At 73.8% G+C, this 230686-nt stretch carries 165 protein-coding genes, 5 tRNA genes and 12 pseudogenes (2 of these 182 only partly in view); 100 read left to right on the forward strand and 82 right to left on the reverse strand.

Going from position 1 to position 230686, the window contains the following annotated elements:
• Positions 1-636, forward strand: the 3' portion of a protein-coding gene (locus tag ABZ920_RS03775; RefSeq protein WP_361498448.1) for an acyltransferase family protein. 555 nt of this gene lie to the left of the window's left edge; the window shows 636 of its 1191 coding nt (coding positions 556-1191); its start codon lies off the left edge, out of view; the stop codon is at positions 634-636.
• A gap of 106 nt (positions 637-742) precedes the next feature.
• Here the strand turns inward: ABZ920_RS03775 and ABZ920_RS03780 are convergent, their stop codons facing one another.
• Together ABZ920_RS03780 and ABZ920_RS03785 are read right to left on the reverse strand one after the other, a co-directional pair.
• On the reverse strand, positions 743-1234 hold the full coding sequence (locus ABZ920_RS03780) for an HD domain-containing protein (RefSeq protein ID WP_361498450.1): 492 nt from the start codon (positions 1232-1234) through the stop codon (positions 743-745).
• A 97-nt stretch (positions 1235-1331) separates the two neighbouring features.
• A complete protein-coding gene (locus ABZ920_RS03785) occupies positions 1332-2510 on the reverse strand; it encodes a PP2C family protein-serine/threonine phosphatase (RefSeq protein WP_361498452.1) in 1179 nt (392 codons plus the stop codon).
• Positions 2511-2695: 185 nt separating this feature from the next.
• On the opposite strand from ABZ920_RS03785, the gene ABZ920_RS03790 reads away from it, so the two are divergent.
• Entirely contained in the window at positions 2696-3937 is a 1242-nt protein-coding gene (locus tag ABZ920_RS03790) for a GNAT family N-acetyltransferase (protein WP_361498454.1), read from the forward strand.
• A gap of 28 nt (positions 3938-3965) precedes the next feature.
• Here the strand turns inward: ABZ920_RS03790 and ABZ920_RS03795 are convergent, their stop codons facing one another.
• The gene (locus ABZ920_RS03795; RefSeq protein WP_361498456.1) at positions 3966-4796 is read right to left on the reverse strand and encodes a DNA-formamidopyrimidine glycosylase family protein; all 831 of its coding nucleotides are present in this window, start codon (positions 4794-4796) and stop codon (positions 3966-3968) included.
• Between the two features lie 212 nt (positions 4797-5008).
• Positions 5009-5494, reverse strand: coding sequence for a ribose-5-phosphate isomerase (locus tag ABZ920_RS03800; RefSeq protein ID WP_361498458.1), 486 nt, complete (start codon positions 5492-5494; stop codon positions 5009-5011).
• 218 nt (positions 5495-5712) lie between these two features.
• Between ABZ920_RS03800 and ABZ920_RS03805 the strand changes: the two genes are divergently transcribed.
• Positions 5713-7182, forward strand: coding sequence for an amino acid permease (locus ABZ920_RS03805; RefSeq protein ID WP_361498460.1), 1470 nt, complete (start codon positions 5713-5715; stop codon positions 7180-7182).
• 164 nt (positions 7183-7346) lie between these two features.
• Here the strand turns inward: ABZ920_RS03805 and ABZ920_RS03810 are convergent, their stop codons facing one another.
• Positions 7347-7925, reverse strand: coding sequence for a biotin transporter BioY (locus ABZ920_RS03810; protein ID WP_361498462.1), 579 nt, complete (start codon positions 7923-7925; stop codon positions 7347-7349).
• Positions 7926-8366: 441 nt separating this feature from the next.
• Between ABZ920_RS03810 and ABZ920_RS03815 the strand changes: the two genes are divergently transcribed.
• Positions 8367-9752, forward strand: a complete 1386-nt coding sequence (locus ABZ920_RS03815; RefSeq protein ID WP_361498464.1) for an amino acid permease — start codon at positions 8367-8369, stop codon at positions 9750-9752.
• 197 nt (positions 9753-9949) lie between these two features.
• Positions 9950-10147 carry a hypothetical protein gene (locus ABZ920_RS03820; RefSeq protein WP_361498466.1) on the forward strand — a complete coding sequence of 66 codons (198 nt, stop codon included), beginning with the start codon at positions 9950-9952 and terminating at the stop codon, positions 10145-10147.
• Positions 10148-10237: 90 nt separating this feature from the next.
• Here ABZ920_RS03820 and ABZ920_RS03825 read toward each other — a convergent pair whose 3' ends face one another.
• On the reverse strand, positions 10238-10900 hold the full coding sequence (locus ABZ920_RS03825) for a DsbA family protein (protein ID WP_361498468.1): 663 nt from the start codon (positions 10898-10900) through the stop codon (positions 10238-10240).
• Positions 10901-11075: 175 nt separating this feature from the next.
• On the opposite strand from ABZ920_RS03825, the gene pepN (ABZ920_RS03830) reads away from it, so the two are divergent.
• On the forward strand, positions 11076-13664 hold the full coding sequence (gene pepN, locus ABZ920_RS03830; RefSeq protein WP_361498470.1) for an aminopeptidase N: 2589 nt from the start codon (positions 11076-11078) through the stop codon (positions 13662-13664).
• 414 nt (positions 13665-14078) lie between these two features.
• Complete coding sequence (locus tag ABZ920_RS03835; RefSeq protein WP_361498472.1) at positions 14079-15122, forward strand: hypothetical protein; 1044 nt, start codon at positions 14079-14081, stop codon at positions 15120-15122.
• Between the two features lie 89 nt (positions 15123-15211).
• Here ABZ920_RS03835 and ABZ920_RS03840 read toward each other — a convergent pair whose 3' ends face one another.
• On the reverse strand, positions 15212-15658 hold the full coding sequence (locus tag ABZ920_RS03840; RefSeq protein ID WP_361498473.1) for an NUDIX hydrolase: 447 nt from the start codon (positions 15656-15658) through the stop codon (positions 15212-15214).
• A 93-nt stretch (positions 15659-15751) separates the two neighbouring features.
• A pseudogene (locus ABZ920_RS03845) lies at positions 15752-16101 on the reverse strand (pyridoxamine 5'-phosphate oxidase family protein); the annotation flags it as partial.
• A 48-nt stretch (positions 16102-16149) separates the two neighbouring features.
• On the opposite strand from ABZ920_RS03845, the gene ABZ920_RS03850 reads away from it, so the two are divergent.
• The 5 genes from ABZ920_RS03850 (at position 16150) to ABZ920_RS03870 (ending at position 25059) form a co-directional block, all read left to right on the forward strand.
• Positions 16150-16566 carry a CGNR zinc finger domain-containing protein gene (locus ABZ920_RS03850; protein WP_361498475.1) on the forward strand — a complete coding sequence of 139 codons (417 nt, stop codon included), beginning with the start codon at positions 16150-16152 and terminating at the stop codon, positions 16564-16566.
• Positions 16567-16804: 238 nt separating this feature from the next.
• On the forward strand, positions 16805-20107 hold the full coding sequence (locus ABZ920_RS03855) for a S8 family serine peptidase (protein ID WP_361498477.1): 3303 nt from the start codon (positions 16805-16807) through the stop codon (positions 20105-20107).
• Between the two features lie 350 nt (positions 20108-20457).
• Positions 20458-21474, forward strand: a complete 1017-nt coding sequence (locus ABZ920_RS03860) for an aspartate-semialdehyde dehydrogenase (RefSeq protein WP_361498479.1) — start codon at positions 20458-20460, stop codon at positions 21472-21474.
• Between the two features lie 229 nt (positions 21475-21703).
• Entirely contained in the window at positions 21704-24328 is a 2625-nt protein-coding gene (gene pepN, locus ABZ920_RS03865) for an aminopeptidase N (RefSeq protein ID WP_361498481.1), read from the forward strand.
• A 212-nt stretch (positions 24329-24540) separates the two neighbouring features.
• Complete coding sequence (locus ABZ920_RS03870; protein ID WP_361498483.1) at positions 24541-25059, forward strand: MarR family transcriptional regulator; 519 nt, start codon at positions 24541-24543, stop codon at positions 25057-25059.
• Positions 25060-25392: 333 nt separating this feature from the next.
• Here ABZ920_RS03870 and ABZ920_RS03875 read toward each other — a convergent pair whose 3' ends face one another.
• The 4 genes from ABZ920_RS03875 to ABZ920_RS03890 form a co-directional block, all read right to left on the reverse strand.
• On the reverse strand, positions 25393-26919 hold the full coding sequence (locus ABZ920_RS03875) for an FAD-dependent monooxygenase (RefSeq protein ID WP_361498485.1): 1527 nt from the start codon (positions 26917-26919) through the stop codon (positions 25393-25395).
• Positions 26920-27601: 682 nt separating this feature from the next.
• A complete protein-coding gene (locus ABZ920_RS03880; protein WP_361498487.1) occupies positions 27602-27871 on the reverse strand; it encodes a hypothetical protein in 270 nt (89 codons plus the stop codon).
• Positions 27872-28084: 213 nt separating this feature from the next.
• A complete protein-coding gene (gene malQ / locus ABZ920_RS03885; RefSeq protein ID WP_361498489.1) occupies positions 28085-30316 on the reverse strand; it encodes a 4-alpha-glucanotransferase in 2232 nt (743 codons plus the stop codon).
• Complete coding sequence (locus ABZ920_RS03890) at positions 30317-30625, reverse strand: hypothetical protein (protein WP_361498491.1); 309 nt, start codon at positions 30623-30625, stop codon at positions 30317-30319. It lies immediately after the preceding gene.
• 291 nt (positions 30626-30916) lie between these two features.
• On the opposite strand from ABZ920_RS03890, the gene ABZ920_RS03895 reads away from it, so the two are divergent.
• A complete protein-coding gene (locus tag ABZ920_RS03895) occupies positions 30917-34123 on the forward strand; it encodes a beta-N-acetylglucosaminidase domain-containing protein (protein ID WP_361498493.1) in 3207 nt (1068 codons plus the stop codon).
• 78 nt (positions 34124-34201) lie between these two features.
• Here the strand turns inward: ABZ920_RS03895 and ABZ920_RS03900 are convergent, their stop codons facing one another.
• The gene (locus ABZ920_RS03900) at positions 34202-34738 is read right to left on the reverse strand and encodes an HNH endonuclease (protein ID WP_361498495.1); all 537 of its coding nucleotides are present in this window, start codon (positions 34736-34738) and stop codon (positions 34202-34204) included.
• 324 nt (positions 34739-35062) lie between these two features.
• On the opposite strand from ABZ920_RS03900, the gene ABZ920_RS03905 reads away from it, so the two are divergent.
• The 12 genes and pseudogenes from ABZ920_RS03905 to ABZ920_RS03960 all read left to right on the forward strand — a co-directional run bounded on the left by ABZ920_RS03905 (position 35063) and on the right by ABZ920_RS03960 (position 51678).
• Positions 35063-36157: a mechanosensitive ion channel family protein gene (locus tag ABZ920_RS03905; RefSeq protein WP_361498497.1), complete on the forward strand. Its 1095-nt coding sequence runs from the start codon at positions 35063-35065 to the stop codon at positions 36155-36157.
• A 231-nt stretch (positions 36158-36388) separates the two neighbouring features.
• Positions 36389-37693, forward strand: coding sequence for an ROK family transcriptional regulator (locus ABZ920_RS03910; protein ID WP_361498499.1), 1305 nt, complete (start codon positions 36389-36391; stop codon positions 37691-37693).
• 175 nt (positions 37694-37868) lie between these two features.
• Positions 37869-37985 (forward strand): annotated as a pseudogene (locus ABZ920_RS03915) (carbohydrate ABC transporter permease); the annotation flags it as partial.
• An 88-nt stretch (positions 37986-38073) separates the two neighbouring features.
• Positions 38074-39339, forward strand: coding sequence for a 6-phospho-beta-glucosidase (locus ABZ920_RS03920; RefSeq protein ID WP_361498501.1), 1266 nt, complete (start codon positions 38074-38076; stop codon positions 39337-39339).
• Positions 39330-40301 carry a BadF/BadG/BcrA/BcrD ATPase family protein gene (locus tag ABZ920_RS03925; protein WP_361498503.1) on the forward strand — a complete coding sequence of 324 codons (972 nt, stop codon included), beginning with the start codon at positions 39330-39332 and terminating at the stop codon, positions 40299-40301. Before ABZ920_RS03920 ends, ABZ920_RS03925 begins: the two co-directional genes overlap by 10 nt.
• A 339-nt stretch (positions 40302-40640) precedes the next feature.
• Positions 40641-42131, forward strand: coding sequence for a hypothetical protein (locus tag ABZ920_RS03930; protein WP_361498505.1), 1491 nt, complete (start codon positions 40641-40643; stop codon positions 42129-42131).
• 11 nt (positions 42132-42142) lie between these two features.
• Positions 42143-43144, forward strand: a complete 1002-nt coding sequence (locus ABZ920_RS03935) for a glutamate ABC transporter substrate-binding protein (RefSeq protein ID WP_361498507.1) — start codon at positions 42143-42145, stop codon at positions 43142-43144.
• A gap of 55 nt (positions 43145-43199) precedes the next feature.
• Positions 43200-44534: a hypothetical protein gene (locus tag ABZ920_RS03940; protein ID WP_361498509.1), complete on the forward strand. Its 1335-nt coding sequence runs from the start codon at positions 43200-43202 to the stop codon at positions 44532-44534.
• Between the two features lie 23 nt (positions 44535-44557).
• Positions 44558-47086 carry a tetratricopeptide repeat protein gene (locus ABZ920_RS03945; protein WP_361498511.1) on the forward strand — a complete coding sequence of 843 codons (2529 nt, stop codon included), beginning with the start codon at positions 44558-44560 and terminating at the stop codon, positions 47084-47086.
• A 3-nt stretch (positions 47087-47089) separates the two neighbouring features.
• The gene (locus ABZ920_RS03950) at positions 47090-48595 is read left to right on the forward strand and encodes a PP2C family serine/threonine-protein phosphatase (protein ID WP_361498513.1); all 1506 of its coding nucleotides are present in this window, start codon (positions 47090-47092) and stop codon (positions 48593-48595) included.
• Between the two features lie 179 nt (positions 48596-48774).
• The gene (locus ABZ920_RS03955) at positions 48775-50148 is read left to right on the forward strand and encodes a VWA domain-containing protein (protein WP_361498515.1); all 1374 of its coding nucleotides are present in this window, start codon (positions 48775-48777) and stop codon (positions 50146-50148) included.
• 105 nt (positions 50149-50253) lie between these two features.
• Positions 50254-51678: an FHA domain-containing protein gene (locus ABZ920_RS03960; protein WP_361498517.1), complete on the forward strand. Its 1425-nt coding sequence runs from the start codon at positions 50254-50256 to the stop codon at positions 51676-51678.
• A gap of 514 nt (positions 51679-52192) precedes the next feature.
• Here ABZ920_RS03960 and ABZ920_RS03965 read toward each other — a convergent pair.
• Positions 52193-53179: a methyltransferase domain-containing protein gene (locus ABZ920_RS03965; protein ID WP_361498519.1), complete on the reverse strand. Its 987-nt coding sequence runs from the start codon at positions 53177-53179 to the stop codon at positions 52193-52195.
• A gap of 163 nt (positions 53180-53342) precedes the next feature.
• On the opposite strand from ABZ920_RS03965, the gene ABZ920_RS03970 reads away from it, so the two are divergent.
• The 4 genes from ABZ920_RS03970 (at position 53343) to ABZ920_RS03985 (ending at position 61253) form a co-directional block, all read left to right on the forward strand.
• Positions 53343-53747 (forward strand): globin, encoded by a 405-nt coding sequence (locus ABZ920_RS03970; protein ID WP_361498521.1) that lies wholly within the window; start codon positions 53343-53345, stop codon positions 53745-53747.
• A 238-nt stretch (positions 53748-53985) separates the two neighbouring features.
• The gene (locus tag ABZ920_RS03975; protein WP_361498523.1) at positions 53986-57276 is read left to right on the forward strand and encodes an ABC transporter permease; all 3291 of its coding nucleotides are present in this window, start codon (positions 53986-53988) and stop codon (positions 57274-57276) included.
• Position 57277: 1 nt separating this feature from the next.
• The gene (locus ABZ920_RS03980) at positions 57278-60019 is read left to right on the forward strand and encodes an ABC transporter permease (protein WP_361498525.1); all 2742 of its coding nucleotides are present in this window, start codon (positions 57278-57280) and stop codon (positions 60017-60019) included.
• 238 nt (positions 60020-60257) lie between these two features.
• Positions 60258-61253 (forward strand): ABC transporter ATP-binding protein, encoded by a 996-nt coding sequence (locus ABZ920_RS03985; RefSeq protein WP_361498527.1) that lies wholly within the window; start codon positions 60258-60260, stop codon positions 61251-61253.
• Positions 61254-61451: 198 nt separating this feature from the next.
• Here the strand turns inward: ABZ920_RS03985 and ABZ920_RS03990 are convergent, their stop codons facing one another.
• The 3 genes from ABZ920_RS03990 to ettA are packed head-to-tail and all read right to left on the reverse strand — an operon-like array spanning position 61452 to position 64236.
• Positions 61452-62138 carry a hypothetical protein gene (locus ABZ920_RS03990; protein ID WP_361498529.1) on the reverse strand — a complete coding sequence of 229 codons (687 nt, stop codon included), beginning with the start codon at positions 62136-62138 and terminating at the stop codon, positions 61452-61454.
• Positions 62135-62569, reverse strand: coding sequence for a thioesterase family protein (locus ABZ920_RS03995; RefSeq protein ID WP_361498531.1), 435 nt, complete (start codon positions 62567-62569; stop codon positions 62135-62137). The genes ABZ920_RS03990 and ABZ920_RS03995 overlap by 4 nt, the downstream gene beginning before the upstream one ends.
• Before the next feature lie 2 nt (positions 62570-62571).
• Positions 62572-64236 (reverse strand): energy-dependent translational throttle protein EttA, encoded by a 1665-nt coding sequence (gene ettA / locus ABZ920_RS04000; RefSeq protein WP_361498533.1) that lies wholly within the window; start codon positions 64234-64236, stop codon positions 62572-62574.
• Positions 64237-64860: 624 nt separating this feature from the next.
• Between ettA and ABZ920_RS04005 the strand changes: the two genes are divergently transcribed.
• A complete protein-coding gene (locus tag ABZ920_RS04005; RefSeq protein WP_361498535.1) occupies positions 64861-65307 on the forward strand; it encodes a hypothetical protein in 447 nt (148 codons plus the stop codon).
• Between the two features lie 394 nt (positions 65308-65701).
• Positions 65702-67495: a hypothetical protein gene (locus ABZ920_RS04010; RefSeq protein WP_361498537.1), complete on the forward strand. Its 1794-nt coding sequence runs from the start codon at positions 65702-65704 to the stop codon at positions 67493-67495.
• 163 nt (positions 67496-67658) lie between these two features.
• On the opposite strand, the gene ABZ920_RS04015 is transcribed toward ABZ920_RS04010, so the two are convergent.
• From ABZ920_RS04015 to ABZ920_RS04030, 4 genes are all read right to left on the reverse strand, one after another.
• Positions 67659-69026, reverse strand: coding sequence for a Cys-Gln thioester bond-forming surface protein (locus tag ABZ920_RS04015; RefSeq protein WP_361498880.1), 1368 nt, complete (start codon positions 69024-69026; stop codon positions 67659-67661).
• A 372-nt stretch (positions 69027-69398) separates the two neighbouring features.
• On the reverse strand, positions 69399-69878 hold the full coding sequence (locus ABZ920_RS04020; protein WP_361498539.1) for a single-stranded DNA-binding protein: 480 nt from the start codon (positions 69876-69878) through the stop codon (positions 69399-69401).
• Positions 69879-70195: 317 nt separating this feature from the next.
• A complete protein-coding gene (locus tag ABZ920_RS04025; RefSeq protein WP_361498541.1) occupies positions 70196-71923 on the reverse strand; it encodes a YfjP family GTPase in 1728 nt (575 codons plus the stop codon).
• Positions 71924-72805: 882 nt separating this feature from the next.
• On the reverse strand, positions 72806-74413 hold the full coding sequence (locus tag ABZ920_RS04030; protein ID WP_361498543.1) for a dynamin family protein: 1608 nt from the start codon (positions 74411-74413) through the stop codon (positions 72806-72808).
• 321 nt (positions 74414-74734) lie between these two features.
• On the opposite strand from ABZ920_RS04030, the gene ABZ920_RS04035 reads away from it, so the two are divergent.
• Positions 74735-74810 (forward strand) — tRNA-Arg (locus ABZ920_RS04035).
• A gap of 77 nt (positions 74811-74887) precedes the next feature.
• Here ABZ920_RS04035 and ABZ920_RS04040 read toward each other — a convergent pair.
• From ABZ920_RS04040 to ABZ920_RS04050, 3 genes and pseudogenes are all read right to left on the reverse strand, one after another.
• Positions 74888-75100, reverse strand: a complete 213-nt coding sequence (locus ABZ920_RS04040) for a tyrosine-type recombinase/integrase (protein WP_361498882.1) — start codon at positions 75098-75100, stop codon at positions 74888-74890.
• A gap of 172 nt (positions 75101-75272) precedes the next feature.
• Entirely contained in the window at positions 75273-75929 is a 657-nt protein-coding gene (locus ABZ920_RS04045; RefSeq protein WP_361498545.1) for a hypothetical protein, read from the reverse strand.
• A 335-nt stretch (positions 75930-76264) separates the two neighbouring features.
• Positions 76265-77619 (reverse strand): annotated as a pseudogene (locus tag ABZ920_RS04050) (DUF5685 family protein).
• 475 nt (positions 77620-78094) lie between these two features.
• Here ABZ920_RS04050 and ABZ920_RS04055 point away from each other — a divergent pair.
• The 3 genes and pseudogenes from ABZ920_RS04055 to ABZ920_RS04065 all read left to right on the forward strand — a co-directional run.
• Positions 78095-78756 (forward strand): annotated as a pseudogene (locus ABZ920_RS04055) (transposase); the annotation flags it as partial.
• Between the two features lie 109 nt (positions 78757-78865).
• Complete coding sequence (locus ABZ920_RS04060) at positions 78866-79603, forward strand: hypothetical protein (RefSeq protein WP_361498547.1); 738 nt, start codon at positions 78866-78868, stop codon at positions 79601-79603.
• Positions 79604-79623: 20 nt separating this feature from the next.
• Positions 79624-80395, forward strand: a pseudogene (locus ABZ920_RS04065) (transposase).
• Between the two features lie 17 nt (positions 80396-80412).
• Here the strand turns inward: ABZ920_RS04065 and ABZ920_RS04070 are convergent.
• Positions 80413-81150: a hypothetical protein gene (locus ABZ920_RS04070; protein WP_361498549.1), complete on the reverse strand. Its 738-nt coding sequence runs from the start codon at positions 81148-81150 to the stop codon at positions 80413-80415.
• 717 nt (positions 81151-81867) lie between these two features.
• Here ABZ920_RS04070 and ABZ920_RS04075 point away from each other — a divergent pair.
• Positions 81868-82842: an alpha/beta hydrolase gene (locus ABZ920_RS04075; protein WP_361498551.1), complete on the forward strand. Its 975-nt coding sequence runs from the start codon at positions 81868-81870 to the stop codon at positions 82840-82842.
• Between the two features lie 270 nt (positions 82843-83112).
• Here ABZ920_RS04075 and ABZ920_RS04080 read toward each other — a convergent pair whose 3' ends face one another.
• From ABZ920_RS04080 to ABZ920_RS04090, 3 genes are all read right to left on the reverse strand, one after another.
• Entirely contained in the window at positions 83113-83391 is a 279-nt protein-coding gene (locus ABZ920_RS04080) for a hypothetical protein (RefSeq protein ID WP_361498552.1), read from the reverse strand.
• Between the two features lie 145 nt (positions 83392-83536).
• Entirely contained in the window at positions 83537-83812 is a 276-nt protein-coding gene (locus tag ABZ920_RS04085; RefSeq protein WP_361498554.1) for a hypothetical protein, read from the reverse strand.
• A 489-nt stretch (positions 83813-84301) separates the two neighbouring features.
• Positions 84302-84580 (reverse strand): hypothetical protein, encoded by a 279-nt coding sequence (locus tag ABZ920_RS04090; protein ID WP_361498556.1) that lies wholly within the window; start codon positions 84578-84580, stop codon positions 84302-84304.
• Between the two features lie 382 nt (positions 84581-84962).
• Between ABZ920_RS04090 and ABZ920_RS04095 the strand changes: the two genes are divergently transcribed.
• Complete coding sequence (locus tag ABZ920_RS04095) at positions 84963-85235, forward strand: chaplin (protein ID WP_361498558.1); 273 nt, start codon at positions 84963-84965, stop codon at positions 85233-85235.
• A 75-nt stretch (positions 85236-85310) separates the two neighbouring features.
• On the opposite strand, the gene ABZ920_RS04100 is transcribed toward ABZ920_RS04095, so the two are convergent.
• The 3 genes from ABZ920_RS04100 to ABZ920_RS04110 form a co-directional block, all read right to left on the reverse strand.
• A complete protein-coding gene (locus ABZ920_RS04100) occupies positions 85311-86177 on the reverse strand; it encodes a tyrosinase family protein (protein ID WP_361498560.1) in 867 nt (288 codons plus the stop codon).
• Positions 86161-86544, reverse strand: coding sequence for a tyrosinase cofactor (locus tag ABZ920_RS04105; protein ID WP_361498884.1), 384 nt, complete (start codon positions 86542-86544; stop codon positions 86161-86163). Before ABZ920_RS04105 ends, ABZ920_RS04100 begins: the two co-directional genes overlap by 17 nt.
• 390 nt (positions 86545-86934) lie before the next feature.
• Positions 86935-87648 (reverse strand): hypothetical protein, encoded by a 714-nt coding sequence (locus ABZ920_RS04110; protein ID WP_361498562.1) that lies wholly within the window; start codon positions 87646-87648, stop codon positions 86935-86937.
• Between the two features lie 597 nt (positions 87649-88245).
• On the opposite strand from ABZ920_RS04110, the gene ABZ920_RS04115 reads away from it, so the two are divergent.
• Genes ABZ920_RS04115 through ABZ920_RS04150 form a run of 8 tightly spaced genes read left to right on the forward strand, consistent with a single transcriptional unit; the run spans position 88246 to position 97758 of the window.
• Positions 88246-89343, forward strand: a complete 1098-nt coding sequence (locus ABZ920_RS04115; RefSeq protein ID WP_361498564.1) for a DUF3344 domain-containing protein — start codon at positions 88246-88248, stop codon at positions 89341-89343.
• 56 nt (positions 89344-89399) lie between these two features.
• A complete protein-coding gene (locus tag ABZ920_RS04120; RefSeq protein ID WP_361498886.1) occupies positions 89400-90683 on the forward strand; it encodes a glycosyltransferase in 1284 nt (427 codons plus the stop codon).
• Positions 90680-92107 carry an exopolysaccharide biosynthesis polyprenyl glycosylphosphotransferase gene (locus tag ABZ920_RS04125; protein ID WP_361498566.1) on the forward strand — a complete coding sequence of 476 codons (1428 nt, stop codon included), beginning with the start codon at positions 90680-90682 and terminating at the stop codon, positions 92105-92107. The genes ABZ920_RS04120 and ABZ920_RS04125 overlap by 4 nt, the downstream gene beginning before the upstream one ends.
• A gap of 5 nt (positions 92108-92112) precedes the next feature.
• Positions 92113-93495, forward strand: coding sequence for an O-antigen ligase family protein (locus tag ABZ920_RS04130; RefSeq protein WP_361498568.1), 1383 nt, complete (start codon positions 92113-92115; stop codon positions 93493-93495).
• Positions 93492-95180 carry a lipid II flippase MurJ gene (locus ABZ920_RS04135; RefSeq protein ID WP_361498570.1) on the forward strand — a complete coding sequence of 563 codons (1689 nt, stop codon included), beginning with the start codon at positions 93492-93494 and terminating at the stop codon, positions 95178-95180. Before ABZ920_RS04130 ends, ABZ920_RS04135 begins: the two co-directional genes overlap by 4 nt.
• Positions 95181-95238: 58 nt before the next feature.
• Complete coding sequence (locus ABZ920_RS04140; protein ID WP_361498888.1) at positions 95239-95928, forward strand: polysaccharide deacetylase family protein; 690 nt, start codon at positions 95239-95241, stop codon at positions 95926-95928.
• 1 nt (position 95929) lies between these two features.
• Entirely contained in the window at positions 95930-97087 is a 1158-nt protein-coding gene (locus ABZ920_RS04145; RefSeq protein WP_361498572.1) for a glycosyltransferase, read from the forward strand.
• Entirely contained in the window at positions 97084-97758 is a 675-nt protein-coding gene (locus ABZ920_RS04150) for a lipopolysaccharide biosynthesis protein (protein ID WP_361498574.1), read from the forward strand. Before ABZ920_RS04145 ends, ABZ920_RS04150 begins: the two co-directional genes overlap by 4 nt.
• A gap of 146 nt (positions 97759-97904) precedes the next feature.
• On the opposite strand, the gene ABZ920_RS04155 is transcribed toward ABZ920_RS04150, so the two are convergent.
• Entirely contained in the window at positions 97905-99206 is a 1302-nt protein-coding gene (locus ABZ920_RS04155; protein ID WP_361498576.1) for a glycosyl hydrolase, read from the reverse strand.
• Between the two features lie 168 nt (positions 99207-99374).
• Here ABZ920_RS04155 and ABZ920_RS04160 point away from each other — a divergent pair, with 168 nt between their 5' ends.
• Together ABZ920_RS04160 and ABZ920_RS04165 are read left to right on the forward strand one after the other, a co-directional pair.
• Positions 99375-100628, forward strand: a complete 1254-nt coding sequence (locus ABZ920_RS04160; RefSeq protein WP_361498578.1) for an ATP-grasp domain-containing protein — start codon at positions 99375-99377, stop codon at positions 100626-100628.
• Positions 100628-101893: an NAD(P)-binding domain-containing protein gene (locus ABZ920_RS04165; RefSeq protein WP_361498890.1), complete on the forward strand. Its 1266-nt coding sequence runs from the start codon at positions 100628-100630 to the stop codon at positions 101891-101893. The genes ABZ920_RS04160 and ABZ920_RS04165 overlap by 1 nt, the downstream gene beginning before the upstream one ends.
• Before the next feature lie 136 nt (positions 101894-102029).
• On the opposite strand, the gene ABZ920_RS04170 is transcribed toward ABZ920_RS04165, so the two are convergent.
• The 4 genes and pseudogenes from ABZ920_RS04170 to ABZ920_RS04185 form a co-directional block, all read right to left on the reverse strand.
• Entirely contained in the window at positions 102030-102596 is a 567-nt protein-coding gene (locus ABZ920_RS04170) for a chaplin family protein (RefSeq protein WP_361498580.1), read from the reverse strand.
• A gap of 568 nt (positions 102597-103164) precedes the next feature.
• Positions 103165-104562, reverse strand: coding sequence for an APC family permease (locus ABZ920_RS04175; RefSeq protein WP_361498582.1), 1398 nt, complete (start codon positions 104560-104562; stop codon positions 103165-103167).
• A gap of 375 nt (positions 104563-104937) precedes the next feature.
• A complete protein-coding gene (mmsA, locus tag ABZ920_RS04180; RefSeq protein ID WP_361498584.1) occupies positions 104938-106440 on the reverse strand; it encodes a CoA-acylating methylmalonate-semialdehyde dehydrogenase in 1503 nt (500 codons plus the stop codon).
• A 14-nt stretch (positions 106441-106454) separates the two neighbouring features.
• A pseudogene (locus ABZ920_RS04185) lies at positions 106455-106658 on the reverse strand (3D-(3,5/4)-trihydroxycyclohexane-1,2-dione acylhydrolase (decyclizing)); the annotation flags it as partial.
• A gap of 789 nt (positions 106659-107447) precedes the next feature.
• Here ABZ920_RS04185 and ABZ920_RS04190 point away from each other — a divergent pair.
• On the forward strand, positions 107448-107645 hold the full coding sequence (locus tag ABZ920_RS04190; protein WP_361498586.1) for a MerR family transcriptional regulator: 198 nt from the start codon (positions 107448-107450) through the stop codon (positions 107643-107645).
• 61 nt (positions 107646-107706) lie between these two features.
• On the opposite strand, the gene ABZ920_RS04195 is transcribed toward ABZ920_RS04190, so the two are convergent.
• On the reverse strand, positions 107707-108750 hold the full coding sequence (locus tag ABZ920_RS04195; protein ID WP_361498588.1) for a zinc-dependent alcohol dehydrogenase family protein: 1044 nt from the start codon (positions 108748-108750) through the stop codon (positions 107707-107709).
• A 479-nt stretch (positions 108751-109229) separates the two neighbouring features.
• On the opposite strand from ABZ920_RS04195, the gene ABZ920_RS04200 reads away from it, so the two are divergent.
• Positions 109230-109460, forward strand: a complete 231-nt coding sequence (locus ABZ920_RS04200) for a cation transporter (RefSeq protein WP_361498590.1) — start codon at positions 109230-109232, stop codon at positions 109458-109460.
• Positions 109461-109580: 120 nt separating this feature from the next.
• Positions 109581-111857: a heavy metal translocating P-type ATPase gene (locus tag ABZ920_RS04205; protein WP_361498592.1), complete on the forward strand. Its 2277-nt coding sequence runs from the start codon at positions 109581-109583 to the stop codon at positions 111855-111857.
• Between the two features lie 638 nt (positions 111858-112495).
• Here the strand turns inward: ABZ920_RS04205 and ABZ920_RS04210 are convergent.
• The 3 genes from ABZ920_RS04210 to ABZ920_RS04220 form a co-directional block, all read right to left on the reverse strand.
• Positions 112496-114178, reverse strand: coding sequence for an IS1182 family transposase (locus ABZ920_RS04210; protein WP_361498594.1), 1683 nt, complete (start codon positions 114176-114178; stop codon positions 112496-112498).
• A gap of 134 nt (positions 114179-114312) precedes the next feature.
• A complete protein-coding gene (locus tag ABZ920_RS04215; protein ID WP_361498596.1) occupies positions 114313-115602 on the reverse strand; it encodes a citrate synthase in 1290 nt (429 codons plus the stop codon).
• A 241-nt stretch (positions 115603-115843) separates the two neighbouring features.
• Positions 115844-118093: an ATP-dependent RecD-like DNA helicase gene (locus tag ABZ920_RS04220; protein WP_361498598.1), complete on the reverse strand. Its 2250-nt coding sequence runs from the start codon at positions 118091-118093 to the stop codon at positions 115844-115846.
• A 335-nt stretch (positions 118094-118428) separates the two neighbouring features.
• On the opposite strand from ABZ920_RS04220, the pseudogene ABZ920_RS04225 reads away from it, so the two are divergent.
• The 5 genes and pseudogenes from ABZ920_RS04225 (at position 118429) to rbsD (ending at position 122991) form a co-directional block, all read left to right on the forward strand.
• A pseudogene (locus tag ABZ920_RS04225) lies at positions 118429-118904 on the forward strand (hypothetical protein).
• Between the two features lie 196 nt (positions 118905-119100).
• Entirely contained in the window at positions 119101-120150 is a 1050-nt protein-coding gene (locus ABZ920_RS04230) for a LacI family DNA-binding transcriptional regulator (protein WP_361498600.1), read from the forward strand.
• Positions 120147-121310, forward strand: a pseudogene (locus ABZ920_RS04235) (sugar ABC transporter ATP-binding protein); the annotation flags it as partial. The gene ABZ920_RS04230 and the pseudogene ABZ920_RS04235, both read left to right, overlap by 4 nt.
• A 235-nt stretch (positions 121311-121545) precedes the next feature.
• On the forward strand, positions 121546-122610 hold the full coding sequence (locus tag ABZ920_RS04240) for a ribokinase (RefSeq protein ID WP_361498602.1): 1065 nt from the start codon (positions 121546-121548) through the stop codon (positions 122608-122610).
• Positions 122607-122991: pseudogene (gene rbsD / locus ABZ920_RS04245) on the forward strand (D-ribose pyranase). The gene ABZ920_RS04240 and the pseudogene rbsD overlap by 4 nt, the downstream one beginning before the upstream one ends.
• Before the next feature lie 598 nt (positions 122992-123589).
• On the opposite strand, the gene ABZ920_RS04250 reads toward rbsD, so the two are convergent.
• Genes ABZ920_RS04250 through ABZ920_RS04260 form a run of 3 tightly spaced genes read right to left on the reverse strand, consistent with a single transcriptional unit; the run spans position 123590 to position 126722 of the window.
• Positions 123590-124399, reverse strand: coding sequence for a sugar phosphate isomerase/epimerase family protein (locus tag ABZ920_RS04250; protein ID WP_361498892.1), 810 nt, complete (start codon positions 124397-124399; stop codon positions 123590-123592).
• Between the two features lie 23 nt (positions 124400-124422).
• Positions 124423-125574, reverse strand: a complete 1152-nt coding sequence (locus ABZ920_RS04255) for a dihydrodipicolinate synthase family protein (RefSeq protein ID WP_361498604.1) — start codon at positions 125572-125574, stop codon at positions 124423-124425.
• A complete protein-coding gene (locus ABZ920_RS04260; protein WP_361498606.1) occupies positions 125571-126722 on the reverse strand; it encodes a Gfo/Idh/MocA family oxidoreductase in 1152 nt (383 codons plus the stop codon). The genes ABZ920_RS04255 and ABZ920_RS04260 overlap by 4 nt, the downstream gene beginning before the upstream one ends.
• A gap of 267 nt (positions 126723-126989) precedes the next feature.
• On the opposite strand from ABZ920_RS04260, the gene ABZ920_RS04265 reads away from it, so the two are divergent.
• From ABZ920_RS04265 to ABZ920_RS04275, 3 genes are all read left to right on the forward strand, one after another.
• Positions 126990-128036 carry a LacI family DNA-binding transcriptional regulator gene (locus ABZ920_RS04265; RefSeq protein WP_361498608.1) on the forward strand — a complete coding sequence of 349 codons (1047 nt, stop codon included), beginning with the start codon at positions 126990-126992 and terminating at the stop codon, positions 128034-128036.
• A gap of 107 nt (positions 128037-128143) precedes the next feature.
• Positions 128144-128944: a sugar phosphate isomerase/epimerase family protein gene (locus tag ABZ920_RS04270; RefSeq protein ID WP_361498894.1), complete on the forward strand. Its 801-nt coding sequence runs from the start codon at positions 128144-128146 to the stop codon at positions 128942-128944.
• Positions 128945-129479: 535 nt separating this feature from the next.
• Positions 129480-131312 (forward strand): glycoside hydrolase family 3 protein, encoded by a 1833-nt coding sequence (locus ABZ920_RS04275; protein WP_361498610.1) that lies wholly within the window; start codon positions 129480-129482, stop codon positions 131310-131312.
• Between the two features lie 243 nt (positions 131313-131555).
• On the opposite strand, the gene ABZ920_RS04280 is transcribed toward ABZ920_RS04275, so the two are convergent.
• From ABZ920_RS04280 to ABZ920_RS04305, 6 genes are all read right to left on the reverse strand, one after another.
• On the reverse strand, positions 131556-133007 hold the full coding sequence (locus tag ABZ920_RS04280) for a S28 family serine protease (RefSeq protein WP_361498612.1): 1452 nt from the start codon (positions 133005-133007) through the stop codon (positions 131556-131558).
• A gap of 123 nt (positions 133008-133130) precedes the next feature.
• Positions 133131-133520: a hypothetical protein gene (locus ABZ920_RS04285; RefSeq protein WP_361498896.1), complete on the reverse strand. Its 390-nt coding sequence runs from the start codon at positions 133518-133520 to the stop codon at positions 133131-133133.
• A gap of 81 nt (positions 133521-133601) precedes the next feature.
• The gene (locus ABZ920_RS04290; protein ID WP_361498614.1) at positions 133602-137396 is read right to left on the reverse strand and encodes an ABC transporter ATP-binding protein; all 3795 of its coding nucleotides are present in this window, start codon (positions 137394-137396) and stop codon (positions 133602-133604) included.
• Positions 137397-137827: 431 nt separating this feature from the next.
• Positions 137828-139513, reverse strand: coding sequence for a thiamine pyrophosphate-binding protein (locus tag ABZ920_RS04295; protein ID WP_361498616.1), 1686 nt, complete (start codon positions 139511-139513; stop codon positions 137828-137830).
• A gap of 23 nt (positions 139514-139536) precedes the next feature.
• Positions 139537-140508 carry an agmatinase gene (gene speB, locus ABZ920_RS04300; RefSeq protein WP_361498618.1) on the reverse strand — a complete coding sequence of 324 codons (972 nt, stop codon included), beginning with the start codon at positions 140506-140508 and terminating at the stop codon, positions 139537-139539.
• A 56-nt stretch (positions 140509-140564) separates the two neighbouring features.
• Positions 140565-142025 carry a sodium:solute symporter gene (locus ABZ920_RS04305; RefSeq protein WP_361498620.1) on the reverse strand — a complete coding sequence of 487 codons (1461 nt, stop codon included), beginning with the start codon at positions 142023-142025 and terminating at the stop codon, positions 140565-140567.
• Between the two features lie 187 nt (positions 142026-142212).
• Here ABZ920_RS04305 and ABZ920_RS04310 point away from each other — a divergent pair, with 187 nt between their 5' ends.
• Entirely contained in the window at positions 142213-143706 is a 1494-nt protein-coding gene (locus ABZ920_RS04310; RefSeq protein ID WP_361498622.1) for a helix-turn-helix domain-containing protein, read from the forward strand.
• 70 nt (positions 143707-143776) lie between these two features.
• Positions 143777-144565, forward strand: coding sequence for a phosphatase (locus ABZ920_RS04315; RefSeq protein ID WP_361498624.1), 789 nt, complete (start codon positions 143777-143779; stop codon positions 144563-144565).
• Between the two features lie 43 nt (positions 144566-144608).
• Here ABZ920_RS04315 and ABZ920_RS04320 read toward each other — a convergent pair whose 3' ends face one another.
• The 5 genes from ABZ920_RS04320 to ABZ920_RS04340 form a co-directional block, all read right to left on the reverse strand.
• Entirely contained in the window at positions 144609-144764 is a 156-nt protein-coding gene (locus ABZ920_RS04320) for a hypothetical protein (RefSeq protein ID WP_361498626.1), read from the reverse strand.
• A 9-nt stretch (positions 144765-144773) separates the two neighbouring features.
• Positions 144774-145754: a cation diffusion facilitator family transporter gene (locus ABZ920_RS04325; RefSeq protein WP_361498628.1), complete on the reverse strand. Its 981-nt coding sequence runs from the start codon at positions 145752-145754 to the stop codon at positions 144774-144776.
• Between the two features lie 5 nt (positions 145755-145759).
• Positions 145760-146641: an acyl-CoA thioesterase II gene (locus ABZ920_RS04330; protein ID WP_361498630.1), complete on the reverse strand. Its 882-nt coding sequence runs from the start codon at positions 146639-146641 to the stop codon at positions 145760-145762.
• 34 nt (positions 146642-146675) lie between these two features.
• Complete coding sequence (locus tag ABZ920_RS04335; protein ID WP_361498632.1) at positions 146676-147833, reverse strand: acyl-CoA dehydrogenase family protein; 1158 nt, start codon at positions 147831-147833, stop codon at positions 146676-146678.
• Between the two features lie 1038 nt (positions 147834-148871).
• Positions 148872-149474, reverse strand: coding sequence for a TetR/AcrR family transcriptional regulator (locus ABZ920_RS04340; RefSeq protein WP_361498634.1), 603 nt, complete (start codon positions 149472-149474; stop codon positions 148872-148874).
• Positions 149475-149571: 97 nt separating this feature from the next.
• On the opposite strand from ABZ920_RS04340, the gene ABZ920_RS04345 reads away from it, so the two are divergent.
• The 10 genes from ABZ920_RS04345 (at position 149572) to ABZ920_RS04390 (ending at position 162619) form a co-directional block, all read left to right on the forward strand.
• Entirely contained in the window at positions 149572-151203 is a 1632-nt protein-coding gene (locus ABZ920_RS04345) for a carboxyl transferase domain-containing protein (protein WP_361498636.1), read from the forward strand.
• A 14-nt stretch (positions 151204-151217) separates the two neighbouring features.
• Positions 151218-153167 (forward strand): acetyl-CoA carboxylase biotin carboxylase subunit, encoded by a 1950-nt coding sequence (locus ABZ920_RS04350; protein WP_361498638.1) that lies wholly within the window; start codon positions 151218-151220, stop codon positions 153165-153167.
• Complete coding sequence (locus tag ABZ920_RS04355) at positions 153164-154108, forward strand: hydroxymethylglutaryl-CoA lyase (RefSeq protein ID WP_361498640.1); 945 nt, start codon at positions 153164-153166, stop codon at positions 154106-154108. Before ABZ920_RS04350 ends, ABZ920_RS04355 begins: the two co-directional genes overlap by 4 nt.
• A 5-nt stretch (positions 154109-154113) precedes the next feature.
• On the forward strand, positions 154114-155274 hold the full coding sequence (locus ABZ920_RS04360) for an acyl-CoA dehydrogenase family protein (RefSeq protein ID WP_361498642.1): 1161 nt from the start codon (positions 154114-154116) through the stop codon (positions 155272-155274).
• A 156-nt stretch (positions 155275-155430) separates the two neighbouring features.
• A complete protein-coding gene (locus ABZ920_RS04365) occupies positions 155431-156480 on the forward strand; it encodes an ABC transporter substrate-binding protein (RefSeq protein ID WP_361498644.1) in 1050 nt (349 codons plus the stop codon).
• 94 nt (positions 156481-156574) lie between these two features.
• Complete coding sequence (locus ABZ920_RS04370) at positions 156575-157456, forward strand: siderophore-interacting protein (RefSeq protein ID WP_361498646.1); 882 nt, start codon at positions 156575-156577, stop codon at positions 157454-157456.
• A gap of 139 nt (positions 157457-157595) precedes the next feature.
• Positions 157596-159038, forward strand: a complete 1443-nt coding sequence (gene desA / locus ABZ920_RS04375; protein WP_361498648.1) for a lysine decarboxylase DesA — start codon at positions 157596-157598, stop codon at positions 159036-159038.
• Positions 159022-160305 (forward strand): SidA/IucD/PvdA family monooxygenase, encoded by a 1284-nt coding sequence (locus tag ABZ920_RS04380; protein ID WP_361498650.1) that lies wholly within the window; start codon positions 159022-159024, stop codon positions 160303-160305. The genes desA and ABZ920_RS04380 overlap by 17 nt, the downstream gene beginning before the upstream one ends.
• A complete protein-coding gene (locus tag ABZ920_RS04385) occupies positions 160302-160850 on the forward strand; it encodes a GNAT family N-acetyltransferase (protein ID WP_361498652.1) in 549 nt (182 codons plus the stop codon). The genes ABZ920_RS04380 and ABZ920_RS04385 overlap by 4 nt, the downstream gene beginning before the upstream one ends.
• On the forward strand, positions 160847-162619 hold the full coding sequence (locus ABZ920_RS04390) for an IucA/IucC family siderophore biosynthesis protein (RefSeq protein WP_361498654.1): 1773 nt from the start codon (positions 160847-160849) through the stop codon (positions 162617-162619). The genes ABZ920_RS04385 and ABZ920_RS04390 overlap by 4 nt, the downstream gene beginning before the upstream one ends.
• Positions 162620-162824: 205 nt before the next feature.
• Here ABZ920_RS04390 and ABZ920_RS04395 read toward each other — a convergent pair whose 3' ends face one another.
• Entirely contained in the window at positions 162825-164483 is a 1659-nt protein-coding gene (locus tag ABZ920_RS04395; RefSeq protein WP_361498656.1) for a beta-N-acetylhexosaminidase, read from the reverse strand.
• A 576-nt stretch (positions 164484-165059) separates the two neighbouring features.
• Here ABZ920_RS04395 and ABZ920_RS04400 point away from each other — a divergent pair.
• Positions 165060-165317, forward strand: coding sequence for a hypothetical protein (locus tag ABZ920_RS04400; protein WP_361498658.1), 258 nt, complete (start codon positions 165060-165062; stop codon positions 165315-165317).
• Between the two features lie 29 nt (positions 165318-165346).
• Positions 165347-167164, forward strand: coding sequence for a glutamine--fructose-6-phosphate transaminase (isomerizing) (glmS, locus tag ABZ920_RS04405; protein WP_361498660.1), 1818 nt, complete (start codon positions 165347-165349; stop codon positions 167162-167164).
• A gap of 123 nt (positions 167165-167287) precedes the next feature.
• On the opposite strand, the gene ABZ920_RS04410 is transcribed toward glmS, so the two are convergent.
• Positions 167288-167815 (reverse strand): universal stress protein, encoded by a 528-nt coding sequence (locus ABZ920_RS04410; protein WP_361498898.1) that lies wholly within the window; start codon positions 167813-167815, stop codon positions 167288-167290.
• 352 nt (positions 167816-168167) lie between these two features.
• Here ABZ920_RS04410 and ABZ920_RS04415 point away from each other — a divergent pair, with 352 nt between their 5' ends.
• From ABZ920_RS04415 to ABZ920_RS04430, 4 genes are all read left to right on the forward strand, one after another.
• Positions 168168-168500, forward strand: a complete 333-nt coding sequence (locus ABZ920_RS04415; RefSeq protein ID WP_361498662.1) for a hypothetical protein — start codon at positions 168168-168170, stop codon at positions 168498-168500.
• Between the two features lie 377 nt (positions 168501-168877).
• Entirely contained in the window at positions 168878-170137 is a 1260-nt protein-coding gene (locus tag ABZ920_RS04420; protein WP_361498664.1) for a helix-turn-helix domain-containing protein, read from the forward strand.
• Positions 170138-171019: 882 nt separating this feature from the next.
• A complete protein-coding gene (orn, locus tag ABZ920_RS04425) occupies positions 171020-171628 on the forward strand; it encodes an oligoribonuclease (RefSeq protein ID WP_361498666.1) in 609 nt (202 codons plus the stop codon).
• A 110-nt stretch (positions 171629-171738) separates the two neighbouring features.
• Positions 171739-171811, forward strand: a tRNA-His gene (locus tag ABZ920_RS04430).
• A gap of 250 nt (positions 171812-172061) precedes the next feature.
• On the opposite strand, the gene ABZ920_RS04435 is transcribed toward ABZ920_RS04430, so the two are convergent.
• Positions 172062-172556: a hypothetical protein gene (locus ABZ920_RS04435; RefSeq protein WP_361498668.1), complete on the reverse strand. Its 495-nt coding sequence runs from the start codon at positions 172554-172556 to the stop codon at positions 172062-172064.
• Positions 172557-173001: 445 nt separating this feature from the next.
• Positions 173002-174057, reverse strand: a complete 1056-nt coding sequence (locus ABZ920_RS04440) for a LacI family DNA-binding transcriptional regulator (protein WP_361498670.1) — start codon at positions 174055-174057, stop codon at positions 173002-173004.
• A 366-nt stretch (positions 174058-174423) separates the two neighbouring features.
• On the opposite strand from ABZ920_RS04440, the gene ABZ920_RS04445 reads away from it, so the two are divergent.
• From ABZ920_RS04445 to ABZ920_RS04460, 4 genes are all read left to right on the forward strand, one after another.
• The gene (locus ABZ920_RS04445; protein ID WP_361498672.1) at positions 174424-175776 is read left to right on the forward strand and encodes an extracellular solute-binding protein; all 1353 of its coding nucleotides are present in this window, start codon (positions 174424-174426) and stop codon (positions 175774-175776) included.
• 5 nt (positions 175777-175781) lie between these two features.
• Positions 175782-176816 carry a sugar ABC transporter permease gene (locus ABZ920_RS04450; protein WP_361498674.1) on the forward strand — a complete coding sequence of 345 codons (1035 nt, stop codon included), beginning with the start codon at positions 175782-175784 and terminating at the stop codon, positions 176814-176816.
• Positions 176813-177718, forward strand: a complete 906-nt coding sequence (locus ABZ920_RS04455; protein WP_361498676.1) for a carbohydrate ABC transporter permease — start codon at positions 176813-176815, stop codon at positions 177716-177718. The genes ABZ920_RS04450 and ABZ920_RS04455 overlap by 4 nt, the downstream gene beginning before the upstream one ends.
• Positions 177719-177871: 153 nt before the next feature.
• Entirely contained in the window at positions 177872-179308 is a 1437-nt protein-coding gene (locus tag ABZ920_RS04460) for a GH1 family beta-glucosidase (protein ID WP_361498678.1), read from the forward strand.
• Positions 179309-179364: 56 nt separating this feature from the next.
• Here the strand turns inward: ABZ920_RS04460 and ABZ920_RS04465 are convergent, their stop codons facing one another.
• From ABZ920_RS04465 to ABZ920_RS04500, 8 genes are all read right to left on the reverse strand, one after another.
• On the reverse strand, positions 179365-180387 hold the full coding sequence (locus ABZ920_RS04465; RefSeq protein ID WP_361498680.1) for an endonuclease/exonuclease/phosphatase family protein: 1023 nt from the start codon (positions 180385-180387) through the stop codon (positions 179365-179367).
• Entirely contained in the window at positions 180384-181415 is a 1032-nt protein-coding gene (locus ABZ920_RS04470; RefSeq protein ID WP_361498682.1) for a glycosyltransferase, read from the reverse strand. The genes ABZ920_RS04465 and ABZ920_RS04470 overlap by 4 nt, the downstream gene beginning before the upstream one ends.
• A gap of 24 nt (positions 181416-181439) precedes the next feature.
• Entirely contained in the window at positions 181440-182519 is a 1080-nt protein-coding gene (locus tag ABZ920_RS04475; RefSeq protein ID WP_361498900.1) for an NAD-dependent epimerase/dehydratase family protein, read from the reverse strand.
• Positions 182520-182527: 8 nt separating this feature from the next.
• Positions 182528-183958, reverse strand: a complete 1431-nt coding sequence (locus tag ABZ920_RS04480) for an aspartate aminotransferase family protein (RefSeq protein WP_361498684.1) — start codon at positions 183956-183958, stop codon at positions 182528-182530.
• Positions 183955-184965, reverse strand: coding sequence for a lysylphosphatidylglycerol synthase domain-containing protein (locus tag ABZ920_RS04485; protein ID WP_361498686.1), 1011 nt, complete (start codon positions 184963-184965; stop codon positions 183955-183957). The genes ABZ920_RS04480 and ABZ920_RS04485 overlap by 4 nt, the downstream gene beginning before the upstream one ends.
• Positions 184962-185981 (reverse strand): glycosyltransferase family 2 protein, encoded by a 1020-nt coding sequence (locus tag ABZ920_RS04490; protein ID WP_361498688.1) that lies wholly within the window; start codon positions 185979-185981, stop codon positions 184962-184964. Before ABZ920_RS04490 ends, ABZ920_RS04485 begins: the two co-directional genes overlap by 4 nt.
• A 23-nt stretch (positions 185982-186004) precedes the next feature.
• The gene (locus ABZ920_RS04495) at positions 186005-186961 is read right to left on the reverse strand and encodes a UbiA prenyltransferase family protein (protein ID WP_361498690.1); all 957 of its coding nucleotides are present in this window, start codon (positions 186959-186961) and stop codon (positions 186005-186007) included.
• 1414 nt (positions 186962-188375) lie between these two features.
• Complete coding sequence (locus tag ABZ920_RS04500; protein ID WP_361498692.1) at positions 188376-189338, reverse strand: aldo/keto reductase; 963 nt, start codon at positions 189336-189338, stop codon at positions 188376-188378.
• 644 nt (positions 189339-189982) lie between these two features.
• Here ABZ920_RS04500 and ABZ920_RS04505 point away from each other — a divergent pair.
• The 6 genes from ABZ920_RS04505 (at position 189983) to ABZ920_RS04530 (ending at position 199254) form a co-directional block, all read left to right on the forward strand.
• Positions 189983-190798, forward strand: a complete 816-nt coding sequence (locus ABZ920_RS04505; protein WP_361498694.1) for an AfsR/SARP family transcriptional regulator — start codon at positions 189983-189985, stop codon at positions 190796-190798.
• Positions 190799-190951: 153 nt separating this feature from the next.
• The gene (locus ABZ920_RS04510) at positions 190952-192211 is read left to right on the forward strand and encodes a radical SAM protein (protein ID WP_361498696.1); all 1260 of its coding nucleotides are present in this window, start codon (positions 190952-190954) and stop codon (positions 192209-192211) included.
• Between the two features lie 31 nt (positions 192212-192242).
• Positions 192243-193796: an FAD-dependent oxidoreductase gene (locus ABZ920_RS04515; RefSeq protein ID WP_361498698.1), complete on the forward strand. Its 1554-nt coding sequence runs from the start codon at positions 192243-192245 to the stop codon at positions 193794-193796.
• On the forward strand, positions 193793-195118 hold the full coding sequence (locus tag ABZ920_RS04520; RefSeq protein ID WP_361498700.1) for a sugar efflux transporter: 1326 nt from the start codon (positions 193793-193795) through the stop codon (positions 195116-195118). Before ABZ920_RS04515 ends, ABZ920_RS04520 begins: the two co-directional genes overlap by 4 nt.
• Positions 195012-196625 carry a glycosyltransferase gene (locus ABZ920_RS04525; protein ID WP_361498702.1) on the forward strand — a complete coding sequence of 538 codons (1614 nt, stop codon included), beginning with the start codon at positions 195012-195014 and terminating at the stop codon, positions 196623-196625. The genes ABZ920_RS04520 and ABZ920_RS04525 overlap by 107 nt, the downstream gene beginning before the upstream one ends.
• A gap of 64 nt (positions 196626-196689) precedes the next feature.
• Positions 196690-199254 (forward strand): glycoside hydrolase family 3 N-terminal domain-containing protein, encoded by a 2565-nt coding sequence (locus tag ABZ920_RS04530; protein WP_361498704.1) that lies wholly within the window; start codon positions 196690-196692, stop codon positions 199252-199254.
• Between the two features lie 622 nt (positions 199255-199876).
• Here the strand turns inward: ABZ920_RS04530 and ABZ920_RS04535 are convergent.
• The 4 genes from ABZ920_RS04535 to ABZ920_RS04550 form a co-directional block, all read right to left on the reverse strand.
• Positions 199877-200989 carry an endonuclease/exonuclease/phosphatase family protein gene (locus ABZ920_RS04535; RefSeq protein ID WP_361498706.1) on the reverse strand — a complete coding sequence of 371 codons (1113 nt, stop codon included), beginning with the start codon at positions 200987-200989 and terminating at the stop codon, positions 199877-199879.
• A 233-nt stretch (positions 200990-201222) separates the two neighbouring features.
• Entirely contained in the window at positions 201223-202683 is a 1461-nt protein-coding gene (locus ABZ920_RS04540; RefSeq protein ID WP_361498708.1) for a cellulose binding domain-containing protein, read from the reverse strand.
• Positions 202684-202848: 165 nt separating this feature from the next.
• Entirely contained in the window at positions 202849-204252 is a 1404-nt protein-coding gene (locus ABZ920_RS04545; RefSeq protein ID WP_361498710.1) for a HAMP domain-containing sensor histidine kinase, read from the reverse strand.
• Positions 204249-204953, reverse strand: coding sequence for a response regulator transcription factor (locus tag ABZ920_RS04550; protein ID WP_361498712.1), 705 nt, complete (start codon positions 204951-204953; stop codon positions 204249-204251). The genes ABZ920_RS04545 and ABZ920_RS04550 overlap by 4 nt, the downstream gene beginning before the upstream one ends.
• Before the next feature lie 118 nt (positions 204954-205071).
• Here ABZ920_RS04550 and ABZ920_RS04555 point away from each other — a divergent pair, with 118 nt between their 5' ends.
• The gene (locus tag ABZ920_RS04555; protein ID WP_361498714.1) at positions 205072-205620 is read left to right on the forward strand and encodes a hypothetical protein; all 549 of its coding nucleotides are present in this window, start codon (positions 205072-205074) and stop codon (positions 205618-205620) included.
• A gap of 191 nt (positions 205621-205811) precedes the next feature.
• On the opposite strand, the gene ABZ920_RS04560 is transcribed toward ABZ920_RS04555, so the two are convergent.
• Both ABZ920_RS04560 and ABZ920_RS04565 read right to left on the reverse strand, forming a co-directional pair.
• Positions 205812-206681: a fused MFS/spermidine synthase gene (locus ABZ920_RS04560; RefSeq protein WP_361498716.1), complete on the reverse strand. Its 870-nt coding sequence runs from the start codon at positions 206679-206681 to the stop codon at positions 205812-205814.
• Between the two features lie 127 nt (positions 206682-206808).
• Positions 206809-207249 carry a hypothetical protein gene (locus tag ABZ920_RS04565; RefSeq protein ID WP_361498718.1) on the reverse strand — a complete coding sequence of 147 codons (441 nt, stop codon included), beginning with the start codon at positions 207247-207249 and terminating at the stop codon, positions 206809-206811.
• 288 nt (positions 207250-207537) lie between these two features.
• Between ABZ920_RS04565 and ABZ920_RS04570 the strand changes: the two genes are divergently transcribed.
• Entirely contained in the window at positions 207538-208980 is a 1443-nt protein-coding gene (locus tag ABZ920_RS04570; protein WP_361498720.1) for a hypothetical protein, read from the forward strand.
• A gap of 27 nt (positions 208981-209007) precedes the next feature.
• On the opposite strand, the gene ABZ920_RS04575 is transcribed toward ABZ920_RS04570, so the two are convergent.
• Positions 209008-209604, reverse strand: a complete 597-nt coding sequence (locus tag ABZ920_RS04575) for a histidine phosphatase family protein (protein ID WP_361498722.1) — start codon at positions 209602-209604, stop codon at positions 209008-209010.
• 188 nt (positions 209605-209792) lie between these two features.
• On the opposite strand from ABZ920_RS04575, the gene ABZ920_RS04580 reads away from it, so the two are divergent.
• The 7 genes from ABZ920_RS04580 to ABZ920_RS04610 all read left to right on the forward strand — a co-directional run bounded on the left by ABZ920_RS04580 (position 209793) and on the right by ABZ920_RS04610 (position 216481).
• Complete coding sequence (locus ABZ920_RS04580) at positions 209793-210785, forward strand: phosphatase PAP2 family protein (protein WP_361498724.1); 993 nt, start codon at positions 209793-209795, stop codon at positions 210783-210785.
• A gap of 31 nt (positions 210786-210816) precedes the next feature.
• Positions 210817-211914, forward strand: a complete 1098-nt coding sequence (locus ABZ920_RS04585; RefSeq protein WP_361498901.1) for a hypothetical protein — start codon at positions 210817-210819, stop codon at positions 211912-211914.
• A complete protein-coding gene (locus ABZ920_RS04590) occupies positions 211905-213536 on the forward strand; it encodes a hypothetical protein (protein WP_361498726.1) in 1632 nt (543 codons plus the stop codon). The genes ABZ920_RS04585 and ABZ920_RS04590 overlap by 10 nt, the downstream gene beginning before the upstream one ends.
• Positions 213533-214909: an AAA family ATPase gene (locus ABZ920_RS04595; RefSeq protein ID WP_361498728.1), complete on the forward strand. Its 1377-nt coding sequence runs from the start codon at positions 213533-213535 to the stop codon at positions 214907-214909. Before ABZ920_RS04590 ends, ABZ920_RS04595 begins: the two co-directional genes overlap by 4 nt.
• A gap of 375 nt (positions 214910-215284) precedes the next feature.
• Positions 215285-215647, forward strand: a complete 363-nt coding sequence (locus ABZ920_RS04600) for a hypothetical protein (RefSeq protein WP_361498730.1) — start codon at positions 215285-215287, stop codon at positions 215645-215647.
• Positions 215648-215787: 140 nt separating this feature from the next.
• A complete protein-coding gene (locus ABZ920_RS04605; protein ID WP_361498732.1) occupies positions 215788-216417 on the forward strand; it encodes a hypothetical protein in 630 nt (209 codons plus the stop codon).
• Positions 216408-216481 (forward strand) — tRNA-Lys (locus ABZ920_RS04610). Before ABZ920_RS04605 ends, ABZ920_RS04610 begins: the two co-directional genes overlap by 10 nt.
• Positions 216482-217121: 640 nt before the next feature.
• On the opposite strand, the gene ABZ920_RS04615 is transcribed toward ABZ920_RS04610, so the two are convergent.
• Positions 217122-218444, reverse strand: a complete 1323-nt coding sequence (locus tag ABZ920_RS04615) for a M6 family metalloprotease domain-containing protein (protein ID WP_361498734.1) — start codon at positions 218442-218444, stop codon at positions 217122-217124.
• Between the two features lie 410 nt (positions 218445-218854).
• On the opposite strand from ABZ920_RS04615, the gene ABZ920_RS04620 reads away from it, so the two are divergent.
• Positions 218855-220957, forward strand: coding sequence for an EAL domain-containing protein (locus ABZ920_RS04620; protein ID WP_361498736.1), 2103 nt, complete (start codon positions 218855-218857; stop codon positions 220955-220957).
• Positions 220958-220982: 25 nt separating this feature from the next.
• On the opposite strand, the gene ABZ920_RS04625 is transcribed toward ABZ920_RS04620, so the two are convergent.
• Entirely contained in the window at positions 220983-222086 is a 1104-nt protein-coding gene (locus ABZ920_RS04625) for an LLM class flavin-dependent oxidoreductase (RefSeq protein WP_361498738.1), read from the reverse strand.
• A 785-nt stretch (positions 222087-222871) separates the two neighbouring features.
• Positions 222872-223603: a decarboxylase gene (locus ABZ920_RS04630; protein ID WP_361498740.1), complete on the reverse strand. Its 732-nt coding sequence runs from the start codon at positions 223601-223603 to the stop codon at positions 222872-222874.
• A gap of 305 nt (positions 223604-223908) precedes the next feature.
• On the opposite strand from ABZ920_RS04630, the pseudogene ABZ920_RS04635 reads away from it, so the two are divergent.
• Positions 223909-224040: pseudogene (locus ABZ920_RS04635) on the forward strand (L-cystine ABC transporter ATP-binding protein YecC); the annotation flags it as partial.
• Between the two features lie 98 nt (positions 224041-224138).
• Positions 224139-224212: transfer RNA gene (locus tag ABZ920_RS04640), tRNA-Lys, on the forward strand.
• A gap of 52 nt (positions 224213-224264) precedes the next feature.
• Here the strand turns inward: ABZ920_RS04640 and ABZ920_RS04645 are convergent.
• Entirely contained in the window at positions 224265-224870 is a 606-nt protein-coding gene (locus tag ABZ920_RS04645; protein WP_361498742.1) for a lytic polysaccharide monooxygenase, read from the reverse strand.
• 326 nt (positions 224871-225196) lie between these two features.
• Here ABZ920_RS04645 and ABZ920_RS04650 point away from each other — a divergent pair.
• Positions 225197-225270: transfer RNA gene (locus ABZ920_RS04650), tRNA-Lys, on the forward strand.
• A gap of 55 nt (positions 225271-225325) precedes the next feature.
• Here ABZ920_RS04650 and ABZ920_RS04655 read toward each other — a convergent pair.
• The 5 genes and pseudogenes from ABZ920_RS04655 to ABZ920_RS04675 all read right to left on the reverse strand — a co-directional run.
• A complete protein-coding gene (locus tag ABZ920_RS04655) occupies positions 225326-225997 on the reverse strand; it encodes a class F sortase (RefSeq protein WP_361498744.1) in 672 nt (223 codons plus the stop codon).
• A gap of 369 nt (positions 225998-226366) precedes the next feature.
• A complete protein-coding gene (locus ABZ920_RS04660; protein WP_361498746.1) occupies positions 226367-227146 on the reverse strand; it encodes an HAD-IIA family hydrolase in 780 nt (259 codons plus the stop codon).
• Between the two features lie 698 nt (positions 227147-227844).
• A pseudogene (locus ABZ920_RS04665) lies at positions 227845-228390 on the reverse strand (hypothetical protein); the annotation flags it as partial.
• Between the two features lie 152 nt (positions 228391-228542).
• Complete coding sequence (locus ABZ920_RS04670; protein WP_361498903.1) at positions 228543-229916, reverse strand: ROK family protein; 1374 nt, start codon at positions 229914-229916, stop codon at positions 228543-228545.
• A gap of 60 nt (positions 229917-229976) precedes the next feature.
• A pseudogene (locus ABZ920_RS04675) lies at positions 229977-230147 on the reverse strand (winged helix-turn-helix transcriptional regulator); the annotation flags it as partial.
• 158 nt (positions 230148-230305) lie between these two features.
• Between ABZ920_RS04675 and ABZ920_RS04680 the strand changes: the two are divergent.
• Positions 230306-230686: the 5' portion of a Gfo/Idh/MocA family oxidoreductase gene (locus ABZ920_RS04680; RefSeq protein ID WP_361498748.1), read on the forward strand. 693 nt of this gene lie beyond the right edge of the window; the window shows 381 of its 1074 coding nt (coding positions 1-381); its start codon is at positions 230306-230308; its stop codon lies beyond the right edge, outside the window.

The following is a 230686-nucleotide window of genomic DNA, read 5'->3' on the forward strand; positions in this document are numbered from 1 at the left end:
GCCATCGGCGACGACCTCGACCTCCAGCGCGTGCTGCAGTTCCTGCCCTACTTCGTGCTGGGCCTGACGCTGCGGCCGGAGCACTTCCGGCTGGTGCGCCGCCGTTCGGTGCGGATCCTGTCGGTGCCGGTCCTCGCGGTGGCGCTGGCCTTCGGCTGGTGGGCCGTGCCGCGCATGAACACCGCCTGGTTCTACCACCGCGACTCCGCCCAGGAGCTGGGCGCTCCCTGGTGGGCCGGCCCGGTCATGACCCTCGCGATGTTCGGCTGCTCGCTGCTGCTGACCGCCTGCTTCTACGCCTGGGTGCCGGGCCGGAGGATGTGGTTCACGGCGCTCGGCGCGGGCACGCTGTACGGCTATCTGCTGCACGGCTTCCTGGTGAAGGCGGGCACCTACGGCGGCTGGTTCGACCACCCGTGGCTGCACCGCCCGCTCGGTGTGACGGCCGTGACCGTGCTCGCGGCCGCGGTCGTCACCGCGCTGTGCACACCGCCGGTCCGGCGCGTCCTCCGGTTCGCGATGGAGCCGGAGATGAAGTGGGCCTTCCGGCAGGACGCGGCCCAACTGGCGCGGGAGCGCGAGAGGTCGCAGGGCCGGACCCCGCAGCGCGAGAAGGCCGGATCGGGCGCCGCCTAGACGGCCAGGGCGGCGGCGAGCACCAGGGCTCGCACGCCGACGAGAGGTGTGGGCGGGCCGGCGCCGGAAAGGGCGCGCGGGCCGGTCTGAAGGCGGGCGGCCGCGCCTAGGAGGCCGCGGTGAGACCCAGAAGCGCGCGCATACGGGCGTACTTCTCCGTCAGCCGGGCCCGGGTGGCCTCCTCGAGGACCGCGAGGCGGGCCGGGTCCGCGTTGTGCGCCAGGTCCGCCTCCTTCACCAGCAGCGCGCCCGGCGTGGCGAGGACCCGCCGCGCGTACGCCTCCAGGGGCTCGCCCGCTCCTCGGGTGACCGCCCGCACGATGTCCTTCGTACGGCGGCTCAGCGCGGCCTCGCGCAGCCACGCCCCGGGCAGGACGTCGTCCTCGACGGCGTCGTGCAGCCACGCTGCGGCGATCTGGTCGGCGTCGCCGCCGCGGGCGCGGACGCCTTCCGCGACGGCGCGCAGGTGCTCGGCGTAGGGCCGGCCCGCCTTGTCCGTCCGGCCGGCGTGGGCGGCGCGGGCGACGGCCTCGACCTCGGCCAGGGTGAGCGGAGCGTGCGTCCCGGTCACGGCCCCGGTGTCGTGCGTCTCGGTCATGGCCCCAGTGTCCCCGGGACGAGCGCCGGGTACGCCCGGGCGGCCGGGACCGGGGCCGCGCGGTGCCGTCGCGGCGGCCGGCGTGAGGCGCGGATCGCTAGCGCAGCGCCTGCGCGGTCGGCCCCTCGCGGCAGATCAGCAGCAGCGCCCGGTCGTCGTTGACATCCTTGGCGACCGCCTCGATCAGGTGCCAGGCGGCCCCGTGGAAGCCGCCCGCGACATAGCGGTCGGCCTCGCCGGTGAGGCGGTCGATGCCCTCGACGATGTCGCGGTCGGCCGTCTCCACCAGGCCGTCGGTGAACAGCATCAGCACGTCGCCGGGGCGCAGGCAGCCCTTGACCGGGTCGAACTGGGCACCGTCGTACACACCGAGGAGCGGTCCCTCGGCGGCCTTCTCCTCCCAGCGGCCGCTGCCCGCGCTCAGTTGCAGGCCCGGCGGGTGCCCGGCGGAGTACAACTCGTAGTCGCCGGAGTCCAGATCGAGGACCAGGTGGATCGACGTGGCGAAGCCCTCGTCCCAGTCCTGGCGGAGCAGGTAGCCGTTCGCGGCGGGCAGGAACGCGTGCGGGGGCAGCGAGCCCAGCAGGCCGCCGAACGCGCCCGACAGCAGCAGCGCCCGCGAGCCGGCGTCCATGCCCTTGCCCGAGACGTCCGTGAGGACGACCTCCAGGGTGCGGCCGCCGTTCGTGCGGGCCGCGACGACGAAGTCGCCGGAGAAGGACTGCCCGCCGGCCGGGCGCAGCGCCATCTCGCGGTGCCAGCCCTCCGGCAGATGGGGCAGCTTGCTCTGCACGCGGATGCGTTCGCGCAGGTCGAACAGCATGGTGCCGCCGCGCCGCCAGGGCACGCCGACCCGGCTGCGGAACTGCGCGATCAGCAGCCCGAAGAGCCCGCAGGCCGCGACCACCAGCACCACGCCCGGGGTCACCCGGGACGGGCCGCCGGTGTACGGGCCGAGCTTCACCGACTCCACGATGAGGGCCGTGGCCGCCGCCGCGTACAGGCCGAGCAGACTCGCCGGGCGCAGCAGCAGCCCGCCCGCGACGATCGGCAGGACGAGCGCGGCCGGCGAGAACCAGACGGAGTCGGCCAGGGTCAGGGAGGCGATCAGCGGGACGGTCAGCAACAGGCCGCCGAACGCGACCCAGTCCGAGCCGTTGCCGCGGAAGTAGTCGACGGCGGATCTGCGCACGCCGACGCGGGCCCGGTGCCACTGCTTCTTCAACCGGGCCGTGAACGTCTCGGCTTCCGCGCGCCGCTCTCGTCCTGCTGCCATTAGTCCGGGACCCTATCCATCGGACCTGCCGCTTGGCACGGGAGGTCCCGCTTGTCCCCCGTCCGAGCCCCGGCCGCACAGCGAACCGGGGCTCGACTTCACAGTGAACGCCACGGAACGCCGACGCGCTGCCGGCTAGGGGAAATTCGTTGGTCCGTCCCGTACCGCCCTGATAGGCATGGCGCATGGCGAGTGACCCTGCGACGGAGCCGAGGCTGCTGCGGCGGGACGAGTGGGACCCGTGGTACGACACCTTGCTCCGCGCCTTCGGCGGTGTCCCGGAGGCCCCGGAGGAACGGGAGGCCTGGCACGCGCTCACCGAGTTCGACCGGTCCCTCGGGGTCTGGGACGGGGACGCGTGCGTGGGCACGACGAGTGCGTTCAGCTTCCGGATGACGGTGCCCGGCGGCGCCCTGGTGCCCGCGGCCGGGGTCACCATGGTCGGGGTGGCCGCGACCCACCGGCGGCGCGGGGTGCTGACGTCGATGATGCGGCGGCAGCTGGACGACGTGCGATCCCGGGGCGAGTCGCTGGCGGTGCTGACCGCCTCCGAGCCCGCGATCTACGGCCGCTTCGGGTACGCGGCCGCCACGTTCCAGCTGCACGCCGAGATCGACACGGTCCGGGCCGGGCTGTCGGTCCCGGGCGGCACCGACGACGTACGGCTGCGGTACGCCGTACCCACCGGGGTGTCCGAGGCGTGCGAGGCGGTGTACGCGCGCACGGTCCCCCGCCGGCCGGGGATGCTGGCGCGGCGGCCCGGCTGGGAACGGGTGCCGCTGCTGGACCCGGAGAGCGAGCGGAACGGGGCGTCGCCGCTGCAGTGCGTGCTCGCCGAGCGGGCGGGAGAGGTCGTCGGGTACGCCCGCTACCGCGTCAAGCCGGGCTGGGACGTCGCCGGGGCCGAGGGCACGGTGCTCCTGGACGACCTGGCCGCGCTGGATCCGGCGGCCGAGGCGGCGCTGTGGCGTTTCCTGTGCGGCATCGACCTGACGACGACGCTGACGGTGCGGGGGCGGCCGGTGGACGACGCCTGGCAGTACCTGGTGTCCGACATCCGGCGGTGCCGGCCGCGGCTGCGGGACGGGCTGTACGTGCGGCTCGTCGACGTCGGGGCGGCGCTGCGGGCGCGGACGTACCAGGCGCCGGTGGACGTGGTGTTCGACGTGGAGGACGCCTTCTGCCCCTGGAACAGCGGGCGTTGGCGGCTGAGCGGGGACGCGAAGGGGGCGTCCTGCGACCGGACGACGGACGCGGCGGACCTCGCCGTGTCCGTACGGGACCTGGGGGCGGCCTACCTCGGTGGTGTGCCGCCGGCCGCACTGGCGGCCGCCGGGCGGGTGCGGGAACTGCGGCCCGGCGCGCTGGCGGAGGCGTCGGTGGGCTTCGGATCGGCGGTGGCGCCGTGGCTGCCGCACGGCTTCTGAGCACGGGCGGTGTGCCGGGCCGGCCCTGTCAGTGCGTCTGGCAGGCGGGGCACCAGAAGAGGTTGCGGGCGGCGAGTCCGGCCGTGCGGACGGCGCCGCCACACAGGTGGCAGGCCTGGCCGGCGCGGCGGTAGACGTAGACCTCGCCGCCGTGGTCGTCGACGCGCGGCGGGCGGCCCATCGCCTCGGGGGTGTGCTCGGGGCGGACGGTGTCGATGCGGTTGTTGCGGACGCCCTCGCGCATGAGGGCGGCCAGGTCGGCCCAGATCGCGTCCCATTCGCCCGGGGTGACGTCCCGGCCGGCGCGGTAGGGGTCGATGCGGTGCCGGAAGAGCACCTCGGCCCGGTAGACGTTGCCGACGCCCGCGATCACCTTCTGGTCCATCAGGAGGGCGGCGATGGTCGTGCGGCTGCGCCGGACGCGGGCGTAGGCGGCGGCCGGGTCGGCGTCCGGGCGCAGCGGGTCGGGGCCGAGGCGGGCGTGCAGGGCCGCCTTCTCGGCGTCGGTGATCAGCGCGCACGTCGTGGGGCCGCGCAGGTCGGCGTACGACGTGGCGTTGGCGAGGCGGAGCCGGACGGTGTCCGTGGGCGGGGGCGCGGGGGCGTCACCGAGGGCGACCTTGCCGAAGAGGCCGAGGTGGACGTGGACCCAGGAGGTGGGTTCGGGGTCCGGGTCGGTGAGGGCGCCGAAGCCGAGGAAGAGGTGCTTGCCGTGGGCGTCGGCGGTCCTGAGGGCGCTGCCGTCGAGGAGGGCGGCGGCGTCGGAGAACTTGCCCTGGGGGCTGGAGACGGCCACCTCGCCGGTGAGGCGGGCGGCGTAGTCCTGCGCGAGTCGGTGAATCGTGTGCCCCTCTGGCACGGGCCGTGTTCCTTTCCCCACCGTCCGTCGACCGGGGCGCGGGTGTCGTGCGCCCCTCTTCGACCTCGTCGGTCTCTTCCTTCCCCCTGCCGCCCGGTCCTCTTCCCGCGCCGGCCGCGCGGCGCGGGGCCGGGGCAGCCGGCGCCCGGTCCGGCCGGGACGGTCCCGCGGCGGGGGCAGGGGCGGGTCGCCCCCGGCCCGGGACCGCGGTGCTACTGCTGCGGGTGGTGGGCCGGGATCGGGGGGAGGTCGCCCGTCGTCTCGTAGGCGGCGAGCATGTCGATGCGGCGGATGTGGCGCTCGTCGCCGGAGAACGGGGTGTTGAGGAAGGTCTCGACGAACTTCGTCGCCTCCTCCTGCGTGTGCATGCGCGCGCCCACCGCGACGACGTTGGCGTTGTTGTGCTGCCGGCCGAGCGACGCGGTCTCCTCGCTCCAGGCCAGGGCCGCCCGCACGCCCTTCACCTTGTTCGCCGCGATCTGCTCGCCGTTGCCGGAGCCGCCGATCACGATGCCGAGGGCGTCGGGGTCCGCGGCCGTGCGCTCTGCCGCACGCAGGCAGAAGGGCGGGTAGTCGTCCTGGGCGTCGTAGATGTGCGGCCCGCAGTCGACGGGCTCGTGACCCGCCGCCTTCAGCCATTCGACGAGGTGGTTCTTGAGTTCGAAGCCCGCATGGTCCGAGCCGAGATACACGCGCATGGTCCGAGTGTGGCACGGCGGTTCCCCGCACCGCTTTTCGGGGGTGCCTCATATCACATATGACCGCATCATGTGAGCCGTGTTACAGACCTCAAGGAAACCTCAAGTAACAATTGGGTTTCGAAGGTTCACGAATTCCAAAGCCTCGGATTCACTGGACCGACTCGTACACCGCTCGTACGGGAAACCGCTCACCCGGCGTAAAGGAAAGACCCTCCATGACCTCGCAGCCGACCCTGTCGAAGGGTGGAAGCGGCCAGACAAGCCCCGGCCATCACGGATCCGGGCTCCAGGCCGGACTCAAGAACCGCCATCTGTCGATGATCGCCATCGGTGGTGTCATCGGCGCGGGCCTGTTCGTGGGTTCCAGCTCCGGCATCGCCACCGCCGGCCCCGGCATCCTCCTGTCGTACGCCCTCGTCGGCACACTCGTCGTCCTCGTCATGCGCATGCTCGGCGAGATGTCCGCCGCCAACCCGACCTCGGGCTCCTTCAGCGCCCACGCCGACCGCGCGCTCGGCAACTGGGCCGGGTTCTCGATCGGCTGGCTGTACTGGTTCTTCTGGGTCGTCGTCCTGGCCGTGGAGGCCACCGCGGGCGCCAAGATCCTCGAGGGCTGGATCCCCGCCGTGCCCCAGTGGGGCTGGGCGCTGATCGTCATGGTGGTGCTGACCGCCACCAACCTCGTCTCCGTCGGCTCCTACGGCGAGTTCGAGTTCTGGTTCGCCGGCATCAAGGTCGTGGCCATCGGCGCGTTCATCGTCGTCGGCGCGCTGGCCGTCTTCGGCGTCCTGCCCGGCGTCGACAGCGACAAGGCCGGCCTCTCCAACCTGACCGGGCACGGCGGCTTCCTGCCCAACGGCCCCGGCGCCATCCTCACCGGTGTGCTGCTCGTCGTCTTCTCCTTCATGGGCAGCGAGATCGCGACCCTGGCGGCAGGCGAGTCGGAGGACCCGCAGCGCGCCGTCACCAAGTCGACCAACAGCATCATCTGGCGTATCGCCGTCTTCTACCTCGGCTCGATCTTCGTGGTCGTCTGCCTGCTCCCCTGGGACGACAAGTCGATCGCCGAAAAGGGCTCCTACGTCGCCGCGCTGGACTCCCTCGGCATCGCGCACGCCGGTCAGATCATGAACTTCATCGTGCTGACCTCGGTGCTGTCCTGCCTCAACTCCGGGCTCTACACCGCCTCCCGCATGGCCTTCTCGCTCGGGCAGCGCGGTGACGCGCCCAAGGCGTTCGCGCGGACCAACAGCCGTGGCGTGCCGATGGCGGCGATCATCGTGTCGGTGGTCTTCGGCTTCGTCGCCGTGTTCTTCAACTACAAGTTCCCGGACTCCGTCTTCCTCTTCCTGGTCAACTCCTCCGGCGCGGTCGCGCTGTTCGTCTGGCTGGTCATCTGCTTCTCGCAGCTGCGCATGCGCAGGATCATCCAGCGGGAGGCGCCGGAGAAGCTCGTCGTGAAGATGTGGCTGTACCCGTACCTGACCTGGGCGACGACCGCGGTCATCGTGTTCGTCCTCGGCTACATGCTGACCGACACCGAGCACGACGGGCGGGAGACGGTGCTGCTGTCGCTGCTGGTCGCGGCGATCGTGCTGGTGATCGCCTTCGTCAAGCAGAAGGCCGGCCGCGGCCGGAGCGCCGCCGGGGCGCCGGCCGAGGCGGAGAAGGTCTCGGCGGGCTGACCGGCCCGCACCCGCGACACGGCGGGCCCGCCGCGCCCGCTGGGCCGTGAAACGCCAGAGGGAGTCCCTTCGCGAAGGGACTCCCTCTGGCGTTTCCGGATGCGGGCGGGACGGCACGTGCCGTCCCGGCCGCCCGCACCGTGGGGCGGGACGGCTCCCGCCGGTCACTTCTCCAGCAGCCGCCAGGCGGTCGGCAGCACGCCCATGGCCAGGGCGGCCTTCAGGGCGTCGCCGATCAGGAACGGGGTCAGGCCGGCCGCGATCGCCGCGGACGCCGACATGCCGGTGGCCAGGGCCAGGTACGGCACGCCGACGGCGTAGACGACCGCCTCGCCCAGCAGCATGGTGCCGGCCATGCGCAGCGCCGACCGGTCGCCACCGCGGCGGGCCAGGGTGCCGACGACCGTGGCGGCCAGCAGCATGCCGAGGACGTAGCCGAAGGACGGAGCGGCCGCGCCGGAGGCGCCGCCCGCGAACCACGGCACGCCCGCAGCGCCCGCGAGCGCGTACAGGGCGAGGGAGAGGAAGCCGCGGCGGGTGCCGAGCGCGGTGCCGACGAGCAGCGCGGCGAACGTCTGTCCGGTCACCGGCACCGGGGAGCCGGGCACGGGGACGGAGAGCTGGGCGGCGAGACCGGTGAGGGCGGCGCCACCGACGACGAGAGCGGCGTCGCGCACGCGGGACGCGGGCAGCAGGTCGGCGAGAACCTCGCCGGGACGGGCGGTGGCGGCAGCTGTGCTCATGGGGGCTCCGCGGGGTCGTGGACGGTTCGGGACACGGCGACGCTATCCCAGCGTCCCTGCGATGATCACCGTCAGCGCTCGACAAAGGGTGGAAGCGGGGGTTGGTGAGCTCCGCACAAAGAAGGCCGGCCACACCGCGGGCGGCGTGACACCGGTCACTGAGGTGATGTGGTTTCGCCGACGCCGACGCGGAACACGGCGTCTGTAGGGTTCTACCAAATGGATCTCATCGGGGCGGGCCGCGCCATGGCCGCGGAACGTCGCGCCGGGGCCTTCGGGCGCCGGGAGCGCCGGACGGGGCCGGACGCCGCCCCGGGTGTGACCGGCGGGTCACGTCGCGTACGGCGAGCGTCCGGATAGTGGGCAGCCGATTCGCCGGAGCGGACGCCGCGTCCAGACTGTGGGCGTTTGCACCCATCCCCGGACGGACGAGCCGCGCCCATGCCCAACAGCAGCACCACCGTCGTCACGCCTCCCGAGGCGGACGGCGCCTCCCTGTCCCACGGCCTGAAGCAGCGCCACCTCTCGATGATCGCGCTCGGCGGCGTCATCGGCGCGGGCCTCTTCGTCGGCTCCGGCGCGGGCATCGCCGCCGCCGGTCCCTCGATCGTCGTGGCGTACGCCCTCTCCGGCCTCCTGGTGATGCTGGTGATGCGGATGCTCGGCGAGATGTCCGCCGCGTACCCGTCGTCGGGCTCGTTCTCCGCGCACGCCGAGCGGGCGTTCGGGCCGTGGGCCGGGTTCACCGCCGGCTGGTCGTTCTGGGTGCTGCTGTGCACGGCAGTCGGCCTGGAGGGCATCGGCGCCGCGAAGATCGTCACCGGCTGGCTGCCGGGCACGCCCGAGTGGGCCTGGGTGGCGCTGTTCATGGTCGTCTTCTGCGGCGCGAACCTCGCCGCGGTGAAGAACTTCGGCGAGTTCGAGTTCTGGTTCGCGGCGCTGAAGGTCGGGGCGATCACCCTGTTCCTCGTCCTCGGGGTGCTCGCCATCGCCGGTGTGCTGCCCGGCACGGACACGCCGGGTGCGGGCCATCTGACCGACTTCCTGCCCAACGGCGGCGAGGGCCTGGTGGTCGGCCTGCTCGCCTCGGTGTTCGCCTACGGCGGCCTGGAGACGGTGACGATCGCGGCGGCCGAGTCGGAGGACCCGGTCCGCGGCGTGGCGAGCGCCGTCCGCACGGCGATGTGGCGCATCGCGCTGTTCTACATCGGCTCCATGGCGGTCATCGTCACCCTGGTGCCCTGGGACTCCCCGGAGGTGGTCGCGAAGGGCCCGTACGTCGCCGCCCTCGACCGCCTGGGCATCCCGGGCGCCGGCCAGCTGATGAACGTGGTCGTCCTGGTGGCGCTGCTGAGCGCCATGAACGCCAACATCTACGGCTCCTCCCGCATCGCCTACTCGCTGGTGCGGCGCGGCCAGGGCCCGAAGGCGCTGGCCCGGGTCTCCGGGGGCGTGCCGCGGGCCGCCGTGCTGACGTCCTGCGTCTTCGGTTTCGCGTGCGTGCTGCTCAGCTACTGGCGGCCGGACGACGTGTTCCCCTGGCTGCTGAACATGATCGGCGCGGTGATCCTGGTCGTGTGGATCTTCATCGCGGTCTCGCAGCTGCGGCTGCGGCGCAGGCTGGAGCGTGAGGCGCCGGAGCGGCCGGTCGTACGGATGTGGGCGTTCCCGTGGCTCACCTGGGCCGCGCTGGCCGGCATGGCGACGGTCTTCGTCCTGATGGCCCGGGAGCCCGGCACCCGGGTGCAGCTGTACTCGACGGGCGGGATGACGCTGTTCCTCGCGCTGGCCGGCTATCTCCGGCAGCGCGCACGCGCCCGGACCTGACGCCCCGCGGACACCCCGCGGCCCGGTGCGCGCACCGGGAGCGGGCACCCGAAGGCCCCACGTGGAGGACACGTGGGGCCTTTCTGTTGCTCTCAGCCGCCTGGTTGTCGCTGAGCACGCGCGCGGGGGCTGCCCGTTCGGGCGGTGAGGGCGCTCGTCGGCGTGCCGTGCGGACCCCCGCACCCTACGCTCGCGGCATGGTGTTCAAGCGGTGCCCGAACTGCGGTGGCCCCCTGCAGAGGTTCCGTGCCCTCGACGCCGGCGAGAAGGCACACGTCCGCAAGGAGAAGCGCGCCTTCCCGCCGGAGGCCTACATCCGCTGCACCCGCCCGGGCTGCAGGCGCTACCAGCGCCGGTTCGCCTGGGACGACGGCGGCGACTTCCCCGACGAGTAGGCCCGCCGCGTCCGGGAACCGGCGGGCCGTGCGCGTGGCCGCGGTCCGGCTGCGAGTGAGCCGTGCGGGCGTGCGGGCCGGGCGCGGGGCTCAGAGGTTGCTGAAGTCCGGCCCGGCCGTCCGCGTCCGCTTGATCTCGTAGAAGCCGGGAACCGAGGCGACCGCGAGGGTGCCGTCCCACAGGCGGGCGGCCTCCTCGCCCTTGGGGGCCGGGGTGACGACGGGGCCGAAGAAGGCGATCTGCTCGCCGTCGGGGCCGGGCACCGCGATGACCGGGGTGCCGACGTCCTGGCCGACCTTGTCGATGCCCTCCTTGTGGGAGGCGCGCAGCTCGGCGTCGAAGGCGAAGTCCTCCTGGTCGGCGTACTCGATGAGGTCGGCGGGCAGGCCCGCGTCCTCGAGCGCCCCGGCGATGGCCTCGCGGGTCGGGCCCTCGCCCCGGTTGTGGAAACGGGTGCCGAGCGCGGTGTAGAGGGGGCCGAGGACGTCCTCGCCGTGCTTCTGCCAGGCCGCGGTGACCACCCGCACCGGCGCCCACGCCTTGGTGCTCAGCATCTCCCGGTACTCCTCGGGCAGTTCGTCGAGCTTGGGCTCGTTGAGCACCGCCAGGCTCATGACGTGCCAGCGGACCTCGATGTCGCGCACCTTCTCCACCTCCAGCACCCACCGGGACGTCATCCAGGCCCAGGGGCACAGCGGGTCGAACCAGAAGTCGACGGGGGTCTTGCCGGACGCGGTCGCGGACTCGGACATCGCTCTCCTCGGGAAACGGCGACGGGGCTGTGTGCCTGCTGGACCGCACAACGCCGCCCCGCCCGGTCCCATTCCCGGCTGCCCCTCGTCAGGGGCACGTGGCAGGATCGGTCCTGTTCCGTCGGTGTCCGACGGGTCCGCCCACGTAGTCGAGACGTCCTGAGGAGTGCCGCCCGTGCCCGGTGAGAACCTGTCCCGCGACGAGGCCCGGGAGCGGGCCGCCCTGCTGTCGGTCGAGAGCTACGACGTGTCCCTCGACCTGCGCTCCGCGGTGGGCGAGGAGACGGGGGACGGGCCGCGCACCTTCCGGTCCGTGACCACGCTCCGCTTCCGCTGTGCCGAGCCCGGCGCGTCGACCTTCGCCGACCTGATCGCGCCGGCGGTCACCGCCGTCTCGCTCAACGGCAGGGACCTCGACCCCGGCGAGGTGTTCGACGGCGCCCGCATCCGCCTGGAGGACCTGGCCGCCGACAACGAGCTCGTCGTCGACGCCCAGTGCGCCTACTCGCGCACCGGCGAGGGACTGCACCGCTTCGTCGACCCCGAGGACGGCGAGGTCTACCTCTACACGCAGTACGAGCCGGCCGACTCCCGCCGCGTCCTCGCGTGCTTCGAGCAGCCCGACCTCAAGGCCCCGTTCCGCTTCGAGGTGCGGGCGCCGGAGGGCTGGACGGTGTGGAGCAACGGGGCCGGGGAGCGGCACGACGACGTCTGGCGCTTCGCGGAGACCAAGCCGATCTCGACGTACATCACCTGTGTGGTGGCAGGCCCGTACCACTACGTGACGGACACCTACACGCGCACGTTCGCCGACGGCACCCGGCTGGAGATCCCGCTCGGCGCGCTGTGCCGCAAGGGCCTGGCGAAGCACTTCGACGCCGACGACGTCTTCCTGGTCACCAAACAGGGCCTGGACTTCTTCCACGACCACTTCGACTACCCGTACCCGTTCGGCAAGTACGACCAGGCGTTCGTGCCGGAGTACAACCTGGGCGCCATGGAGAACCCGGGCCTGGTGACCTTCCGCGAGGAGTACATCTTCCGCGGCAAGGTGACGCAGGCGTCCTACGAGGCCCGGGCGAACGTCGTCCTGCACGAGATGGCGCACATGTGGTTCGGCGACCTGGTCACCATGGAGTGGTGGGACGACCTGTGGCTGAAGGAGTCCTTCGCCGACTTCATGGGCGCCTTCTCGCTGGTCGGCGCGACCCGTTTCACGGACGGCTGGATCACCTTCGCCAACCGCCGCAAGGCGTGGGCCTACCGCGCCGACCAGCTGCCCTCCACGCACCCGGTCACCGCGGACATCCGCGACCTGCAGGACGCCAAGCTCAACTTCGACGGCATCACGTACGCCAAGGGCGCGTCCGTCCTCAAGCAGCTCGTCGCCTACGTCGGCCAGGACGCGTTCCTGGAGGGGGCACGGCGCTACTTCAAGCGGCACGCGTACGGCAACACGCGCCTGGGGGACCTGCTGGCGGTCCTCGAGGAGACGAGCGGCCGGGACATGGGCGCGTGGGCGCGGGCCTGGCTGCAGACGGCCGGGGTGAACGCGCTGACGCCGCAGGTGCTGCTGGACACCGAGGGCCGGATCGACGAGCTCGCGGTGCTCCAGGAGGCGGCGGAGACCCATCCGCAGCTGCGGCCGCACCGGGTGGCGGTGGGCCTGTACCGGCGCACGGACGGCGGCGCGCTGGAGCGGTACGCGCGGGCGGAGGCCGACGTGGACGGCCCGCGGACCGTGGTGGCGGAGCTGGCCGGGGCGGGCGCTCCCGAGCTGGTGCTGGTCAACGACGACGACCTGACGTACTGCAAGATCCGCTTCGACGACACCTCGCTGGCGTCGCTGCGCGCGCACCTGGGCGACCTCACCGACCCGCTGGCCCGGGCGCTGTGCTGGTCGGCGCTGTGGAACCTGACGCGGGACGCGCTGCTGCCGGCCCGGGAGTTCATCGCCCTGGTGCTGCGCTTCGCCGGCCGCGAGTCCGACATCGGCGTGCTGCAGATGCTGCACGCGTGGGCGGGTGCGGCGCTGGAGCACTACGTGGCGCCCGGCTGGCGGGCGGCCGGCGAGCGGCTGGTCGCCGAGGGCGCGCTGCGCGAGCTGCGGCAGGCCGAGCCGGGCAGCGAGCACCAGCTCGCGTGGGCGCGGTTCTTCGCCGCGGTGGCGTCGGCCCCGGACGACCTGGACCTGCTGCGGGAGCTGCTGGCGGGCACGGCGCGGATCGACGGCCTGGAGGTGGACCAGGAGCTGCGCTGGGCGTTCCTGACGCCGCTGGCCGCGCACGGGGTCGCCGACGAGAAGGCGCTCGCGGAGGAGCTGGCCCGGGACGACACCGCCTCCGGCAAGCGCCACCAGGTCCGCTGCCTGGCCGCGCGCCCCTCGGCCGCCGTGAAGGCGCAGGCGTGGGCGCAGGTGGTGGAGTCGGACGCGCTGTCCAACGCGCTGGTCGAGGCGACGATCGCGGGCTTCGCCCAGCCGTCGCAGCGGGAGCTGCTCGCGCCGTACACCGCGAAGTACTTCGCGGTGATCGAGCGGGTGTGGACCGAGCGGTCCATCCAGATCGGGATGGACATCGTCCGGGGCCTGTTCCCGTCGTGGCAGGACTCGCCGGAGACGCTGGAGGCCACCGACGCCTGGCTGGCCGCGCACGAGCAGGCCGCGCCCGCGCTGCGCCGCCTGGTGCTGGAGGCGCGCGACGACCTGGCGCGGGCGCTGCGCGGACAGGCGTGCGACGCGGCGGCCGCGGACGCCGACCGCTAGGCCCTGTCTGACCCTGCGCGTCCACCGCGCGACGCCCTGCACGCTCCCCCGAGCTCTCGGCTCGCTCGAGCAGGGGCTACCCCCACGCGCCGCACCGGCCCCGGACCCGAGTACGTCCCGTACGAGGGCCTGGGGCCGGCACGCCGAGAGCACGCACCCGACGCCGCGCGGCCGCCCTCCGGGCGACGACGCGTATGGTCAGACAGGACCTGGGCCCGATCCCTGGCCAAGGCTCAGGCGCTCGGTAACCGTTACGAAATTCAGTCATGCAGCCCGTAACCCCTGGCCCCTCCCCGGAGGGACCAGGCGTTTTCGGCATCCGAACACCCGTCCTTTAGGGCGAGCTCGTCCAGATTTGTCGACGGACGTGTAACAGCGGTTACGGGGCGCGTCCGCTGCGGAAATCTCCGGGTCATGAACCACAACACCCCCCTCTCGCCCCGCCCCCTGTCCCACCTCGACCGGGCCGGCCGGCGGGTCCTGACGGCCGATCAGCTGCGTGCCCACGGCGTCCCGGCCGGGGAGGCGGCCGGCCGTTGCCGTCCGGGCGGCGGCTGGCAGGAGCTCCTGCCCGGCGTCTTCCTGCTCCACCCGGGCCCGCCGACCAGCGAGGACCGGCTGCGCGCGGTCCTGGCGTACGCGGCGCGCGCCCCGCAGGCGGCGGCCGGGGTGCCGGTCCAGCCGACCGCCCAGGACCCGCACCACCCGGTGTACGCCGAGGCGCTGATCACGGGCCTGGCGGCCCTCACCCTGCACGGTTTCGCCTCCGCCCCTCCCCTGCCGTCGCTGGAGCGGATCGACGTCCTGGTGCCGCGCAGGCGCCGGCTGCGCTCGGTGGGCTGCGCGCGGCTGGTCCGCACCGCCGACCTGCCCGCCCCCGAGACGGTCACGGGCCTTCCGGTGGCCCCCGTGCCGCGCGCCCTCGCCGACGCGGTGGCCGGACTGACGGACGCGACCCCGGTGCGGCGGCTGCTGACGGAGGCGGTGCGCGGCGGCCACTGCGAACCGGCCGCGCTGGTGGCCGAGCTGACCCGGGCCCGGCTGCTGGGCCGGCCGCACGTGGTGGACGCGGTGGACGCGCTGCTGGCCGAGGGGCGGGCCGTCGCGGAGGACCGGCTGTACCGGATGGTGCGCGAGTGCGGCCTGCCCGACCCGGTGTGGAACGTGGACCTGCGGCTGCCGGGCGGCCCGCACCTGGGCGGCCTGGACGCCTACTGGCCCGAGGAGGCGGTCGCGGTGGAGCTGGACACCCGCGCCCCGCGCCCCGACGAGGACGCCCTCCGGTCCCCGTACGCCCGCAAGCGGGAGCACCTGGAGCGGCTGGGCATCACGGTCGTCCACATCACGCCCAGGAAGCTGCGGGACGCGATGCGGCAGCAGGCCACCGTGGTCCGCACGGCCCTGATGGCGGCGGGCGACCGCGAGCCCGCCGCACAGGTCGTGGTGCTGCCCCGGTAGTGACGACGCGAGAACGGACAGCAGGGGGGAGGCAGGGGGCCGCCGGGGGCATCGGCGGCCCCCTGCGGACGGTCCGGCACCAAAAGCGCTCAGGCGCGCCCTGCGGCGGGCCCGAGCCGCCACAGCGTCAGGGCGGCGTCGACCAGGCCGACGCGGGCCAGGGCGGGTACCGCGTCGAGGGGGTGCCAGGCGGCCATGTCCGTGGAGCCGCCGGTCTCGTGGCGCAGCTCTCCCCCGGCGATCCGGCCCTCGTAGACGAGCCGTACGGCGTGGTGGTCCCTGGCGGAGCGCGTGCCCCGGCGCGGGAGGGCCTGGCGCAGGGAGTCGACGCCGAGCAGGCGGGCGACCTCGACGCGGTAGCCGGTCTCCTCCGCCACCTCACGCACCACGGCGTCGTACGGGTCCTCTCCGTGCTCCAGGCCGCCGCCGGGCAGAGTCCACTCCGGGCGGCCGTCGCGGCCGCGGCCGCGGGCGAGCAGGAGCCGGCCGTCACGGACGCACACGGCGTAGGCCGCCACCCTCAACGTCTGGCGCACACGGCGACTTTAGGCCCTGCGGCGCGGATCGGCCCGGCGCCGGCCGGAAGGCGCCGCACCGCACAGCCGGCCCGGCCTGGACGACAGCCACCGCGCCGGCTCGGGGTGGGCGGGCGAGTACGCGGGCGGCGCCCAGCGCAGCGCACCGCGGCCGGCGTCTCGATCACCTCCGCGACCGTGAAGCGGAGCCGCCGCTCCCCGTCCGCGCCGAACTCCGTCACGGCCTCGCCCGTCAGGTGCAGGGCCGTGCCGTGCGTCCAGTCCAGGAACAGCAGGCCCGCCCGCGGGTCGACGGCGAGGTTGCCGAGGATGACGAGCATGGAGATGCCCGGGTAGTCGCACCATCGCAGCTCACCGGGCGAACGGACCTCGACGAAAGCGGGGTTGCCCCCGCGGTGGCCGGCGCCGGCTCCGCGCCCGTGCACCGGCGCGGCGAAGAAGGAACGACGGGGCGGTGCAGGACCTGCTCGACGGCACCGAGGGGGCCGGCGGTGTGGCTCGCCACGGGCGGGCTCGGCGAACGCCTCACCGCCGACGCCGCCATGCTGGACCCCACCCTCCAGGCCCGCGAGGCGCTGAGGGAGGCCGTCGACGGGGACCCGTCGAGGGGCGCGGCGCTCGTCGACGCCGTCCTGGAGCACGGGCGGATCCGGCCCGCGCTCACCGCCGGCGGACCGGGCGAGCGGGCCGAGTCCGGCGACCCGGCGTGGGGACCGGCCTGGCTCGCCGCCCGTGACTACCTCCGCCTGCCCGCCACCGCCCCGGACCGGATCCGCCGCCGCGCCCACGCGGAGCGCGTCCTGCACTTCTTCAAGACCTCGCGGAACGGCACCCGCCGCCGGTGCTCCATGGCGGTGCGCGGCAACCGCGCGAAAGCATCCCGCCACTACGCGCGATCACGCGGCTGAATCGCCCGTCCCCCGCGCTCGCCGAACGGGCCGCCATCGAGGGACACATCACCTTTTGACGGTCTATCTCCCCCGTGGCGCATGGCGGAAGTACGCCATGCGTCCCGCCCCGCAACGGCCAACTCTCCCCAAAAACTTGCCCGTGAGTAAAGCTGAGCGATCGTCCGGTCCAGAAATCCGGACCGCAGCGGTCGACCCCGATCGCGCCTCGCTCGTTCCTTCACCTACAGGGATGCCGATGACCTCCGACCCCTCCCGCGCCCCGCTCACGGGCGCGAGACGTCTGGCCCGCATCACCGCGGCCGCCGGCGTGGTGGCCGCGCTCTGCGCGACCGGGCCGATACCCCTGGCCGCCGCCCAGGACAACCCCTCCCCGGGCGACGCGCCCGTCAAGTCCGCGACCGCCAAGCTCGGTTCCGACGACGCGGACCTGCTCGCCGAGGCCAAGGCCGACGGCGCCAAGAACGTCACGATGATGATCGCGACCGCGCCAGGCCGCACCGAGCAGGTCGCCGAGCAGCTGGACGCGGTCAAGGGCGGCTCCGTCGGCCTCACCTACGACGGGCTCGGCTACGTCCGCGCCACCGTCCCGACGGCCGAGGCGGACTCGGCCATCGCCTCCGCCGCCAAGCTGTCCACGGTGCACGCCATCGACCTGCGGCAGGAGATCGCGCTCGACGACCCGGCGCCGAGCGCGGACACCGCCAAGGGCGCGGCGGGCACGGGCGGCAGCACGTACCCGGCGCCCGGCCGGGACACCCCCGCGAAGAACCCGTACAACCCGTCGTTCGAGACGGGCGCCGTCGACTTCGTCGCCCAGCACCCGAAGGCGGACGGCCGGGGCGTCACCATCGGCATCCTCGACTCCGGCGTGGACCTCGGCCACCCGGCGCTGCAGAAGACCACCACCGGCGAGCGCAAGATCGTCGACTGGGTGACCGCGACCGACCCGATCCTCGACTCCGACGCCACCTGGCGCCCGATGGTGACGTCGGTGTCCGGGCCCGCCTTCACCTACGGCGGCCGGAGCTGGACGGCCCCGGCGGGCTCCTACCAGGTCAGCACCTTCAAGGAGTCCGTCACCGCGGGCGGCGACGCCAAGGGCGACGCGAACCGCGACGGCGACACCACCGACTCCTGGGGCGTGCTGTACGACGCGGCGGCCGGCACGGTCCGCGTCGACCTGAACAACAACGCCGACTTCACTGACGACCAGCCGATGAAGCCGTACAAGGACGACCACCAGATCGGGTACTTCGGCACCGACGACCCGAAGTCGGACGTCGTCGAGCGCCAGCCGTTCGTCGTGCAGATCCGCAAGGACGTGCCGATGGACCCCTACGGCGGGTCCTGGACCGGCAAGAAGGCCGACTTCGTCAACATCGGCGTCATCGAGTCCGAGCACGGCACCCACGTCGCCGGCATCACCGCCGCCAACGGCCTGTTCGGCGGGAAGATGAACGGCGCCGCTCCCGGCGCGAAGATCGTCTCCTCGCGGGCCTGCACCTGGACCGGCGGCTGCACCAACGTCGCGCTCACCGAGGGCATGATCGACCTCGTCGCCAACCGCGGCGTCGACATCGTCAACATGTCGATCGGCGGCCTGCCGGCGCTGAACGACGGCAACAACGCGCGCGCCGAGCTGTACACGCGCCTGATAGACACCTACGGCGTGCAGCTGGTGATATCCGCCGGCAACTCCGGCCCCGGCGCCAACACGATCGGCGACCCCGGCCTCGCCGACAAGGTCATCTCGGTCGGCGCGGCCGTCTCCAAGGAGACCTGGGCCGCCAACTACGGCTCGGCCGTGGAGAAAAAGTACGCGATGATGCCCTTCTCCTCGCGCGGTCCGCGTGAGGACGGCGGCTTCACGCCGACCCTGACCGCGCCCGGCGCGGCGATCAACACCACCCAGACCTGGCTGCCGGGCTCCCCGGTCGCCGAGGCCGGCTACGCCCTGCCGGCGGGCTACTCGATGCTCCAGGGCACCTCGATGGCGTCCCCGCAGGCGGCGGGCGCCTCGGCGCTGCTGCTGTCGGCCGCCGGGCAGCAGGGCATCGACCTCACCCCGGCCGTGCTGCGCACCGCGCTGACCTCGACCGCCCACCACATCCCGGGCGTCCAGGCCTACGAGGAGGGCGCGGGCCGCATCGACGTCGTGGACGCCTGGAACGCGATCCGCCGCGGTGCGGGCGCCCACACCTACACGGTCAAGGCCCCGGTCGACACCGCGATCGACTACGCCCTGAAGACCCCGGGCTTCGGCACCGGCCTGTACGACCGCGAGGGCGGCCTGAAGGCTGGTCAGCACAAGACCTACGACATCACCGTCACCCGCACCTCCGGCCCCGACCGGGCCGTCTGGCACACGCTGCGGCTGGTCAACAACGCGGGCGGCACCTTCCGCGTCGTCGGCTCCCCGCTGGTGAGGCTGGGGCTGAACCAGCCGGTGACCGTCCGCGTCCAGGCCGCGCCGTCGTCGGCGGGCATCAAGAGCGCGATCCTCGAGGTGGACGACCCGCTGACCGTGGGCGTCGACCAGCAGGTCCTCACCACGGTCGTGGTCTCGTCGCCGGTGGCGTACACGTACGCGGCCTCCGGTTCGGTGCAGCGCAACAGCACCCGGTCGTACTTCGTGACCGTCCCCGAGGGCGCCAAGGCCCTGGAGGTCGCGATCGGCGGCCTGAAGGACAAGAGCCAGACCCGGTTCATCGCGATCCACCCGTACGGCACTCCGGTCGACAGCACCTCCACGCCGTACTGCTACAACAACTACCTCGACGGCAACGGCTGCCGGCCCGACGTGCGCTCCTACGCGGACCCGCAGGCCGGCGTCTGGGAGATCGAGGTCGAGGCGCGCCGCACCTCGCCGCTGCTCGACAACCCCTACCGGCTGGACGTCTCCGTCCTCGGCGCCGTCTTCGACCCGGAGACCGTCACCCTGGCCGAGGCCAAGGCCGGCACGCCGGTCACCGCCTCCTGGAAGGTGACGAACCAGTACGCCGCCCTGGACGGCAGGCTCGCCGGCGGCCCGCTCGGCTCGTCGAAGACGGACCGTCCGGCCATCGCGGGCGGCGAGACCCGGACCACGACCGTGGTCGTCCCCGAGGGCGCCGAGTCGCTGGACGTGGCCATCGGCAACGTCACGGACCCGGCCGCCGACCTGGACCTCACGGTCTACGACGCGAGCGGCGCGCAGGTCGCGCAGGCCGCCGACGGCGACTCGGAGGAGGCGGTCTCCATCGCCAGGCCCGCCGCCGGCACGTACACCGTCAAGGTCGTGGGCTACTCGGTGCCGTCCGGCTCGACCGCCTACGACTACCGGGACGTGTTCTTCTCCGCCGCGCTCGGCACCGTCACGGTCGGCGACGCGCCCGCGGTGAAGCTGGGCACCGGCGACTCGGCGACCCTGACCGGCCAGGTCACGGCAGCCGCCGAGGCACCCGAGGGACGAGAGTTCTTCGGGCGCGTGCAGCTGCTCAACGCGCGCGGGACGGTCGCGGGCACCGGCAGCGTGAAGATCGAGAAGGTCACGCGCTAGACGCACCGGGCACGGCACGGGGGCGGGCGTCCGTACGGGGCGCCCGCCCCTCGTCATGGGCGGGCGGGGGCTCGCGCGCCGGCGCGGGCAGAGGCGTACGTCACATCGCGTATGCGCCGCGACCCCGCGGGCCGGCCCGCGGCACAGCACAGCTTGCGGCGCCGGGGCCGCCGGGGGCGAATATCTGCAGCTCATCGCGTGTTGTCACGGAACGACCGCAACCGCGCCCGGCGCCGGGACGTCCCCCCACCCGGGCGCGCGGCGCAAAGGATTGGACAGGTGGGCCGGGGTCGGCCGCATGATGGGAAGGCCTCGGCCACAGCAGGTTCGAACACGCAGAGGGAGTCACCGTGAGGGTCGGAATCGTCGGAGCCACCGGTCAGGTCGGCACGGTCATGCGCAGGATCCTCGCGGAGCGCGGCTTCCCGGTCACCGAGCTGCGGCTGTTCGCCTCGGCCCGCTCCGCCGGGTCGGTCGTCGACGGCGTGACGGTGGAGGACGCGGCGGCCGCCGACTACACCGGCCTGGACATCGTGCTGTTCTCCGCGGGCGGCGCGACCTCCAAGGCGCTGGCCGAGAAGGTCGCCGCGCAGGGCGCGGTCGTGATCGACAACTCGTCGGCCTGGCGCAAGGACCCGGACGTGCCGCTGGTGGTCTCCGAGGTGAACCCGCACGCGATCATGAACCGCCCGAAGGGCATCATCGCCAACCCGAACTGCACCACGATGGCGGCGATGCCGGTGCTCAGGCCGCTGCACGCGGAGGCGGGCCTCGAGGCGCTGGTCGTGGCGACCTACCAGGCGGTGTCCGGCTCGGGCCTCGCGGGCGTGGCGGAACTGCACGGCCAGACCCAGAAGGTCGTCGCCGAGGCCGACCGGCTGACCCACGACGGCTCGGCGGTCGAGTTCCCGGAGCCGGCCGTCTACAAGCGCCCCATCGCCTTCAACGTGCTGCCCTTCGCCGGCAACCTCGTCGACGACGGCCTGAACGAGACCGACGAGGAGCAGAAGCTCCGCAACGAGTCCCGCAAGATCCTCGAGATCCCCGACCTCAAGGTCTCGGGCACCTGCGTGCGCGTCCCGGTCTTCTCCGGCCACTCCCTCCAGGTCAACGCCCGCTTCGCCCGTCCGCTGTCCCCGGAGCGCGCGACGGAGCTGCTGGCCGGCGCTCCCGGCGTCGTCCTCACCGACATCCCGACCCCGCTGCAGGCGGCCGGCCAGGACCCGTCCTTCGTGGGCCGCATCCGCCGCGACGAGACCGTGGACAACGGCCTCTCCCTGTTCGTCTCCAGCGACAACCTCCGCAAGGGCGCGGCCCTGAACGCCGTGCAGATCGCCGAGCTGGTGGCGGCGGAGCTGCGCGCGTAGCGGCTCCGGCGCGACACGGGCCGAGGGGCGGTCACCGGGCCGGTGACCGCCCCTCGGCGTCCCCGCCGACCACGCCCGCCGCACCCCGACACGGCCGCATCCCGGTGCCGTGCGCCGCCCCCGGCGCGGCGCCGGGCTGTCGACCCTTCGGCCGGTAGCGGCCACCGCACGCCCCGGGCGCACTCGTGGAAAGATGACGCAACCCACACATTCACGAGGAGATGACCGCGTGCCTGGCACAAACCTGACTCGCGAAGAGGCGCAGCAGCGGGCGAAGCTGCTCACCGTTGACTCGTACGAGATCGATCTCGACCTCTCCGGCGCGCAGGGAGGGGGTGCCTCCCCTTCGGCCGAGGCCGGCAGCGGCGGAGGCACCTACCGGTCCGTGACCACGGTGCGCTTCGACGTCGCCGAGGACGGCGCGGAGTCCTTCATCGACCTGGTGGCCCCCACCGTCCACGAGGTCACCCTCAACGGCGACTCCCTGGACCCGGCCGAGGTCTTCCAGGACTCGCGGATCGCCCTTCCCGGTCTGCTGCGGGGCCGCAACATCCTCCGGGTCGTCGCCGACTGCGCGTACACGAACACCGGCGAGGGCCTGCACCGCTTCGTCGACCCCGTCGACGACCAGGTGTACCTGTACACCCAGTTCGAGGTGCCGGACGCCCGCCGGGTCTTCGCCGCCTTCGAGCAGCCCGACCTGAAGGCCACGTTCCAGTTCACCGTGCGCGCGCCCGAGGGCTGGACGGTCGTGTCCAACTCGCCGACCCCCGAGCCCGAGGGCGACGTCTGGACGTTCGCGCCGACGCCGCGGATGTCGACGTACGTCACGGCGCTGATCGTCGGCCCGTACCACTCGGTCCACAGCGTGTACGAGAGGGACGGGCAGAGCGTGCCGCTCGGCATCTACTGCCGGCCCTCGCTGGCGGAGTACCTCGACTCCGACGCCATCTTCGAGGTCACCCGGCAGGGCTTCGACTGGTTCCAGGAGAAGTTCGACTACGCCTACCCGTTCGAGAAGTACGACCAGCTCTTCGTGCCGGAGTTCAACGCGGGCGCGATGGAGAACGCCGGTGCGGTGACCTTCCGCGACCAGTACGTCTTCCGGTCCAAGGTGACCGACGCGGCGTACGAGATGCGCGCGGAGACCATCCTGCACGAGCTGGCCCACATGTGGTTCGGCGACCTCGTCACCATGGAGTGGTGGAACGACCTGTGGCTGAACGAGTCGTTCGCCACCTACACCTCCATCGCCTGCCAGGCCGCCGCGCCCGGCTCGCGCTGGCCGCACTCGTGGACCACGTTCGCCAACTCGATGAAGACCTGGGCGTACCGGCAGGACCAGCTGCCCTCCACGCACCCGATCATGGCGGACATCCGCGACCTGGACGACGTGCTCGTCAACTTCGACGGCATCACGTACGCCAAGGGCGCCTCCGTGCTGAAGCAGCTCGTCGCCTACGTCGGCGAGGACGAGTTCTTCCGGGGCGTGCAGGCGTACTTCAAGCGGCACGCGTTCGGCAACACGCGCCTGTCCGACCTGCTGAGCGCCCTGGAGAAGACCTCCGGCCGCGACCTGAAGACCTGGTCGGGGAAGTGGCTGGAGACGGCGGGCATCAACGTCCTGCGCCCGGAGATCGAGACGGACCAGGAGGACGGGTCCGGCGTCGTCACCTCCTTCGCCGTCCGCCAGGAGGCCCCGGCGCTCCCGGCCGGCGCGAAGGGCGAGCCGACGCTGCGCCCGCACCGCATCGCGATCGGCCTGTACGACCGCGACGAGGCGAGCGGCAGGCTGGTGCGCACCGAGCGGATCGAGCTGGACGTGGACGGCGAGCTGACCGCCGTGCCGCAGCTGGCGGGCCGGCGCCGCCCGGACGTGGTCCTGCTCAACGACGACGACCTGTCGTACGCGAAGGTGCGGCTGGACGAGCGGTCGCTCGCCTTCGTCACCGAGCACCTCGGCGACTTCGAGTCGTCGCTGCCGCGGGCCCTGTGCTGGGCGTCGGCGTGGGACATGACCCGCGACGGCGAGCTCGCCACCCGCGACTACCTGTCCCTGGTGCTGTCCGGCATCGGCAAGGAGTCGGACATCGGTGTCGTGCAGTCGCTGCACCGCCAGGTGAAGCTGGCGATCGACCTGTACTCCGACCCGGCCGTCCGCGAGACCCTGCTCACCCGCTGGACGGACGCCACCCTGGCCCATCTGCGCGCCGCCGAGGCCGGCAGCGACCACCAGCTGGCCTGGGCGCGGGCGTTCGCGGCGACCGCCCGCACCCCGGAACAGCTCGACCTGCTGAACGGCCTGCTGGAGGGTTCCCAGACGATCGAGGGCCTGGCCGTCGACACGGAACTTCGCTGGGCGTTCGTGGAGCGGCTGGCGGCCGTGGGCCGCTACGACGAGACGGAGATCGCGGGCGAGTACGACCGGGACCGGACGGCGGCCGGCGAGCGGCACGCGGCCACGGCCCGCGCCGCCCGCCCGACCCCGGAGGCCAAGGCGGAGGCCTGGGCCTCGGTCGTGGAGTCCGACAAGCTCCCGAACGCCGTCCAGGAGGCGGTCATCGCGGGCTTCGTCCAGACCGACCAGCGGGAGCTGCTGGCCCCGTACACGCAGAAGTACTTCGAGGTGCTGAAGGACATCTGGGACTCGCGGTCCCACGAGATGGCCCAGCAGATCGTGGTCGGCCTGTACCCGTCGATCCAGGTGTCCGAGGACACCCTGCGCACGACGGACGAGTGGCTGGCCTCCGCCGAGCCGAGCGCGGCCCTGCGCCGGCTGGTCTCGGAGTCCCGCGCGGGCGTCGAGCGCGCGCTGAAGGCCCAGTCCGCGGACGCCGCGGCGGCCGGGCTGTAGGCACAGCGGCCGCCCGGACGGGGGCGCCCGGCGACCGGCCGGGCGCCCCCTCTGCGTCGGCGCGGGCGCGGTGGGCGCCGGAGCGGGGGGCGCCCGGGCGGCGGGCCGGCGCCGGCCGCGGGCGATCCGGACGGCGCGCGGCCCGGCCAGGACTCTCCGCCCCTGGTGGGGGTTCCTTGCGGCGGAGATCAGCGGGCCCGGATACTCGTCCCATGAGTGCAGGGCCACAGCAGCGCAGGGACGCGGTCGACGCCGTCATCGACCAGTGGACGGCCGTACGGCCCGACCTCGACACCGCCGCGATGCAGGTCTTCGGGCGGATCTTCCGCCTCGCGCGGGCGATGGGCGACCGGATCGAGAAGGTGTACGCCCCCTTCGGCATCTCGCGCGGCGAGTTCGACGTGCTCGCCGCCCTCCGCCGCGCCGGCGACCCCCACACCCTCTCGCCCCGGCAGCTGTCGGCGACGCTCATGCTCACCACCGGCGGCATGACCGGCCGCCTGGACAAGCTGGAACGCGCCGGCCTGCTGCGCCGCTCCCCCGACCCGCACGACCGCCGGGGCCTGCAGGTGACGCTCACCGGCAAGGGGCTGCGCCTGGTCGACGAGGCGGTCGCGGCCGGTCTCGCCGCGCAGACGGAGGCCCTGTCCGCGCTCGGCGCCGACCAGGCCGACCAGCTCGCGGGGCTGCTCCGGCAACTGCTGGCGGGGGCGCAGGACGGCACACCGTAGGGGCGGGTGCCCGCCTCGGGCTGCGCGAGGGTGCCCTGGCGGGACGGGTGCCCGCCTCGGGCTGCGCGAGGGTGCCCTGGCACCCGGTCACCGGCCCGGCACCGCGTGACGCAGGCGCCCTGGTCCCGCCCTGCCGGGTGGCGCGGCCGGGCGATGGCGGCGCGAGAACGGCGCGGCCCGCACGCCGTCGGGCACCCTGGAAGGCGGGCCGGCACCGCGTGACGCAGGCGCCCTGGTCCCGCCCTGCCGGGTGACGCGGCCGGGCGGTGGCGGCCGGGGCGGCCCACCGGCGTGTTCCGGCCGCGCTCCCGCCGACGGCCTCCTCGGGGCGTCTCAGCCGACGTGGGCGGCGACCGCGGCCTCGAGCGCGGCGGGGCCCGCCGAGTCCGCCGCCCAGGCCACGTACCCGTCGGGGCGGACCAGGACGGCCGTGCGGCGGCCGCTCGCCCAGCGCACCCCGGTCAGCCGGGCGGCGCGGTCCCGCCGCACCTCGTACGCCTCCGGGGTGATGAGCACGAACCGCCCGCCGCGCAGGGCCTCGTACAGCCGGCCCCCGCCCGCGAGGGCGACGTCCGGGACGCGCGTGCCGACCAGGCGGTGCGATCCGCGCGGCGCGGCATACCGGTAGCCGATGCCGGTGACCTGGCCGACCGCCCTGCGGCGGACCGGTGGCACCGCATTCAGCGAGGCGGCGACGGCGGCGCGCAGGGCGCGGGTCCAGGGACGCTTCGCCATGGCGAGCCGGACGAGGCCGCCGCTGCTGCGCAGCACCGACCTGCCCACGGGGTGGCGTTCGCTCTCGTAGGTGCCGAGGAGCGCCTCGGGCGCGTGGCCGCCGAGGACCTGGGCGAGCTTCCACCCGAGGTTGGCCGCGTCCTGCAGCCCGGTGTTCATCCCCTGGCCGCCGGCCGGGCTGTGGATGTGCGCGGCGTCGCCCGCGAGGAACACCCGGCCGACCCGGTAGGCGGGCGCCTGCCGCTCGTCGCTGTGGAAGCGGGACATCCAGCGGGGGTCGTGCATGCCGTAGTCACGGCCGAGGGCCTGCCGGGTGATCTCCCTGAGCTCGTCGAGGTCGAGGGACGCGCCGTCGGGCAGGTCGCGGCCTCGGTGCCAGCCCATGACGCGGTAGTAGCCGTCGCCGAAGGGTGCGATCAGGGCGAAGACGTCGCCGACGGCGTTGGCGGTGAGCACCTCCTCCGGCTCCTCGGCGAGCCGGACGTCCGCGAGGAGGAGGGAACGGATCACCGAACGGCCCGGGAAGGGCAGTCCGACGGCCTTCCGGACGGTGCTGTGCAGTCCGTCGGTGCCGACCGCGTACACGGCCCGCAGCGCCTCCCGCCGCCCGCCGGGCCCGCGAGCCTCGACGGTGACGCCGTCCGCGTCCTGGGCGAGCCCGGCCACCTCGGTCTCGTACCGGAGGTCCGCGCCGGCCTCGGCCGCCCGCCGCTCCAGGGCCTTCTCCACCTCGTACTGCGGGAGCACGAGGACGTGGCGGAACCGGGAGGGCAGGTCGCGCAGGGAGAGGGCGAGCCCGGCGAAGAGCCGGAGCCGGTCCAGCGCGGTCCCGGCCGCTTCGAGGCCGTCGGCCAGACCGCGGGCGTCGAGCTGCTCCAGCGCGCGGGCGTGCAGGACGAACGCGCGCGACAGATTGCTGATCCCGCGGGGCCGCCTCTCCAGCAGGGTGACGGGGACGCCGGCGGTGGCGAGGTCGCCGGCGAGCAGCAGACCCGTGGGTCCGGCACCGACGACGACGACACGGCCGGGGACCGGGGCGGCGGCGGCCGGAGTGGCGGGGCGCGGGTCGGTGGAGGCGCTTGTGGCGGGAGCGCGCGGAGCGGTGTCGCCAGGGGTGCCGGACATGGGAACCTCCCGATGGCCAACGGGCGTCGGTCGACGCATGGTGGCAACGTAACGCCATGTGCCGCGGTTCGCGCCGCCGCGCGAGGAGACCGTCGGGTGGCCGGCGCCCGCGGTGCAGCGGTGTCCGGCCGCCCCCGGCCCGTAGGCGCGCCCGCCGGGCTCGGCGCCGTGCGGACCACACCGCGCCGGGCCTCGGGACAGCGGTTCGCGGGAGTCCTGGACGAGGGACGCGGACGCGGGCCCGGCAGCGCGTCCACAGACGGCGACACGCCTGACGCGGAGCACGCCCCGCCGGGCGCCGCGGGCAACTTCCGGACGGGGCGGTCGCGGGGCTCGGCGTACGCGGCTCGGCTACGACGCGGCGCGGCCGCACGCGGTACGACAACACGACGAAACGCCGGTGCCTGACCCGGAGCACGCCCCGATAAGCGCGCGGGCAACCCCGGGACGAGGCGGTCGCGGGGCTCGGCGCACGCGACTCGGCGACTCGGCTACGCGGCGCGGCCGCACGCGGGAGGGCCGTCTGCACGCCCGGACGACGGCACGACGAAGCGCCGGCCCCGCCCGCGGACGGCGGTGCGCGTCCGTATCGGGCGGGACCGGCGCCCTCGACGGCGTCGGCTCAGCGTGCGGCGGGCGGCGGGCGGCCCGGCCGGGGCCCGCCCGCGGCGGAAGAACTCCGTCAGGCCTTGGCCTCGACGCTGATGTTGCTGGTGGTGTCGTCGCGCTTGGTGTGGGACTTGTCCAGCACCATGACCAGGCCCGCGATGACCCCGAACAGGACGACCGGGAGGGCGACGTACAGACCCAGCGTCTGGATGACGCTCAGGCCCGGACCGGGGTCGTCGCCGTCGTCGCGGGTCAGCGCGAGCGCGGGGGACGACATGAGCAGCATCATCAGCGTCGTACCGGCGGCCAGGGCGCCGGCGCGCAGGGCGTTCTTCTTGTCCACGGTGCAAAAGTAGCGAACGCCCGAACCGGCCGCGCGCTCGGGGTGCCGCAGGAGGCGCCGCAGGCCGCGCGCCCGGCGTGCCCCGGCCGGCGGGCCGGCAGGCGCGCCCCGGTGACCCGGCGCGACGCGGCCGGCACGCCGGAGCACGCCGGGTCGCCGATCCGCCGCGCTCCGCCGGTCCGCCGGGCCGGGTCAGCCGCCTCTCCCGGACGATCACCCGTCGGCCGGCCCGTCCCCCGGTCCGCCCGCCGTCCCGTCAGCCGGTTCCGCCCCGCCGGGCCGCCCGTGCACTCCTTCCCGCAGGACGTCCGTCAGCGCGTGCAGCCTCGGTGACGCGGCCAGCTGCTCCAGGGTGACCGGGCGGCCCTCCGCGTCGGCGACGGGCAGGCGCCAGTTGGGGTACTGGTCCCATGTGCCGGGCAGGTTCTGCGGGCGGCGGTCGCCGACCGTGTCCGGGAGCCAGAGGCCGACCATGCGGGCCGGGGTGCTCAGCAGGAAGCGGTGGACGGCCTGGATCTCGGCCTCCTCCGAGGAGACGCAGCGGCCTCCGCCCGCGCCCTTGAGCAGGCCCAGTTCCGTCAGCACCGACAGCCACTCGGCGGTGTCCGCGGCGGCCTCCGCGCGCTCCGCCTCCAGCGGCCGGGTGAGCAGCCCGAGGCGGTGGCGCAGTTCGACGTGCTCGCCGGTGAGGCGGGCCGCGGTGGACGGCAGGTCGTGGGTGGTGGCGGTGGCCAGGCAGTCGGCGCGCCAGCGTTCGGGGGGCAGGGGGCGGCCGTCGCCCTCCCAGTCCCGCTCGAACCACAGGACGGACGTGCCGAGCACCCCGCGCCGGTCGAGTGTCTCGCGCACCCCGGGCTCGACGGTCCCCAGGTCCTCGCCGATCACCACGGCCCCCGCCCGCGACGCCTCCAGCACCAGGACGGCGAGCATGGCCTCGGCGTCGTAGCGGACGTAGGTGCCCTCGGTCGGCGGCCGGCCCTGCGGCACCCACCAGAGCCGGAACAGCCCCATGACGTGGTCGATGCGCAGGGCGCCGGCGTAGCGGAACAGCGCGCGCAGCAGGCGGCGGAACGGCGCGTAGCCGGACTCGGCCAGACGGTCGGGACGCCAGGGCGGCAGGCCCCAGTCCTGGCCGCGCGCGTTGAAGGCGTCCGGCGGGGCGCCCACCGACATGCCGGCCGCGAAGTGGTCCTGCTGGGCCCAGGCGTCGGCACCGCCCGGGTGCACGCCGACCGCGAGGTCGTGCACCACGCCGACCGGCATGCCCGCCTCGCGGGCGCCGCGCTGGGCGGCGGTGAGCTGGACGTCGGTGAGCCAGGCGAGCCAGGAGTGGAAGTCGACGCGGTCCATCAGCTCGACGCGGGCGCGGGCGGTCTCCGGGGAGCGGGGGTCGCGCAGGCCGGCGGGCCAGGTGTGCCAGTCGGAGCCGTGCACCTCGGCCAGGGCGTACCAGGTGGCGTGGTCCTCCAGGGCCTCGCCCTCCTCGGCGAGGAAGTCGGCGTAGGCGGCGCGGCGGCCCGGGCCGAGCGGCACCTGCCGCACCAGCTCCAGGGCCTCCCGCTTGAGCTCCCACACCGCGTCCCGGTCGATGAGCGCGTCCTCCTCCAGGACGGCGGCGCGCAGCCGCGCGGCCCGTTCGAGCAGGGCCCGCACCCGCTCGCGGTCCTCGACGTACGCGAACTCCGGCACGTCCTCGACGCGCAGGTGCACCGGATCGGGGAAACGGCGGGAGGAGGGGCGGTAGGGGGACGGGTCGGTGGGCGCGCCGGGCACGGCCGCGTGCAGGGGGTTGACCTGGACGAACCCGGCGCCCAGCGCGCGTCCGGCCCAGGCGGTCAGCTCGCCGAGGTCACCGAGGTCGCCCATGCCCCAGGACCGCTGCGACAGCAGGGAGTAGAGCTGGACGAGCAGGCCGTACGAGCGTTCGGGGGATGTGGGCAGCCGGGCCGGGGCGACCACCAGGTGGGCCCAGCCGCTCCGGCCGTCGGGCGCGGTGGCGGTGAGCCGGTGGACGCCGGGCGGGAGCCGGTCGGGGGACGGGCGGGTCTCGCCCTGCTCGGTCTCGACGACCAGGCGGGTTCCCGCGGGCAGCCGGGCGGCCAGCGCCGCCGAGGCCTCCGCGACCGGGACCTCCGGCGTTTCCGGCCCGGCCTGCGCTTCCGGCCCGTCAGGTTCCGCCGAGGCCTCTTCCGCGGCGCCCCACCACACCACCGTGGGCGGCAGCAGGCGTTCGTCCAGTTCCCGTTCGCGGGCGGTCAGCGCGGCCCCGGTCGCTTCGGGAGTGCTCGCGTCGACGTCGAGGGCGGCGAGGGCGGCGACGACCGCCGCGGCGGAGGCCGGGACCGTGCGGCCCGGCGAGGGACTGTAGGAGGTGGCGACGCCGTGCAGTCCGGCGAGGCGGGTCAGCTCCTCCGCGGGGGGTTCCTCCGGCTGTTCCTCCGTCATCTACGACTCCGCGCCGCGGGAACCCGGATCGGACGCGTGGGTCTCCTCCCCGGCCGGGGCGGCGGACGCGGAGAAGCACTCGCTGGTCAGGTGCGCGGCCTCGGCGAGCGGCGGCTCGCTGGTCAGCGGCTCGGCGTCGGGCAGCGGCGGCTCGCTGGTCAGCGGGAGGTCGGCGTGGCCGCCCTCCGCGGCGGGGCAGCACAGGGGGGCCTCGGCGTGGCGGCCGGTGGGCGGCGCGGGTTCGCCGGCGGAGAGGTCCGCCACGGGTTTGGACAGGGCCGAGAGGAGAAGGTGTGCCGGTGCGGCCACAGGGGCCTCCTTGTCGAGTACGGCATCCAGCGGATGACCGCAGCCCTACCCACTGCGCGGGACGGCAGACGTACGAAAAGGGACCAGGGGCTCGTGTTCACGCTCCCCTCGCCGCCCGTTCCGGCCGGCGGCGGGCGTCCGCCGGAACGCCTGCGCCGTCTCCGCCCGCCCTTCCAGGGTGGGGCATTCACGGCACAACGGCCACTGTGATTGACACCTTCACCACCCGGATGGTGGGCTCGAACCTCTTCGGAACCGCCGCGGGGAAGGCCGAGGACGAGGAGGGGGAGCATGCAGCTTCGGCGTGGGAAGGGCGCGGCCGCGCTCCTGTTCGCCTGTGTGGCCACGGCCGTGGGGGGCGCCCCCACGGCGGTGGCGGCGCCGCCGGCCCCCGACGCGGCGGCCACCCACCCCGAGCAGCCCTCGGCCGCCGCCGACGTCGCGGTCTGGCCCCGCCCGCAGTCCCTGCGCACGACCGGCGCCGGGGTCGCCGTGCCGGACCGGGTGGCCCTGGTCGCCGACGCGACGGCGGACCCGTACGCCCTCGACGCGCTGCGCGAGCTGCTGCGGCGGGCCGGGGCCCGCACCGTCACGGAGCTGGGCCCGGCGGACCCCGTCCCGGCGGGCGCGCTGGTGGTGCGGGCCCGGACGGAGGCGCCGCACGGCGATCCGCGCCACGCCCTGCCCTCCGGGGGGTACGTCCTCACCACCGGCCCCGGCGGCGTGACCCTGGACGGCGCCGGCGAGGACGGCCTGTTCCACGCGGTGCAGACCCTGCGGCAACTGGTGCGCGAGGACGGCACGATCCCGGGCGTCACCGTCCGGGACTGGCCCGGCACCGCCGTACGCGGCACGACGGAGGGCTTCTACGGCACCCCGTGGACGCAGGAACAGCGGCTCGCGCAGCTGGACTTCATGGGCCGCACCAAGCAGAACCGGTACCTGTACGCCCCCGGCGACGACCTCTACCGGCAGGAGCGCTGGCGCGAGCCCTACCCGGCCGGGCAGCGGGCGGCGTTCCGGGAGCTGGCCGAGCGGGCCCGCCGCAACCACGTCACGCCCGCCTGGGCGGTGGCCCCGGGCCAGTCCCTGTGCTTCTCCTCGGACGGCGACCTGCGGGCGCTGACGCGCAAGCTGGACGCGATGTGGGCGCTGGGCTTCCGGGCGTTCCAGCTCCAGTTCCAGGACGTCAGCTACAGCGAGTGGCACTGCCGCGCGGACGCCGAGCGGTTCGGCTCCGGACCCGAGGCGGCGGCCCGGGCCCAGGCGCGCGTGGCGAACGCGGTCGCCCGCCACCTGGCGGGACGTCACCCCGGGGCGGCGGCGCTGACGCTGATGCCGACCGAGTACTACGAGGACGGCACGACACCGTACCGGCGGGCGCTGTCGGCCGCGCTGGACGAGGACGTGCAGGTCGCCTGGACCGGTGTGGGCGTGGTGCCGCGGACCATCACGGGGCGGGAACTGGCCGAGGCCCGGGCCGCGTTCGGGCATCCGCTGGTCACCATGGACAACTACCCGGTCAACGACTACGCCGGGGACCGCATCTTCCTCGGCCCCTACACCGGGCGCGAGCCGGCCGTCGCGAGCGGCTCGGCCGCCCTGCTCGCCAACGCCATGGAGCAGGCGGAGGCCTCCCGCATCCCGCTGTTCACGGCGGCCGACTACGCCTGGAACCCGCGCGACTACCGGCCGCAGGAGTCCTGGCGGGCCGCGATCGCCGACCTCGCGGCGGGTGACGCGCGGCGCGCGGAGGCGCTCTCGGCGCTCGCCGGCAACGACGCCTCCTCGGTCCTCGGCGGCACCGAGTCGGCATATCTGCGTCCGCTGATGGAGGCGTTCTGGCGGGCGCGCACGTCGGCGGACCGGGCCGCGTACGAGAGCGCCGAGCAGCGGCTGCGCGCGGCCTTCACGGTGATGCGGGAGACCCCCCGGCGCCTCGCCCCGGACGGCGGCGGCCTGGCGGCCGAGGTGGCCCCGTGGTCGGCCCGGCTGGCCCGGTACGGCGAGGCGGGCACGGCGGCCCTCGACATGCTCGGCGCCCAGCGCGCCGGCGACACCGACCGCGCCTGGACGCAGCACCGGGCGCTGGACGGGCTGCGGGCCGAGCTGAGGCGCGGCCGGGTCACCGTCGGCCAGGGCGTGCTGGACCCCTTCCTGGAGCGGGCCCGGACGGCGTACGCGGCCTGGGCGGGGCTGGACCGCGAGCCGGCGGCGGACCGGGACGACGCGGCGGACGGGCACACGGTCCGCTTCGGCCGGCCCCGGACGCTCACCGCGGTGACGGTGCTGGCGGATCCCGGGACGAGCGGCACGGTCGAGGCCCATGTGCCCGGGCAGGGCTGGCGTCCCGTCGGGACGCTGCGCGGGACGGGGGCGACGGAGCTCGCGCTCGGGCAGCCGCCCGCGCCCGGCGCGTCCCCCGGCACGGTGTCCGGCCCGTCCCGTCCGGCGCCCGGTGGCTCCCTCTACACGGGACCCGGCTCCTCCTTCGGTCCGGCATCCGGCTCCTCCTTCCGTCTCGCGCCCGGTCTGCTGCCGGGTCCCGCGTCCGGGTGGTTCTCCCCCGGCCCGGTCGTCCCGCCCTCGCCCCCGGCGACCGGACCGGCCGCCGGCGGATCCGCTCCCGCCCGGCCGTCCGCCGGGTCCCCCGGCGCGCCCGGCACCGGTCTCACGACCGCCGACCCGGTCGACGCCGTCCGCGTGACCGGCCCCGCGTCCTCCCGTGTGCGCCATCTGGTGCCGTGGTTCGCGGACTCCCCCGCCGCCGAGCTGGCGTTGACGCCCGCCGGCGCGGGCACCGGCGGAGCCCGGGCGGGGATCGCCACGACGGACGCGGAGATCGGCGGCACCGAGCGGCTGACGGCCCGGCTCACCTCCCGGCGTCCGGCCGACCTGAGCGGCAGGATCACCGCCGAGGCGCCCGAAGGGGTCCGGGTGCGCGTGCCGGCCGCCCCGGTGACCCTGCCGCGCGGCACGACGACGGACGTCCCGGTCGAGGTGAGCGTGGCCCCGGGGTCGCCGGCGCGGTCCTACGAGGTCCGCGTCTCCTTCGCGGGCGTGACCCGCACGCTCACGGTCCGCGCCTTCCCCCGCACCGGCGGGCCCGACCTGGCCCGGACCGGCCGCGCGACCTCGTCCGGCGACGAGACGCCCGACTTCCCGGCGTCCGCGGCGAACGACGGCGACGCGGGCACCCGCTGGTCCTCGCCCGTCGACGACGGCGCCTGGTGGCAGCTGGAACTGGCCCGGCCGGTCCGGCTCGGCCGGGTGGACCTGCGCTGGCAGGACGCCCACCCCGCCGCCTACCGCGTCCAGGTCTCCGCGGACGGCCGCCGCTGGCGCACGGCCGCCACGGTGACCGACGGCCGGGGCGGCCACGAGACCGTGCGGATGGACGAGCCGGACGTGCGCTACGTGCGGGTGCAGGGCCAGAAGCGGGCCACGGCGTACGGCTACTCGCTGTGGTCGGTGGAGGCCTACGCGGTCGCGGACTGACCGCACGCGCGGGGAAGGGCAGGAACGGGCCCCGGCCGGGGAGACCCCCGGCCGGGGCAAGACGAAGGCCCGGGACCGTCAGGCGGAGATGCCGTCGATCCGGGCCAGGGCGTCGTCCGCGCCGTACGGCTGCAGGTAGGGCAGCCAGCGCGGGTCCCTATGGCCGGTGCCGATGATGCGCCAGGCCAGTCCGGTGGGCGGAGCGGGTTTCTGGTGCAGCCGCCAGCCCAGCTCCACGAGGTGGCGGTCCGCCTTGACGTGGTTGCAGCGGCGGCAGGAAGCCACCACGTTGTCCCAGACGTGCTTGCCCCCGCGCGAGCGCGGGACGACGTGGTCGACGCTGGTTGCGACGCCACCGCAGTACATGCACCGGCCCCCGTCGCGCGCGAACAGCGCCCTTCGGGTCAGTGGAACGGGTCCCCGATAGGGAACCCGGACGAATCGCTTGAGCCGGACCACGCTGGGTGCGGGGACTGTGACGGTCGCGCTGTGCAGGAAGGCGCCGGACTCCTCGAGGCAGACGGCCTTGTTCTCGAGGACGAGGACGAGCGCGCGGCGGAGCGGTACGACGCCGAGCGGCTCGTACGACGCGTTGAGGACCAGGACATGCGGCACGGATGCCTCCTTCTACGCCGGCGGCGCGTGGCTCGCGCCGGGACGATCTGCAGCCAGTCTCCCCTCAGGCCCGGCGAACGCGCCACCATGTCCTGGTAACGGGCTGGGAGTGTTTTCGACCACACCTCATTCATCCCCCGCGACGACGGTCGTTCACACGGGCCTGATCAGAGACGGTCGGACACCGCCCTTCCGCGGACGTTCCCGCCGATCGGCACGGCGGGCCCCGTTAATGTGGTGGTTCCGCCCGTCCGGTGACCTTTCCGTGACCGAGCCGATACCGACCGCTGCGCCGGAGGGCGGACGCATCTGGAGGTTCCTGCCGTGTCCTTGCCCGCCGTCCCCCTGGCCGCCGGTCCGTCGCCGTCGCCGTCCCCCTCGGGGACGGCGCCGACCGTGCCCACGCTCCGGGACGCCCAGCAGAGCGCGACGAACGCGGCCAGCTGGGTCGAGCAGAACTGGTCCACGTGGCTGGCGATCGGTCTCAGGGTCCTGCTGATCCTGGTGATCGCGGCGGTGCTGAGAGTGATGGTGCGGCGGGCGATCACCCAGCTGATCGACCGGATGAACCGCGCCCCGCAGGGCGGCGCCGGCACGTCGCTCGGCGGCCTGCTGGTCAACGCGGAGCGGCGCCGCCAGCGCTCCCAGGCGATCGCGTCGGTGCTGCGCTCGGTGGCGAGCTTCCTGATCCTCGGCACCGCGGCGCTGATGGTCCTGGCCACCTTCCAGATCGACCTGTCCCCGCTGCTGGCCTCCGCCGGTGTCGCCGGTGTGGCCGTCGGTTTCGGCGCCCGCAACCTGGTCACGGACTTTCTCTCCGGCGTCTTCATGATCCTGGAGGACCAGTACGGCGTCGGCGACACGATCGACGCGGGCATCGCCGCCGGCGAGGTGATCGAGGTCGGGCTGCGGGTGACCAAGCTGCGCGGCGACAACGGTGAGATCTGGTACGTCCGCAACGGCGAGGTCAAGCGCATCGGCAACCTCTCCCAGGGCTGGGCGACGGCCGGCGTCGACGTCACCGTGAAGGCGTCCGAGGACCTCGACCACCTGAAGTCCACGCTGGACGAGGTGGCCGAGAAAATGAGCAAGGAGGAGCCCTGGAACGAGCTCCTGTGGAGCCCGATCGAGGTGCTCGGCCTGGACAGCGTCCTGCTGGACTCGATGGTGGTGCGCGTCTCCGCGAAGACGATGCCCGGCAAGTCCCTGACCGTCGAACGCGAGCTGCGCTGGCGCATCAAGCGGGCGTTCGACGCCGCCGACATCCGCATCGTCGGCGGCGCGACCGCCCCCGCCGAGGGCGGCCCGGCCACCGACCCGACGGCGGCGGCCGCCGCTCCCTCGGTCTACGCGAACACGGCGTCCCCGCAGTCGGAGGCGGCCTCCCCGCTCGTCCCGCAGCGCCCGACGCCCAAGTAGTCGCCGCGAACACCGCCGTGGAGCGGCGTCCGGGCGGATCCGGGCGCCGCTCCCCTCGTCCGCCTGCGGGCGCACCTCGCGTGACGTCTTGACGCCCCCTCAGGCGCGGGCTTAGGTTCCTGCCACGCCGACAGGAAACCTTCCTAACAGTGACCCCCGAGCCGCCTCCGCGATGGACTCCGGGCGGCCACACCGGGAAGCCGGGCAGCCGAGAGGCAGGTGTCGACCCGCATGGCAGGAACCGCCGGTACGCCGGGCACCCCGCGCGTCCTGCGCGCCATGAACGACCGCGCCGCCCTCGACCTGCTGCTGGAGCACGGGCCGCTGTCCCGGACCCGGATCGGCAAGCTCACCGGCCTGTCCAAGCCGACCGCCTCCCAGCTGCTCGCCCGTCTGGAGGCGGCTGGCCTCGTGCTGGCCACCGGCACCAGCGAGGGCCGGCCGGGGCCCGGCGCCCAGCTGTACTCGGTCAACCCGGCCGCCGCGTACGCCGCCGGACTGGACGTCACGCCCGCCCGCATCCGCGCCGCCGTCGCCGACGTCACCGGCCGCACCGTGGGCGAGTACGAACTCCCCGTCCCCGGCCGGCGCGCCTCCCCGGGGCCGGCGGCCGCCTGCGGGCCGCGGACAGCCGCATCGCCCGTCGTCCGGCAGGTCACCGACGCCCTCGACGGCGCCGTGAAGGCGGCGGGACTGGCCCGGGACGACGTGCACCGGCTGGTCATCGGCACGCCCGGCGCCTTCGACCCGGGCACCGGCCGGCTGCGCTACGCCTCCCACCTGCCGGGCTGGCACTCCCCCACCCTGCTCGACGAGCTCGCCGCCGCCCTGCCGATGCCGGTGGAGTACGAGAACGACGTCAACCTCGTCGCCGTCGCCGAGCAGCGCCTCGGCGCGGCCCGCGGTCACCGGGACTTCGTCCTGCTGTGGAACCAGGAGGGCCTCGGCGCGGCCCGCGGTCACCGGGACTTCGTCCTGCTGTGGAACCAGGAGGGCCTCGGCGCCGCCCTCGTCCTCGGCGGGCGGCTGCACCGCGGCTGGACCGGCGGCGCCGGCGAGGTCGGCTTCCTCCCCGTGCCGGGCGCCCCGCTGGTCCGCAAGGTGACCCGTGCGAACAGCGGCGGCTACCAGGAGCTGGCCGGCTCCCAGGCGCTGCCGGAGCTGGCCCGCGAACTCGGCGTCGGCGACCTGCCGGCCGGCCCGTACGCCGAGGTCGCCGCCGCACTCGTCGCGCGGGCCGCCGACCACGCCGGCGGCCCCTACCGGGAGCTGCTGCGGACGTACGCGACCCGGCTCGCCACCGGTCTCGCCTCGCTCGTGTCCGTCCTCGATCCCGAACTCGTGGTCCTCAGCGGCACCTCGCTCACCGCCGGCGGCGAGGTGCTGCGCGGCCTCGTCCAGGGCGAACTGGAGGAACTGGCCGCGTCCCGGCCGCGTCTCGTCGTCGGCGACGTGACCGACCACCCCGTGCTGCGCGGCGCCCTGGAGAGCGCGCTCGCGGCCACCCGCGACGAGGTCTTCGACACCTCGCGCTGAACCGCCGCACCCGCCCCCGCTCACCGCCCCGCCCGTCCCAGGGAGACCCAGCCATGCCCGAAGTGTCCCGTGGAGCGGCTCTCGTCCTGGCCGCCTCCGCCGCCCTCGCGCTCCTCGCCACCGCCTGCACCGGCCAGTCCGGCGCCGGCGCCGACGACGACGCGTCGAAGGAGACGACCCTCACCTCACCATGGCGGCGACCGTGCTGGTCGTGGCCCCCGTGATCCTGGTGTTCTTCTTCGCCCAGAAGGCGTTCGTCGAGGGCGTCACGCTGACCGGGGTGAAGGGCTGACCCGATGCTGTGCTGCACCCGGGGAACGGCCCCCGGCCCACCGGCCGGCGACCGCCGGACCCGGCACCCGAGAGCGAGGAACCCGCACGTGAAACTCACCGTGGTCGGCGGCGGCTCGACCTACACCCCCGAACTGGTCGACGGCTTCGCCCGCCTGCGCGACACCCTGCCCGTCGAGGAACTCGTCCTCGTCGACCCGGCGGCCGACCGCCTGGAGCCGGTCGGCGGCCTGGCCCGCCGCATCCTCGCCCGCCAGGGCCACCACGGCCGGATCGTGACGACCGCCGACCTGGAGGCGGGCATCGAGGGCGCCGACGCGGTCCTGCTCCAGCTGCGCGTCGGCGGCCAGGCCGCCCGCGAGCAGGACGAGACCTGGCCGCTGGAGTGCGGCTGCGTCGGCCAGGAGACGACCGGGGCGGGCGGCCTGGCCAAGGCGCTGCGCACCGTCCCGGTGGTCCTGGACATCGCCGAACGCGTCCGCCGCGCGAACCCCGACGCCTGGATCGTCGACTTCACCAACCCGGTCGGCATCGTCACCCGCGCCCTGCTCGGGGCAGGTCACCGGGCGGTCGGCCTGTGCAACGTGGCGATCGGCCTCCAGCGCACGTTCGCCGGACTGCTCGGCACCGCGCCTGAGGACGTCCACCTGGACCACGTGGGGCTGAACCACCTCACCTGGGAGACCGGGGTGCGCCTGGGCGGACCCGAGGGGGAGGACGTCCTGCCGGGGCTGCTGGCCGAGCACGGCGACACGATCGCCGGTCGCCTCCGGCTGCCCCGCGCGCTCCTGGACCGGCTCGGCGTGGTGCCGTCCTACTACCTGCGCTACTACTACGCCCACGACGAGGTCGTCCGGGAACTGCGCACCAAGCCGTCGCGGGCCGCGGAGGTGGCCGCCATGGAGCGGCAGTTGCTGCGGATGTACGGCGACCCCGCGCTCGACGAGAAGCCGGCCCTGCTCGCGCGGCGCGGCGGCGCCTACTACTCGGAGGCGGCGGTGGACCTGGCGGCGGCCCTGCTCGGCGCGGGGGGCAGCCCGTACCAGGTCGTGAACACCTGCAACAGGGGCACGCTCCCGTTCCTGCCGGACGACGCGGTGATCGAGGTGCAGGCGGCGGTCGGCCCGAAGGGAGCGGCGCCGCTGCCCGTGGCCCCCCTGGACCCGCTCCACGCGGGCCTGACGGCGAGCGTGACGGCGTACGAGGAGCTGGCCCTGGACGCGGCGCTGCGGGGCGGCCGGGACCGCGTCTTCCGCGCCCTGCTGGCCCACCCCCTCATCGGCCAGTACACCGTCGCCGAGCAGCTCACCGACCGGCTGATCGCGCACAACCGGGAGCACCTCGCGTGGGCGTGACGGCGAGCGTCCTCGCCATCGACGCCGGCAACAGCAAGACCGACGTGGCGGTCGTCTCGGCCGCCGGCGACGTCCTCGCCACGGCCCGCGGCGCCGGGTTCCGGCCACCGGTGGTGGGGACGGACACGGCGGTGGACGCGCTGGCGGACACGGTCGCCCGCGCCTGGGCGGCGTCCGGCGTCACCCGCGTCGACCACGTCTCGGCCTGCCTGGCCAACGCGGACCTGCCGGTGGAGGAGGAGCGGCTGGCGGCGGCCCTGCACGCGCGGGGGTGGGGCACGACGGTCGCCGTCCGCAACGACACCTTCGCCATCCTGCGGGCGGGGGTGTCCGAGCCGCGGGGCGTCGCGGTGGTCTGCGGAGCCGGCGTCAACTGCGTGGGCATGCGTCCCGACGGCCGCACCGCCCGGTTCCCCGCGCTGGGCCGCATCTCCGGCGACTGGGGCGGCGGCTGGGGGCTGGCGGAGGAGGCGATGTGGCACGCGGCCCGGGCGGAGGACGGCCGCGGGGCGTCCACCTCGCTGGCGCGCACGCTGCCCGCGCACTTCGGGCTGGACTCGATGTACGCGCTCATCGAGGCGCTGCACCTGGGGGGCATCGCCCGGCACCGCCGCCACGAGCTGGCGCCCGTCCTGTTCGCCACGGCGGCGGGCGGCGACGCGGTGGCCCGGGGCATCGTCGGACGCCAGGCGGAGGAGGTGGTGGCGATGGCGGCGGTCGCCCTGACCCGGCTCGACCTGCTGGACGAGGAGACGCCGGTCGTACTGGGCGGCGGGGTGCTGGCGGCACGCCACCCGCAGCTGAACGACCGCATCGCGGACCTGCTGTCGGAGCGGGCGCCGAAGGCGGTGCCGCGGGTGGTGACGGCGCGTCCGGTGCTGGGTGCGGCGCTGCTGGGACTGGACGGGGTGGGGGCGGGGGCGCCGGCGCGGGAACGGGTGCGGGCGCACTTCGAGGGGTGACCGTGCGGCCGGTCCCGCCCACCGGCCGACCGGCCGACGCGGCACCGTCGTCGGCGCCCCTTGCCCACCGCACGGCGCCTGGCCGCGCGGCGTGACGGCCACGGGCCGGGGGTGGGTTCGCTCCCGGCGCTCCCCGCGCACCCCGGCGTCGTCACCCCGTGGAACCGGACCGGCCTCCCCGGCGTATTCATGGGCGGGGGGTGGTGCGGGGCACGGTGGCGCGCGCCGGTTCCGTGCGGCCTCGCGCCGGGATCCGATCAAGAAGCAGCGAAGGCCGGTGCGGACGCCCGTCCCGGCGGCGATACTTGCGGCGACGGATGACCACGGGGGAGGTCAGCAGTGACACACACGCCGAAGGGCAACACGGCGCCACCGGGCCCCGGCCGGCCCACGGCGCCGGCCGTGCCGTCGCAGACCGGCCGCCCGGGACACCCCGGGTCCGCCTCCCCCGCCCCGCCGGCCGCGTTCACCACCCCTACCGCCGCGCCGGCCGTCCCGGCCCCGCGCCGCACCGCCTTCGCCGAGGGCGCCGACCGGCTGCGCGCCGCCGCGACCACCGAACCCGGCCGCCTCCGCGCCATCGGTGCCGTCCTCGCCCTCCTCGTCGTCGCCTTCGGTGCCGTCACCGCCTGGCAGACCACCGAGCGGGCCGCCGCCGCCGGCGACGTGCTGCACAGCAGCCAGCCCCTCACCTCGGACGCCGCGGACGTCTACCGCTCGCTCGCCGACGCCAACACGATGGCGGCCGGCGGCTATCTCTCGGGACCGCAGGAGACGAGGGCCACCCGCGAGCGCTACGAGAAGGACGTGCGCACGGCCGCCGCCAAACTCGTCACCGCGGCCGCCAACTCCGAACCGGGCTCCCCGTCCGCCGCGACGATCGCCAGGCTCAACGAACTCCTGCCCCGGTACAAGGGCCTCGTCGAGTCGGCGCGGGCCAACAACCGCCAGGGCTTCCCGGTCGGCGGCGCCTACCTGCGCGCCGCGAACGACACGATGCAGCGGCAGATGCTGCCCGAGGCGGAGGACCTGTACGAGAAGGAGAACCAGCGCCTGCGTGCCGACTACGGGGACGCGACCCCGTACCCGTGGGCGGCGATCGCCCTCGGAGTGCTCGCCCTGGCGGCCCTCGCCTGGGCCCAGCGGCGCACCTACCGCCGCACCAACCGGGTGCTGAACCACGGCCTGGTCGCGGCCACCGCCGCCACCGCCGTCGTCCTGCTCTGGCTCGTCGTCGGCCACAGTGTCGCCCGGGCGCGCCTCGACGGCTCCTACACGCACGGCGTCAGCTCGCTGAACGTCCTGCACGACGCCCGCATCGCCTCCCTCAAGGCCCGCAGCGACGAGAACCTCACCCTGGTCAGCCGCGGCGCGGAGACCAGGGAGCTGAAGGACGGCACGGTCATGGACGCCTACGACTGGGCGTACGACCAGGAGATCGGCCGGCTCGGCACGACGCTCGCCCGGGCCCGCGACCTCACCGACGACCCGGCGGGCCGCGAGCCGGTGCAGGTGGCGAACCAGTCCATGAAGGTGTGGAAGTCCCGGCACGCGCAGGCCCGCCGGGCCGACGACTCGGGCGACTACCAGCAGGCCCGCGACCGGGTCATCGGCACCGCCGCCCAGGACCGGTCGACCGGCGAGTGCTTCGACAGCGTCGACTCCTCGCTGGCGAAGGCGCTCAGGCACGAGACGGACGAGTTCCGGACGGCCGCGGGTGACGGCCTGGACGCGATGGCCGGCCTGCCCGCCGGCTCCGCGGCGCTCACGGTGCTCGGCGCCGCCGGCGCCGTCCTGGGCGTCGGGCGCCGGCTGTCGGAGTACCGGTGAGAGGGGGCGGGATGCGAGCACGACGTCTGCGGGCGGGCCTGCGGGGCTGGGGCGGTGTGGGGGCGATGGCCGCCGTCTGCGCCCTGGCCGTGGTCTGCGTCCTGCTGCTGCCGCTCGCCCGGTCGCACGCCGAGCCGGGCCCGGCCGGTGCCCGGGGAGCGGGCCGCGCCGCGCCGGCCCGGGCGGAGGCCTGCGTCGACCCGCAGGACCGGAGCCCTGCCCCGTCGGCCGCCGAGGGCGACACGATCAGAGCCATCAGGAGCCGCGGCCACCTGACGGTCGGCGTCGACCAGAACAGCTACCGCTGGGGCTACCTGAACAACGCCTCCGGCGAGCTGGAGGGCTTCGACATCGACCTCGTCCACCGCATCGCCCGGGACATCCTCGGCGACGGGAGCAAGGTCCAGTTCAAGGCCATCCCCACCAACCAGCGCATGTCCGCCATCCAGAGCGGCCGCGTGGACATGGTGGTGCGCACGATGACCATCACCTGCGACCGGCTGGGGCAAGTGGCCTTCTCCGCGCCGTACTTCTCGACCGGCCAGCAGGTCCTGGCCCCGAAGACATCGGCGATCACCGGGTACGACGGGTCGCTCGCCGGCGCGCGGGTCTGCTCGGCGAAGGGCTCCACGGCCTACGACCGGCTCGCCGCGGACAGCAGGAGCGGGAGGCTGCCCGCGTCCACCGACATCACCGCCACCGTCCCCAACCAGCTCGACTGCCTGGTGCGGCTCCAGCTCGGCGAGGTGGACGCGGTCGTGACGGACGGCGCGCTCGCCGCCAGCCAGGCCGCGCAGGACCCGGCGGTGGCCCTCAAGGGCGCCACCTTCACCACGGAGTACTACGGCGTGGCGATGCGGCTGGGCGCCGACGACCTGGTACGCCAGGTCAACCGGATACTGGAGGACTACCGCGCGGACGGGGGCTGGAAGACGTCGTACGACAAGTGGCTCTCCCCGACGCTGGGTAAGGACTCGGAGTCGGCGGTCCCGCCGGCGGCGCACTACGGGTGACCTGCCGTCAGATGCGTGCGACGGACACACCACACACAGCTGCGAGAGGTGATCGATGGGCGTCACGGACCCCACCGGGCCGGTGATGGACCGGGACGAGGTGGACCGTGCGCTGGCGCGGCTCGGCGCGGAGCACGAGGCGATCGAGACCTCGCTCCTCGCCCTGCAGGACCACGCGGGCCGCAGACTCCTCGAGGGAGCCGAGCTCACGGGCGTCACCAGGGAGCGCTGGGCCGCCACGGAGGCGTCGATCACGCTGCTGTGGTCGTACTTCGACGCCTACACGGGCACGCTGCGCACCGCCCGCGACATCCGCGCCCGCCGCCGCTGGTCCAGCCGCGAGGACCTGGAGCAGCTGACCGAACTGCTGCGCGGGGAGTCCGTCACGGTCGCGGGCGCCGCCGCGGCGGCCGCGGGCGCGTCCGCCGGGCCGGGCGCTCCCGCCCGGCTCAGCGAGCGGTACTCGCTGCAGGCGCTCGTGGACCGGATGAACGAGCTGTACGCGGCCGGCCTCGACATGGTCGTCGCCGCGGACGCCGTCTGGTCGGCGCTGCCCGCCCGGATCGATTTACTCGCCGCCGAGCTGCGGCGCACGCGCCGGCTCGCGCACTCGGTCGGCGTCCGCCCCGGCGAGCATCCGGCGGGCGACGACCTGGAACGGATCACCCGCACCCTGACGAGGCTGCGCGAGGAGGTCGTCTCCGACCCGCTCGCCCACTGGGTCCCGGCGCAGGGCAGTTCGGCGCCGGGCGGCGGGAAGCCGGACACCACCGTGTACGACCGCGAGGCGCGGGCGCTGGAGGAGGTGCGCCGGGAGATCGACGCCGTGCTCGGCGTGCGCCAGGACGCCGAGCAGCGGCTGATCAGGCTCCGCGACGTGCTCTCGCGCGCGGACCGCACGCTCGCCGAGGCGCGGGCCGCGCGCGGCGAGGTCCTGGCGAAGATCGCCGCCACCGAGGTGCCGGTGGTCAGCGGTCCGCCGACGGCGCTGATGGAGCAGCTGGCGACGGCCGCCGAGTACCGCCGGCAGGGCCAGTGGCACCGCCTGTCACCGCTGCTGGAGTCCCTGGAGCAGAAGGCGGAGGACGAACTGCTGCGCGCCCGTGAGTCGTTGACGGCGGTCACGGCGCCGCTGGCGGTGCGCGCCGAGCTGCGGGGCCGGCTGGACGCGTACCGGGCGAAGGTGGCGCGGCACGGGCTCGCGGAGGACCCGCTGCTCGTCGAGCGGTACGACGCGGCCCGGCGGATGCTGTGGAGCGCGCCCTGCGACCTGCGGGTGGCCGAGCAGGCCGTGCTGCGCTACCAGCGCACGGCCGCCGAGCTGATCGGCGGCGCACCGCGGGTGCCGGAGCAGGGCGGGTCCGGGGACCACGGGGGGCCGGGCTCGTGAGCGCCGGGAAGGACACGGGTGTGATGAGTCAGGCGGGACAGGGCTGCCAGCGGCCCGGCTGCGACGGGTCGTACGAGGACGTGGGCGGCGGCGAGCTGTACTGCGGCACCTGCGGGCTGGCCCCGGTGGTCGCCCCGGACGGGACGGTGGGCTCGCCGCCCACCGGTGTCGCGGCGGGCGGCGGGGGCCCGGCGGGCTACTCCGGCGGGCGCAGCGCCCGCTCCCTGGGCACGTCCTCGCAGTCGTCGAGGTCGCGCCGTTCGGTGTCGGGCCGTCTCTCGCGGTCGGTGCCGGGCCGCAGCACGAGCCGTTCGGTGTCGGTGCGCGGTTCCGGCTCGGCCGGCGGCTCCGGGCGCGGCCGGCTGGGCGCCGGTCTGGTGGCGGTGCCGCAGGTGCCGCGGCCCGACCCGCGGGCGATGGTGCTGGACGACCCGGAGGTGCCCGAGCGGAAGCGGTTCTGCTCGCGTTCGGACTGCGGGGCCCCGGTGGGACGCGCCCGCGGCGACCGGCCGGGCCGCACGGAGGGCTTCTGCACCGAGTGCGGTCACCCGTACTCGTTCGTGCCGAAGCTGCGGGCCGGTGACATCGTCCACGGCCAGTACGAGGTGGCGGGCTGCCTGGCGCACGGCGGGCTGGGCTGGATCTACCTCGCCGTGGACCGCGCGGTCTCCGACCGGTGGGTGGTGCTCAAGGGCCTGCTGGACACCGGCGACCAGGACGCGATGGCGGCCGCGATCTCCGAGCGGCGCTTCCTCGCGGAGATCGAGCACGCGAACATCGTGCGGATCTACAACTTCGTGGAGCACCTCGACCAGCGCACCGGCTCCCTCGACGGCTACATCGTGATGGAGTACGTCGGCGGCAAGTCCCTGAAGGAGATCGCCAACTCCCGCCGCACCCCGGACGGCAGACGCGACCCGCTGCCGGTGGAGCAGGCGTGCGCGTACGGCATCGAGGCGCTGGAGGCCCTCGGCCACCTGCACAGCCGCAACCTGCTGTACTGCGACTTCAAGGTCGACAACGCCATCCAGACCGAGGACCAGCTCAAGCTGATCGACATGGGCGCGGTGCGCCGGGTCGACGACGAGGAGTCGGCCATCTACGGCACGGTCGGCTACCAGGCGCCGGAGGTCGCGGAGGTCGGCCCGTCGGTGGCCTCCGACCTGTACACGGTCGGCCGTACCCTCGCCGTGCTGAGCTTCGACTTCCAGGGCTACACGAACGTCTTCGCCGACCGCCTGCCCGACCCGGACACCATCGAGGTCTTCCGCCGGTACGAGTCCTTCTACCGGCTCCTGGTGCGTGCCACCGACCCCGATCCGGCCCGCCGGTTCGCCTCCGCGCAGGAGATGGCGGAGCAGCTGACGGGGGTGCTGCGGGAGGTCGTGTCGCTCCAGACGGGACACGCGCGGCCGGCGCTGTCGACGCTGTTCGGCCCCGAACTGAGGGTGACCGACACGGAGTTGTTCCCGGCGCTGGACGGCGACGTGTCGCGGCTGGGGGCACGCACCGGGCGCGGGCGCCGGCGCCGGGCCGCGGCCGCCGGAGCGGCCGCGGGTGCGGTGGCCGGGCTCCCGGGCGGCGCGCCGGACGCCGGCGGCGGCACGCCCGGCATCGTCAGGACCGTCGACGCCCCGGCCGCGGCGCTGGCCCTGCCGGTGCCGCACGTCGACCCCTCCGACCCGAACGCGGGCTTCCTCGCCGGGCTGCTGACGTCCTCGCCGGCCGAACTGGTGGCCGCGCTGGCGGCGGTGCCGTCGCCGTCGGCCGAGACCCGGCTGCGCCAGGTCCGCGCCTGGCTGGAGACCGGCGAGCCGGCCGGCGCGCTGACGGCGCTGCGGAGCCTGGAGGAGGACGACCCCGGCGACTGGCGGGTCGTCTGGTACCGCGGCCTGACCGCCCTCGTCACCGGCGACCACGAGGACGCGGCCCTCGCCTTCGACGCCGTCTACGACGCCTTCCCCGGCGAGATCGCCCCGAAGCTGGCGCTCGGGCTCTGCGCGGAGGTGCTCGGGCAGCTGGACAACGCCGCCGAGTACTACCGCCTGGTGTGGTCGGCCGACCCCAGCCACGTCGGCGCCGCCTTCGGCCTCGCCCGCGTCCAGCTCGCGGCCGGCGACCGGCGCGGGGCCGTACGGACCCTGGAGTCGGTGCCGGAGTCCTCCGTCCACTGCACGGCCGCGCGCGTGGCGGCCGTACGGGCGCGGCTGCGGCACCGCACGGCGGCCGCGTCCGACACGCCGTTCCTCAACGACCTGACCGCCGCCGCCCGGCAGGTCGAGGCGCTGCAGGCGCACGGTTTGGACCCGGCGCGCCGCGAGCAGTTGTCTGCGGAAGTCCTCGGCTCGGCCCTGGACTGGGTACTCTCCGGGGGCCGGGACTCCGCCCCGGCCGGCCGGCGGGTACTGCTCGGCAGCGATCTGGACGAGCGGGGACTCCGCTTCGGCCTGGAGCGCTCGTACCGCACGCTCGCCCGGCTGGCGAGCGGCGGTGAGGAGAGGATCCACCTGGTGGAACGTGCCAACCGTTACCGCCCCCGGACATGGGTGTAGTTGATGTCGCAGATGCCCCAGCAGGCCGCCTGGTCGACGTGCCCGAGCTGCCGCGAGCCGCTCGAGCCGGGTGACCGTTTCTGCGGTGCGTGCGGACACGAGCTGTCCGCGGCCGCCGCGCCACCCGGCGACACGCCGACTCTCACCATGGACGGCCAGGTGCCCCACCCGGCGCCGCCGCCCGGGCCCGCCGACGGGGCCGCGGGCCCGGCCTGGCCGGTAGCGCCGCAGTCCGACAGCTCCGGGCGGCCGGGCCGGACGCACCTGCCGACGGACCTGCCGGGCACGGACTCGGGCGGCTCCCCGCTGCCGCCGGAGCCCCCCTCGGCTCCGCCGGCCGCGCCGGACGCGCGGACCCCTGCGGCGCCGGAAGCCCCGCAGCCGCCGGTGCCCGGCTCCCCGCCGGGCCCGGCCGCCGCCCCGGGCGTGCGGTTCGACCGTCCGCCGGAGCCGGAGGACTACCCGCTGCAGGCCCCGGACCCGCGCATGGCCGCCGCCGCGGCCGGCGCGGAGACTGCGGGCGGCGCGGAGGGTGCGGGCGGCGCGGAGGGTGCGGGCACGGGCGCGGAGGGCGCGGTCGCGGGGGGCGCGGCCGCCCCGGTGTGCGTGGCCTGCCGGGCGGGGCGGGTCGACACCGACGGCTACTGCGAGAACTGCGGGCACGCCCAGCCCCGCGAGCGCGACCACATGGAGCAGGAGGCCGGACCGGTCGCCGCGGTCAGCGACCGGGGCCTGCGCCACCACCGCAACGAGGACGCGTTCGCCGTCGGCACCACCGCCCTGCCCGACGGCTCCCCGGCGACCGTGGCCGTCGTCTGCGACGGCGTGTCGTCGGCGACCCGCCCGGACGACGCCTCGCTCGCGGCGTCCCGGGCGGCGAGCGAGAGCCTGCTGGCCGCTCTGCCGCGCGCGACGCACCCGCAGCAGGCGATGCACGACGCCATCGTCGCCGCCGCGCACGCGGTGAACGCGCTGGCCGAGGAGCCCGCGACGGCCCGTGAGCACGCCCCGCACCAGAACGCGCCCGCCTGCACGCTCGTCGCCGCCGTCGTCACCGCCGGCCTGCTCGTGGTCGGCTGGGTGGGCGACAGCCGCGCCTACTGGGTGCCGGTGGACCGCGACGCGCCCGCGGCCCGGCTCACCGAGGACGACTCGTGGGCGGCCCAGATGGTCGCCGCGGGCCTGATGAGCGAGGCCGAGGCGTACGCCGACGAGCGTGCCCACGCGATCACCGGCTGGCTCGGCGCGGACGCCTACGAACTGGAGCCCCACACCGCCGCGTTCAAGCCGGACCGGCCGGGTGTCGTGGTGGTCTGCACGGACGGGCTGTGGAACTACGCGGAGACGGCCGGGGAGATGGCCGAGGCCCTTCCCCTCGACGCCGCCGTGCGCCCCCTGCACAGCGCCCGGGTGCTGGTCGGTCACGCCCTGGACGGCGGGGGCCACGACAACGTAACAGTGGCCGTCCTGCCGTTCCCCGCCCCGCCGCAGGGGGCAGGATCGGCCTGAGAGCCGTACGCCGGGCCGCAGAACGGGGACGCCGCGGCCCGGCGCTCACCACGGGGCCGGCTCCCGGCAGGGGGCCGGGGGGAACCAGCCGGGGGGAGGCACCGAGGGGCCGGAGGGGACCGGTCCGTTCACCACGTCGTCCCCGCTTGCGGGGCTCAGAGGGGGGATCTGAGAAGGCCATGGCCAACTTCTCGAAGTCGAACGCGCCGCAGTTCTCGGTGGACGTGTACCAGAACGAGTACCTGCCGGAGGGCGGCCGCGAGGTCAACGCCGTCGTCACGGTGACCGCGACCGGCGGCGGCACCCGGGGCGCCGCGGCCGCCGCACCACACGGGTACGAGCCCGGCCGGGGGCCGTCCGCAGCCGTGGTGATCATGGTGGACTGCTCGGGCTCGATGGACCACCCGCCGGCGAAGATGCGCAACGCGCGCGACGCCACGGCGGCCGCCGTCGACACCCTGCGGGACGGGGTGCACTTCGCGGTCGTCGGCGGCACGCACGTGGCCACGGAGGTCTATCCCGGCGGCGGGCGGCTCGCGGTCGCCGGCACCACCACCCGCGCACAGGCCAAGCAGGCGCTGCACAGGCTGAGCGCGGGCGGCGGCACGGCCATCGGCACCTGGCTCCGGCTGGCCGACCGGCTGCTGTCCCCGGCGGACGTCGCCATCCGGCACGGCATCCTGCTCACCGACGGCCGCAACGAGCACGAGTCGCCCGAGGACCTCAGGGCCACCCTCGATACCTGCGCCGGCCGCTTCACCTGCGACGCCCGCGGCGTCGGCACCGACTGGGACGTGAAAGAAGTCACAGCGGTCGCCTCCGCGCTGCTCGGCACCGCCGACATCGTCGCCGACCCGGCGGGCCTGGCCGCCGACTTCACGCGGATGATGGAGACGGCGATGGGCAAGGAGGTCGCGGACGTCGCGCTGCGGGTGTGGACACCGGCCGGCGCGAGCATCAGGTTCCTCAAGCAGGTGGCGCCGGCGGTCGAGGACCTGACGGGCCGCCGCACCGAGGCGGGCCCGCGCGCGGGCGACTACCCCACCGGGGCGTGGGGCGACGAGTCCCGCGACTACCACCTCTGCGTGGAGGTACCCGCCGCGGGCGTCGGGCGGGAGATGCTCGCCGCCCGCGTCTCCCTGGTCGTGCCGCAGCCCGCGGGCACCTCCGGATCGGGCAGCACAGGAGACGGCGTGCGGAACCCCGGCGCACAGGGCCTGGTGCGCGCCGTGTGGACCGACGACGTGGCCGCCTCCACCTCGATCAACCCCCAGGTCGCCCACTACACCGGCCAGGCCGAACTGGCACAGGCCATCCGACAGGGGCTCGAACGGCGCAAAGCGGGAGACATCGACGGAGCGACGGCCAAACTGGGCCGGGCGGTGCAGCTGGCCGGCGCCTCGGGCAACGCGGACACTGCGAAACTGCTTGCGAAGGTGGTGGACGTGGTCGATGCCGCGGCAGGTACTGTGCGACTGAAGGCGAAGGTCGCCGAGGCCGACGAGATGACTCTCGAAACCCGGTCGACGAAGACCGTTCGTGTGAAGAAGTGACGCGGTGGCACCACGACACGCCACCGCCCCACAGCGAGCCCGACCCCCTTGGGGTGGGAGAAATCCGGTCGAAGCGGCCGGAAGAGGAAAGGGGGAAGCGCCGACATGCCGACCTGCCCGAACGGACATCAGTCGGGTTCCGACGACTGGTGCGAGGTCTGCGGTCACCGCATGGCCGGTGCCGTGCCTCCGCCTCCCCCGCCGCCCCCGGCGGGCGGTTACGGCTTCCCGCCGGCGCCCGGCCCGGCCGACGGACCCGGCCGGCCCGGCGGCCACGGCCGGCCCGGAGGCCACGGCCGGCCCGGTGGCGCCGGTCAGCCCGGTGGCGCCGGTCAGGCCGGGGGTGCCGCGGGGCACCCGCACCTGTCCGCCGGACCGGAGCCCGAGCTCTGCCCGCAGTGCCGCACGCCCCGCGAGGGCGGAGCGCCGTTCTGCGAGGAGTGCCGGTGGAACTTCCTCACCAACACGGCGACCTCGTACACCCCGGCCGCGCCGCGCCCGCCGGCGTCCGGCCAGGCCCCCCGCTTCCCGCAGCCGCCCGGCCCGGCCTTCGGTGGCGACTCCTACGAGTACCAGGGCTCCCGTCCCTCTCAGGTGAACCGGCCCGCCGAGCCGATCCCGCCGGGCCCGCCCTTCGGCGGCGAGCCGTCGGGCCGCACCGGGGCGCCGGGTCCTTCCGGCTTCGGCGGGAACCCCGGCCCCTCCGGCTTCGGTCCCGACCCGTTGCGGCCGGGTCCCCCGCCGGGCGGTCCGGGTGCGACCGGGGGCGCCCCGCAGGCGTTCCAGCAGGCCGGGCCGCCTGCCCCGCCCGCCTACCCGCAGGAGACCGGCCGACGGCAGCCGGGCGGCTCCCCCTTCGGCGGTGACGACGACTGGGTGATCTCCCCGCCGTCGCCCACCGGGCCGGACGCCCGGGGTGGCGGCTACGGCTACCCGCAGCCCGGCTCCACCCAGGCCCCGCCCGGCCGGGGCGGCCGCGGCGGGTACGGCTACCCGCAGCCCGGCTCCACCCAGGCTCCGCCCGGCCCGGGCGGCCGCGGCGGGTACGGCTACCCGCAGCCCGGCTCCACCCAGGCTCCGTCCGGCCCCGGCTTCCCGCAGCAGCCGCAGCAGCCGGCGGTCTGGACGGCGACGATCGGCCCGGACCGCGAGTACTTCATGGCGATGATGCAGCGCTCCGGCCCCGAGGCGGCGGGCCTCAACCTGCCCGCCTACTCGCCCGAGCAGCAGCGCACGCTCACCGGCAACCAGGTCACCATCGGCCGCCGCCGGCACTCCACCGGCGACACCCCCGACATCGACCTGTCGGTGCCGCCGGAGGACCCGGGCGTCTCGCACCAGCACGCGGTCCTGGTCCAGCAGCCGGACGGCAGCTGGGCGGTCGTGGACCAGAACTCGACGAACGGCACCACGGTGAACGGCTCCGAGGAACCGATCCAGCCGTTCGTGCCGGTGCCCCTCCGGGACGGCGACCGCGTACACGTGGGCGCCTGGACGACGATCACCGTCCGCCGCGGCCACGGGGGCTGACCCGGGCGGGCGCGCGGGGCGACTCACGCGGCTCGGCGCCCGCGGGCCGACCGCGCGGGCACGGGTGCGCGGGCCGACCGCGGGCGCGGGTGCGCGGATGATTCGCGGGCTCCGGCACGCGGGCGGCTGATCCGTCGGCGCGCTGCGCAAGGGCCACCCGCGCCGGCGTGGGCGCCCGCAGGTGACTCACAGGCTCCGGCACACGGGCGGCTGATCCGTCGGCGCGCTGCGCAAGGGCCACCCGCGCCGGCGTGGGTGCCCGCAGGTGACTCACAGGCTCCGGCACACGGGCGGCTGATCCGTCGGCGCGGGCGCGGACGGGACAGCGGGGTGACTCGGCGGTCGGGGAGGCCCCGGCGGGCCGGCATAGCGACGGGCCAGGCGAGTCGGCGATCCGGAGGGGACCGTGGGGCCGGGTCCCGACGGCCCCGCGGGGCTACCACTGCCCATGGCCCTGAGCCCGGCCCAGGGCCACTCGGGCATCGCCCTCGGCCCCCGGCCCCCGGCCTCTCGATCACTCCGGCAGGGGCCAAGCGTGGGGTCCGCCGGGGTCGTCCAGCCAGGCCCACGCGCGCCCGCCGCTCACCGTGATCCCGTACCGGGTGCGCGCCGGGCGTCCCTCGCTCTCCCACAGGGCGTGGGCCCGCGCCGGGTCGAGCCGGCCGCGGGTCAGGGCCAGCAGGAAGCGGAACAGCTCGTGCTCCCGCGCGCCCTGCGGCAACCCGGCCGGCCGGAACACCGGCAGCTCGGGCCTGCCCCCGCCGCGCAGGGGCACGAAGTGGGCGGGCGTGTCCAGGAAGCCGCCCTCGGCGTGCGCGGCGTCCCAGACTGTCAGCACGGCGAGCCCGGTGGCGATGGGCATCAGGATCCGGGCGCCCGGGGCGCACTGGGCGAGCCAGGCGCGCGGGACCGAGGTCAGCGCACAGGTGGCGACGACACGGTCGAAGGGGGCGCGCTCGGGCACCCCGCGGGCGCCGTCGCCGGTGACGACGGCCGGGCGGTGCCCGGCGGCGGCCAGGTGCCGGCGTGCCGACTCGGTGATCTCCGGGTCGAGGTCGACCGTGGTGACGAGGCCGTCGTCGCCGAGCCGGTGGGCGAGCAGGGCCGCGTTGTAGCCGGTGCCCGTGCCGATCTCCAGCACCCGGTTGCCGCCCTCCACCCGCAGCGCGGCCAGCATCTTCGCCATGAGCGACGGCTGGCTGCTGGAGGAGATCAGTTCGCCGTCGCGCAGCCGGGTGGCCAGCGGTTCGTCGGCGTAGGCGCCGCGCAGCCAGCGCTCGCGCGCCTGCGGGTCCGGGCTCTCTCCCCACCGCCGCTCGTAGCCGCCGCGCACGCCGACGTAGTAGTACGGCACGAAGAGGTGGCGCGGCACCGCCGCGAACGTCTCCCGCCACCCCGGGTCGGCCGCCCAGGCCCCGCTCGCCTCGATCTCCCGGACCAGGTCCGCCCGCGCCGCGGCGGCGAGGCCGGCCTGCTCCCTGTCGGCAGCCTGCGTACCCATGGGTCCACTGTGCTGCGGGACGCCGTCCGAGGCGAGCACCGACCCCGGTTCCCCGGCGGCGGGTCACCGCCGGGGACCGGCCGGTCCTCGCCCCTCCGGGCCCGCCGTCCGGGGTGGTCCCCAGCCTCGGGTCCTCCGTCCGGCCGTCTGAGACCATGGACGGGTGAATGAGATTCGGCGCGGCACGCTTCAGGAGCAGACCTTCTACGAGCAGGTCGGCGGGGAGGAGACCTTCCGCCGGCTCGTCCACCGTTTCTACCAGGGCGTCGCCGAGGATCCCGAGCTGCGGGCCATGTACCCGGAGGAGGACCTGGGCCCGGCCGAGGAGCGGCTCCGGCTGTTCCTGATCCAGTACTGGGGCGGCCCGACCACCTACGGCGAGCGGCGCGGCCATCCGCGGCTGCGGATGCGGCACGCCCCCTTCAAGGTCGACCGGGCGGCGCACGACGCCTGGCTGCGGCACATGCGGGCCGCCGTCGACGAGCTCGGCCTGTCGGAGGAGCACGAGCAGACGCTGTGGAAGTACATGACGTACGCGGCCGCGTCGATGGTGAACACGCCTGACTGACCCCGCACCCTGGCCCGCAGTGCTCCCCGCGGGCGCACTGCCGCCGGGGCACCGCGCCGGCTGAACCGCCCGCCCGGGGAGAGCGGCACCGGGCGGGACGGCAGCCGGGTGCCGCATTCCGGACGCGGGGCGCCGGATGCCGATCACAATCCGGTCAAGCTCGGTCCACCGGCGCTTACCCCGGGCCGGTCCCCTCTGACAGCATCGCCAGGAGATCTGGACGACGGCGGGGGGCCGAGTGACGGGGAACGCGGGTTTCGTCCTGTCGCGCGCGCGGGCGCACCGCCTGCTCCTCGCCGCCGTGCTGCTCTCCGTCCTGCTGACCACGGCCGTCCTGACGACGCTGACCGCGTACGCCGGCGCGATCGGGGACGCGGCACTGCGCCACTCCCTGCGCGATCCCGGCAACGCGGCCGACGCCACCCTGGTCGTGAAGGCGGACGTGCCGCGCGCCGGACGTGCGGCCGCCGACGCCGCCGTGCGGAAGGAGGGCCGCGCGGCCTTCGACGGGCTGCCGGTGACCGTGCGGACCCTGCTGCGGTCCGGCCCGTACGCCCTCCCCCGCACCCCGCGTCCCTCCCCCGCGGGCGGGGGCGCCGCCGCGGACCCGGACCTGACGTACCTGGCGGCCCTCGACCGCACCCAGGTGCGGATCACTGCCGGGCGTATGCCCGGCCGGGGCACCGGCGCCGTCGAGGTCGCGCTGCCGGAGACCGCCGCCGGGCGGCTCGGGCTGCGCCCCGGCGCCCGGCTCACCCTCACCGACCGGCTCGGCGGCGTCCCGGCCCGGGTGCGGATCACGGGTCTGTACCGGCCCGTCGACGCCGAGGCGCCGTACTGGCGGCTGGACCCGCTGGACGGCCGCGGGATCCGCAAGGTCGATTTCACCATGTACGGCCCGATGCTCACCGACCCCGGCGTACTGGCCGGCGGGACGGTGAGCGAGGGGCAGTCGGCGTGGCAGGTGGCGGCCGACTTCTCCGCACTGACCACGGGCCGGATCGACGCGCTGCGGGACGCGGTCCGCGCGGGCGGCACCTCCCTGAGCTCGGCGGACGCGCTGGGCGGCGCGCCGGCCGTCACGACCGCGCTGCCCGAGGTGCTCGACCGCATCGACCGCTCCCTGCTCGTCTCCCGCTCGACCCTCCTGATCGCCGCGCTCCAGCTCGCGCTGCTCGCCGGCTACGCCCTGCTGCTCGTCGCCCGGCTGCTGAGCACCGAACGCGCCGCGGAGACCCGGCTGCTGCTGGCCCGTGGCGGCTCCCGCGCCCGGGTGGCGGGCCTCGCCGCCGTGGAGGCGCTGCTGCTGGCCGGGCCCGCGGTGGTCTGCGCGCCGCTGCTCGCCGGGCCGCTGACCCGGCTGCTGGCCGGGCAGGGCGCCCTGGCCCGGATCGGGCTGCGCCCGGAGGCCTCGGCGCTCGGCCGGCCCGCGGTGTGGCTGGTGGCGGTGGGCGTGGCGCTCGGCTGCGCGCTGGCGGTGACGCTGCCCGTGCTGACGTCGTCGTTCACCGCCGGGCGCGCCCGGACGGTCCCGGCACCGCTGCGCGCGGGCGCGGACCTCGCACTGCTGGCGGTCGCGGCCGTGGCGTACTGGCAGCTGGACCGCCAGCCCTCCGGCGCGGCCGGCGGCGACGGCGCCCTCGGCGTCGACCCGCTGGTCGTCGTCGCGCCCGCGCTCGCCCTGCTGGCCGGAACGGTGCTGACGCTGCGGCTGCTGCCGCCGGTGGCCCGGCTCGCCGAGCGCCGCGCGGCCCGGGGCCGCGGGCTGCCCGCCGCGCTCGCGGGCTGGCAGTTCGGCCGCCGCCCGATGCGGGGCGCCGGTCCGGTCCTGCTGCTCGTGCTCGCCGTGGCGCTGGGCATGCTGGCGATCGGCCAGGGCGCCTCCTGGGACCGGTCGCAGGCCGACCAGGCCGACTTCCGCGCCGGTACGCCGGTGCGCGTGCTGGCCTCCGGGGAGGGCGACCTCGGCCGTACGGAGCAGTACGCGGCCGTCCCGCACGTCCGCGCGGCCGCCCCGGTCGTGCGGACGGCGCTCCAGCTGTCCGGCGACCGCACGGCGACCGTGCTGGCGGTGGACACCGCGCACGCGGCGGAGGCCGTGCTGATGCGGCCCGACCTGGCGCCCCGGGCCGCCCGTCCGCTGGGCCGGGGACTGGCGCCGAAGGGAGCGGCCGCGGGGGCCGTCGTCCCGGCGGGCACCGTACGGCTGCGGCTGACGGCGGCGGTGCACGGCTCGGCCACGGGAACGACGGCGGACGTGGCCGTCACCCTGGAGGACCGCTACGGCACCCCCTACCGCGTGCCGGCCGGCCGGCTGACCGCCGACGGCCGCCCGCACCCGCTGACCGTCGCCCTTCCCCCGTCCGCCGGAACGCTCACGCTCACCGCCCTGGAGCTGACCATGATCCAGCCCGTCGGCGGCGCGGAGCGGCACCGCCTGGCCGTCACGGCACTGACCGCCGCCGACGGCCACGGGACGGTGCGGCAGATCGCGCTGCCCGCCGCCTGGAAGGCCACGTCCAGCAGCAGCGACACCCTCTCCACGCCGGACTTGACCACCCGCGCGGTCCCGCCGCGCGTGACGTCGTCCCGCCCGCTGACCGTCGCGTACGGCACCGGGTACGTGCCGGCCGAGGAGAGCTCCGTCGTCGCCGCGCTGACCGTGCGGCTGCGGGTGCCCCAGCCGGCCGTGCCCGAGATCACGGCCGTGGCCACCGACCGGTTCCTGGCCTCGGCGGGCGCCCGCGCCGGGCAGCGTGTGGAGGTGGTCGTCGGCGGGCGGAACCTGCCGGTGCGCGTCGTGCGCACCGTGCGCGAACTGCCGACCGCGGGCGGCGCCGACGGCCCGGCGGGCACCGGGTCCGCCGCGCCGGACGGAGGCGGGTCGGACGGCGGGGCCCTGCTGGTCGATCTGCGGTCCGTGAACCGGGCACTGCAGGCGCGCTACGGCGAGAGCGTCGCCCCCACCGAGTGGTGGCTGGACACGGGTCCGGGCGCCGCGGCGGGGGTCGCGGCGGCCCTGCGCGCCCTGCCCGACCTGGATCCGGCGCAGGTGGTGGTGCGCGACGAGATCGCCGCGCAGCTGCGCGACGACCCGTTCGGCGCCGGCGCCGCGGCCGCGTTCGCCGCGGCGGCCGCGGTGGCCGCGGCGCTGGCCGCGGTGGGCTTCGCGGTGAGCGCGGCGGGGTCCCTGCGGGAGCGGGACGCCGAGTTCGCCGTGCTGCGCGCCCTGGGCGCCCCGCGGCGTCAGCTGGCCCGCACGATCGCCGCCGAGCAGGGGGTCCTCGTCACCCTGGCACTGGCGGTGGGCGTCGCCCTGGGGGCGGTGCTGACGCGGGCCGTCGTTCCGCTGATCGTCCTCACCGCGCAGGCCGGCAAGCCGGTCCCCGCGGTGCTCGTGGAACTGCCGGTCGCGCGGGTGGCCGTCCTGCTGGCGGCCGTCGCCGTCGCCCCGCTCGCCGTCACGGCGGCGCCGGCGTTCCGCCGCACCGACCCGGCGGCCTCGCTCCGCAACCGGGGAGGTGAGTGAGGTGCCCCCCGTCGTCGCCCCCTGGATCCGCGTCCGCCTGCGTACCGCCCCCGGCGCCGCCGTGGCCCTGGCGCTGCTGGTGGCGGTGACCGCGTGCCTGGCCGCCGTGTTCCCGCGGGCACTCGACCGGTACGAGGACGCCGGCCTGGTCCGGGCGGTCGAGCGGGCCGGCGCGGCGCGCACCACGGTCGGCCTGTACGCCCCGCAACCGGACCCCCGGTTCCCGCAGCCGCAGCGCGAACGGTCCCTGCGCCCCGACCTCCTGGGCCGGCAGTACACCCGCCTCCTCGGCGCGGTCCACCGGCCCCTCGTCGTCGACCCCGGCCAGTCCGCGTACGGCGTGATCACCCGGGAGAAGCTCGCCGTACCGGACCGGTTCATCCCGCGGCCGAGCGGTCTGCCCGCGCAGATGGTCCTGGCCGCGCAGAGCGACCTCGCCGGCCACGCGTCGGTGCGCGCGGGCCGGCTGCCGCGGGCGGCCGGCACGGTGACCGCGACGGCCGTCGGCGTGGAGGCCGCCGTCACCGCCGAGACTGCCAGGCGCCTGCACATCGAGGTGGGGTCGGTCCTCCACGTGCCCGCACTGGCCCGCCCCTCCCTCGCCGTCCACGTCACCGGCATCCTCACCCCGCGCGCACCCCGGGGCTCCTACTGGGCGACCGAGCCCGTCCTGCGCACCCCGGTCCTCGCGCGCGTGCTCTCCTCGGACCCCGATCCGCCGAAGTACTGGGTCGGCGCCCTGCTGATCGCGCCCGAGGCGGCCCCCGCCCTGCTGGGCACGGCCGGCAACCCCATCCGCTACTGGCACCTGGCGCCCGACACCGGCACCCTGCACGCCCGCGACCTGCGGGGTTTGAAGTCCGCCGTCGCCGGGCTGGAGTCCGGACCGGGCCTGGAGCGGCTGCGCCGCCTCGTCCACTCGGACGCGGGGGCGGGCACGGACCTCGACGACGTCCTCCTCTCCTACGGCGGCCTCCGCGGTGGCATCGCCCCGCTGATCGCCGTCGCCGCCCTCGGCACCGCGACGGTCGCGGCGATCGTCCTGACGTTGCTCGGCGGCCTCGCCGCGGACCGCCGCCGCTCCGAGCTCGCGCTGCTGCGCGCCCGCGGCGCCTCCCTGCGGGGACTCACCGGCCGGCTGCTCGCCGAGACCGCGGTGATCGCCGTCCCCGCGGGCGCGCTCGGTCTCGTGGCGGCGCTCCTCGCCGTTCCCGAGGGCCGCCTTGCGTACGCGGCCGGGGCGGCCGCGGCGGTCACCGTGGTCGCCTGCGCCGCCCTTCCGCTGCGCGCGGCGCTCGCGCACCGCACCGCCCGCCTCCACGGTGCACGCGAGGACGCGGTGTCCGTACGTCCCTCCCGGCGCCGTACGGTCGCCGAGCTGACGCTGCTCGTGCTGGCGGTGGGAGCCGTCGAGGCGCTGCGGCGGCGGGGCGTCGCGCCGGCACCGGACGCCTCGGGAGCCTCCGGGGACCAGCTGGTGGCCCTGGCGCCGGTACTGGTCGGTGTGATCGCGGCGCTGGTGCTGGTACGCCTGTATCCGCTGCCGCTGCGCCGGCTGGCGCGCCCGGCCGGGCGGTTGCGCGGAGTGGTGGCCCACCTGTCCCTGGCGCGGGCGGGCCGCACGTCGGTCTCCGCGGTGCTGCCCCTGCTGGCGCTGCTGACCGCGCTCACCACCGCCGCCTTCGGCGGTTCGGTCCTGGCCGGGGTGAACACGGCCCGCGACCAGGCGGCGGTAGGTGCCCTCGGCGCGGACGCCCGCGTGGAGGGGATCATCGAACTGCCGGCCGGGCTGCCCGGCGAGGTCCGCCGGACGCGGGGTGTGCGCCAGGTCACCGAGCTGAGCCTCGCCTACCAGGCGAGACCGGAAGAGGGCGAGAGGCCGGTGCCGCTCGCGGGCGTGGACCCCGGCGGCTACGCGGCCCTCGCCGCCCGCACCGGACTCGGGCCCTTCCCGCGCGACGAACTCGAACGTCCGGCCCGCGGCACTCCGCTCCCGGCCCTGGCCTCCCCCACGGTGGCCCGGATCCACGGAACCCGTCCCTTCCCGGTCCGGCTGGGGGACGGCAGCCTCGTCACCGTGCGGATCGCCGTCGTCAGGGAGCGGACCCCGGCCGTGTCCGGCGCCGACTTCCTGGTCGTCGACCGGGCCGGGCTGAGCCGCGAGGCCGCCCTGCCGACCGCGTTGCTCGTCACCGGGCCAGGGGTGGACGCGCACGCCCTGCGCCGGGCGGTGGGCGACGCCGCGGCCGTGCGGATCCGGTCCGAGGAACGGGCCCAGTACGCCGACTCGCCCCTCCAGTCCGGTGCCGAGCGCGTCTACACGGCGGCGGTGGTGGCCGGCGCCGGCTACGCGGTGCTGGCCCTGCTGCTCGCCCTCCTGCGCGCCGCCCCGGAACGCGCCGCCCTCCTGGCCCGCCTGCGCACCATGGGGCTGACCCGCGCCCAGGGCCGCCGCCTGCTCGTCCTGGAGTCCCTGCCGCAGGCCGTGCTCGCTGCGGCGGGCGGCGTGCTGACGGGCTGGGCGACCGTCCGGCTGCTGTCCCCGGGCATCGACCTGACGGCGATCGCGCTGGCCTCCGCGCAGGCGCCGGCCGGCACCGCCGAGCTGCGCACGGATCCCCTGTCACTGGCGGTACCGGGGCTCGCCGTGCTCGTTCTGGCGGTGGGCATCGCGGCCGGACAGGCCTGGTGGACGGGACGGCGCGGCTCGGTGCGGGAACTGCGGGCGGGAGACGCCGGATGAGCGGGCGGGAGACGCGATCCGTGCGGGCCGGCGGACACCGCGGGCCCGACGCGGGAGACCGACCGGGCACCCGGCCCCACGCCACCGGCCTGCGGACACCGGCTGCTCCGCGGACCGGGCCGGGGGACGTCGACCGCCACGCGACAGGCCCGCGGACACCGGACACCCGGCCGGAGCGGGCCGGGAGACACCCGATGTACGGACGCGATCGCCGCAGCCGCCGCCCAGGAGAGGCCCGATGACCCCGCCGACGACCGACCCCACCCTGGCCGACCTGGCCCGCAGGGCCACCGCGCACCGCGACCGCCCGGCCTACGGCCACGACGCCCTGATCAGCTGCGACCGCCTGGTCCGCGTCTTCTCCGCCGACGGGGTGGAGGTGCAGGCGCTGCAGGGCCTGGACCTCCTCGTCCGCGAGGGGGAACTCATGGCTCTGGTCGGCGCCTCGGGCAGCGGCAAGTCCACCCTCATGAACATCCTCGCCGGCCTGGACACCCCCACCGCGGGCGCGGCCCGGGTCGCGGACCACGACCTGCTCGCCATGACCGCGAAGGACCGTCTGCGCTACCGCCGCGAGGTCGTCGGCTTCGTCTGGCAGCAGACCTCCCGCAATCTGCTCCCCTATCTGACCGCCGCGCAGAACGTCGCCCTGCCGATGCAGCTGTCCGGCACCCGCGTCCGCCGCCGCGACCGCGCCGCACGCGCCCTGGAACTCCTGGACATGCTGCAGGTCGCCGACTGCCGGGACCACCGCCCGCACCAGATGTCCGGCGGCCAGCAGCAGCGCGTCGCGATCGCGGTGGCCCTCGCCAACGACCCCTCCGTCGTCCTCGCCGACGAACCCACCGGCGAACTCGACTCGCACACCGCGGAGCAGGTCTTCACCGCCTTCCGCACCGCGAACGAGCGCCTGGGCACCACCGTCGTCATCGTCACGCACGACCAGGCGGTGGCCGGGGAGGTCCGCCGTACGGTCGCCATCCGCGACGGCCGCACCTCCACCGAGGTGCTGCGCCGCAGCGAGGTGGACGCGGAGACCGGCCACGAGAGGATGGTCAGTCGCGAGTACGCCATGCTCGACCGCGCCGGCCGGCTCCAGCTCCCCGCCGAGTACACCGAGGCCCTCGGCATGCGCGACCGTGTCGCCCTGGACCTCCAGCCGGACCACATAGCCGTCCGCCCCGACGACAGCCGGCAGGCGGAGGACGGACGGGGAGGGAACGGAACCGTCTGAGCGCGCGAGGGCCCAGCCACACGGCTCGGCGCGCGTGGGGGCTCAGCGCGTCCTGAGTTGTCCAGTTCTCCGCCTGGCGTGCGCCGGTCAGCGCACCCCGAGGCCCGACGTCGCGAGTCGGTCCGCCGGTCCTGCCCGCGCCGGTCCGCTCGCGCCGAGCGCTGGAAGCGTCCCGAGACTTCAACCCGGCCGCGCCGGTCAGCGCACCCTGACGCCCAGCGTCCCGAGCCCTGCCCGCCGCACGGCGATCGAGCCGTACGGCGTCCGCAGCCGCAGCCAGGCACCCGAGGAGAACAGCCCCGGCTCTTCGCCGCCGCCGGAGGCCGGGAAGGGCCGCAGGAAGCCCAGCGACTGCGCCGCGTGCACGGCCCGTACGGGCAACGGCGTCGCTCCGACCGTCCGGGACCAGATCTCCCGCCCGATGCGGTCGAGCTCGGCGCGTGTCCGCGCCTCGGGCGCGAGCTGTGCCGTACGGGAGCGGAACTCGGCGACGGCGGCCGCCACCATGTCCCGCAGGGAGTCCGCGGCCGGCAGCCCCGGCTCCGGCTGCCACCCGCCGCGCGGCGGGAGCACGCCCGCCCAGGGCGGACCGGTGACCGCGGGGGGCACGGCGGCCGTCGCCGCCTTCTCGTCCACCGACTCCAGGAGCTCACCGGCGGAGACGGTCGCGTCGAGGGTGACGTCGAGCCCGTTCTCGTAGGGCTTGGCGAGCCGTACCGCGCGCACGGCCAGCACCTCGAAGGACGGCGGGCGCCCGAACACGGCCAGTGCCGTGCCCGCCGCCTGCAGGCGCACCGCGGCCGCGCGGTCGTAGTGGAGCAGCCGGGAGAGGAAGGCGGCGAGGTCCGCCGCCTCCGTCTCGTCGGCGAGGTGGAGCACCGTCATGCGGCGACGGCCTCCGACTCGTCGGCGCCGGCCGCGCCGTCCGCGTCGTCCATGTACTCCTGGAGAAACTTCCGCTCCTCGTCGGTGATGCGACGCGGCCGCTGGGTGCCGAAGTCGAACGGCACGATCACCGTCGAGGCCCGCACGTAGACCTGGTCGCCGTCCTTCACCTCGTAGGTGAGGGTGAAGGACGCCGCCCTGATCTCCGTGACCCACAGCTCGACGTCCACCGGCTCGTGCCGGTGGACCAGCTGCCTCTTGTAGTCGATCTCGTGGCGCGCCACCACGGACCCCTGCTTGAAGTCCTTCTCCGGGCGGAACAGGAAGTCGATACGGGCCTCCTCCAGATAGCGGAGGAACACCACGTTGTTGACGTGGCCGTACGCGTCCATGTCCGCCCAGCGCAGCGGGCAGCGGTAGGTGTGCCGCAAGATCAGCCCCGGGTCAGCTTCTTGTAGGTGGCGCGGTGCGGACGGGCCGCGTCCGCACCGAGCCGCTCGATCTTGTTCTTCTCGTAGGACTCGAAGTTGCCCTCGAACCAGAACCACTTGGACTCGCCCTCGTAGGCGAGGATGTGGGTGGCGACGCGGTCGAGGAACCAGCGGTCGTGGGAGACGACCACGGCACAGCCCGGGAACTCCAGCAGCGCGTTCTCCAGGGAGGAGAGCGTCTCCACGTCGAGGTCGTTGGTCGGCTCGTCGAGGAGCAGCAGGTTGCCGCCCTGCTTCAGGGTGAGCGCGAGGTTGAGGCGGTTGCGCTCACCGCCGGACAGCACGCCCGCGGGCTTCTGCTGGTCCGGGCCCTTGAAGCCGAAGGCGGAGACGTACGCGCGCGACGGCATCTCGACCTGGCCGACGTTGATGTAGTCCAGCTCGTCGGAGACGACGGCCCACAGCGACTTCTTGGGGTCGATGTTCTCGCGGCTCTGGTCGACGTACGAGATCTTGACGGTCTCGCCGACCTTGATCGAACCGGAGTCCGGCGTCTCCAGGCCCTGGATCATCTTGAACAGGGTGGTCTTGCCGGCGCCGTTCGGGCCGATGACGCCCACGATGCCGTTGCGCGGCAGCGTGAAGGAGAGGTCGTCGATGAGGACCTTCTCGCCGAAGGCCTTGTGGAGGTTGTTGACCTCGACGACGACGTTGCCCAGGCGCGGGCCCGGCGGGATCTGGATCTCCTCGAAGTCCAGCTTCCGCATCTTGTCCGCCTCGGCGGCCATCTCCTCGTAGCGGGCGAGACGGGCCTTGGACTTCGCCTGACGTCCCTTGGCGTTGGAGCGGACCCACTCCAGCTCGTCCTTGAGGCGCTTCTGCCGCTTGGCGTCCTTCTGGCCCTCGACCTTGAGGCGGGTGGCCTTGGTCTCCAGGTACTTGGAGTAGTTGCCCTCGTAGCCGTGCAGGCGGCCCCGGTCGACCTCGCAGATCCACCCGGCGACGTTGTCCAGGAAGTACCGGTCGTGGGTGACGGCGACGACGGTGCCGTCGTACTTGGCCAGGTGCTGCTCCAGCCAGTTCACGGACTCGGCGTCGAGGTGGTTGGTCGGCTCGTCGAGGAGCAGCAGGTCGGGCTGCTCGAGGAGCAGCTTGCACAGCGCGACGCGGCGGCGCTCACCACCGGAGAGGTTGGTGACGGGCCAGTCGCCGGGCGGGCAGCCGAGAGCGTCCATGGCCTGCTCGAGCTGGGCGTCGAGGTCCCAGGCGTTGGCGTGGTCGAGCTCCTCCTGGAGCTTGCCCATCTCATCCAGCAGCGCGTCCGAGTAGTCGGTCGCCATCTGCTCGGCGATCTCGTTGAACCGGTCGAGCTTGCCCTTGATCTCGGCGACACCCTCCTGGACGTTCTCCAGGACCGTCTTCTCCTCGTTCAGCGGGGGCTCCTGCAGGAGGATGCCGACGCTGTAGCCGGGCGACAGGAAGGCGTCACCGTTGGACGGCTGCTCCAGCCCCGCCATGATCTTCAGCACGGTCGACTTACCGGCACCGTTCGGGCCGACGACGCCGATCTTGGCACCCGGAAGGAAGCTCAGGGTGACGTCGTCGAGGATCACCTTGTCGCCGTGCGCCTTGCGCGCCTTGCGCATGGTGTAAATGAACTCAGCCAAGAGAAACCGTCCGGCAGCTTGAAATCTGGCAGTGGGCAGATATACCCCATCTTGCCTGACCGCCACCCCTGGACGGAAACCCGTCCGGTCGGGCGGCTCTGACCTGGGGTTTCGTCGCTGGCGGCTGGGGACTCGGCCGGGCCAGGACGCTGTCGTGCGGTCACCGGGGCCGCTGGGCACCACGGTCGGTTGCGGTGGGCCGTGCCGCGCCGCCGCACCTCGGTCCGGCTCCCTGGGGCTTACGCCATGCAATACGCCATGCAAGAGGGACGCCACCGCGACCGCTTGCCAGCGGTGGCAAGCGGCGTCGACGGGGTTCACGATGAAGGGGGTGACGGACGGAACCCCGAAAGATCACAGTGCTGGGCTGGTCACCTTCACGCGTAATCGCCCCCTTGCCTTGGCTCATCGTGCCGAGTGCGCGCGCATGCACACAGTGACCGGGATGGCCGAGGGCCGACTGCGGGCGGACCAGTTCGTGGCCACAGCAGTTGCCGGGCCGTGAGGGGAGAGGAAGAGCGCGGGACCCGCGGGCCTGTGCGAACGGCAGTCCCGCCTCCCTGTCGGACCGTGTCCGGGAACGGCGGAGGCGGACCGTGAGCGGCGGCCAGAAGGAAGATCGTGATGCCTACCGACACCGAGTTGCTCAGCTTCGACGACGAGCGGCTCGAGGAACTGTTTCGCAAGAGTCCGGCAGGTGAGATCCCCAGAGGCCCGATGGAGGGTACGGCGATCTTCCCAGGGGTCGGCCCCGCGGGGGCGCGACTGCTCGCCGGCCTGGTGCATTCGATCGGGTGGCGGGGCAAGGTCTTCAGCCCGGACGGCTACCTCAGCAACCGGCTCGCACCGCTGGACATCCTGTCCATCGTCGCCATGGTCGAGCCGGGCCCGAGCCGCCTGGACGACCAGGAGTGCATCGTCATCGACTACTCCAACACCTCCAAGGTGTTCGGGGGCGTCCGGGACGAGATCCGCCAGGTCGGTCCGCACCTGTACCTGGGCCTGATCTGGCTGTCCGGCCGCAAGATCGGGTGGTTCACGCTGCGCGAACCGGGCAACGGCAGCGGATAGCCGCTGTCGCGCCGAGACGGTGACGCCGGCGTCGCGGCCGCAACGAGCGCCCGCCATCGGCAGTGCCACTCCCCGGGACCACTCGGCAAGACCTGCCGGCGCGCCGGGCTCCGGCCCGCGGGCGGAGGTCCTGCAGCGTGCCGACACGACGAAAGGCCGCCTCTTGTCTCCCCCCACTGTTCGCCCCCGCCGATCAGCACTCCCGACCTCGCGCGGCGTCGGAAAGGCCAAGCCGGCTCAGCGGCGCCCGGCAGGCATCGCCCTGGCCGCATCGGCCACCCTGGCACTGGCCCTGACGGGTGTCCCCGCCACCACGGCTCCCGCCAATCCGCCCCCGTTGCACGGAAAGGTCACCAGCGCGGGAAAGCCGCTGTCCAACGCCACCGTCACGCTCTTGGCCGGAGATCGGCAAGGCGCCCGGGCACTCGGGCATGCCACCACCGGCGCCGACGGAGCCTTCCGGATCCGGCCCGAGCAGCGCACGGGCTCCGTGCTGTACGTCGAAGCCACACCCACTGGCGACCGGTCGTTGCGTCTGCGCTCCGTCGTGGGAGTCGGCCCCGGCGGCGGTGTGCCGCAGCGCTCCGAATCCGCTGTCACGGTCAACGAATTCACCACCGTCGCCGCCACCTACGCGCTGGCCCAGTTCACCGACCGGCGCGGCATCAGCGGGCCGAGCCCTGGCCTGGAGAACGCCGCGGCTACGTACTACAACCTCGCCGACCCGGTCTCGGGGAGACCCGGCAAGGTGGTCACCGACCAGAACAACGGCAGCAGGAACGACACCCTGGCCACCCTCGGCACCCTGGCCAATCTCGTCTCCCTCTGCGCGCCGGGAGCGGACACCGAGCGATGCCAGGACATGCTGCGCCTGGCCACACCGCGGCGCGGGAACACTCCTGGTGACACGGCGCAAGCGGTGCTCAACCTCGCCCGCGACCCGAGGCTGGCCACCGGCGGGCTGTACGCCCTGGCCGGCCGGGCGCACACCTACACCCCCGCGCTCACCGCGGCGCCGGCGGCCTGGGTCCTGGCCCTGCACTACACCGCCCCCGGCGTCTACGCCCCCGGCCGTATGGCCATCGACGCCAAGGGCAACGTCTGGGCCTCCAACAACTGGCTGCCCGGAACGCGGAACCCCAGCCCCTATGTCACCGTGCAGGACCCGGTGGGCAGCCCGACCCTGAACAGCCCCATCAGCGGCGGCGGCATGAAGGCGGGTGCCTGGGGCATCGCCGTCGACCACGGGAACTCCGTGTGGGTGTCCAGTTACGGCGGCGATGCCATGTCGAAGTACTCGTCGGCCGGAAAGCCGCTGTCGCCCGGTTCAGGATTCAAGAACGGCGGCCTGAACCATCCCCAGGGCACCGCAGTCGACCAGAGGGGCAACATCTGGATCGCGAACTTCTACGGCCTGAAGGGCAACCGCGGCCAGGGAGACGTGGTCGTCTACCCCCACGGCGACCCCTCGAAGGCGATCACCATCAAGGGCGGCGGCCTCGACCACCCGTTCTCCGTCCAGATCGACGGCTACGGCCGGGCCTGGGTGAGCAACGCCCGCCTCAACGGGGCGAAGCTCCTGGACTCACGCGTACCCGAGGGCCACGTGGGCGGGAGCGTCACCGTGATCGGCCCCGACTTCAAGCCGATTTCGTTCTCCCCCATCGAGGACACCTCGCTCGACTGGCCCCTCGGACTGGCCGTCGACTCCAGGAACAACGTCTGGGTGCCCAGCTTCGTCAGCAACTCGATCACCGAGATCGGGCCGAGCGGAAAGGTCGCAGGCGTATACAAATTCCCTACGGCCATCGCTCCCTGGTCCGTGGCCGTCGACGGGTCCGACCGCGTATGGGTCGCCGGCTTCGGGGCCCCGTCCGTCTCCGTCCTGTGCGGCGTGAACACCAGCGCCTGCCCGCCCGGCTCCTCCACCGGCTCCCTGCTGTCGCCGCCCGGCGGCTACCGCAGCGACTCCATCCAGCACCTCACCGCCATCCAGCTCGACCAGTCCGGCAACGTCTGGCTGGCCAACAACTGGTCGAAACTCGTCCCACCCACCGGCGGCAACGGTCTGGTCGAACTCATCGGAGTCGCCACACCCGTCTGCACGCCCCTGACCCCGGTGCCCGCCCGCCCGGCAACGACCAGTTCAACGGCCTGCCCCACCCGGACCAGCACACAACCCGGATGACAAGGGCCGGCCGTAGGCCATCCCCACCCTCGCCGCCCGCGGGTGCGGCGCGGCCCCGGTGCGCCCCTGGGGCCGGCCGGGGCCGGAGCGGGCCGAGCCGGGTCGGTGCCGGAGCGGGTTCGGCGGGTCGCTCACTGTTGAGTTGGCAAGGTGCCGTGCGTCGTCAGCGCTCGGTCGGTGCCTTCTTCTTGCGGACGATGCTCAGGGCCGTGGCGCCCAGCACCAGCAGGCTCAGGCCGATCGCCGCCATCAGCGGGGTCGTGCTGGTGCCGCCCGTCGCGGCGAGGTTCGTGCCGCCGGCCTCGCCGGCGGCCACGATCGCCGGGCTGGGCTCGCCGAGCGTCTGCGTGGCGGCGCCGGTCTCGCTGCCCCGCGTCCTGCAGTCCAGTACGCCGCTGAACCGCCGGCCGACACCGTTCGGGTCCTCGATCGTGAAGTCGTACGCCTGATCCTCCTGCAACGGGATCGTCAGCGTCTCGGACGCCCCCGCCGCGACGCTGTGCCCGGTGCCGAGCAGTTGGAAGGTGAACGACTCGTCGCCCTTGTTGTCCACGGTGATGTCGACGCCGCCGTCGGCACAGTTCTTCGACGCGGACAGGGCCGGTATCGCACCGTGTGCGGCCCAGGTGGCGCTGGCCGTGGCGGAGACCGTCGACTCGCTGGAGCCCGCCAGGATCTGGGTCTGGCTGCGGCTGTCGGAGGTGAAGGCGCGGCCCACCGGGACGGTGGTGGAGGCCTGCACGGTGAGCGTGGCCGTCCCTCCCCCGCCGCCGGACACCTCGCCGCCCTTGGCGTCTTCCCCGGGCACCTCGAAGAACAGCCGGCTGCCGTTGACGGCGGAGGTGACCGGCCTGCCGTCCTCGCCGGTGATCCGTACGCCGGTGGTGGCGGCGTTCGCGGGCGGTGTCACCGTCACGCTGCTCGCGTCGGTGCGCACCGTCACCGGGCCGATCCTCTCGCCGGGGTGGCCGGAGACGGCGGGCGGGTCGAGGGTCAGCGAGGCCTGGGGCTCGGGCAGGTCGCGGGCGTGTGCGTGCAGGTAGTCGGCGAGCTTCTCCGCCTCGGGGTTCACGGCGTCGACGTCCGGGCCGTCCGAGTAGCGCCAGATGGCCACCTGGGTGCCGGCCGCCGCGTCCTGCTCGGTGAGGTTTCTGACCCCGGCCTTGGCGGCCAGCGCCGCGAGGTCGTTCACCTGCGGGTAGGAGTGCTGCAGGATCCAGCGGATCTTCCCGGCGTGCTCGTTGGTGCCGAGCGAGGTGCCGCTCCACGGCGTCTCGTGGTACTTGGCGTCCTTCTGCGTGGGGGTGTGCACGTCGACGCAGTACGTCTGGAGCATGCCGCCCCCGTCGACGGACATCTCGAACAGGCCTGCGGAGACCTCGAAGTCCCCGCCCTCGTCATGTATGACGGCGGTGCCGTACGTCTTCAGGCCGCCTATGGTGGCGGTCGCCCCGCCCTGACTCCGTGGTGTCCCGTCGGCGGCGGCCGGGCCGGCGGCGGTCATCACACCCGCCGCGGCGAGCCCGGACATCAGCGTCGCGGCGGCGAGGCGGGCCGCCCCTCGCCTGCGCGTGGACGGCACAGAGAACCAAGCACACACAGAATTCCCCTTCGAGCAGGACCCGTTGACGTGGGGGTACGGTCCCACCAGCAGAATCTCAAGCCCCGAGAGCCATGCCCGGCATCCTAAGTACCGGGCACAGCACGCTTCTTCGCCACCTGGTCGGATCAGTGATCCGAATCGGAATCGTTATCGCCGCCGTGCCCGACAGCCCGTGTTTCAGGGCGACTTGTCGACAAGTCACTGCGGCCGTCGGTCGAACCGGCCTGTCGGCAGGCGGCGGTCCAGCGGCCGCGCGTGCGGCAGTTCGACCGGGCCCGCCCCCCGTCGTCCGGCCTCGCCTCACGTCACCGAGGCCGCCGGCGGGCTTGGTTGGAGGTCGGCAGCCTGGTCCGCCGTCTCCGCGACCGGTGTCTCCCAGGCCGGCTCGGGTGGCGCCGGCGCGCCCGCTGTCACCGTCTCCGGCCGGCCGGACCGTCGGAAGGCCGAGGTGCCCCGCGCCAGGTCGTGGCCGATCGCCACGGCGTCGATCTCCGCCGAGGTCCGGCTCTGGCTGTCGCGGACCTCCGTGCGCACCTTCAGCCGGCCCTGGACCACCACGGGATCGCCGACGTTCAGCGACGCCGTCACGTTCGTGGCGAGCTGGCGGTTGGCCCACACCGTGAAGAAGTTGGTGTGGCCGTCCGTCCAGCTGTTCTTCTCGCGGTCCCAGTAGCGCGGGGTCACCGCCAGCCGGAACCTCGCCGACGCCCCCGACGCCAGCTCGCGGTACATCGGCTGGGTCGCCACGTTGCCCACCGCGCAGACCATCGTCTCGTTCATCGCCTGCCCCTCCCTCGCCCGGCTGGTCACGTCGGGCGGACACACGCACGGGCCCGTCCCGTACGGGCTGCACACGCACGGGCCTGTCCCGTACGGCTGCGTCTGCCGCGACGACCGCGTCCCCGGCGATCGCCGCGGAACCAGACTGCCTCCGCCGGCGCCGGGCCCGCCGAGCGCTGTGGACCACCGCCTGCCTGTGGACAACTCCCTCACCCGAGTGGGGGACGACCTCACCGGAGTCCGGAGTGAGGACGACCTCACCCGAGTAAGGGACACCCGCCCCGCGGCCGAGCCTCCCCCTACCGGCCCCGGCCGCCTCAGCGCACCCCCGCGCCCGTGACGCGCGCGTACCGCTCCTGCACCTCCCGGTACCGCAGCAGCTCCGCCGCCACCGGATCCAGCACCCGTGCCCGGCCGCAGCCCGCGGCCGCCTCGCGCAGGCGCCGTTCCGCCTCCAGGCCGTATCTCCGTGCCGGTCCGCGGGCCGCGATCCGGCAGCTCCACTCCACCAGCGGGCCGCCGACGATGCCGGCCACCATCAGCAGCACCGGCACGGCCACGTTGGGCGCCATGACGCCGATGATCTGGCCGACCAGCCACAGGCCGCCGACGACCTGGAGGATCGTCATCGCCGCCTGCGCCAGGACCGCCGCCGGCCACCAGCCCGGCCGCGGCGGCCGCCCCGGTGGCAGCCCGGCCCGCGCCGCCAGCTCGTCCAGCGCCTCCGGCAGCCCCTGCGCCCCGCGCACTGCGGCCTCCCGCACCGCCTGCGCCCACGGCGCCGGCAGGCCGGCCGAGGCCCGGTCGGCCACCGTGCGCACGGCCTGCTCGACGCGCTGGCGCGCCGTGGCCTCCTCGTCCGGCTGGGCGCGCACCGGCAGACGTCCCGTGGTCGATTCACGCCGGACGTGGACCCACCGCCACAGCCGCAGCCAGGGCGTGCCGCAGGCCTTGTTGGCATTGCGCAGCCAGGCGCGCTCGGCCGCCTCTCCGGCGGCGGTGGCACCCATCGCGTCCGCGAGGCGCGCCGCGAACTCCTCGCGTGCCTCCTCACTGAGCCCCGGACGCCGGCTCGCGGCGTAGACGGGCCGCAGCCGCGCCGCGGCGGCGTCCACATCGGCCGAGACCCGCCGCGCCGCCGCGCCCCGTTCCGCCACGAACTGGCCGAGCGCCTCCCTCAGCTCGCCGACGCCGTCCCCGGTGAGCGCGGACAGCGCCAGCACGGTCGCGCCCGGCTCGCCGTGCTCGCCCAGCGCGACGCCGTCCTCGTCGAGCAGCCTGCGCAGATCGTCGAGGACCTGGTCGGCGGCGTCCCCGGGCAGCCGGTCGATCTGGTTGAGGACGACGAACGTGACCTCCGCGTGCCCCGCCATGGGCCGCAGGTAGCGCTCGTGCAGCACGGCGTCGGCGTACTTCTCCGGGTCGACGACCCAGATCACGGCGTCGACGAGGGCCAGGATGCGGTCCACCTGCTCGCGATGCTGGACGGCGGCCGAGTCGTGGTCGGGCAGGTCGACCAGGACGAGCCCGCGCAGCTGCGTGTCCCCGTCGGACCCGTGCACCGGACGGCGGCGCAGCCGGCCCGGGATGCCGAGCCGGTCGATGAGGCTCGCCGCGCCGTCGCTCCAGCTGCACGCGATGGGCGCCGCGGTGGTCGGCCGCCGCACGCCGGTCTCGGAGATGGGTACGCCGGCGAGTGAGTTGAACAGCTGCGACTTGCCGCTGCCGGTGGCGCCCGCGATGGCGACGACGGTGTGCTGCCCGGACAGCCGGCGCCGCGCCGCCGCCTCGTCGAGGACGCGGCCCGCCTCGGTGAGCGTGTCGCTGTCGAGGCGGGTGCGGGACAGGCCCACCAGCTCGCGCAGCGCGTCCAGCCGTGACCGCAGGGGGGCGTCGTAGGCCAGGGGGGTCGTGGGAAGCGGGCGGAGCGGCCTGGTCTCCACGACGGGGACGAGGTGTGCGGTCTCCGTCACGCGGCGGGCGATCAGCCCGTCGTCCCAGACCTCCGCGGCCTCGGTGCGGCCGGAGGTGTCGTCGTCCTTCACGCGTGCGTGCTCGTCCTTCGCTCGTGCGTACTCGTCCTGCGCTCGTGCGGCCGGGCGGTGGTCCGCCGCGGCGCCGCCTCCCGTGCAACCATGTCCGGCGGCACCCGCCGCGGGACCCGTGGGGTTGCCTTCCGGGGTGTGCCGTCCGGGGACGCCATCCGCGGTGTGCCGTCCGGAGATGCCTTCGGCGGTGCGCTGCCCGGGGGCGGCCTCAGCGACGTGCCCGCCGGCCGCGTCGGGTCTGCTGGGACGGCCCGTGTCGGCACGGACTGCGTCAGCCCGGACTGCGTCAGCCCGGACTGTGTCGGCACGACCCGTATCGCCACGGACTGCGTCAGCACGGACTGCGCCGGCACGAGCTGTATCGGCACGGCCGGGGTAGGAGCGACCTGCCGTGCGCGCGTTCACGGTCTCCCCACCGCCGCCGGGCCCTCCCTCGGCGGAACCGGCGACGTCGAGGGCACCTGCAAGGCCCGCGGGACTACCGGAACCGCCAGGACTGCCGAGGCCACCGACGCCGCCCGCGCTACCGGGGCGGCCCGCGCCACCGGCGTCGGCGAGACGCGGAGGTCGCCGGTCCTCCGCGGGCCTACGCGGAGGCGCATCCTCGGCACCGCCGGCGTCCCGGGCGCCTCCAACCTGGAGGCGCCCGGCGCCGCCGGATCCGCTGCCGGTGCCACCGGTGCTCCGGAGGCTCTCGGCGCCCCACACGTCCTGGGTGCTCTGGAAGTCCTCCCTCCGGGGGTTCCCGGAGGTCCGGGCGGTGTCCCCGTTGCTCCCGGCCCCCCAGCCGGCGCCGCCGTCCGCGGCGCGCCCGTGAACCGTGCCCTCCGTCCGGTCGGCGTGCTCCCTGTGGTCATCGTCAGTGACGGCGGACACCGGTCACCTCTCCTTCAGCAGTACGGACAGCGCGGCGATGAGTTCTGCCTGGGGGTCCGGGTGCACCTCCAGCGCGTCGAGCGGGGCCAGCCGGCGCTCGCGCTCGACGTGCATGACCCGGTCCAGGTGGTCCGTGAGCAGCCGCCCGGTGCGGTCCCGCAGACGCAGAGCGCCGTGCGCGCCGACCCGCTCGGCGAGTCCCTCACCGGCGGACCGGGCCCGCCGACCCCCCAGCAGCCCGGTGGCGACCAGGGCGGCGACGGTCTCGGGATCGGGCGCGACGCTGCGCTCCAGTCGGCCCACCTCCTCCTCGGCGTACTCCTCCAGCTCGCGCCGCCACCGCCGGACCGCCATCCCGATGCGGTGCTCGGCGCTCCCCGGCGAGGGGTCGCGGCCGACGAGCTCCGCGGCGGCCGCCGCCGGTTCGCGCCGCCAGACGTCGTCGATGCGCTCGTCGGCGGCGGTGACGGCGCACAGCAGGAGGGCGCCGAGGCTCTCCACCAGCGCGTCGAGCAGCTCGCCGGCGGTGCAGTCGAGCGGGAAGGCGCGCCAGCGCTTCAGGGCGTCCCCGGCGAGCACGGCCCCGGCCTGCAGACGCCGCCGGACACGCGCGTACTCGCTGTCGTACGCGCTGTCGACGGCGGCGGTGAGCCGCAGCGCGGCCGCGTACTGCGCCGCCGACGCGGCGGCCAGCTCGGGCATCCGGGACTTCAGCGAGTTCAGGAGGCCGTAGGCCGTGCGGGCCATCGACTGGCGGCGGGCCGCCGGGTCGTGGGCCTGCTGGACGAGCCAGCTGCGCAGCGGGGCCACGGCGGTGGCGGGCAGCAGTCCGGCGCCCCAGGCCGACTCGGGCAGCTCGGGCACGGTGAACCGGGGAACGTCGCCGAGCCCGGCCTTGGTGAGCAGGGCGCCGTACTGCCGGGAGACCTCGGAGACGACCTGGTGCGGCACCCGGTCCAGCACGGTGACGAGGGTGGCGTCGTACTCCTTGGCGGTGCGCAGCAGATGCCAGGGGACGGCGTCGGCGTACCGGGCGGCCGTCGTCACCATGATCCAGATGTCGGCGGCGCAGATCAGCTCCGCGGCCAGGACGCGGTTGTCGGCGAGCAGGGAGTCCACGTCGGGGGCGTCGAGCAGGGCCAGCCCGGGGGGCACGGTGTCGACGGTCTCGACGCGCAGCACCCGCGCGCTCTCGTCCTCCGGCAGCGGCAGGTCGTCACCGGCCTCCTGGTGCGGCACCCACACGCGCGCGAGGTCGGGCAGGACGCGCACACCGCTGAACCAGTGATGGTCTTCCGGATGGCACACCAGTACCGGCGTCCGCGTCGTCGGCCGCAGCACGCCCGCCTCACTGACCCGCCGCCCGACCAGGGAGTTCACGAGCGTCGACTTCCCGGCGCCGGTGGAGCCCCCGACCACGGCGAGCAGGGGCGCCTCGGGCTGTCTGAGCCGGGGCAGCAGATAGTCGTCGAGCTGGGCGAGCAGTTCGTCTCGGCTGGCCCGCGCGCGTGGCGCCCCTTCGATGGGCAGCGGGAAGCGCGCGGCGGCGACACGGTCGCGCAGGGCGGAGAGTGCGTCGAGCAGCTGAGGCCGTACGTCCAAGGTCACCACATGTGAAGAATGCCCAATTTTAGGGGAATTCTGAAGCATATGCGCATGCCTGCGCGCCGACCCGACACAACGGACAGAAGGGGCGACCCGGACGCCAGCGCCGTCCAGGCATAACGAGTGCACAACACCCGGTGCGCGAGAGGCTCAAAGGCGTGCACGATTCGTACCTGCCTGCGATTATCAGGACCGCTTCACCGAACCTCCACATTGAGCCACGGAGGCGAAGCAACAGGGACAAGGACGCGGGAGCCCTATCCTTGTCCCCGGCAACGTCACGGAACGGCCCACACCCGGGCACCACGACAGAGGCCACCACACCAGGCCCCCGTAGCTCAGTGGATAGAGCAGGCGCCTTCTAAGCGCTTGGCCGCAGGTTCGAGTCCTGCCGGGGGCGCCATCTCCTACCAGCGGAAACGCCCCAGAGGGGATCTCCCCTCCAGGGCGTTTTGCATGGCTCTGACGGCAACGGCCCCGTCACTCGACGGCCAGCAGAGTGCCCAGCCTGTCCAGGGCGGCCCGCTCCTCCGCCAGGTCGGCGCGCGCGTAGATGTTCATGGTCACCTCCAGCGCGCTGCGCCCCACGATGTTTCGGACGACATGCGGCGGGATGCCGAGGCCGAGCAGGAGGGTCACGCGGGTGTGCCGGAGATCGTGGAAACGGGCCTCCAGGCCCAGCCGCTCGCGGATCGGGTGAGAAGTGCCGGTTCCGGCCGACGCACTGACGAGGGCGTCGCAGAGCGCTTCTGCTTGGCTGTGGCCGCTACGTGGTCACACAGGACTGGGGCGGGCTCCGCCTGGGGCGTCCCTGGGCCGTGCGAGGGCGCCCAAGGTGCGCACCAGACGGCCCTTCACCCGCCCCTTAATCACTCAGAGTCAACCGGGTCACATCGGGCATCTCCCAGATCGCCTCCTCATCGTCGGCCCTGGCCAGGCCGCTCTCCACAAGTAGCCGCAACCATCTGTCCCGGTATCGGCCGCGCCGGTCACGGCGCGTGACAACGCCCGGTCCGATCATGGCTGCGACAAGCTGGGGGTAGGCCGGCCCGAGGACGAAGCGGTCGAAGAACGTGACGATGTCGTTCGCGAACACCAGGACGTCGATCGTTTCGTCCGGGTGCTTGTACAGGTGGATGTAGTCGTCGATGTCGTAGTGGTAGACATCCCCGTCGTCCAGGTCCAGCCAGATGCGGTCGGCGCACTCGATGTCCTGCGGGGCGCGGTGGCGCTCGCAGCCGATGGCCAGGGGACTGCCCAGTGGGCAGTGCGGAACGGTCGCCCGGGCCGCCCACGCGGCTGGGCCCTGGACCTCGTCGGGCTGAAAGAAGCGGAAGTGGTCGGCGCCCAGCCGCGAGAAGAGGCCGAACACCTCGGTGACCCCCTGCGGCAGTTCCGGAACGGGCTCCGGGTTCCTCGTCCCCTCGATGATCACCCCGAAGCCGTACTCGGCCTCCACCTGCGTGATCAGCTCGAGCTTGGAGCGAATCCGCTCCAGCCCTTCCCGGCGCCCCTCGTCCATCGGACATCCCCCTGTTCTCGTCACCCCGGCGTGAGGAGCAGGGCGGAGTGAGGAGCGTGCTGAGCCCGGTAACGGTCTGCTCAGACATCCACGCGAGTGCTCCCCGCCCTGGTGGCGGTGCTCGCCGGGCCGGACGTGTGCGTCACCGACCGTATCGTGCTCACCGATGACATCACGGCCGGCCCGCGTCGGCCCAGGTCCTCGATCGGCGCTGCCACGTGGCCTGACCAGGCGTCCGTGGACAGCGCACGGCAGCCGCTCCCAGTTCCCTTCCCGGGGGCTCGGGCAGCCGCTCCCAGTTCCCTTCCCACCCAAGGGCCCGGCTCATACGTCGTTCAGTCGCAGCAGTCGCAACAGCACTTGCACGGGTTGCAGCAACCACCACCACCGCAGCAGCCGTCACCCGAGCCACCGCCGGAACCACCAGAGCCACCGGATCCCCGATCCCCGCCGCCCGAACCTCCGGCTGACCCGCCCGAGTTGCCGCCGCCCCGGCCGCCGAACCAGCCGTCGCCCCCTGAACCGCCCTGGTGCGAGCCGCCATCGCGGTTGCCGTCACCGAACTGCCAGAGCTCTCCGTCGTCCTCGATGCAGATGCAGCAGTTGGAGCACACCCCGCAGCCACGGCACAACCGGCGCCACTGGCCACACCGCCGGCACTGCCCCTCCGGCGGCCGGCCCGACGCCATCGAGCCGCCCTCCGGGGCCGCGCCGGCAAGCGCCCCTGTGCCGCAGGCCGTGCCGGTCTCCGAAGGTATTTCCGTCGCCGTACGGCGTCCCGGCCAGAGCAGCATGCGTGAGCCCCGCGCCTGGTGGCGACGCTGGTGGTGACGATGCCGGGGGTCGAAGACGCGATCAGTGGCACGCTCCAACTCGGCGCCCAGGAGCGCTCGTACCAGCCGCCCGTCGACGAACTCGGCTTCTGCCAGAGCGAGTCGGATTCCGTGGACGGCGTCGTCACAGAGCCGGCGCACTTCGGCGCGGTCCGTGCCGGTCACGGCAATCGGGTTCCACGCGTCGGACGCCTCGTCCGCGTCCAGGTCCTCCACCGCGTCCAGCAGATGCGCCAGCCGACCGAACAGGCGGCCGGCCTCCGCCAGGGGTTCGGCGTTGCCCGGGCGGCCGGCGAGTACCGCGGTGTGGGCGAAGGCGGCGGCGGTTGCCGTCTCCGTGGGCTCCGTCACCGTCAGCAGCGAGCTGCCGGGGCCGGTCAACCGCTCGATTTCCGGCTGGCGTTCGACCGTGCCGAGCAGCACCGCGGTGTCGAAGCCGAGCCGTTCGCCGCCCGCGGCGCTCGCACGGACCAGCCGTGGGCGATCCGGCGTGCCGCCAGCGCCACCGGGCGGCGCCCCAACAGGCCGTCGCCGTCGGTGACATGGTCACGTATCTTCGCTGCGGCCAGCACCAGCGACACCGTCGCCGCCAGCCGTGCGCCCTCGCCCTGCGCCACGTCCGCCGACCGCATCCCGCGCAGCGGGCACGGACCGGCGCCTCGCCGCCAGTCGCCGGTACGCTCCGACTGCGCCTCGGTCAGCACCGAGACGATCAGGCCGTCGTAGTTGGTGGCCACCCGTGCGAACTGCCCGTACTCGCCGCGCAGCGCCAGGCACAGCCCACACAGATGCGCCATCCACTCGGTACGCATGGCCTCGCCCAGGCGATGACGGCACGGCCTGATGATTCCGAACACCGAACGTTCTCCCCCGCACATACAGCTACCGAAACAAGGCCAGCTGAACGGCCCACGGACGCACGACCGCATGTGACCTCTACGCGCGGCCGCCATCCTAGACACAACACCGCTGACTTGGGCAGAAGAAGACCCGCGCCGCCCAGGACGCCGGATCGGAACCGGGTGCCGGGCGGACGGGGCAGGCCGCCGGCGACGGGACGAGGAGCAGAAGCGGCTGCGAAAGCCGTCCGCCGAGCAGGCGAGGGCGATCAAGCTCTTGAACAGGGCGACCTCTGCCCGATCAACCTTCCGTGTGGACGACCACCTCGGGGTACTCCGCGGTCGGCCCGTCCAGCAGCTCCCGGCCCACGCCCTTCAGGTGAAGGTCGAGGAACGCTGTCACATATGCGCGGGTGATTTCCTGCGACCGCTTGCCCGACAGGGGCTCCTCCTACGGCAGAAGGCCAAGTCGCTCACCGAGGAGAAGGGTCCGGTCATGCTCCTGACCGGCGACCAGACTCCGGCAGCGATCCGCCGTACAGGTGCGAAACGGATCGAGACCTGGCTGAAGAACCGAAAGGTGAAAGGCGCCACCGCACTCGCCCGCACTGCCGTGGACGTCGCTCAAGCCCAGCACACCGCGCTGCCCGGCGAGAGGCTGGCCGCCGCCATGGTGGTCCGCCTTGCGAAGGGGTGATGGCCCTCGACGAGGAGATCGCGGAACTCGACGCCCTTATCGAGGCCCGGTTTCGCGAACATCCGCACGCCGAGGTGATACGCAGCCTTCCCGGCATGGGCGCCAGGCTCGGCGCCGAGTTCATCGCCGCCACTGGCGGGGACATGAACGCCTTCGGCAGCGCCAACCGCTTGGCCGGCCTGGCCCCGCAGCCCCGCGACTCCGGCCGCGTCAGTGGCAACCTGCACAGACCCCGCCGCTACCACCGCGGGCTGCTGCGGGCGATGTACTTGTCTGCACTAGCAAGCCTCAAGTGCTGCCCCGCCTCCAAGGCGTACTACCAGCGAAAGCGGAGCGAGGGGAAGGGTCACAAGCAGGCCCTTCTGGCCCTCGCCCGCCGACGCGTCAACGTCCTGTGGGCAATGATCCGCGACAGCGAGTGCTACCAAGTTTCACCCCCCGTCGCAGTCGCGGCTTGACATCAGCATTGGGAAGTCCCGTAATCGATCACGGGTGGCTGTCCTGTGAGGGGCACATGATGGAGGGCTCGCAGGTCACAGGCTGTTCGCCAACCCTTAGCATGCCTTCGTGACGCGGCCCTGGACGATGCGCAAGATGGCGGATGAGTTTGCCCAGTTGCTCGGGATGGCTCCTGCCGGTGTGGACGGCGGCAACCTCACGTTCGCACGGGGAGACTTGCAGTCCACGCTCTCGATCTGGAAAGACCGCTACGACCGGGCGGTCTTCGGCTGGATGGTCGTCACCTACGACACCGCCCTCCGTGACCAGATGCAGGGCTTCGGCGGAATGAGTATCCGGATCGACCACCCCACGCCGAGCGGCGAAGCGAACCCGACCAACATCCCCCCAGGGGCCTGCTATCCGTGGCCGGCGAGTGGAAGTTCCTTGGGGAGGGAGGCAACTGCCGCCGTCACTGAGTACGGGCGTCCCTCCTTGCAGTTCGTCCGCGACCGCCACGACCTGGGCCTGCTCCTGCTGGCAGACACTCACGTTCACCGCGACAGCGTCTGGTCCTTCGCACCGACCAACAACGAGCCGGGACGGCTTGCACAGGCGATCCTGCTCGCCCGGCACTGCGGGGACCATGAGCTGGAACGGGCGGCCGTGGCCAAGCTGCGGAGGCGAGGCGAGGAGCCTGTGGCGCCCTGGCCCGACTACCTCTTCCGGCAAGCCGTCGCCGACTGGGCCAAGCAGTACTCCAAGGCTACTGGGATCGACCTCAGCGACTTGGCCAAGCTCAAGCGGAAACGCCCTCACTACCCCGAGGCCCCGAAATCTCAAGATTCCCGTTGCGGCGCTTCTTGACCGGGAGGCGTGATCTCCATGTGGCTGCCGTGATCACATCCTCGGCACCGTGCTGGATAACCCCGTTCACGGGGCTGACCCCGCAAAGCTTCAACAGCTCGTTGCCGTACTGCGCAGAGGCGGCGCCGACGGTGCACGGGGGGGACGGCCCTGGAGTCTTCCATTGGAAGGCCGCGTGCTCCTTGTGGCCGTACTGGCGCACCAACCTCACCATGCGTCAGCTGGCACCGCTCTTCGGGATCTCCAAGTCTGCCGCTGATCGCATCATCGACCACATGGCTCTCTGCTGGCCCTGCAGCAGCGCAAGCGCTTCAGCGCCGCAACCGTGCTGATCGTCGACGGCACCTTGGTGCCCACACGTGATCACACCGTGGCTGAGCAGTCGAAGAACTATCGTTACTCCACCAATCACCAGGTAGTCGTCGAGGCCGACACCCGGCTCGTCGTTGCGGTCGGCCGGCCGGTGCCTGGCAACCGCAACGACTGCATAGCGTGGGAGCTGTCCGGCGCGAAGGCCGCCGTCGGCAGCGCCACAGTGATTGCCGACGGCGGCTACCAGGGCACCGGCCTGGTCATCCCACATCGCCGTGGCCGCAACCAGGACCAACTTCCAGGCTGGAAGGAAGAACACAACCGCTCGCACCGACATGTCCGCGCCCGCGTTGAACATGTCTTCGCCCGCATGAAGCGCTGGAAGATCCTTGCGACTGCCGCTTGAAAGGTGACGGCGTTTACCATGCCGTGCTCGGCATCGCCCGCCATCACAACCTCACCGTCGCCCGGCCCAGGTGATCATTGCGGGACAAGCCCTAAAGAGGGAGCGAGCCCTCGGCTTGCACTCTGCTGTCGATTGATTTGCCGCCACCGACACATGCGTCGAGGAACTCGGACAGCTGCGCAAGCGCCTTGAGCAGATGCTCCGTGCGCTGTGTCTTCTCGCCACGCGCGATGTCCAGGTAGAACATGATGAGCCGGTCGATCCAGACGCGCCAGCTGGGGTCCTGGAGCTTCTCGCAGAACTCGCGATAGGTCAGAAGACGTTCGTCGTCGCGGATCCACACCGACTCACCGATGCTCGGTTGCGTCACGTAGTAGACGCCGCCGTTGACGAGGAAACCTCGTTGCACACGCAGGAGCAGCGCTGCGAGGCGAGTGTCGTCCGCTGCGGAAAGGCGAAGGTAGGGGAAATCCTCCCGGACCTTCTTGAGCTGGGCGTACAGGCAGGAGGTGAGATAGACCGCCGAAATCAACGCATAACCGGGACCGGTGAACCAAGCGGCCTCCTTGGACGACACTTCTGCCGGGTCCTCGATGACCAGCATCGTAGCGTTCGGTCCATGGGCCGCGGTGCGGTTATTGAGGCTCGACAGCCTGAAGTGGTTCTCCACCAGATGGAACCTGAGAGGATTCAGGTACTTCGCGTTCAGTTCCTGCCGCTGTGTACGTCTTTCCTTGCGCTGTTGCTGCCGCTCACCCAGGAAGATCGAGCACACCGTCACGATGATCGAGGTGGCTGCCGCCGCCAGGGCCGACAGTGCGGCGTTCACCGGAAAACCTCACTCATATCCATCCCCCATATGAAGTCTCACGACCCGGCGAGGAGCCTTTCCTGAGAACAGCCTTCGGTGGCTGCCCTGCCCCGTGCTGGTCGGTCCCTGCCGTGCCCTGGCTCGCCTTCCCACCCCGTGGTCATCTTGCCCGCGGCGGCCGAGGCCGAAGCAGCACCCCGCACCGGACGAGGCGACGCTGATGTGCGGACCATCGAGAGGGACGGCGCGCGACGACTGCGCGCCGTGCCGGCAAGGCGTGGCCCGACCACAACCCCGAACACGGCAACTGGAAGGGCGCGGTCGCCGGATCGTGACCGATGGTCGGGGCTCATGGCCGTCAGCCTGATCGGAGTCGGCGGATGAGCTGACGGCATGGAACGCACGTACGCCCCCGCCTTCGCGCCCACCGGCCGGCCCCACCCCGGTCGGCAGGGTGCGCTGCCGCGGCCACCGCACGCGGCCCGCGTACCGGGCGGCGTGCTCTACACGGCGCGTTCCCGCACGGCCCCCGACAACCCGGCCGGCCGAACATCCCGCCGCAGCCGCCCCCCTCCGATCGGACAGGCGGATCATCACCTTGTCGTTGCGGCAGCCACCCGGACGGAGGTGCGATTTCACTAGGATCGCCCACATATGAGTGGTTCCGTCCGAACGGTGCGAATTCTGGTAATCATGGCATGGTTCGCCGTCGTTTCATGTTTCTCGGAGCCGTTCATGCGCGCAGCCGTCATCACCCCGCAGGCCTCCCCCGACACAGGGCGCTCCGGGCCCGTCGCCCCGGCACCGAAGCAGGTGGAGGAACACAGCCTCGTCTTGGAGGGTTTCGCATACCGGTGCCGCGTCGTGCGCCAGGGCGTCCCGCAGACGGCGCCGCTGCTCCTGCTCGGAGGCTCGTCCCAGAACAGGTACTCATGGCAGGGGCACGAGAAGTGGCTGGCCCCGCTGTGCACGCTGATCACCGTCGATCTTCCCGGGTACGGCGATTCCGACTTCCTGCCGGCGCGGTACGGCATCGACTTCCTCGCCGCCGCGGTGAAGCACATGCTGGTGGAGATCGGGATGCCGCAGGTGAATCTCTTCGGTGGCTGCTTCGGTGAGGTCGTCGCCCTGCGTTTCGCGCAGCTGTCCCCCGAGTTCGTCCGTCGCGTCGTCTTCTGCGGCGCGGCGAAGAGTCTGCCGGACAGCTACACCGACGCCGTACCGCGTCTGTCGCACGCGCTCGAACGCGGCGAGATCGCCGAAGCAGCCGACGGACTGGTCCGGATGTTCATGTCGAACCCCGATGCCGGCCGGGTCCGCAAGCACGCGGCGGTGGCGCGTCTGCTCCACCGGCAGTTCACGACCCAGACCCCGGACGAGCTGAGGAAGGCGCTCGAGCACAACACGAGGCTGATGACGCACGGCTGCTACGAGGACCTTCCCGTCCCCGATGTGCCGTATCTGGTGTTCACGGGGGAGTACGACACCCTGTGCACCCCGCAGATGGGCCGCGAGGTCGCCGCGGTGATGCCCTCGGCGCGCTTCACGACGGTCAAGGAGGCCGATCACCTGGCTCCCGTCGAGCGCATGGAGGAGGTGGCGGACCTGATCGGCCGGTTCTGCACCGACCGGCCCATCGACGGCCTGCCGTACTGCAACGCCGTCGAGTCGCTGTGGGCCGGGCCGGTCTCCGCCGCGGGCTGCCGCTGAGGACCCGCCAGGCCGGGCCGGCCGGCCCGGCGACACGGGCGCAAGCGCCATCGAGGGCCACCGGGTGAGAAGTCGCGCGGTGGCCCTTCTGCGTGCCCGCGGACCGGTCGCCGTCCGGTCGGGGCCGGCCTGAAGGGGGCGGTGGCCGACCGCGTGGCGGAACAGCAAGAGGCCGGGATCCGGAATCGGATCCCGGCCGCTTTCCGCTGACACGGGGTACTCACGCGACGGGCGTCCCCCGAACGAGGACGACTCCGCCGCCAGGAGGCCTCAGGACCTCTTGCCGTTGAGCTCGACGGCGTTGACGCAGCTGACCTGGCTCTGCGAACTCGGGCAGGACTGCGTCGAGTCGTTGACGACGTGCACGTTGCCGCCCTTGTCGACGGTCATGTGGTACTCGGTGACCTGCACGCAGCGCACGTTGCCCTTGCCGTCGTCGACACACCGGTCGGAGCCGTCGGCGGCGAAGCCCTGGACGGTCCCGACGCCGAGCAGAGCGAAGCCCCCCACGACGCCCGCCGCCACTGCGATCCTCTTCGAATTGAACATCTCGCCTTTTCCTTCATGGTCGACCCGCCGCGACTGACCGGCGGAGCGATACCGGACGCCTGGCCGTGAAAACGAACCGGGCAGGCCCGGGGCTCGGACCCATGGGTTCGAACCTCGTGGCCTGCCCAGATCACCCGATCAGCGCTCAGTCGTCGCCCAGGACGGCGGCCTGGGTGCAAGTCAGCGACTGACGCTCGCTGTTGTCCTGGTTGGACAGGCCGAGGATGGCCAGCGAGACGTTGATGTCGTCGATGTTGACGAGACCCTGCTTCGACTCGTTCTGCTGGCAGGACTGGTTCTGCTTGTTGTCCAGCTTGAACGTCGGGTCGTCGCCGCCAGAGGCCTGGCTGACGCCGGCGCCGAGGAAGCTGACGCTGCCGAGCATGGCCGCGACGACTGCAGCCTTCTGGTACTTGCGCATTACTGCTCCGTTCTCGAGATGACACGTTCCGCGATGGATCGGTCACTGTCAGTGGCCAACTCTAAACGCTGTCCTCGGTTTTCCGGCGCACGAAACACCCAGACGTGTAATTACCGCCAAAAAACGTATTGTGTGGTTTGTCGTGCGACGGCCGGGACTTGACGGAGCGTCACTGCCGCCCAGACGGCCTCGAGCCGGCCCGTCCAGAGGCGCCGGAACGGGCCCCGGCGTGGCCGTTGCCGCCGCTGCGGATCGCCTCGCGATCCGGGAAGGCCCGGGCCCCGTCGGGCCGTGAGCGAGAGGAACGTTTCTGCACCGAGCCGCCGATCCGGCGTCCATCAGCGGGAAGCCACCCGGAACACCTGGTACCGCCACGCACTGCTTCGAGTCGGGCATCGGCACGCACGGCCGCCGCCCGGCCGTCCGGTCAGGCCCGGGGCCCGGGCACAGGTGCCCGGGCCCCGAGTCCCGCGTGTCACTGCATCAGTGTCACTTGCCGAGCTTGAAGCTCTGGGTGCAGACCAGCGACTCGCGCTCGCTGTTGTCCTGGTTGGACAGGCCCAGGAGGGCGCCGGCCGAGATGTTGACGTCGTCGACGTTGATGAGACCCTGCGTCGAGTCGTTCTGCTCGCACGACTGGTTCTGCTTGTTGTCGAGCTTGAACGTCGGGCCGCCGTCGCCACCGTAGGCCTGGCTGACGCCCGCACCGAGGAAGCCGACACTGCCGAGCATGGCCACGACGACTGCGGCCTTCTGGTACTTGCGCATTACTGCTCCGTTCTCGAACCGACACAGTCCGTTGTGGACCGGCCACTTACAGTGGTTACTGTATGCGTCCCGCGACGGCTGCCAAGGAGGGAAACGCCCATTTACGCAAGTTTCGCGAAGAAAGTTCGGAAGCCGTGCGTGACGGACCGGGGCGCACGGTGACGCACTCGCCCTCGCGTCGCGACGGCGAGTTGAGCCGGACCGCACCCAGGGAAGCGGGGCCGGCCGGGAACGGTCGGAGGCCGAAGCCCGGCTCGACCGGCGGGTCCCCGTTCAAGGGTGATCTGTGGTCATACGCCGTAACTGCCGGCGGATCGTCGCGTTGAGGGGGGAGTGCGGTGGCCCTGACGCTGCCGCCTTACCAAGTCCTAAGGAGTAGATGATGTCTCTCATCGCGAAGGCGGGGATCGTCACCCTCAGCACGGGCGCTGTCGTCCTCAGCGGGGCCGGTCTCGCCGCGGCCGACGCCGGCGCCCAGGGCGCGGCCATCGGCTCGCGCGGCGTGGCGTCCGGCAATGTGATCCAGGTGCCGATCCACGCGCCGATCAACGTGTGCGGGAACACCGTCTCGGTGATCGGTGCCCTCAACCCGGCCGTCGGCAACACCTGCAAGAACGGCGGCGGCCACCACAAGAAGCACGGTTACGGTCACTGACCTCTGCCGGTCCCGCGCAGGAGCCCCGACGTGATCAAGCGCCGGGGCTCCTGCCGTGTGTGACGGTGTGTCAGCTCAGCCGTACCGGTAGATTCTCCCGACATCCTCCAGTTCGTCCGGGGTCACGTCCCACGGGGGCAGTCTCTGGTGCCGGGCCACGACCCGGTCGTACTGCTCGTCGTCACGGCCCGGCGGCGTCGCGGGGAGGTAGCGGGCCCCGCGGTGCCGACGCTGCCAGCGCTGCCACTGCAGATCGATGAAGGCGTGGTGCAGCCAGAAGACGGGGTCGTTGACGGAGGCGCCGCCGAGCATCTCGCCGCCGACCCAGCGGTGCACCCGGTTGTGGTTGCGCCAGGAGGTGCCTCCCCGGCCGGTGCCCCAGCCCTCCAGCTTGTTGCGGAAGCCCCGCGTGACCGTCGAGTCCCAGGGCGCCACGTCGTACACGGGGTCCTTCAGCGCCCACTCCAGTTCGCTCTTCGTGGGCAGGTCGATCGGGTGGCGCGAGCGGCCGAGGTCCCTGGTGAGGAAGGGCTCGTCGGTGACCCCGACCTTGATGGTCCAGTGCCCCTCCCGGTAGGCGAACGGACCGGTCGTCACCTGACGGTCCGAGCGGCGCCCGTCGCCGCCGAGGAGGTCCGCGGTCCAGGGGACGGAGGTGGGCGTGCGGTCGCGCGTCCAGTCCCAGTACGGGACGGTGACCGAGGAGTCGACGCGGCGCAGCGCGCGCTCGAGTTCCAGCAGGAAGCGGCGGTGCCAGGGCAGGAAGGAGGGTGCCATGTGGGCGCTGCGCAGTCCGCGCTCGCCGTCGGAGGGGAAGTACTGGATGTGCGTCCGCACGAACTCGTCGTACTCGCCGCGCCGTTTGAGCTCGAGCAGGGCCTTGACGAACCGGCGTTTCTCGGCTGCCGTGAGGGTGCGGGCGTCCCTACGCACGTACGCCATGCCGGTGCCCCGTCCGTGAGTGTGCCGCGCCCGCCGGTCCCGGGGCCGGGACGCGCAGCCGCCGTTCGGGGCCGAGTTCGTCGACGGCGGCACGGGCTGCCTCCAGCGGTGTCCGGTACGGCCTGTAGTGGTCCACCATGCTCAGCCAGGTGCCGTCGGCGCGGCGCATCAGGTGCAGCGGGCGGCCGTCCACGGTGACGTCCCACCGCCCGTCCTCGGCCGCGGCGCCGGCGGGGATCCACACGCCCTTGATGCGGCGGCCTTGGTAGGTCTCGTCGAAGTCGGTGCGGTCCGGGATGTCTCCGGCTCCCGACCGGGGAGGTGAGGACCGCGGAACGGCGGCCACCGGGGCCAGGACGGCGAGCAGTGCGCAGGCGGCGAGACCGCCCGTGGCGTTCCGCCGTGTCGTGCCCTTCGGTCCGGGCGGTGCCGGTTCCCGTGCCGCCTTCCCGGTAGGTGCCGGGGCTCCGCCGATGCTGACGACCAAGGTGCGCTCCTCGTCCGGTTCGGTTGTCCGTAGCCGTAACGGCGAAGGTCCCGCTCGGTCACTGCCACGCGGCCGTGCCGGTGACAGCCGGCGGCCGCCGCCGCGCGTGACTCGCCGCCGGGCGAGGGGGGGTGCCCTCCCGGGCAGTACGGGCTCCGGACGACCACGGGTGCGCGGGCGGCGCGGGCCGGCGTCACGGGCCGTACATACGGAGGGACGGCCCTCGGACCGAGCCGGGGGCCGCCTCCGTACGGCGCTGTGGTCCCAGGCCTACAGCCACAGGTTGCCGTGCACCGGCTTGGCCTGGTGCACGGCGGCCGCCGTCTCCTGCGCCGTGGGGATCAGCGAGTTGTGGCCGTTCACGCCGACGGGGAGCTTGGTCGTGACGCCGCCGCTGAAGTCGGTGCCCGCCAGGTCGGGAACGTTCGCGGACGCCGGAGCGGGGGCCGCGGGCGCGCTCGGGGCCGCCGGCGCGCCCTGCGCCGCCAGAGCCACAGGGGTGCTCTGCGCCACAGGGGTGCTCTGCGCCACCGGAGCGCTCGGAGCCGCGGGCGCGGCCTGGGCCACCGGAGCGGACTGGTACACCGGAGCGCTCGGCGCCGTCGGAGCCGCGGCGGCCGTCGGAGCCGCGGGGGCCACGGGCGCGGCCTGGGCGACCGGAGCCGCCGGGACACTCTGAGTCATCGGCGCGGACTGGGCCGTCGGAGCGGACTGGTACACCGGAGCGGACTGGGCCATCGGCGCGCTCTGCGCCGTCGGCGCGGCCTGGTACGCCGGAGCGGCCTGGTACGCCGGAGCGGTCTGGGTCATCGGCGCGGTCTGGGCCACCGGGGCGCTCTGCGCCGCGGGCGCGGCCTGCAGGTCGGGCATGCTCGGCGCCGCCGGAGCACTCGGGGCGACGGCCCCCTCGGCGAACGCAGGCGCGCCGACGCTGGCAGCGATCAGGGATCCGGCAAGGACGGCGGCAGCCTTCAGGGACTTCATCGTGTTCCTTTCCGCGGCAACGAAGGTTGCCGGAGGGGACTCTGTCGTCGTGCCTAACGAGCCCTGACCGGACGGGAAACCCGAAACGCCGAAGATTGCAAGTCCTCATATGAGATCAGTCGTGGTGCCGTGCGGAGATCTGCACCACGATGGGACGGGCCGGCCGCCCTCGCGCCCCGTACGGGGGAACGGCAGCGGCCTTTCTTCGGGATCCGGGCAGTCGGCCACCGAAGGGACGGCCGCGGGCGTCGGCCCCGGGGGCGGACGTCGGGTGGCGGGCGGCGCCCTCATCACTGCGGGCGCGAAGGCGGTGCCGGGCCCGCCGGCTCGCCCCTCACGGCGCACCCGCCGTCCGGGCCGAACGGCCGTGCGGAACAACACCGTTGACGCACAGCCCCAGCGCCCCCTGCGCGTTGCGGCACAGGCGTGTGACCGCATCCACGATTCCGACACATTTGTCTGATTTATATTCCTTTCACGGCCTTTGTCTGTTCGCTGACTAGAGTTGCGCTCCTCCCACGCATCCCTCCGGGCGGACGCATCGCACGGGTGCCGCCGCCTGCCACCGCCACCTGTTCCGAAAGGGCAACGACGGTCATGCGCCATTCTCTGGTTCCGCTGGTTCGCGGCGCGACAGCGGGCGTCCTCGCCATTGCAGCGATGTGGTCATCCGGCGGCCTCCCGGCCGCCGCGCCGGCCGCGGCGCCCGCGCCGGAGGCGAGCAGCCTCTCGTTCGACCAGCGGTACCGCGCGCTCCAGCACGGGGGCATCGTGCGCGCGGCCAACACCTCCATCACCTGCCGAGCGAGCGAGGGGGGGTGCTCGGCCGCCCAGGACGGCAGGGGGGTGAACGGCGACTTCGACATGTTCTACGTCGACGTCGACCGCGACCCGAACACCTACAACTCCTCCCGTGCGCAGGTCCGCCTGCCCTCCGGGTCCCGGGTGACCTACGCGCGCCTGTACTGGGGCGGCAACCTGCGTGTGGGTGAGCAGAAGCCGTCGGAGGACAACGGGCGGGTGCTGATCGCGGAACCGGGCGGGGAGTACAAGCAGGTCGTCGCGGACACGGTCGTCGGACACCGCGTGACGGACGACGTGGACGCCTTCCAGGCGTCGGCCGACGTGACGGGGCTGGTGCGCGACAGCGGTGCCGGCCTGTACACCGTGGCCCAGGTCAACGTGGCCAGCGGCAGGTCGGCGGCCGGGGCGTGGGGCGGCTGGACGCTGGTGGTGGCCTACGAGAACGCGGCGGAGCCGTTGCGGCACCTCGCCCTCTGGGACGGTTTCGCCCCGGTGCAGTCCGGTGGGCAGGAGCTGCGGCTGCGCGACGCGGCCTTCCCCGCCGGCGTGGGCGGCCACGCGGGTGTCGTGGCGTACAACGGCGACCGCCGCACCACCGGCGACTCGCTGGTCCTGACGACCGGTCAGTCCGGCTCCGAGCACGACTCCGCCGAGCTCACCGACTCCGCCAATCCCCACGGCGACGTCCTGAACTCCACCATCAGCGAGCCGCAGTCGATGTCCTCCTCGCGGGAGCCGGCGTACCCGCACACCCTCGGCTACGACTCCGACGTCCTCGACCTCGGCGGAGGCTGGCGCCGCGCCGGCGACCAGGTGACCCTGCGGCTCCGTTCCCAGCGGGACGCGGCGTGGGCCGGTGTGCTCTTCGCCGCCGTCGACGCCCGGCAGTGAGCGCGGTACCACCAGTCCGGAGCGCTGCCGTGAACAAGGAAACCGCGCATGCGGACATGACGCCCACGGGTACCCGGCCGCGGGTCCTGCACGTGACCCAGCCGGTGGACGGCGGGGTCGCCCGCGTCGTGACGGACCTGGTCCGGGCCCAGCTGGCGGACGGCCTGGAGGTCGTCGCGGCCTGCCCCGACAGCGCGCTCAGCGCCCGGCTCGGGGCGCTGGGCGCTCAGGTGCGGCACTGGGAGGCCACGCGGTCGCCGGGCCCGTCGCTCGTGCGGGAGGTACGGCACCTCGCACGGCTGATCGACGACGTACGGCCCGACCTGGTGCACGCGCACAGCGCCAAGGCCGGGCTCGCCGGGCGGCTCGCGGTGCGCGGCCGGATCCCGACGGTCTTCCAGCCGCACGCCTGGTCGTTCGAGGCGGTCGGCGGGACGGCCTCGGCCCTCGCGCTCAGGTGGGAGCGGTGGGGGGCGCGCTGGGCCGCGCGGGTGGTCTGCGTGAGCGAGGCGGAGCGCGTCACCGGCGTGCGCGCCCGGATCGCCGGCCGGTGGACGGTCGTCCCCAACGGTATCGACCCGGGCCGCTTCCGCCCGGCCGTCGCCGGCGCCGTGCGGGCCGGTCTCGCGCCCCTCGCCGGCGTCTCCCCGTCGGCGCCCGTCGCCGTGTGCGTGGGGCGGCTGTGCCGGCAGAAGGGGCAGGACGTGCTGCTGCGGGCGTGGGAGGCCGTCGTGCGCGAGGTGCCCGGCGCCCGCCTCGTCCTGGTCGGCGACGGCCCGGACCGCGACCGGCTGCGGGCGGACGCGCCGGCCTCCGTGCTGTTCACGGGCGCCGTCGCGGACGCCTGCCCCTGGTACCAGGCCGCCGACCTCGTCGTCCTGCCGTCCCGCTGGGAGGGCATGGCGCTGGCCCCGCTGGAGGCGATGGCCTGCGCGCGGCCCGTGGTGGTCACGGACGTCGACGGGGCGCGCGAGAGCCTGCCGCCCTCCTGCGCCGCGCGGTGCCTGGTCCCGCCGGAGGACCCGGCGGCACTGGCCGAGACCGTGACCGGGCTGCTGCTCGACCCGCCGCTGCGCGCGTCGCTCGGCGACGAGGTCCGCCGGCACGTGCTCTCCACCCATGACGTGCGGCACACCGCCGAGGCGGTCGCGGGCGTCTACCGCGACGTGCTCGGCACCGGGCCCGCCACCAGAAGGACGGGCCCGCCCCCAGCGGCCGAGCGCGTGCAGGCGTTCAGCACACCGCACGGCCGGCCGCTCGACACAGGTCGTGGCACCGAGGCGAACCGGACCGAACAGCGCTTCGAGCCCATTGAGCACAGGGAGTCGAACCACTCGTGACCGCCGAACGTACCGTCCACTCCCCCGGCGTGCAGCCGAGGGACCATCAGTCCTCGCCCGTCTCGGTCGTGCCGCCGCGCGGCACTCCGGCCGGTGTGAGGTTCCCCGCCCAGCGGACCGCGGCACGGCCGGTCTCGCCGCTGCCGCTGCTCGTCGCGGACGGCGCCGCCGCCGTGGTGGGCACCCTGGCGCTCACCGGGACCGGGTGCCCTCCGCTCCTCGTCGCCCTGCTGCCGGTCGCCTCGCTGGTGCTGCGCCCGCGCGACGGCCTGTCGCCCGTGCCGAGGCTGCTGGAGGAACTGCCCGCCCTGTGGGGCCGCATGACGGCGGCCTGGCTGCTGCTGACGGCGCTCGCCACGGTGTACCCGCCGCCGCGGGACCTGTCCACCGGCACCGTGCTGACGGGTCTCGCGCTGCAGGCGGCGGCGGGCTGCGTGCTGCGCGGCGCCGTGCACGGCCGCAGGCGCGCCAGGCTGCTGCGCCACCCGCACACCGCCCTCCTGGTCGGCCCGGCGACGACCGCGCAGCGCGTGGCCGCCGCCGTGCTGCGGCACCCGGGGTGCGGTGTGCGGCCCGTGGGGGTCGTCGCCGAGCAGCCGGACGGCGCCGAGGGCCTTCCGGTGCTGACCACCGGCGAGGAGGTCAAGCGCGCGGTCATCCAGAACGGGGTGCGGGCGGTGCTGGCCGTCCACCCCTGCGTGCGCACCGAACAGGCGCCGCTGCTGCGGGAGCTGGCCGAGTCGGGCTGCACGGTGTGGGAGGTGGACGCCGAGTCCCCGTCGTACCCCGCCAGGGAGCGGCTCGCCGGGTTCGCCTGCCGGCGTCTGGACCTGTCCCCCACGCGTCCCGACAGCGCGGCCAAGCGGGCCCTGGACATCCTCGTGTCGGGGACGCTGCTGCTGCTGATCAGCCCCTTGCTGCTGGCGTTCGCGGTGGCGCTGCGGCTCAGCGACGGGCCGGGCGTGGTGTTCCGGCAGGAGCGCATCGGCAAGGACGGCAAGCCGTTCACGCTGCTGAAGTTCCGTACCCACCGCCCGGTCGACGAGCACGAGTCGGCGACCCGGTGGAGCGTGGCGAACGAGAACGATATGCGGCGGTTCTGCCGCATGCTGCGGCGCACCTCGCTGGACGAGCTGCTCCAGCTGTGGAACGTGCTCCGGGGCGACATGAGCCTGGTCGGACCGCGGCCCGAACGCCCTTACTTCGTCTCGCAGTTCAGCCAGACCTACGCCGGTTACGCGGCCCGTCACCGCATGCGGACCGGCATCACCGGCCTCGCACAGGTCAACGGACTGCGCGGCGATACCTCGATCGAGGACCGCAGCCGCTTCGACAACGCCTACATCGACGACTGGTCGTTGTGGCAGGACGTCTGCATCCTGCTGCGCACCGCGGCCTCGCTGGTCCGCCCGACGGGGAGCTGAGATACGTGAGCCACGCCCTGACACGGCTCCCGCACCGGGCCGCCGCGCTGACGCCGGTCCTGCCCATGGTGGCCGTGCTGGTCCTGCTGGCCCTGCCGCTGACACCGGGCGGGGCCGGGCCCGCCGACGTGGTGTCCGGGCTGGTGGTGGTGTACTGCGTGATCCGCCTGGTGCGGGAGCGCAGGCGCTCCCTGTCGCCGGCGGCGGCCCTGGTGCTGGGCCTGCCGGTGGTGGGGCTGGCGCTCGCCGCCATGGGCGCCTCCTCGCCGGGGGCCGGGCTCGGCGGTCTCGGCCGCTACCTGCAGATCTTCGTGCTCGTCCCGGCGGCCGTGCTCCTGCTGATCCGCGGCCGGGCCGACTTCCGGGTCCTCGCCTGGTCGTTCGTGGGGCTCGCGCTGTGCCAGGGGGCTCTGGGCGTCCACCAGTACGTCACCCGGACCGGCGCTTCCTACCAGGGCGAGGACATCCGCGCGGTCGGAACCTTCGGCGCGCAGGACGTGATGGGCATGGCGGGGGCGGTCGCCCTCGGCCTGGTGTGCGCGGTCGGGATCGCGCTGGGCCGGTCGCCGGTGCGGCAGCGGGCGATCGCCGCCGGGTGCGCCGTGGCGCTGCTGGCGCCGCTCGCGCTCTCCTTCAGCCGGGGCGCCTGGATCGCGACCGCCCTGGCCTGCGCCCTGCAGCTGGTGCTGGCCGGGGTGCGGCGCGCGCTGAAGGTCGCCGCGGCCACCGCCGCCGCGGGCATCATCCTGGTGGGCGGGTTCGGCGTCGGCTCGGCACTGCTGCAGGAGCGGATCGACAGCATCGCGCAGGTCACCGACGCCCCCGACCAGTCCGTCGTCGACCGGTACACGCTGTGGGCGTCCGCCACCGGCATGTGGCGCCAGAACCCGCTGACCGGTGTGGGCCTGAAGGGCTTCCCCGAGTACCGGGACGGGCACGCGACCCTGGCGCTGTCGTCGGGCAGTGAGATCGCGGGCGCGGGGTCGGCGTACCACCGGCAGGCCCTGCTGTCGCCGCACAACATGTACCTGCTGGTGCTGAGCGAGCAGGGCCTAATCGGCCTGGTCACGCTCGCCGGTGGCTGGCTGGCGCTGCTGGTGTGCGGGCTGCGCAGGATGCTGCGCGTCCGCGACCGCCGCGCGGGACTCGACTGCGGGCTGGTCGCCTGCGGGCTGCTGGTCTGGCAGCTGACCGACTTCGTGTACGGGGACATCGGCGGCCCCTCGACCGTGCTGACCGCCATGCTCCTGGGGCTCGCGGCGTGGTGGGCGCTGGCCGGCGACCGGCCCGGGAGCGCCGCCGCGCCCGCCGCCGCACCTGCCGCACCCGCCGCACCCGCCGCCGCGCCCGCGGCGCGCGGGCGCGCCGAGGAGGCCGTGGCGCGATGACGGTGAAGCCCTCCCACAGCAGCGAGTCGGCGACGGGCGGCGCCCCGACCGTCCCCGCGGCACGCGCCGCCGCCCCGGCCGGGGACGGTGCCGATCCGGCCTCGGCCTCCCGGAAGTTCCTCGCCAGGGCCACGCTCGTCACGGCGTCGCTGTCCATCGCCGGCTCCGTGCTCGGCCTGGTGCGCGACCAGGCCCTGGCGCGGCTGTTCGGCGCCGGCAGTGACACGGACGCCTTCCTGGTCGCGTGGACCGTGCCGGAGTTCGCCGCCACCCTGCTCATCGAGGACGGGCTGGCGCTGGTGCTGATCCCGGCGTTCAGCATGGCGCTGGCCCGCCGCGCCCGGGGCGCCGCGGGCGAACCGGTCCGTGCCCTGGTCGCCGCCACCCTGCCCCGGCTGTGCCTCGCCCTCGCCGCGGTGGCCGCACTGGTCGCCGCCGTGGCCCCCTACCTCGTGCGGGCCCTGGCGCCCGGCCTGCCCGAGCCGCGGCTGGCCGCCGACTGCACCCGGCTCACGGCGACCTGCGTGCTGACCTTCGGGCTGGCGGGGTACTGCAGCGCCGCCCTGCGGGCACACCGCCGCTTCCTCGCGCCCGCCGCGATCTACGTCGCCTACAACACCGGCATCGTCGCCGCCATGTTCCTGTTCGGCGGGAGCTGGGGCGTGCGCTCCGCCGCCGTCGGGGTGGCGGCGGGCGGCTGCCTGATGGTGGCGGTCCAGGTCCCCTCGCTGTGGCGGCAGCTGACGTCGCGCACGCAGGCGCCGCGCGGGACCGGGGCCGACACCGAGGAGCGGCCGATGCAGCTCGCGCTGATCGCCGCCGTTCTCCTGTTCGCGCTGGTCCGCCAGTCGCAGGTCCTCGTCGAACGTTTCCTCGCCTCCGGCCTGCCCGCCGGGGCCATCTCGCATCTGAACTACGCCCAGAAGGTCGCCCAGATCCCGATGACGATGTCGCTGATGCTGTGCACCGTCACCTTCCCGGTGGTGGCGCGGGCGCTGGCGGACGGCGACACCGAACGGGCCCGCACCCGCGTGCAGCGGGATCTGGCCCTGGCCTCGGGGCTGGTCCTGCTGGGCATGTGCGTGGTGATCTCCTGCGCCCCGCAGCTGACCGAACTGCTCTTCCAGCGCGGCGCGTTCACCGGCGAGGACACCGCGGCCACGGCCGGCGTCATGCGCGTGTACGCCCTCGGGCTGCTGGGCCAGACCCTGGTGGGCGCCCTGGTCCGCTCCTACTTCTCGGCGGGCCGGCCGAGCTGGTACCCCGTCGGCGCGATGACCGTGGGCATCACCGTGACGTCCTGGATGGGAGCCGCCACCGTGGGCGCCTGGGGCGTGACGGGGATCGCCGCGGCCAACGCGCTGGGCATCACCGTCACGGCCGCCCTGCTGCTCGCCGGACTGGGCACGGGCCGCCGGACCGGCCCCCAGAGCCTCTCCCTGCGGATCCGCCAGGTGCTGGCCGAGCTGAGCAGGCCCGTGCGCGCCGCGGTCGTCGCGACCGTCGCCGGGGCGTTCGTGGCCGGCCGGCCGGACTCCCCGGTGGCGGGCCTGGTGGCCGGCTGCCTGACCGTGACCGTCGTCTTCGTCCCGCTCACCGTGGCCCTGGGGGCCCAGGGCCACGCATCCGCACTGCGCTCCGCGCGCACCCTCACACGAAAGCTCACACATGGCCGCTTCCGCTAGTCCCGTCGACGCCGGCAGACTCCCCGCTCCCCGCCCGGATCCGTGCCCGTGGGTGGCGATGTACCACTCGGTGGGCGACTGCTCGGACGACCCGTACCGCATCACGGTCACGCCCGAGCGCCTCGACCGGCAGCTGGTGTGGCTGCGCCGGCACGGGCTGCGGGGCGTGTCCGTGGCCGAGCTGCTCGCCGCGCGCGCCCGGGGCGAGGGGCGGGGCCTGGTCGGGCTCACCTTCGACGACGGCTACGCCGACTTCCTCACCGACGCGCTGCCGGTGCTGCGCCGCAGGGGCTGCGGCGCCACCCTGTTCGTGCTGCCGGGACGGCTCGGCGGCGACAACGCCTGGGACCCGCTCGGCCCGCGCAAGCCGCTGCTGACCGCGGACGGCATCCGGCAGGCGGCCGCCGAGGGGGTGGAGATCGGCTCCCACGGGCTGACGCATGTCGACCTGACCCGGGCCGACGACCTCACCCTCAAGGCCGAAGCCGTCGAGAGCCGCGCGCTGCTCCAGGAGCTGACCGGCACCCGGGTCGACGGCTTCTGCTACCCGTACGGCACGGTCGACGCCCGCGCCGTCGAGGCCGTACGGGACGCCGGCTACGCCTACGCCTGCGCCATCGACCCCGGCCCGCTGACCGGGACGCACGCCCTGCCGCGCGTGCACGTCGGGCAGAACGACACGGCCTGGCGCCTGCACCTGAAGCACCGTCTGCACCGGCTGCGCCGGCGCGCGGTGGAGGGCGTGTGAGATGAGGGCGCTGCACATCATCACCGGTCTCGGCGTCGGCGGCGCCGAGCAGCAGCTGCGTCTGCTGCTGCGGCACCTGCCCGTCGAGTGCGACGTCGTGACCCTCACCAACCCGGGCGCGGTCGCCGAGGGCCTGGCCGCCGACGGGGTGCGGGTGGTGCACCTCGGCATGAGCGGCAACCGCGACCTGGCCGCGCTGCCGCGCCTGGTCCGGGTGATCCGCTCCGGCGGCTACGACCTGGTGCACACGCATTTGTACCGGGCCTGCGTCTACGGGCGGCTCGCCGCGCGGGTCGCCGGCGTCCGCGCGGTCGTCGCCACCGAGCACTCGCTGGGCGACTCGCAGATGGAGGGACGCCGGCTGACGGCGGGGGTGCGGGCGCTGTACCTCGCCAGCGAGCGCCTCGGCTCGGCGACGGTCGCCGTCTCCCCGGCGGTGGCCGACCGGCTGAAGCGGTGGGGCGTGCCCGCGCCCCGCATCGAGGTCGTCCCGAACGGCATCGACCTGGACCGCTTCCGCTTCGACCCGGAGCGGCGCGAGCGCACCCGGCGGCGCCTCGGCCTGCCGGAGGGCGCGTACGTCGTCGGCGGTGTCGGCCGGCTCGCCCCCGGCAAGCGGTTCGACGTCCTGGTCCAGGCGCTCACCCGGCTCCCGGACGACTGCTGGCTGCTGCTGGTGGGCGGCGGCCCCGAGGAGCACGTCCTGCGCCGCACCGCCCACGAGGCCGGGGTCGCCGGGCGGGTGCTGTTCACCGGCGAACGCCCGTACGTCCCGGACGGCTCCCCCGGCCCCGACCTGCCCTCGCTCACCGCCGCGATGGACCTGCTCGCGTCGCCGTCCACGGACGAGGCCTTCGGCCTGGCGGCCGTGGAGGCGATGGCCTGCGGCCTGCCCGTCCTCTACGCCTCCTGCCCCGCCATCGAGGACCTGCCGCAGTCGGCCGCCGCGGGCGCCCGGCGCGTGCGGGGCGGTCCCGAGGAGTACGCCCGCGAGATCGCCGCGGTCCGCGCGGCGGGACCCCGGCCGCGCACGTCCCCGGAGGCCGCGCACCGCTACAGCATCACCCGCAGCGCGACCCGGCTCATGGGCGTGTACGCGGCAGCGGTCTCCAGCTCGTCGTCATCCCTCCTCTCACCTTCGGGAGCAAGCCCGTCATGACCGACACCCCGACCCGTCAGCGCCGTCTGTCCCTGGCCCGTGTCAGGACGCTGCCGTCCTGGTCGCTGCTCGCGGCCGGCACCCTCGCCGGCGGCCTGCTCGGCGGCGCGTACGGCCTGCTGACACCCGAGACGTACACGGCCACCAGTTACGTCGTCGCCGTGCCGACCCCGAAGTCCGACGCGAACTCCGCCCTCGGTTTCGCGCAGGCGTACGGCCGGGTCGCCACCCAGCTCGCGGTGCTGGCGGAGGCCCAGGACCGGGCGGGCGTGCCGGTGCGCACGCTGCGGGAGAGCGTGCGGGCGGCGACCTCGCCGGACGCTCCGATGGTGGCCGTGACGGCTACCTCCTCGCGTCCGGCCCTCGCCTCCGACATGGCCAACGCCGTCTCCCGCGCGCTGACCCGGCAGGCCAACGCCGCCAAGGACAGCACCCACGTCCAGCTCGTGCAGTTCTCGCGCGCGGTCCGGCCGACCGAGCCGACGTCCGCGTCGCCGGTGGTGACCTCGCTGGTGGGCGCGAGCGCGGGCGGGCTGCTGTGCGGTCTGGCCCTGCTGGTGCGGCCCCGGCGCACCGGCCGGGACGAGGGGCCCGCGCCCGCCGCCTCGGTCCCCGGCCCGGCCACCGCCGGCGCCGCCGCGGCCGTGGCCGTGGCGAAGGGCAAGCGGTGACGACGGTGTGCGCGGCCGGCGCCGGTGCCGGTGGGCGCCGGCCCGGCGGGCCGGCCGCGGACCGGGGACGGGGGTGCGGGCGGTGCGCGGCGGTGGCGGCTCACCCGGAGGCGGGCCGGCCGCCACCGGCCGGCCCGGCGGACGCGCTAGCGCTCGCGCGACCACCAGTCGAAGCGGATGCAGAGCGTCCCGCCGAGCCAGTACTCCACCCAGCCGCCCAGGTCCAGCGGGGAGCAGCCCTCCGGGCGCTGGGGCGTGGCGGGCGCGGGCGGCAGGCCCGGCACCGTCCCGCCGGTGCGGCCGAAGAGCACGGACCGGTAGACGCGGGACGCCTTCGGGTTGTCCCCGCACCGCCACACACCGTGCGGGCAGTAGTCGCTGAGCGTCTGGTAGAGCGGCCGGTGCTCGTCCATCCAGGCCAGCATCCGGCGCATGTACTCGGCGTTGTCGCCGTTCCGGAAGAGCCCCCATTCGGGATAGGAGATGGGTTTGCCGTGGGCCGCCGCGAAGTCCACATGAGCCTGCAGCCCGTAGGGCTCCGTCACCTGCCGGTCGAACGACAGCCGGGCCGGCTGGTCGTAGGAGTCCATGCCGATGATGTCCACCGTGTCGTCACCCGGGTAGCAGCGCGTCCACGCGACGGCGTCCAGGCCGCGGCTCGGCGCGAAGTCGAAGCGGAACCGCTGGCCCGGCACCGAGCGCATGGTGGTGACGATCCTGTTCCAGTACTGCTTCCAGGCCTCGGGGTCCGGTCCGCAGCGGTGGGTGTACGTCACGCCGTTCATCTCCCAGCCGAGCACCAGGACCGTGTCCGGCACGTTCAGCCGGACCAGCCGCTCGGCGAGGGCGCGGAAGTGGTGGTCGAACGCCCCGGCCGCGCCCTGCCGCAGCAGCTGCCCGACCTCGTCGTCGGAGACGCCCGCCTCGTTGCGCTCCTGCAGGGGCACGTTGAGGACGAGCATCCGTTCGGGCCTCTCGTTGCGCCAGCGCGCCCAGGCGTCGAGGAAGCTGACGTCGCCCTCGATGTCGCTCCAGCGGTTGCCGGGCAGGTAGGTGTGGCCGACGCGGATCTCGGCGCCGCCCAGCCAGCGGCTGAGCGCCGCGATGCGCCCCACGCCGGCGGCGTCGGAGCCGAGGAAGGCACCGATGGCCGTGGTCTGCTGCGGCAGCGGGACGAGCGCCGGGGGCAGGGTCGGCAGCAGGGGCGCGTTCGGCAGCAGGGGCGCGGGCGGCGGCGGGGGGAACACGGGCGTGTCCGTGGGTGCCGCGGGAGCGGCCGGGGCGGTCGCCGCGGGCACCGCCGGGGGCGGGACGGGAGCGTCAGGACCGGTGGCCCGCAGCACCTCCACCCCCGCCGCGGGCCCGGACGCCAGGGTGGCGGAGGCCGCGACGACCACCGCGCCCACAGCCAGCCGGCTCACTCGGGCCCGCTTGTGCCGTAGGGCCATGCCTGCTCCTTCCTTTCGCTCTCGTCCGGACTTTTGCCGAATTTTGCACAATTGACGGACAGTCATATGAAGTCAGGCACACGAAAGCCGGCGGCGCCACCGTCACTGCGGCTTTTGCGTGCCCCGCTCCCCCGCACGGGGGAGCCGAAACGAAAGAAGAGTGAATTCGTGTCGCTGCTCGACACCGGTGTTCCCGCCGTACTGGTGCGGATCGACCGGAATCCCTTCCACCACGGAACGCTCGGGGCCGTGCGTTCGCTCGGCAGAGCGGGAGTGGAAGTGCACGTCGTCGCCGATTCCGCGGAAAGTCCCGTCAGCAGGTCGCGTTACGTACGGCAGATGCATGCCCCGCCGCTGCCGGGCGCGTCCCCGGACGACATCCTCGCCGTGCTGCGCCGCGTGGCCGCCCGGATCGGGCGCCCCGCCGTCCTCATCCCGATGGACGACGCGACCGCGATCGCCGCGGGCCGGATGGGGGACGACCTCGCGCCCTCCTACCTGCTGCCGGCGATGCCGGCCACGCTGGCGGAACGTGTCGCCGACAAGGAGCAACTGGCCGCCGTGTGCGGGTCCGCGGACGTCCCCCACCCGGTGACGCTGGTCCCCGGCAGCCCCGCGGAGGCCGCCGCCGGCGCCCGCCGGCTCGGGCTGCCGCTGGTGGCGAAGTGGAGCCGCCCCTGGCTGCTGCCCGCCGGCAGCGGCCTGCGCAGCACGGTGCTGGTGCGCTCCGTGCAGCAGGCCCGGGAGCTGTACCTGCGCTCCGAGGAGGCGGGCAGCCGGCTGCTGCTGCAGGCGTACCTGGCGCCGGGACCTGACCGGGACTGGTTCTTCCACGGTTACGCCGACCGTTCGGGCGCCGTGCGCGCGGGCGGTCCGGGCCGCAAGCAGCTGTCCTGGCCGCGGGGGGCGGGGCTGACCGCGGTCGGCTGCTGGACACCCAACCCGCAGGTGCAGACGCTGGCCGAGCGGCTCACCGGCGAACTGGGCTATCGCGGCGTGTTCGACCTCGACTTCCGCCGCTGCGGCACGACGGGCCGGTACCACCTGCTCGACTTCAACCCGCGCCCCGGCGCCCAGTTCCGGCTCTTCGCCGACAGCGCGGGCCTGGACGTCGTACGCGCCCTCCACCTGGACCTGACGGACCGTCCGTTCCCCGGCGGGGCGCCGCTGGCCGGACGGGCCTTCGTCGTGGAGAACTACGCGCCCCTGGCCGCGCTGCGGACGGCGCCGGGCGGCCGCGAACTGGCCTGGCACGCCCCGGACGACCGCGCTCCGGGGCGGGCGATGTGGGCCCTGTGGTGCCGGCACGTGTCCCGCCGGCTGCGGGAGCGGCTGAGCGCGGCGACGGTTCCCGGGCCGCGTCCCGCGTCCCGGGTGCCCTCCCCCTCCCTGACCGACAACGAGAAAGCGAGCAGTAGATGATGTACGACCTTCTGGTGGTGGGCGCGGGCCCGTACGGCCTGTCGATCGCGTCCCACGCCGCGGCCGCCGGGCTGAACCTGCGCGTGTTCGGCCGGCCCATGGCGTCGTGGCGCGACCACATGCCCCGCGGGATGCTGCTGAAGTCGGAGCCGTGGGCGTCGAACCTCTCCGACCCGCAGGGGCGCTGGCGCCTGGACGCGTACTGCGCGCAGCACGGGCTGCCGGCCCGTCACGCGCACCCGATCTCGGTGGAGGCGTTCGCCGCGTACGGCCTGTGGTTCGCGCGCCACGCCGTGCCGGAGGTGGACGAGCGCACCGTGACCGAGGTGGGGTCGGCCCCCGGCGGATTCGCGGCGGTCACCGAGGACGGGGAGACCCTGCATGCGCGGACGGTGGCGATGGCGGTCGGCGTGATGCCGTTCGTCGAGGTCCCGGCGGCACTGCGCGGGCTGCACCCCGCGCTGGTGACGCACAGCAGCCACCACAGCGACCTCGGCCAGTTCCGCGGCAAGGACGTCACGGTGGTCGGCGGTGGCCAGGCGGCGCTGGAGACCGCGGCGCTGCTCGCCGAGCAGGGCACGCGCGTCCGGGTGCTGGCGCGGGCGGACCGGCTGGTGTGGAACGACGTGCCGCCGCCCTGGGAGCGCCCGTGGTGGCAGTCGGTCCGCTCCCCGCACAGCGGTCTGGGCCCCGGCTGGCGGAACTGGTTCTACTCCGAGCGGCCCAGTCTCTTCCGGCGCCTGCCGGAGCCGACGCGGGCGCGCATCGCCGCCACCGCGCTGGGCCCGGCGGGCGCCTGGTGGGTGCGGGACCGGGTGGAGAGCGCGGTGGAGCTGCTGCCGGGTCACGAGATCGCCGCCGCGGGCGCGGTACCGGGCGGCGTGCGGCTGGACATCGTCAGCCGCGACGGTGCGCCGCGCACCCTGGAGACCGAGCACGTCGTCGCCGCGACGGGGTTCCGGGCGCGCTGCGACCGGCTCGGGATGCTCTCGGCCGACCTGCGCGGGACGCTGGCGGCTCTGCCCGACGGGTCTCCGGAGGTGGGGCGCGAGTTCGAGTCCTCCCACCCCGGCCTGTTCTTCGCGGGCCTGGTGACCGCCTCCGGCTTCGGCCCGGCCATGCGCTTCGTCCACGGCGCGACCTTCACGGCGGGGACGCTCGTCCGGGGGGTGCGCCGCCGGCTGAGAACGGCTCCGGCGGGCTGGATGGTGCCGGTACCGGCGAGCGGCAGCCGGCACGAGTCGCCGTCGCCGGTGCGCCCCTGACGCGGGGCTCCGTGGCGCCGCCCGCGGTCCGCGGGCGGGCACGCGGCCGCCGCAGCCCGCCCGTGTCGCACTGACGTGGGCGGACTGCGGCGGCTCGCCGTGGTGCCGGACGGCTGCCGTCCGGCACCCGGGGCGGCTACCGGCGGGCGGCGGCCCGGCCCCGGCGGTACATCGTCGCCCCGCCGGCGATCAGGGCCGCGCCGGCGGCCGAGGCCCCCAGCAGGGACTTGGTGCCGGTCTCGGCCAGCTGCGGCGGCTCGCCGGGCTGCTCGGCCGCGGGCGGCGTCGGAGTGCTCGGCACGGCGGGCGGGGTGGGGCGCGGCGTGTCGACGTCGGCGGGGGGAGTCGGGGCGGGGGTGCCGGAGGGCGGAGGCGTCTCGCAGTCGTCGGTGGGCGGCGCCTGCGTCTCCTCCTGCTCGTCGTCGGAGGCGTCGTCGGAGTGGTCGTCCGAGGGCTTCTCCGCGCCGTTCCTGCAGTCGTTGCCGAGCGCGTCGTTCAGTGCGCCGACCACGCTGACGGTGTTGCCGCACAGGTTCACCGGCACCTCGACCGGCAGCTGCACGGTGTTCCCCGACAGCAGACCGCCGGACTTCTCGGCGACTCCGGCCGCGTGCGTGTCGGCGAGGGCGGAGCCGGTGTACAGAGACAGGATGCTCGTGGCGGCGGCCGCCGTGAACACTCCCCTGCTCAGGGTCTGTCGCAATGTAGTCGTCTTCCTGTTCGAAGAGTGGGGGGAGCCGGCCTCGGCACGGAGCTCGACGGTCGAGGCCGGCCGTGACACAGCCGGAAGGGGCCGGCGCGTCAGGCGGTCGGTCGTTCTCGCACTCGCAGCCGAGCGCCGGTTCCGCGTGGGGACATCGCCCGTGTCCCGCACTCGCTCACCGGAATGCGCGACGGAACTCGGACGAGCAGGGCCGCTTCGCGGGGCGCAGCGGGAATTCCCGCCCGGGTGAGGGGCGAACACGTGACGGTGCAAGGCGGACGGGCGACATCGCCTTCTCGAGCACTGCGTGTTCCTTTCTCGTGGCGCCGCATGCCCTACTGCTTCATCAACCGGACGCACGCGATTTGGTAGCGCACATTCACCCGGTTGGACCGCGCCGCACACGAAGGGGCCCGGCGATACCGCATTCCGCGGAGTACCTGGGGCGTCCGCTGTGGCGGGCGGGTGCCGGCCGGGAACGACGCCGTCCCTGCCCCCTCCCGCGGTGCGGGAGGGGGCAGGGGCGGCGGAACGGCCGGGTGGTGCGCGTCCGAGGCGGGCGGAGGGTTCAGACCCGGGCGTCCTCCGGGAGCGTCACCAGCCAGCGGGTGTCGCGGCGCGGACGCAGGTAGAGGACCCAGTAGAGGGTGGCGACGGCCGTGATGCCGCCGGTCCACAGCAGGTAGCCCACTTCCTGCTGGACGAGGATGTACGCCAGGAAGACGATCAGCGCGAGCGGCACCGCGGGCCACAGCGGCATGCGCCAGGCGGGCGTGTGCCGGTGGGAACCGCGGCGGGCCAGCAGCGCGGCGACGGCGACGAGCAGGTACATGCCGGTCACCGAGACGCCCGTGACGCCGTACAGCGTGTCCAGGTTGACGAAGCACAGCGCGGCGCCGGGCACGCCCACCGCGAGCGTGGAGATCCACGGGGAGCCGAAGCGGCCGAGCCGGGAGAAGGCCTTGTTCACCGGCTCCGGCCAGGCCTTGTCGCGGGCCGAGGCGAACAGGACGCGGGAGTTCTGGATGACCATGACGATGCCCGCGTTGACGATCGCCAGGGCGACGCAGAGGCTGACGAAGGTGCCGACGGCGGAGCTGGACCAGGCGGTCACCATGCCGCTGAGGTCACCGCCGGTCAGTTCCCCGACGTCGGAGGCGCCCAGGGTGATCGCGACGACTGGCACCAGGATGATCACGGAGGAGATGGCGAGGGTGGCCAGCACCGTGCGGGCGACGTTGCGGCGCGGGTGCTCCAGTTCCTCAGAGAGGTAGACGGCGGTGGAGAAGCCCTGGGTGATGAACAGGGCGACGGCGAGGCCGGAGACGACCAGCATGGCCGTGACGGAGTCCGTGCGGCCGTCCGCGCCGGCCACCTGGAGGGACAGCAGGCTGCCCGGGCCGCGGTGGCCGTGGGCGAAGCCCAGGAACGCGACGACCGCGGCGGCGATCACCTCGAGCACCAGGAAGATGCCGGTGATCCAGGCGTTGGCGCGCAGGTCCAGCAGACCGGCGAGGGTGGCCAGCAGCATCACGCCCGCGCCCGTCATGGCGGGGTCGAGGTGCACGATCGGCGCCAGGTAGTCCGCCGTGCCCATCGCGATCACCGGTGGGACGATCACGACGACCAGCAGGGACAGCACGAAGACCAGCCAGCCCGCCAGCCGTCCGGCCATCGTCGAGACCATGGCGTACTCGCCGCCCGCGCTGGGGATGAGGGTGCCCAGCTCCGAGTAGCAGAACGCCACGGCGATGCAGAGGACGGAGCCGATGGCGATGGTCAGGGCCGTCGCCGTGCCGAGCGAGCCGAACAGGTCGGGGACCACCACGAAGAGCGTGGAGGCGGGCGTCACGCACGAGAGCGTGAGGAGTGTGCCGCCGACCACCCCGATGGAGCGCTTCAGCTTCTGGGGGCTGTCGGCCGTCCCCGGGACGGCTTGTTCGACAGGGCGGAGCGTGTCGGTCATGCGGCGGTTCCGATCGATGCGTACGGCAGATGGGGGTAGGGAGCGCTATCGCCTCCGGCGGCTTCGGTCGTATGTGCTCTCGTCCGCTCCCGGCGCTGCATGGAACCCCGACGAAAACCATCACGTCAATGCCCGTCTGCCTTCGAAATCCGCACCTGCGGAGCTGCGTCGCTCACATCGTTTTCGCAGGCAGCGACGAGTCTATGAAGCATTCACCAAGCTCTGGCGAACCGTGACCTTACTTTCGCAGGTCGAACAATCGTGATGCCTGCGTCACCCCTTTTGTCATCCGCCCACGACATTCGCAGTACCGGCCGCGAAAAAATGTCAGGCCGTCCGTTATCCGGACGGCCTGACGGTGGCACCGCGTGACGCTCAGTGGTTGCGCGGGAACCCGAGGTCGACGCCCGCGGGCGCGTCCGCCGGGTCGGGCCAGCGGGTGGTGATCACCTTGCCGCGGGTGTAGAAGTGCGTGCCGTCGTTGCCGTAGATGTGGTGGTCGCCGAAGAGGGAGTCCTTCCAGCCGCCGAAGGAGTGGTAGCCCACGGGGACCGGGATCGGCACGTTGACGCCGACCATGCCGGCCTCGACCTCCAGCTGGAAGCGGCGGGCCGCGCCGCCGTCGCGGGTGAAGATCGCGGTGCCGTTGCCGAACGGCGAGGCGTTGACGAGGGCCAGCCCCTCCTCGTAGGTGTCCACCCGCAGCACGCACAGCACCGGGCCGAAGATCTCGTCCTGGTACGCCTTCGCGCCGGTCGGCACCTTGTCCAGCAGCGAGATGCCGATCCAGTGCCCGTTCTCGAAGCCCTCGACCGTGTGGCCGGTGCCGTCGAGGACGACCTCGGCGCCCTCCGCGGCCGCGTTCGCCACGTAGGAGGCGACCTTGTCGCGGTGCGCCGCGGTGATGAGCGGGCCCATCTCCGAGGCGGGGTCGTTGCCGGGGCCGATCTTGATCTTCTCGGCGCGCTCGCGGATCTTCTCCACCAGCGTGTCGCCGATCGCGCCGACCGCCACGACGGCGGAGATGGCCATGCAGCGCTCGCCGGCGGAGCCGTACGCGGCCGAGACGGCGGCGTCGGCGGCCGCGTCCAGGTCGGCGTCCGGCAGGACCAGCATGTGGTTCTTGGCGCCGCCCAGGGCCTGCACGCGCTTGCCGTGGGCGGAGGCGGTGGTGTGGATGTACCGGGCGATGGGGGTCGAGCCGACGAAGGACACGGCCTTGACGTCCGGGTGCTCCAGGAGGCGGTCCACGGCCACCTTGTCGCCGTGCACGACGTTGAACACGCCGTCGGGCAGGCCGGCCTCGGCCAGCAGCTCGGCGATCCTGATCGAGGCCGACGGGTCCTTCTCGCTCGGCTTCAGCACGAAGGTGTTGCCGCAGGCGATGGCGATGGGGAACATCCACATCGGGACCATCGCCGGGAAGTTGAACGGCGTGATGCCGGCGACCACGCCCAGCGGCTGCCGGATCCCGGCCACGTCGACGCGGCTGGCCACCTGGGTGGACAGCTCGCCCTTCAGCTGGACGCTGATGCCGCAGGCGAGGTCGACGATCTCCAGGCCGCGGGCCACCTCGCCGAGCGCGTCGGAGTGCACCTTGCCGTGCTCGGCGGTGATCAGCTCGGCGATCTCGTCGCGGTGGGCGTCGAGCAGGGCGCGGAACCGGAACAGGATCGTGGTGCGCTGGGCCAGCGAGGACTGGCCCCAGGTGACGAAGGCGTCCTTGGCGGCGGCGACGGCGGCGTCCACCTCGTCGACCGTCGCGAAGGCGACCTTCGTGGTGACCGCCCCGGTCGCCGGGTCCGTGACCGGCCCGTACGTGCCCGAGGCGCCTTCGACGGTCTTCCCGCCGATCCAGTGGTTGACGATCTTCGTCATGCCCGGTTACTCCTTCACAGATGGCGGCGTCGGCCCGAGATGTGCCGTTCGTCCGGCTCGCGTGCCGTGACCGGCGGCGGTCGGGTCGCGGTCTCGGCCCCGGATACATCCCACCAGGCCCGTGCCGCGGGCGCGCCCGACACTGTGTCTGCGGTTTCGCTCTCCCCGTAGACACTTGTGGGAGTGTCCGCCGCCGGCACCCCGGCGAGCGTCTCCCGGCCCTGGTCCTGGTTTTGGTCCTGGTCCTGGTCGTGATCCTGGTCGTGGTCCGGCTCGTCGGCGCCCCTTCCGCTCACGGTCGCCCGGGAACCTCCGGCGCGGGCCGCGGCGGGCGGGGAGTCGACGCTCGCACTTCGCTCCTGCCAGGGCGAAGGGGCCTCCCGCGCCGGAGGCGATCGGTGCCGGGCGTCGCGGGCGGGTGGACGGGGACGGGGCCGTGACCCGGCCGACCACGTCCGCACCGCCCGGGGTGCGGGACTCCTCGTCCGCTCGGCGTCCGGTGTCCGCACCGTACAACCGCCGGGTGGCGAAGAGGTGTTCCACGCGCCGCCGCAGGCGCCGGAACGTGTTTGCCCGCCGCCCGGCGCGGTACGGCGACGGCGCACGGACGCCGACCGCCCGCGCCCGGGCCCCTCCACCGTCCGGCGGTCCTCGCGCCACCTCCGCCGTCCGTCCGGCGAACCGGCCCCCTCCGCCGTACTCACCGGCCCACCCGACCGGCTGCCGGCAACCCCCGTCGCCGATGCCGCCGGCGCCCCTCGCCGTCACGGCGAGCGTCCGGGCCCGCGGACGGGTACCGCTTCTGCCTCGGGTCTGTCACAAACACCCGCGCCGTGTCACACGTGTCCCGGGTACACGGGTCCTGCGTCACATCCGCACGACAGGGGCTTGCCCCTCCCCGGGGTCCGTCGTTCACGGGACACAGGCTGGTGATCGCCAGCGCTGCGCCCGGCGCCCCCGACGGCCTTCCCGGCCGCCGCCGCGGCGCGCGCGGGAGGGTGCAACTGATGACCGACCGAAGGCTCTGGTCGTACAAGGAGATCGCGGCGCACATCCGTGTGCAGCCGGACACCGTGCGCTCCTACCGCAAGCACGGACTGCTGCCCCCGCCCGACCACGTCGAGAGCGGCAAGCCCTACTGGTACGCCGACACAGTCCGCTCCTGGGCGGCCTCCCGGCCGGGCAACCGGGGCCGCGGCGCCTGACCCGGCCCGCAAGGACCTCCGGCCGCGGCCTGCCCCACCCGGGCGCGGGGGGCACCTCCCGTCAGCTCCAGGGGTCGATCACCGTGACGCCTGCGCCCGGGGCGGTCCCCATCGCCGCCAGCGCGTCCGGGGCCGCGGCGAGCGGGATGGTCGCGGTGACCAGCAGGTCGGGCCGCAGGACCCCGGCGTCCACCAGGTCGAGCATCCGCGGGTAGGCGTGGGCGGCCATGCCGTGGCTGCCGAGGATCTCCAGTTCCAGGGCGATCGCGCGGGCCATGGGCACGGCCGTCGTGCCCGACGGGGAGGGCAGCAGGCCGACCTGGACGTGACGGCCCCGGCGGCGCAGGCCGTTCACGGAGGCCGCGCAGGTGGCGGGCGAGCCGAGGGCGTCGAGCGAGAGATGGGCGCCGCCGCCGGTCACCTCCCGGACCCGCTCCGCCGTGTCCGCCGCCTGCGACCCGTCCACGCAGGCGGCCGCTCCGAACCTGCGGGCGAGGTCCAGGGCGTGCGGCGAGACGTCCACCGCCACGACCCGCGCCCCGGACGCCGCCGCGATCATCACCGCCGACAGGCCCACGCCCCCGCAGCCGTGCACGGCCACCCACTCGCCGGGCGCGACCCGGCCCTGCTGGACCACCGCCCGGAACGCCGTGGCGAACCGGCAGCCGAGCGAGGCCGCCGTCGCGAAGGACATGCCGTCGGGCACGGGGACCAGGTTCACGTCGGCGTGGTCGAGCGCGACGTACTCGGCGAAGGAGCCCCAGTGGGTGAAGCCCGGCTGCGTCTGCCGTTCGCACACCTGCTGATCGCCCGCCATGCAGGAGGCGCAGGTCCCGCAGGCGCAGACGAAGGGGACGGTCACGCGGTCGCCGGGCCGCCGGCGGGTCACCCCCGGGCCGACCGCCTCGACCACACCGGCGAGTTCGTGCCCGGGCACGTGCGGCAGGGTGATGTCGGGGTCGTGCCCCTGCCAGCCGTGCCAGTCGCTGCGGCACAGGCCGGTCGCCTCGACGCGCACCACGACACCGTGCTCGGCGGGCCGGGGGTCCGGCACCTCCCGTACCTCGGCCGGCTCCCCGTACCGCTCGAACACCACCGCCCGCATCCGCCACCTCGCCTTCCGTCCGCGTCCAGGTCCTGCCGGCGCCGGGAGGCCCGGCGCCGGGTTCACGCTCTTCCGGGGAACGCTAGTACGTACCGCGGCCCGGCCTTCCGGCGGTGGGCCGCCCGACCGGCCGGGTCGCCCTGCTCTGCGGCGGCCCGCGGGCGAACCGGGGCCGTCCGCGCCGCGGGGCCGCGGGACGGACGGCGTGGCGCCCCGGCCGGCGCCCGGGGGATCGGCGGCGCGCGCTGCGGGGCCGCACCGGCGCAGCGACGGGCGCCGGCGCAGGGACGGCCCGCACGGGGCCGCCCGTGCGGGGAGGGTTCCGGCGTGTCCGTCCGCTGCTCCCCCGGTTCGTGGGCGCCCGGACCGCCACACCGCACCCGACCGCTTGGATTGATACCCCCTAGGGGTATAGTCTGAAGTAGGTGAGCCCCTCGTGGGCCCCGTCAGCCCCACACGCCTCCCCGAGGAGAACGACCATGAGCGCCGAGACCACCGCCGTCACCACCGTCTACAAGGTGAACGGCATGAGCTGCGGACACTGCGAGGGCTCCGTCTCCGCGGAGATCTCCGAGATCCCGGGCGTCAGCTCGGTGAAGGCCGTGGCCTCCACCGGAGAGGTCACCGTCGTCTCCGCCGCTCCGCTCGAGGACGAGGCGGTGCGCGCCGCCGTGGACGAGGCGGGCTTCGAGCTCGCCGGCAAGGCCTGACCGACACCCCGCGGCCGCGCACGACCGGCCGGGCAGCACCCCCTTCCGTTACCCGACCGGGCCCTACCGACCAGCTCATACTGGCTCCGTACGGCCCGGTCCGTCGTCTGGAGTCCGGACATGACCACCCGCACCACCGCGGAGACCCCCGCAGCGGCGCCCCCCACCTCGGACGTGGAGCTGCTGATCGGCGGGATGACCTGCGCCTCCTGCGCGGCCCGCGTCGAGAAGAAGCTCAACCGCATGGACGGCGTGACCGCCACCGTCAACTTCGCGACGCAGAAGGCGAGGATCAGCCACCCCCCGGGGGTCCAGGTCGCCGACCTGATCGCCACCGTGGTGAAGACCGGCTACACCGCCGAGGAGCCCGCGCCGCCGCGGCCCGAGCCCGAGGCGGAGTCCGAGCCGGACGCCGGGCGGCGGGCACCGCGGGACGCGGAGCTCGACAGCCTCCGTCAGCGACTCGTCGTCTCCGCGGCGCTCGCCGTCCCCGTCGTCCTGCTCTCGATGATCCCCGCCCTGCAGTTCGACAACTGGCAGTGGCTCTGCCTGACGCTGGCCGCGCCCGTCGTCGTCTGGGGCGCCCTGCCCTTCCACCGGGCAGCCCTGACCAACGCCCGGCACGGTGCCGCCACCATGGACACCCTCGTCTCGGTCGGCACCCTGGCCGCCTTCGGCTGGTCGCTGTGGGCACTGTTCCTCGGGGACGCCGGCATGCCCGGCATGCACGACGAGTTCCGCCTCACCGTCTCCCGCATGGACGCCGCGTCGACGATCTACCTGGAGGTCGCCGCGGGTGTCGTCGCCTTCATCCTGCTCGGCCGGTACCTGGAGGCCCGCTCCAAGCGGCGGGCCGGAGCGGCCTTGCGGGCCCTGATGGAACTGGGCGCCAAGGACGTCTCCGTCCTGCGGGACGGGCGCGAGGTGCGGGTGCCGGTCGCGTCGCTGGCCGTGGGCGACCGGTTCGTCGTCCGGCCCGGCGAGAAGATCGCCACCGACGGCACGGTCGTCGAGGGCGCCTCCGCGGTGGACGCCTCGATGCTGACCGGCGAGTCGGTGCCGGTGGACGTCGCCGCCGGCGACGCGGTCACCGGGGCCACCGTGAACGCCGGCGGCCGGCTCGTCGTCGAGGCGACCCGCGTGGGCTCGGACACCCAGCTCGCGCGGATGGCGAAGCTGGTCGAGGACGCGCAGACCGGCAAGGCCGAGGTGCAGCGGCTGGCCGACCGGATCTCGGCCGTCTTCGTCCCCGTGGTCATCCTGATCGCCCTCGGCACGCTGCTGGCCTGGCTGTTCGCCACCGGCGACGCCACCGCCGCGTTCACCGCGGCCGTCGCGGTGCTGATCATCGCCTGCCCGTGCGCGCTGGGCCTGGCCACGCCGACGGCGCTGATGGTGGGCACCGGCCGGGGCGCTCAGCTCGGCATCCTGATCAAGGGCCCCGAGGTGCTGGAGTCGACCCGCCGCGTCGACACCGTCGTCCTCGACAAGACGGGCACCGTCACCACCGGCCGGATGACCCTCCAGGAGGTCCACGCCGCACGGGGGGTCGACGAGAACGAGGTGCTCCGCCTGGCCGGCGCCCTGGAGCACGCCTCCGAGCACCCGGTCGCCCGGGCGATCGCAGCCGGCGCGGCGGAGCGCGTCGGGCCGCTGCCCGAGGTCGGCCGCTTCGAGAACGTCCCCGGACGGGGCGTGCGCGGACGCGTGGAGGACCGGGACGTGGCCGTGGGCCGGCTGGAGGAGGCCGGCGACCTGCCGCCGGAGCTGGCCCGGGCGCGGCGCGAGGCCGAGCGGGAGGGCCGTACGGCCGTCGTGGTCGCCTGGGACGGCGCGGCACGGGGTGTGGTCGCCGTGGCGGACGCGGTCAAGGAGGGCAGCGCCGAGGCGGTACGGCAGCTTCGCGCGCTCGGCCTGAGGCCGGTGCTGCTGACCGGGGACAACCGCACGGTCGCCGAGTCCGTGGCCCGCAGCGTCGGCATCGACACCGCCGACGTGGTCGCCGAGGTGCTGCCCGAGGACAAGGTCGACGCGGTCAGGCGGCTCCAGGCCGAGGGCCGGACCGTGGCGATGGTCGGCGACGGGGTCAACGACGCCGCCGCGCTCGCCACCGCCGATCTGGGTCTGGCGATGGGCACCGGCACCGACGCCGCGATCGAGGCCGGCGACCTGACGCTGGTGCGCGGGGACCTGCGGGTGGCCGCCGACGCCATCCGGCTGTCGCGGCGGACGCTGAGCACGATCAAGGGGAACCTCGTATGGGCGTTCGGCTACAACGTGGCCGCGCTGCCGCTGGCCGCGGCGGGGCTGCTGAATCCGATGATCGCCGGTGCCGCGATGGCCTTCTCGTCCGTGTTCGTCGTCACCAACAGCCTCCGGCTGCGCACATTCCGCTGATCTGAAACAGCCGTCCCCCTGGAGTCCGGCGCGAGCCTCACATAAGCTCTTCACACGGCTCGCGCATCTTCCTTACGCTTGGGCCCCCGATCATCGCGTCGGGGCTCTTGCGTACCTAACGGACATATGCAAGAGACGCAGATCACAGTGATGTGAACGTAACCATCGGAGGGGTTCGAAGGTCTAAGTTGGCAATGCCAGGAAGCGTCTTGGGGGGCGCCTACTGGCCTCCGGGGATGTCTTGGGGGACCTCTCCGGTTGGGGGTACCCCCTGCTCGTGAGAGCTCGGGGAGCGTTGCCGGGGCACGTACACCGGGAAGCTTTGAGCGGCCCTCCCGTGCGTGCGCGTCCCGGCAGACCGCAGCACAGCCGACGAAAGACCGCAGAGCACCATCGACGCAGTGGGGCGAGTTCTGCTCGTTCTGCTCACAACAGCGATTCAGGCGCTGGTCTCACAGGCGCCCGGCCGGATCCCGTGGGGGGAATCCGCACCGGGACATGGGAAGGCGCCCTGGCCGTCGGCCCGTGGGGGGACCGTCGCGCCGGGGCGCCTTCCGCTTTCCGCATCTGTGTCCGTACGCCGTCAGCCGACGGTGAACGGCGCGAGGGGCCCCGCACCACCTGGGTGATGCTGTTGGTTATTTCGGGGTCGTCTGCTTCGCCCCGCCGATCGTGTGATCGGCGGGGCGAAGTGCTGCGAAGTGGCTGGTGCGGGTTCGGGCTCGGCGGGCGCCGGTGAAGTGGGCATCGATGCGGGCGAGGTTGATCGCCGCTCCGGTGAGTTGGTGCTGGAGGCTGGTCTTGGCGAGGCCGCGGTAGCGGGCTCTGCGCAAGCCGCAGCGGTTCACGGCCTGGGAGATGGTGCCCTCGACACCGGCGCGCATCTTGTAGCGCTCCTTCCACGCGTCGGTCTCCTGCTCGGCCCGGCGCTGGTGCAGGACCTCGTGGATGTCACGGTCCTGGATGGTCAGCTTGCGGCGCAGTCCGCGGGTGCAGGAGTCCTTGACCTGGCAGGAACCGCAGTCGGTCTTCGAGAACTGCACTCGGATCTCGACCTTGTCCCGGACGGGTTCCCTTGCCCATCGGGTGCTGTTCTTCCCGCCGGGGCAGGTCACCGTCTGGCGGTCCCAGTCGATGCTGAACGCGCCGACGGGAAAGGTCTCTGCGGATCCGGCCCGGTTCTGCCAGCCGGTGCCGGGCATCATCGGCCCTGTCAGCTCCACGTCGTGTTCGCGCCGGGCGGCGACGATGTGGCGGGCGGTGACGTAGCCGGTGTCGACCAGGTGCTCGTCGGGAAGCAGACGGCGCTCGGCGAGTGCGGCGTGGACGGCCGGGACTAGGTCGAAGTCGCTGACCGTGGCATCGGTGGTGGCGACGTTCATGATCAGGTCCGGCGTGTCATCACCGCAGGTCTCGGTGAGATGGACTTTGTATCCGTCCCACATCGTGTCGCGTTTGACGCTGCCGCGCGCCTCGGTGTCATAGGGGGTGACCAGGCGCATCGCGCCCGGCGGCCGGTCTTTTGGGTCCCGCCGCCGCACCTCGCCCTCGATCAGGTGGAAGTGCTGCACCCACATCCGCCGCAGGGTCTCCACCTCCGGCACCGCCCGCAGCACGGCCGGCGCATCGGGCGAGGTGACGGCCTTGAGCAGTCGCATCCCGTCGGTTCCGATCCGCCGGCCGACCTCCTCGCGCTTGGCCGGGGCCTTGGGGAACCGTGAGTCCTCGGCGCGGGTGGCGTAGTGCCGGAACCAGTCCGGCTCGGCGACCTCGGACAGCCAGTCGGGAGCGGCGACGGCGAGCGCGTTCAGGGCCGAGCGCAGGGTTTCGGCGACCATCTCCAGCCAGCACAGCTCCCGCGCTGCCGACAGCACGTGCGTGGAGTCGGTGCGGGCCTTGCCCCTGCCGGTGAGCAGCCCCTTGTCCCGGGCCGCGGCGAGGACGCCGTCCAGCATCCGCCGTCCGGCGTCCGCCTGGACCAGCCGGTCCCTGAACTCCGAGAGGACGGAGAAGTCGAAGCCTGGATCGTCCAGCCGGAGTCCGAGGGCGTACTTGAAGTCGATCCGGGCCCGGACCGCTTCCGCGGCCTGCCGGTCGGTGAGTCCCTCGACGAACTGCAGCACCAGCACCAGCGCAAGGCGTCCCGGTGACCAGGCAGGCCGCCCTCGTGACGGGAACAGGTCCACGAACTCCTCGTCCCTGAACAACGGTCCCAGTTCGTCACGGACCCGGATTGCCAGGCTCCCCTTCGGGAACGCGGCCCGCGCCACCCGCACCGTCTCAGCCGGGATCTCCCCAGAGCCCTTCGGCTGCATCGACATCCGCACCCACCCCATACGACAACGTCGGCCTTCAAGACCACAACCGGGTCTTGAAGGCCGACGTCACGCACAGGCCCGAATAAACCAACAGCATCCCTGGGTGGACACGGGGCCCGGTGACTCCGGTGGTGCGCTCAGCGCTCCTCGACCGGCACGAAGTCGCGCTCGACGACGCCCGTGTAGATCTGGCGCGGGCGGCCGATGCGGGAACCCGGCTCCTTGATCATCTCGTGCCACTGGGCGATCCAGCCCGGCAGGCGGCCCAGGGCGAACAGGACCGTGAACATCTCGGTCGGGAAGCCCATGGCCCGGTAGATCAGGCCGGTGTAGAAGTCGACGTTCGGGTAGAGGCTGCGCGAGACGAAGTAGTCGTCGGAGAGCGCGTGCTCCTCCAGCTTCAGGGCGATGTCCAGCAGCTCGTCGGACTTGCCGAGGGCGGACAGCACGTCGTGCGCGGCGGCCTTGATGATCTTGGCGCGCGGGTCGAAGTTCTTGTAGACCCGGTGGCCGAAGCCCATCAGCCGGACGCCGTCCTCCTTGTTCTTCACCTTGCGGATGAAGGAGTCGACGTCGCCGCCGGCGTCGCGGATGCCCTCGAGCATCTCCAGGACGGACTGGTTGGCGCCGCCGTGCAGCGGGCCCCACAGGGCGTTGATGCCCGCGGAGATCGAGGCGAACATGTTCGCCTGCGAGGAGCCGACCAGGCGGACCGTGGAGGTCGAGCAGTTCTGCTCGTGGTCCGCGTGCAGGATGAGCAGCTTGTCGAGGGCCGACACCACGATCGGGTCGAGCTCGTAGTCCTGGGCCGGCACCGAGAAGGTCATGCGCAGGAAGTTCTCGACGTAGCCGAGGTCGTTGCGCGGGTAGACGAACGGGTGACCGATCGACTTCTTGTACGCGTACGCCGCGATCGTCGGCAGCTTGGCGAGCAGCCGGATGGTGGAGAGATTGCGCTGCGTCTCGTCGAACGGGTTGTGGCTGTCCTGGTAGAAGGTCGACAGCGCCGAGACGACCGACGACAGCATCGCCATCGGGTGGGCGTCGCGCGGGAAGCCCCGGTAGAAGTTCTTGACGTCCTCGTGCAGCAGGGTGTGCTGCGTGACGTCGTTCTTGAAGGAGGTGAGCTCGTCGACGGTCGGCAGCTCACCGTTGATCAGCAGGTAGGCCACCTCCAGGAACGTGGAGCGCTCGGCCAGCTGCTCGATCGGGTAGCCGCGGTACCGCAGAATGCCCTGCTCACCGTCGAGATAGGTGATGGCGGATTTGTAGGCGGCCGTGTTGCCGTACCCGCTGTCCAGGGTCACCAGACCGGTATGGGCGCGCAGCTTCCCGATGTCGAAGCCCTTGTCGCCGACGGTGCTGTCGATCACCGGGTAGGTGTACTCGCTGCCGTCGTACCGCAGTACTACAGAGTTGTCGCTCACGTCTTCCCTCACCGACGTAGTGCCTCATCTTCGAGGTGCCCTGACTGTCTCTACCATCCCCCATTTGGCTCAGGAGAGTGCACTCGGGGTCGACCATTGGGCCCACTGGCGGCACTCAGTGCCGCCAACCTGCTCATCCTGCCCCCTCCACCCGGCGACGGGAAGTGGTCTGTGACCTTCGCGACTCATTTGATCGATCATTTCTCCCCGGGGCCGGGACGGGCGGGGTGGCCGGGCGGGCTCAGGTGCCCAGCCGGAAGTCGAGGGCCGTGCAGCGCCGCCCCGCCGACACCGTGCGCACCGCCTGGCCGACGGCCTTGCGCGATCCGACGAGGACGACGAGCTTCCGCGCCCGCGTGACCGCCGTGTACAGCAGGTTCCGCTGGAGCATCATCCAGGCGCCGGTCGTCACCGGGATCACCACGGCCGGGTACTCGCTGCCCTGGGAGCGGTGGATGGTGACCGCGTAGGCGTGCGTCAGTTCGTCCAGCTCGTCGAACTCGTAGGGAACCTCCTCGTCCTCGTCCGTCAGCACCGTCAGGCGCTGGTCGACCGGGTCGAGCGAGGTGACCACGCCCACGGTGCCGTTGAAGACACCGTTCTTCCCCTTCTCATAATTGTTGCGGATCTGGGTGACCTTGTCGCCGACCCGGAAGACCCGGCCGCCGAACCGTTTCTCGGGCAGATCGGGCCGCCCGGGGGTGATGGCCTGCTGGAGCAGCCCGTTCAGCGTGCCGGCGCCCGCCGGGCCGCGGTGCATCGGCGCCAGCACCTGCACGTCCCGGCGCGGGTCGAGCCCGAACCTGGCGGGGATCCGCCGGGCGGCGACGTCCACGGTGAGCCGGCCGGCCGCCTCCGTGTCGTCCTCGACGAAGAGGAAGAAGTCCTTCAGGCCGTCGGTGAGGGGGTGCTGCCCGGCGTTGATGCGGTGCGCGTTGGTCACCACTCCCGACTGCTGGGCCTGGCGGAAGACGCGGGTGAGGCGGACCGCGGGGACCGGACTGCCCTCGGCCAGCAGGTCGCGCAGGACCTCGCCGGCGCCGACGCTGGGCAGCTGGTCGACGTCCCCCACGAAGAGCAGGTGGGCCCCCGGCGGCACGGCCTTGACCAGCTTGTTGGCCAGCAGCAGGTCCAGCATCGACGCCTCGTCCACGACGACGAGGTCGGCGTCCAGCGGGCGGTCCCTGTCGTACGCGGCGTCCCCGCCGGGCTTGAGCTCCAGCAGGCGGTGGACGGTGGAGGCCTCGGCCCCGGTCAGCTCGGCGAGCCGCTTGGCGGCGCGGCCGGTGGGCGCGGCCAGCACCACCTTGGCCTTCCTGGCGCGGGCCAGCTCCACGATCGATCGCACGGTGAAGGACTTGCCGCAGCCCGGACCGCCGGTCAGGACGGCCACCTTCTCGGTGAGCGCCAGCCGCACGGCCGCCTCCTGCTCGGGAGCCAGGTCGGCTCCCGTCCGCCCCTTCAGCCAGGTCAGCGCCCTGTCCCAGGCGACCTGCCGGAAGGACGGCATCCGGTCCTGTTCGGCCCGCAGCAGGCGCAGCAACTGCGAGGACAGGGAGAGCTCGGCCCGGTGGAAGGGGACCAGGTAGATCGCGGTGACCGGGTCCCCGCCGTCCGGGCCGGGCACCCGCTCCCGTACGACACCGGGGTCGGCGCCGTCCTCGGGGGGCTCGGCGAGCTCGGCGAGGCATTCGATGACGAGCCCCGTGTCGACCTGGAGCAGCTTGACGGCGTCCGCGATGAGCCGCTCCTCGGGCAGGAAGCAGTGGCCCTGGTCGGCGGACTGCGACAGGGCGTACTGCAGGCCCGCCTTGACGCGCTCCGGGCTGTCGTGCGGGATGCCGACGGACTGCGCGATCCGGTCGGCGGTCAGGAAGCCGATGCCCCACACGTCGGCGGCCAGCCGGTAGGGCTGGTTCCGCACCACCGAGATCGAGGCGTCGCCGTACTTCTTGTAGATGCGCACCGCGATGGACGTCGAGACGTCGACGGTCTGCAGGAAGAGCATGACCTCCTTGATCGCCTTCTGCTCCTCCCAGGCGTCGGCGATCCTCCTGGTCCGCTTCGGGCCGAGCCCGGGCACCTCGACGAGCCGCTTCGGCTCCTCCTCGATGATCCTCAGCGTGTCCACGCCGAAGTGCTGCGTGATGCGGTCGGCGAAGACCGGGCCGATGCCCTTGACCAGACCCGAGCCGAGGTAGCGGCGGATCCCCTGGACCGTGGCGGGCAGGACGGTCGTGTAGTTCTCGACGAGGAACTGCCGCCCGTACTGCGGGTGGGAGCCCCAGCGCCCCTCCATCCGCAGCGACTCCCCCACCTGGGCGCCGAGCAGCGCGCCGACCACGGTGAGCAGGTCCCCGCCGCCCCTGCCGGTGTCGACGCGGGCGACCGTGTAGCCGTTCTCCTCGTTGGCGTAGGTGATGCGCTCAAGGACGCCTTCCAGGACGGCGGGCCGCCGTTCGCCCGTGGGAGTCCCAGCCTGTTGAGCCATGACCCGACGGTACCCGCGGGGTCCGACAACGGGCACTGGGGTTGCGTGCGCCCGCGGGGGAGGCGATGTCTCCCGCTCGCCCCCCGGCCGCGCCAGAGGTGGTCCGGCGGATCAAGTCGGAGGAGACCGACGGCACCTGGCGCCCCGGGCGGGGCCTTGGAGTCGCGGACAGCTGAGTGAGCGGGCTCGCGGTCTCGACGCAGTTGCTGGCGTCGTCCGGGCCTGAGCGGGACGACTCCCGCCCACCCGTCGGCACGCTTCTGGAACCGGGGGAAGTGGGGTGCGAACCTGCGGCGGCTTGGCTCGTTGATCACGGGCTACGGAAAGGAGAGCTGATGGTCGGCTCATCGCACGAGGCGCTGCACCGCATCTTCCAGAAGGATCCGGCGCTGCTGACGAGAGCGCTGCAGAAGGTGCTGCACGTACCTTTTCCCGAGCCCCGGGAAATCGCCGCGTTGAACGTGGATCTCACCGAGACCGAACCCGTCGAGCGCCGCGTGTCTTCGTGCAGTTCGTCGATTCCTGCCTGGCCGACCATCAGGCGAAGCAGATGTGGAGGGACCTAATGACGGCGATTCAGTACTTCTGGCGCCACCCGCTGGCCGAACAGGTGCGCGAGGAAGGCCGCGAGGAAGGCCGTATCGAGGATCGCCGCGAGATGGTCCTGCGCATCCTCGAGTGGCGCGGCATCCCGGTACCGGAAAGCACCCGCGAGCGGGTGGCCTCCTGCACGGACCTCGACCGGCTCGAGACCTGGGCCCAGCGTGCCGTGAACGCCACCGACGCACAGGAACTGTTCACCGAGAGGTGAGCGAACCCCCGCCGGGCCGCCCGCCGTTCCGCGGGTGGCGCGGCGGGTCCGCCTGAGGATGTCGTTCGGCGGGTCCCAAAGAACGGCCACCCCATCACCGGCCGCGCATCACGATTCGGCAACACCCCTTGCCCGCGCTCGTGTAATCGATTCCAATCCTCGGTGTAATCGATTCCACGAGGAGGGGGAGCGGGCGATGGCGAGCATCAAGGACGTCGCCGCACAGGCCGGGGTCTCCGTCGCCACGGTCTCGCGCGTCCTGAACGACCACCCGTCGGTCAGCGCGCAGGCTCGCGCACGCGTGCTGGCCGCCGTCGGGGCGCTCGGCTACCGCCCGAACGCCGTCGCCCGGTCGCTGCGCACCGACCAGACCCGCACCCTCGGCCTGGTCATCAGCGACGTGCTCAACCCGTACTTCACGGAACTGGCCCGCTCCGTCGAGGAGGAGGCCCGCGCCCTCGGCTACAGCGTGATCATCGGCAACGCCGACGAGCGGCCCGAGCTGCAGGACCACCACGTCCGCACCCTGCTCGACCGGCGCATCGACGGACTGCTGGTCTCCCCCACCGACGGCGGCTCCCCGCTGATGCTCGACGCCGCCCGGGCGGGCACGCCGATGGTCTTCGTGGACCGGTGGATCGAGGGCGTCGACGTGCCGGTCGTCCGGTCGGACGGGCGGGCGGCCGTGCGGGACCTGGTGGCCCACCTGCACGGGCTGGGACACCGCCGGCTGGCGATCATCGCGGGCCCCGCGGCCACCACCACCGGCCGCGAGCGCGTCGAGGCGTTCCGCGAGGCCCTGGCGGTGTACGGGATCCCGCTGCCGGACGCCTACATCGGCCAGGGCGACTTCCAGGCCGACAGCGGCCGCCGGGTCACCGAGGGCTTCCTCGGCCTGGCCGAGCCGCCCGAGGTCGTCTTCGCCGCCGACAACCTGATGGCGCTCGGCGCGCTGGACGCGATCCGGGCGCGCGGACTGCGCGTGCCCGACGACATCGCGCTGGCCGCGTTCGACGACGTCCGCTGGTTCCCGCACACCGATCCCCCGGTCACCGCGATCGCCCAGCCCACCGGAGCGCTGGGGCGCGCCGCCGTGCGCGCCCTGGTCGACCGCATCGAGGGCCGGACGCCCCGGTCCGTCACCCTCCCCGCCCGTCTCGTCGTACGCCGCTCGTGCGGCGAGCCGGCTCCCGCGCAGGAGCCCGCTGCGCGGCGGAACTCCCCCATGCAAAGGAGCAAGGCGTGAGCAGTCCGGACGAGTTGCTGCGCATCGAAGGCATCCGCAAGACCTTCCCCGGCGTGGTCGCGCTCGACGGCGTCGACTTCGACCTGCGCCGCGGCGAGGTGCACGTGCTGCTCGGCGAGAACGGCGCGGGCAAGAGCACCCTGGTCAAGATGCTCTCAGGTGCCCACACCCCCGACGCCGGGCGGATCGTGGTCGGCGGCGAGGAGGTGCGCATCGGCGGTGCCCAGGACTCCGAGCGTCTCGGCATCGCCACGATCTACCAGGAGTTCAACCTGGTGCCCGACCTGACGGTCGCCGAGAACATCTTCCTGGGCCGTCAGCCGCGCCGCTTCGGGATGATCGACCGCAGGCGGATGGAGGCGGACGCCGCCGCCCTCCTCACCCGGGTCGGCCTGGAGGTGTCCCCCCGCGCCCGCGTGCGGGAACTCGGCATCGCGCGCCTGCAGATGGTCGAGATCGCCAAGGCGCTCAGCCTGAACGCGCGGGTGCTCGTCATGGACGAGCCGACCGCCGTGCTCACCTCGGAGGAGGTCGAGAAGCTGTTCGCCATCGTGCGGCAGCTGCGCGAGGACGGCGTCGGCGTCGTGTTCATCACGCACCACCTGGAGGAGATCGCCGCCCTCGGCGACCGCGTCACCGTCCTCCGCGACGGCCGGAGCGTCGGCCAGGTGCCCGCCACCACGCCCGAGGACGAGCTGGTCCGCCTGATGGTGGGACGGTCCATCGAGCAGCAGTACCCGCGCCAGCGCACCGGGGCCGGGCCCGCGCTGCTCACCGTCGAGGGCCTGACGCGGGACGCCGTCTTCCACGACGTCAGCTTCGAGGTGCGCGCCGGTGAGGTCGTCGGCATCGCCGGGCTCGTCGGAGCCGGCCGGACGGAGGTCGTCCGGGCCGTGTTCGGCGCCGACCCCTACGACAGCGGCGCCGTGAAGGTCGCGGGCACCGAGCTGCGGCGCCACGACGTCGCCGCGGCCATGGCGGCCGGCGTCGGGCTCGTGCCCGAGGACCGCAAGGGCCAGGGCCTGGTGCTGGACGCCTCCGTCGAGGAGAACCTCGGACTGGTCACCCTGCGCTCCTCCTCCCGCGCGGGCCTCGTCGACCTCAAGGGCCGGCGCGAGGCCGCCGCCCGGATCGCCGGGCAGCTCGGCGTGCGGATGGCCGTGGACAACGCGCTGCGGGCGGTCCAGGGCAAGAAGGTCTCCACGGCGGTGAAGGTGCCGGTCAAGGTGGTAACGAAGGAGAACGTGGCCGGGTTCAGCGGCTGACACGGGCCGGTGGGCGGGCGGGCGGTGTGACCCACCGGCCGCCCGCCCGTGGTGCGTCCCACAGGGGTCCCCGTGGTGCGTCCCACAGGGATCAGCGGGGACCGGCAGGAACTCTCAGGGGAGTCATTTCATGTACGACTACGACCTGCTGGTCGTGGGGTCGGCCAACGCCGACCTGGTGATCGGCGTCGAGCGGCGGCCCGCGGCCGGGGAGACCGTGCTCGGTTCCGACCTGGCCGTCCACCCCGGCGGCAAGGGCGCGAACCAGGCGGTCGCCGCGGCCCGGCTGGGGGCCCGGACGGCCCTGCTCGCCCGGGTCGGCGACGACGCGCACGGGCGGCTGCTGCTCGACTCGCAGCGGGCGGCCGGGGTGGACACGGCGGGCGTGCTGACCGGCGGTGCGCCGACCGGGGTGGCACTGATCACCGTGGACCCGTCCGGGGACAACAGCATCGTGGTGTCGCCGGGCGCCAACGGGCGGCTCACGCCCGAGGACGTGCGGAACGCGTCGGCCCTGCTGGAATCCTCCCGGGTGGTCTCGACGCAGCTGGAGATTCCGCTGGAGACCGTCGTGGAGCTGGTGCGGCGGCTGGCGCCGGGGAGCCGGTTCGTGCTGAACCCGTCGCCGCCGCGCGCGCTGCCGGCGGAGGTGCTGGCCGCGTGCGATCCGCTGATCGTGAACGAGCACGAGGCGAGGGTGCTGTTGGAGGGGGCGGGCGTGGGTGACCGTTCCGGGGAGGGGGCGGGCCGTTCTGGGGCGGGGGGTGACCGTTCCGCAGAAGGGGCGGGCCGTTCTGGGGCGGGGGGTGACCGTTCCGGGGAAGGGGCGGGGAGTGACCGTCCGGAAGAGTGGGCTCGGGCCCTGCTCGCGCTGGGGCCGCGCTCGGTGGTGGTCACCCTGGGCGCCGCGGGCGCGCTGGTGGCGTCCGGCGAGGGGGTGACGCATGTGCCGTCCGTGAAGGTGGAGGCCGTCGACACCACGGGTGCGGGCGACGCGTTCACCGCGGCGCTGGCCTGGCGGCTGGGCACGGGCGCGTCGCCGGCGGAGGCGGCGGCGTACGCGGCCCGGGTGGGGGCGGTGGCCGTCACCCGGCGGGGGGCGCAGGACGCGTTCCCCACGGCGGGGGAGGTGGACGCGCTGGTGGGCGCGGGGCCGGGGGATGCGTCGCGTCGCGCGGCCGGTGGGGCGCAGTGAGGAAGGCGGGGATACTGAACCGGCATCTCGCCGGTGCGCTGGCCGAGCTGGGGCGTGGGGACGGGGTGCTGGTGTGCGACGCCGGTATGCCGATACCCGACGGGCCGCGGGTGGTGGACCTGGCGTTCCGGGCCGGGGTGCCGTCGTTCGCGGAGGTGCTGGACGGGCTGCCGGCGGAGCTGGTGGTGGAGGGCGCCACGGCAGGAGGTGCGGCGGACGAATCCGGCGGCGGCCGCGTTGCTGGACGGGGGCTTTCCCGGGCTGGCGCTTGTCCCGCACGAGCGGCTCAAGGCGCTGTCGGGCGGGGCGCGGCTGGTCGTGCGGACGGGGGAGGCTCGGCCGTATGCGAACGTGCTGCTGCGGTGCGGGGTGTTCTTCTGAGGGGCCCGGACGGTTTCGGGGGCCCGTGCGGCGGTTTCGAGGGGGCCCTGTCCGTCGACCGGGCCCCCTCGGTTTCCCCTCCTCGTCAGAACCTCTCTGAATCCCCCCGGATCCCCCACCAGAGGTCCTGACGCTGAGTACGACATGCGGGGTGGGGGAAGGGTTGCACGGCTCCGGGGGATTTTTTGGCCGGTTCGGTGGGGGGTCGTGCGGTGGCTGGTGCGGGGTGAGGTGTCGGCGCGTTCCAGAGTCGGCGCGTTCCAGTGCCGGCGCGTTCCAGTGCCGGCGCGTTCCAGTGCCGGCGCGTTCCGCTGCCGGGCGGTGGTGGGGCGGGGGCGCGCCGGGGGGTGCCCGTCCTCGGACCGGCGCGAGCTCGGTTCCTCTGCAAGGCACCCGGCGTCGACGCGCCGGCCGCTGCGGGCGGGCACCCCCCGACACGCCCCCTCCCGTCCGTGGGCGGCCGACGGCTGTGGACGCTTCGGCGATCGGCCCACATCGTTGATCGTGGCGGCTGTGGGACCTTCCGGGCCCCGCACGTCATCAGGACCTCGCGGCGGGCGGGCGGCACGTGCGGCTCTGAGGCGGTCGGCGAACGGGGTCAGGGGGCGTCGGGTGGTTGGATGGCGTGTTGCAGGAAGCGGGACGCCGTCTGGGACAGAACTTCTCGTCCGTCGCGCGCCCACAGGTCCTCGTTGAAGATCTCGACCTCGATGGCTCCGGTGTAGCCGGCTGCTTCGACGTAGCCCTTCCACTCCCGCATGTCGACCGCGCCCTCGCCTATCTGGCCGCGGCCGTTGAGGACTCCGTGCGGCAGTGGGGTGGTCCAGTCGGCGAGCTGGAAGGTGTGGATGCGGCTTCCGGCGCGGGCGATCTGTGCGGGGGCCGTGTCGTCCCACCAGACGTGGTACGTGTCGACGGTGACGCCGACCTGGTGGGCGGGGAAGCGTTCGGCGATGTCCAGGGCCTGGGCGAGGGTGGAGACCACGCAGCGGTCGGAGGCGAACATGGGGTGCAGGGGCTCGATCGCCAGGCGCACCCCGTGCCGCTCGGCGTAGGGGCCGAGTTCCGCCAGGGCGTCGGCGATCCGCTCCCGGGCTCCGCGCAGGTCCTTCGAGCCGGCCGGGAGGCCGCCCGACACCAGGACGAGGGTGTCGGTGCCGAGGGTGGCCGCCTCGTCCACGGCCCGCCGGTTGTCCTCCAGCGCCCGGGCGCGCTCCTTGGTGCCGATGGCGGTGAGGAAGCCGCCGCGGCACAGGGTGGTGACCGTCAGGCCCGCGTCGCGGACGAGTTCCGCGGTCGCCTCCAGGCCGTGGGCCCGGACGGGCTCACGCCACAGGCCCACGTTGCGGATGCCCAGGTCGGTGCAGGCGTCGGCCAGTTCGGGCAGTGACAGCTGTTTGACCGTCATCTGGTTGATGCTCAGGCGTTCGATCACGGGGCAACCCCGTACAGCGACAGCAGGTTCTTCATCCGCTCCTCCGCGAGTTTCGGGTCGGGGAACAGGCCGAGCCGGTCGGCGAGTTCGTAGGCGCGGGTCAGGTGCGGCAGGGAGCGGGCCGACTGGAGGCCGCCGACCATCGTGAAGTGGGTCTGGTGGCCCGCGAGCCAGGCGAGGAGGACCACGCCGGTCTTGTAGAAGCGGGTGGGTGCCTGGAAGAGGTGGTGGGACAGTTCGACCGTGGGGTCGAGCAGGTCGCGGAAGCCCTCGGTGTCGCCGGTGTCCAGGACGCGCACCGCCTCGGCCGTCAGCGGGCCCAGCGGGTCGAAGATGCCGAGCAGCGCGTGGCTGAAGCCCTGCTCGTCCCCGGCGATCAGCCCGGGGTAGTGGAAGTCGTCGCCGGTGTAGCAGCGCACGCCCCGGGGCAGGCGGCGGCGCAGGTCGATCTCGCGCTGGGCGTCCAGCAGGGAGATCTTGACGCCGTCGACCTTGTCGGGGTGCGCGGCGATGACCTCCAGGAAGGTCTCGGTGGCCCGGTCCAGGTCGTCCGAGCCCCAGTAGCCGCGCAGGGCGGGGTCGAACATGGGGCCGAGCCAGTGCAGGATCACCGGTCCGGCGGCCTGCCGGAGGAGGTGGCCGTAGACCTCCAGGTAGTCCTCGGGGCCCCCGGCGGTCGCGGCGAGGGCCCGGGAGGCCATCAGGACGGCCTGGGCGCCCGCCTCCTCCACGACGGCGAGCTGCTCCTCGTAGGCGGCCCGGATGGCGGCGAGGGACCCGCCGGTGATCTGGTCGGTGCCGACGCCGCAGGCGATCCGGCCGCCGACGGCCTTCGCCTCGGCCGCCGACCGGCGGATCAGCTCGGCTGCGCCGGCCCAGTCCAGGCCCATGCCGCGCTGCGCGGTGTCCATGGCCTCGGCCACGCCCAGTCCGTGGGACCACAGGTGGCGGCGGAAGGCGAGGGTGGCGTCCCAGTCGACGGCGGCGGGCGTGTCGGGGCCGGCGTCCGCGAAGGGGTCGGCCACGACGTGGGCGGCGGAGAAGACCGTCCGGGAGGTGAAGGGGGCGCCCGGGGTGAGGGCGAGGGGCTCGGTGCGCGGCTGGTACGGCCGCAGCCGGCCCGTGCAGTCCGGCAGGTGGAGGGTCACGGGGAGATCTCCGGTACGTCGAGGCGGCGGCCCTCGGCGGAGGACTTCAGCCCCAGTTCGGCGAGCTGGACGCCGCGGGCGCCGGCGAGCAGGTCCCAGTGGTAGGGGGCGCCGGCGTGGACGTGCTTGAGGAACAGCTCCCACTGGGTCTTGAAGCCGTTGTCGAACTCCGTGTTGTCGGGGACCTCCTGCCACTGGTCGCGGAAGGCCTCGGTGACGGGGATGTCCGGGTTCCACACGGGCTTGGGCGTGGCCGAGCGGTGCTGGACGCGGCAGTGGCGCAGGCCCGCGACCGCCGAGCCCTCGGTGCCGTCCACCTGGAACTCGACGAGTTCGTCGCGGTGGACGCGCACGGCCCAGGAGGAGTTGATCTGGGCGACGGCGCCGCCCTCCAGCTCGAAGATGCCGTAGGCGGCGTCGTCGGCGGTCGCGTCGTACGGCTTGCCGTCCTCGTCCCAGCGCTGCGGGATGTGGGTGGCGGTGAGCGCCTGCACGGACGTCACGCGCCCGAACAACTCGTGCAGCACGTACTCCCAGTGCGGGAACATGTCGACGACGATGCCGCCGCCGTCCTCGGCGCGGTAGTTCCACGAGGGGCGCTGGGCCTCCTGCCAGTCGCCCTCGAAGACCCAGTAGCCGAACTCGCCGCGCACGGACAGGATGCGGCCGAAGAAGCCGCCGTCGACGAGCCGCTTCAGCTTCCGCAGGCCCGGCAGGAAGATCTTGTCCTGGACGACGCCGTGCTTGACGCCGGCCCCGGCGGCCAGCCGGGCCAGCTCCAGGGCGCCGTCGAGGCCGGTGGCGGTCGGCTTCTCGGTGTAGATGTGCTTGCCCGCCGCGATCGCCTTCCTGATCGCCTCCTCGCGGGCCGCGGTGACCTGGGCGTCGAAGTAGATGTCGACGGTGTCGTCGGCGAGGACGGCGTCGAGGTCGGTCGAGACGTCGTCGAGCCCGTGCCGCTCGGCGAGCGCCCGGAGCGCGTGCTCGCGCCGGCCGACGAGGACCGGTTCCGGCCACAGCACGGTGCCGTCGCCGAGGTCGAGTCCGCCCTGCTCGCGCAGGGCGAGGATCGAGCGGACGAGGTGCTGTCGGTAGCCCATGCGTCCCGTCACGCCGTTCATGGCGATCCGCACCGTCCTGCGTGTCACGTCAGTCCCTTCGTACGCGGTCCACGCGCCGCGTACGCCCCAGCACGCGTACTGGCAGGGGTGGCAGCAAGCGCTTTCTGCACGGGAGAAGCTAGCCTCTGGGCAGCGACCGGACAAGACCGCGTCACAGGACGTGTTGTTCGAGGGGGCGAACAGCGGGGGGCGGACGGCCGTAGGGTCGGCTCGACACCGTGACCGCGGGTCCGTCGCCACGGACCCGGCCCGGGTGGACGACGTTGGCGAGATGCGCGACCGGAGGACGACGAGATGACGGTGACCCTGGCGGACGTGGCGGCCCGCGCCCAGGTCTCGCCCGCGACGGTGTCGCGCGTGCTGAACGGCAACTACCCGGTGGCCGCCTCCACCCGGGAGCGGGTGCTGAAGGCGGTCGACGAGCTGGACTACGTGCTCAACGGGCCGGCGAGCGCGCTGGCCGCCGCCACCTCCGACCTGGTCGGCATCCTGGTCAACGACATCGCCGACCCGTTCTTCGGGATCATGGCGGGCGCGATCCAGTCCGAGATCGGCGGGCCGGGCGGCCGGGCGGGCGGGGAACGGCTGGCCGTGGTCTGCAACACCGGCGGTTCGCCGGAGCGCGAGCTGACCTACCTCACGCTCCTCCAGCGGCAGCGGGCGGCCGCCGTGCTGCTGACCGGCGGGGCCGTGGAGGAGGCGCCGCACGCGGCGGCGGTGGCGGCGAAGCTGCGGAAGCTGGCGGACGCCGGGACGCGCGTGGTGCTGTGCGGGCGGCCGCCGGCGCCGGACACCGAGGCGGTCGCGCTGGCCTTCGACAACCGCGGCGGGGCGCGGGAGCTGACGGAGCATCTGATCGGCCTGGGCCACCGGCGGCTCGGCTACATCGCCGGGCCGGAGGAGCGCACGACGACCCGGCACCGGCTGGAGGGCCACCGGGACGCCCTGGCCGCCGCCGGGATCGAGGAGGACCCGCGGTGGACGGTGCACGGCCGGTACGACCGCCGCTCCGGGTACGAGGCGACCCTGGAACTGCTGCGCCGTGACCCCGGGTTGACCGCCGTGGTGGCCGCGAACGACTCCGTGGCGCTGGGCGCCTGCGCGGCGCTGCGGGACTCCGGGCTGCGGATCCCGCGGGACGTGTCGGTGGCGGGCTTCGACGACCTGCCCTTCAGCATCGACGCGGTGCCGTCGCTGACGACGGTCCGGCTGCCCCTCGCGGAGGCGGGAGCGCGGGCCGGCCGCGTCGCCATGGGCCGGGAGGAGCCCCCGCCCGGCGGGGTGGCGACGGTGCGCGGCGAGCTGATGGTGCGGGGGTCGTCGGGGGTGCCGCGGGGCTGAGCGGCGGGGGCGCGAGGTGTGCCGTGGCAGGCGGGGCGTTTCGTGCGCAACGCCGGGGTGCCGTCGCTGGGCGTCACCCGGACGGATGCCGAGTAGGGTCCGTGAGTATGAAACTGGCGTTCTCCACCCTCGGCGTCCCCGGCCTGCCCGTGGCGGACGTGGTCCGGCTCGCGGCCGACCACGGCTACCACGGTGTCGAACTGCGCGCGCACCCTGAGGAACCGGTGCACACCGGCCTCGACCGCGCCCGACGGGCCGACGTGGCCGCCCAGTTCAAGGAATCCGGCGTAGAGATCCTCGGCCTCGCGGGATACGCGCGGCTGGCCGCGCCCGGCGACGACGCGGCCGTGCTGGCCGAGATCCGCGAACTCCTCGGCCTGGCCGCGGACCTGGGCGCGCCGTTCGTCCGCGTCCTCCCCGGCGGCAGCCCCGGGCAGAGCCCGGAGGAGGCCGACGCCGTCGCCGCCCGGCGCCTGGGCACCGCCGCCGAGCACGCGGCCGACCTGGGCGTGCGCATCCTGCTGGAGACCCACGACTCGCACCGCACCGGCGCGGACGTCACCCGCGTCCTCGGACTGGTCGGCCACCGGCAGGCCGGCGCCCTGTGGGACGTGCTGCACACCTGGCTGGGCGGCGAGCAGCCGGCGGACACCTGGGCGGCGCTCGGCCCCTTCCTCGGCTACGTCCAGGTCAAGGACGCCGCCACCGGCGAGGACCCCGCTCCGCTGCCGCTGGGCGCGGGGGCCGTGCCGCTCGCCGAGTGCGTGGAGGTCCTCTCCCGCAACGGCTGGGACGGCTGGCTGTGCTGGGAGTACGAGAAGCGGTGGTACGAGGCGGCGGCGCCCCTGCCGGACCTCCTCGGCCCGGGCCGGGAGCACCTGGCCCGGCTGCTGAACGAGTCGGCGTAGTCGAGCCTTTCCTTCCGGCGGCCGGGGCGCGGTTCGGGCGCCCCGGCCGCCACGCTTCGGGGCCCGCTCCGGCGAGCGGTGGCACGCCGTCCCGGGCGCGGCCCTTCCTGCACCGCCCGGACCGCTTCCCGGCGCCCGCGCCGGTCGCGCCGGGCCGGGGTGGCGCACGTCGCTGCGGCCGGTTCGGGCGCCCCGGCCGCCGCGTTCGGGGCCCGCTCCGGCGACCGGTGGCAAGTCGTCCCGAGCGCGCCCTTTCCCGCACCGCCCGAACCGCGCCCCGCCACCCGCGTCGGCCCCGCCATCCCGGCGCCGGGCCGCGTCGGACCGGGCGGGACCGCCCGCCGCCGGTCCCCCGCCGCTGGTCCCCCGATGGCGCACACCACTGGGGCGCCGTCGGCGGCGCCCGGACCGCGGACTCCCGCCGGATGGTCCCGCCCTTGTGCGTTCCCTTGACTGGCAGAAACTTCCCGGATATTGGTGACTCTTCGGAAGTTTCCTTCAGCGGTACTCCAGCGGACCTCCGGAAGGAGCGCACGTGCCCGACAGCAGCACGGCAAGCACGGGAAAGACCGCACGACCCTCCAGACGCACCGTTCTCGCCGCGACGGCCGGCCTCACCGCCGCCGCGGCCGTCGGCGGCACCGCCCACGCCGCCCCGCACGACGACCGGCGGCTGCGTGCCGTCATCTCCCGGATGACGCTGGAGGAGAAGGTCGGCCAGCTGTTCGTGATGCGGGTCTACGGCCACTCGGCCACCGCTCCCGACCAGGCCGACATCGACGCCAACCTCTCCGAGATCGGCGTCCGCACAGCCGCCGAGCTCATCGCCCGGTACCGCGTCGGCGGCATCATCTACTTCGCCTGGGCGCACAACACCCGCGACCCGCACCAGATCGCGGACCTGTCCAACGGCATCCAGCGGGCCTCGCATGAGCAGTCGCGCGGTCTGCCGGTCCTGGTCTCGACCGACCAGGAGCACGGCATCGTCTGCCGGGTCGGCAAGCCCGCGACGCTGTTCCCGGGCGCGATGGCGATCGGCGCCGGCGGTTCGCGGGCCGACGCCCGCACCCTGGGCCGCCTGTCCGGCGCCGAACTGCGCGCGATGGGCATCCGCCAGGACTACTCCCCCGTCGCCGACGTGAACGTCAACCCGGCCAACCCCGTCATCGGCGTGCGGTCCTTCGGCGCCGACCCGGACGCGGTGGCCGGCCTGGTGGCCGCGGAGGTGAAGGGCTACCAGGGCTCCGGGGTCGCGGCGACCGCCAAGCACTTCCCCGGGCACGGCGACACCGCCGTGGACAGCCACACCGGCTTCCCGGTCATCACGCACAGCCGCGCGGTGTGGGAGGGGCTGGACGCCGTCCCCTTCCGGGCCGCGATCCGGGCCGGCATCGACTCCGTCATGACCGCGCACCTGCAGTTCCCGGCGCTCGACGACTCCGGCGACCCGGCCACGCTCTCCCACCCGATCCTGACCGGGATCCTGCGCGGCGAGCTGGGCTACGACGGGGTCGTGGTCACCGACTCGCTCGGCATGGAGGGCGTGCGCACCAAGTACGGCGACGACCGGGTTCCGGTGCTCGCGCTCAAGGCGGGCGTGGACCAGCTGCTCAACCCGCCGTCCCTGGAGGTCGCCTGGAACGCGGTGCTGAACGCCGTCCGGACCGGCGAACTCACCGAGTCCCGGCTCGACGAATCGATCCTGCGCATCCTGCGGCTGAAGGCGCGACTGGGCCTGTTCGACGCCCCGTACGTCAGCGCGGCGGACGTGGACCGCACGGTGGGCACCGCCGCGCACCTGGCGGCGGCCGACCGCATGGCCGAGCGCACGACGACGCTGCTGGTCAACGAGGACCGTCTGCTGCCGTTGTCGCGCCGGACGCACCACAGGCTCCTCGTGGCCGGCGCCGACCCCGCCTCCCCGTCGGGCACCACGGGACCGCCCACGGGCGTCCTCGCTGCGGCCTTCACCGAGCTGGGCTTCTCCGCCACGGCCCTGTCCACGGGCACCAGCCCGTCGGCGGCGACGATCGACAAGGCCGTCGCGGCGGCCCGGGACGCGGACGCGGTGGTCGTCGCGACGTACAACGTCACGGCGGGCAGCGCGCAGCAGACCCTGGTGCGACGGCTGCTGGAGACCGGCCGCCCGGTCGTCGCGATCGCCGTGCGCAATCCGTACGACGTCGCCCACCTGCCCTCCGTGCCGGCCGTCCTGGCCGCCTACTCGTGGACGGACATCGAACTGCGCGCGGCCGCGCGGGTGGTGGCGGGCCGGGTCGGGCCGCGCGGGAGGCTGCCGGTACCGGTGCAGCGGGCCGACGACCCGGCGCAGGTGCTGTTCCCGATCGGGTACGGCCTGAGGTACTAGGTTCCGCCGTGCGGGCGTGGGGGCCGGCAACGCGCGGCGGGCGCGGGCGGACGCCGCGCGCTCCGTACGGCGTCGTCGCCGGCGGCGGGTGCCGCGTCCCCGCGACCCGGAACCGCCTCCCGTGTCCGGCGTGTCCCCGCTGCCGCGGGTCACGCCGGACCGGGCGGACCCGGCCCCGGCGGCCCCGGGTCCGCGGGGGCTGCGCCCGGACGGTGGGGGTCCGGACGCAGCCCCGATGCCGCGTCAGGGACGCAGCGCGGGCTCGCGTTCCACGTCCCGCACGTCCAGCTTCGCGTCGTGCCGGGCCAGCGGCCTGGCCGCCGACGGGTCGGCCTGCACGGCCGCCGGGGCGACGCCCGCCCAGTCCAGGATCCGCGCTGTGGCCAGCGCCTTCTCCTGCGGCACCAGGCCCGCGACGTTGGCGCCGTGGTTCATGCCGGGAGCGGTGAAGACGTACGCGTCACGCGCCCCGTGCCCGAGCCGGAACCGCTCCGAGCCCCAGGGGTCGTTCTGGCCGTAGACGAAGAGCATGTGGTGGGCGTTGTGCCGCACCCAGGAGTCCACGTCGCGCATCACGGCCGGCTGGAAGCGCATCGGGATCGAGCGCGGCACGAAGTTCCGCGGCGGCTGGTAGCCGTAGCGGATCAGGCCCTTCTCGATGTGCGGGAACCGGATCGTCGGCGCGCCCAGCTGGGTGCCGGCCTGGTAGTAGTACGGCGTGTAGGTCTCCAGGCCCTGGTCGGTGTAGGCGGAGAAGCCGGAGATGGAGTCGACGGAGTCCCAGATCTCCTGGTCGGTCGCCTTCCCGGCGTCCGCGGGGATCGTCTCGCAGTCGGCCAGCAGGCTGTACTGCCAGAAGCCCCACACGTAGTCCAGGACGACGGCCTCGTACGCCCGGTCGAGACCGCCGATGGTGGTGAAGGTGTAGCCGTTGTCGGCGGCGTACCGCGCGTACTTCGCCTCCAGCGGCCCGCGGCGCACCAGCGCCTCCCGCTGCACTGCGTTCAGCCGGTCGCGGCACTCCTTGGTGCCGACGGTGGCGAAGAAGCGGTCGTAGGCGGAGTCCTCGCTGTTGACGACGTCGTTGGGGGCGACGTACGCGACGACGCCGTCCATGTCGCGCGGGTAGAAGCGCTCGTAGTAGGTCGCCGTCATGCCGCCCTTGGAGCCGCCGGTGGCGAGCCACTTCTTGCCGTAGACCGCCTTCAGGGCCGTGAAGATGCGGTGCTGGTCGCCGGCCGCCTGCCAGATGTCGAGCTTGGACCAGTCGGCCGGGGCGGGGCGGGACGGGGTGAAGAAGCGGTACTCCATGGAGACCTGGTTGCCGTCCACGATCTGGGTCGGCTCGCGGCGGCTGGGCGTCGTGGAGACGTTGTAGCCGCCGGTGTAGAAGACCGTCGGGCGGTCGGTTCCCTTGTGCAGCACGGTGATCCGCTGCTGGAACGTCCCCTTGGACGGGTGCCGGTGGTCCACCGGCTGGGTGTAGTTGAGGACGAAGAAGCGGTAGCCGGGGTACGGCTTCTCCTCGATGAGGCTCATGCCGTCGATGGCCAGGAGCCGGTCCTTGATGTCGGTTCCGCCGCCGCTCGCGGTGCCGTTCGTGGCCTCCGGTGTGGCGGCGGTGGCCGCCCCCGCCGTGCTCAGTGTGCCTATGAGCACCGTGAGCGCGAGCAGCCATCTGAGCGCCTTGCGCATGCACACTCCCCTGTGAGACAGATGTGCGCCGGAAGCTATCGGAGCAAGTCCTCCGCACACCAGGGGAGTTCGGGAAAACCCTCGGTCACTTGAAAACTCGGGCCCGCGGACCGGGCGGGGAGCTCAGCACAGGATCCAGCCCGTGCGCAGCGAACCGGCCCCGACCGATCCGCCGACCCGCACGCAGCGGTGCCCGGCGTGCACGGTCACCGGGCCCGCGTGCTGGGCGTACGTCCCCCGGTCGGTCACCGGGCGGTTGCCGCGGGCCTGCACGGTCACGGACATCGGCCGCTTGGCGCCGGGCCGCGTCGGGACGGTGACGGCGCAGACGTAGCCGTCGCGCTTGTGGACGTGCACGGAGCCGGTCCCGAAGGACAGCGTCCTGACCTTGCGGCCGGAGCAGGCGGAGGCGGCCGCCTGCGCGGTCCCGGGCGCGGCGACCGCGAGCAGTCCGGAGGCGGTCAGCACGGCCACGCCGAGCGCCAGCCGTCGCCGTATCGCACCACTGTCCACCATCGTCCCTCCCGTAACAGCCGTACCCGAGCGTACGGGTGTACGGACGCAGGACGTGCGTGCGGTGGTTGCCCCTCCGGGTCAGCGGGAGGCGCCGACCGGTTCCTCCGGCTCCGGCGCGCCGACGAACGTCCGCCACAGCGCGGCGTAGCGTCCGCCGCGCGCCAGCAGCTCGTCGTGCGTGCCGTCCTCCGCGACCCGGCCGTGGTCCATGACCACCACCCGGTCCGCCCGGGCGGCCGTGGTCAGGCGGTGGGCGACGACGAGAGTGGTGCGCGCTCCGGGCTCCGGCGAGGGGTGCGGGCCGGACGGCGCCTGCTGGGCGGCGCGGCGGCCCGTGAGGCGGTCGGTGGCCTGGTTGACCTGTGCCTCCGTGGCCAGGTCCAGGGCGGCGGTGGCCTCGTCGAGCAGCAGGATGTCGGGGTCGACGAGTTCGGCGCGGGCCAGCGCGATCAGCTGGCGCTGGCCGGCCGACAGGTTGCGGCCGCGCTCGGCGACCTCGTGCAGGTAGCCGCCGTCCAGCGTGGCGATCATGTCGTGCGCGCCGACCGCCCGCGCCGCCGCCTCCACCTCGGCGTCGGTCGCGTCGGGCCGGCCGTAGGCGATGGCGTCGCGGACGGTGCCCGGGAACAGGTACGCCTCCTGCGGCACGACGCCGAGGCGGTGCCGGTAGGCGGTGAGGTCCAGCTCCCTCAGGTCCGTGCCGTCGACGGTGACCCGGCCGGCCATCGGGTCGTAGAACCGGGCCACCAGCTTGACCAGGGTCGACTTGCCCGCCCCGGTCTCGCCGACGAAGGCGACCGTCTGGCCGGCCGGGATGCGCAGGTCGATCCCGGTCAGCGCGGCCTCGCCCTCCTCGCCGGTGCCGTAGGCGAAGTGGACGTCCTCGAAGGCGATCTCGCCGCGCAGTTCCGGCACCTCGCGGGGCCGGTCGGCGGGCCGGGTGGACGTCGGCTCGCGCAGCAGCTCCTGGATGCGGCCCAGCGAGACGGTCGCCTGCTGGTAGCCGTCGAAGACCTGGGAGAGCTGCTGGACCGGCGCGAAGAACAGGTCGATGTACAGCAGGTACGCCACCAGCGCGCCCGCGGTCAGCGTGGCCTCCTCGACCCGGCCCGCGCCCGCGATCAGCACGGCGGCCGCCGCGACCGCGGACAGCAGCTGCACGAACGGGAAGTACAGGGAGATCAGCCACTGGCCGCGGATCCGGGCCTCGCGGTAGGCGGCGCTGCGCTCGGCGAACCGCCGCCCGCCGTCGCGCTCGCGCCGGAAGGCCTGCACGATCCGCAGCCCCGCCACGGACTCCTGCAGGTCCGCGTTGACCACCGACACGCGCTCGCGCGCCAGCCGGTACGCCTTCACGCTCGCCCGGCGGAAGAAGAAGGTGGCGACGAACAGCGGCGGCAGCGTGGTGAAGACGACGAGGGCCAGCCGCACGTCGATGACCAGCAGGGCGACCATGATGCCGAAGAACGTCACCACCGAGACGAACGCGGTGACCAGGCCCGTCTGCAGGAACGTCGACAGCGCGTCGACGTCGGTCGTCATCCGCGTCATGATCCGGCCGGTCAGCTCCCGCTCGTAGTAGTCGAGGCCGAGCCGCTGGAGCTGCGCGAAGATCTTCAGGCGCAGGGAGTACAGGACGCGCTCGCCGGTGCGCCCGGTCATCCGGGTCTCGCCGATCTGCGCGGCCCACTGCGCCCCGACGGCGAGCAGGGCGACCAGGGAGGCCGCCCACACGGCGCCGAGGGACAGCTTGCCGACGCCCTCGTCGATGCCGTGCCGGATCAGGACGGGCAGCAGCAGGCCCATGCCGGCGTCGACGGCGACGAGCAGGAGGCTGACCAGCAGGGGCAGCCCGAAGCCGTGCAGCAGGCGGCGCAGGCCGTAGGAGTCCTCGGCCCGGACCGCGCGCTCCTCGTCGACGTCCGGGGTGTCGGTGGCGGGCGGCAGCGCCTCGACCTGGGCGAGGAGGGCGGGGGTGGCGGGCGTGCCGGCCATCGCCGTGTCCCGGGGCTCGCGCTCCCCCGCCCACAGCTTCGGTGTGATGCCCCGCTCGGCGTCGAACTCGGCGTCCAGCTCCTCCCGGACCCAGTTGTCCTCCTGCGGCTCCGCTGCGGCGCGGCCGGCCCCGGCGTGGCCGGGTGAGACGCCGCCCAGTTCGTCGGGGTCGGTGAGCAGCCGCCGGTAGAGCGCGGACCGCTGCTGGAGTTCGTCGTGGGTGCCGAGGTCGGCGAGTCGGCCGTCGTCGAGGACGGCGATGCGGTCGGCGAGGTTCAGGGTGGAGCGCCGGTGGGCGATGAGCAGCGTCGTGCGGCCCTCCATGACCTGCTTGAGCGCCTCGTGGATCTCGTGCTCGACGCGGGCGTCCACGGCGGAGGTGGCGTCGTCGAGGACGAGCAGGCGCGGGTCGGTGAGAAGCGCGCGGGCCAGCGCGATGCGCTGGCGCTGGCCGCCGGAGAGGGTCAGGCCGTGCTCGCCGACGGCTGTGTCGTAGCCGTCGGGCAGTTCGGCGATGAAGCGGTCGGCCTGGGCGGCCCGGGCGGCCCGCTCGATCTCCTCCTGGGTGGCGTCGGGGCGCCCGTAGGCGATGTTGTTGCGGACGGTGTCGGAGAAGAGGAAGGAGTCCTCCGGCACCAGGCCGATCGCGGCCCGCAGGGACCGCAGGGTCAGCTCCCGCACGTCGTGCCCGCCGACGAGGACGGCCCCGTGGGTGACGTCGTAGAAGCGCGGCAGCAGCAGGGAGACGGTGGACTTGCCGGAGCCGGAGGAGCCGACGACAGCCAGGGTCTCGCCGGGGCGGATCCGGAAGGACAGGCCCGTCAGGACCGGGCGGCCGTCCTGGTAGCCGAAGGAGACGTCGTCGAACTCGACGGTGGCGGGCGCGTCGGCGGGCAGTTCCCTGGTGCCGTCCGCCAGGGCGGGCTCGGTGTCGATCAGCTCCAGGACGCGCTCGGTGCCCGCGCGGGCCTGCTGGCCGACGGTGAGGACCACGGCGAGCATGCGCACCGGGCCGACGAGCTGGGCCAGGTAGGTGGAGAACGCGACGAACGTGCCGAGCGTGATGTGACCCCTCACCGCCAGCCAGCCGCCGAGGGCCAGCATCGCGACCTGCCCGAGCGCGGGGACGGCCTGCAGGGCCGGGGTGTACCTGGCGTTCAGCCGGATCGTGCGCATCCGCCCGGCGAACAGCCGCCGCCCGACCTCGCGGAGCTTGCCGGTCTCCTGCTCCTCCTGCCCGAAGCCCTTGACCACCCGCACGCCGCTGACGGCGCCGTCGACCACGCCCGCGACGGCGGCGGCCTGCGCCTGGGCGTACCAGGTGGCCGGGTGCAGCTTGGTGCGGCTGCGGCGGGCGATCCAGCCGAGGGCGGGCGCGACGGCGAGAGCGATCAGGGTCAGCGGCAGCGACAGCCACGCCATGATCACCAGGGAGATCAGGAAGAGCAGTACGTTGCCGATGGTCATCGGCAGCATGAAGAGCAGGCCCTGGATGAGCTGGAGGTCGCTGGTGGCGCGGCCGACCACCTGGCCGGTGGACAGCTCGTCCTGACGGCGGCCGTCGAGCCGGGTGATCGACTCGTACATCTCCGTCCGCAGGTCGTGCTGGACGTCGAGGGCGAGCCGGCCGCCGTAGTAGCGGCGCACGAAGGTCATGCCGTAGATCAGCAGGGCCGCGCCGAGCAGGGCGCCGGCCCAGGGCGCCATGGCCCGGCTGTGGTCGCCGATCACGTCGTCGATGATCACCTTGGTGATCAGCGGGACGAGCGCCATGACGGCCATGCCGCCGAGGGAGGAGCCGAGGGCGAGGAGGACGTCCTGGGGGTGGCGCCAGGCGTACCCGGCCAGTCTCCGCGCCCATCCCGGCTGCGCTGCCACGTCGGTGCCTTCCTGCAGACCTGATCTTCCGCAACGCACCAACACGGACGGAAGCGGATTTCATCCCGCCGCAACAAACCGCCCCCGGGCCCGCACCCGGCGGGCGGCCCGGCGGGCACCCTGGCGGGCGGCCGGGGCCCGGTCGCCGGGGGCTTCCGGCGTGGGCGGTGACGGGGCGCCAGGTGTCGCGTGCACCGCGACGGGCGGTGTGCTGCCGGACGGCGCGCGGGGCGTCGCGTACGCCCCGACGGGCGGTGCGATGCCGGGCAGCCCAGCGGGCACCCCGGCGGGCGGCCGGGGCAGCCCCGGCCGCCCTCGGCGTCCTGCGCCGGCGTCCCGCGCGGGCGGTGGCGGCGCACCGGGCGTCGTGCGCGCCGCGACGGGCGGTGTGCTGTCCGAGCCGTGCCCCGGCGGATCGGGGCGCCGTCGGCTCAGGCGAGGTGGGTCGGTGCGAACATCCTGAGGACCGCCGGGAGCACGACCACCGACGGGCCCGGTGCGGCGAGCGCCTTCGCCAGGTCCTCCTCCAGGGTTTCCGGGGTCGTGCGGGTGCCCGGGACGCCGAAGGACTCCGCGAGGGCCACGTAGTCGGGGCGGGCCAGTTCGGTGGCGGTGGCCCGGCCGAAGGTGTCCGTCATGTACTCGCGCAGGATGCCGTAGCCGCCGTCGTCGACGATCAGCCAGGTGACGTCCAGGCCGTACTGGCGGGCCGTAGCCAGCTCGGCGATGGAGTACAGGGCCCCGCCGTCGCCGGAGACCGCCAGCACCGGGCGGGTGGGGTCCGCCGCCGCCGCGCCGAGGGCCGCCGGGAAGGCGTAGCCGAGGCCGCCGGCGCCCTGGGCGGAGTGCATGCGGTTGGGGGCCTGGGCGTCGAAGGCCGACCAGGCCCAGTAGGCCAGGATCGTCATGTCCCAGAAGGACGGGGAGCCGGCGGGCAGCGCCCGGCGGACCGAGGCGAGGACGTCCTGCTCCAGGGTGAGGTCCTGGGCGGCGATGCGCTCACCGACCCGGTCCAGCAGCGTCCGCACGCGGTCCGGCGCCGTGCTGTCCTGCCGGGCCTCCACCGTCTCCAGCAGGGCCTGGAGGGCGAGCCGGGCGTCGGCGTGGATGCCGAGCGCCGGGTGGTTCGACTCCAGCTTGCCGAGGTCGGCCTCGATCTGGATGATCCGGCCGCGCGGCGAGAACGTGTGGTAGTTCGAGGAGAGCTCGCCGAGACCCGAGCCGACGACCAGCAGGACGTCGGCGTCCTCCAGGAAGTCCGTGGTGTGCCGGTCCTCCAGCCAGGACTGGAGGGACAGCGGGTGCTCCCAGGGGAAGGCGCCCTTGCCGCCGAAGGTGGTCACGACGGGGGCGTCCAGCCGCTCGGCCAGGGCGAGCAGCTTGCCGGAGGCGTCCGCCCGGACCACTCCACCGCCCGCGACGATCACCGGGCGCTCCGCCTCGGAGAGCAGCCTGGCGGCCACCGCGGTCAGCTCGGGGCGCGGGAGGAGCTCCTCGGGGGTCGCGTCCATCGCCGTCACCGCCGGCAGCCGCGCCGGCGCCAGCAGCACGTCCTGCGGGATCTCCACCCACACCGGGCCGTGCGGGGCCGTCAGCGCCGACTTCCAGGCCGCCGCGAGGGCGGAGGGGATCTGGGACTGGGTGCGGACGGTGTGGACCGACTTCACCACGCCCCGGAACGAGGCCGCCTGGTCCGGCAGTTCGTGCAGGTAGCCGTGGCGCCCGCCACCGAGGCCCGCCGTCGGGACCTGGCTGCTGATGGCCAGCACGGGCGCGGAGGCCGCGGCCGCCTCCTGGAGCGCGGCCAGCGACGTCAGCGCGCCCGGGCCGGTGGACAGCAGCAGCGGAGCCGCCTCGCCGGTGATCCGGCCGTACGCGTCCGCCGCGAACCCGGCGTTGTTCTCCACCCTCAGGCCGATGTAATGCAGGTCCGAGCGGCGCAGCGCGTCGAACATGCCGAGGGCGTGCTGGCCGGGCAGGCCGAAGACCGTCGTCGCGCCGAGCCCGGCCAGGGTCTCCACGACCAGGTCTCCGCCGATGCGGCCGGGGGGAGGGTTCAGGGCCGCCTCCGTCTGTGCGGGTGTCGGGCGGAGCACCAGGTCGTGGTCGTGGGTCACGGGGTCGCTCTCCTCGGGGGTGGTTACGCGGTGCCGCGGGCCGCCGCGATCTGGCGGGTCATGATCGTGGTGAGCTCGTACGCCGTGTGCGACGCCGCCACCGAGGTGATCTCGGCGTGGTCGTACGCCGGGGCGACCTCGACGACGTCCGCGGACACCAGGTTGCAGGACGCCAGGCCGCGCAGGATCTCCAGCAGCTCGCGGGAGGTCATGCCGCCCGCCTCCGGCGTGCCGGTGCCCGGCGCGTGGGCGGGGTCGAGGCAGTCGATGTCGACGGAGATGTACAGCGGGCGGTCGCCGATGCGCTGACGCAGCTGGTCGGCCACCTCGTCGGCGCCCCGGCGGTAGACGTCCGCGGAGGTGACGATGCCGAAGCCCATCTTCTCGTCGTCGGTGAGGTCCTGCTTGCCGTACAGCGGGCCGCGGGTGCCGACGTGGGAGAGCGCCTCGGTGTCGAGGATGCCCTCCTCCACCGCGCGGCGGAACGGGGTGCCGTGCGTGTACTCGGCGCCGAAGTAGGTGTCCCAGGTGTCGAGGTGGGCGTCGAAGTGGAGCAGGGCGACCGGGCCGTGCTTCTTCGCCACCGAGCGCAGCAGCGGGAGCGCGATGGTGTGGTCGCCGCCGAGGGTCATCAGGCGGGCGCCGGTGCCGAGCAGGTCGTCGGCGGCGGCCTCGATGGTCTCCACGGCCTCGTTGATGTGGAACGGGTTCACGGCGATGTCGCCGCCGTCCGCGACCTGCGCCAGGGCGAACGGCGAGGCGTCCTGCGCCGGGTTGTAGGGGCGCAGCAGCCGGGACGCCTCGCGGATCGCGTTGCCGCCGAAGCGGGCGCCCGGCCGGTACGAGACGCCGGAGTCGAACGGCACGCCCACCACGGCGACCTCGGCCGTGCCGACCTCGTCGAGGCGGGGCAGCCGGGCGAAGGTCGCGGGGCCGGCGTACCGCGGGACCCGGGAGGAGTCGACGGGTCCGCGGGGCGTCTCGTTGCTGCTCATGGTGAAATGCCTTCTTTCCTACGCCTTATGGCGTATGTACTGCTTGCCGTATCACTCTACTGATGGGCCGGTACCGGTTCGGACACGGGCTCGGCACCGCGTCCGGCGAGGCGCTCGCGCCAGGCGGCGAGGACGGCCGCGTCGGTCGGCTTCGTCGCCAGGGACACGCCGACGTAGGCGGCCAGGGAGGCCAGCAGGCCGTAGTAGACGGGCTCGTTGGCGAGGACGCCGTAGCCCGCCATCAGGCCGACGACGGCGAGGCCGCCGACGGCCACGGAGGCCAGCGCGCCGTGCGCGGTGCCGCGCTTCCACAGCAGGCCGCCGAGGATGGGCACCAGCAGGCCGCCGACGAGCAGGTTGTAGGCCACGGTCAGCGCCTGGACGACGTCGTTGAGCGCGATCGCGGTGCCGATCACGGCGAGCCCCATGATCAGGATGAAGACGCGGTTGCCCTTGACCTCGTCGTGCGCGTCCCCGGTGCGCCGGACGGCGCCGCGCAGCCGGGACCAGATGTCGTTGTTGGCGACGGTGGCGCAGGCGATGAGCGCGCCGGAGGAGGTGGACATGACGGCGGCCAGGGCGGCGGCGAGCACCAGGCCCCGCACGCCGACGGGCAGTTCGTCCTTGACGATGGTGGCGAAGGCGTCGTCGGCGTTGCCCAGCTTCGGGTAGAGCACCTTGGCGGCGGTGCCGATGACGGCGCCCGCGAGGGCGTACGCCAGACAGTAGGTTCCGGCCACCGTGCCGCCCCACTTGGCGGTCTTGTCGCTGCGGGCGGTGAACACCCGCTGCCAGATGTCCTGCCCGATGAGCATGCCGAAGGTGTAGATCAGGACATAGGTGAAGATGGTCTCGCCGCCGATGCCCAGCGGGTCGAAGTACGAGGTCGGCAGCTTGGCCTTCATCTCGCTGAAGCCGCCCGCCTTGACCACGGCGATGGGCAGGAGCAGGAGCAGCACACCGATCGTCTTGACCACGAACTGCACCATGTCGGTCAGCGTGATGGACCACATGCCGCCGAGGGTGGAGTAGGCGACGACGATCGAGCCGCCCAGGATGATCGCGACGGTGCGGTTCATGTCGAACAGCACGTCGAAGATCGTGGCGTAGGCGATGGTGGAGGTGACGGCGAGCATGAGGGTGTAGGCCCACATGACGACGCCGGAGATGACACCCGCCCGGCCGCCGTAGCGCAGGTCGAGCATCTCGGAGACGGTGTAGACCTTCAGGCGGGCGATGCGGGCCGAGAAGAAGACCGACAGGGCCAGCAGGCCCAGGCCGATGGTGAACACCATCCAGGCGCCGGACAGGCCGTACTTGTAGCCGAGGCCCACGCCGCCGATGGTGGACGCCCCGCCGAGGACGATCGCCGCCATGGTGCCGGAGTACATCGCGGGCCCCAGGCGGCGCCCCGCCACCAGGAACTCGCTCTTGGACCTGGCGCGGCGCATGCCCCACCAGCCCATGGCCAGCATGCCGGCCAGATAGACGACGATCACTGTGTAGTCGACGGCCATGCGGGCCCTCCTTCTCGCGCTCTCGGTGGCGTGTCGTGCGGGTGCGGAGATCGACGGCAGCGCCTCGCGAGGACATCCGCCCGTACCCGCGGCTGCCGGTCGGGACTGACACTAGGTGGCCGGAAAGCGACTGCGAAGTGTACGTTTTATCCATTCGAGTGCCGCGGGGATGGAAGGAACGGACATCATGCCGGACCCGCAGCCGCCATCGGCACCAGCAGTCCCACCCACCCCGCCTGTCCCGCTCTCGGCGCTGCTGGCCCGGGAGGACCTCGCCCTGCGCCAGATCGCCGGCCCCTCGGACCGCGGCACCGTGATCCACTGGGCGCACACCTCGGAAATGGCAGACCCGTACCCGTACCTGCTGGGCGGCGAGCTGCTGCTGACGGCGGGCGTGCACGTGCCCGGGGCAGCGGGGTCGGGCACGTACTTCGACTACTTCGACGATTACGTCTCCCGGATCGTGGCGGCGGGCGGCGCGGCCCTCGGCTTCGGCCTCGCGCCGGTGCACGACACGGTGCCGCCTGCCCTGGTCGCGGCCTGTGACGCCCACGCCCTGCCGCTGCTGGAGGTCCCCCCGCAGACCACCTTCTCCGGCGTGGCCCGAGCGGTCTGGCAGCTGATGGCCCAGGCCCGGCTGGCCGAGCTCCGCCGGGTCACGGAGGCCCAGCAGGGCCTGGCGGTGGCGGCTTCCCGCCCGGACCCGGTCCCCTCGGTGCTGCGTCAGCTGGCCCAGCGCGTGACGGGCCGGGCGGTGCTGTACGGGCCGGACGGGACGGCGATCGCGTCCGCGGGGCGGGAGCCGGCGGCCGAGGCGAGCGCGGCGCTGGCGGAACTGGCGGCAGTGGTACGGCCGGCGACCGCGCGTCCCGCACCCTCCTCCGCCACCGACACCGTCTGCGGAAGCCACCTCGCCGCCTACGCCCTCGGCACCGGCCAGGGTTTCGTGCTGGGGGTCGCCTCCCCGCAGCGCGATCCCGCGGACCACACCATCGCGTCCGTGGCCGCGGTCCTGCTCTCCCTGCTCACCGGCGAGCACCGGAGCGGTGCGGGCGCGGCCCGTTCGTCGGCGCTCGTGCGCCTGCTGCTGGGTGCCCCGCCCGAGGACGTGGCACCGCTGCTCGGCGCCGGGCGGTGGGTGGTCGTGCACGCGCGGCCGGACCAGCAGGTCCCCGACGCCCTGGCCGCCTCCGCGCTCGGCGCCGCACTCGGCTCCGCGCTGTTCGACCTCGCGGACGGCGTCGTGCGGGTCCTCCTCCCGGCCGACCACGAACCGTCCGCGCAACCGGGCTGGTCCCTCGGCGTCAGCGCCGCCGTCGCCCCGCGCGACTGGCCGGCCGCCGACACCCAGGCGGCCCGCGCCCTGGCCCGCGCCCGCGCCACCCGCACCTCCGTGGTCCGCCACGGCGCCCGCCCGAGCCTCGCCGACCTGGTCCAGCACGACGAGGCCGACGCGCACGCCCGGGCGCTCCTCACCCCGATCACCGCCAGGCCCGCGCTCACCGAGACCCTGCGCACCTGGCTCTCGCTGCACGGAAGCTGGGACCGCACCGCCGTCGCCCTGTCCGTCCACCGCAACACCGTCCGCCAGCGCATCGCCCGCTGCGCGACCCTCCTCGACACCGACCTGGACGACCCGGACGTACGCATGGAGCTGTGGTTCGCCCTGCGCCGGATCTGAGGGCGTGACCCGCGTCCCAGCGGGCGGGACGCCGGGACCGGACACCGGCCGCTGCCCCACAATGGGACCCATGCCGATACCCGGGACACCCAGCCGCTCCGAGCTCGTCGACCACCTCGTCAGGACCCGTATCGCGGGCAACGTCGCCACCCCCCGCGAGAACAACCTCTCCCACTACCGGAAGCTGGCGAACGGCGATCGCAACTACTGGTTCGGCCTGGAACTCGGCGACCGCTGGACCGACGAGCAGGACGTGCTCGCGGTGATGGCGGAGCGCGTCGGCGTCAACGACGACCCGGAGTACCGGCACGGCCAGGACAGCATCGACGCGGAGCTGACCGTCGACGCCCTGGAGCGCCTGGCGGGCCGGCTGCGCAAGGCGGCGGACGGGCAGCAGCGGGTGCTGTTCGCCACCGGTCACCCCGGCGGCCTGCTCGACGTGCACCGTGCCACGGCCGCCGCGCTGCGGGCCGCCGGCTGCGAGATCGTCGCCATCCCGGACGGGCTGCAGACGGACGAGGGCTACGTCATGCAGTTCGCGGACGTCGCGGTGCTGGAGCACGGCGCCACGCTGTGGCACACCCACTCCGGCGAGCCGATGCGCGCCATCCTCACGGGCCTGGAGCGCGCCGGCCGCCCGCTGCCCGACCTGGTCGTCGCCGACCACGGCTGGGCAGGGTACGCGGGGCAGCACGGCGTCGACTCGGTCGGCTACGCGGACTGCAACGACCCCGCCCTGTTCCTCGCCGAGGCGGAGGGCACCGTCCAGGTGACGGTTCCCCTCGACGACCACGTGGTCAGCCCGCGGTACTACGACCCGATGACGGCGTATCTGCTGGAGCAGGCGGGTCTGACCTGATCGAGCCGGAGATCGCGCCCAGGTCGAGCGACCGGCAGGGTGATCACCCAAGGGCCCGGACGACGGCGACCGCTCCGTGCCGGCGCACGGCGAGCCGGGTCAGCAGGTCCACGACCGGGGCGGTGACGCGCTCGGGGAGGACAGGGGCCGGCAGGCCCACGCTGCACACCAGGCCGTCGGCGTGGACGACGCGTTCCATGAGCCGTTGTCACAAACGGGGGTTCAGGCCCTCGGAGCGCCCCTGCGCATACCCAGGCGTCGGGTCCAGATACACCCGGCGCACCGCCGGGAACGCCTCGTGCAGTCGCTGCTCGGCCCGCTCGCAGGCCCACTCGACCTCGGCTGCGGTCGACAGGTCACGGAAGTCGACCTTGGCCGCCACCAGGGCCTCCCCCGGCGCCTGCACCAGCGTCGTCAGCTCCAGTACCGCCTCGATGTGCTCCACCTGCAGGAGTTCGGCCCGGATCCGCTCCCGCACCGGCCGGGGCAGCGGCCGCCCGATGAGAAGCTCCACGTTCGACCGGCCGAGCACCCAGGCGACGTACAGCAGCAGCACGCCGATGGACAGGGAGGCGATGCCGTCCCAGACCCCGGATCCCGTGAGCTGCCCGCCCAGCAGGCCGCCCGCCGCCAGCACCAGGCCGATCAGCGCAGCCGAGTCCTCCAGAACCACCGCCTTCACCGCGGTGTCGGGCGTGTGCCGGAGATAGAGCCGGAAGGGCATCCCGCGGCGGTCCGCGTCACCGCGCGCCTGGCGCACCGCGGTCCGCAGCGAGAAGCCCTCCAGCACGAAGGCGACCGCGAGGACGATGTACGACACCCGTGGGTCACCGAGCGTCTCGCCCCTGGTCAGGGTGTGGATGCCGTCGTAGAGGGAGAAGACCGCGCCGCCGACGAAGGTGCCGACCGCGGCGAGCAGCGCCCAGACGTAGCGTTCGGGGCCGTATCCGAGGGGATGGTCCTCGTCGGGGGGTTTCCGGCTGCGCTTGAGCGCCGTCAGCAGCAACACCTCGGTGACCGTGTCGGCGACCGAGTGCGCGGCCTCGGAGAGCATGGCACTGGAGCCGCTGATCAGGCCGGCCGCCACCTTGGCCATCGCGATGCCGAGGTTGGCGAGGCCGGCGACGACGACCGTGAGGGTACTTCCGGCGCCGGTGTCCCGCCGGCCCGGGTGCAGAGCTTTCGCCATGTCCCTCAGAGTTCCCGCGGAACCCGTACCACGCCCTCCTGGATGACCGAGATGGCCAGCCGCCCGTCCTGGGTGTAGATGCGGGCCTGGCCGAGACCGCGTCCGCCGGAGGCCGAGGGGGACTCCTGGTCGTACAGCAGCCACTCGTCGGCCCGGAACGGCCGGTGGAACCACATCGCGTGGTCCAGCGAGGCCCCGACCACGTCGCCGACGGCCCAGCCGCCGCGGCCGTGCGCGAGCAGCACGGAGTCGAGCAGCGTCATGTCGGAGACGTAGGTGGCGAGCACGACGTGCAGGAGGGGCTCGTCGATGGCGCCCTCGAGCTTGCCGTTGGTGCGGAACCACACCTGGGAGTGCGGCTCGCGCGGCTCGCCGAACCGGCCGAACGGCGGGTCGCCGACGTAGCGCAGGTCCACCGCCTCCCTGGCCTCGATGAACTTCTCCACGACCGCCGGGTCGAGGTGGCCGTAGCCGCGCAGCCGCTCCTGGGAGGTGGGCAGCGTCGCCGGGTCCGGGGCGGACGGCATCGGCGCCTGGTGGTCCAGGCCCTCCTCGTACGTCTGGAAGGACGCCGACAGATGGAAGATCGGCTGCCCGTGCTGCACCGCGACCACCCGGCGGGTGGTGAAGGAGCGGCCGTCACGGATGCGGTCCACCGTGTAGACGATGGGCGCGCCGGGGTCGCCGGGGCGCAGGAAGTACGCGTGCAGCGAGTGCGCGTGCCGGTCCTCGGGAACCGTCCGGCCGGCGGCGACCAGCGCCTGCGCCGCCACCTGCCCGCCGAAGACGCGGGGGACGACGGCCGAGCGGGACCGGCCGCGGAAGATGTCCTGCTCGATCCGCTCGAGGTCGAGCAGATCGAGCAGGGACCGAAGTGCCTGACTCATACGTCAGTTGTATCCTGCACTCTTTTCGTGGACCTCACAGGCCCATGTTCTTGGCGATGATCGTCTTCATGATCTCGCTGGTGCCGCCGTAGATGCGGTTGACGCGGTTGTCCGCGTACAGGCGGGCGATCGGGTACTCGTTCATGTAGCCGTAGCCGCCGTGGAGCTGGAGGCAGCGGTCGATGACGCGGTGGGCGACCTCGGTGCAGAAGAGCTTGGCGGAGGCGGCCTCGGCGGGGGTCAGCTCACCGGCGTCCAGCGCCTCGGTCGCGCGGTCGGCGACGGCCTCGGCGGCGTCGACCTCGGCCTGGCAGGCGGCCAGCTCGAACTTGGTGTTCTGGAAGTGGGCGACCGGCTTGCCGAAGACGGTGCGCTCCTGCACGTACTGCTTGGCGAACCGGACGGCGGCCTTGGCCTGGGCGTAGGCGCCGAAGGCGATGCCCCAGCGCTCGGAGGCCAGGTTGTGGCCGAGGTAGTAGAAGCCCTTGTTCTCCTCGCCGAGCAGGTCCTCGACCGGGACCTTGACGTCGACGAAGGCCAGCTCGGCGGTGTCGGACGTCTTCAGGCCCAGCTTGTCCAGCTTGCGGCCGACGGAGTAGCCCTCGGACTTGGTGTCCACGGCGAACAGGGAGATGCCGTGCCGGCGGTCCTCGGCGGTGGGCGCGGCGGTGCGGGCGCACACGATCACGCGGTCGGCGTGGACTCCGCCGGTGATGAAGGTCTTGGCGCCGTTGAGGACGTAGTGCGTGCCGTCCTCGGAGAGCTTGGCGGTGGACTTCATGCCCGCGAGGTCGGAGCCGGTGCCCGGCTCGGTCATCGCGATGGCCCACATCTCCTCGCCGGTGACGAACTTCGGCAGGTAGCGCTTCTTCTGCTCGTCGGTGGCCAGCATCTTGAGGTACGGCAGGGCGAGCAGCACGTGCACGCCGGAGCCGCCGAACTGGACGCCCGCGCGGGCGGTCTCCTCGTAGAGGACGGCCTCGAACTTGTGGCTGTCGATGCCCGCGCCGCCGAACTCCTCGGGCACGCTGATGCCGAAGACGCCCAGCTCGCCGAGCTTGTAGTAGAAGTCGCGCGGCGCCTGGCCGGCGGCGAACCACTCGTCGTAGACCGGGACGACCTCGGCCTCGATGAAGGCGCGGATGGTCTCCCGGAACGCCTCGTGATCCTCGTTGAACACCGTACGGCGCACGCCGCCACCGCCCTTCCACGCGCCTCGACCGGCGCCGCTCTCGCGTACCTGGTTGCTCGCCGTCCGGGTCGCCGCCGGTGGGGGGCGACCGCATGGCTAAGCGCTTGCTCACACCAACGTACCGGCGAGTAGGCGAGAGCGTAAAGAGGGGGTCGCGTAACGCTCGTCACGCGCTCCCCCACCCCCTTCCGGGCGAGCCCCGGCGCCCACCCCGACGCCCGGCCGAGGCTCGGCCGCGACACCCCTCGGGCCCCCGGCCGGCCCGCCCGGGAAGCACCTCCGGTCTCCGCGCCGCGCCCGCCCGGACGGGCGCGCCCGGGCTCCCCACCCGGCCCCACCAGGACGGACCCGGCACCCTCGGCCCACCCGGACGGGCACCCCTCCGACACCCCACTCGCCCACCCCGGCCACCAGGACAGGCCGCTCAGCACACTCCACTCGCCACCCCGGGCAGGCCCCTTCCCTCCACCCACCAGGACAGGGGCCCTTCGGCACCCCACTCGCCCACCCCGGACAGGGACTCGCCCACCAGGACTGGCACCCACCGGCGCCCCGACCAGCCCACCCGAACAGGCACCCACCGGCACCCCGGCCGGCTCACCCGGACAGGTGCCTGGCGGCCCCCGGACGGGTCACCCGCCGGGTGCGGCCGTCCGCCCGCGTGCAGGCTCGAACCGACCCCGCTCCCCCGGCATCACGCGGCCGTGAGCGGTGTCCGATCCCGAGGCGTTCCCGCACCCCCGCGGGGACGGCGTCCGAGGAGGGCCCACGCATGCCGTCACCCCGAGGGACCCGGTGGCGCGGAAGGGCCGCCGCACGCGTCGGCGGCCGCGGCGCCCGCCCCTTCCGCGCCGGCACACCGCCGTCCCGCCAGGCGGCCGCCCGCCGGCGGGCCATCGCGCCGGTCGCGCCGGTCGCGCGGCCGACCTCGTCCGCACCGGCCTCGTTCGTGCCGGCCTCGTTCGTGCCGGCCTCGTCCGTGCCGGGCGCGTGAGAGTCCCGCCCGGCACGGGACGCGCCGCGGGCGGCGCGGGCGCGTCAGTCGCCGGCGCCGCCCGCCGAGGCGAACGCCCCGCGCGCCATGCGATGCAGCAGCTCCGCCGTCGCCGCCCGGCCCGGCAGCGAGCCCGGCCGGCCCAGGTGCGGTGTGGAGTTGAGCAGGCCGAAGACCGAGTGGACCGCCGAGCGGGCGGTGGGCTCGGCCAGCTCCGGGTACACCTCGCGCAGCACCGCCACCCACAGCTCGACGTACTGCCGCTGGAGCTGCCGCACCATCTTGCGGTCGCTGTCCCGCAGGCGGTCCAGCTCCCGGTCGTGCAGGGTGATCAGCGGGCGGTCGTCCAGCGCGAAGTCGATGTGCCCCTCGATGAGCGAGTCGAGCACCGCCTCCGAAGCCACCCCGTCGGCCTCCTGCAGACGCCGCTTCGCACCGGTGAGGAGCCGGCCGCTGATGCCCACCAGCAGCTCCGCCAGCATCGCGTCCTTGCCCGGGAAGTGCCGGTACAGACCGGGGCCGCTGATGCCGACCGCGGCCCCTATCTCGTCGACCCCGACGCCGTGGAAGCCGCGTTCGGCGAAGAGCCGGGCGGCCTCCTTGAGGATCTGCTCGCGGCGGGTGGGGGCGTCGGTTCGCGTGGCCATGAAATCGATTCTAGACAGCGAGGTTAGCGCTCGTTAACCTGAAGGCACATTGCGTTAACGCTCATTAACAGTCACCACTGGGTGAGGGGACCGCACGATGCACGAGGCACCGGAGCTGACGAGCGCGGCAGATCCCGCGTCGGAGGCCTGGCGGGCCAACGAGGAGGCACACCGCGCGCTCGTCGAGGAGCTGCGCGGCAAGCTGGCCGCCGCCCGGCTCGGCGGCGGCGAGAAGGCGCGCGCCCGCCATACGGCGCGCGGCAAGCTGCTGCCCCGCGACCGCGTGGACACGCTTCTCGACCCCGGCTCGCCCTTCCTGGAACTGGCGCCGCTGGCCGCCGACGGGATGTACGACGGGCAGGCGCCGGCCGCCGGGGTGATCGCCGGGATCGGCCGCGTCGGCGGGCGCGAGTGCGTGATCGTCGCCAACGACGCCACCGTCAAGGGCGGCACGTACTACCCGATGACGGTGAAGAAGCACCTGCGGGCGCAGGAGGTGGCGCTGGAGAACCACCTGCCCTGCCTCTACCTCGTGGACTCCGGCGGGGCCTTCCTGCCGATGCAGGACGAGGTCTTCCCCGACCGCGAGCACTTCGGCCGGATCTTCTACAACCAGGCGCGGATGTCCGGCGCGGGCATCCCGCAGATCGCCGCCGTGCTCGGCTCGTGCACGGCGGGCGGCGCCTACGTCCCGGCCATGAGCGACGAGGCCGTGATCGTCCGCAACCAGGGCACGATCTTCCTGGGCGGCCCGCCGCTGGTGAAGGCGGCCACCGGCGAGGTCGTCACCGCCGAGGAGCTGGGCGGCGGCGAGGTGCATTCGCGCGTGTCGGGCGTCACCGACCACCTCGCGGAGGACGACGCGCACGCCCTGCGGATCGTGCGGAACATCGTCTCCACGCTGCCCGCGCGCCGGTCGCTGCCCTGGGAGGTCACCGAGGCGGTCGAACCGAAGGTCGACCCCCACGGGCTGTACGGCGCCGTGCCGGTCGACTCCCGCACGCCCTACGACGTCCGCGAGATCATCGCGCGCGTGGTGGACGGCTCCCGCTTCGCCGAGTTCAAGGGCGAGTTCGGACAGACCCTGGTCACCGGCTTCGCCCGGATCCACGGCCACCCGGTGGGCATCGTCGCCAACAACGGCATCCTGTTCTCCGAGTCCGCCCAGAAGGGCGCCCACTTCATCGAGCTGTGCGACCAGCGCGGCATCCCGCTGCTGTTCCTGCAGAACATCTCCGGCTTCATGGTCGGCCGGGACTACGAGGCCGGCGGCATCGCCAAGCACGGCGCCAAGATGGTCACGGCGGTCGCCTGCACGCGCGTGCCGAAGCTGACGGTCGTCGTCGGCGGCTCGTACGGTGCGGGCAACTACTCGATGTGCGGCCGCGCCTACTCGCCCCGCTTCCTGTGGATGTGGCCGGGCGCCAAGATCTCCGTCATGGGCGGCGAGCAGGCCGCCTCGGTCCTCGCGACCGTCAAGCGGGACCAGATGGAGGCCCGGGGCGAGGACTGGCCGGCCGAGGAGGAGGACGCCTTCAAGGCCCCGATCCGCGCCCAGTACGAGCACCAGGGCAACGCCTACTACGCCACCGCCCGCCTGTGGGACGACGGCGTGATCGACCCGCTGGAGACCCGGCAGGTACTGGGCCTGGCCCTCACGGCGTGCGCCAACGCGCCGCTTCCGCAGAGGGACCGCTCGGTGCCGCAGTTCGGCGTCTTCCGGATGTGAGGGGGGAGCAGCAGATGTTCGAGACAGTCCTGGTGGCCAACCGCGGCGAGATCGCCGTCCGCGTCATCCGCACCCTGCGCGCGCTGGGCGTGCGCTCCGTGGCCGTCTTCTCCGACGCCGACGCCGACGCGCGGCACGTGCGGGAGGCCGACACGGCGGTGCGGATCGGGCCCGCGCCGGCGGCCGAGAGCTATCTGTCCGTGGAGCGGCTGCTGGAGGCGGCCGCCCGCACCGGAGCGCAGGCCGTCCACCCCGGGTACGGCTTCCTCGCCGAGAACGCGGAGTTCGCCCGGGCGTGCGAGAAGGCGGGCCTGGTCTTCATCGGCCCTCCGGCCGACGCCATCGCCCTGATGGGCGACAAGATCCGCGCCAAGGAGACCGTGCGGGCGGCCGGGGTGCCGGTGGTTCCCGGATCCACCGGCTCGGGCCTGACCGACGACCGGCTCGCCGACGCCGCCCGCGCCATCGGCATGCCGGTGCTGCTGAAGCCCTCGGCGGGCGGCGGCGGCAAGGGAATGCGCCTGGTGCGCGACGCGGACCGGCTGGCCGACGAGATCGCCGCCGCCCGCCGCGAGGCCCGCGCGTCCTTCGGCGACGACACGCTGCTCGTGGAGCGCTGGGTCGACAGGCCCCGGCACATCGAGATCCAGGTGCTGGCCGACGGCCACGGCAACGTGGTCCACCTCGGCGAGCGCGAGTGCTCCCTCCAGCGCCGCCACCAGAAGATCGTCGAGGAGGCGCCGAGCGTCCTCCTCGACGAGGCGACCCGCGCCGCGATGGGCGAGGCGGCCGTCCAGGCGGCCCGCTCCTGCGGCTACCGGGGCGCGGGGACGGTGGAGTTCATCGTGCCCGGCGGCGACCCGTCGTCGTACTACTTCATGGAGATGAACACCCGCCTCCAGGTCGAGCACCCGGTCACGGAGCTGGTCACCGGCCTGGACCTGGTGGAGTGGCAGCTGCGGGTGGCGGCCGGCGAGCCGCTGTCCTTCGGGCAGGACGACGTGCGGCTCACCGGCCACGCGGTGGAGGCCCGGATCTGCGCCGAGGACCCCGCGCGCGGGTTCCTGCCGTCGGGCGGCACGGTCCTGAGGCTGCGTGAGCCCCGGGGCGAGGCGGTGCGCACCGACTCCGGGCTCAGCGAGGGCACCGAGGTCGGCAGCCTGTACGACCCGATGCTGTCCAAGGTGATCGCGTACGGGCCGGACCGGGCCACCGCGCTGCGCCGGCTCCGGGCGGCCCTGGCCGAGACGGTCACGCTGGGCGTGCAGACCAACGCCGGGTTCCTGCGCAGGCTGCTCGCCCACCCGGCGGTCGTGGCCGGCGAGCTGGACACGGGCCTGGTCGAGCGGGTGGTCGACGACCTGGTCCCCGCGGACGTCCCGGAGGAGGTCTACGAGGCCGCGGCCGCCATGCGCCTGGACGCCCTGCGCCCGAAGGGCGGGGGGTGGACCGACCCCTTCTCCGTGCCCAGCGGCTGGCGCCTGGGCGGCGAGCCGCGGCCGGTGACCTTCCCGCTGCGGGTGACCGACCCCGTGCACCACACCCCGCGCGGCACCCACACCGTCACCGGCGACACCGTGTCCGTCACCCTCGACGGGGTGCGGCACGTCTTCCACCGGGCCGGCGACTGGCTCGGCCGTGACGGCGACGCCTGGCACGTGCGCGACCACGACCCGGTCGCCGCGTCCCTCGGCCGCGCGGCCCACTCCGGCGCGGACTCCCTCACCGCGCCGATGCCCGGCACGGTCACGGTGGTGAAGGTGGCCGTCGGCGACGAGGTGACCGCCGGGCAGAGCCTGCTGGTGGTGGAGGCGATGAAGATGGAGCACGTCGTCTCCGCCCCGCACGCCGGGACCGTCACCGAGCTGGACGTCACGCCGGGCACGGCCGTCGCCATGGACCAGGTGCTGGCCGTGATCGCCCCGCACGACGACGAGGACGCGGAAGGGACGGTGCGGGCATGACGACCGCCGACGCCCTGCCCATGGTCGTACCGGACCAGGGCCTGCCCGCGCGGGTGAGGATCCACGAGGTGGGACCGCGCGACGGCCTGCAGAACGAGCAGGGCACCGTGCCGACCGAGGTGAAGGCGGAGTTCATCCGCCGCCTGGCCGGCGCGGGCCTGACGACGGTGGAGGCCACCAGCTTCGTCCACCCCAGGTGGGTGCCCCAGCTGGCCGACGCCGAGCAGCTGTTCCCCCTGGTGAGCGACGTGCCCGCCGAACTGCCGGTCCTCGTCCCGAACGAGCGCGGGCTGACCCGGGCCCTCGCGCTGGGCGCCCGGCGCGTCGCCGTGTTCGCCAGCGCCACCGAGTCCTTCGCCAAGGCCAACCTCAACCGCACGGTGGACGAGGCGCTGGCCATGTTCGAGCCCGTCGTCGCCCGCGCCAAGGCCGAGCGGGTGCACGTCCGCGGCTACCTGTCCATGTGCTTCGGCGACCCGTGGGAGGGGGCGGTCCCCGTCGAGCAGGTGGTGCGGGTCTGCACGGCCCTGCTGGACATGGGCTGCGACGAGCTCAGCCTGGGCGACACCATCGGCGTCGCCACGCCGGGCCACGTCGCCGCGCTGCTCACCGCGCTGAACGAGCGGGGGGTGCCCACGCCGGCGGTCGGCGTGCACTTCCACGACACCTACGGCCAGGCCCTGGCCAACACCCTGGCCGCGCTGCGGCACGGCGTCACCACCGTCGACGCCTCCGCCGGCGGACTCGGCGGCTGCCCGTACGCCAAGTCCGCCACCGGCAACCTCGCCACCGAGGACCTCGTGTGGATGCTGCGGGGTCTCGGCATCGACACCGGCGTCGACCTCGGCCGTCTCGTCGCCACGAGCGCGTGGATGGCCGAACGGCTGGGCCGGCCCAGCCCCTCCCGCACCGTACGAGCCCTCTCCCACAAGGAGCAGTGACCGCCATGGACCACCGTCTCAGCCCCGAGCTGGAGGAACTCCGCCGCACGGTGGAGGAGTTCGCGCACGACGTCGTCGCCCCGAAGATCGGCGACTTCTACGAGCGGCACGAGTTCCCGTACGAGATCGTCCGCGAGATGGGCCGCATGGGCCTGTTCGGGCTGCCGTTCCCCGAGGACTACGGCGGCATGGGCGGCGACTACCTGGCCCTCGGCATCGCGCTGGAGGAGCTGGCCCGCGTCGACTCCTCCGTCGCCATCACCCTGGAGGCGGGCGTCTCGCTGGGAGCGATGCCGATCCACCTGTTCGGCACCGCGGAGCAGAAGCGGACGTGGCTGCCGCGGCTGTGCTCGGGCGAGATCCTCGGCGCCTTCGGCCTGACGGAGCCCGACGGCGGCTCGGACGCGGGCGCCACGCGGACGACGGCCCGGCTGGACGCGGACACCGGCGAGTGGGTCATCAACGGCAGCAAGTGCTTCATCACCAACTCGGGCACCGACATCACCGGGCTGGTGACGGTCACCGCGGTGACGGGACGCAAGCCCGACGGCAAGCCGCTGATCTCGGCGATCATCGTCCCCTCGGGGACGCCCGGGTTCACGGTGGCGCCCCCGTACTCCAAGGTCGGCTGGAACGCCTCCGACACGCGGGAGCTGTCCTTCACCGACGTGCGCGTGCCGGCGGCGAACCTGCTGGGCGAGGAGGGCCGCGGCTACGCCCAGTTCCTGCGCATCCTCGACGAGGGCCGCATCGCGATCGCCGCCCTGGCCACCGGTCTGGCCCAGGGCTGCGTGGACGAGTCGGTGAAGTACGCGAAGGAACGTCACGCCTTCGGCCGCCCGATCGGCGCCAACCAGGCGATCCAGTTCAAGATCGCCGACATGGAGATGAAGGCGCACACCGCCCGCCTCGCCTGGCGCGACGCCGCCTACCGCCTGGTGGACGGCGAGCGCTTCAAGAAGGAGGCGGCCCTGGCGAAGCTGTACTCCTCCACCGTCGCCGTCGACAACGCCCGCGACGCCACGCAGATCCACGGCGGCTACGGCTTCATGAACGAGTATCCGGTGGCCCGCATGTGGCGCGACTCCAAGATCCTGGAGATCGGCGAGGGCACGAGCGAGGTGCAGCGGATGCTGATCGCACGGGAGCTGGGGCTCGCCGGCTGAGCCCCGAGCCGCCGGGCCGGTGGGGCCGCCGCACGGGCGGACGGTCCCTCCGCGTCGGACGCGCGGCCCGCCCCCTGGACAGGAACTGAGGTTAGGCTAACCTACCTTCGAACCTGTCCGGCGGGCGCTCCGCCCCGTTCGAAAGCAGTCATACTCATGCCCAACGCCCGTGCCCTTCATGTCTCCCGTCGCGGCGTCCTCGCCGCGGGCGGCGCCCTCGGCCTCGGTGCCGCACTCGCGGCCTGCGGCGACGGCGACGGGAAAAACGGCGGTTCGGGCGAGGGGGCGGCGGCCGGCACGTCCGGCTCCTGGACGTTCAGGGACGACCGCGGGCAGACCGTGAAGGCCGGCCGGACGCCGTCGAGCATCGTCGCGTTCGTGGGTGTCGCCGCCGCGCTCCACGACTACGGAGTCCGGGTCAAGGGCGTCTTCGGCCCGACGACGACCAAGGACGGCAAGGCCGACGTACAGGCCGGCGACATGGACGTCAGCAAGGTGACGGTGCTCGGCAACACCTGGGGCCAGTTCAACATCGAGAAGTACGCCTCCCTGGCCCCCGACGCCCTCATCTCCACGATGTTCGACGACGCCGGCACCCTCTGGTACGTCCCGGAGGAGTCGAAGAAGAAGATCCTCGCCGTCGGCGCCCCGACCGTCGGCATCTCCGTCTACGACCGCCAGCTGACCGAGCCCCTGCAGCGCATGCTCGCCCTCGCCGGGTCGCTCGGCGCCGACGTGAAGGCCGACAAGGTCACGCAGGCCAAGAAGCGCTTCGAGGACGCGGCCGCCCGGCTGCGCGCCGCGGCCAGGGCCAGGCCCGACATCAAGGTGCTGGTCGGCTCCGCGAGCCAGGACCTGTTCTACGTCTCCGGCTCCGACCTCTCCGTCGACCTGGAGTACTTCAAGGCCCTCGGCGTCCGCCTGGTCGAGCCCCCGCAGAGCGCCAAGGCCCAGGGCGGCGGCTGGTACGAGTCGCTGAGCTGGGAGAACGTCGACAAGTACCCGGCGGACATCATCATGATGGACAACCGCACCTCGGCCATCCAGCCGGCCGACATCACCGAGGCGACCTGGAAGAAGCTCCCCGCCGTCAAGGCCGGCCAGGTCATCGCGCGCAACCCGGAGCCGATCCTGTCCTACGACAAGTGCGCCCCGCTGCTCGACGACCTGGCGCAGGCCATCGAGAACGCCAAGAAGGTCGGCTGACCGACCCGGCAGGGACGCTCCCGCGGCGGGCCCCCACCCGGCCGCCAGGAGCGTCCCGGCCGATCCGCCCCCTGACACGGCATCAGGAGCACTCATGACGACGGCCGTAGCCGCCCCGTTCCGCTTCTTCTCCCTCCAGGTCGTACGGACGCGGCGGCTCGGCCCGTCGCTCGTCCGGGTCACCTTCGCGGGGCCCGACCTGCACGCCTTCCACTCCCACGGTCGCGACCAGTCCCTGTCGCTGTTCCTGCCGCACCCCGGCCAGCCCGAACCGGTCGTGCCGGTCGAGCTCGGGGAGGGCTGGTGGCACGGCTGGCGCGAACTGCCGGACGACGTACGGGCGGTGATGCGCTCGTACACCCTCCGGGCGCTGAGGCGCGACCCCGACGAGATCGACGTCGACTTCGCGCTGCACGGCGTCGAGCCCGGCGCCCCGCTCCCCGCGGGCCCGGCCTCCCGGTGGGCCGCGCGCGCCACGCCCGGTGACCGGGTGCTGCTGCTCGGCCCGGCCGTCGCCGACAACCGGGCGATCCGCTTCCGCCCGCCCGGGGACACCGACCTGGTGGTGCTGTGGGGCGACGAGACCGCCGTTCCCGCCGTGACCGCGGTCCTGGAGTCCCTCCCGGCCGGCCTGCGCGTGCGCGCCTGGCTGGAGGTGCGGCACGCCGGTGACATCCAGGACGTCGCCACCGGCGCCGACGCCGAGATCACCTGGCTCGTCCGGGACGGGGCCGCCGCGGCCCACGACCCCGGCGGAGCGGGGGCGCCCTCCGCCCCCATGGCCCTGGACGCCCTGCGCCGGGCCCGGTTCCCCGCGGACGCCCGGCCGTACGTCTTCATCGCGGGCGAGTCCGGGTGTGTCAGGGCGCTGCGCCGGCACTTCGTCGGCGAACGCGGGATCGACCGCCGGCGCGTCACCTTCGTCGGCTACTGGCGGCACGGCCTGAGCGAGGAGCAGCTGCGCGCCCAGGAGTGACCTCGCGGGGGTGACCCCGGTCACGGAGGGGCGGAGTTCCACGTCAAACTTAGGTTAGGCTAACCTAAGTTGATGTCGCGCGACTCCGCCCCTCGTCTCGTCCCGCACGGACCGTCCCCACCCATCGGAGGACCCCCACATGCGCTCGCACCTGCTCAATGACCTGACCGCGGAGCACTACCGCCGCTCCGTGACCGAAGGAGTCGAGCGGGTGGCCGCCAAACTCGCCGCCACCGAACGCCCGTTCACCGGCGTGACGGTAGACGCCCTCGCCCCCCGCATCGAGGAGATCGACCTCGACCGCCCGCTGCACGACACCACGGCGGTCCTCGACGAACTGGAGGAGGTCTACCTCAGGGACGCGGTCTACTTCCACCACCCGCGCTACGTCGCCCACCTCAACTGCCCGGTCGTCATCCCGGCGTTGATCGGCGAGGCGGTCCTCTCCGCCGTCAACTCCTCCCTCGACACCTGGGACCAGTCGGCCGGCGGCACCCTCATCGAGCGCAGGCTCGTCGACTGGACGGCCGCCCGCCTCGGCCTCGGCCCCGCCGCCGACGGCGTCTTCACCTCCGGCGGAACCCAGTCCAACCTCCAGGCGCTGCTCCTGGCCCGCGAGGAGGCCAAGACCGACGACCTCGCCCGGCTGCGCATCCTCGCCTCGGAGATCAGCCACTTCAGCGTCCGCAAGTCGGCGAAACTGCTCGGTCTCGGCCCCGAGGCCGTCATCGCCGTCCCCGTCGACCACGACCAGCGCATGCAGACGGTCGCGCTCGCCCACGAGCTGGAGCGCTGCCGCCGCGAGGGCCTGGTCCCCATGGCCGTCGTCGCCACAGCCGGGACCACCGACTTCGGCTCCATCGACCCGCTGCCCGAGATCGCCGGGCTCGCCGCCCAGTACGGGGTCTGGCTGCACGTCGACGCCGCCTACGGCTGCGGTCTGCTGGTCTCGCCCACCCGCCGCCACCTGCTGGACGGCATCGAGCACGCCGACTCGGTCACCGTCGACTACCACAAGTCCTTCTTCCAGCCGGTCAGTTCCTCGGCCGTGCTGGTCCGCGACGCCGCGACGCTGCGCCACGCCACCTACCACGCCGACTACCTCAACCCACGCCGCATGGTGACCGAGCGCATCCCCAACCAGGTCGACAAGTCCCTGCAGACGACCCGCCGCTTCGACGCCCTCAAGCTGTGGATGACCCTGCGCGTGATGGGCGCCGACGGCATCGGCGCACTCTTCGACGAGGTGTGCGACCTGGCGCGGGAGGGCTGGCGGATGCTCGCCGCAGACCCCCGCTTCGACGTGGTCGTCCAGCCGACGCTGTCCACCCTCGTCTTCCGCCACATCCCCGCGGCCGTCACCGACCCGGCCGAGATCGACCGCGCCAACCTGTACGCCCGCAAGGCACTGTTCGCCTCCGGTGACGCCGTCGTCGCGGGCACCAAGGTGGCCGGCCGGCACTACCTGAAGTTCACCCTGCTCAACCCCGAGACGACGGCGGCCGACCTCGCCACCGTCCTGGACCTGATCGCCGGCCACGCCGAGCAGTACCTGGGAGAGTCCCTTGACCGCGCCTGCTGAACCGACCGACGCCGTGTACGACTTCGTCGGGATCGGCCTCGGCCCCTTCAACCTGGGCCTGGCCTGCCTCACCGAGCCGATCACCGAGCTGACCGGCGTCTTCCTGGAGTCGAAGCCCGGCTTCGAGTGGCACGCGGGGATGTTCCTCGACGGCGCCCACCTCCAGACGCCGTTCCTGTCGGACCTCGTCACCCTGGCCGACCCGACCTCCCCGTACTCCTTCCTGAACTACCTGAAGGAGCGGGGACGCCTGTACCCGTTCTACATCCGGGAGAACTTCTACCCGCTGCGGGTCGAGTACGACGCCTACTGCCGCTGGGCCGCCGCCCGGCTGAGCAGCATCCGCTTCGGCACCACGGTGACCGAGGTGACGTACGAGGACGGCACCGAGCTGTACGGCGTCCGTACGCACACCGGCGCCACCTACCGCGCCCGGCACCTGGTCCTCGGCACGGGCACTCCCCCGTACGTCCCCGAGGCCTGCCGCGGCCTGCCCGGCGACGCCATCCACAACTCCCGCTACCTGGACCACAGGGCGGAGCTGCGGCGCAAGAAGTCGATCACCATCGTCGGCAGCGGCCAGTCCGCCGCAGAGATCTACCACGACCTGCTCTCCGAGATCGACGTCCACGGCTACCGGCTCAACTGGGTGACGCGCTCCCCGCGCTTCTTCCCCCTGGAGTACACCAAGCTCACGCTGGAGATGACGTCCCCCGAGTACGTCGACTACTACCACGCGCTGCCGGAGGCGACCCGCTACCGCCTCACGGAGGCGCACAAGGGCCTCTTCAAGGGCATCGACGGCGACCTGATCGACGCGATCTTCGACCTGCTCTACCAGAAGAGCCTCGCCGGTCCGGTCCCCACCCGGCTGCTCACCAACTCCTCCCTGCGGGAGGCGGCCCACAGCGACGGCGCCTACACCCTCACCTTCCGCCAGGAGGAGCAGGAGAAGGACTTCGAACTGCGCTCCGAGGGCCTGATCCTGGCGACCGGCTACCGCTACACCGAGCCCGCCTTCCTCCGGCCGGTCCGGCACCGCCTGCGCCACGACTCCCACGGCAACTTCGACGTCGCCCGCAACTACGCCGTCGACGTGACGGGCCGGGGCGTCTTCCTCCAGAACGCCGCCGTCCACACCCACAGCGTCACCAGCCCCGACCTGGGCATGGGCGCCTACCGCAACAGCTGCATCATCCGTGAGCTGCTCGGCCGCGAGTACTACCCGGTCGAGAAGAGCATCGCCTTCCAGGAGTTCGCCGTATGAGCACGACCGCCGGCGCCCCCGGCGCCTTCACCTTCCGCCCCGTGGACCCCGCCCGGGACGCCGGGCTGCTGCACGGCTGGGTCACGCACCCCAAGGCGGTGTTCTGGATGATGCAGGACGCCACGCCCGAGGACGTCGAGCGCGCCTACGGGGAGATAACGGCCGACGAGCACCACCACGCCCTGCTCGGCCTGCACGACGGGAAACCCGTCTTCCTCATGGAGCGGTACGACCCCGCCCGCCGCGAGCTGGCCGGCCTGTACGCGGCACAGCCGGGCGACGTCGGCATGCACTTCCTGGTCGCGCCCACGGACACGCCCGTGCACGGCTTCACGCGGGCCGTCATCACGGCCGTGCTGCGGCATCTGTTCGAGGACGCCGCGACCCGCCGGGTCGTGGTCGAGCCGGACGTGCGCAACACGGCGGTGCACGCCCTGAACGAGGCCGTCGGGTTCGTGCCCGCGGGGGAGATCCAGAAGCCGGAGAAGAGGGCGCTGCTGAGCTTCTGCACCCGCGAGCAGTTCGAGAAGGCGGTGGCCGCGTGACGCCCGCCGACGCCGTGGCCCACCTGACCCCCGAGCACTGGGCGAAGGCCAACCGGCTGCTGATCCGCAAGGCGCTCGCCGAGTTCGCGCACGAACGCCTGATCACACCCGAGGCCGACGGGGACGGCGCGTACGCCGTCCGCAGCGACGACGGCCTGACGCGCTACCGCTTCACCGCCCGCCGCCGCGCCCTCGACCACTGGCAGGTCGACCCGGACTCGATCACCCGCCGGCGCGACGGCGCCGAACTGCCGCTCGCGGCCCTGGACTTCTTCATCGAGCTGAGGACGTCGCTCGGCCTGAGCGACCAGGTCCTCCCGGTCTACCTGGAGGAGATATCCTCCACGCTCTCCAGCACCTGCTACAAGCTCGCCACACCGCGGGTCACCTCCGCGGAACTGGCGCGCTCCGGCTTCCAGGAGATCGAGGCGGGGATGACCGAGGGCCACCCCTGCTTCGTCGCCAACAACGGCCGGCTCGGCTTCGGGATCGACGAGTACCTGTCGTACGCCCCCGAGGCCGCGCGGCCCGTCCGCCTGGTGTGGCTGGCCGCGCACCGCTCGCGGGCGGCGTTCACGGCGGGCGCCGGCATCGAGTACGAGTCCTTCGTCCGCGCGGAACTGGGACCGGAGACGGTCGACCGCTTCCACCGGCGGCTCACCGGCCGGGGACTCGACCCCGCCGACTACCTCCTCCTGCCCGTCCACCCCTGGCAGTGGTGGAACAAGCTCGCCGTCACCTTCGCCGCCGAGGTCGCCCGGCGCCACCTGGTGTGCCTGGGCGAGGGCGACGACGAGTACCTGGCCCAGCAGTCCGTCCGCACCTTCTTCAACCGGTCCCACCCGGAGAAGCACTACGTCAAGACGGCCCTGTCCGTCCTCAACATGGGCTTCATGCGCGGGCTGTCCGCCGCCTACATGGAGGCCACCCCGGCCATCAACGACTGGCTCGCCCAGCTCGTCGAGAGCGACCCGGTCCTGAAGGCGACCGGCCTGACGATCATCCGCGAGCGGGCCGCCGTGGGCTACCGGCACCTGGAGTACGAGGCGGCGACGGACCGCTACTCGCCCTACCGCAAGATGCTGGCCGCGCTGTGGCGCGAGAGCCCGGTGCCGTCGCTGCGCCGGGGCGAGTCCCTGGCCACCATGGCCTCCCTGCTGCACGTCGACCACACGGGCGCCTCCTTCGCGGGCGCGCTGATCGAGCGGTCCGGGCTGGCGCCGGCCGAGTGGCTGCGCGGCTACCTGCGCGCGTACCTCACCCCGCTGCTGCACAGCTTCTACGCCTACGACCTGGTGTTCATGCCGCACGGCGAGAACGTGATCCTGGTGCTGGAGGACGGCGCGGTGCGGCGGGCGGTCTTCAAGGACATCGCGGAGGAGATCGTGGTCATGGACCCGGACGCGGTGCTGCCGCCCGAGGTCCGGCGCATCCGGGTGGAGGTGCCGGAGGACCGGAAGCTGCTGTCGATCTTCACGGACGTCTTCGACTGCTTCTTCCGCTTCCTGGCGGCCCTCCTCGCCGACGAGGGGATCCTGGAGGAGGACGGCTTCTGGCGGACCGTCGCCGAGGTGGCCCGCGAGTACCAGGCGTCGGCGCCGGAACTCGCCGACCGGTTCCGCGCGTACGACCTGTTCGCGCCCGAGTTCGCCCTGTCCTGCCTGAACCGGCTCCAACTGCGCGACAACCGGCAGATGGTGGACCTCGCGGACCCGTCCGGCGCGCTGCAGCTCGTCGGCACCCTGCGCAACCCCCTCGCGGAGGCATAACTCCGCCGACGACGGACGGGCACCCCGGAGTACGGTCCTCCGGGGTGCCCGTCGGTGCTGTGGCCGCCGCTCGGCCGGCCCAGTGACTTCAGCCGCTCGGCCGGCCCGCTCCGTTCAGCCGTCCGGCCGGCTCAGGGTTCGGTTCGCTCGGCCGGGTTCCGGCCCGGCCCGCTCGGCCGGCCTTCGGCTCGGCCCGCTCGGCCGCTCAGCTGTTCGGCCAGGGGACCTCCGGCGACCGGTGGTAGCCGATCCCGAGCGCGTCCCAGCGCGGCGCCTGCGCGGCGAGCCGCACCCGGTAGCCGTCCCAGTCGTGCGTGGACGCGGGCGACCAGCCGAGCTCCGCGGCGCCCGGCAGCCTGGGGAAGGCCATCTGCTCGATGTGCGCGGAGGTCGAGAGGGTCTCCGACCACAGCGGGGCCTCCACGCCCCGGACCGCCTCGGCGGGCACTCCGGGGAGGTAGGCGCCGGGGTCCCAGTCGTAGGACCGCCGCACCTCGACGTAACCCGCCCAGGCGAGCCCGAGCGGGGTGTCCTTGGTGTACTTCATGTCCAGGTAGACCCGGTCGGCCGGGGACAGGATCAGTCCGGTCCCGTTCCGCGCGGCCTGCGCGACCTGCGCCTTCTCGGCCGCGGAGGTGTTGTCCAGGCCCCAGTACTGGGCCAGCGCACCGCTGACGGGGGTGGCGCCGGTGAGCTGGTGCCAGCCGATCACCGTCTTGCCGTACCCGGCGACGACCGGCTGCACCCGGTCCATGAACTTCACGTAGTCCTCATGGCTCGTCGAGTGGGCCTCGTCACCGCCGATGTGCAGGTAGCGGCCGGGTGTGAGCGCGGCCAGCTCGCGGACGACGTCGTCGACGAAGTCGTAGGTGACCTCCTTGTCCACGCACAGCGAGCTGAAGCCCACGCTGGTGCCGGTGTACAGGGGCGGCGCGACGCCGTCGCAGTTCAGCTCGGCGTAGGAGGCGAGGGCCGCGTTGGTGTGGCCCGGCATGTCGATCTCGGGGACGACCTCCAGGTAGCGCGAGGCGGCGTAGCGGACGATCTCCCGGTAGTCGGCCTCGGTGTAGTGACCGCCCGGTCCGCCGCCGACCTGGGTGGAGCCTCCGTGGGCGGTCAGGCGCGGCCAGGAGTCGATCGCGATGCGCCAGCCCTGGTCGTCGCTGAGGTGCAGGTGCAGCTTGTTGATCTTGTAGAGGGCCAGTTCGTCGATGTAGCGCTTGACCTGCGCGACGGTGAAGAAGTGCCGGGAGACGTCGAGCATCGCGCCCCGGTAGCCGTAGCGGGGCCGGTCCTCGATGGTGCCGCCCGCGACCGGCCACGGGCCGGGCTGCACGGTGTCCTTCTCCACGGCCGCGGGCAGCAGCTGACGCAGGGTCTGCACGCCGTGGAAGAGGCCGGCCGGTTCACGGGCGGTGAGCCTCACTCCCGCGCGGCCGCTGTCCAGGCGGTAGCCCTCGGCACCGAACGGGCCGTCGGCCAGTCGCAGTTCGATGCCGCCCCGGCCGTGGGCGGTCACGGGCAGACGGTAACCGGTGGAGGGCCGGAGGACATCCGCGAGGTAGTCGCCGACCCGGCGTGCCGCGGCCGAGCCGTCGACGCGGATCGTGGTGCCGGGGCCGATGCGGTACCCCGGTCCCTCCGCCTTCACCGAGGCCGGGGCCGGGACCACTTGGCCGAGCGGCGTGGCGGCGCGCTGCCGGTCCCCGGGGGCCGCGCCCGTGGCGAAGGCACCGGCCGTCGCCAGGAGTACGAGCGCGCCGAGGACGCGGATCGTCCGGGCCGTACGGGCGGGGCGGGGCGACCGGAGGGGGCGGGTCTTGCGGGGAGTCGTGCTGTGGTGCCGTCTCACATGCGCTCCCATCACTCGACTCGGGGGCCGGTCGGCCCCCGAGGGGTATAGACCACTCTCCCGCGGAAGCGCGGTGACGCCATCCCCCTCGGCGGGAATCACGGCGGGAATCATCCGGAAGGACGGCGCCGGGAGTTCGCCGCGGCGTCCTGCGCCCGGGTCCGGGAGGGGACGCGGACGGCATCCGGCCTGCCCGCGCCGGGACGTCGTGAACTCGCCGTCGAGCAACGGACGTTGCGGGCGGCCGGGCCGAACGGGACCCCGCTGCCCGGCCGTCCGTCCTGCCCCGGCGCCGCGGACGGGGACGCGGCCGGTCCGGCGGGGGGCGCGCGGCGGGAGGCGGCCAGCCGGTGCGGCTCCGGGAAGGGCTTGCCGGCCGCACCGCGCGAGGCTCCCGCCCGGCCGGACACGCGTGGCCCGGCTCCGGTGAGGCGCCCCCGGCGGCTCCGGCAGACGAGCGACAGAAAGGTGACCCGGATCACACGACAGTAGCTCAGAAGCGCCCCTCCGCCCTGCTTTTCACAGAAGACTGCCCGAAATCGGGCACGGATCTTGCGAAACTCCTGCCGGTGCCCCAGGATCTACCGGGTGCACGACGAACTCGTTGATCACCTGACGCGGTCGACGCCCCTGCGGCGGGGCGAGGCGCTGCGTGTGATCCAGGACGTGCTCGCCTACTTCGACGAGACGACCGAGGAGTTCGTCCGTCGCCGCCACCGCGAGCTGCAGGCCCTCGGCCTGGTGAACGCGACGATCTTCGAACGGATCGAGGCGGACCTGAAATACCGCGCGGTGGCACCGCCGGAGCTCTCCCTCCGGCAGCTGCGACGCATCGTCTACGGCTGAGCCCTCGGCCGGGAACGGAATACGTACATATGTGTGGAATCGTCGGATACATCGGGAAGCGCGACGTCGCTCCCCTGCTCCTCGAGGGCCTGCAGCGCCTGGAGTACCGGGGCTACGACTCCGCCGGCATCGTCGTCACCTCGCCGAAGACGGCCGGGCTGAAGATGGTCAAGGCCAAGGGCCGGGTGCGTGACCTGGAGGCCAAGGTCCCGGCGCGCTTCAAGGGCACCACCGGCATAGCCCACACCCGCTGGGCCACCCACGGCGCCCCGTCCGACGTGAACGCCCACCCGCACATGTCGGCCGACAACAAGGTCGCCGTCGTCCACAACGGCATCATCGACAACGCCTCGGACCTGCGCCGCAAGCTGGAGGCCGAGGGCGTCGAGTTCCTCTCCGAGACCGACACCGAGGTGCTCACCCACCTCATCGCGCGCTCGCAGGCCGAGACCCTGGAGGAGAAGGTCCGCACCGCCCTCCACCTGGTCGAGGGCACCTACGGCATCGCCGTGATGCACGCCGACTTCGCCGACCGCATCGTCGTGGCCCGCAACGGCTCCCCGGTCGTCCTCGGCATCGGCGAAAAGGAGATGTTCGTCGCCTCCGACGTGGCCGCGCTGGTCGCCCACACGCGGCAGATCGTCACCCTGGACGACGGCGAGATGGCCACCCTCAAGGCCGACGACTTCCGCACGTACACCACCGAGGGCACCCGGACGACCGCCGAGCCGACCACCGTCGAGTGGGAGGCCGAGTCCTACGACATGGGCGGCCACGACACGTACATGCACAAGGAGATCCACGAGCAGGCCGACGCCGTGGACCGTGTGCTGCGCGGCCGCATCGACGACCGGTTCGCCACCGTGCACCTCGGCGGCATCAACCTCGACGCCCGCGAGGCGCGCGCCGTGCGGCGTGTGAAGATCCTCGGCTGCGGCACCTCGTACCACGCGGGCATGATCGGCGCCCAGATGATCGAGGAGCTGGCCCGCATCCCCGCGGACGCCGAGCCGGCCTCCGAGTTCCGCTACCGCAACGCGGTCGTGGACCCCGACACCCTCTACATCGCGGTCTCGCAGTCCGGTGAGACGTACGACGTGCTGGCGGCCGTGCAGGAGCTCAAGCGCAAGGGCGCCCGGGTCCTCGGCGTCGTCAACGTGGTGGGCTCGGCGATCGCCCGCGAGGCGGACGGCGGCGTCTACGTCCACGCCGGCCCCGAGGTCTGCGTGGTGTCCACCAAGTGCTTCACCAACACCACGGTCGCCTTCGCGCTGCTGGCCCTGCACCTCGGCCGCATCCGCGACCTGTCGGTCCGCGACGGCAAGCGGATCATCGAGGGCCTGCGCAAGCTGCCGCAGCAGATCTCCGAGATCATGAAGCAGGAGGAGGAGATCAAGAAGCTGGCGGAGACCTACGCCGACGCCCGCTCGATGCTCTTCATCGGCCGGGTGCGGGGCTACCCGGTGGCCCGTGAGGCCTCCCTGAAGCTCAAGGAGGTCTCGTACATCCACGCCGAGGCCTACCCGGCCTCCGAGCTGAAGCACGGCCCGCTGGCCCTGATCGAGCCGGCCATGCCCACGGTCGCGATCGTGCCGGACGACGACCTGCTGGAGAAGAACCGCGCGGCGATGGAGGAGATCAAGGCCCGCAGCGGCAAGATCCTCGCGGTCGCCCACCAGGAGCAGGAGAAGGCCGACCAGACGATCGTCGTCCCGAAGAACGAGGACGAGCTGGACCCGATCCTCATGGGCATCCCGCTGCAGCTCCTCGCCTACCACACGGCGCTGGCCCTGGGCCGGGACATCGACAAGCCGCGCAACCTGGCCAAGTCGGTGACGGTGGAGTAACTCCCCTGCCGACGCCCGCAGATGAGCGGCCCTCCGCGCCTGAGGCGCGGAGGGCCGCTCCTTCTCGTCGGGGGTGAGCCGTGCGGCCGGGGCGCCCGGGCGGGACCGGGAACCGGCGGCGGCTCAGGGGATGACGACCACGGGCCGCCGCGCCCGCTTGGCGAGCCGCCCGGCGACGGACCCGAAGATCCGCCCGACGATGCCGTGCGTGGAGCCGACCACGATCGCGTCCGCCTCGTACTCCTTGCCGACCTCCTCGAGTTCGTGGCAGATGTCCCCGCCGCGCTCGACCAGGATCCAGGGCACCTCGGTGAGGTAGTCGGCACAGGCGAGTTCAAGGCCCAGGACCTCGGTGCGGTGGTCCGGGACGTCCACGAAGACCGGGGGTTCGCAGCCCGCCCACACCGTGGTCGGCAGCCGGTTGGCGACGTGCACGATGATCAGTCCGGCCCGGGAGCGCAGCGCCATGCCGATCGCGTAGGCGAGGGCGCGTTCACTGGAGGTCGAGCCGTCGAAGCCGACGACCACGCCGTGCTGGAACGCGGGGTCGCACGCGGGGCGTGACTCTTCCGCCGCCAGGGGATCGGCCGCCGTCGGATCGGCGACCGGCCGCTTGCGGTCCGCGGGTTCGAAGAATTCGTGACCGGCCATGGCTGTCTCGGCGTTGTGATCCTTCACGGGGGACAACGGGGTGCGGCGGAGCAGTGTCCGGGAATCGTCTTCCCGGGGCCATACCCCCAAGGGTACGGCGGCACGCCTCCTTCGCCCAGATTCCGCGCACTCTCCGTGGCGGTTCCCCGGAGCATGCACGAGTGGCGCCCGTAACGCAATGGTTGCTGCCCCGTACAGGCGGTTTGCACGGGATGCACCGACCGCGACCGGTCGGTGACCGCTGTCCCCCGGGCCCGTCCGGCGCCCTGCGGCGGCCGTCACGGTGTCGCACAGTGACCGAGCGCTCGAACGGGCGTTGATCCCGGTGAACCGCCGCAGCAGGGAGCACGCCGTGTCCGGACCCCGCCCCACCCCCGAGCGACGCCCCTCGCCGGGCCCCGCACCCGACACCGCGGGGGACGTGGTCCGCTGGGCGGCCTTCAGCTGCGTCCTCGTCCCCGTCGTCCTGCTCTGGTACGGCACCTCGGCCATGGGTGCGGCCGGCACCGCCCTGGGGCTCGCCGCCGCCACGGCGGTCTGCCGGCTGCTGCTGCGGATGTCCGAACGCGGCGCGGCACGCCTGCTCACGCAGGAGTCGGCGCCGCGCCGCGGCCGTCACCACAGGGCCGGCGGCGGGGCCCACCGCGGCGGACGGCGCCCGGGCCCGCATACACCGGTCAGCTGACCGGTTTCCGCGCACGCGCCCATAGCTTTTCAGCCAACTTCTTGAACCTGCGCATCCCCTGCCCTCCGGACCCCCCAACCCCCGTTCCACCTGCACCGGAAGGGTCCACAGGGCCGTGCGCACCCTATGCGGATTGGCCACTGCGACGAGGCGCACTTCCCTGCACCCTCCCCGAGTGCAACGCTTCGTGATCGAATGCTTCACGCCAAGTTGCCATGTCGACAATGTGCCGGGTGCGGAACTGGTCATCGCGGCACAGCGCGACACAGTAGATTCGATCTTGACTGTCTACGGCGGGGGACTCGTGCAGGACCGAGGGGAAACGTGCAGGAGCGACACGACCGAGGAGCCGCGACCACTGAGGGGGGCTTAGCAGTATGAGCCACGACTCCACTGCCGCGCCGGAAACCGCGGCCCGGAAGCTGTCCGGGCGACGCCGCAAGGAGATCGTCGCGGTGCTGCTGTTCAGCGGCGGCCCCATCTTCGAGAGTTCCATACCGCTTTCGGTGTTCGGGATCGACCGCCAGGACGCCGGAGTGCCGCGCTACCGACTGCTGGTGTGCGCCGGCGAGGAAGGCCCGCTGCGGACCACAGGGGGCCTGGAACTCTCCGCACCGCATGGCCTGGAGGCGATCTCGCGCGCGGGCACCGTGGTGGTGCCCGCATGGCGCTCGATCACCTCTCCGCCACCGGACGAGGCGCTCGACGCGCTGCGCCGGGCGCACGAGGAGGGCGCCCGCATCGTGGGCCTGTGCACCGGCGCGTTCGTGCTGGCGGCGGCGGGCCTGCTGGACGGCCGGCCCGCGACCACACACTGGATGTACGCGCCGACGCTGGCGAAGCGCTATCCGTCGGTGCACGTCGATCCGCGGGAGCTGTTCGTCGACGACGGAGACGTCCTGACGTCGGCCGGCACGGCCGCGGGCATCGACCTGTGCCTGCACATCGTGCGCACGGACCACGGCAACGAGGCGGCCGGCGCGCTGGCCCGCCGCCTGGTGGTCCCGCCGCGCCGCAGCGGCGGGCAGGAGCGCTACCTCGACCGGTCTTTACCGGAGGAGATCGGCGCCGACCCGCTCGCGGAGGTCGTCGCCTGGGCGCTGGAGCACCTCCACGAGCAGTTCGACGTGGAGACGCTGGCGGCGCGGGCGTACATGAGCCGCCGTACGTTCGACCGCCGTTTCCGGTCGCTGACCGGCAGCGCGCCGCTGCAGTGGCTGATCACCCAGCGGGTGCTGCAGGCGCAGCGTCTGCTGGAGACGTCGGACTACTCGGTGGACGAGGTCGCGGGGCGCTGCGGCTTCCGCTCGCCGGTGGCGCTGCGCGGCCACTTCCGGCGGCAGCTCGGCTCGTCCCCGGCGGCGTACCGGGCGGCGTACCGGGCGCGCAGGCCGCAGGGCGAGCGGCCGGGGGACGGCGAGCACACGGCCGGCCCGGGGAACGGCGCCGCGAACGGCTCGGCCGCCGGCATGCACCGTCCGGCACCGGCGGGCGTACCGGACCACGCGGGGCACGCGCCGTCCCTCCACCCGGACGGCCCGCTCCCGCACCAGGCCCGCCGCTCACCGGCGGCCAGCGGGGTCGGGTCCGGAGCGGCCCTGTCGGCGAGCCTGCCGGGGCAGCGCAGCGGCAGCTGACGAGGGGCCCGCGGGGGACTGAACCCCGCGGGCCCCTCGCCCACGCCCGGGCCGTCCAACCGGGTGACCTCGCCCGGCGAGATCGACAAGAAGTGAACGCAAGGCGCCGGTCACCCGCCGGCCCACCGGAGGCGGGGACCGGCGCCCGTTCCCGTCCGCCGCGGCGGACCCGCCCGCCAGGAAGCCGTCACGCCCGCCGGGGCCCGCGCCCCTGCCGCAGTGGCAGTCCGCCCCGGCCACGTCCTCCAGCGGCCACCCACGGTCCGCCGGCGACGCCCTCCAGCAGCCGCCCGCGGCAGCCCGAGCAGCCGCCCGCGGTCCACACCCTCAGCGTCCGCCCACGGTCCGGCCGCGGCACCCCCAGCCACCCGGAGTCCACCGGCGACACCCCCACCAGCCACCCGCAGTCCACCGGCGGCACCTCCCACCAGCCGCCCGCGGTCCGGCCGCCGCAGCCCCAGCAGCCGGCCGCAGCCCGGCAGCGACACCCCCAGCATCCGCCCGCAGCCGGACGGCCCGCCGTCCAGCGGCCGCCCGCCCCTGCGGGTTAGGCGCTACAGGCGGGCGGCCAAGGCTCCGGATGCGGGGCACGACCAATTTCTGGACACGGGCGCGCGCCGAGGACTTCGCCACGGCGTCCGCCGCTCGCGAGGAGCCGCTCCCAGCAGGCCGCGGACGCCGGCCGCGAGCCCGGCGGGCAGCGGGTCCAAGGCCCCGGACGCGGGCCTGGGCAAGGCGCCGGACGCAGGCCTGGCAAGGCCCCGGACGCGGGCCAGGGCAAGGCCGGCAGCACGCGTGCCCCCGGGGTCACGGGCGGCCTTCGCTCCGGAGCCGCCCGCACACCCTGCTCAGCTCGCCGCGCCGCGCCGTAAGGTGAGACACATGAACGATCGCATGGTGTGGATCGACTGCGAGATGACCGGCCTCTCGCTGTCCGACGACGCGCTCATCGAGGTTGCCGCCCTCGTCACCGACTCCGAGCTGAACGTGCTCGGCGAAGGAATCGACATCGTCATCCGCCCGCCGGACGCGGCGCTGGAGACGATGCCGGAGGTGGTGCGTCAGATGCACACCGCGTCCGGCCTGCTCGACGAACTGGCCGGCGGCACGACACTGAAGGACGCCGAGGAGCAGGTCCTCGCCTACGTGCGGGAACACGTCAAGGAGCCCGGCAAGGCCCCCCTGTGCGGCAACTCGGTCAGCACCGACCGCGGCTTCCTGCTGCGTGACATGCCGACGCTGGAGCAGTACCTGCACTACCGGATCGTCGACGTGTCCTCGATCAAGGAGCTGGCCCGGCGCTGGTACCCGCGGGCGTACTTCAACAGCCCGGAGAAGAACGGCAACCACCGCGCCCTGGCCGACATCCGCGAGTCCATCGCGGAGCTGCGCTACTACCGGGAGGCCGTCTTCGTCCCGCAGCCCGGTCCCGACTCCGACACCGCCAGGGCGATCGCGGCCAAGCACGTCCTGCCCGCCCGGCAGGACTGAGCGGGGGACACGGAGGGGCGCCGCGAAACGTGGGCGCGAGCACCCCTTCGGACCCTGTACACTTTTTCTCGGCCGGTCAGGGAAACGACTTCTGTGAACCGCCGGTCATGGTGGGTGTAGCTCAGCTGGTAGAGCACCTGGTTGTGGTCCAGGATGTCGCGGGTTCAAGTCCCGTCACTCACCCTTAATGATCAAGGCCCGACCTGCGTAGACAGGTCGGGCCTTGGCGTTTCTCGTCACCACCTCGCCGGCGTCACGCGCCCGGAGGGCTCGCGGTGCTCGAGCAGGGACAGGTGCAGCCGGATTACGCGGCGACGTGGTCCACGGGACAGGTGACGTCTTCCAGGAAGACCAAGCTGAGGAGCTCACCGGCGTCGAATGGCCCGGTGGCGTCTTCCCCCGTCGCGCCATGGCGGCTGCGACGGGGGTGCGATCACCACCACTGCGGTTCGAAAGGAGGTTGACCGTCCTGACGGTAGTAGGCGTGCACCAACGAGATTCTGGCGACTCTTCGGCCTTCGGCCACTGCCTGCGCGGCCTCCTTCTGACCGGTGAAGTCCCTTCGCTCCCGCTTGTACTCCTCAGCACCTTCGAAACGGGGTGCAGCAACCAGACGAGGAACCTCGCTGCCGTCCTGCACCATCCGGATAACGAGGCGGTCGTGGGTCCGCGGGTTGCGGTACTCGCGCCATTCGGGAGGGAACGACTCTTCTGAGCTGACCCACTGGTTGCTGTTGAGCGCTTTCCCCCATTCCTCGGCCGCCGCCCGCAGGTCGCCGTCGAAGACGACATATCGGTCTGTCCGCCACTGGCAGTTCAAAGGGCCTGGAGGCTCACCTTCGAAGGCGGCGTTGCGGAGGCAGTGGTCCGTTGTCGCAGCGCCAAGTTGTTGCGGGGTATCCGGCAGGGCGTCGAGGACTTGTTCCATGCGGCGTTCGGTTTCTGCCTTTGCAGCTCGGCTTGCCGAGTCGACCTCGGCAGTCTGCGAAGGACCGGCCATCGGCGCCACCCCCGTGGACGTGTACCACCCTGCCGCGGCGATGCCCCCCAGTGCAGCCGTCGCCATTCCAGCGCTGACTATCCGATGTCGCACCTTCGATCGTTCCGTCCTCATTATGCTGAACGCACCCATCTCGGCGTCACTGAACAGCCTCGAAGTTTCCTATCGCCGAATCGGATCCGAGCGGAGTGGGGGCTGGGCAGAGTATTCGCTGCTCTAGCAACTACCGTGTGGGGCTCAGCCTTCAGCTTCCCCGCCGCTTCCTCACTGGCCCGGATCGGCCAGATCACGGCTCGCTCGGCCACCTTTCGCGCATGCGGTGTGCGGGTGCGCGCCGGTGCGCAGCCGCTCCGGCGCGGGCCGCGCCCCGGGCTCAGGACGAGTTCCGCACGATCAGCTGCGTCGGCAGCACCGCGTGCGTGCGCTCCGTGCTGCGGGACGCCGCCGGGCGGCGGGCGGCGATCTCCCGCTGCAGCAGGTGGATCATCGCGCGGCCCATCTCCTGGATGGGCTGCCGGACGCTGCTGAGGGGCGGGTCCATGTGGCGGGCGATGGCGGAGTCGTCGTAGCCGACCAGGGCCACGTCGTCCGGGATGCGGTGGCCCGCCTCACGCAGGACCTGGCGTGCGCCGGCCGCCGTCACGTCCGAGGCCGCGAAGACCGCGTCCAGGTCGGGCCGGCGCGCCAGCAGCCGCGTCATCGCGCGGCGGCCGCCCTCCTCGGTGAAGTCGCCGGGCTCGATCAGCAGGTCGTCCACCTCGTGGCCCGCGTCCAGCAGCGCGTCCCGGTAGCCGTCGACGCGCCGCTGGGCGCCGTAGACGTCCAGCCGGCCGGTGATGTGGGCGATGCGGCGGCGGCCCCGTGCCATGAGGTGCTCCACCGCCGAGCGGGCGCCGCCGTAGTTGTCGGAGTCCACCGAGGCCAGCGTCTCCCCCGCCGACCTCGGACCGCTGATCACCGCCGGGATCTCCAGCTGGGCCAGCATGTCGGGCAGCGGGTCGTCGGCGTGCACCGACACCAGCAGGACGCCGTCGACCCGGTGCGCCCCCAGGTACTGGGCCAGCCGCTGCCGCTTGCGGTCGCTGCCCGCGAAGGTCAGGAGCAACTGCATCTCCGTGTCCGCCAGCTCGGCGCCGACTCCGCGCAGCATGTCCGAGAAGTACGGCTCCGCGAAGAAGCGGGTCTCCGGTTCCGGGACCACGAGCGCGATCGCGTCGGTGCGGTTGGCCGCCAGGGCACGGGCCGCCGTGTTCGGGACGTAACCGAGCTCGGCGACCGCCGCCTCGACCGCGGCGCGCGTCGCGTCACTGACCCGGGGCGAGCCGTTGATCACGCGCGAGACGGTGCCGCGCCCCACGCCGGCGCGCGCGGCGACCTCTTCGAGGGTCGGCCGACCACCGCTCCGGCCCCGCACTCCGTGGCTTGCCATCGGGCCCCGCCTCCCACCGTCGTCGTCCCTCTGACCTTGGAATCTAACAGTCCCGCCGGCGCGGGCACCGTCTTCGGGGGGCCGCCCGGCCCGGCTGCCGCCCAGCCCCCGCGGCGCCGCCCGGGCCTCCGGACGGCCCAACTCCCGCCAGTTAACGGCCCGATAACTCAACACACCTTGCGCCGCGCACTCCCTTGACACCCTCGTCCCGACCGGCGACCCTTCAACTCATCACCGGTGGGAGCGCTCCCACGGTACCTGACACGTACACAACCCGCACGTTCCCCGCCCGAGCCGCAGCGAAAACATACGGGCCTACCTGCAGATGGCCGGGGGGTCGGCACGTCAGGGCAACAGGAGGACGCAATGCGAGCACGTACCCTCCCCCCTTCTCGGCTCGGCTCGAGCGGGGGGACCGCAATCGGCCGCAGGGCGGTGGTCCTGGCGGCGGTCACGACGCTGGGCGCCGGGCTGCTGGCCGGCTGTGCCGACGACGGCAAGGACTCGTCCGACTCGTCCGGCGGCGGTGGCAAGACCACCATCACGCTGGGCCTCTTCGGTACCCAGGGCTTCAAGGAGGCCGGCCTCTACGCCGAGTACCAGAAGCTGCACCCCGACATCAAGATCCAGGAGAACGTCACCGAGCGCAACGAGAACTACTACCCGGCGCTCGTCAACCACCTCACCACCAACAGCGGCCTGATGGACGTCCAGGCCGTCGAGGTAGGGAACATCGCCGAGGTGGTCGGGACGCAGGCGGACAAGCTCCAGGACCTGTCCAAGGCCCCGGGCGTGGACAAGAGCAACTGGCTGGACTGGAAGTGGCAGCAGGCCACCACCAAGGACGGCCGGACCGTCGGCCTGGGCACCGACATCGGCCCGATGGCGATCTGCTACCGCAAGGACCTCTTCGAGAAGGCCGGCCTGCCCAGCGACCGCACCCAGGTCGGCGCCCTGTGGGCGGGCGACTGGAGCAAGCTCGTCGGCACGGGCCGGCAGTACCAGAAGAAGGCGCCCGCCGGCACCTACTTCATGGACTCCCCCGGCGGTCTGCTCAACGCCATCCTCGGCAGCGAGAAGGAGAAGTTCTACGACGCCTCGGGCAAGGTCGTCTACAAGACCAACCCGGCCGTCAAGAACGCCTTCGACCTGACCGCCTCGGCCGCCGAGGACAAACTGGTCGGCTCCCAGACCCAGTTCCAGCCGACCTGGGACCAGACGATCGCCAACAGCAAGTTCGCCGCCGTCGCCTGCCCGCCGTGGATGCTCGGCTATCTCAAGGGCAAGTCGAAGCCGCAGGACGCCGGCAAGTGGGACGTCGCCCCCGCGCCGAAGGCCGGCAACTGGGGCGGCACCTTCCTCGCGGTGCCCAAGAATGGCAGGCACGTCAAGGAGGCCGAGGAGCTGGTCGCCTGGCTGACCGCGCCGAAGCAGCAGGCCAAGCTGTTCGCTGTCCAGGGCAGTTTCCCGAGCGCCCCGGCCGCCTACGAGATGCCCGAGGTCAAGGACGCGAAGAACGCCATGACCGGTGACGCGCCGATCGGCGAGATCTTCGCCCAGGCCGCCAAGTCCATCCCGCTGCAGACCATCGGCCCCAAGGACCAGATCATCGGGGCCGGCCTCGGTGACAACGGCGTCATCCTCGTGACGAAGGGCAAGTCGCCCGCGGAGGCCTGGAAGACGGCGACCAAGACGATCGACAACAACCTGGAGAAGTGACCGGCATGTCACCCCGGCACGACACCGCCGCGCCCCCCGTGAAGGACGGGGGCGCGGCCCCGGTCCGCGGTCCCGCCGCGCCCGCGCCGCAGGCGCAGGCGGAGGCCAAGCGCCGGGCCCGGTTGTCCCGCCGCTGGCAGCGGGACATGCGCTGGAGCCCCTACGCGTTCGTCTCCCCCTTCTTCCTGCTCTTCGTGGCGTTCGGCCTGTTCCCGCTGGTGTACACCGGCTGGGCCTCGCTGCACACGGTGGAGCTGACCGCGCCCACGGACATGGAGTGGGCCGGTCTGCGCAACTACACCCGGATCTTCGACGACGACTTCTTCTGGAACGCCGCGAAGAACACCCTGACCATCGGCGTCATCTCGACGGTGCCGCAGCTGATGATGGCGATGGGCCTGGCCCACATCCTCAACTACAAGCTGCGCGGCTCCACCTTCTACCGGGTCGCGATGCTCAGTCCGTACGCGACCTCGATCGCCGCCGCCTCGCTGGTCTTCGTGCTGCTGTTCGGCCGCGACTACGGCATGATCAACTGGGCCCTGCACTTCGTCGGGGTCGACGCCGTCGACTGGCAGAACGACAAGTGGCCGTCGCAGATCGCGGTGTCCTCCATCGTCATCTGGCGCTGGACCGGCTACAACGCGCTCATCTACCTGGCGGCCATGCAGGCCATCCCGCAGGACCTGTACGAGTCGGCGGCGCTGGACGGCGCCAACCGCTGGCAGCAGTTCCTCCACGTGACGCTGCCGCAGCTGCGCCCGACGATCCTGTTCACCACCGTGGTGTCGACGATCGGGGCGAGCCAGTTGTTCGGCGAACCGCTGCTGTTCGACTCCATCAAGGGCGCCTCGGGCGGCGCCAACCACCAGTTCCAGACGCTGGGCGTCTACCTGTACGAGCAGGGCTGGGTCAACCAGCACCTCGGCCGGGCCTCCGCGATCGCCTGGACGATGTTCCTGATCCTCATCCTGATCGGGGCCGTCAACTACGTCATCTCGCGCCGGCTGCGCGCCAGTAGTGAGGAGAACCGGCCGTGACGACGACCCTGACCCATCCCACCGCCGACGCACCGCCCGAGGCCAGGCGCGTCCGGCGGCCCAAGTCGGCCCGCGCCGGCGGGCAGATGCACGCCGGCCCCGTCGCCTACGTCATCCTGGTGCTGTTCACCGTCGGCTCGCTGTTCCCGCTGGTGTGGAGCGCGATCGCCGCGTCCCGCGACAACACCAGGCTGGCACAGACGCCACCGCCCCTCTGGTTCGGCTCGAACCTCATGCACAACCTCCAGGTGGCCTGGACGGAGGCCAATCTGGGCGAGGCGTTCCTCAACACCACGATCGTGGCGGGGATCTCCGCCGCCACGATCGTCTTCCTGTCGACCATCGCCGGGTTCGCCTTCGCCAAGCTGCGCTTCAAGGGCAGGGGCGCCCTGATGCTGGTCGTGATCGGCACGATGATGGTGCCGCCGCAGCTCAGCGTCATCCCGCTGTACATGGCGGTGGCCGAGCTGGACTGGACCGACCAGCTGCAGGCCGTGATCCTGCCCTCGCTGGTCAGCGCGTTCGGTGTGTTCTTCATGCGGCAGTACCTGCTGCAGGCGCTGCCGGACGAGATCATCGAGGCCGCGCGGGTGGACGGCGCGAGCAGCTGGCGCGTGGTGTGGCACGTGGTGTTCCCTGCGGCGCGGCCGGCGATGGCCGTGCTGGGGATGCTGATGTTCGTGCAGACCTGGAACGACTTCCTGTGGCCGTTCCTGGTGCTGACCCAGACGGGCAGCCCGACCGTGCAGGTCGCCGTCGCGGGCCTGGGCCGCGGGTACACCCCGGACCAGTCGCTGATCATGGCGGGCGCGCTGCTCGGTACGCTGCCGCTGCTGCTGATCTTCGCGATCTTCGGCAAGCAGATCGTGGGCGGCATCATGCAGGGCGCGGTCAAGGGCTGAGCCTCTCCCCGCGCCTGCCCCCGGCACGCCGGGGCGCGCCCCGTCCGCCGCCGCGCCGCCGCAGGGCCGCGGGGCCGGGTCACCGCCGCCCCGGCCCTTCCGCCTTCCCCGTCTCCTCTCCGTTCCTCCACGACCTGCTATGGGAGCGCTTCCATGTCTGAGTCCGCACAGCCGGCGACCCCGGTGACCTTTCCCCCCGCCTTCCTCTGGGGCGCGGCCACCTCCGCGTACCAGATCGAGGGGGCGGTGCGGGAGGGCGGCCGGACGCCGTCGATCTGGGACACCTTCAGCCATACCCCGGGCAGGACGGCCGGCGGCGACACCGGTGACATCGCCGTCGACCACTACCACCGCTACCGCGAGGACGTGGCGCTGATGGCCGAGCTGGGCCTGAACGCCTACCGCTTCTCCGTCTCCTGGTCGCGGGTGCAGCCCACCGGCCGGGGCCCGGCCGTGCAGGTGGGCCTGGACTTCTACCGCCGGCTGGTGGACGAGCTGCTGGCCCACGGGATCAAGCCCGCGATCACCCTCTACCACTGGGACCTGCCGCAGGAGCTGGAGGACGCGGGCGGCTGGCCGGAGCGCGACACGGCGCTGCGCTTCGCCGAGTACGCGCACATCGTGGGCGAGGCGCTCGGCGACCGGGTGGAGCAGTGGATCACCCTCAACGAGCCGTGGTGCAGCGCCTTCCTGGGCTACGGCTCCGGTGTGCACGCCCCCGGCCGCACCGACCAGGCGGCCTCGCTGCGCGCGGCGCACCACCTGAATCTGGCGCACGGTCTGGGCGTCCAGGCGCTGCGCTCGGTGATGCCGTCCCGCAACAGTGTCGCCGTCAGCCTGAACTCCTCGGTGGTCAGGCCGCTGTCGCAGGAGCCGGCGGACCTGGCGGCCGCGCGGAGGATCGACGACCTGGCCAACGGCGTGTTCCACGGGCCGATGCTGCACGGGGCGTACCCGGCGACCCTGCTGGAGGCGACCTCGTCGGTCACGGACTGGTCGTACGTCCTCGACGGCGATCTGGCGGCCGTCCACCAGCCGCTGGACGCCCTGGGCCTGAACTACTACACCCCGACGCTGGTGTCGGCGGCCGGCGCGGCGTCCACGGGGTCGCGCGCGGACGGCCACGGGGCCAGCGCCTTCTCGCCCTGGCCGGGCGCGGACGACGTGGCCTTCCACCAGACGCCGGGCGAGCGCACGGAGATGGGCTGGACGATCGACCCGGGCGGCCTGCACGAGCTGATCATGCGCTACACGCGGGAGGCGCCCGGGCTGCCGGTCCACATCACGGAGAACGGCGCGGCCTACGACGACAAGGTGGACTCCGACGGCCACGTGCACGACCCGGAGCGCATCGCGTACCTGCACGGCCATCTGTCGGCGGTGCGCCGGGCCATCGAGGACGGGGCGGACGTCCGCGGCTACTTCCTGTGGTCCCTGATGGACAACTTCGAGTGGTCCTACGGCTACGCCAAGCGGTTCGGCGCGGTGTACGTGGACTACGCGACCCTGGAGCGGACGCCGAAGTCGAGCGCCCGCTGGTACGGGGAGGCGGCGCGGACGGGCACGCTGCCGGAGGTGCCGGCCGTCTGACCGGGCCCGCGGCACGGCGTTGTGGGGGGGGGACGCCGTGCCCCGTGCCGCGCGGGTCAGCCGTCCTTGCGGACGGTGAGGGTCAGCTCCTGGACCGCGTGGTCGGAGAGCCCCTCGGGGTCGCGGAAGGCGTAGCGCTCCGCGCTCGCTCCCCGGCTGGTGAAGGCCAGGTCGAGCCGCCACCACCGGAGCCAGGCGGCGCCCCGGTGCCAGCTGACGGGGTAGAGCGACGCGCAGGCCCGCAGGGCGTCGGTGGCCACCGCCGACAGCCGGGCGATGTCGCCCTGGGAGCGGCTGAGGTTGAAGTCGCCGGCGACGACAGCCGGGAGGCCGTTGGCGCGGAGGTCGTCGATCAGCCGGTCGAGCTGGCGGTTGCGGCTGCTCAGCCGGTCCCGGATCTCCCGGTAGAGGGCGGCCCGGAACGGGTTCTCCAGGAACACGTGCACGGGCAGGTGCACGTTGTAGGTGGACAGCACCGGTGCGCCGGGCAGGCTGTCCACGCGCAGGTCCACCCGGAACACCTCGGGCGCCCCGATGTCGGGGGTGGCCACGACGGGGAAGCGCGAGAGGGTGACGAACTGCCCCCGGATCAGCACGTGGTGGCCGGGGAACTCGCGCTCCAGTCGGTCCCGGAAGTCCACCGGGACGGGCGGGGCGTGCACGCCGGCGTCGTAGATGTGCTCCTGGAGCAGGTACACGTCGGCGTCCAGGCGGCGCAGGAACGCGTAGAAGGCCTCGGTGTCGACCTCCTCGTCCCAGTGCTCCGTGTTCCAGCACACCACGCGGATCCCGTCGGCGGCCGGGCGGCGCAGGCCCCGCAGTGCCCGCGGGGACAGCCCGCAGTGCCGGGCCCCGAGCGCCAGGGAGGCCACCGCGGCAGCGGCGGTCCACCCGCGCGGGCCGCCGGTCCCGGCCGCGGCGCCCGCCAGCAGGCAGACGGGCACCAGGACGTGGACCGGCGGCGGCAGTACGTCCGTCGTCGCCCACCACCACACGCGGTGGGTCAGCAGGCGGTCCGCCAGCTGGAAGGCGAGCCAGCAGGCGGCACCGACCGCGAGGAGGACGTTCAGCGGTGTCATGCGGGCGTCGTCACCCCTGGGGTCAGCGCGGAGTCGTAGATGCCGCGGAAGCGGCGGGAGAACAGGCAGGCCAGGCCGCCGGTGATCACGCCCACGCCCACCGTGAGGTTGACCAGCACGTTGACCGCCGCGAAGTAGCCGAGGAAGGCCGCTCCCTTGTGCCGGGCGACGCAGCGGTACAGGCCGGTGTCGCACGCCAGGGCGGCGGCGAGCACGAGCAGCGGGACCAGTGCCCAGGCCGCGCCCAGCAGGAACGGCAGCGGCAGGGTGGCGGCGAACAGCAGGGTGACCGCGCTCGCCCAGGCCCGGGGTCCGGTGGCGTAGCCGCCGGGCAGTCCGCGGCGGCGCAGGTACAGCGGGATGGCCAGCCGGGTGCGCTGGTACACCTTGCTCAGGACCAGCCGCAGGGTGTCGTCGTTGTCGTGCCGGCCCACCACGGCGGAGGTGCTCAGCGCCCCGTAGCGCGTCGCGAGGCGCAGCCCGAAGTCCTGGTCCTCGGTGTGGCGCAGCCGGGGGTTGAAGCCGCCCAGCTCGGCGAAGACGTCCGCCCGGATGGCGAAGGTGTTGGTGTGCACGGTGCTGATCCTGCCCTCGGAGGCGGCCAGCGCGTAGTACTGCTGCAGGCAGCGGTACTCCTCCATGCGGCTGTCGCGGATGAGCGGGTCCGGGTCGTAGATGCCGCAGACCGCGCCGAGGGTCGGGTCGGCGAGCAGCAGGCGGACGGACTGCGACACCGCGTCGGGGGCCAGGGCCACGTCGGAGTCGACGAAGACCAGGATCTGACCGGAGGCCCGCGCGGCACCGAGGTTGCGGGCCACCGCGACGCCGCCGTTGCCGCCGGTGCTGACGGCGGTGACGCCCATGGCGGCGGCGACCGCCACGGAGTCGTCCGTGCTGCAGTCGTCGATCAGGACGATCTCTATGGAGGGGTAGTCCTGGTTCTGGATCGCTGCCAGGCACAGCGGCAGGGACCGGGCGTAGTTGTAGTTCGGCACGATGACCGACACCAGGGGCTGGTGCTCAGACATGGGGTGTCCCCTTCGGTTCGGCGGTCAGAAGAAGACCTTGGCGAGGGAGAGTGCTCCCTGGCGCCAGGGCTCGACGCTGGTGACGCCCCCGGCCGCGGGACGGCGGGCGGGCTGCCGCCGCTGCTCCCGCCACCACGCGTAGGTCCGCAGGATGGAGTCCTGGTTGGAGTAGCGGGGGCTGAAGCCCAGGCGGTCCCGGGCCCGTTCGGTGCTGACGAAGGAGTCGTCGAGCAGTTTGTGCAGCAGGCGGCCGTAGACCGGGGACAGCCGGCTGCGTTCCAGCAGGCGCAGTGTGGCCAGCGCCGGCCGGGCGGGCAGGGGCACCACCCGTTTGCCGTGGCCCGCCGCGTCCAGCACGGCCTGGAAGTCCTCCCGCAGCGTGCCGAAGGAGGCCGCGCCGAGGTTGAAGGTGTCGTCGGCCCGCTCGGCGGGGGCGTGCAGCGCGGTGATCACGGCGTCGACGAGGTCGTTGACGTCGAACATCTGGATGCGGACGTCGCCGCGCCCGAGGACGGGGAAGTTGCGGCCCTCCTCGGCCCACTCGAAGAGCATGGCGAACAGGCCCATCCGGCCCGGTCCGAGGAACGTCTTCGGGCGCAGGATCGGCAGGCACATGTCGCCGCCGCGGAACGACTCGCACACCTCCTCCGCCTCGGCCTTGGCGGCGCTGTAGGTGTCGACCGGCCGCCGCGGGTACTCCTCGGTGGTGGGCACGACCGTCGGCAGGCCGTAGACGGCCGTCGAGGAGATGTGCACGACGCGGGGCACGCCCTGGGCGGCGGCCGCGGTGAGGACGCTCCGGGTGCCGCCCACGATGACCGAACGGATCTGGTCGGTGGGGTAGCTGGGCAGCGCCGCGGCGCAGTGCACCAGGGCGTCGGCGTCCGCGAGGGCGTTCTTCATCGCCGCGCCGTCCCGGACGTCGGCGATCGTGACGTCCAGTCCGTCGGGCCCGCCGGCCGGGGCCCCGTCGGTGCCGGCGGCCCAGCGGGAGGTGTCGGGGGCGCGCAGGTCCACGCAGCGGACGTGGTGCCCGTCCTTGAGCAGTGCGCCGATCAGGTTGGAGCCCAGCATCCCGGCCCCGCCCGTCACCACCACGTTCATCCTGTCCGTCACCACAGCGACGACACCTTCTCCTGCACGAACTTGGTGAGCAGGCGCGGGAGCCCCTTGGCCAGGGTCGCGTCCAGGGCCTCCAGGAACCGTTCGACCTCGGGCTGCTCCACGACGAGCGGCGGGCCGACGACCAGCGGGTTGCGCCCGTTGAGGGTGTAGTAGGTGTAGATGTCGTGCTCGCGGTAGAGCGCGTTCACCACCGACGAGGTGATCAGCTTGGTCAGGAACCGGGGGTCCTTCGTCATCCCGCCGGGCACCAGCTTGGCCGCCAGCTCCAGCAGCTTCGGCCCCTCCCGCAGGAAGACGCCGTGCAGCGCCCCGGCGCCGCGCACCTCCGAGACGGTCTCCGCGTGCTCCTTGGCGATGCGCTCCAGGCCGGGGGCGAGCACCCGCTCGATGGCCCGGGCCCGGGCCGGGTAGTCGTCGTCCACCACGATGTTGATCGCCTCGATGGCGGTGGCGGTCTCCTCGCCGAAGCCGTAGTACGTCGTGCTGGTGCTCTGCAGCAGGGCGTCCATCATGTTGTCGTAGGCCCGGCGGAAGACCGGTTCGCGGGCCACGTAGGCGGAGACGGAGGACTTGCCGCCGCCGAAGGACTTCGACGTGGTCACGATGTCCGGGACGAGGTCCGGGTAGCGCATGAAGTAGAAGAGGCTGCCGGTCTTGCCCCAGCCGGTGTAGATCTCGTCGAAGATCAGCACGATGTCCTCGCGCGTGCACAGGGCCCGCAGCCCGCGCAGGAACTCCTCCGAGCACCAGCGCATCGTGGAGGCGCTGAACGGCTCGACCAGGATCGCGTAGACGTCGCTGTCGCCCTTGCGCGTACGGGACCCGGCCACCTCGGCGCGGATCGCGTCGAGGTCGCCGTACGGGTAGGCGGTCACGCCCTGGATGCCAGGGAAGCGGAACGTCTCCTGGGCCTGCCCGGTGAGGCTTCCCGACCCCAGCAGCTTGCCGTGGAAGGCGATGTCGGCCCGCAGGACGCGCTGCCGGGAGCCGTTGTGGTACTTGTACGCGAGCTTGACCGCGCCCTCCACCGCCTCCGCGCCGGAGTTGGGGAAGAAGGACATGTTCAGGTCGCCCGGGAGGAGCTGCGCCAGGTTGTGGCCGAGCGCGGCGACGTAGGGCGAGAAGTAGGTCTTGTGCACCTCCATCCGCTGCTCCTCCTGGAAGCGGCGGCGCGCGGCCAGGATCCGGGGGTGGTTGTGCCCGTGGTTGAGCACGCCGACGCCCCCGGTGAAGTCGAGGATGCGCCGGCCGTCGCGCTGGTGGAGGTAGGCGCCCTCGGCGCGCTCGACCAGCTCCCTGCCGAACCCGAAGGACGTCATCAGGGACACCTGACTGCGGTTGACGTGCCGCCGGTACAGGTCGTGCACCTCTTTGGTGGTCAGGGCCTGGGTGTCGTCGATGGTCAACAGCTTGCTCATTGTTCCCCTGTCCTTGAGTTCTTCTGCGGTGCGGGGCTCGGGTGGGAGGAGGACGGGCCGGCGGCGCGGCGGGCCCGGCGTCGGGCGTACAGCAGCGCGCCCCCGGCGACGGCGACCTCGCTGGCGGTGCAGACGACCCGGCTGGTCACCGCGACCGCGCCGGCGGTCGGCCAGGGCAGCACGTCGGAGAGCGCCAGCATGAGGATCGCCTCGCGGGCGCCCCAGCCGTCCGGCAGGACGATGGCGAGGCTGCTGAGGGCGGTGGCCAGCGCGAAGCCCCCGACGCACAGCGGCAGCGCGCGCGGCGCGTCGGCGCCGAACAGGACCGCGAGCAGCCACAGGTGCAGCCCGGAGACCAGCCAGGAGCCGAGGGCGGCGGCGATGCCGCGGCGCATTCCGGCGTCGGTCGCGGTGGCCTCGGGCGGCCTGCGGCGCGCCACCCGCGCGGCCGCCCGCAGCGCCGTGTCGAGGAGCCCGGGCCGGGCGATCCACACCGCCAGCAGGCCGGCCGGCAGCAGCAGCCACCAGGTGCGGCCGCCCAGCAGCGCCGGTCCGCAGACCAGGCCCAGGGCGAGCCCGGTGAGCGTGCCGACCGCGAGGTTCAGCAGGAACACGCCGGTCATGACCGAGTGGGAGAAGCCGGCGGCCCGTCCCAGGCGCAGCTGGGCGAGCAGGCCCCAGACGCGGCCGGGCACGAACTTCCCCAGGAACGAGGTGAAGTAGATGCGGGCGGCGGCCGGCAGGCCGACCGGCGGTCCCAGGCCGGTCAGCAGGGCCCGCCAGGTCACCAGGGAGATCAGTACGCCCACGCCGTTGGCGGCGAACGCCGCCGCGAGCCAGGGCAGGGACCCCGGGCGCAGCGCCAGGTCCGCGAACTCGCCGATCCGTCCGCGCAGGGACAGCCACAGCCCGGCCGAGGCGGCCAGGAAGAACACGGCGGACAGCACCGTGCGCCCGGCGCCCCGCCCGGCCGCACGCGTCTGAGGCGCCGCCTCGGTCACCGTCACGGTGCGGACGCCCTGTCCGGTGATCCGGCCGGGGCGGGGACCGGCCGGCCGAAGCTCCGGTCGGCCAGCATCCGCAGACCGCCCCAGGCGGCGCCCAGGACGATCGACAGCTGGACGAGCAGGTGGACGCCGGTGAAGTACACCAGGAAGGCGGGGCCCCGCTGCCGCAGCACGAAGCGGGACAGCCCGGGGTCGGACAGGGCGGCCAGCAGCAGGCACAGCGCCGGCACGACGGGGGCGAACGGCAGCAGGGGCAGCGTCGCCACGGTCAGGGCGACCGCGAGCACACCGGCCATGCTGTGCGCGCGGACCGCGTTCTTCTGCGCCCGGTGCGCCGCCGCGAACGGGATCAGCAGCTGGGCGCGCCGGGCCTGTTCGCGCAGCAGGTCGCGCAGGCTGTCGGCGTCGTCGTGGCGGCCGCTGACGGTGTCGGTCAGGCGGATCCGGCAGCGGCCGTGCAGCCGGTTGCTGTACTCCAGGTCCTCCGAGTCCCGCAGTCGCTCGTTCAGCGGGCCCACCGCCTCGAAGACCTCGCGCCGCACGGCGCCCAGCGCGAAGAACGCCGAGGCCACGACGCCGACGCTGCGGCGGTGGAAGTAGTGGGCGTGCAGCATCCGGTACCGCTCGACCGGGCCGTCGTCGAACAGCGGCTCGGCGGCCGGCACGCCGTGCACGAAGCCGCAGCCGGGGTCCTCGGTGAGGACCCGCACCGCGTTCTCCAGGGCGTCGGGGGCGAGGGCCACGTCGGAGTCGACGAAGAAGAGGACGTCCCCGCGGCTGGCCGCCGCCCCCCGGTTGCGCACCGCGGACACGCCGCTGTTGCCCGGGTTCTCGATCAGCGTGCACGGATACCGGCGGATGATCTCCCGGGAGCCGTCCGTGCTGGCGTCGTCGACCACGATGACCTCCAGCGGCTGGAGGGTCTGGGCGAACACGGCGTCCAGGCAGGAGGGCAGGGTCTTCTCGTAGTTGTAGTTCGGGATGATGACGGAGACGGTCGGGTTCTCGGGTCTCATGCGGCCTTCCCACGGTTCACTGGTCATCGGCTCGGAAACCCGCTGACGAGTGCCGGATGAGCGGACAGGAGCGAAGTGAGGGCGAGGCAGGCGCAGCACAGCAGCGCGCTCATGACGACGCGGCGGTCGCGCAGCAGCGTCTCGGCCGGGTCTCCGCCTCCCCCTTCCATCATCACGATCTGGAGGTAGCGGAAGAGTCCGTACAGCACGAACGGCATCGTCAGCAGCAGGGCCACCTGGCCGAAGGGCTGCGCCGCGTCGTTCCGGAGGAAGCAGGTGTACCCCAGCATCGCCACGCCCGCGCTGACGAGCACGGCCTGGTCGAGGAGTGGGCGCGAGTACCCCTCCAGGGTCGGGCGGTGGCGGCCGGCGCCCGCTCCGAGCCCCAGTTCGTGACGCCTCTTGCCCAGGCTGAGCATGACCGACGCCGCGTAGACCGACAGGACGAGCCACACCGACACGGGTATGCCGCCCGCCAGCGCTCCCATGACGACGCGGAGGGCGAAGCCGGCCGCCACGACGAAGACGTCGACCAGGGAGATGTGCTTGAGCCGGTGGCTGTAGAGGACGTTGAGGACGAGGTAGGCGGCGATCGGCCAGGCGGTCCGCCAGGGGCCCGCCGCGGTGACGGCCACCAGGGCGGCGGACAGGAGCACCGCGCACAGGACGGCCACGCGGACGGAGACGCGCCCGGAGGCGATCGGCCGCGCCCGCTTGACGGGGTGCAGGCGGTCCCGCTCGCGGTCGGCCACGTCGTTGACGACGTAGACGACCGAGGAGGCCAGGACGAACAGGCCCACCGCCCAGGTCATGCGGGACGCCGTGTGCCAGTTCCAGTGCGCGCCGCCGACCAGCGGCAGGCCGACGGCCACCACGTTCTTGGGCCACTGGCGCGGCCGCAGCAGCCGCACGAGGTCCCGTGCCCGCATGCCCTGCGCGGCGGCGGGCGGGCTCAGACGCGGTTCCGTCGTGAAGGTCATGCCGTCGCTCCGCCGGGGTCGAGACTGCGCGGTTGGGGGTGTCTCGTGCCCCTGGGGCCTCTGTCGCCCCGGGGGCGCGGGTCCGCTGTGGGGCGCTGGTGGGTGGTCATGGCTCTCCTTTGCGGGCATCACCGTGGGGCCATGGGGCCGGAAGGCGATCGTGCGGGCGAACGATGGGTGCGGCCGGGGCCGGCCGGGTCCCTCCCGCGGGGAGGCAGGGGGCCGCGGCCGGAGCCGTCCCCGGTGCGGGTCCGGCGGACGTGCCGAGAGTGCACGGCCGCGCCACCGCCGACAAGAACCGGTCCGCGCGGTGCGAGGCCGGCCGCCCGGTGTCCGCACGGCCGGGTCCCGGCGGGCCCGCGGAACCCGCCCGGGACGTGAAGCGACCGGTCAGCGGCGGTTTCGGGGCGTGCGCGGAGGCGGTCGCCGCGGGGCGTGATCACCGGTTCTCCAGTCATCTCTTGGCGGCTCTCCAGCGCGCGCCTGCCGGCGCTCTGGGGGTGCTGCGGCGCGAGTGCACCGGGGCTGGTGCGGCGCTGTGGGCCGCGCCGAGCGAGGCTCTGGCGTGGCGCGACCGGCGGCGCGGGCGCGCGCGGGCGTTGGACGGCGGGCCGGATGCGGACGCGCGGGACAGCGCGCGGCCGGATCGGGGGCGCTGGGCACGAGGGCGAGCAGGCCGGTACCGGGTCTGCGGGGCCGTTGCCGGGCTGCGGCGCGGGCTCAGGAGGCACGGCGCGGCGTGTACGGCAGGGCTCAGGGCGAGCAGGCCGGTGCGTGGCGGCGGCGCGAGGTCACGGGGGTCGGCTTGACGGGGCACGAGCAGGCCAAGTCCGGGCCCCCGGGCCGGAACCGGGGCGGGCAGCCGGGTGCCTGACGGCGGCTCGGGCTCGGGAGAGTCGGCGCCGGGGGCCGCCGGGACCCGCGCGGAAGGGCCCGGCGCCTCACGGGCACGCGCACAGCACCGCCGGCACCGCGCGCGACGCACGCGCACCGCGCACGAGCGGGCCGTGCCCGGCAGCGGCGCGCGCTCACGAGGAACAGCGCCGGGGCCGGGGACCCGCGCGGGAAGGCCCGGTGGCGCCTGACAGCCCCAGGGGCACGCGCACGCGACGGCCGACGCCGGGCACCGCACACCGCGCACGAACAGGCCGACGCCTGGCGGCGGCGCGAGCTGAGGAGGCTCGGCGCCGGGCGCCGGGGCCCTGCGCGGGAAGGCCGGCCACGGGAGCCGGGACCCCTCGCGGGAAGGCCGGTGCCTCACGGGCGCGGACACCGGCGCGGGTCGGCCGGCACCCGGCGCCGCACAGGCCGGGCCCGGCACCGGAACGCCGGGGTCCGGTCGGCCCCGGGGTCCGGCCCCCGCGGCGTGCCCGTCGCCGGGGACGGACCTCGTGGGAGGCGGCGGGCGCGCCGCTCAGGCGGCGTTCAGCCGGTTCAGCAGGCCGGCGTCCAGTTCGAGGTCCAGCGCGCCCAGGCACTCGTCCAGCTGGGCCACCGAACTCACCCCGAGCACCGGCAGGACGCTCGGCGATCCCTGCATGAGCCAGGCCAGCGCCACCTGGTTCCGCGTGGCGCCCACCTCGTCCGCGACCTGGCCCAGCACCGACAGCCGGGCCGGGGTGCCGGGGTGGTCGTACTGCTCGGGGACCGGGCGGTCCGCGTGGGAGAGGGCGCCGCCCAGCAGGGTGGAGTAACCGAGCAGCGTCAGGTCCGGCTCCGAGCCGACGTAGTCGAGGACCTCCTCGCTGACGTGGGGGTTGGCGCCGAAGTCCGCTCCGGGCCGCGGCCGCAGGTAGGTGGCCCGCTGCTGGACGCAGGTGTATCCGGCCACCCCGGCCTCCCGGGCCAGCGCGCGGGCGCGCTCGATGCGCCAGGCCGCGTGGTTGCTGCAGCCGAGCAGTCGCACGGAGCCGCGCTCGACCAGCTCCCCGAACGCGGCGACGGTCTCCTCCAGGGGCGTGCGCCGGTCCTCGATGTGCGCGTAGTACAGGTCGATCCGGTCGGTCCCGAGCCGCTTCAGGCTGGCCTCCGCCTGACGCCGGATCACCTCCGCCGACAGTCCTTCGGCGGCCTGCGGCCACGGGGCGTCCAGGGGCACGGGCAGGGCGCCGACCTTGGTGGCCAGCACCATCCGGTCGCGCACGCCGCGGCTGCTCAGCCACCGCCCGATCAGCGCCTCGCTCTCCTCGCCGGTCCCGCCGTCGGCCCAGAACGCGTAGGTGTTGGCGGTGTCGACGAACGTGCCGCCGGCCTCCAGGAACCGGTCGAGGACGGCGAACGCCGTCGCCTCGTCGGTCGTCGTCCCGAAGTGCATCGCGCCCAGGCAGAGGGCGCCGGCGTCCAGTCCCGTCTCCCCGCCGATCCGTCGTTGCCTCATTCGCCGTCCTCTCCTGCGTCACGGGCACCGGAAGACGCCGTGCGGGACACCGCCGCGTACCGCGCGGCGCCGGGCAGGGCGTCGGCGTCCGGACTGTAGGGGACGACCATGGCGGGAAGCGATCGTGATCGTCGCTCACGGGACACACGGGTCACGGATCGAGTGGCCGAAGCCGTTCGGCGCCCCCACGGGCCACGCCGCCGGCGGTCCGGCGGCGCCGGGCGCGGCCGTCCGGCGGTGTGCTCCGCCGCGGCGCCGCGGCGCCGCCTCCGGTCACACATGCGCCCATCTGTTCGGATGACATATGCGGCAAGATCACCACGCTGCGCGGGACCGGCCGTCGCCGCCGCCCGGCCGGGGAATGGCGAAACTTTCGAAGCGACAGTCGCCCCGCAGAAGGAATGCAATTACCCGACAACGATGTCGGAAAAATCCCCTATGCACTTCCGCCGGCCTCCCGGAAAAGAGCACGATCCAGCCACTCTCAAGCGTGTCATGACAGCGCAAAATCCTGCCAGTCGCCGCAGCGACGTGATAGCTTTCCCATGTTGATCTCCGAGTGGATGGTTCTACCTTTGCGGCGTTAATCTCACATTGCACAGCGCTTGGCCCTTTCGGGCCTCGACTACGGGGAGAGTGCTTCAATGGACATATCCGCGCACGTTCTCGGCGACTTACTGGTATCGGCCGCACAGCGCAACACGACCCCGAGCGCCCCGAAGCAGCGTCAGGTGCTCGCACTCCTGTCGGTCCGCGCCAACCGGCTGACGGTACTGGAGGACCTGTACCGGGAACTGTGGGGCGACCGGCCCCCGCGCACGGCGGCGGCGACCGTCCACACCTACGTCGGCCAGTTGCGGCGCTCCCTCGCGCAGGCCCTGGACACCACCTCCCAGGACGTCTCCGAGCGCCTGCTGATCACCCAGCCCGGCGGCTACCTCCTCCGCGTGGCCCCCGACCGGCACGACTTCGCCCAGTACCAGCGACTGCTGGAGAAGGCGGACGCCGCCCGGCGCACCCGGCAGGCGGAGGAGGCGGTGCTGCACTACCGCGCGGCCCTGCGGCTGTGGCGGGGACCGGCGCTGACGGACATCAACTGCGGGCCCGTGCTGCGGGTCTGGGCCGAGCGCGCCGACGAGTCCCACCTGAACGTCACCGAGAAGCTCATCGCACTCGAACTCCAGCTCGGCAATCCCCTCGAGGTGCTGAGCGACCTGCGTGAACTCGCGGCCAGCCACCCGCTGCACGAGAACCTGCACGGCCAGCTGATGATCGCCCTCTTCCAGGCCGGCCGCCGGAACGAGGCGCTCGAGATCTACCACTCCCTGCGCAAGCGCATCGTCGGCGAACTCGGCCTGGAGCCGTCCGCACGGCTGACGCTCCTCCAGCAGGAAATCATCAAGTCACGGCCGAACCACCTGGAGCGCATCGACTACCGCGATCTCCAGTTCAGCGCCTAGCCGGAATTCCCCCCGGAATTCACATCCATTTAACCGGCAAGCCCGTCGTGTGCATTTCCCCGCACGACCGCACACGGCTGCCCGGAAAAGAATGCTGCGCATTTCCCACACCATGACCCAGCGCCCCACGGACTGAGTCAGAAGGGGGCAACCATGCCCACGGACCAGAATGCGGAGACCACGTACAACGCCTACGCCCACGGAGCCTCCGTGCGGGCCGCCTGGCTCGCCGGGCGACGTGCCCCGGCGGCGCCGGCCGAGGCCGACCCCGTGCCGGTGCGCCGCAGCCCCGGCCTGCCGCTCGCCACCGCGCAGGTGGCGGACAACCTCGACCTGGTGGGCAAGATCTACCAGGAGTCCGTCTACCCGAGCGTGCTCAGCGTCGCCCGGGGCGGACGCCTGGACTCGCCGCTGGTGGTCGACCTGGACCCGACGACGGTGTGCGACCTGGCGTGCCCCGAGTGCATCAGTTCCAACGTGCTGCACCACGGGCAGCTGTCGAAGGACCGCATCGTCGAACTGGCCGAGGAGCTGACCCGGACCGGCGTCCGGGCCGTCATCCTCATCGGCGGCGGCGAGCCGCTGCTGCACCGGGCCATCGACACCGTGATCGAGACCCTGCACCACGCCGGCATCCGGATCGGGCTGGTCACCAACGGCACCCAGATCCACCGCCACATCGACCACCTGGCCGGGATGCTGTCGTGGGTGCGGGTCTCGGTGGACGCGGGCACCGAGGAGACGTATCCCCTCTTCCGGCCCAGCCGGGGCGGGCGCAGCATGTTCCCCCTGGTGGTGCGGAACATGCGCCTGCTGGCCGAGCGCAAGGCGGGACGGCTCGGCTACTCGTTCCTGCTGATGCAGCGCTTCGCGGCCGACGGCTCGCTGGAGGCCTCCAACTACGAGGAGGTCTACGAGGCGGGCCGGCTGGCGAAGGAGATCGGCTGCGACTACTTCGAGCTCAAGGCGATGCTCGACCAGGACCACTTCACGGTCAACCAGGACGAGCGGTCCATCGACCTCGTCAACGAGCAGTGGCAGCGCCTGGAGAGGCTGCAGGACGACTCCTTCCACCTGCTGAGGTCGTCCAACTGGGAAGCCGTACGGCAGGGCGCCGACCCCCACCAGCCCAAGGAGTACACCACCTGCGCCGTCGCCGAACTGCGCACCACGGTGACCCCGACGGGCGTCTACGTCTGCCCCTACCACCGCGGGAACGACAAGGCGCGCATCGGGGACATCCGGGAGACGTCGTTCGCGGAGCTGTGGCGGCGGGCCGACACCTCGGTCATCGACCCGAGCACCGACTGCCGGTTCCAGTGCGCCCGCCACGCGACGAACGTCGCGGTCGGCGAACTCGCCGGGCCGGACCGGTCGGCCGCGCTCGTGCCCGACTTCGACCCCTTCATCTGAGGGCCGTCTCCGTACGAAGGAAGGAACAGCCTTGCGCATAGCCGTGATCGGGGCGGGCCCGGCCGGACTGACCAGTGCCAAGCAGGCGTTGGCGGCAGGCCACGAGACCGTCCTCTACGAGCGCACCGAGGAGGTCGGGGGCATCTGGAACCCCGCCTCGGGCGGCGCCTACGACGGTGTGCGGATGCAGAGCTCGCGGATGAGCTTCCCCTACTCCGACTTCGCGCCCTCGTTCGACACCGGCTTCGCCACCCGGGCCGAGGTCCACGGCTATCTGCGGGGCTACGCGGAGCGGTCCGGCGTGCTCGCGGTCGCCCGGTTCGGCCACACCGTGACCGAGGTGGTCAAGCGGGACGGCGCCTGGCGGGTGACAACGCTGTCCGGCGGGAGGACGGCCACGGACGGCTTCGACGCCGTCATGGTGGCCAGCGGCGAGCTGTGGGAGTCGCGCCGGCCGGCGTTCGTACCGGACCCGTCCACCGGGGTGCGGGTCCTCACCGCGAAGGACTACCGCAGCGCGCGGGACGTCACCGGCCGCCGGGTGCTCGTGGTGGGCGGCGGGGTCAGCGGCGCCGACATCGCCTCCGAACTGGCCGCCCACGGCACGCCGGTGGACTGGTCCGTCCGCCGCCGCGCGCTGTTCCTGCCCCGCTCCTGCGCCGGCCACTACAACGACGCCCTGCTCTCCTACGTCGGCCGGGTCGCGGTCGAGGAACTGCCGTACCAGGACTACCTGAAGTGGCTGGAGTCCCTGCTGCCCGACTACTTCGCCCTGTACCGGGCGACGGGCCTGCTGCCCGACGAGGGCTTCCACGGCGCCGTCCACGTCAACGACCGGATCGTGCCCGCGGTGCACAGCGGCGCGGTCGGGGTGGTGCCCGCCTTCCAGCGCTTCGAGCCGGACGGACGCGTCGTGCTCACCGACGGCTCGGCGCACCGGTACGACACCGTGCTGCTCTGCATGGGCTACGGGCCGCCGAACTACGACTTCGTCCCCGCCCTGCGGCGCGAGGAGCTGTACGAGCACTTCTTCCACCTGCCCGACCCGACCCTCGCCGTGATCAACACCCCGGTCGACACCGAGGCGTTCGGCACCGCCTGCCCGTACTTCGAGGCCATAGCGGGCTGGGCCCTGCGGGTGTTCAGCGGCGAGGCCGTCCTCCCGCCGCCGGCGGAGCGGGCCGACTGGTGCGCGCGGCACATGAACCGGCTGGAGGACCGGCGCCACTACGACTGCTGGCTGGAGACCATCAGGATCGGGCTGGCCGCCGGCACGCTGCCCGACCCGGAACGCGACTTCACCGGGTACTGGCGGATCGTCTCCCGCCAGGTCGACCCGGCCGCCCTGCGGCCCGGCGGGACCGAGCCGCGGCCCGCCGTGTACGACCGCGCCCTGTTCGACATGGACGACCTCAGGCACCGGGTGCTCGCCGCGCTGCCCCCGACGGCGCGCGCCCACCTTCTGGCCTCGCGGCAGATCACCGCCGCCGACGCCGAGGCCGCCGAACGCGTGCCGCCCGGTCGCCGGATCAGCCCCGAGCTGCCCTACCGCCAGCGCGGCGCCGCCGGCCGGGAGCACCCGTGACCGCGACGGCGGCCGACGGCGGGCCGCCCCGCTCACGCGTGGCGGCGCTGCGGGCGGGCGCCGCCGAGCTGGTCCGGGACGGCGCGCTCGGCGGGCTGGTCGGCACCACCGGGCTGATCGGCGTCGGCGGGGCGATGGTCACCTCGTCGGTCAGCCTCTTCCTGGCCGACGAGGTGAAGGCCGCCCCGCTGATGATCGGCCTCTTCTTCGCCGGCCGGGCGGTGCTGGAGATCAGCTCCGACCTCGTGGTCGGCGTGATGTCGGACCGCATCGGCAACCGCCGCACCCTGCTCGCCGTCTGCTCGCTGCTGTCGGCGGCGGGTGCCTTCAGCTACATGGTGCTGCGCGAGTACTACCTGCTCTTCGCCGCCGGCGCCGTGTTCTTCGGCCTCGGCAGTGCCTGCTTCTCGCAGCTGTTCGCCTACACCCGCGAGTTCGCCGACCACCGGACGCTGAACGCGGCCTTCTTCAACGCGGCCCTGCGCTCGGTCACCTCGGTCGCCTGGATCGTCGGGCCGCCGCTGGCCTTCGTCCTGATCGGCTCCCGCGGCTTCGCCTTCCTGTTCTGCACGGCCGGAGTGCTCTACCTCGCGGCCGGCGCCCTGTGCGTGTGGCGGCTGCCGAACCTCGCCCCGGCCGCCGACTCCGCCGCCGGGGTGCGCCGGCCCTACTCCGGTCTGCCGCGCTCCACCTGGCTGCTGCTGGCGGCGATCGTGCTGCTGCTCGCCGTCAACAGCGTCTACCAGATCGACATCTCCCTGTTCGTCACCAGGGACCTCGGGCTCGACACCGGCTTCACGGGAGTGCTCCTCGGGCTGAGCGCCGCCCTCGAGGTGCCGGTGATGATCTTCTTCGGGGCACGGGCCCGGCGGATCGGGCTGTGGCGCCTGATGGGGGCCGCGGCCGTCTGCGCGACGCTGTTCTTCTGCCTGCTGCCGCTGGCCACGTCCCCGTCCGCGCTCGTCGCGCTCCAGCTGCTCAACGCCTTCTGGACCTCGGTCGTGCTGAGCGTGCCCGTGACCATCCTCCAGGACGCCATGGCCACCCGCGTCGGGGTGGCGTCCTCGCTGTACTCCGGCGCGTTCAAGGCCGGGATCCTGCTGGGCGGTTCCACCACCGGGGTGGTCACCGAGTGGGCCGGCTTCACCGACGTCTTCTGGGTGTGCGCCGCGCTGGCGGCAGCCGCCACCCTGCTACTCGCCCTCGGGAGGGACCATGGAAAAGACCGCACCGCTGTGCAGCGTGGTCGTGCCGACGTACAACCGGGAACGGCTGCTGCGGCTCACCCTGGAGTCGCTGGCCCGGCAGACACTGCCGGCTGACGCCTTCGAGGTCCTCGTCGCCGACGACGGCTCGGCGGACGGCAGCGCCGCCGTGGCGGCCGAGTTCGAGCAGCGGCTCCGGCTGCGGTACCTGTACCAGGAGGACCAGGGCTACCGGGTGGCCGCCGCACGCAACCTGGGACTGGCGCACGCCTCGGCGCCCGTCACCGTGTTCGTGGACTCGGGCGTGATCCTGCACTCCGGCGCCCTCGCCGCGCATGTCGACAGCCACCGCGACACGGACGGCCCGGTGGCCGTCTGCGGGTACGTCTACTGCTTCAACGAGGACAACGAGGACGGCGCGCTGATCGAGCGGGCCATCGACTACGCCGACCCGGACGCCACCATGGCCGAGCTCGCCCGGCAGGGCCGGTGGCTCGACATCCGGGAGGAGTTCTACGCCAAGTACACCGACGACATCGCCGGCCTGCCGGCGCCCTGGCTGGTCTGGTGGACCTGCAACGTCTCCGCGCGGACGGAGCAGCTGCGGGCGGTGGGCGGTTTCGACGAGGCCTACCGCTCCTGGGGGGCGGAGGACGTCGACCTGAGCTACCGGCTGCACCGGGACGGCGCCCGCTTCGTGCTGAACAGGGCCGCGTCCGCCATCCACGTGCCCCACCCCAAGAGCTACAGCGAGAACATGCGCGCGGTCGCCGGGAACTACCGCTACTTCGCCGAGAAGTACGACACCCCGATCACCCGCCTGGTCCCCGACCACCACTTCTTCGAGATCAACGACCTGATCGCCGAACGGCGGCTCCCGTCGTGCCCGGACCACCTGCGCACCCCGGACCCCGAGGCGGGCTCCGTGCTGGTCTTCGCCCCCCACCCCGACGACGACGTGATCGCGTGCGGCGGCACCATCGCCCGCAGGACGGCGCAGGGGGCGCGGGTCGGCATCGTCTTCTCCACCGACGGCTCCCGCTCGCACTCCGCCGTCCTCGGCATGGACACCCCCACCCCCGAGGAGCTGACCGTCATCCGCAAGGGCGAGGCGGAGGCGGCCGCCCGCCGGCTCGGCGTGGACGCGGCGGCGCTGCGCTTCCTCGGCTTCACCGACACCGCCCTGGCCGACGCGCTGCCGGACTTCCGCACCGGGATCCTCAAGGTGCTGGCGGAGAACCGCGAGGTGGCCGAGGTCTACCTGCCGCACGACGTGAAGGAGCTCAACGCCGACCACCGGCTGACCGGCGAGGTCGTCCTGGAGTGCCTGCAGACCCTCGGGATGACCCCGAAAATCCACAAGTACGTGGTGTGGGACGAGCAGACCGAGGCCGAGTTCGTGTTCGTCAACCGCAACGAGCCCGACCCCGAGCGGACGGCGCCGGAGCGGCTGCTCGCCCGCGACATCGCGCCCCAGCTGCCCGCCAAGCGGGCCGCGCTGCGGGAGCACCGCACCCAGGTGACGCTCTACGCGCCCGGTCAGCAGCGCACCGTCGTCCCCCCGGCGTTCGTCGAACGGGTCTGCGAGCGCGAGGTGGAGGAGTTCTGGGTTGCCGACCGCTGAGCCGGGAGCGGCCCCCGGCCACCCGCCCGCCCCGTCCCCGACCGCACAGCCCCAGGAGAAACGGATGAGCCGACTGACCCACCACGCCGACTGGCCCGCCATCCGCTCGGACGTCCCGGTGTCCCCGGCGGACGAGCGGCGTGTCGAGGAGATCCTCTCCCAGCTCACGCTGGAGGAGAAGGTCGGCCAGATGATCCAGCCCGAGCTCGCCGAGCTGACCCCGCAGGACGTGCGGGACTACCACATCGGCTCCGCGCTGAACGGCGCCGGGATCTGGCCCGACGGCAACCGGCAGGCGAGCCGGGGCGACTGGGTGAAGACGGTGGACGCCTTCTGGGAGGCGGCCGACAGCGCCTACGAGGGCCGGCCGTTCCGCATCCCGTTCATGTGGGCGACCGACGCCGTGCACGGCCACAACAACGTACGCGGCGCCACGATCTTCCCCCACAACATCGGCCTCGGCGCGGCCCGCGATCCCGACCTGCTGTGCCGCATCGGGGCCGCGACGGCGCGCGAGATCGCCGCCACCGGGATGGACTGGACGTTCGCCCCGACCGTCACCACGCCCCGCGACCGCCGCTGGGGCCGGTACTTCGAGGGCTACGCCGAGGACCCGGAGGTCGTCCACGAGTACGCCTCCGCCATGGTGCGCGGGCTGCAGGGCGAGGCCGGCGGCACCGCGGACGACACCCGGGTCGTGGCCTGCGTGAAGCACTGGGTGGCGGACGGCGGCACCGCCGACGGCGCCGACCGCGGCACCGCCCGCTGCCCCGAGGACCTGGTCCGCAACATCCACGCGGTGGGCTTCTTCTCGGGCCTGCGGGCGGGCGCGCAGTCCGTCATGGTCTCCTTCAGCAGCTGGGAGAACGCCGCCAACTACGACCACTCGCCGGACACCGGCCCCGCCTACAACCACAAGATCCACGGCAGCCGCTACCTGATCACCGACGTCCTGAAGGGCCGCATGGGCTTCGACGGCATAGTGATCAGCGACTGGGACGCGCACGCCGAGGTCGCCGGCTGCACCGCCGGCGACGCCGGGTACGCGATCAACGCGGGCATCGACGTGCTGATGGTCGCCGGGCGCTCCGCCTGGCAGTCCGTGCACCGCACGACCTGCGAGCACGTCCGGGCCGGCCGGATACCGGCCGGGCGGATCGACGACGCCGTGCGCCGGGTGCTGCGGGTGAAGGCGCGGGCGGGACTGTGGGACAAGCCCCGGCCCCGGGAGCGGTCCCTGGCCACCCGCACCGACGTGCTCGGCTGCGCGGAGCACCGGGCGCTCGCCCGGGAGGCGGTGCGCAAGTCCCTCGTCCTGCTCAAGCACCGCCAGGGGGTCCTGCCGCTGTCCCGCTCCGCCCGGGTGCTCGTCACCGGCAGCGGCGCGGACGACATCCAGAAGCAGGTCGGCGGCTGGACGCTCACCTGGCAGGGCAACGACGTCACCCTGGACGACCTCCCCGGCGCCACGACGCTGGCCCAGGCGGTCCGTTCGGTCGTCGGCGAGGCCAACTGCACGGTCGACCCGGACCTGAGCACGGCCGACCCGGCGGGCTACGACGTGGCGCTGATGGTGCTCGGCGAGGACTCCTACGCCGAGATGCGCGGCACGATCAAACCGTGGGGCACCCTCTCCTACGCGGGCCTGAAGCGCTCCTACGCCCGCGACCTGGAGACCCTGCGCCGGCTGCGGGCCCGGGGGACCACGGTGGTGACGGTCTTCTTCGGCGGACGTCCCCTCTACCTCACCGAGGAGATCAACCTCTCGGACGCCTTCGTGGCGGCGTGGCTGCCCGGGACGGAGGCCGGCGGGATCACCGACGTGCTCTTCCGCGCCGAGGACGGGAGCACCGGGTACGACTTCCAGGGCAGGCTCGGCTCGTCCTGGCCGCGCACCGCGCGCTCGCACGCGGTCAACCGGATCCCGCCGCACATCCCCGGGTACCGGGTGCCCGACGAGGAGCAGGCGCCCGAGGGCGAGCACGAGCCCCTCTTCCCGTTCGGCCACGGGCTGAGCATGTCCGACGCCTCACCCGAGCAGCCGCTGCCCTTGGACACCTTCCGCGACGAGACGCCCGTGCCGCCGGTCACCGGGCCGCTGGAGGTGCGGGGCGGCGAGGGCTCCGGCTTCGTCCACCGCATCGGCGGCCACAACACCTGGTCCCGTCCGCAGATCTCGTTCGACGAGCCCACGGAGGTTCTGGTGCTGCGCATCGAGCCGCTGCGCGAGGCGGACCGGCCGCACGCGCTCGCGCTGCGCTTCAAGGGCCACCCGGCCTTCCTCTACGCACAGTTCGCCTCCGGCCTGCCCGCCGATCTGCGCGGGTACGCCGAGGCCGGCGCGTCGGTGGAGTTCGAGGTGCGCGTGTTCGAGGCTCCGTCGGGTCCGCTCCTCCTCGCCTGCCACGACGACTACCCCGCCCAGCCGGCCGTGGACATCTCCGCCACGCTCGCCGACCTGCCGACGGGCGAGTGGTCCACGGTGACCGTGCCGGTGGAGTCGCTGCGCGCCATCGGTTCGGACCTGCGCCACGTGGACGTGCCGTTCATGCTCTACACGGACGGCACGGCCCGGCTGGACGTCGGGCGGGTGCGGTGGGTGCCACGGGACACCCCGCGGGCGGACTGACCCCGGCCCGGTGACGCGAGAGGGCCGGGAAGGGCGGCGGGCCCTTCCCGGCCCTCTCGCGGCCGTTGCCGGCCCTTCCCGGCCGTTCCCGGTCCTGCCTGGGCCTTCCGGCGGGAGGACGTGGGCGGGACGAGGTCTTCCTCGCCGAGGAGAACGAACCTGCCCGCGCCCCTCCCCGGTGGGGGACCGCGGGCAGGCCTGCACCGCGGAGGGACGTGGGCGGGGGCCTTCTCAGCGGAGACACGCGGCAGGGGATCGCAATCGGCGGGGAAACGCGGTCAAGGGGCCCTCAGCGCGGAGGACCGGGCAGGAGACCCTCAGTGCGGAGAACCAGGCAGGGGCCCTCAGCGCGGAGGACCGGGCAGGGGAGCCTCGGCGCGGAGAACCAGGGCAGGGGACCCTCAGTGCGGAGGAACGCGGGGTACGGGGCTCGGCGGAGGAACGCGCGGATCCGCCGCCCTCCCCCCGGCGAAGAGACACCGGCGCGCGGCCTTCCCGGTGTGTGGCCCTCCCTGCGAGGGCCGCCTCTCCCGTCGAGGGACACGGGCGGCCCGTGCCCCTCGACGGGAGAGGGGCACGGGCCGGCACTCGCCCTGCGCGCGCCCCACCGTGGCGGCGCCGGTCAGGTGCGGGGCCGGACGGAGAGGCGGAACTCCTGCGCCCGGTGGGACGACAGCGGGCCCGGATCGGTCAGGCGGTAGTCGTGGATCGCCGCGCCCGTGGCGGAGAAGGCCCAGTCGAGCCGCCAGGCCTGGAGCCGGCCCACCCAGAAGGACACCGGGTAGAGGCTGTTCGAGGAGTGCGCGCCGTCCGTCAGGCCGTCCAGCCACCGCAGTTCCCCGGAGCCGGGGACCACGTTGAACTCGCCGGCCACCAGCTTGGGGTTGCGGTTGCCCCGGACGTCCTGGTGCAGCGCCCGCAGCACGGCCCGGCGCCGGTGGTCCAGGTCGTCGACGATCCGGTAGAACTCCGCGGAGAACGGGCTCGACTCGAGCGAGAACAGGTCCGGGAGGTGCACGTTGTAGAGCGAGACCTCGGTGGCGCCGACGGCGATGTCCGTACGCAGCGCCCTGATGTCCCAGTAGTCGCTCCACGACGTGATCGGGGCGGGCAGGGGCGCCTTCACCACGGTCTGCGTCCTGATCGGGAACCGCGACACGGTGAGCAGCTCCCCGGCGGAGGCGAAGTGGTAGCCGGGGAAGGCGGCGCGCAGCCGCCGGCCGTCGTCCACCGGGACCGGTTCGCCGTCGCCTATCTCCATGTACTCCTGCAGGAGGTAGACGTCCGCGTCGGCGCGGGTCAGGTAGCGGTAGAAGTCGTCGGCGTCATTGCCCTGGTGCCACTCCAGGGTGTCCCAGGAGACCACCTTGAGGGCGCCGGGGGGCGCGTCGTCGTGCGGTGTGAGGGCCCGGAGGTTCAGGCCGGACTGCGGCACCGCGACGACCAGGCCCGCCGCGGCCAGCCCCAGCAGCGGACGGGACCACCGGGCCGGGCGCCCGCGCCGCCGCACCATGACGGCGACGCCGGCCGCCAGGAGCACGGCCGGCACCAGGACCAGGACCAGCGGGGGCAGCAGGTCGACCAGCACCCACCACCAGACCCGGCCGCCGAGCAGGGGCCGCACCGCGACCAGCAGGAGCCAGCCGGCGGCCGTGCCGATCAGCAGGCGCGCCGGCAGGGTGCCGCGCCGGGCGGGACGCCCCGGCGCGGCCGGGCCGTTCTGGTCGACGGACACCTGACCACCTCTCCCGGGGCGCGCTCGGACGCGGGCGCCTCGCTCCGGCCCCCAGGATGCGAGCGGTGGTTCCGGCACCGCAATGATCGTCCTGTCCGCCTCGTGCCGGTGTGCGCCCACGCTGTTGCGCGTCTCTGGTGGTTCCTCAGCCCGGCTCTGGCGGCGCCATGGACGGTCGGATGCGGGGCAGCCGTGCGCCGGGCGGCCCGACCGGGCCGCCCGGCAGACAGGGCCTAGCGGTAGGCGCCGAACGCCTTCGTGAACGCGAACGGGTCCTGGACGATCGAGCTGCACGTCGCGTCGGCGGTGGGCTTGGCGCCGCCCGCGCACGCCTTGTCGCGGGTCGCCGACCACATCGACAGCCAGCCGAGGCCCTTGGACTTGGCGAAGTTCACCAGCTGGGTGGCGTCGTCGACCTTGAAGACCTCCGACGCGACGTCGTTGACGCCGATCATCGGGGTGACGGCGACCGTCTTCCACGCCGCGCTGTCGGACAGGCCGAGGACGCTCTTGATCTGGGCCTGGGTGGCGGTGGCGGCCTGCTCGGCGTAGGTGCCCATGTCGCCGCTGTACGCGGCGCCGTAGTCCATCGCCATGATGTTGACGGCGGAGATCTTCACACCGTTGCTCTTGGCGTCCGCCAGCAGGTTCACGCCGTCCTGGGTCAGGCCCTCGGGCATGACCGGGAGGGTGAAGGAGACGTCCAGGCCCGGGTGCTGCTGCTGGAGCTTGGCGATCGCCTGCGCGCGGCGGGTGTTCGCGGCCGTGTTCGGCAGTGCGCCGCCCTCCACGTCGAAGTCGACCTTGGTGAGCTTGAAGGTGTCCACGGCCTTCGCGTACGCGGCGGCCAGCGCGTCGGCCGAGGAGCAGGCCGTGGCCAGTTCGGAGCCGGAGGCGCCGCCGAAGGAGACCCGCACGTCGCCGCCCTTGGCGCGCAGCGCGCCGATCTGGGCCGCCACCGCGTCGCTCGCCAGGTCGGTCACGCCGCCCCACTTCGGGGTGCAGCCGCCGCCGTCGGTGACGAAGGCGAGGGTGTAGTTCTTCACGCCGGTCGCGTCCGCGCTGGCGAGCAGGTCGAAGGCCGGGTAGAGGGAGGTGTCGACGTAGGGCGCGAAGCCGGCGCTCGCGGTCGTGCCGGTGCCGGTGGTCTGCGAGGGGGAGGCGGTCGGCGCCGGGGAACCGGTCGGCGGGGTGGACTGCGTGGCCGTGGGGGCCGGCGTCGGGGACGCGGGCCCGGTCGGGCGGCCGCTCGGTTCCGGGGTGGCGCCGCCGTCCGCGGAACAGGCGGCGTCGTCGATACGGCAACCGGTGGGGTCGCCGCTGCCGTTGACGACGAAGCCGACGGTCACCGACTTGCCGGGGGCGAGGCCGGCGGTGTCCCACTTGGCCGGCTTTACGGTGACGTGCCGGCCGCTGACGCTCGACTCGGCGTTCCACAGCGAGCTGAGCTTCGCGCCCTCGGGCAGGTCGAACTCGAGCGTCCAGTCCTTGTCCGTCTCGGTGCTGTTGTTGGTGACGACGTACTGGCCGGTGTACCCCGTCGACCAGTCGCTGGTCCTGGTGTACGCGGCGCCGACGCCGGCGGCCTGGGCGATCCCGGTGAACAGCAGGGCGCCGCCCCCGGCCACGGCCGCGGCGACCAGACCGCCTATCGCCTTGTTCCTGCCACTGACCTTGCGCCGGTGCGTGCTCATCACGTGCCTGCCTTCGCTGTTCACGGGGGGGTCGCGGGGCGTCCCACGACAGCGCTCCGGGCACCGTGGCGGTGCCGGCCGGGTGGGGGACGCGGCAGCACGCTAGCGATCCGGAACCGGGCAAAAGTTCTGATCCGGACGGCCGTTGCGGATCTTAGGGTGCGCTTAAGGAAGGGATCGGGGACGGTTAAAGGTAGGGACCAGCCGGCCCGCCCGGCGCCGCCGCACGCTGCCGCGGTGCCCCTTGCGGACCGGCTGCCGCCCGTCGAGCTGGATCCAGATGCGCACCTCGGTGCCCCCGAGCACCGAGGAGCCGATCCGTACGTCGCCGCCGGTCGACTCCGCCAAGCGGCGCACGATGTCCAGGCCGAGTCCCGTGGAGCCGGCCGTGCCCGAGCCCCGGCCGCGCGCCATGGCCGCCTCGGGGTCCGGTATGCCGGGGCCCGCGTCCGAGACGAGCATGATCACGGCGTCCTCGGCGTTGTGCACGTCGACCGCGAAGGCCGTGCCCTCCGGGGTGTGCCGGAAGACGTTGCCGAGCAGGGCGTCCAGCGCGGCGGCGAGGTCGGCACGGGCCACGGGTATGCGCACCGGCCGCTCCACCCCGGCCAGCCGCCACTTGCGGCCCTCGTCCTCGGCGAGCGCGGACCAGAACTCCATCCGCTCCCGCACGACTTCGGCCGCGTCGCAGCCGGCGCCCGGACCGGCCGCCGCGGTCTGCGGCTTGGCCTCCCGGGCGGTGCGGATGATGGTGTCCACCTCACGCTCCAGCTGCGCGACCGCGGCCCGGGTCTGCTCGGCGGCCGGTCCCTCGCCGAGCGAGGCGGCGTTGAGCCGCAGCACGGTCAGGGGCGTCCGCAGCCGGTGGGACAGGTCGGCGGCCAGCTCCCGCTCGTTCGCCAGGAGCTGGACCACCTGGTCGGCCATGGAGTTGAACGCGACGGCTGCCAGCCGCAGTTCGTTCGGACCCTCCTCCGGCACCCGCGCGCCGAGCTTGCCCTCGCCCAGTTCCTGCGCGCCCTCGACGAGCCGCTGCGCCGGCTGCACCATCCGTACGCCCAGCCGGTCGGCGACGGCGACCGAGCCGACGACGAGCGCCGCGCCGACCGCGGCCAGCACCGCCCAGGCGGTTCCCACGCCGTTGCTGACCTCGGCCTCCGGGACGTAGACCTCGACGATCGCGATGGCGCCGGAGCTCAGGGCGACGGGCTGGAGCAGGGTGAAGCCGCCGGGCACCTCGGTGGTGGAGGCGCGGCCCAGCTCCCGCACGGTGGCGATGTCCTCGTCCGCGGTGCGGCGCTGCCCGATGTCGACGGCCGGCCGGCCGTCGGCCGCGGGGAGGTGCACCGCCATCCCGGCGTCCGAGCCCGCCGAGGCGACCACCCGTTCGAGCTGGTCGCGGTCGGTGGTGATGGACAGCGCGGGGGCGACCGCGGCGGCCTGGCGCTCGGCGTTGGAGAACGCGCGGTCGCGGGCCATCTCCTTGACGACCAGCCCGAGCGGGACGGCGAAGGCGACCACGACCATCGTGGTGACCGCCAGGCAGACCTTCACCAGGGCCCATCTCATCGCGGCGGCTCCGCTCCGGGCGGCTCCAGCTTCACGCCGACGCCCCGCAGGGTGTGCAGATAGCGGGGCCGGGCCGCCGTCTCGCCCAGCTTGCGGCGCAGCCACGACAGATGCACGTCGATGGTCTGGTCGTCGCCGTAGGACTGCTGCCACACCTCGGCCAGCAGTTCCTTGCGCGGGACGACGACCCCGGGCCGGCCGGCCAGGAAGGCCAGCAGGTCGAACTCGCGGCGCGTCAGGTCCAGCCGTATGCCGTCCAGTTCGGCCTGGCGGCGCAGCGGGTCGACGGTCAGGCCGCCGACACGCAGCACGGTGGACGGCGGTGCCTCACCGGCGCCGGAGCGGGCGCGGCGCAGGACGGCGGCCATGCGCGCGGACAGGTGCTCGACCGAGAAGGGCTTGGTCAGGTAGTCGTCCGCCCCGGCGTTCAGCAGCCGGACGATCTCCGCCTCGTCGTCGCGCGCGGTGGCGATGATCACCGGGACGTCGGTGATGCCGCGCAGCATCTTCAGGGCCTCGGACCCGTCCAGATCGGGCAGTCCGAGGTCGAGGACGACCACGTCGAAGCGGAAATGGGCGACCTCGCGCAGCGCCTCCAGCGCCGTCCCGACGCTGCGCACGGTGTGCGAGGCGTCGGTCAGCTGCCGGATGAGCGCCGAGCGCACGAACTGGTCGTCCTCGACCACGAGAACACTTGCCATGCGCCGCAACCTACGCCATGCGGGCGCGGCCGGTGCGGGCCTGTGGACAACCGGGCTGCGGGCCGGGCGGCGGGAGTTGGGGCGACACCGGTGGGACGGGTGAGGCAGGATGGCCGCGATGCGCAGAGGACTCGTACACGTACTGGCCTGGTCGCTGGCGACGGGCGCGGCGGTCACGCTGTCGTGGTGGGGCGTGCACACGGTGATGGCGGGCACGGCGTACGACCCGCCCCGCGCCCTGCCCATCACCGCGGCCGGCGCCACCGCGCAGGAGTCGCCCCCGTCTGTGTCCTCCACCCGCCGGCCGCCGCCCGCCGAGAGCCCGTCCGCCCGGAGTGCGTCCGCGCGGCCGAGCCAGAGGCCCCGCACCCCGGCCCCGGTCCGCTCGACGCCGGCCGGCACGGACACCGCGCCCGCCCCTTCGCCGCCGTCGCCCACGGCCTCCGGCCGTGTCAGGAGCTATGACACCGCCGGCGGCCGGGCCGTGTTCGAACTGGGCGCGTCCTCCGCGTCCCTGGTCTCGGCCACACCGGGCACCGGCTGGTCGATGCAGGTGTGGAAGACCGAGACGTGGATCCGCGTGGAGTTCACCTCGGGAGCGGACCGGGTGTCGGTCATCTGCGCCTGGCACGACGGGCCGCCGCACGTCGAGGTCGGCACTTACTGAACGCGACGCCGGCGGCCCGGTCCGGCAGGCTCCCCCGTCCTCGCCGCGCCGGGCCGGGCCGCGCGGGCCTCGGCGGGCCGGGCCGCGCGGGCCTCGGCGGCGCCGCCCGCGCCCGCGCGGCGCGGACACACCCCGGCGGCCCGCAGCCGCCTGCCCGCGCTCGCTCGACGGCAGGTGGCGTGGCGTGCCCGTCAGCGGAAGGCGGACGGCGGAGGCGCGGGCGAGTCGACGGCGGACGCGTCCGTCACCGGGGCCGCGCCGCCGGTGAGGTCGGTGAGCGTCCTGCCGTGCTCGACCCGGGCCGGGTGCGGGTCGGAGGCGGCCCGGCGGGTCAGCTCGGTGACGGGCAGCGGGCGGTCGGAGGCGGCCAGCACCGCGTTGCCGAAGCGCCTGCCGCGCAGCACGGCCGGGTCGGCGACCAGCGCCAGTTCCGCGAAGCGGGCCGCGGCGGTGGCGACCTGGCGGCGCAGGTGGGCGAGCGGCGGGCCGTCGGTGAGGTTGGCGGCGTAGACACCGCCGGGCTTCAGGGCCCTGCGGACCTCGTCCAGGAACTCCGTCGAGGTGAGGTGCGCCGGGGTGCGGGCCCCGCTGAACACGTCGGCGACGACCAGGTCGGCCCAGCCGTCCGGCACCTTGGCGAGCCCTTCGCGGGCGTCCGCGGAGCGCACCCGGATCCGCGCGTTGTGGTCCAGGGGCAGTGCGCGGCGCACCAGTTGGACGAGTGCGGCGTCGCGCTCGACGACCTGCTGGGTGGACCGGGGCCGGGTGGCGGCGACGTACCGGGCGAGGGTGAACGCCCCGCCGCCGAGGTGTACGGCGTGCACGGGCCGGCCGGCGGGGGCGGCGAGGTCGATGACGTGGCCGAGGCGCCGCTGGTACTCGAAGGCGAGGTACGCCGGGTCGTCGAGGTCGACGTGGGACTGCGGGGCCCCGTCGATCGTCAGGGTCCACGCCCGCACCCGGTCCCGGTCGGGTATCAGCTCGGCGAGCCCGCCGTCGACCTGCTCGGCGACGGCCTCGGCGGCCTCCCGGCCGCGCCGGGCGTTCCTGGACTTTCCCATGCGGCCATTGTCGCAACCGGCCGGCCGGGCTCCCGCGCGCCGGCCGGACCGCCGGCCGGACCGCCTGCGGAACCGCCGGCCGCGGCGCGCGCCGCCGTGTGCGCCGCCGCGCCGGTCCCCCGCGGCATCAGGAGCAGCTGTCCGCCGCCTCGATCATCCGTGCCGCCTCGTCCAGCGCCCGCCGCAGCACCGCCGGGTCCGTCGCGGGGTCCGCCTCGCCGGGCGGGACCAGCCAGTCCGAGCCGGCCGTCAGGGGCTCCGGCGCCAGCCGCAGGCCGCGCCCGTCCGTCTGCGTACAGGTGCTGCCCGGCACGTCCCAGCCCGCGGCCGTGCCCGCCGGCACCACGAAGCCGAGCGTGTCGCCCCCGTCGTCGTGGAGCACCGGCCCGACGGCGTCGCCCGCGCCCCGGCGCAGGATGTCGACGGCCTCCAGCCCCTGCCGCGCCGGTACGGTCACCAGGTCGCACGCGGGGGCCGGCCGCGACGGGCCGCCGCTCGGCGGAGCCACCGCGAGCGCCGCCGGCGTGGGCGGCTCACCGCAAGGATCGATGCTCTGGTCGGTCGCCATCCCGGCCTCCACCACGACAGATCCCTCCTCGAGAACCAGCGGGCGGGAGTCGGGCGGCTCCCGGCCCACAGGTCCAACGCTCCGCGGCGTCAACGGCAACGGCGGAAGTCCGCCGCAAAGGATGGCAGTTCATGGCAGATCGCGGAGGGCATATCCGTTTTGTGGCCAAACACCGCGTGGCGGGCCGTGCGCACCCGGTACGTTCTTGCACGCCGGAAACAGGGAGGCACTCGGACAAGTCGTCCTGAGTCCGGCATGGTTCGACGGTTCGCACGAGAGGACCCGGCCATGACGTCGTCAACGGTGACTGCGTCCCAGTTCCCACGGCCACCGCGGCCGAACCTCGCCTTCCGGCGGCTGCGCGGTCAGCGCTCGCCGGCGGAGTTCGCCGCGGCGGTGCGCCGGGCCGCCCGTGAGATCGGGGAGCGGGTCAGCTGCGACGCGCGCTACATCGGCCGGGTGGAGGCGGGCGAGATCCGCTGCCCCAACTACGCCTACGAGCGTGTGTTCCTGCACATGTTCCCCGGGCGCACGCTCACCGACCTGGGGTTCGCGCCCCGCTCGTCCGTCCGCGGACGGGGGGCGCGGGCCGCCGAGGACACGCCGTCGGCGTACTCCACGAGCCATGCGTACGCCCCGCGTGAAACGCGGGATGCGTGCGATCCGTATGACACGCACGACCCGTACCACCCGCACGAAGACCACGAGGAGAGCGACGTGCTGCGTCGCGCATTCATGACCCGCGGGGGCACCACGGTGGCCGCCGCCTCGCTGGGCCCCCTGGGGCTCGCCCACGACGCCCCGGCCGCGGGCCGTCCCGTCCGCCGCGCCGGGGCGGGCGAGGCGGGCGCCGTCGAAGAGGCCGTCCGCCGGATCCGGTTGCTCGACGACCGGCACGGCGCCGACGGCCTGTACCGGCGCGCGGCGGCCCCGCTGCGCGCCGCGTACGCACTGCTCGACGCCGGGGCGACCCGGCAGAAGACGGCCGACCGGCTGCACTCCGGCGCCGGCGAACTGGCCCTGTCCGTCGGATGGCTGGCGCACGACTCCGGGCGCTTCGACGACGCCCGCTCGCACTACGCGGAGGCGCTGGCCACCGCCCGGACGACGGGGGACGCGGCCCTGGAGGCGCACGCGTTCTGCAACACGGCGTTCCTCGCCCGGGACGCGGGCCGGCCGCGGGAGGCGGTGCGGGCGGCGCAGGCCGCCCAGCGCGCCGGGCGCACGCTGGGCTCCGCACGGCTGCTGTCGCTGCTGGCGCTGCGGGAGGCGGGCGGCTGGGCCGGGCTCGCCGACCGCACCGCGTGCGCGCAGGCACTCGCCCGCGCACAGGCCCTCTTCGAGCGGGGCCCGTCGGACGCCGACCCGGAGTGGATGAGCTTCTACGGCGAGGCCGAACTGGAGGGCCTGGAGGCGCAGTGCTGGTCGACGCTCGGCGACTGGCCGCGCGCCGCCCGGCACGCGCGGCGGGCCGCGCACCTGCAGGACCCGCACTTCACGCGGAACACCGCGCTGTACACCGCCGAACTGGCGGACGACCTCGCCCGCGGGGGACGTCCCGACGAGGCCGCGGCGGCCGGGATGCGTGTGCTGGACCTGCTGGACCAGGTCCAGTCGTCACGGATCCGGACGATGCTGGCGGGCACCGCCCGGGTGCTGCTGCCGCACCGGCGGGCCTCGGGGGTGTCGGCGTTCCTGGAGCGGCACGCGAGCCTGCCGCGGTCGGTGTGAGCGCGGGCGGCCGCGGTGCCCGCGCCGCTACGCGGTCAGGTGCCCCACGTCGTTCCAGCTCTCGATCGCCGGTTCCCCGTACGCCCAGCCCAGCACCGACAGCGACGTCGGGCTGAGCCGGACGCGGGCCGCGAAGCCGATCGGCAGGCCCAGCCAGCGGGCGCCGATCGACCGCAGGATGTGCCCGTGCGCGAAGACCAGCACGTCGCGGTCCGCCGCGCGCGCCCAGGCCACCACCTCGTCCGCCCGGGCGGTCACCTCGGCGGGTGTCTCGCCCTCGGGGACGCCGTCGCGCCAGATGAGCCAGTCAGGCCGCCGCTCGTGTATCTGCCGCGGCGTCAGGCCCTCGTAGACGCCGTAGTCCCACTCCAGGAGCGCGTCCCAGTGCGTGGCGCGGTCGCCGAAGCCGGCCAGCTCGCACGTCTCCCGCGCGCGGGAGAGCGGGCTGGTGCGGACCTCCAGGCCGGGCAGGCCGTCGAGCGGTGCGCGGTGCAGCCGCTCGCCGAGCAGCTTCGCGCCGCGCCGGCCCTCCTCGAGCAGAGGGACGTCGGTCCTGCCGGTGTGCTTGCCGGACAGCGACCACGCGGTCTGTCCGTGCCGGGCCAGCAGGATGCGCGGTGCCATGGGGAGCCTTTCGCGGTCGAGGACGAACCGGACGCCTCCCATCATCGCGCACGCCGCGCGCGGGCAACCCGGCGGGCGGTCCCGGCGTCTACAAGGGCCGGGGGCGCGCCAGGTGACGAGGGCTCGCGCACCGTAAGGTGGCACGTCCGACCGGGCGCCGCAGGACCGACGAGGGGGAGGGGCATCGGATGCCGCAGACCGAGGCACCGGGCATCGAGACGGCCCCGAGCACCCGGCTGCGCTGGTGGACCGAGCTGCCGCTGATCGTGCTGGTGTACGCCTGCTACTCGGCGGGCCGGCTGCTGGCCCGCGGTGACGTCTCCGGCGCCGTCGACCACGGCCTGGCGATCCTGCGCGCCGAGCAGCTGCTGCACCTGAACGCGGAGCACCCCCTCAACCGCCTGTTCACCCGGGAGGCCTGGATCGGCGTCCCGGCCGACTTCTGGTACGCGTCGCTGCACTACCTGGTCACGCCGGCCCTGCTGATCTGGCTCTTCCGGGTGCGCGGCGCCCACTACCGGGCCGCCCGCACCTGGCTGATGACGTCGACCTTCATCGGCCTCATCGGCTTCACCCTGCTGCCGACCTGCCCGCCCCGCCTGCTCGCGCCGGAGCACGGCTTCGTCGACACGATGGCGCAGTACAGCTCCTGGGGCTGGTGGGGCGGTCAAGCCAGCGCGCCGCGCGGCCTGGGCGGCATGACGAACCAGTACGCGGCCATGCCGAGCCTGCACGTGGGCTGGGCGCTGTGGTGCGGCGTGATCCTGTGGCGGCACGGCGGCACACGGGCGGCGAAGGCGGCGGGCGTCGCCTATCCGCTGCTGACCGCGATCGTGGTCATGGGCACCGCCAACCACTACCTGCTGGACGCGGTCGCGGGCGCGGCGGTGATGGCGGCCGGGCTGCTGCTGGCGCCGTACGTGACGCGCCTGCTGGTTCCGGCCGGCGCGGCACTCGCCGCACGTGTCACGGCGGTCACGGGGCGCTCCGGCGGCGCGGGTTCCCCGATTGTCAGTGGTGGATGCCAGACTGCGGCGGGTGAGCGAATTCCACGGCAGCGCGAGTCACGCCTCGGGCCCGGAGCCGAAGCGGGTGCCTCCCCCACGGACGCGGGGGACGGCGGCCCCGACTGGGGCCTCCCCCGCTCCAGCGAAGCCGGAAGTCTGGGCAAGACTCGCTGAGCTCCGGGGTCCCGGCGTACCGGCCCGGGCGCTGGACGCCCGCGCCCTCGCGGCCCTCGCCGCCAACCCCGGCTGCCGGCGGCGCGCGATCCTGGACGGCGCCGGAGTGGACAAGGCGGCGCTCGCGGGCGCGCTGGGCGCACCGTCCGCCTTCGGGCAGTCCCAGTTCGCCTTCATGCGGGGCAACGCGTTCGAGGCGCGGGTCAAGGCCGACGGCGGTGCGGAGCTGCTGCGGCTGGTGCACCGGACGGTGGACCCGGGAGCCGAGCCCCCGCTGCGGGCGCAGGTCCCCGACCTGGCCGCCGTGGGCCCCGAGGGCCGCGCGGCGCGCACGGCGCTGGCGCTGCGCGAGGCCACGCTGAGCGTGGAGGGCACCGGCCCGGGCACGGGCGCGTGGACGCTGCTGGACCATCCGATGCTGGCGCTGGACGTGGCGGGCTCCCCGGCCTTCCTGGAGCCGGACGCGGTGGTGGTGCACCCCGACGGCGGCTGGACCGTCGTGGAGATCAAGTCCTTCCCGATGCTGGACGGGTCGGCGGACCCCGCGAAGGTGGGCGCGGCCGCCCGGCAGGCGGCGGTGTACGTGCTGGCGCTGGAGGACGTCGCCGCGCGCCTCGACCCCGCTCCGCGGGTGCGGCACCAGGTGCTGCTGGTGTGCCCCAAGGACTTCTCCAACCTGCCCACCGCCTCCGCCGTCGACGTCCGCAAGCAGCGGGCGGTGACGGCCCGCCAGCTGACGCGGCTGACCCGCATCGAGGAGGTCGCCGACGCCCTCCCCGAGGGAGTGTGCTTCTCCCCCGAGCTGCCCCCCGAGGAGCTGACGGCCGCCGTCGACTCGGTCCCGGCAGCCTACGCGCCCGAGTGCCTGGCCGCCTGCGAGCTGGCCTTCCACTGCCGCCGCGGCTCCCGCTCGGCGGGCGCCGTGACCGCCCTGGGCCGTTCGGTCCGCGCCGAACTGGGCGGGCTGACGACGGTCGAGGAGGTGCTGGCGGCCGCCCACGGCGAGGCGGGCGACCCGGACGACCCGGCCGTGGCGGCCCTGCGGCGGGCGGCGCGGCTGCGGGCGGAGGCGCTCGCGGCGGCGGCCCCGGCCGGTGACACGGCCCGGGAGGTGGCCCGTTGTCCCTGATCGCCACCCTCGGCCGGCTGGAGGCGATGCGGGCCGGGCGTGCCCAGCCCGCCGCGACCGTCCGGCACCGGCACCTGTCCGCGCGTCCCCTGGTGTTCGTGCCGCTGACCACGGCGGGCGAGGCGGGCGCCCCGCTCGGTGCCCTCGTCGGCACCGACCGGGACGCACCGCGCCTGCTCGCCGTACCGCAGCCGCGCGACCGCGACCTCAGGTTCGCGTTCCTCGCGGACCTGGCGGAGGTCGTCCTGCCGTACGTCGACGCGCACGCGGACGCCGTCGAGACCGCCGAGCGCACCGAGACCGACCCGGAGACCGGCAAGCGGGTCAAGGTCGAGGTCGATCTGTGCGCGGACGCGCCCCAGCTGATCGTGCCGAGCCGTGCCGGCGTCGACTTCGTACGGCTGCTCGGGCGCTCCATGCGCTTCAGGCGCACCGCCGAGCAGGATCCGGAGGCGCCGTACCCGGCCCCGCCCCGGGTGCCGCTGCTGGGGCGGTGGCTGACCCACTTCGGGGAGCGGGCCCGCGTCCCCGGCTCCTCGCTGCTGCTGGCGCTGACGGATCTCCTCGCCCTGCACTGGACCACCGGCCAGTCCAGTCTGGAGGACCAGCACCTGGGCGCGCTGCTGGCGTGGATCGACCCGCCGGAGGGCGCGCTGGGCGCCGAGGCCGCGCTGCGGGCCGAGCTGGCGCGGGACGCGGACGGCCAGTTGGTGTGCCCGCCCGCCGGTCCCGCGACCGACCCGGCGTTCGACAACAAGCTGCTCGCCCCGGCCATCGAGGCGTACGACCGGGCGCGCACCGCCCTCGCCGCCGCCGAGGACGGCCTGGAGGCGGACGACCGGCTCGGCGCCCTCACCGCGGCGGAGCGGAGGATCCGCGCCCTCGTGGAGAGCCGCACCCGCCCGACCTGGGAGGCGGTGTGGGCCGGCCTGGACCTGTTGCGGGCGCTGCCGGAGGGCGCGCACGTCGAGGAGCGGTGGACGCGCGACCGCTGGTCGTTCACCGGTCACCGCGACCGTGTCCTCGCCGGTGAGCCGCCGCAGCCCCGCCGCGACGACGCGGTCACCGCGGCGAACAAGCTCGCCACCCGCGAGCGCGAGCAGGCCCGCCTGGAGGCGCAGCAGGCCCTGGACGACCCGCTGGTCATGGCCGGGCGGCGGCTCGCCGGCGAGGCCTTCGCCGGCGAGGTCACCGAGGTGGTGATGGCCTACGGCGAGGGCAAGCGGCCCAGTCCCCGCCCGCTGGTCACCGTGCGCACCGGCGACCGGCCCCATCTGGCCGAGCGCGCCAGGGTGTACCGGTCGCTGGGCGGCAAGCCGCAGACGGCCGAGTTCGTGGCGTACGTGACGTCCGAGGCGTCCGAGACGTCCGGGGACGGCGGCGACGGGGAGGACCTGCTGGTGGTGCTGCGCGTCCTGGACAAGATGGGCCGGGGCAAGGAGCCGGAGCCCGGTTCCGTCCCGGACAAGGGTGACCCCGTGTGCTTCACGCTCTTCGAGCACGAGCAGCGCGGCGGGGCGAAACTGCCCGGCCCGGAGCAGACCCCGTGGACGCACGGCGGCCCGCCGGGCGAGGCCGCGCCGGAGGCCGCCGACCCGGTGACCGAGGAGGACGTGCTGTGACCACCACCGCCCACGCCCGGGAGACCGCCTTCGACCCCGGTGCGGCGGCAGCCCGCGCCACCGAGGCGATCCTGCGCGACACGCTGCACGGCCCGCACCGCGGCGTCGTCGTCGACTCCCCGCCCGGCGCGGGCAAGTCGACGCTCGTGGTGCGCGCGGCGCTGGAGCTGGCCGCCGCCGGGCGCCCGCTGATGGTGGTCGCCCAGACCAACGCCCAGGTGGACGACCTGGTGCTGCGGCTGGCCGGGAAGAACCCGGAGCTGCCGGTCGGGCGGCTGCACAGCAGCGACGCCGACCCGTACGACAAGGCCCTCGACGACCTGCCGAACGTCCGGAAGTCGGCGAAGGCCGCCGACCTCGCCGGCCTGGACGTCGTGCTGTCGACCGCCGCGAAGTGGGCGCACGTGAAGGTCGACGAGCCGTGGCGGCACGCGATCGTCGACGAGGCCTACCAGATGCGCTCGGACGCCCTGCTGGCCGTGGCCGGCCTGTTCGAGCGGGCGCTGTTCGTGGGCGACCCCGGTCAGCTGGACCCGTTCTCGATCGTCGGCGGCGAGCAGTGGGCGGGCCTGTCGTACGACCCGTCGGCCTCCGCCGTGACGACCCTGCTCGCGCACAACCCGGAGCTCCCGCAGCACCGGCTGCCGGTGTCGTGGCGGCTCCCGGCGTCCGCGGCGCCGCTGGTCTCCGACGCCTTCTACCCGTACACGCCGTTCCGCAGCGGCACGGGACCCGGCGACCGGCGGCTGGCCTTCGCCGTCCCCTCGGACGGTTCCGGGCCCGACCGGGTGATCGACGAGGCGGCCGCGTCCGGCTGGGGGCTGCTGGAGCTGCCCGCCCGGCACACCCCGCGCACGGACCCGGAGGCGGTGCGGGCGGTGGCCGAGGTGGTGCGGCGGCTGCTGGCCAGGGGCGGCGCGGCCACCTCGGAGGCCGGACGGGCTCCCGGCGGCGGGACACCGCAGCCCGAGCCCCTCACCGCGGGCCGGATCGCCGTGGGCACCGCCCACCGCGACCAGGCGGCGGCGGTGCGGGCCGCGCTGGCGGACCTCGGCGTCACGGACGTGACCGTGGACACGGCGAACCGGCTGCAGGGCCGCGAGTTCGACGTCACCGTGGTGCTGCACCCGCTGTCGGGCCGTCCCGACGCCACCGCGTTCCACCTGGAGACCGGCCGTCTGTGCGTGCTCGCCTCCCGGCACCGGCACGCGTGCATCGTCGTGTGCCGTGCCGGCGTGCGCGAACTGCTCGACGACCACCCGTCGACGGAGCCGGTGCAGCTGGGGGTGAGCGTGAAGTTCCCGGACGGCTGGGAGGCGAACCACGCCGTGCTCGCGCATCTCGCCGAGCACCGGGTGGCATGGGGCCGCTGAGTCGCGGGGAGCATCCGGGGTGGCGGGACATCCGACGGGACGGCGGGGAGGAGGGGGAGGTTCCCCGGGCCGTGCCCGCGGGAGGGTCCGACGGCCGGCGGAGACGTCCGTGCACGGGGCGGGAACATCCGGCGGCCGGCGCGCCTTGGGAACTCGGGGGGCGTGCGGCGGCCCGGTCGGGCCGGCGACAGGCCGGCGCGCCGAGCGCCCGGCGAGGCCGGGGAGCTCCGCGGGTGGTCGCCGGGTCCGGGACGTCCGGATGCCACGGCATCGCGGCGTGAGCCTGCGGCCTTTCCGCCCGCCCGCGAGACAATGGACGACGGCCCCCGCACGGCGGGCCGCCCACACCGTACGAACGTACGAGGAGGAGAAGACATGGCGGAGCCCACGCCGCGTCGCAACGAACCGCGGCTACGCCCCGCGCCCCTGCTCTTCGAGCCCGCGGCGGCGGCAGCCGACCCGGAGCACTTCTTCGACCTGGAGTCGATCGACGATCCGCGCGCGCTGCTCGACCGGGCCACCGAGCTGACGCTCGCGTTCCGGGCGGCGACCGACCGCGCGATGGAGTTCCAGGCCATGGCGGCGGCGCAGCTCGCCGACCCCAAGCGGTTCGACCGGCTGACGCCCGCGGACATCGCCGAGCGGGCGGAGTGGACCGAGGACTACGCCCAGAGGATGGTGGAGTTCGGGCGGGACCTGATGCGGGGAGCCGAGGGCGAGGGAGCCGGCCCCGTGTGACCGCCGCTGCCGGCGCGACGCCGGCACCACCACCGCCCGGCATATGCCAAGCGGGCAAGATACCCCGTCCCGCCGGGCGCTGTCCCCGTTTCGCGCAACCCTGTGGAAGCGCACGCTCACGGCGGGTAGACATGGCGGTCATGAGCAGCACACGGATCGGTCCGGCCGGCGACCGCCTCGCCGGCCTCGGGCCGGACGCCACGGTCGTCACGGCGGACGGCGCGGCCTGGCTCGCCTCGGCGGGCCCGTACGTCCGCAGCACGCTCACGTTCTGGCGGGAGCGGCCCGGGGCACCGGTCGTCCTGCCCTGCGGTTCCGTCTTCGACGTGGTCAACGCGCCGGCGGTCTTCGGCCGCCGGGTGGTGGACCTGCTGTGGGACGAGGGCCCGGGGTCCGGCCCGGTGGCCGTCCACCGCGGGCGGATGCTGCTGTTTGCCGCGCCGGGCACCGCCCAGCGGCTGCCCTCGCTGCTGGAGTGGGAGGAGTGGGGCCGCCGGGGCACCGCGGAGAGCCGGGGCGAAGGCGTCCCGCCACTGCTGTGCCATGGCAACGGCGACGCGGTGACCGTGCCGGCCGTCGCCGCCGCCCCCGGCCCGGACCGGTCCGCCTCGCGCTGGCTCGTCGCCCCGGACACCCGCCACCCCTGGCTGCCCGGCCCGGAGACCCTGCTGTGGGCGGCCGTGCGGGCGGCCAGGACCGCCGCGCGGATATCGATTTTTCCTCCCGCCGACCAGGGTGCTAAGGTCTACGACGTCAGCAGGCGCCGCTAGCTCAGTTGGTTAGAGCAGCTGACTCTTAATCAGCGGGTCCGGGGTTCGAGTCCCTGGCGGCGCACGATGACGAGGGCGAGGCGGGTTCGCGAGAGCGAACCTCCTCGCCCTCGTTGTTCTGCCCGCGGTCTCGTCGCGCGGGTGGCGGGCGGCGCCCCTCGCGCCGACCGCCCGGGGCCCGCGTCCCCCGCACCGTGAGGCCGGAGCTGAGAGATCGGCCGCGCCTCCCCCGACCGGCCGCCCACCGCGCCGCGCCGGCCCGCCGCGCCCTCGCACCGGAGGCCGGGCGGAAAAGCTCGGCCACCCTCCCACCACCGGCCGCCCACCACACCGCGTCCACCCCGCCGCCCCTCACGTCGTGAAGCCGGGACCGGAGCGCTCGGCCACCCTCCCACCACCAGCCGACCACCGCGCCGCGCCGGCCACACCGCGCCCTCGCACCGGAGGCCGGGCGGAAAAGCTCGGCCGCCCTCCCACCACCGGCCGCCCACCGCACCGCGTCCACCCCGCCGCCCCTCACGTCGTGAAGCCGGGACCGGAGCGCTCGGCCGCCCTCCCACCACCAGCCGACCACCGCGCCGCGCCGGCCCGCCGCGCCCTTGTGTCGTGAGGTCCGGGCGGAGAAATCGGCTCGTCCCGCGACCGCCCGCCGCACCGCGCCGGTCCCGAGCGGCCCCGCGGCCCCGCGGCCCCGCGTCCCCACGTCAGCCAGGCGTCACGCTCACCGTGTACGCGCCCGCAGGGGTGCGGTCCGCCACCTCGATCCGGACGCCGTCGCCGGGAACGGTGAAGGACTCCCCCACAGCGACCGGCGCGTCGGCCAGCGGCGGGTAGACCGAGTCCTCCCAGCAGCCCTGCGTGTGCGGATGGGCGTCGATCACCTCGACCGGGCCCCCGCCGGACTGCGCCCCGCCACGCACCCGGTACACGAGCACGCCCTGGCGGCACCCCGAGGCGTCGTTGCCCAGCGACCCGCGCGCCTCGAGCGCCAGCACGGTGTCGCGGCTGGTCCGCACCACCGCCAGCTTGGTGCCGCTCCCCGTGCCGAACGCCGGCGCGCCCGCCGCCACCGCGGCCGGGACGACCGCGTCGCGCGGACCCACCTCCACCGGCTCCAGCGTCAGCCGCGTCGTCCCGACCCCCGGCACGCACGTCACCTGGCGCGGCTCCAGCCAGCCCAGCTTCCACTTGTGCCACCCGAACAGGTCCGGCGACAGCCCGAACTGGCTGCCCATCAGGTCCCAGTCGCCGACGTGCGTGTCCCAGTCGCCCTTGCCGTCCGCGGGCCGGTGGTACAGGTCCGGCAGGTCGAAGACGTGCCCCGTCTCGTGCGCCAGCACGAGCCGGTCCGGGGGATGCCGCTCGAAGACCGTCACCACACGCCGGACGTCGGTGCCGTCCGCCCGCAGCGGGGTGTCCAGGTTGACCACCTTCGTGGCGTCGGAGTCGACGCCGGGCGCGTCCGGGTCGGCCACGAAGTAGACGACCTGGTACCGCGAGAAGTCCACCCGCGGGTCGGCGACCGCGAGCGCGTCCCGCAGGTAGGCGGCCCGGTCGTCCGGGTTCCAGTCGCGGTGCACGGCGTACGCCGTCGACGGCCGCGGCATCCGGATCCACTGCCGCATCGGGTGCGCGCGCAGGGTGAAGCGCCCGTAGGACGCCCGCTGGAAGAACCGCGTGGTCGCGGGGAAGTGGTCGGCCACCAGGTCCGCCGGCGTGGCCAGGGGGGCCGAGTCGGGAAAGGACAGGAACACCATCACGGCGTCCAGCGCCCGGGTCGGCCGGGTGTAGGCGGCGTTCCAGGTGTCCAGCCCCTCCGAGTGGTGCGCGTCGGTACGCCGCAGGGCGCACGGTGCGGGCGAGAACGGCTCGGCGGCCGACGGCCCTGACACGATCGAGGTGGCGGCCAGGGCCGACAGGGTGGTGAACACGGCGGCCGTACTGCGCAGTCGGGGCCGTGCCCCCGCACGGCCGAGCCCCTTGAGGGCGTCACGACGGAGCGCCTTCAGGGGAAGCTGACGCGGCACGGGAACCTCCGGGTGCGGTTCGCGGGGACACCGCACCCAGCCTGTGCGACTTTGTTGGGGTACGCCCTGTTTGCCTGCACCGGAAGGGTGAGGGGCCCGGAGCGACCGGGCCGCAAGCCGATGGGACCAGCCATGACACCCGCGATGAGATCCCGAACCGTTCACGGAACGTCACAAGTGATCGACCGCCCGAAGAACCCGTCCAGGTGCGGGCGGAATCGGTCGGCCGGAGCGGCAGAACGCGGCGGGAGGCCGGGAAGTGGCTGGAAGACGCCCCGGAACAGCCTCTATGATCGGCACACTTTCCCGGGACTTTGCAGCGCGGACACGGGCCGGGCGGCCGCACCACCGGGGAGCCGGCCCTCCCGACGAGACCGATACCAGGACCGAGTGCACTGCGGGAGCGAGCGGTGAGCGGAACGTCCGAGGGGCCGGCGCCCGCGCCGGCCACCTTCCGGCCGGGCAACACGCAGAGTGACGTCGTGCAGCCCACGGGTACCGGGGCCGCCGCGCCCGTCATCGGATCCGGCGCCGCGGGCGGGGCCGGATCCGGCCCCGCCCTGGCCGCCCCGGCCGGCTTACCGCCCGCTCCCCCGTTCACCGCAACGGCCGAACCCGCCCCGGCTTCCTCCCTCGCCACCGCGCTCGCGCACCTCCCGGCGTCCGCGCCCGCCGCCCCGGCCGCTTCGCCCCCGGCCGCGCCCGCCGCCGGGGCGGAGCCGGACCGGGCGCCGGCCCCGCCGTTCCGTTCGGCCTTCCGCGCGGCGCCCCTGGCGATGGCCGTCGTCGACCGCGAGGGCCTGGTCGTCAGCGCCAACGACGCCCTGGGCGCGCTGCTCGGCACCAGCGCCGGGGAACTCGCCGGGCGGGTCGCCGCCGACCTGGTGGACCTGACCTCCGACAGCCGCACCTGGCACGCCTACCGCGAGGTGGTGCGCGGCCACCAGGCCAGGCTGCGCTGCACCCGCCGCCTCAAGCACCCCGACGGACACGCCCTGTTCGTGCAGGTCACGGTCACGCCCCTGCCCCAGGAGCCGGGAGACGCCCCCGCCGGGGAGGAGTTCTCCCGCGGCGGACCGTCCCACGGCGTGCTCCTGTCCGTCGCCGACATCAGCGCCCGGCGCGAACTCCAGTCCCGCCTCAGGCACGTGCGGATGCACGACCCGGTGACCCGGCTGCCCAACCGCACGCTCTTCTTCGAGCGGCTGTCGGCCGCGCTGGAGCCGGAGGCGTACGAGCTGAGCGGCACCGGCCGGATCGGCCTGTGCTACCTGGACCTCGACGGCTTCAAGGCGGTCAACGACACCCTGGGCCACCGCGTCGGCGACCGGCTGCTGGCCGCCGTGGCCGCGCGGCTGACCCGCTGCGCGGACGCGGCCGGCCAGGGCCGGGCCAGCGCGCCGCTGGTGGCCCGGCTCGGCGGCGACGAGTTCGCGCTGCTGGTGGAGGACTCCACCGGCACCGAACAGCTCGCCGACCTCGCCGAGTCGGTCCTCACGGCCCTGCAGGAGCCGTTCGACGTCTCCGGCCGGCTGCTGTCCGTCTCGGCGTCGATCGGCGTGGTCGAACGCCACGCCGCCGGGACGACGGCCACCGCCCTGATGCAGGCGGCCGACACGACCCTGTACTGGGCGAAGGCGGACGGCAAGGCCCGCTGGACGCTGTTCGACCCCGAGCGCAACGCCCACCGCATGACCCGGCAGGCCCTCGCCTCCTCGCTCCGCCCCGCCATCGAGCGCGGCGAGTTCGTCCTCGAGTACCAGCCGCTGGTCGGCATGGACGACGGCCGGCTGAGCGGGGTGGAGGCCCTGGTCCGCTGGAACCATCCGCAGTTCGGTGTGCTGACGCCGAATCGGTTCATCCCGCTGGCCGAGGAGGACGGATCGATCGTGCCGCTCGGCCGCTGGATCCTCACCACCGCCTGCCGGCAGGCCCGCCGCTGGCAGCTGGACCACCCGGACGAGCCGCCGATCTTCGTCAGCGTCAACGTGGCCGTGCGCCAGGTCTGGGACTCCGACCTGGTGACGGACGTGGCGGAGGTTCTCGCGGACACCGGCCTGACGCCCGGTCTGCTGCAGTTGGAGCTGACCGAGTCGGCGGTGATGGGCTCGGCCGGCCGGCCGCTGCAGGCGCTGCGGGCGCTCAGCGACATGGGCGTCCGCATCGCCATCGACGACTTCGGCACCGGCTACTCCAACCTCGCCTACCTCAGCCGCCTTCCGGTGTCGGTGCTGAAGCTGGACGGCTCCTTCGTCCGGGGTTTCGGGTACGAGGAGCCGGACGGTGCGGCCGCGCGCCCCAGCCCCGCCGACGAGGTGATCGTCGAGGCCATGGTCCAGCTCGCCCACCGGCTGGGCCTGACCGTGACCGCGGAGTGCGTGGAGACCTCGGACCAGGCCGGCCGGCTGCGACGGATCGGCTGCGACACCGGCCAGGGCTGGCTGTACTCCCGGCCGGTGACGGCGGACCGCATCTCCGAGCTGCTGGACGGCCGGGCCTGCCGGCGCCCGTGACACGCGCCGGCCGGAGCGGCGCCGGTCAGTGCGTCCGGGAATCGGCCCGCGGCAGGCCGTAGGCGTCCGCGACCAGTTCGTACGAGCGCAGCCGGGCCTCGCCGCTGTGGGCGTTGGCAGTGATCATCAGCTCGTCGGCGCCGGTGCGCTTCTGCAGGCCGTCCAGGCCGGCGCGGACCTCGTCAGGGGTGCCGTGGATGACGTTGGCGTTCCAGGAGGCGACGAACTCCTTCTCCATGGGGCTGTAGTCGTAGGCCTCCGCCTCCTCCGGGGTCGGCACGAGCCCGGGGCGTCCGGTACGCAGGCGCACCATGTTCAGCGCGGCCGCCATGACCTGCCGGCGGGCCTCCTTCGCGTCGTCGGCGGCGAGGGCGGCGACGCCGATCAGGGCGTACGGGGCGTCCAGCACCTCGCTGGGCCGGAAGGACTCGCGGTAGAGGTCCAGGGCCGGGATGGTGTTCTGCGCGGAGAAGTGGTGCGCGAAAGCGAAGGGCAGGCCGAGCACGCCGGCGAGCCGGGCGCTGAAGCCGGAGGAGCCGAGCAGCCAGACGGGCGGGCGGTGCGGCGACTGCACCCCGCCCGCGGCCGTCGCCTGCACCGGGCCGGGGACGGCGTGGATGCGGCGGTAGGGGTGACCGTCGGGGAAGTCGTCGTCGAGGAAGCGGGTGAGTTCGGCAAGCTGCTGGGGGAAGTCGTCGGCGCTCTCGTTCAGCCTGTCGGCGCGGCGGAGGGCGGCCGCGGTCGCGCCGTCCGTGCCCGGGGCGCGGCCGAGGCCGAGGTCGACGCGGCCCGGGGCCATGGCCTCCAGCGTGCCGAACTGCTCCGCGATGACCAGGGGGGCGTGGTTGGGGAGCATGACGCCGCCCGAGCCCAGCCGTATGCGCTCGGTGTGGGCGGCGAGGTGGGCGAGGATGACCGCGGGCGAGGAGGAGGCGACGCCCGGCATGGAGTGGTGCTCGGCGACCCAGTAGCGGTGGAAGCCGCGGGACTCCGCGAGACGGGACATCGCGACGCTGGTCCGCAGGGCGTCGGTGGCGGTGTGGCCCGCGCCGACGGTCACCAGATCCAGGACGGAGAGGGGTACGGGTGCGGTGCCGTGGGCTTCGCCTCGGATTTCGTGCTCCGACACGGGGTGCCTCCTGTGGTGTGACCGTGCGATGTCCTGCGGGGCGGCAACGGGAAGCGGTCTCCGTTTTATTCCGGGGCGTCGCCGTATCGGCCGTTCCTGGGGGAGGGGGCCGGCGGCGGGGACGGACGAGGACGTGCGACAGCCCGGCCGCCCGCTCCCCACCCGCCGGCCCGGAAGGCGGCCGCCGGTGATCGCCGCCCCGCCGGACCGCAGCCGGCGCCGGAACGCGGCGGCCGGTGATCGGAGCCCCGCCGGGTCCGGACGAGGACATGCGACAGCCCGGCCGCCCGCTCCGCACCCGCCGGCCCGGAAGGCGGCCGCCGGTGATCGCCGCCCCCGCCGGACCGCAGCGGGCGCCGGAACGCGGCGGCCGGTCATCGGAGCTCCGCCGGGCCCGGACGAGGACGTGCGACAGCCCGGCTGCCCGCTCCCTACCCGCCGGCCCGGAAGGCGGCCACGGGTGATCGCCGCCCCCGCAGGGCCACGGCCGGAGCCGGAACACGGCCGCCGGTGATCGGCCTCCCGCCGGGCCACGGCCGGAGCCGGACGCGGCCACGGATGATCGGCGTCCCCACCGGACCACGACCCGTGCCGGAACACGGCCGCCGGTGACCGCCGCCCCCCGCCGGACCACGACCGAAGCCGGAACGCGGCGGCCGGTGATCGCCGCCCGCGGTGGGCTACTCGCCGCGGAGCCCGATGTCCTCGTCCCCGCGGCCCGCCACGGAATTGCCGCAGGGGCGGCGTCCCGCGCGCCCTCCCGCCGCCGTCCCGCCGCCGCCGGCTCAGACCTGGACGATCGGCTCCCGCGTGAACAGCGTGCCGAGGCTGGGCGCGTTGACCCTGCGGTCGGTCAGGCGGAGGGCCTCCCAGACCGTGACCTGGTTCGCCGTGAGGACCGGCTTGCCCAGGTCCTTCTCCAGGGTCGGGATGTGGGAGGCCGTGTGCAGGGCCGTGTCCGGCACGAGCACCGCCTCGGCCTCCGCGGTGTCCGCCGCCCGTGCCAGGGCCAGGATCTCCGCCTCGTCCCAGGCCGCGGACTGCGCCGCCGTGGCCAGCCCGGCGCTGTGCGCGGCGACGACCTGCACGCCCCCGGCGCGCAGGAAGTCCACGAAGAGGGCGGTCACGTCCTCGGGGTACGTCGCCGCGACGGCGACCTTCCGCACGCCGATCTCCCGCACCGCGTGCACGAAGGCGAAGGCGGTGGAGGACGCCGGCAGGCCGGCCGCGCGGGCCAGCTCGCGGACCTGCCGCTGGGCCTCCGCCCAGCCGTGGACGAAGCCGCCGCTCGTGGACGCCCACACCACCGCCTCCGCGCCGGACAGTCGCAGTCCCTCCACCGGCTGCGCCAGCCGGTCCGCGTAGCCCGCCCGGCGCAGGGGGTCCACCCGGTAGGTGCCCTCGCCGACGTCGACGGGGACCACGTCCGCCCGGATGTCGCTGCCCAGGAGCTGCTCGATGCGCGGATAGTCGTCCTCGGCGGAGTGGCCCGGGTAGAGGAATCCCAGTGCGGTCATGTCCAGCCTTCCTGCTGCTGTGCGGCGTGCTTCGGGCAGTAGGAACTCCCGGCGCGGGCGCGGGTGGTCGGCGCGCCGGCCGGGTCCCGTCCGAACGGGTACCCCGTCGGCGCGGCGGCGCGCACGCCGGACCCGCCCGGCCGGTGCCGCACCGGAACGGTCCGGGCGGGACAGCGGCCGCGAACACCGGCGCGGCCTCCTCGCCGGGACCGGCGCGGGCGCCGGCGGAGAGGGGCTTCACGCGTCCCCTGGGGCCCGGCTCCCTCCCCGTGAGCCGCGCGGACGGACAGCCTCTTCACTACCTTTTCGCCCGGGACATCTCCGACCAGGTGATGATGTTCGACGCCGGCCGGGTGATCGAGTCGGGGCTGCCGGAGAGGATCTTCAGCGCGCCGGAGCACGAACGCACCAGGGAGTTCCTCGGCGCGGCGCGGTGAGCCGCCGCCGGACCGCCTCGGGCTGGTCGGGAGCACCCCTCGGGACCAGGTAGTATTTTCTTCGTCGCCGGCCGCGGGAAGCGGACGGCGGGAGTCATGCGCCGCTAGCTCAGTTGGTTAGAGCAGCTGACTCTTAATCAGCGGGTCCGGGGTTCGAGTCCCTGGCGGCGCACAGAACGAAGGAGCCCTCTCGCGCGAGCGAGGGGGCTCCTTCGTCATGGGGGTCAGAAGGTGACGTCGGAGCAGGCGTAGAACGCGTTCCCGGTGTCGGCGATCGTCCAGACCCCGAGGATCACGTGGTGACCGCTCAGCCCGGACGGCAGCGTGCCGCTGTGGCTGACGGTGGACGGCGGGCGCTGGCCGCCGAAGGGCACCGTCAGGAACGGCGTCGTGTTGAGGTCGGCGCGGGTCAGGGCGTGGTTCTGGTTCCAGCCCTGCTTGGTGACGTAGTACTTGAAGTCGGTCGTGGCGTGCATGGCCGTGAACTGCCAGCGGAAGGTGAAGCTCTGCCCGCCGGTGACCTTGGTGGTCGGCCAGGCGCCGCCCGAGGGGGTCCGGGGGCTGTCGAGCTGGCTGAACCGGGTGTTGTTCCCGGAACAGATCTGCCCGTCCGCCGGGCCGGACGACGGGAAGCCCTTGGGTCCCTCGACGCTCTGCGGCTCCCACTGGATGGCGCCGCAGTTCGCGACGGTCCCGTTGGCGCAGAGCTTCTGGCGGCTGATGGGGGAGTCGGTGTAACCGTGACTGCTGGCGGCGCCGGTGGAGAGCACGAAGGCTCCGACGGTCGCGAAGCTGAGGGCGGCGGCGTACAACGTGGCCTTGGGGCGCATGCTGCTGCTCCTGGAGATCGTGGGGGAATGTCCGTGAGCCGTGCAGGTCTAGACCAAGGCCAGATTATGGCCGTCAGATGAGCATGTCCATACCAATAGCGGAGTCATCTCGGCGGAGCGGAACGGAGGGCGTCCCCTCGGGCGGCCCGGCGCCTTCCCGCCGGCCGCGCCGTACGGCCGCGGGACGCCACCCGACGGCTTCCGCCGGGGCGCGCCACGCGTACCGACGGCCGGAACGGCGTACGGCCACCTCCGGGACGGCGTGGGCGCCGGGGCGGTGGTCGGGAGCACACCCCCAGGTCCTGTAGAGTTGACGACGTCAGCAGGCGCCGCTAGCTCAGTTGGTTAGAGCAGCTGACTCTTAATCAGCGGGTCCGGGGTTCGAGTCCCTGGCGGCGCACAGTGACGAGGGCGGGGAGCCTCACGGCAACGTGAGGCTCCCCGCCCTCGTCGTGTCACCGCGCCGTTCCCGTGAGGTAGGCCGACACGACCACGCTCGCCGTGCGGTTCCGGGACGCGCGGTCCGAGGTGGCGCCGGGCATGACGATCCTCAGTTCGGCCCGGTCCGGCTGCCGGGGCGCCGGCCCGTAGGAGGCCTGCCGGACGTCGGGGGGATCGCCGGGCAGGACCGTGACGTCCTCGACGGTGAAGTCGGCGACCGCCCCGTCGCCCCGGACGACCCGGATGCTCGCGCCGGGCCGCAGGGTGCCGATCCCGTGCAGGGCGGCGAGGCCGGCCCCGGTCCCGGCCTGCCCGGCCATCAGCGCCGTCCCGGCCGCCCCGGGCGCCGGCCCGGCTCCGTGCCACGCCACCGCGCCCGGCGGGGAGGGAGGCTGTGGTGCGGGTGCCGCGCCCCGCCGGTCCAGGGCGCGGGTCACGACGGACGCCCGCACGTCCAGGTCGGGGATCTCCAGGCGCCGCGGCGGCGCGTCCCCGAGCGGGGCGGCAGCGGGCGGCAGCGGCTCCCGCGGGGGCCTGCCGGCCGCGGCCACGTCCCCGGTGGTCGGTCCGGACGGGCCGAGCCGTACGCCGGCCGGGCCGCCGCCCCACAGCCACAGCAGCACCGCCACCCAGACCAGACCCGTCAGCAGGCGGCCGGTGGTGCGGGAGCGTTCACCGGCGGACATCGTCGACCGCGTCCTGACTTCGTCGCGCGTCGGCGGCGTCCTGACTCCGTCGCGCGTCGGCGGCGGGCAGCGGGGACGCCCCGCTGCCCCGGCCGTGGACCGGGGAGAGGACGCGGGGACGGAGGAGGACGACGGCGGCAGTGGCGGCGGCCGCCGTCAGCCCGGTGCACAGAGTCACGCGTCGTGGACCCATCGTGGAACCTCCGGTACCAGGAGACTCCGAGGGGCCCGGCATCGCACCCGGTGCGGGACGGGGCTGCTCCGTTCAGGTCGGATCCGTATGGACCGGCAGATGCGTCAGGTACGTCAGTTGTGCCGAGTGCACCAGATCTGCCGAATGCATCAGATATGCCAGATCCGTCAGATGCGTCAGATGCGTTCGACCAGGTCGGCGATGGAGTCGACCACGTAGGAGGGCCGGAACGGGTAGCGGTCGACGTCCTCGGTCCGTGTGACGCCGCTGAGCACCAGGAAGGTCTGCATCCCGGCCTCCAGACCGGCAAGCACGTCGGTGTCCATCCGGTCGCCGATCATCGCCGAGGTCTCCGAGTGGGCGCCGAGCGCGTTCAGCCCGGCCCGCATCATCAGCGGGTTCGGCTTGCCGACGAAGTACGGCTTCTTGCCGGTCGCCGCGGTGATCAGCGCCGCGACCGAACCGGTGGCGGGCAGCGCGCCCTCGACGGACGGGCCCACGTTGTCCGGGTTGGTGGCGATGAAGCGGGCCCCGTCGTTGATCAGGCGCACCGCCTTCGTCATGGCCTCGAAGGAGTACGTCCGGGTCTCGCCGAGGATCACGAAGTCGGGCTCGTGGTCGGTCAGGATGTAGCCGATGTCGTGCAGCGCCGTCGTCAGTCCGGCCTCGCCGATGACGTACGCGCTCCCGCCGGGCCGCTGGTCGTCCAGGAACTGGGCCGTGGCCAGCGCCGACGTCCAGATGTTCTCCACCGGCACCTCCAGGCCCATGCGGCGCAGCCGGGCGTGCAGGTCGCGCGCGGTGTAGATGGAGTTGTTGGTGAGCACCAGGAACGGTCTGCCGGACTCGCGCAGCTTCTTGACGAAGGCGTCGGCGCCGGGGATCGGGACGCCTTCGTGGATCAGGACACCGTCCATGTCGGTCAGCCACGACTCGATGGGCTTGCGGTCTGCCATGTGCGGGATCTCCTGGCCTGGGTTCGGTCTTGCGCGGGGCGGGCGCCGGAACCACCTCGTACCGACGGCCCCAGCGTAATCAGGACTGGGTGTCCCGTACCCCGCCGATCACGCGGTACAGCCGCGCGTCGGCGCCCGTCCCGCCGGGCGCCGACGCCCTTCCCGCCTCAGCGGCGCCGCCAGGCGATGACCACCGCGCCGCCGGCGGCGAGCAGGAGGGCGGTCACCGTGAGCGCGCCGAGCGGGGTGCCGAGGCCGGTGCGCGCGAGTTCGTCGGCGAAGGAGAACCCGCCGTCCGAGGCGGTGGGAGTGGTGGACGGTGCGGAGGCCGACGGGACGGCGGCCGCGGAGGGCGTCGAGGGCGTCGAGGACCGCGGGGTGTCCGGACCGGTGCTCCGGCCGGGGCGCGGGCTCCGGCCGGGGGCGGAGCTCGGCCGGGGGGTGGCGCTGCGGCCCGGGGTGGCACTCCGGCCCGGGGCGGCACTCCGCTTCGGGGCGGCACTCCGGTCCGGGGCGCCGCTGCGGTCGGGGGCGGCGCTTCGACCAGGACCCGTACTCCGCTCGGGGGCGGCGCTCGGACCAGGTTCGGTACTCCGCTCCGGGGCGGCGCTCCGCTTCGGGGCCGGGTCGGGCACCGGGCGGGGCAGCGGGTCGGGCGGCGTGTCGTGGTGCGGGGGCGGCTTGACGGCCGGGCCGGCGTCGATGCGGAAGCGGTAGTCGTTGGACTGCCCGACCCAGTCCCCGTCGTCGTCGTGCCGCTGGACGACGGCCGCGTTGACGGTGACCTCGTTGGGGACGGCGTCCGACGTGATCGCGACCCGCACCTTCACGGTGACGGTCTTGCCGGGTCCGACGATGAAGCCAGGCAGGCCGGCGTCGAAGGGCCCCACGAGTTCCTGCTGGTCGGTGGCCTGCAGTCGGATGGGGTGGGGACGGCTGCCGTCGTAGAACTCCAGGCGGGGCTGGTCCGGCTTCAGGGCGTGGTGGGCGTCGACGAGCACGACGACCGGGTGGATGCCGGCGCAGGCGCGGGTGGTGGTGTTCTTGAGGTCCAGCAGGAAGGTGCCGAAGCCGCCCCCCGCGGTCAGGGCGGCGGGCCCGCCGTGGATGCGGGTGCTGATCGGGAAGTCACGGTCGTCCGGACCGGCACAGGTCGGGCTGCTGGCGGCCCGGGCCGGTCCCCCGGTGGGTATGACGGCGACGGCTGCGGCCAGGCAGAGGGGCAGGGATGTGCACAGTCGCATGTCCCTGTGACCTTCCCGTCGGCGCGGGCCGTCACGGCGCCACGCCACACCTCAGCCTCGAACGGCGGTACGGTTCCGCCCGTCCGGCCCATTGGTCGGGGTGCCCCGGCCCATTGGTCGGGGTGCCGGTCACGCCCTCCGTGCCCTGGCCGTCACCCCTCGCCCCGCCCGAACAGCGGCGCCAGCAGCAGCTGGGCCGCGCCCTGGGCGACGCCCCGGCTGCCACCGGGGGCCATGCGGACCGGGACCGCGCCTTCCGGCGCGCCCTCGCGCCGCGCTCGCGCGTCCAGCACCGCGGCGACCCCCTCGACGAACGCCTCCGGTGCGGCGGCGATCCGGCGCCCGCCCAGCAGGACGAGATCGATGTCCAGCAGGCCGGCCAGGTTCGCGGCACCCGCGCCCAGGACGCGGGCCGCCTCGCCGGCCTCGCCGCGTTCCACGGCCGCCAGGCACAGCGCCTCGATGCAGCCGCGGTCGCCGCACGTGCAGCGCGGCCCGTCCAGCTGGATCACCTGGTGCCCGAACTCCCCCGCCCCGGTCCGCGCCCCGCGGTGCACGGTCCCGCCGATCACCAGGCCGGCGCCGAGGCCCGTGCCGAGGTGGAGGTAGGCGAAGGAGCCGCCTTCGCCCGTGACCGCGAGCCCGAGCGCGGCCGCGTTGGTGTCCTTGTCGACGACGACCGGCACGCCGAGCCGCCGCGCCAGCGCCTCCCGCAGCGGGAAGCCGTCCCACTCCGGGAAGCCGGTGACCCGGTGCAGGACGCCGCGCCGGTGGTCGAGCGGGCCGGGCAGTGCGACCCCGACACCCAGCAGGGAACCGACGGCGGAGAGCGGAGTCGACGGGCCGCCGTCCGCGGACTCGGCCATCGGAGTCGACGGGCCGCCGTCCGGGGCCCCGGGCACCGCAGCGGGGCCACCGCCCTCCCCGGCCACCGGAACCGGCCGACTGCCGTCCCCGGCCCCTCCCACCGAAGCCGACCCGCCGCCGTCCGCTGACCCGACCGCCGCCGCCTCGTTGTCGTGCGCGGCCCCGCCCACCGCAGCCGGCCCACCGCCCGCCCCGGCCCCTCCCACCGAAGCCGACCCGTCGCCGTCCACGGCCCCGGCCCCGCCCACCGCAGCCGGCCCACCACCCGCCCCGGCCCCTCCCACCGAAGCCGACCCGTCGCCGTCCACGGCCCCGGACCCGCCCACCGCAGCCGGCCCTCCGCCGTCCGCGGCCCCGCGCACCGCTGCCGCCCCGGTCGCGTCCGAAGGCATCGGCACCGGCGTGCGTCCACGCCCCGCCGAAGGCGTCGGCACCGGCGCGCCTCCGCCCCCCGCCGGTGTCACCAGCACCTCCGCCACCAGCTCCTCGGCCTGCCGCGCCACCGTCTCCACGACGGCCTCGGCGCCCGCGCCGAGGTCCAGGGGGCAACGGCGCTCCCCGACGACGGTTCCGTTCAGGTCGACGAGCACCGCCCGCAGTTCGTCGCGGTCGACGTGGACGCCGACGGCGTGCCCGGCCTCCGGCACCAGCCGGAGCACCGTGCGGGGCTTGCCCCCCGTGGACGCCCGGCGTCCCGCCTCCGCCGCGAGCCCGTCCTGACGCAGCCGGGCAGTGATCTTGCTGACCGCCTGCGGGGTGAGCCCGGTGCGCTCGGCGATCTCCAGCCGGCTGATCCCGGCCGCTCCGGCCGTGCGCAGCAGATCGAGCACGAGGGCGGTGTTGTGGCTGCGCAGGGCCAGCAGGTTGGCGCCACCGGTCGCGCCCCGCATCGCCGCGCCCGCCGCCCCCGCTCCTGCCCCGGTCCCTGTCCCTGTCCCTGTTCCCGGTTCCGTCCCTGCCGTCCCGGCTCCGCCGTCCCGCGCACTGTTCACGCCTCCATTGTCTCCGCCGCTTGCACTTTGGCAACAGCGTTGCGAAAGTAGGTTCCATGACTGGTACTCCCCTGCACGTCGGCCTGGTCGGCTACGGCCTCGCGGGCTCCGTGTTCCATGCCCCGCTGATCGCCGCGACCGAGGGGCTGGTCCTCGACACGGTCGTCACCTCGCACCCCGAGCGGCAGGCACAGGCCCGGGAGGAGTTCCCGGACGTCCGTGTCGCCGCCACCGCCGACGAGCTGTTCGCCCGGGCCGGCGAGCTCGACCTGATCGTCGTCGCCTCGCCGAACAGGACGCACGTCCCGCTCGCCACGGCCGCGCTGAAGGCCGGCCTGCCGGTGGTCGTGGACAAGCCGATCGCGGGCACGGCGACCGAGGCGCGCGACCTCGCGGCCCTCGCCGAGGAGCGCGGACTGCTGCTGTCCGTCTTCCAG

The sequence above is a fragment of the Streptomyces sp. NPDC046831 genome (assembly GCF_040645305.1).
GTDB lineage: Bacteria > Actinomycetota > Actinomycetes > Streptomycetales > Streptomycetaceae > Streptomyces.

What these genes read in the sequence shown, in the direction of transcription:
- ABZ920_RS03780 (WP_361498450.1), bottom strand. Translation starts at nt 1,234, where the DNA reads ATGACCGAGACGCACGACACCGGGGCCGTGACCGGGACGCACGCTCCG.
- ABZ920_RS03785 (WP_361498452.1), bottom strand. Translation starts at nt 2,510, where the DNA reads ATGGCAGCAGGACGAGAGCGGCGCGCGGAAGCCGAGACGTTCACGGCC.
- ABZ920_RS03790 (WP_361498454.1), top strand. Translation starts at nt 2,696, where the DNA reads ATGGCGAGTGACCCTGCGACGGAGCCGAGGCTGCTGCGGCGGGACGAG.
- ABZ920_RS03800 (WP_361498458.1), bottom strand. Translation starts at nt 5,494, where the DNA reads ATGCGCGTGTATCTCGGCTCGGACCATGCGGGCTTCGAACTCAAGAAC.
- ABZ920_RS03805 (WP_361498460.1), top strand. Translation starts at nt 5,713, where the DNA reads ATGACCTCGCAGCCGACCCTGTCGAAGGGTGGAAGCGGCCAGACAAGC.
- ABZ920_RS03810 (WP_361498462.1), bottom strand. Translation starts at nt 7,925, where the DNA reads ATGAGCACAGCTGCCGCCACCGCCCGTCCCGGCGAGGTTCTCGCCGAC.
- ABZ920_RS03815 (WP_361498464.1), top strand. Translation starts at nt 8,367, where the DNA reads ATGCCCAACAGCAGCACCACCGTCGTCACGCCTCCCGAGGCGGACGGC.
- ABZ920_RS03820 (WP_361498466.1), top strand. Translation starts at nt 9,950, where the DNA reads ATGGTGTTCAAGCGGTGCCCGAACTGCGGTGGCCCCCTGCAGAGGTTC.
- ABZ920_RS03825 (WP_361498468.1), bottom strand. Translation starts at nt 10,900, where the DNA reads ATGTCCGAGTCCGCGACCGCGTCCGGCAAGACCCCCGTCGACTTCTGG.
- ABZ920_RS03835 (WP_361498472.1), top strand. Translation starts at nt 14,079, where the DNA reads ATGAACCACAACACCCCCCTCTCGCCCCGCCCCCTGTCCCACCTCGAC.
- ABZ920_RS03855 (WP_361498477.1), top strand. Translation starts at nt 16,805, where the DNA reads ATGACCTCCGACCCCTCCCGCGCCCCGCTCACGGGCGCGAGACGTCTG.
- ABZ920_RS03870 (WP_361498483.1), top strand. Translation starts at nt 24,541, where the DNA reads ATGAGTGCAGGGCCACAGCAGCGCAGGGACGCGGTCGACGCCGTCATC.
- ABZ920_RS03875 (WP_361498485.1), bottom strand. Translation starts at nt 26,919, where the DNA reads ATGTCCGGCACCCCTGGCGACACCGCTCCGCGCGCTCCCGCCACAAGC.
- malQ (WP_361498489.1), bottom strand. Translation starts at nt 30,316, where the DNA reads ATGACGGAGGAACAGCCGGAGGAACCCCCCGCGGAGGAGCTGACCCGC.
- ABZ920_RS03895 (WP_361498493.1), top strand. Translation starts at nt 30,917, where the DNA reads ATGCAGCTTCGGCGTGGGAAGGGCGCGGCCGCGCTCCTGTTCGCCTGT.
- ABZ920_RS03910 (WP_361498499.1), top strand. Translation starts at nt 36,389, where the DNA reads ATGGCAGGAACCGCCGGTACGCCGGGCACCCCGCGCGTCCTGCGCGCC.
- ABZ920_RS03935 (WP_361498507.1), top strand. Translation starts at nt 42,143, where the DNA reads ATGCGAGCACGACGTCTGCGGGCGGGCCTGCGGGGCTGGGGCGGTGTG.
- ABZ920_RS03940 (WP_361498509.1), top strand. Translation starts at nt 43,200, where the DNA reads ATGGGCGTCACGGACCCCACCGGGCCGGTGATGGACCGGGACGAGGTG.
- ABZ920_RS03945 (WP_361498511.1), top strand. Translation starts at nt 44,558, where the DNA reads ATGAGTCAGGCGGGACAGGGCTGCCAGCGGCCCGGCTGCGACGGGTCG.
- ABZ920_RS03950 (WP_361498513.1), top strand. Translation starts at nt 47,090, where the DNA reads ATGTCGCAGATGCCCCAGCAGGCCGCCTGGTCGACGTGCCCGAGCTGC.
- ABZ920_RS03955 (WP_361498515.1), top strand. Translation starts at nt 48,775, where the DNA reads ATGGCCAACTTCTCGAAGTCGAACGCGCCGCAGTTCTCGGTGGACGTG.
- ABZ920_RS03960 (WP_361498517.1), top strand. Translation starts at nt 50,254, where the DNA reads ATGCCGACCTGCCCGAACGGACATCAGTCGGGTTCCGACGACTGGTGC.
- ABZ920_RS03965 (WP_361498519.1), bottom strand. Translation starts at nt 53,179, where the DNA reads ATGGGTACGCAGGCTGCCGACAGGGAGCAGGCCGGCCTCGCCGCCGCG.
- ABZ920_RS03985 (WP_361498527.1), top strand. Translation starts at nt 60,258, where the DNA reads ATGACCCCGCCGACGACCGACCCCACCCTGGCCGACCTGGCCCGCAGG.
- ABZ920_RS03990 (WP_361498529.1), bottom strand. Translation starts at nt 62,138, where the DNA reads ATGACGGTGCTCCACCTCGCCGACGAGACGGAGGCGGCGGACCTCGCC.
- ABZ920_RS04005 (WP_361498535.1), top strand. Translation starts at nt 64,861, where the DNA reads ATGCCTACCGACACCGAGTTGCTCAGCTTCGACGACGAGCGGCTCGAG.
- ABZ920_RS04015 (WP_361498880.1), bottom strand. Translation starts at nt 69,026, where the DNA reads ATGTCCGGGCTCGCCGCGGCGGGTGTGATGACCGCCGCCGGCCCGGCC.
- ABZ920_RS04020 (WP_361498539.1), bottom strand. Translation starts at nt 69,878, where the DNA reads ATGAACGAGACGATGGTCTGCGCGGTGGGCAACGTGGCGACCCAGCCG.
- ABZ920_RS04045 (WP_361498545.1), bottom strand. Translation starts at nt 75,929, where the DNA reads ATGGACGAGGGGCGCCGGGAAGGGCTGGAGCGGATTCGCTCCAAGCTC.
- ABZ920_RS04075 (WP_361498551.1), top strand. Translation starts at nt 81,868, where the DNA reads ATGCGCGCAGCCGTCATCACCCCGCAGGCCTCCCCCGACACAGGGCGC.
- ABZ920_RS04080 (WP_361498552.1), bottom strand. Translation starts at nt 83,391, where the DNA reads ATGTTCAATTCGAAGAGGATCGCAGTGGCGGCGGGCGTCGTGGGGGGC.
- ABZ920_RS04085 (WP_361498554.1), bottom strand. Translation starts at nt 83,812, where the DNA reads ATGCGCAAGTACCAGAAGGCTGCAGTCGTCGCGGCCATGCTCGGCAGC.
- ABZ920_RS04090 (WP_361498556.1), bottom strand. Translation starts at nt 84,580, where the DNA reads ATGCGCAAGTACCAGAAGGCCGCAGTCGTCGTGGCCATGCTCGGCAGT.
- ABZ920_RS04095 (WP_361498558.1), top strand. Translation starts at nt 84,963, where the DNA reads ATGTCTCTCATCGCGAAGGCGGGGATCGTCACCCTCAGCACGGGCGCT.
- ABZ920_RS04100 (WP_361498560.1), bottom strand. Translation starts at nt 86,177, where the DNA reads ATGGCGTACGTGCGTAGGGACGCCCGCACCCTCACGGCAGCCGAGAAA.
- ABZ920_RS04110 (WP_361498562.1), bottom strand. Translation starts at nt 87,648, where the DNA reads ATGAAGTCCCTGAAGGCTGCCGCCGTCCTTGCCGGATCCCTGATCGCT.
- ABZ920_RS04115 (WP_361498564.1), top strand. Translation starts at nt 88,246, where the DNA reads ATGCGCCATTCTCTGGTTCCGCTGGTTCGCGGCGCGACAGCGGGCGTC.
- ABZ920_RS04120 (WP_361498886.1), top strand. Translation starts at nt 89,400, where the DNA reads ATGACGCCCACGGGTACCCGGCCGCGGGTCCTGCACGTGACCCAGCCG.
- ABZ920_RS04135 (WP_361498570.1), top strand. Translation starts at nt 93,492, where the DNA reads ATGACGGTGAAGCCCTCCCACAGCAGCGAGTCGGCGACGGGCGGCGCC.
- ABZ920_RS04140 (WP_361498888.1), top strand. Translation starts at nt 95,239, where the DNA reads ATGTACCACTCGGTGGGCGACTGCTCGGACGACCCGTACCGCATCACG.
- ABZ920_RS04145 (WP_361498572.1), top strand. Translation starts at nt 95,930, where the DNA reads ATGAGGGCGCTGCACATCATCACCGGTCTCGGCGTCGGCGGCGCCGAG.
- ABZ920_RS04150 (WP_361498574.1), top strand. Translation starts at nt 97,084, where the DNA reads ATGACCGACACCCCGACCCGTCAGCGCCGTCTGTCCCTGGCCCGTGTC.
- ABZ920_RS04155 (WP_361498576.1), bottom strand. Translation starts at nt 99,206, where the DNA reads ATGGCCCTACGGCACAAGCGGGCCCGAGTGAGCCGGCTGGCTGTGGGC.
- ABZ920_RS04165 (WP_361498890.1), top strand. Translation starts at nt 100,628, where the DNA reads ATGTACGACCTTCTGGTGGTGGGCGCGGGCCCGTACGGCCTGTCGATC.
- ABZ920_RS04175 (WP_361498582.1), bottom strand. Translation starts at nt 104,562, where the DNA reads ATGACCGACACGCTCCGCCCTGTCGAACAAGCCGTCCCGGGGACGGCC.
- mmsA (WP_361498584.1), bottom strand. Translation starts at nt 106,440, where the DNA reads ATGACGAAGATCGTCAACCACTGGATCGGCGGGAAGACCGTCGAAGGC.
- ABZ920_RS04190 (WP_361498586.1), top strand. Translation starts at nt 107,448, where the DNA reads ATGACCGACCGAAGGCTCTGGTCGTACAAGGAGATCGCGGCGCACATC.
- ABZ920_RS04195 (WP_361498588.1), bottom strand. Translation starts at nt 108,750, where the DNA reads ATGCGGGCGGTGGTGTTCGAGCGGTACGGGGAGCCGGCCGAGGTACGG.
- ABZ920_RS04200 (WP_361498590.1), top strand. Translation starts at nt 109,230, where the DNA reads ATGAGCGCCGAGACCACCGCCGTCACCACCGTCTACAAGGTGAACGGC.
- ABZ920_RS04205 (WP_361498592.1), top strand. Translation starts at nt 109,581, where the DNA reads ATGACCACCCGCACCACCGCGGAGACCCCCGCAGCGGCGCCCCCCACC.
- ABZ920_RS04210 (WP_361498594.1), bottom strand. Translation starts at nt 114,178, where the DNA reads ATGTCGATGCAGCCGAAGGGCTCTGGGGAGATCCCGGCTGAGACGGTG.
- ABZ920_RS04220 (WP_361498598.1), bottom strand. Translation starts at nt 118,093, where the DNA reads ATGGCTCAACAGGCTGGGACTCCCACGGGCGAACGGCGGCCCGCCGTC.
- ABZ920_RS04230 (WP_361498600.1), top strand. Translation starts at nt 119,101, where the DNA reads ATGGCGAGCATCAAGGACGTCGCCGCACAGGCCGGGGTCTCCGTCGCC.
- ABZ920_RS04240 (WP_361498602.1), top strand. Translation starts at nt 121,546, where the DNA reads ATGTACGACTACGACCTGCTGGTCGTGGGGTCGGCCAACGCCGACCTG.
- ABZ920_RS04250 (WP_361498892.1), bottom strand. Translation starts at nt 124,399, where the DNA reads ATGACGGTCAAACAGCTGTCACTGCCCGAACTGGCCGACGCCTGCACC.
- ABZ920_RS04265 (WP_361498608.1), top strand. Translation starts at nt 126,990, where the DNA reads ATGACGGTGACCCTGGCGGACGTGGCGGCCCGCGCCCAGGTCTCGCCC.
- ABZ920_RS04270 (WP_361498894.1), top strand. Translation starts at nt 128,144, where the DNA reads ATGAAACTGGCGTTCTCCACCCTCGGCGTCCCCGGCCTGCCCGTGGCG.
- ABZ920_RS04280 (WP_361498612.1), bottom strand. Translation starts at nt 133,007, where the DNA reads ATGCGCAAGGCGCTCAGATGGCTGCTCGCGCTCACGGTGCTCATAGGC.
- speB (WP_361498618.1), bottom strand. Translation starts at nt 140,508, where the DNA reads ATGAGCAGCAACGAGACGCCCCGCGGACCCGTCGACTCCTCCCGGGTC.
- ABZ920_RS04305 (WP_361498620.1), bottom strand. Translation starts at nt 142,025, where the DNA reads ATGGCCGTCGACTACACAGTGATCGTCGTCTATCTGGCCGGCATGCTG.
- ABZ920_RS04310 (WP_361498622.1), top strand. Translation starts at nt 142,213, where the DNA reads ATGCCGGACCCGCAGCCGCCATCGGCACCAGCAGTCCCACCCACCCCG.
- ABZ920_RS04315 (WP_361498624.1), top strand. Translation starts at nt 143,777, where the DNA reads ATGCCGATACCCGGGACACCCAGCCGCTCCGAGCTCGTCGACCACCTC.
- ABZ920_RS04320 (WP_361498626.1), bottom strand. Translation starts at nt 144,764, where the DNA reads ATGGAACGCGTCGTCCACGCCGACGGCCTGGTGTGCAGCGTGGGCCTG.
- ABZ920_RS04325 (WP_361498628.1), bottom strand. Translation starts at nt 145,754, where the DNA reads ATGGCGAAAGCTCTGCACCCGGGCCGGCGGGACACCGGCGCCGGAAGT.
- ABZ920_RS04330 (WP_361498630.1), bottom strand. Translation starts at nt 146,641, where the DNA reads ATGAGTCAGGCACTTCGGTCCCTGCTCGATCTGCTCGACCTCGAGCGG.
- ABZ920_RS04340 (WP_361498634.1), bottom strand. Translation starts at nt 149,474, where the DNA reads ATGGCCACGCGAACCGACGCCCCCACCCGCCGCGAGCAGATCCTCAAG.
- ABZ920_RS04345 (WP_361498636.1), top strand. Translation starts at nt 149,572, where the DNA reads ATGCACGAGGCACCGGAGCTGACGAGCGCGGCAGATCCCGCGTCGGAG.
- ABZ920_RS04350 (WP_361498638.1), top strand. Translation starts at nt 151,218, where the DNA reads ATGTTCGAGACAGTCCTGGTGGCCAACCGCGGCGAGATCGCCGTCCGC.
- ABZ920_RS04355 (WP_361498640.1), top strand. Translation starts at nt 153,164, where the DNA reads ATGACGACCGCCGACGCCCTGCCCATGGTCGTACCGGACCAGGGCCTG.
- ABZ920_RS04360 (WP_361498642.1), top strand. Translation starts at nt 154,114, where the DNA reads ATGGACCACCGTCTCAGCCCCGAGCTGGAGGAACTCCGCCGCACGGTG.
- ABZ920_RS04365 (WP_361498644.1), top strand. Translation starts at nt 155,431, where the DNA reads ATGCCCAACGCCCGTGCCCTTCATGTCTCCCGTCGCGGCGTCCTCGCC.
- ABZ920_RS04370 (WP_361498646.1), top strand. Translation starts at nt 156,575, where the DNA reads ATGACGACGGCCGTAGCCGCCCCGTTCCGCTTCTTCTCCCTCCAGGTC.
- desA (WP_361498648.1), top strand. Translation starts at nt 157,596, where the DNA reads ATGCGCTCGCACCTGCTCAATGACCTGACCGCGGAGCACTACCGCCGC.
- ABZ920_RS04385 (WP_361498652.1), top strand. Translation starts at nt 160,302, where the DNA reads ATGAGCACGACCGCCGGCGCCCCCGGCGCCTTCACCTTCCGCCCCGTG.
- ABZ920_RS04395 (WP_361498656.1), bottom strand. Translation starts at nt 164,483, where the DNA reads ATGGGAGCGCATGTGAGACGGCACCACAGCACGACTCCCCGCAAGACC.
- glmS (WP_361498660.1), top strand. Translation starts at nt 165,347, where the DNA reads ATGTGTGGAATCGTCGGATACATCGGGAAGCGCGACGTCGCTCCCCTG.
- ABZ920_RS04410 (WP_361498898.1), bottom strand. Translation starts at nt 167,815, where the DNA reads ATGGCCGGTCACGAATTCTTCGAACCCGCGGACCGCAAGCGGCCGGTC.
- ABZ920_RS04420 (WP_361498664.1), top strand. Translation starts at nt 168,878, where the DNA reads ATGAGCCACGACTCCACTGCCGCGCCGGAAACCGCGGCCCGGAAGCTG.
- orn (WP_361498666.1), top strand. Translation starts at nt 171,020, where the DNA reads ATGAACGATCGCATGGTGTGGATCGACTGCGAGATGACCGGCCTCTCG.
- ABZ920_RS04435 (WP_361498668.1), bottom strand. Translation starts at nt 172,556, where the DNA reads ATGGAACAAGTCCTCGACGCCCTGCCGGATACCCCGCAACAACTTGGC.
- ABZ920_RS04440 (WP_361498670.1), bottom strand. Translation starts at nt 174,057, where the DNA reads ATGGCAAGCCACGGAGTGCGGGGCCGGAGCGGTGGTCGGCCGACCCTC.
- ABZ920_RS04445 (WP_361498672.1), top strand. Translation starts at nt 174,424, where the DNA reads ATGCGAGCACGTACCCTCCCCCCTTCTCGGCTCGGCTCGAGCGGGGGG.
- ABZ920_RS04450 (WP_361498674.1), top strand. Translation starts at nt 175,782, where the DNA reads ATGTCACCCCGGCACGACACCGCCGCGCCCCCCGTGAAGGACGGGGGC.
- ABZ920_RS04460 (WP_361498678.1), top strand. Translation starts at nt 177,872, where the DNA reads ATGTCTGAGTCCGCACAGCCGGCGACCCCGGTGACCTTTCCCCCCGCC.
- ABZ920_RS04465 (WP_361498680.1), bottom strand. Translation starts at nt 180,387, where the DNA reads ATGACACCGCTGAACGTCCTCCTCGCGGTCGGTGCCGCCTGCTGGCTC.
- ABZ920_RS04470 (WP_361498682.1), bottom strand. Translation starts at nt 181,415, where the DNA reads ATGTCTGAGCACCAGCCCCTGGTGTCGGTCATCGTGCCGAACTACAAC.
- ABZ920_RS04475 (WP_361498900.1), bottom strand. Translation starts at nt 182,519, where the DNA reads ATGAACGTGGTGGTGACGGGCGGGGCCGGGATGCTGGGCTCCAACCTG.
- ABZ920_RS04480 (WP_361498684.1), bottom strand. Translation starts at nt 183,958, where the DNA reads ATGAGCAAGCTGTTGACCATCGACGACACCCAGGCCCTGACCACCAAA.
- ABZ920_RS04490 (WP_361498688.1), bottom strand. Translation starts at nt 185,981, where the DNA reads ATGAGACCCGAGAACCCGACCGTCTCCGTCATCATCCCGAACTACAAC.
- ABZ920_RS04495 (WP_361498690.1), bottom strand. Translation starts at nt 186,961, where the DNA reads ATGACCTTCACGACGGAACCGCGTCTGAGCCCGCCCGCCGCCGCGCAG.
- ABZ920_RS04500 (WP_361498692.1), bottom strand. Translation starts at nt 189,338, where the DNA reads ATGAGGCAACGACGGATCGGCGGGGAGACGGGACTGGACGCCGGCGCC.
- ABZ920_RS04505 (WP_361498694.1), top strand. Translation starts at nt 189,983, where the DNA reads ATGGACATATCCGCGCACGTTCTCGGCGACTTACTGGTATCGGCCGCA.
- ABZ920_RS04510 (WP_361498696.1), top strand. Translation starts at nt 190,952, where the DNA reads ATGCCCACGGACCAGAATGCGGAGACCACGTACAACGCCTACGCCCAC.
- ABZ920_RS04525 (WP_361498702.1), top strand. Translation starts at nt 195,012, where the DNA reads ATGGAAAAGACCGCACCGCTGTGCAGCGTGGTCGTGCCGACGTACAAC.
- ABZ920_RS04530 (WP_361498704.1), top strand. Translation starts at nt 196,690, where the DNA reads ATGAGCCGACTGACCCACCACGCCGACTGGCCCGCCATCCGCTCGGAC.
- ABZ920_RS04540 (WP_361498708.1), bottom strand. Translation starts at nt 202,683, where the DNA reads ATGAGCACGCACCGGCGCAAGGTCAGTGGCAGGAACAAGGCGATAGGC.
- ABZ920_RS04545 (WP_361498710.1), bottom strand. Translation starts at nt 204,252, where the DNA reads ATGAGATGGGCCCTGGTGAAGGTCTGCCTGGCGGTCACCACGATGGTC.
- ABZ920_RS04550 (WP_361498712.1), bottom strand. Translation starts at nt 204,953, where the DNA reads ATGGCAAGTGTTCTCGTGGTCGAGGACGACCAGTTCGTGCGCTCGGCG.
- ABZ920_RS04555 (WP_361498714.1), top strand. Translation starts at nt 205,072, where the DNA reads ATGCGCAGAGGACTCGTACACGTACTGGCCTGGTCGCTGGCGACGGGC.
- ABZ920_RS04560 (WP_361498716.1), bottom strand. Translation starts at nt 206,681, where the DNA reads ATGGGAAAGTCCAGGAACGCCCGGCGCGGCCGGGAGGCCGCCGAGGCC.
- ABZ920_RS04565 (WP_361498718.1), bottom strand. Translation starts at nt 207,249, where the DNA reads ATGGCGACCGACCAGAGCATCGATCCTTGCGGTGAGCCGCCCACGCCG.
- ABZ920_RS04570 (WP_361498720.1), top strand. Translation starts at nt 207,538, where the DNA reads ATGACGTCGTCAACGGTGACTGCGTCCCAGTTCCCACGGCCACCGCGG.
- ABZ920_RS04575 (WP_361498722.1), bottom strand. Translation starts at nt 209,604, where the DNA reads ATGGCACCGCGCATCCTGCTGGCCCGGCACGGACAGACCGCGTGGTCG.
- ABZ920_RS04580 (WP_361498724.1), top strand. Translation starts at nt 209,793, where the DNA reads ATGCCGCAGACCGAGGCACCGGGCATCGAGACGGCCCCGAGCACCCGG.
- ABZ920_RS04600 (WP_361498730.1), top strand. Translation starts at nt 215,285, where the DNA reads ATGGCGGAGCCCACGCCGCGTCGCAACGAACCGCGGCTACGCCCCGCG.
- ABZ920_RS04605 (WP_361498732.1), top strand. Translation starts at nt 215,788, where the DNA reads ATGAGCAGCACACGGATCGGTCCGGCCGGCGACCGCCTCGCCGGCCTC.
- ABZ920_RS04630 (WP_361498740.1), bottom strand. Translation starts at nt 223,603, where the DNA reads ATGACCGCACTGGGATTCCTCTACCCGGGCCACTCCGCCGAGGACGAC.
- ABZ920_RS04645 (WP_361498742.1), bottom strand. Translation starts at nt 224,870, where the DNA reads ATGCGCCCCAAGGCCACGTTGTACGCCGCCGCCCTCAGCTTCGCGACC.
- ABZ920_RS04655 (WP_361498744.1), bottom strand. Translation starts at nt 225,997, where the DNA reads ATGTCCGCCGGTGAACGCTCCCGCACCACCGGCCGCCTGCTGACGGGT.
- ABZ920_RS04660 (WP_361498746.1), bottom strand. Translation starts at nt 227,146, where the DNA reads ATGGCAGACCGCAAGCCCATCGAGTCGTGGCTGACCGACATGGACGGT.